Below are 230,686 nucleotides of genomic sequence, written 5' to 3'. Positions count from 1 at the left end.
CGCCTCTGTCGTAGGCTTCGGTGGTAGCAGAGAGGACTTCGACTATGAGGCAGGGGTATGTGATGTATTGGGTGGTGGTTTTGTCCCGATCATCGCAGGTGACACTGGCATCTGGGTAGGTATAGTTATTACTGCCAAAGATATTGACTTTGACATCAGAATTTCCGGTGATGCAACCTGTATTTTCTAAGTGGCTGTCGAACATAGCGGTGAAGCGGATGGCGATACGACCGTGATTGATGCTACCGCCGCTCATGGCGTAAACTTTGCCGTGGATGTATTCGTGTTTTTCCAGTTGGGTGGCTTCCCAGGCAAAGTACTCGTCTGGGGTGAGGTGGGGGGCGTTGTCTTTGGCTGCGATCATTGTGGGGAAACTCCTGGATTGGATGACTCGCACACTTTACATATATACAAATATCTGATGCAATTTATGTTACACAAATAGATTTATCCGTAATGCCCTACTCTTCGTCTAACAATGCTTGTTCATCGAGGAAGGTTTGTAGCCGAATCTCATAGTCTTCATAATACCATTGGTGACATCTCAGTAATTATTCGTAATTTTTCCCCATAAATTTAATATTTAATGAGAGTTCTCCGTAAATTTATCAAATTATCTCTAAACATTACTGAATCTTTGAATACATAGATTGATCCTATGGGCTAGCAAGGGTAAGCTGATACCAATAGGACAGAAAATTTATTTGTCTTGAGAACTAACATGACCGCTACCAGTTTACCGAATATTCAAAAACACGAAGATGTTATTAATTCCAATTCTCCCCAGTTAAATTTACAAATTAAACAAGAGGAGGCAATTTATAATTATTTAGTAGAAATTGTCAATATATGGTCACCTCATGATGTTTTACGGGAATTTAAACGGTTATTTATAGACTGTCTAGATATAAATATTGGAGATAACTTATCAGCAATCAATATAATTAATTATCTCAGTAATGAGTATATATTTCGTAATACGATTAAACGCAGCTGCTACATTTTAGTAAATAATTGGGCATCTAAAAGAAAACACAAATACATTCAAGAATTGATTAACTTGTTTACCAAATATTCTCCTAAACAAGAATCAAATAATCATGAAAACTTAGATATCTACAAAAACTGGTTAAAAAGATTTATCTCCAGTAAAGACTATGAAGAACTCAAGCTATTTGCTAATAAATATGAAGCAAAAAGCCAAGAACACTGGACTACGCGTTATACAGCTTATTTATTAGTTGCTCAGTCTTTTGATATTAATAATTCCCTGGAGCAACAAGAGGCGGCGAGAATACTTTCTTTGCAGATGAAAGAAAGATTCAAATTTGAATTAGCAATGTATATTGCTCGTTCTCAGTCTATTGCTTCAAGTAAAAATCGCTATAAAAATCCCAGTATATTGGGAGATAATGTTTTGCGCTTAATCAAAATGATTATCGTAAAAAAAGGAGTATTTAGTTATGAAAACATTGCTCATATATTTATTAAGCAAACTCAAAATCAAACCTTAAAAGATTTTAAAGATAATATAATAAAATATTTATTTTTTTCTGTAAGAAACCAGGAATTAGTAGCAGTTTTGCATCAGGAATTGACAAATAACTTATCTTCTTGGAAGGTTGAACACGACGAAGAGATTATCCACAAGCACTTATTGCTGAGAATTTGTAATCGATTTATTGATTCTTTAACTATTAACAATAACCAGGAACCTGCACCATTATTTATTTTGTTACTTTCTCAGGGTCATGCTCTTACATTAGTAATTATACTGTTAAAGATTATTCTAATTTGCAAAAATGCCCGTAGTCATTTAGAAGTGCGAATTGCAAATTTAATTAGTTACTACCAAGATTATTCAGCCGACGAATGTAAGTGGTTAATTAACTTTATAGAAATTTTTAATATAACTTTTGCCATTTATGCAGAAAATGTGGACTATAACTTGATTAAAATGCCAAAAAATCAACAAGTTTGTCACACTCAGTCTAATTTGGATGCTTACCGTGTATTTTCTCAATTGAGAGAAGATATATAGAAATGGAATGAAAATTTAAGACCTAGCCAAGCGTTCATCGAGCCAAGCCAACCCTGCGCCAGCGGTTTCAGCGATGATACTAATGAGTCGATATAAAGCGATCGCACTAATAATCACAGCAGATGGAAAGCGGTGCTGCAACAAGGCGATCGCAGTGACTTCAAATACACCCAATCCACCAGGCGCACCAGGAACAATAAATCCTAGTAACCATGCAAAGCTAAACGCCCCTAGCAGTAAAGGTATTTGATTGATATTTAAGGAAGTTAAGGCTAATACAGTTAAAATAAATCCAGTGCTACGCAAGACTAAAAAACCTAGTTCACCTAATAATGGTTTGAGAGGATAACGCTTAAGTTTGAAAGCAACAATAGGTGGACTGTTATTTACAGACTTTTTCGCCTTTAATTTGGATACCAAACGAATTACTGGGTTCAAAAACCAGGGATGAACTGCACACAGTACCACAGCTAAACTGAAAAATTGTAATGCTTGTATGCCTAAAGTTGTATGAGTAACAGCAAATTGGCTACCACATAAAATAATGATAATTAAAGCAGCAGCCGCCAGTAATAATGGTTCTAGCAACACACTTAAAGTAGCCGCACCAGCAGAAACTTGAGCATTTTTTGCCGCGACGATTCGCCCATAATGATGCCAGACATTACCTGGTAAATATTTGGCAATATTCGTTTTGAGGTAAACTTGAACAAACTGTGAAGTCGGCACAGGTTGATTTAATTCCTGGAGAATCTGAGTCCAGATCCAACCTCCCCAAGTATGTGCCAGTAAAGTGACACCTATGGCCATCGCTAAAATTGACCATCCTACTGCATCAATTTGGATAGATGTCACTTCAGACCAGTGATTGTTCAAGGCTTTCACTAAAAAAAATAGTGTCCCGCCCAAAATTAACCAGCGTAAAATTTGCTTTATCATTTTGGTAATTTAACAGATCAAGCAGCCACCTATGCTTCTTGTGGTAGGGATTAAGTAATATTAACTATATTCTGAACAGAGATGCTGATGCGATCGCGTTCGCTAAGTGTGTGTCTTGCACTCAGCGCGACCTAGGAATCGCAGACGTTCTTACTCCAAGTTTCAAAGGGTTTTAAATCTCAGCTTTCTCACTATGCCTCCTCTGTTTGATACACATGAGTAAGTTGTCTAATTAGATCTCTCGGCTGAATATAATTACCACTCAAGAATGACGCTTTTACTGTTAGCAAGCAGTTATTCTATAGTCAATAACGAATAAACAGCACTGGATTGGGTGTTTTGCCGCAGTGGCCCATTATCAGACATCGAAGTAGAGCGACGGCAGATGTTTGAACAGTGCATATAAACGGCAATAACGGTGTGGAGTTTTTGTCGCTTCTTCCACTTTGTTACTACCAGAGGAAGGCGAAACCCTTCATCAGAGCGGTCTGAGGTAGTAAACGTCTATTGTCTTAATTTAATTAAATTTGTGAAATTACCTTAATTGTCTTAGATAATTCATTTATCAACTAAAGCAATTAAGGTATATTTATTGCTAATTTTATCTGGTCAAAGGCGTTTGGGTGTCGAAATATTCTCGCCAACGACTAATAAGACCATCTTGGAAATCTACCACAATTACATCATCAGCTTTATTACGATGACCTGTTGCTTTTTCAGTGTCTTCATAGTACCACTCCACTGCTGCTTGGTCGCCTTGAATAATCAGGCGGTGGATCTCTATTTTGACATCTGAATACTGTTGTGGAAAATGACTAAGTTCTTCCCGGATTTTTTCTTTTCCCTGCCAATGTTGACCAGGTAGAATGAGTTCGCCATCATCTGTAAACAACTGAGCGATCGCATCAATATCTTGAGTAACCCAGGCATCTCTAGCTTGTTCAATCAATATGCGAATATCTTGTGGATTCATAAATTGTTGGGCAAATGCAGGTGTATTAAAAGTAACAGTAAGATAAATGAACCCTAATAATAGCCCTCTACATATACTTACCATTTTGAGTTTTCAAATATTCCAGCAAAATAAAACTATATTTCATTGCTATTCAATACATACCATCATATCCAGTTTAAATAGCAGCTTTACGGGTTATTTGATAATGTTGTAATTGGTAAGCTTAGGGATTTATTACTATGTATCATTATAATCACAACTTATCTATTTGAGGTGATTTTGCTACCCAGGAATTTAGGTTAATTAACCTAAATAGTTTGCTAAACATATATTAAAACGGCATCTTGAATATCTTACTAAGGGCTGAAATTAATAATATAAGACATTTAACAATGTATACATTATTGAATAAGAATAAAAAATCAATATATCTTCATTGCTGCCACCAAAATACTTAGCAAAAATATATCTCTCTAGAGTTAGATAAAATTCCTCGTTCAGTAGCTAAAAGAATGTGACCTACGCTAGAGGCGAAATATTTTATTTATTCCTAATCTTAATAAGGGTTATTAAATATTTGTCTTGTAAATTCAAATAAACATATTAAGCAAACAAATAACCTATTTTCCCGTAATAAGGAGGACTTGATGAACAGTGTGATGGCTTTTTGGAAAAAGCTCAAACTACGCCAAATATTAACTATTTTTATAGCTGGTCTATTATTGATAGTTACCACGGCTTGTAGTGGTGCAAATCCTCAAGGTGCAAATCCCAATAATCCTGCTGTACAAGCTGGTGGCGCCAACAATCCTTATAAGAACGGTGGAGATAACTATACCAAATATCACATGACCACCGACCCAAAAGTAATTGATGCCGAAGGTGAGAAAGGAAATAATCGAGCTAGTTTACAGTCCGATTTCCCAGTATTGATAGCAGCACATAAAGACTCCGGAATACTTTACCCTGGTGCCGAGACACCAGCAGGTAGATTGCAAAAAGAAAGAGAATTGCCAATCATTACTGAAAAAGACTTTCAAAAACCTGAAGCTGGTGGTTTGATTCAACGAGAACCCAGTGTAGGAACTCGTATTCAAGAACGCATTGAAACTGTTCAAGATTCAGTGCAAGAAGCTTCCGACTTTTTGACAGACAAAGCAGAGGAAGCAAGTAACAGACCAGAATTACAAAAAAATCCAGCAGTGCGTAGATAGAACTGTGGTTTTGTTCTCTGGTTTGATCTCACGTTTAACTTAGTAACAAGCATTCAAGGAGTAACACTATGAACAGAGTCATGAATTGGCTAAAAAGTATCCGTCCTGTAAAAATGTTAACTGTCTTTTTGGCAGCAACATTTTTATTTATGGCACAGGCTTGTAATCGTCCGGGAATCGCACAACAGCCACCGCAGCCCAGCGCCCAACCACCTAATGTTGAACGGTACGACGCTACCAAAAATTATGAACTCAACCAGCCTCAGGGAGGAATGAACAATTTTAGCGATGTAGATCCTCGAGCTAAAGCCGCTGAAAAAGCAGCAAATGATCGAGCTGACGCACTAGCGAGAAATGCCCGGAGAAATGTGGAACTAAAAGGTGTTGATAGTACCGATGAATATATCCGTAATTTTCAAGAAGGTACACCCTTAGATAAACGAGTCAAGCGCCTAGGAGATAATATCGGCAGTTCTGCTGAAGAATTAGGTGAAGGTGTGACTAAAGGTACTCAACGCGGAGTAGAAAATATCAAACAAAATACTCAACGCGGAGTAGAAAATATCCAACAAAATACTGGACGTGCGGCTACAGACTTGAGCAAGAACGTTAAACGCAGTGCTGAAGACACTACAACTACTCTCCAACGCAAAGCCCAGGATACAGCTGACGCAGCGAAAAGAACTTTAGATTTAGATTAATCTCTCAGTTGTTATTTCAGGTTAATTTAGCTGAATTAAATAACCCCGTTTTCTTTATGAAGCCGGGGTTTTCATTAATAATTTAGTAAGTCGGCGAGAAAAAATCAAACTATGTTAAGCAATGTAAAATCATTAAAATTCATTTCGTAGTCAGCGCTGCTGCTTTCAGCAGATCGCCTGACTCATACCATTATTCTGGTAGGGGGCATTAAATCTGTAGCATTTACCCCATATAGCTTAGAGCTTTTCTTAGTGCCATTCGTATATAATCAAAGATACTAATCATTTAATTAAGTAGTGGTAGCAGGTCAATTTTACTTTCTACCACTTTTTTGTACCCAAATCATATTCCGGACAAGTCTTAAGATTGAAGATTTGGCTCAGATTTTTCTTTTTTCAGAGGGACAGAATAGGGTTATTCATCCGTCGGCGTTTTGGTATTGATGTTCTTACCTTTCAGTCTCAACCTATTTAATTCACATTAGGCGTTTTTTTTGATTAAAGTGATAGAAGAACGATAAAATAGCAGAGGCTAATAGACCTAATATAGGTGTTGGTTCGGGAATATTTTGAGCTTGTTTTCCACCATTTATATAAAATTGAGTTTTATCCCACACAGCAGTACCAACTTTTCGTCCTATTGCCCTTCCATATATATCCCCGTCTTCAAAGTGAATACCACCGTAGCGCCGAGAGATTCCTGCTTCATCCGCAGCATTAGAGAAAGTATCCCAACAAAGTTGTACCTCAACTGCTGGTGTATTACTTTCAAAGGTAGAGCTATTTGCCAATTGTGTATGACATCCACCAAAATCATCACTACCTGTGAATCGCTTGAGAATCTCTGCACTAGCAGCACTATAGGCACTATGTCCTGATACGTATTCAGCAAAAGGAGGTGTAACAAAGCTAATTTTCTGATATGGGAGCCAAGTTGAGCCATCTATCCACTTTGAACCTTGATCGGGACCACCCCATGTAAATATTTCTTGAATACCTGTTTCTGGATTAGTGCGGACATAAGGATTATCGTCTGGCAGAAGATCGTTGCTGGCTAAATATCGGATGGCTGTGATGGGACGGACATAATCGTAATATTCCTTGGCATACCAAACAGCCACACCAGCATCAAAAACGGCGTTGCTCAAACCAAAAAACAGTTTGACATTATCATCAAGGCTTAACCCATCTCTGACTGAGATAAATTCGCCAAAGAGGTTCCAGTGACCGGGAGGCAGTACAGTGTGGGGTCCGTCTGCCCAGTATTCTGCAATTACTTTTTGTTCGTCGGTAAGTTCGGCACTGTATTCAATAATTTTCAAGGCTTGGTCTATGTATTTTTGAGTACCAAATTGAGCGGGTGAAGGTGGTAAAAACTGTTCGCCGGATTTCAAAGCAAAAGGGGTGACATTGCCCCAATGAGGCGTAAGAAATTTCTGAACGTTTTGGCCGTTGTCTACACTCAATGGCTGCCAATGATTTGGATCGATAATCTTATCCCAGGTATTGACAGGCTTATATCCACTGGTGTCAGCGTAATTATTTAATTGGTTGGAGCCATCAATATGTCGAAAATCTAATAATTTCTGAGCAACAAAGTTACCAATTCCTGCTGCTGTATTTATGTCAGTGGATGTAACGCTGTAATCGTAACCCTGTTTGTTCATTAGGTTATTAAACAAAGGTTTTTGAGTGGGAAACAAATCCACCAACGTGTTATAAGCTGCGTAGTTGATTGCTTGTTGTTTATTTTCTACAGTAATCAGATCGGGTAAGACTTGCAGAGTGTCACCTAATTGAGTGCCGATTGCCACTGGATCGTAAGCTGCCCAGGCATCAAAAATACTGGTATGCACCATACCTAAAGCACGGGAAGCGGGGGTGGGACCAAGGTTCGTGTTGCTGATTGCTTGGAGAGTAATCTGGTTCCAAAGAAGAACCGGATCATCTTCTTCTGGTGATAAAGAAAAGTCTATTGCTAATGTTCGTATTGGGCTAAATGTCCATATACTAACTAATCCACATAATACAAAGATTAATTTTTTATGGAACAAAAGTGGCATTTTCATCATCATAACTTTAGGAAATTTTTAGTTCTTATACAATTTTCACGAAAAAAGGCACCATATCTGATAGATAAAAGCGATCAATAAAAAATAGGGTATTGATTTTAGAAATTTTTTTACAAAATTCCTAAAAAAATCATTGATACTAATTTTTAGCAAATAACTTAAAATTAACACCCAATGCAGATTATCCCTGTTCTGTCACTTTCGGAAAATAATAATCGCAGCGAAACATTGGAACTCTTATCTGATCAAGCTTTGAGCCTTTGTTTTCTAATAGAAACTAAAATTTCTAGTCAAAACCTGAAAAGTAAAGCGCTGAAAGGTTTTCAGCGATTGGCCTTCCCTAAAGTGACAGAAGAGGGTTATCTTGTGTTTCAACAGATAAGTAATTTGTTGCCAAAATTGCTGGAATGGGAATTAGTTAAACATTTTTTGTCAAAACTGAATTTAAATGTAACATCGTCATTTGTTGTATATCAATCATTGCCAAAAATTCTTGGCACTCAGGTGCTTTGATAAACTTATCAGCTGCTTGTTGTGCTGTATTTAAATCTTGCCAATGCACTATATCTACCCATTGACTTTCATTCTCAGTTAAGCTAAGTTCTCTGGATATAAAGCCATCTAGTTTTTGCAAAAAGACCATAGTTTGATCAGCAGCTGCCATCAAATCTGCTTTATTAATACCAGGGTTGGTTTGAAAAATTACAAGTTCTATAACATTAGAGTTCATCGACAATCTCCTATTTTTTCTTCTTTTTACTTAATGTTCGAGTGGCATGTTTGACTATCCAATTCGTTGCTTGAGTGGGTGATTCTTTTTGCCAACGGTCACAGACATTTATTACCCAATCAGGACGAGTTTTACTAGCATCATTTAACCAATTAGCTACAGAACGCTGTACATAATTGCTGGCATCTGAACGTACTTCTTCTAAGATTATTAGACCAGGTTCAGGATGTTCTTTTAAGGCTAGGATATGTTTGCACCAGACACCACAAGGACGGGTAGCTTCTACCGCACAGCGTCGGATGTTGAGATCTGGATCTTTCACCCAAGGAAGTAATAAATTCAAGCTGTATTCTAAATCCTCTACCAGATAAGAACGTAGTGATTCCCAAGCACATTCTCTAACAGACATATTGCCATCACCTGCAAATCTGCGGGTTGCTTGTAACCTTTCTGGTAAGGATAGAAATTTATCTGCTGCAACTGTAAAGCAAGCCCAATCTCTAACCATATCAGACGGGTGGTTAGCCAAAAATTCAAAAACTGATAAACGGTTGTCACACTCTTTTAAAACATGAAATAGAGCCTCTCCAATTCCTTGCAAACGTTTAATGATACCTACATTTTGAATCATGGCAGATGTTATATGCAGTCTATGAACATCAGCCAAATCCAACTCCATCAAAATATTCTTTAGTAAGACTGACATATCAATGGCAAGCCATTCTACAAGATTCACCGTCTCAATCTTGCCTTGATTAAGCGATTGCAAAACTTCATCAGGAATCTCTGAACGTTTTCTAGCACCTTTTCTCAGTTGCAGTTTTTCTGCCTGAATTTGGTTCATACATTAACCACTATCAGCGTTGAATGGTTTTTGATGGTTGCAGTTTGCGTCGCGCTAGCGTTCCTATTCCAAAAACACCTAACCCCAATAATCCTAATCCAGAAGCAGGTTCTGGAATGCTTTGAGAGGAAAATAATCCTTCAATTCGACTGACATTACCAACCACAATATCGGTAAACAGAAGATTTGACCCTTCGATAACAATTCCTGATGGATTACCAATTCCACTCACAAGAGTAGTCACTTCTCCAGACTGACTCACACGTAAGATACGACCTTTTCCAGGATCATCAAACCCGTTAGCAAAGTCCGTAATAATAAAATTTTTCCCATCAAAATCAATGTCTAGCGGTTGTCCTAAAGCAGTTGCAATCTCTGTGATTTCACCAGTTGCAGATACCTGCAACAATCGACCAAAAGTAAAATCAGTTATGTAAAAATTATTATCTTTGACAAAAATTTCAGTCGGTCCACCAACTCCTGTTGTCGCAATATTAGAGACAGTACCGTCCACACCTATCCGCAACAAACTACCATTACCTAACCCGAAGTTACCTACAACAAAATCGTTATCTTGCACCGCTACACCTACAGGATCATCCAAATTTGTAGCGATTGTATTAATACTTCCACCTCGCGTAATTCGCATCAAGGAAGCATCTGGATTGTTGACAACAATGTATTCAGAACCAAGTGTAATTACCCCAGCCGGACTACCTGGCGTTAAAGTAGCTATAGTTTCCACATTACCCGATTCATCAATTTTTAGTAATTCACCATTAACAGTGATAACTAAATTTTTATCATCTAGAGCAATACCGTAAGGCTGAAGTAATCCAGTTGCAATTGTCTGAATATTCCTAAAAGGTTGTGATTGGCTGCTCTCGTTAATATTTTGAGCTAAAACTTGATTTGAGGTTACTATCCCAATTGAAAATACAGCAATTGAGGCCACTAAATTGAGCTTAAACATTATCATTTTCCTTTCGTCACAAACATGTCAGATGTTTTTTAAACCATTTAGATACATTTAAGGTTTGATACCAACTACTAAATGTTTTTCTCCTGAAGAGCGAATTACCTTACAATTACAGAAACCAACTTCTTGCAACCAAGATATATACTCTGATCCTGAATAATGCTGTCCCCTGGTTTCTAATAACATAGCCAAGTTCATCATTGCTGTTTCTATTGGTCCATTTTTGTCCTCATTAAAAAGCTTTTCTAAAATCATGATAGTCCCTCCATTTGGTAGAGAATCATAAATTTTATTTAATAAATAAGTCCCATCTTGGCGACTCCAATCAGAAAGTATATAACCAAGGACATACAAATCACTTATAGGCAAATCATCTTTAAAAAAGTCACCTGCTACAAAATTAAGTCGTTTATATAACTGATATTGTGATCGTTTTCTTTCTAAATATGACTGAACGCTAGGCAAGTCAAACACAATAGCATGAAGCGTTAAGCATTGTTCCAGTGCTGCGATCGCAAATGAACCACTTCCCCCACCAACATCTACCAAACAACTATGCTTATTGAAAGAATATTTTTTCACTAATTCTTGAGCAGCAGGATAACCTAAACCCCACATACTTGACAGAAAATTATCAACAACTTCTGGATATTTATATAAATCAGTAAAAGGTGAATAATTCCCTTCTTGCCCAAAAAACTGTTGCCATTGAGGTTGATTTTCCTGCACAGCATTTTTCAGAAATCTAAAACTCTGAGTAGAGATTTCTCTAAAATGCGTGAATGCACCTCCACAGTAGTTTGGCGAGGTTTTTGCTAAAAAGGGTTTTATATGCTCAGAAACTTGATATTTGTCTACTTGTTTTTTAACTATTCCTATAGCTACAGATGCCAATAATAATCTTTCTAAAGAGAATGCTTGAACACCAGTATTTTTAGCAATTTCTTCAGAGGTATACCAATTATCTTGAGCCAATAAATCAAATATACCTAACTCATCGCCAACAAAAAGAACATGACTGGACATAAAGCCATACATAGCTTGCTGAATTTCTGACGGAATCATAATTTTTTCAAAATAAATTACACTAATTAAATTAATTTATAACGACTCAAAATTGAAAATTGAACTATGCAGCTTTCCCCAGCCTGAATAATTTACTAATTACAGCCTCAATCAAAGAATCTACATGGTCAAAATTGGTACTAAAGTTATTAATAGAAACTCGCAAATAAGTCTTTCCTCTCCAATCCAACAATGTAGGATAATGGCTACCTGTTTCTGTAATAGCTTTTTGAATAAGTTTATTGATTTCATTCAGTGGTAAATTGCCAGGATAATTTTTAATTCGGAAGCAACATACAGGTAAAGTTGGTACTTGTAATAATTCCAAGCAATCAAAACGCAGCACGCTATCAGCTAAATGTAATGCTACCTGCAAAGCATTTTTTAATAGTTGCCTATAACCATCACTGCCAAGATGTTTGAATGCCATCCACAGTCCTAGGGATCTCCACTGTCTAGTTCCTGACAGTCCCATCTGAAATAAATCTAATTCTGCAAGTTCTTGCCAATAATGGCTACCATCTTGAAAACTTTCAACTAACTCTGAGCCTTGTTTAGTTAACAAACAACCCATACCAAAAGGGACAAATAGCCACTTACATGGGTCTATAGTCACAGAATTAGCTAAGTTAATACCTTGAAAATATTTACTAGTCTCAGGCAAATTCGCAAAAACACCACCAGCTGCGGCATCAACATGAAACCACATATCATAATCTTTTGCTATTCTTGCTAAGGCATCTAAAGAATCAACTGCACCTGTAGCACTAGTGCCTGCCGTACCAATTAAACAAAAAGGTTTATATCCGTGCTTAATATCTTTTTGAATCTGAACTTGCAAAGCTTCTAAAGCAATGCGTCCTGTTTCATCAACTGGAATCAGCCGTAAACAATTTCTTCCAAAACCAAGAAAATCTAACGCTTTCCCTATAGAAAAGTGACCTTCTACTGATAAATAAACTATAGGTTTATGTTTAATTCCGAAGATACCTTCATCTTGCCATTTTCTACCTAAAATTACATCACGAGCTAGCTTTAGTGCCGTGGCATTAGCCATTGCACCGCCACTTGTAAATATGCCATTGGGTACTTTTTCCAAATTACTTTCATAACCAATAAATTGACCAAGCCAAGATAATGTTTCTGCTTCAATAGCAGTCGCTGCTGGGCCAGCACGCCACGCACCGGGGGTTTGATTTAATCCTGATGCAAGTAAGTCACCAATTATACTCACAGGCAAAGGCTTAGGCGAAATGTAGCCATAATATTGTGGATGGCTGACGTTACAGTATCCACTAAAAATCATTTGAATTGCTTCTTCTAGAACCTGCGAAACTTCACATCCTTGTTGTGGCAAATTTTCGGGATGTAGTGATCTATGGTTTAATTGAGTATTAGTTGTTAAAACTTTGTACTGTTCGGGATTGGTATAAGCTTGTTGTAATACTTCTAAAGCTTTCTGCCCATCAACAAGAAAATTTGTCTCAAATTTTTCTGATTTATTCATGCAAAAATAATCTCCTAAATTTTTAAGCAACTTGTGCAAAATCTGTAATTTCTAGCTGAATACTTTCTTGAATTAATTTGTGCTTTTGCAAAACTTCATCTCTAGAAGCCCCACCGACTAAATAATAAGCAAAATGGGGTTGGGCTGATTCTGGCAGAGAATATACTCTATCTCCTACAACATTCAAAACTTGGACATCCAAAAGTTCTGTAATTTGAGCAAAAATTTCTAATCCGCTTACCCGTCTAAGATAACCACTTTTAGGAATAATAATGCCACCGTATAATACTGCTTTGGTATTAGGAATAACCTTATTTAAATTATTGCCAAGTAAAACATTTAGCAGTTCTAGATATGGATTAATCCCTGTCATATACTCTACGGCTGCTACTGTGTAGGCTCCTCCAGGACGTAGACCAGCTTCTAAAACTTTTGGCCCGTCTTGTGTAAAGCGAATTTCCACATGCGCTGCTGTTGTTTGGTCACAACTTAAGGCCATGACTGCATCTACAGCTATTTGGCTAACTTGTTGTAATTGCGCTGGTGTAAGTGAAGTTGGAGAGATAGACATACTCTCAGCAAAGTATGGCCCTGTAGCCGGAGCTTTTTCAAATACACCAAATATTTGATAACTCTCATTTGCAACTATGCAATCAACTCCTACTTCAGCACCTGGACAATATTGTTGAGCAATGACTTTAATTTCTGAAGCTCCATAAGCTAGACGATTTCTGTCTATTTGCCTATCCAAATCAACGGGTCTGTGCAACATCTCTAAAAGATGTTCAACTGCATTGAAATATTCATTGCGACTATTAACTTTGATGACTCCTTGACTATTCATTGAGTCGGCTAGTTTAATAATTGCAGGATAACCAATGTGGGCTTCAATGTCTTGCCAGCCCTGGCGCGGATCGTAAATTGGTACTGTTATAGGTACGGGGATGTTATTTTGAAACCAGCAGGTGTAAGCAAAATATTTATTTCTGCTGGCTTGAGCTGCACTAATTTTTGCACCTCGTAATCCTATATGTGCGGCTAATTTTGCTGTTATAGCCGTTGCGCCTTCATAAATTGGTAGTAAAGCGTCGAAGGGCTTTTCTTGGTGATATGCTAAAACTTTAGCGATCGCAGTATCCTGATCGTGTAATGGTACTGCAATAGCTGCCTCTATATCATTTAAAGATAATCCCGATATATCAGGGACAAATAATACTATTTTGCAGCCAACTTTTTTTAAGGTATTAATTAAATACTTACTGGGATAAGCATGAATAATCCCAACTCGTTTGTCGGTTGCTTGCATAAATCCCTCTATCTTATAGAAATTGATATTTTCAATAAAGAGATGATTGATAGCAGTGACAAATTACCATTGACAACCTATCAATTATCCCCAGCATTAGTTAAAAACTGCCTGTGCGAACTCCAGGTCTATCAGTCACAAATCCTAGTGCAGTCATAGCAAGTTCGCGTTGATGAGACTCAAAAGTATCAAGCATCATATTAGTAGTCCATAACTTGCCAATTTCACTTAATTTCCAAGAATTTGTATCTTCATAAATTAACCCATTATTTAGCCAGAACTCCCAAACGTTTTTCGGGATAGAGCTAATTGCATCGGCTTTGGACTTAGAGACTTCAAAAAACTTGATTAGGAAAGCTGCACCACGATTTTCTAGTGTTTCTAAACGCTTTGAACATTTCTCAAACGGCAATTTACCAGCTTCTACTGCTTGCAAATATTGTTCGGTATTGCCGAAATTCATGTATGAATAACCATCTATATAACCTCGTGCTGAAGCACCCAAACCAATAGTCTCTGCTGAATACTCACCACTACCGCCACCCCAAAGTAATCTAAAATATTCACAAACTTTGGGTTTTTTAGCAAAAATTTGATCGGCAACATCATAATACCCCATTTCTTTCATGCGCCAACGCAATTGTTGAGCTAGGGCAAAGTGCATTTCTTGACTCGGCTTTTGGGGTAGTTCTCCCGATGCCATAGCTGCTTTAAACTTCTTCGGAAAAGCAAAATAGTGAAGATTATAGTAATCAATACTATCAAAATCATGCTCTTGCAAACGTGCTAAATCATATTCTAAAGCAGTAATATTTTGACCCGGCAGGTCATACATCATATCGACATTAATGTCTTCAAAGTTTCGCTCACGAGCATGTCTTATACAATTATCTACATCTTGCAATGTTGCAGCAATGTTAAATAATTCTCTAATTTTTTCATCATAAGTTTGCAGCCCAAAACTAATTCTTTTAACATTGTATTCTTTCAATAAATCCAATTTTGCGGGATCGGATAAAGTTTTAGGCTCACCTTCAAAAGAAATTTCTGCGTTTGGTGCAATATTAAAACAACTTAATATTTGCTCAAAAATTCGCTTCAAGTTTTGTACAGAAAAAATTGATGGAGAACCGCCACCAAAGTAGATAGCTTTAAACGATTTGTCTTGAACATAAGCAAGACGCGATACTAAGCTCATTTCTTTACATAGTGCTTCTGTATATCGATTATAAATTTCATCTCCTTTGTCAACTCTGACGTGGAATGGACAAAATCGACACATATCATGGCAATAGGGTATGTGAATATACAGCAGATTTTCTTTGGAAGCTGTTTGTGGCTGTTTCCATAGGGAGACGAAATCTTGATATAAATTTAACTCGTTTATTTTCTCCTCCAACAATGGATAAAAGTAATAGGTCATGGGATAAAGAGTAGTGTACATTCAAGCCTCCAATAATTCCTGAATTGTGGTGACTGATTAACTATGAATAAACAGCAAGTTCTGCTAGTGCAGCAGGTATAGTATGATTTTGTTTTTCTAAAGCATTATTGAGAATTTTAGCTGCATTTTTATAAAAAATGGCAGACATAATTTCTTGGGAAATACCAGCCTGTTTGTATTTTTCTATTAATGCTGAATAGCTGCCAACTACTGGCCAGTCAGAGCCAAATACAAATTTATGTTGTAGCTTTTGTAGTTTAGGGAAGTTATGACTCAGAGCTAATGGATCTAACAAAGCTGTATCAATATAAACATTAGGAAAAGTCTGTGTCATAAAGCTGGCTTCTGCATACCAATATGGCTTACCGCCATGAGCTAAAATGAGGACTAATTCTGGATATTGTTCAGCTAGCGGTTGAAACTCAAGCGGGTTAATAAATTTCTGTTCTGTATCTTTTTGAGCAGTCAAACCTGTATGAAACAAAATTGGTAAGCCAAGCAATTCACACATTTTATAGACATATTGCATATCATCTATGAGTGCGTTGAATGCGTGATCAGCCGGATAAAATTTGAACCCTTTAACACCAAGTTTTATACTTTTCCAAAATTCTTTTTTTACATCATGATAATTAGGATTGATATTGCCAAAAGGAATGAAGATATCTTTATTTTTGGCAAATTTAGCAATCAATTCACTATCAATTGTATAGTTTGTACCTGGACCACATTCAGCTAATAAAATGGCTTTGTATACTCCGTTTCTTGCTAGGTAATTTTCTAATGCATCAGTTTGCGAAAATACTTCTAGAATGTTGACATCTGGTTCCATAGGTCTATATGTCAGCAATTCTTGAATGTCGGTACGTAAGAGGTGAAAGTCTCCGGCATGAACATGAAAATCAATGATATTCATAGCTGATTTCCTTACTATTGATTATTAACAGAAAAGATATTTAAACTAAACTAATTGTGGATTGAAGGAGTTTAATTGTTGTTTACAAAATTGCAGTAATGGCATAATATGTTCTTCCTCTAACCATTCACCGATTAAATCTTCAATGATGTGGTGTTCTTGCAATAACTGTGAGTTGCGGTAGTGTCTAATAATTGGATGCAGGAATTGGCTGAGTTCGGCTCGTTCTTTATCAGTACGAGCAATACGTTCTATGTTGAATGGATCGACAGCTTTTTCTGCACCATATTCTAAAGTTATCAAGAGATATTCATCGGCAGAATCCATCATTCTTTCTTGTACATAGTTTACTGGTAAATCTTGGTAATATCTTGCTGATTGTTCATTTTTGTTCAGTGCGATTGCATCACATAAAAACCCAGGTTGCTGCCACAATGCCGAAGAAATATTTATTCTCTGAATAATGTAATCTGTAAGGTTTTCTGGGCTAATATCTATTTCTTGATAAGGCAATTTTTCTTGATGGTACTTATGAGCTAAAATTTTGCTCAATGCATGAATATTATAACGGAAGCCATGAATAAAGCCAGACATATGCTTCTTATAATCACGCATTTGCATTAGCGTTCCAATAAAATACATATCTTTGACATTACTTGATTCCCATTCACTAGTTTGTTGAGGAAATCTTTCGTTAATCGCTAGCTTTGGTTGACAAGTTTCATCAAAGATAGAAGCATCAAATTTAAACCCAGTACAAACAATCACGCGATCATAAGTTAGTTGTTCAACTTCATTACAAGCATGAGAATACTTAACAGTTACAATGAACTTATCATTTTGGCGTTTGATATCCAAAATGGTGGCATCTAAAATGGCATTCTGAGATTTCAAATGGTAGGTATCTAAAATATTATTATTTACTGCTCGTAGATGTCCTACATAGTGTGTTTGCCATGCCATCTTTAAAGGATTAGGGCTAGCAACATGAATTTTAGCAGCAGTCTCAACTAAGTTATCAGCTGTTTCAAAGGCAGAGTTTCCTTTACCAAGAATTAAAACTTGCTGATTTTTAAAATCTTCTGGCTGAATAGAAACATCTACATAGTTCTCAGCATTTTCAATGCCTGGTATGGGGGGAGTGTAAGGCTTAAAAAGTCCTGTTGCAATAATGAGATAACGGCAAATGTAAATATTGCCTTCAGAATCAACTACCTGAAATATATTGTCTCTTTTCGAGACTTTTGTAACTTTTACACCGTATTTAATTTTAAGCTTAAAGGAAGTAGCAAAGTCTGCCAGATATTTAACTAAATCATCTGCGTATGGGAAATACCTTTCACTATAATTTTTCAGCAAAAGGCCTTGATTATGGCTTAAAAGAGAATTCCAATCCCACCTGAGATTAACTTCAGGATTAGTATAGCCAGTATAAACTTTATTGATAGATATTAACTTTCTGTGTCGAGGAAAACTTTCAAAAAAGCTGCTGGGCTTTTCATTAGCTTCTAAAATTAAATAACTAAGTTGCTGTTGTTCTAGATAGTAGCCCATTTGTAATCCAGCAGGACCAGAACCTATTACTATATATTCCAATAAGTTTTGTGTGTGGGAAAACTGCATGACTCCTCCAGAGTTTTTATTGCTACTCAATGAAACACCGAGCAAATCTAAAGCCCTTTGTTGTACTTTTGTTGGTTCAGTAATCTTATCAAAAATAAAATTAGCTGCTTCAACTTTCAATAGGATTCAAATCAAGTGAGTAAGGTGAAAGATATTGAACAGTTGCACCCTTTAATTGAATTAAATCTTCAATATAAATTGTATTTTTACGAATCATCAGAACAGCAATTAAGGGGAATAATAGCAGCATAAGTAAATTTACGATAGTAGTTAAGCAAAAAAATTTAAATTTTTTAATCTAATACCTATTGATCCTTACTCAGTCTTGGTTTCAGCATTTATAAACAAATATTTATTTGCTATTAAATAAAAATATTTGTTTACATTACTACCTATGGTTTTAATATTTTTCTTTTCATAACTTTTTCATAACATTTAATTATAATGGGTGGAATGATAAAGTCTGCGATGCTTGCGGCAACGTTAGAGACGAACGCGTAATTCCGCCAAAGCCCTACCAGCCTGAAAAAATGCCCTCTCAACCTTACGTTCCAAATGCAGGTGATCGCGTTGCTCCTGCTCGGTGAGTTCAGGTACTTCAACAGCAGGAACATCAATGATTACTGAAGCCTGGAATCCTCCCAAGTATTGGGTTGTTGGTTAAGGTTCGAGCGTCGCCGCTCTCTCCTTCCCTAAGAACCGTACATGAGACTTTCGCACTCATTCGGCTCTAGCACTTATTTGAGGACTAAAGTCCTCACCCTACGGGTGATGCCGACCGATGCCGAAGGCTGTATGTTAGTCGCTCATGGGGGAAACCACGCCAGTTGCTCATGGGGGAGACCCCCAAGACCGCACTGGCTCCCCAGGACCGCGCTAACTCACTACAAACCTTTAATTATTTACTTCGTCCTACTTAGTGTTGATGTGCCACATACCAACTCTGTAACGCTAACCGTTGAATTTCGCGCCAGGGAATATTGTGGTTACGAGCTAATTCTGCACAATCTTCATATTCTGGCTGGACATTAGCAATGCATTTATTGTTTGATTGTCCTTGCCATGCTACTTTGACCCGCACTTGACCATAGGCAATTTCTACTGGTTGAATTTCTCGTTGTAAGATGGCACGCTGTTGGGTAGTGCGCCTAATTCCCAAAGTTGTGGTTTCGCGGAATAATATTGCTTGACAATCGAGTAAATTTTGGGGATAGCAAATAACAGTGAGTAAAATCCCTGGACGAGACTTTTTCATCCCGATGGGTTGAGTAAAGACATCCAACGCACCAGCAGCCAACAAGGCTGCAAACACATAACCGATCGCCTGGGGATTTAAGTCATCAATTTGGGTTTCTAATACGGTGATGGTTTCTAAATTGGGACTAGTATCGCCAGAATTAGATAAATCAGACTGCAATTCGGTGCTTTCGCCCATCCACAGGCGTAATATATTAGGGATGGGTAAATTGAGCGTCCCTGCGCCCAATCCTACATGCTTGATGGTCATGGGTGGTGGCGAACCAAATTCTCTAGCCAGGGTGGTGGCGATGGCCGCACCTGTGGGAGTCACTAGTTCTCTGTCAATACCATTGCTATAAACTGGACAACCCCGCATTTCCCATAACTTCAAAACTGCTGGTACTGGTACAGCCATTTGTCCGTGGGCAGCTCGCACTGTGCCGCCACCTGTGGGGAATGCCGAGCAGTATAGTAAGGGTAATCCTTGTTCATTACTATCAATTCCCAACCAATCCAACCCCAGACAAGTGCCAACGATATCCACAATGGCATCTACAGCACCTACTTCATGGAAGTGTACTTTCTCTGGCTCAATGCCATGTACTGCCCCTTCGGCTACAGCTAACTGTCGGAATACAGCCAAACTCCAAGCTTCTGCCCGTGATGGCAACTGGGCTTGGATAATCATTTGTTCTATTTCTGGCAGATGGCGGCCGTGATGGTGACTGTGTTGATGATCGTCATGGTGATGATCATGTACTAAATCCACATGAACTTTCATCGCCTGTTGACCATTGTGTTGCACCAGTTCGGCGCTTAAATTGTACTCGTGGGTAATTCCTAACTGATTGAGTTTTTCACTTAAATACTCTACGGGAACACCCAGACTAACTAACGCCCCCAGGCACATGTCGCCAGAAATGCCCGTGGGACATTGGAGATAAGCAACTTTAATCATATATATAAATGAGTCAGCTTTATTTTAGAGGTTGCACAATTATTGTCAGCTAAATCTTTACGTATTTGCGCCAGGCGATCGCCTAACTGTGAAAATAGCAACTATGACAGTTTTTCCGCGATGCCAAATTCACCCCTTTCACCCAGAAGCTTTTATGGCAAAAATTTTCGCTGTCCATCCTGATAATCCTCAAAGCCGCCGAATAGAGGAAATAAAGTCAGCGCTGTCTAGTGGCGCAGTTATGCTCTACCCTACAGACACAGTTTATGCCATCGGTTGTGATTTAAATGCCAAGTCGGCAGTAGAAAGAGTGCGGCAAATTAAACAGCTAGCAAATGATAAACCACTGACGTTTTTGTGTCCCTCATTATCAAATGTGGCAACTTATGCCTTTGTCAGTGATACAGCTTATCGGATTATGAAGCGCTTAATACCAGGAACTTACACATTTCTACTACCTGCTACCAAATTAGTGCCACGACTAGTACAAAGTCCCAAGCGCAAAACTACCGGGATTCGCGTGCCAGATCATCCTGTCTGCTTGGCAATGCTTGAAGCTTTAGAAAATCCGATTATTTCCACTTCGGCACATCTACCACCAGATGATGAACAAGGAGAAATAAATTCTGAACCTAGATTGTCACGGGTGGAGTTATTTGACCGCTTGGATAACTTAGTAGATGTAATTATAGACACTGGCGAGGAACCAACATCTGAGGTGTCTACGATTTTAGACCTGACGGGAGACGAACCAATGATCACAAGAAGGGGTTTAGGTTGGGAAGCCGCAGCAGCGTGGGTATAGTTATTTAACTTCACGGGTTGCTGATCCAGTTTCGCAAAATAGTTATAAAAAACTCCAGTTTTACGATCGTCATACTTACATCATCTGGGAGTGGATATAACAGGACAGTGAACAAAGTCGCTACAGCAATGGTTGTAACCACTTTTACGGCGTGGCAGATATCTATGTGCCATACTCGACGTGGTTGCTTGTACAAAAAGCGACACACTAGTTTCCCTGTAACTTTTTAAATTGCCTACAGTCTTATATATGAGCAGTACTTGCAATGGGTTTTGATGGATGAATAATCAATATTTCTCCAGCCAAGACTGGCTTGAGTTGCTGTATCTGCGTTGTAGTTAAGGTGCGATACCACACCCAGGAATATTCATGAAAGCCAATCTTGCAAATCTACCAACCTCTAGCGCCAATTTTTTCTGCCATGTTTCACCTGAGGAAATACCCGCAGAAAATAATCAGACTTTGATACAACTGCTTTCTCAGGAAATGCAAGCTCAAGTCAAAGCGGCATCTGAGTGTGTGCAATCCGTAGCACAGCGCATAGCTACAGAAGTCAAACGCATTTGTGAAAAAAGCTCTCGCATTCAAGAATCTGGGCAAGTCCAGTCATGGCAAGTCAGTTTGGCTAGACATCGCCTACAAAAGTGCCTGCATTACTATCAATTGGGTTCTCGGCGCGGCAGAGTAGAATTACATAGTACTTTAGGTGCTATGGTTTACCGTCATATTACACTTTCTGGCTCAGATTTGGGTTTTGATGCCCGTTATAATTTAATTGAGGATTTTCTCCAAGCATTTTATATCGAAGCTATTAAAGCTTTCCGGCGGGAAAACGAACTATCAACAGATTACCAGCCACGGACTAAGTTGCAATTAGCCGAATACATCGCCTTTACAGAACAGTATGCCAAGCGCCGGATTAATTTACCTGGTGGGAATAATCAGCAACTAATTATCTTACGGGCCCAAGGTTTTGCCCGCCGTCAGCCCCAAGAAACTACTGTAGATATTGAAATGGCTGTGGAATCTGCCAAGAGTGAAGAAGCAGAATCTTACCAGCGTAACTCGGCGGTGCAGCAAATTAGATCACAAATGGTTGCCCAAACGAACTTCGACCCCTCAGAAGAGTCGGAGCGCGATCGCGTGATTGCGGAATTGGTAAACTACTTGGAAGCTCAAGGTCAATCTGACTGTGTAGATTACCTCACGTTGAAACTGCAAGACCTCTCAGCGCCAGAAATTGACCAAATTCTCGGTTTAACTAGCCGTCAACGCGATTATCTGCAACAGCGGTTTAAATATCATGTGGAAAAATTCGCTAAAAATCACCATTGGCAATTAGTACATCAATGGTTAGGTGCTAGTTTAGAGCAAAAATTGGGGTTAACCTCCCAGCAATGGGAAACCTTTGTGCAGGTACTGTCTCCAGAACAGCAGCAAATCTTGCAATTGAAAATTAACCAGCAAGGTGATCAGGCGATCGCTAAAATCATCAAATGTACCCCCAAACAACTCCAAAAGCGCTGGACTCAAATGCTAGAAATAGCCTGGGCTATCCGTAATGGTCACACGGATGTTCAAGCAGGCTAAAGATAACCAACAAATTTCCTGAATCCGCGACTACAAAAAACTACCTTTAGTACTTTTGTACATTTATGATCATTTAAAAGATAAAAATCAGGAAAGCACCAAGAGTTTAACTTATTTATAAATTTCCTAACTGGTAAAACTGAAATTTTTGCAGTACAAAAGTACCATTAATTGCCTCGGCTTTACCAACTAACCTTGTAAATTTGTGGTCAATCAACCACCCATACCAAAGCAATGAAAGGCTGACAGCACATCAGTTCATAGCCCATGACAAATTACTAATTAAAAATTCATCTAAAGCAACTGACCATTTGTTGCCACTTCCGTGGAATCCTAGAATAAGTGGGACTTTTGGCAAAGGGTTAAAAATGGCTCTGACTCAAGGTGGGCGGGCGAATCAAGCAGGTAGAATTTTAGAAAGTAATGTAGAAACTATATTAAATGCACATGGTTATTTTCAAGTGGGAAATCATGTCAGCAAAGATTTTTTATTAAATGCGAATTTATTAGCAAAACGCTATGCCAAACAAGTTTGTATTGGTAGCGGCATTTATCAAACTACCTTGAAAGTAGATTTTTATCTTGTTGGGTTACCACTAATACCATCAGGGGTAATTATCGAATGTAAATGGCAAGAAAGTGGTGGTTCAGTTGATGAAAAATTTCCTTATTTAAATTTGAATATTCAGAACTCTTACCCTGCACCCACTATCATCGTTATTGGCGGTGAAGGTATGAGAGAAGGTGCGATTAAATGGCTCAGACAACAAGTTAAATATAATAAAAATTTATTAGAAGTATATACATTAGATAGATTTATTGCTTGGGCAAATAAGCATTTTTAATTTTTTTTTATTAATATGACGTAATTAACAATTCATAAATCATTCCTCGCTTTTTGGTATTACAATTAATGGAGCGCGAAGCGACTATAGGGTGAATTTTAAAATCAATTTCTGCATACAAGTTTCTGATTAATTCACAATCAGAATTACATATCATCATTTTTACCCCACGACTGGCTAATTCTGCACAAGTATCTCGCAAGCGTTCTTGGTCTGTGGCACTGAATGAATTACGATGGTAACTTGTAAAATGACTGGTGTTACTGATGGGATGATATGGTGGATCTAAAAAAACAAAATCATCGCTGCTTTTGGCGTAGTCGAGAATATTAGTAAAGTCGGCCTGGGTAATTTCGGATGTCGCTAGTGCTGCTGAAGCGGCTCGCAGCAAACTTGTAGGACAAATATTGGGATTAACATATTTGCCTAATGGTACGTTAAATTTACCTTGGGAGTTGACTCTATATAAACCATTAAAGCAGGTTTTATTCAAATAAATTAACCGCGCAGCTTGTTCTAAATCAGTACCTCCAGGACAGGCTCTCACATCATAATAATATTCTCGACTATGTTTATTTTTATGTTCTTCCAGAAGACAGATTAATTGCTCAACATGATCCCGAACACAGCGATAAGTAGTAATTAATTCGGCATTAATATCAGTTAAAATTGCCGCTGATGGTTGGAGATAGAAAAAAATAGCTCCCCCACCTAAAAATGGCTCATAATAAGTTGTATAATGTCTGGGAAAATGAGGAATATATTGTTGGATTAACCTGCTTTTTCCCCCTGCCCACTTCAAAAATGGACGCGGGCAAGTTGCTTTGGGGACTTGAATTACCATTTATTTCACAGTTGATCTCAAACTCAGCTACTAAATATAACAAATATATCGAACGAACCATATTTTATATTAGTTGAGTAATTTGTATCTGCATAGATTACAATTGAGGAGATATTAAAGTAAACGTAAGTCTATAACAAGGCAGTCTATATTCAAATGTTTGACGGATTTTGGGATAACATCTTTCGCTACCCCCGTTACTTCGTTACTATCATCTTAGGGGTGTTACTCAATACGGTTGAGCCATTAATGCCACTGTTAAAACGCCCAGTCACCTTGATTGCTCTATTGGGGTTTTTTGTGGGTAGCTTAACCTTTTTAACTCTCACCCTACGGGCAATGCTTGGCTTGGGTGCAGTTTAGACTAGGGCTATGTCGGGTACTTAACCCACAGACAGTGGCTACGGGCGCTGTGTGCGTCATATATCTTTGTTTATGTCCTACAACCTCTGTGAGGAGGCAGAATTTTATGGCTACAAATCGCCGCATTTCCCGGGTTGCTGAATTAATTAAACGGGAAGTTAGCCAAATGCTACTCCACGGTATTAAAGATGATCGTGTGGGTGCAGGAATGGTCAGTGTTACATATGTAGATGTGTCTGGTGACCTGCAACATGCCAAAATCTACGTCAGTATTTACGGTACAGAGGAAGCTAAAACCGAAACAATGGCAGGATTGAAGTCCGCCACAGGTTTTGTGCGTAGTGGACTTGGTTCGCGGGTGAGATTACGTCGGACACCAGAAGTAATTTTTATTGAAGACGATTCTTTAGAACGCGGTACTAAAGTGCTGACACTATTGAACAAACTCCAGGATGAGCGATCGCCTGCAAATATGGCAGTAGCAGATAATACTAGCGATGAAGATGATGAAACTGCCCAATAAGTAACCCTGTAACAATGTAACTTTAGAACAATTCAATTCCAGAGAATTCGCCAAGCAGTTTACAGACGCGAGCTAATCACGTCTGTTTTAATATGAGTATGGGAGAAGGGGCTAGGGACTAAAACAGTACGACATCAATAGGAATATTCTGTCAAAAAGTTCACAAACCTAAAACCCATAATTCTTCATTAGTACAATCTTGAGTACCGCCGTGAAGTCAGAAATCCTAGCGTACTAGGTTTGTCTGTGGGGTCAATCTAAAATCTCAAATTGTTTGACTCAAATTGGCACGTTCCTTGCCTAAACTACTGCTAATCTGAGCATAGAGCCAAAGGATTCTATTCTGTCTCAGGTGTTTACCCGGAGTATGAGATTGATCCACAGTGCTGTAATTCACCAAAAATATAGTCTAATTTTTTAAGAAAAGATTAACAGATATCACTTTAGAGGTTTTCGTAGTGTAACTTAGCCCTGATGTTTTGCCATAGTTTATACCGATTGTCATTCTAAAAATTCTGAAATATTTGATCATGAAATATTCTTGTCCACACAATTATGCCGACAATCAAAGTTAATTACCATAGAATTTGATAATTAGATGCAATTGTCGATAATGTCAGGAAAGATTGACAAACTTAACATTTCTTTAGATAATTTGAAGGTGTATAGCGTCAAAATGAAATCAGTTCCGTATAGCAAACTACAAAACCCTAGCCACAAGTCTCATCCCTGCTATGTTTGTTCCCCGTAATTAATGGGAATACTATCTACGTGTAAATTTGTGAGTAACAACCATGAGTGTCAATACGGTGCCTTCTATCAACTACTACTCTTACTATTCGTTGGATATCATCCAAGACGAAGCACGCCGACTGGTGCAAAAAGGGATGGTTAGCCGACAACAGCCAATATATACACTCTGCCAATACATCCCCGCGAGAGAGTGGGTTTGCGTTGAATGTGAGTTAGAAAAATGTGACTTCTTATTACGCGATCGCATTGGCGATCTGATTGGTCGTGAACAATGGGATAACGATTAATCAGGATGTGATTTTAGATTTTGGATTGGGAGTTTATTTATGGATGTCTAGATTTGACAACTAACAATAGTATGCCTAATTTGATGGATGATCTTTGGTGTTAATACCTATTTCCCGATCCAGAATTGTCAGATTTTTCATTAATGCAAAAGCTTTAAAGTCTCAAATTATACATTTTTCAATTCAATATTACATAGAGACAAGTTATGATCTCAATCTGTAGCCATAACTTCACTATCTAATGTAGATTAACTGACCGAGGCAACTGAACATGTTCAACTGCCTCGGTAGTTTTTCAGATAGTATTTCCTTGAGACTTGTTTCACACGTAAACAATACTGACATTTACCTGTGTCAAAGCAACGTATCATAAATTACTAAATTTCTGATCTCAAATCTCAGTAAAGAATAAATTCCTCATCCCCAATTACCCTACTTGTTCTAAATACTGGTTGACATCTTCAATCATTCGGGTGAGTTCAGCTTCTGTAGTTAAGCGAATGTTAACATCGCGGATAGTCAGTAGGACTTTAGCGGCAAAGGGAGTAGGCCAAATATTGGGATTACAGAATACTTCTAAAAAAACGTCACCAGTGTAACGATACTCTAGAGGGGGTTGGGGGGTAGCTTTACCAGTGGGAGTCTGTTTAGTAGCAACTGCTTTGAGCCGCACTATTAATTGATCGGTTGCTGCCTTTAATTCCCGTGCTGCCTGGGGTGAAAAACTGAAGGAGACAGAACCTTCAACCAGATTCAGTGTCAGAGGAGTTGAAGACATGAGTTATTTGTGAAGACTGATTGATAATTACCTATGTTACCGGAATAGAGGACTCCTATTCGATTTGTAAAGTATCTAGGTTTCCTGCATGACTGAAATTTTTTGACATGGTGGTGTGAACTTACAAAAAAAACTTCATACCAAAAATTACTGGTGTTAATGATAATAATATGCTGTGATTGGTATGGCGATCGCCTACCTAATATGAGGGTTAGAGAAAATATTAATTACAAATTATCTCACTAAAACTAGGAAAAAACTAGAGCCTACAGAGAGATATAATCCCGACTGCGTAAGACTTTGATACACTTATTCTGAGTTTTAAGTTTTACATTAGAAGTCATAGAAACTAATGTTAAATGCTCTATGACTTATGACAACCGTACTGAAGTCAGAAAAGTTTTAATAATCACCCTATTCCTTAACCTGTTGGTGATCGCATTGAAAGGATTTTTGGGTTATGTGACAGGTTCTTTAAGCTTGTTAGCTGATGCCTTGCATAGTGTGACCGATGGCGCCAACAACGTTTTAGGGTTAATTGCTAGTAAATATTCTTCCCCCCACCCAGATCGTGAACATCCTTATGGACACCAAAAATTTGAAGCTGTGGGAGCTTTGGGAATTGCGGCCTTTTTGGCCATCGCCTGCTGGCAAATTTTCCAAGGAGCCATCGAGCGGATTATTCAGGGTAGTGAACCTGTGAACATATCCCCAGTGGAGTTGTGGTTATTGCTGTTTGTCTTGGGTGTAAATATTTTTGTGGCGTTTTATGAACGTGCTGTAGGTAAGCGTGTCGGTAGCGCCATTTTGTTGGCCGATGCTACACACACCATGAGCGATGTTTGGGTAACCATCACTGTTATTAGCGGTTTGATAGGGGTTTGGCTAGGTTATCAATGGCTGGATGTAGTGTTAGCTTTTCCTGTGGCTTTGTTAGTGTTTTGGAGTGGTTGGTCAGTGTTAAAAAGCAATTTACCTTGGCTTGTAGATCAAATGGCCATCGCACCAGAAAGGATTCATGCCATCGCTATTGCTGTTCCTGGTGTGATTAATTGTCATGACATCGCCTCCCGGGGTGTTGTGGGCCGCCAAGTTTTCATTGAAATGCATTTAATCGTTAATGCACCAGATGTAGAAACTGCTCATTCTATTACCGAAGAAGTAGAAAGCCGACTAAAACAACGTTTCAGTCCCGCCAGGATTTTAATTCATGTCGAGCCACCAACATACCAGTCCGAGAAAATTAGCTTTGAATCTGGTGCAAATTAGCAGCACCATTACGATTTGCGGTGATGAGGATTGCTAGTGTCCATCAAGTGAGCGATAGTCTCAACTAATGTTCCTGGGTCAATGGGTTTAGCCACATGAATCTGAAAGCCAGCCTCTAAGGCACGGATGCGATCCTCACTATCGGCATAGGCAGTTAAAGCAACTGCTAAAACTTGTCCAACGTGGTCTGGTTTTAACGCGCGCACTTTGCGAATCAGACTATAGCCATCTTCCTCAGGCATCGCAATATCACAGATAAAAACATCTGGTTGCCATTCAGGTAGCAGGTCTAGAGCCTCGGTTGCTGATGTCACTGTATTCACTATAGCTCCATCGCCTTCTAAGACAGTGGTGATGTAAAAGCGGCTATCTTCATCATCATCTGCTACGAGAATGCGTAAGCCAGCCAGAAGTAAAGGATCTTGTGTAACTTCTTCCATTTTGGTTGGGAAAGTAATCATTGTTGCTAACGATCAGCTGGTTTTGTCATACACACCCTGCCAATGGCAATTTTACTGCGATCGCGTGTTTTTTTTACCATCAATGATTTCTTGGAATCAGCCCAATAACAGATATTGGGGGAACTTGCTCACGCAAATATGCCCAAATCAATTTTTCTGTATTAGAAGCTACTTTTAATAAATTTTGTGATATCGTTACTTAGCTTAATTTTTTGTTAACTTTTTTCATACTACTGTAAATAGATATTTACGCGAAAATACAGCAATTTCAAATCAATTGTGAACCATGCAAGTAGGCACTCACGAATCAATAGTATAGATGTGATTAATTATGTTTGTACTATAGTTATGCTGGAATGGGGGACTATGCGACCATAAGGGGAATTGGGAATTTCAAAAATTAAACCCGACAACTAAATCAACACATTAGAGCCAGTGTCAAGGCTACTGGTAATTTATAGGACTTAACTATGAGTAGTAATGATATTACCATCCCTTTCCAAGTTGATCTGAGCAACTGTAATAGAGAGCCAATTCATATTCCTGGTTATATTCAGCCTCATGGAGTTCTTTTAGCACTACAAGAAGCAGATTTAACTATTTTACAAATTAGTAACAATACCTGGGAATTATTTGGTTTAAACCCCGAAGATTTACTAAATAAAAATTTAAGCTGTTTGCTGGAAGCAGACCAAATTAATTTATTAAAAGATTCTTTATCTCAAGATGATTTACCAATTGTCAACCCTATTGAATTTACCATAAATCACAATCATAAATTAGTACATTGTGATGGTATTCTCCACCGTTCTGCCGAGATTTTAATTTTAGAATTAGAACCAACAAACTCAGAAAAAAGTAATACTTTTTTTAAGTTTTACCATTTAATAAAAATGGCTATGTCCAAGCTACAGTCTGCATCTAATTTAGCCGAAATTAGTCAAATACTTGTGAAAGAAGTGCAGAAAATTACTGGCTTTGACCGGGTAATGCTGTATCGCTTTGATGAAAATTGGCATGGGACAGTGATTGCCGAAGAAAAGCCAGAATATCTCACGGCTTATTTAGGGTTACATTACCCTGCGTCCGATATTCCCACACAAGCGAGAAAACTCTATAGCCAAAACTGGCTCAGACTGATACCAAATGCTCACTATCAGCCTGCGGCAATTGTACCCACAAATAATCCTGTGACCGACCAACCCCTGGATTTAAGCAGGTCAGTCTTGCGGAGTGTGTCACCTTTACATGTTGAATACATGCACAATATGGGCGTGACGGCATCCATGTCAATTTCCATTATGAAAGACAGAAAACTGTGGGGATTAATTGCTTGTCATCATCAAACACCTAAATATATTCCTTATGAAATTCGTAATGCCTGTGAATTTTTAGGTCACATGACATCTTTAGAAATGGCGGCAAAAGAAGATAGTGAAGACGTGGAAGCAAAAATACAGGTAAAATCTGATCATTCCAAATTAGTGGAGTACATGTCATCAGAAAATAACTTCATTGACGGTTTAATTAACAATCAACCAAATATACTAAATCTGGTCAATGCTCAAGGAGCAGCGATTTGTTTTAATGGCAACTATTTTACAATTGGTAGTACTCCTGAACAACAGGATATTCAAGATTTAGTGGAATGGATCAATCAAAACCTACATGAAGAAATTTTCTGTACTGATTCACTATCACAAATTTACCCAGAGGCAGAAAAATTGCGGGATGTTGCTAGCGGTTTAATGGCACTTTCCATCTCCAAAAGTCAAAAAAACTATGTTTTGTGGTTTCGACCAGAAGTAGTAAGAACTGTCGATTGGGGCGGAAATCCCCATAAACCTGTAGAAGTAAAATCTAATGGTAGTGTGCGTTTATCTCCCCGCAAATCCTTTGAATTATGGAAAGAAACAGTATTATTAAAATCACTGCCTTGGAAACCTTATGAACTGAATGCAGCCCTGGAATTAAGAAGCGCAATTATCGGCATAGTGTTGCGAAAAGCAGATGAACTAGCACAGCTAAATATTGAACTAGAACGCAGTAACCACGAATTAGATGCTTTTGCCTACATTGCTTCTCATGACTTGAAAGAACCACTGCGCGGGATTCATAATTACTCTAACTTCCTGATTGAAGATTACGGCGACACTCTCAACGCAGAAGGTAAGACCAAATTACAAACATTGATTCGTCTTACCCAGCGCATGGAAGATTTAATCGATTCACTGCTGCATTTTTCCCGCTTAGGTAGGGTAGACCTTTCCATGCAGCAAACAGACCTGAATCATCTAGTCCATCGCAGTTTAGACTTATTGAGCGCCCGCATTGAACAGATGCAAGTAGAGATTCAGATTCCGCGGCCGCTACCAACAGTGTATTGCGATCGCGTCCAGGTGGGCGAAGTCTTTAACAATTTGATTGCTAACTCGATTAAATACAACGATAAAGCCGAAAAAATCATTGAAATAGGCTATATCAATGAGTCCTTAGCACCAATCACATTCTACGTGCGAGACAATGGCATTGGTATTAAAGAAAAGCATTTTGACTCAATTTTCCGGATCTTCAAACGACTGCATGGGCCCAGCAAATATGGTGGTGGTACTGGGGCAGGATTAACCATCGCCAAAAAAATTGTGGAACGACATGGCGGTAAAATTTGGGTAGAGTCAACCTACGGTGAAGGTAGTACATTCTATTTCACGTTACAGGGAGTGGACTAAATGATTGGTAATCCTACCCGAACTTTGCTGGTAATTGAAGATAGTGACGAAGACTTTGAAGCGCTGTGTCGAGTGATGAAAAAACAAGCGGTTGTCAATCCCATTTTTCGCTGTAGCGATGGCGACGAAGCACTGGACTTTCTTTACCATAACGGGTCTTACAAAGATAGGCAAAAAGCTCCCCGTCCCTCAATTATTTTACTCGATTTGAATTTACCTGGAACCGATGGCAGAGAAATTTTAGAACAAATCAAGCAAGATGAAGATTTACAACATATCCCCGTAGTTGTCTTTACTACTTCTTCTAACCCTAAAGATATCGAAATTTGTTACCGATATTGCGTTGCTAGTTATATGCTTAAACCAATCGATATTAATAGATTAGTTCATACAATTCAAAGCTTCATCACTTATTGGTTAGATATAGTAATACTCCCTGATGCTGTTAGCAAGTAGTTATGGCACAACCGCTGACTGTTTTAATTGTCGATGATTGTCCTGAAGACCGCCAGGTTTATCATCGCTATCTGCTGCAAGACCAGGAACACAGCTACACAATTCTCGAAGAAGAATCGGGAGAAGGAGCTTTAACATTGTGTCAGCAATTTCCTCCCGATGCCATTTTATTGGATTTTTTGCTACCAGACTTGGATGGTTTGGAATTTTTAGCAGAATTAAAACAGCAGTTAAAAACAGCCATGCCAGCAGTGATTATGTTAACTGGCTATGGTAACGAAGCCTTGGCTGTACAGGCGATGAAGAGTGGTGTCCAAGATTATTTAGTTAAAGGACAAACTACTGGTAAACATTTGCGTTCAACTCTGCATTCAGCCATTAAAAATGCTCAGTTAAGTCAGGAATTGCAACGCAGTGAGGAACGTTTTCGTACCTCTGTGGAGAATATGCTAGACTGCTTTGGTATTTTCTCAGCGGTGCGTGATCATACAGGTCAAATCCTGCACTTTCGTGTGGATTATATGAATGCCGCAGCTTGTGAATTTTGTCAGACAGGTTATGAGGAACTACAGGGCAAATACCTGTGTAATGTTTTACCTAATTTACATGAAAGTGGCTTGTTTGCTCAGTGTTGCCAAGTGGTAGAAACAAGTCAACCTTTAGTTAAAGAATCACTAATTTACACTGCCTTGAATAGTCAGCAGCAATCAGCTAGAGCCATTGATATTCGCATTACTAAAATGGAAGATGGCTTCGTTGCTTCCTGGCGAGATGTAACTGCAAAAAAACGCGCAGAAGCAGAATTACACAAAAGTGAAAATAAGTTCCGCCGCATTGTGGAATCCAATATAGTAGGCGTATATTTTGGTAACTTTAGCGGTCAGATTTATGAAGCCAATGATGCTTTTTTAGACATGTTTGGCTACACCCGTACAGAATTAGAAGCAGGAAACATCCACTGGGATGGCATGACACCGCCAGAATACTATGACCTTGACCGGCAAAAAATGCAAGAACTGCAAATATCTGGCGTTTGCACCCCCTTTGAAAAGGAGTATTTTCGCAAAGATGGGACTCGTGTACCGATTTTATTAGGAATTGCTTTAATTGATGGCAGACAAGAGGATGGTTATAGCGTCTGCTTTGTTCTCGACTTAACCCAACGCAAATGTGCGGAAACGGCTTTGCGCCAAAGCGAAGAACGCTACCGTTATTTATCCAACGTCATACCACAACTTGTTTGGATTTGCAATACTCAAGGGGAATGTGAACATGTCAATCAACAATGGGATGAATTGACTGGGCAAACACTTGAAGAAACAAAAGGGTTTGGTTGGACAAAAGTTATCCATCCAGACGAATTGCCGTCAGTCATGGAGCAATGGACACAAGCCTTGTCGGCAGGAAAAACTTATACACAAGAAATACGCTATCAAAAACGTGATGGCAGTTATTGTTGGCATTTAGTCAGAAGTGTACCCATCAAAGATGAACAGGGAAAAATCATTAAGTGGTTTGGCACCGGCACAGATATAAACGATCGCAAGCAATTAGAAGCCGAACGGGATCGACTCTTGCAACTCGAACAAATTGCCCGTGCGACAGCTGAAAAAGCCAACCAAACCAAAGATGAATTTGTGGCCATGGTATCTCATGATCTGCGATCGCCTCTAAATGCAATTCTGGGTTGGGCCCAAATGTTGCGAACTCGACAATTAGATCCAGATACCATAAACGTTGCTCTAGAAACCATCGAACGCAACGCCCAGTCTCAGGCAAAACTCTTAGAAGACTTGTTGAATATGTCCCGGATTTTGCGGGGTAAGTTACAGTTAGAACTCACCTCAGTCAATTTGGTGAGCCTTGTCAAAGCAGCGGTAGAAACTGCTTACCCCTGCGCCAATGCTCAAAACATTCATTTAGAGTCTGTAATTGATGAACATATTCCACCCATTATGGGTGACGTCAATCGTTTGTTACAAGTTTTAGGTAATTTACTTGCCAACGCTATTAAATTCACGCCCTCTGGGGGACGGGTGACAATTTGCTTATCAATCATCAATGTCCCAGAAAACCCCCTGACAACTAACACATATGCTCAAATCACCGTAAGTGACACTGGTATCGGCATCAGTCCTGAGTTTCTGCCTTATATTTTTGAACGGTATCATCAAGCAGATTGTACATACAGACAAGGTGGATTAGGACTAGGTTTAGCGATCGCCCGTCATTTAGTAGAACTGCATGGGGGGACAATTCACGCAGCCAGCAAAGGCGAACAACAAGGATCTACATTTACCATCAAGTTGCCTTTGCATATTGTTTAATATGACCCGCAAACCTCACGATCAATTCGCCAAGCAATTTTTAGAAGAATTATTATCACCCTTGGGTAAGGTAGAAGCCAACAAGGAAGTCATTATAGTCCCCGCTTCTTGGTGCGTCTTGTTTAAATATTCCCGCACCAACCCTAAATAACGTTCCTGCTGACCGCGATACAACTAAGCGATAAATAACTGTAAAAATACTGTATTCACAGGTAATTTGCGTTACTTACTGCTTTAGTTTTCGCAGCCATTCCCAGTATCTTTTTCTCAGTAAACCTAATTTGTCACGACGACAGACAATTAGTTACTGTACATCTGAGTGGGTAATTTACTCTTCAAAGTACGTTTCGCAAAAAGTCTTTAACAACGCGATGCAATTAGCGATCGCACCTAAATGAGCAATTTCATAACCATGCGTATTTTGTGTGGGAAATGCTAAACAAGCAGCGCGACCGACATGACCAAATTTCATAGCAATGGAAGCATCGCTACCAAAGCCACTTAACGTGGTCAGTTGTATCGGCATTTCCAGTTGCTTGGCGCTATGGCGCAGTTGCCCATTTAAGGTTTCATCATATATACCATATGCATCCTGAACCAAAATCACCGGACTTTCGCCATCTTTTACAGGGTATTCGTCAGACAAAGGACAAATTTCTAAAGCGATTAAAGCATCTAACTGCTGGTTTTGGGTAAAAAATAGCGCCCCAATTGCTCCTACTTCTTCCTTGGCTGAGGCTACCAAATAAATATCAACTACTGGCTGCTTTAAAGTTTGAGCCAAAGCTAACAAAATAGCCACAGAAGCTTTATTGTCTAATGTATAACTGGCAATGTGATCTTTTAACCTGATGGGATGCTTGCGATGCTTACCAATTACCATTCTAGTTCCTGGTCGAACACCAGCTACTTCTAATTCAGCCGCCGTGAGTTTCGTTTCAATCCAAGCATTTTCCCATTTAACAGTGGTATCTTCCTGTTGCACTTTTTGAGGAGATTCGTGGGAGACATGGCGGGAACCAAAACTGAGAATACCGCTGATAGTTTCATTGTCTCCTAGTAAATCCACAACACCTTCACCGTAAATCCAGGGGTATGAACCGCCTAGTTTTCGGACTTCCACACGACCCGCATCACCGACAGTTTTGACCATCGCCCCAATTTCATCTTTATGTGCAGTGATAGCGATCGCTCTTTCTGGGTTTTTACCCGGAATTTTCGCAATAATATTATCAGCGCGATCGCACCATACTTCCACACCTATGGCGGCAAATCGCTGCATCAAAAATTGGTTAATTTCTGTTTCGACACCACTCGGAGAATGGTGCATCACTAATTCTGTAATGATTTGAAATAACTGTTGATAATCCCACATCGATATCAAGATTTTTAATGAAAAAGACAAATTCCCAAAGCAATATGCAAGTTATCTCCCAAGAAAAGCCGAAGACTCCCCAACTCCCAACTTTTGCTTGTATTGAAGAAGAACGCCTACATCGTAAACAGCGACTAGCCGCAGCATTGCGTTTATTTTCGCGGTATGGGTTTGATGAAGGTATTGCCGGTCATATTACTGCACGCGATCCAGAACACACTGAATATTTTTGGGTTAACCCTTTGGGGATGCACTTTGGTTTAATTAAAGTTAGTGACCTAATTTTAGTTAATCAGCAAGGTGAAGTGATTGAAGGCAATTATCCAGTTAATCAAGCAGCCTTTGCTATTCATTCCCAAGTTCATGCAGCTCGTCCCGACGTAGTAGCAGCAGCTCATGCCCATTCAATATATGGTAAAAGCTGGTCTACTCTCGGTCGTCTCCTCGATCCCCTTACCCAAGATGCCTGTGCTTTTTACCAAGACCATAGCCTGTTTAATGACTATACAGGTGTGGTATTGGAACTACAAGAAGGTCAACGTATTGCTCAGACCTTAGGTGGTCATAAAGCCATTATCTTGAAAAATCATGGTTTACTTACAGTTGGTCATTCAATTGATGAGGCTGCTTGGTGGTTTATGACAATGGAGCGTTCTTGTCAAGCCCAATTACTAGCTGAGGCTGCTGGTAAACCTAGCCCAATTAAACCTGAGTATGCAAGTTTAGCGCACGCTCAGGTAGGGTCACATAATTTGGGTTGGTTTAGTTTTCAACCATTGTATGAGATGATTGTCCGACAAGAACCGGACTTGCTTGAGTAAAAGCTGATTTTTTTGGTTGGCGCTTGAGGACACCTGCTGCTCCTAAAGCACCAAAGGCCAACATCCCCAATACAGCCCCAGGTTCCGGCACAGATTTAGACTCAAGTGCCAACAATGCTGCATCTGCTACTAGGCTATGAGCGCGTGTTGTGGGATGTACTCTGATTGAAAATGTTGGGATTTTCGCTAAATTACCTGAACTTCATTATGTACAGGTTTTTTCTGAAGGATTCGTAAAGTGACAATGCCAAAAATTTAGTCTAGGGTAGACAAATAGCCTACCCTACCTGAATAGAGGTGGATTAGCCGCATTAACCTCAGTTCTGCGATCGCCTGACATTCAAAACTTCAGCAGCAGATATCCCCTCACCTAAAGTGCCAAAATACCCCAAAACCGCAGCAGCTTCAGCGCGAGACACTGGTTTTTTAGGTTGGAACAAAGTTGTATAGCCAAACACTCGCCGAATATTCGATTGTTCGCCATTTTGGAAATCAGCCAGCACTGCACGTAATGCCTTGGGGTCAATTTTTCCTGTATCTTGGAAACCCCAAGTTTGGTTAACTGTTTCTAAATTGGCAGTAGGTAAAGCTTGGCGAATATCTAAAGGAACTTTCCAAAGAATCAACTGCTCCCGTGTCAGTGGTGCATCAGGACGAAATAAAACTGCGGTGGAATCTCCAGACAAAGGACTGGGGATTAAACCGGTTTCGGCTAAACCTTGAATTACAGAGAAATCTCTATCTGTCGGTGATACATCACTAAAACTTGGTTGAGCGCTTGCTGATGCTGGGCGAATTTGTTTAGCTGGATTATTCGCATACATGGCATTGTTAGCAGCAACTAGCCAACGGGCATATTCGCGACGAGTAATGTTTTTATTGGGTTCAAATGAGTTGGTTGTGGCATCATTAGAGTTGTTCTTAACTGCCTGAGACTCTACAGACAAAACACCTAAAGCTGCTAAATCTTGGATATATTGTCGCAGTTCTTGGGGTGCTTTGTTTAAATCATTAAATTCCTGAGATTTTGGTGTAACAGTTGTTTGGCTAGTAGATGTGTCGCTTGGCTGTGTCGTCGAGTTATCAGGTAGCACCGGGCCGAGAACATTAGGATTATCGCCTTGAGGATTTGTCTTGGGAGTGGGTTGTGCGGCTGTCGTCGTCTTAGGTGTGTACTCAATGAGTAATGCAGTGGCTGTTTGTGGTTGATTGGGTTGGGGATTAGTTACTGATTGTGGCTGAATAGTCACCTTTACCTGTAAATCTTGGCGACGTGCTTCAAAGGCATCTACTTCATCTGTTGGCTGTTGTAAAATTTGCCAGTCATTTTTTTGAAACTGCTCACTATAAAAACTAGTAATAAAATTACTGGGGTCAGAACTTAGCCAGCGAGTCTCCACTTTTTCTTCTGATCCACTCGCAGATGTTACTTCTTGTAGTTGGGCATGAGGATATAAGGGAATTGCTGAGGGAAAGTCAGCCGGTAAATCAGCGGTGGCTTGATTCTCCCCTGTTTGTGGTTCATTATCCTGCACAGCGCCAAATAAACTTGGATTATTTTTAAGCAGGGGATCTGGTGCCAAAGACTGTTCCAGATTTCTGGCGGTGGGACTGTTACCACAGGCTGTTAATGCGGTCATTAAGACAGCCAAACTCATTAAGACGGCTGGACGTTTACGCAAAAGCACAGTAAATCACAAATCACATCTCAATTCCTACCCTAGCGTAGACAGTGACAACTAGGGTAAAGTCAACAAATAAAATCTTGGCTTATAGCCCGGAGACATTCAGGTGTCAGCGGCAATAAAAATTGTTGAAGAACAGCGAAACTAATTAAATTTACGATGTTTTAGAGTTTTTAATTGTTTCTATTGTTCTATTTGTGGTGTGGGTAACTGATTTAATACTCGCCAGAGTACAGTATAACTACCATCCCTACGGCGGCGCACTGGTCGAAATGCCAGGATGATGTCACTGCTGTGTACTTGTTGTAATTGGTCTTGGGAAATTGGTTGACCATTTAACATCTTCTCCGGTATCTGAAATTGAAGCGATCGCACCACATAAGTATGATTTAATTTAGCTGGGGCATGGGCTAAAATCGTCTGATTTTGCTGCCAGTTCTGGTCTTTGCCGCTCAAAAACCTCCTTCTATCTAGTTGTAAAGCATCTAACTTTTGGGGAGGTTGGTAGTTGAGCAAAAATTCTCTCATGGGTGAGTCTATGGTTTGCAGTTTGCCATCTAACTTTTCTAAGGGGACATCACCTAAATCCACCATGAAACTGTAATCTACTCCTGGATGCCTTAATTGAAAGCGTTCTCCCTGCACCTGAAGTGCTAAACTAGGATTAAATCTCTTTTGAGCATCACCTAAAGAGGGGAAAGGATAGCGTTCATTAACGCTGGGTTGCAGTCTATTCCGGAGAGTATTCAGCGGCCGTCGGTAAGCTGAAGACTGTAGTACACGGAAAATACCAGTACGGGGCAACTCCAAAAACTTCGCGTAAGTTTGCGACTCTTGGGGATCGAGGTCGTAGGCAAAACGATCAAGGATAGTAGCATTTTCCCAAGGATCTGTAAAACGGATTTCTGGGGGAAATGAAGTTTGTGTTGCTGTCAAGATTTGCTTGGCAGTAGCCAGAGTAGTCAAAGATGATTCAGGTGCAGCGATGGCAGGTTGTACAGGCGGTACATAATTAGCTATGGCTGTTTTCGCCGTCCTACCAATTACTGGTAAAGGTGCAGATGCTGCTGTCGGCGGCTTCGGTTCCCAGGTAGAGAAAGGTGTGGCTAGCTTTCTCAGATGAGGATACTGCATTGGTGCCATAGAAAGCACAGGGTCTGATTGATGCTCACCGGTCACTAGGGGTAGCTGTCTGACTAAAGCTAATTCACCACGTCGAGATAACAATCGATCTAGCACTGGGGTAAGTTTTAATAATTCCTGGCTAGAAGCATACAAAGAGCAGTAAATTTGAGCTTGGGATTCAGTCAACTGGTCAGGTAAGGAGACTAAGTTTCTCGCTAAATCTGCTTGATTGCTACACAAAGTGTGCGAGTTTTTATGTTGACGGTGGAGAAAATTTTCTACAGTCTTGACTTGAACCGTTAATTGCCCTCCCACAGCTCGCATCCGATTAGCATCTGGGTTAGTTAGTGCTTGCTCAATACGGGCAATCAAATCTATCTGTCGCTGCACCAGTCGCCCAGCTTCAGTATAAAATTTTTCATTTGATGGCTCAAATGTAAGATGATGATGTTGGGTAGATGAAGACTGATATTCAGCGGCCAGCACGTTTCTGGCAACAGAAACCAGCAAAAAAGGAAGCAAAAGGCTGAAAAAGATGTGTCTCATATCAAAAATGCCGATCAGATAGGAGTATGAAAAATCTAAAATAGATATTAAATTGAAGAAAAACAACGACCATCGACAATCGTCAGTCCATTCTACTTTCTGTTAAGCGAAGCGTCGCCAGGTTGTTACCAGTGCTGAAACACGATTACATGCAAGTTTCCCAGGATCAGCCTATTTATTCTGAGGCTCCACTCCAGTTTTTGCTCTTTGTCGATGGACGACCAAAGTCTCGGCAACAGGTACAGCGTATCCGTGCTTACTTAAAAGAATTGCAGGCTGAGTATAACTTTGAACTTCAAATTATCGATGTCGGGCAACAACCTTATTTGGCAGAACACTTTAAGTTGATAGCAACGCCAGCCTTAATCAAAATCCACCCAGAACCCAGACAAATCATTGCTGGGAGTAATATCATTGCCCAATTAAAAAACTGGTGGCCTCGCTGGCAAGCTGCTGTAGATGCTTACTTAAAATTGCAAGAAGACCTAGAAGACCGGATAGATGACAATAATCGGGTTTTATCCCCTAAAGCAACCATCCGTTCTGTGGCTGTCTCTGCGGAATTGATCAAGCTGTCAGACGAAGTTTTTCGATTAAAGCAAGAAAAAGAAAAACTTCAAGAGCAACTACAATTTAAAGACCGCGTGATCGCGATGCTAGCCCATGACCTCCGTAATCCGCTAACAGCTGCCGCGATCGCTATTGAAACTCTGCAATCTAACTACAATATAGAGACTGGTGAGTTTCAGCGGCTCAAACCAGCCATGACAGCACATTTGTTAAAACAAGCCCGTAGTCAAACTAAAACAATTGACCGCATGATCGCTGATTTGTTGCAGGTAGGGCGGGGCAATGATACAGAGTTACCAATTATACCGGAAAAAATGGTGATTGGCAACCTCTGCTTGGATGTCTTGGAAGAATTGCGCGATCGCTATATTGCTAAATCACAAAAGATTGAAACAGATATTCCCAAGGATTTACCTTGCGTATATGCCGATCCAGAGCGTGTACGCCAAGTCTTAGTAAATTTACTAGATAATGCTATTAAATACACACCAGAAGGTGGCACAATTAGCATTGCCGGATTGCACCGCACCACCCAAAAAGTGCAATTCAGTATTGGTGACACCGGCCCTGGCATTCCTATAGAAAACCGCGATCGTATTTTTGAAAACCACTTCCGACTACAACGCGATCAAGGTAAAGATGGTTATGGAATTGGTCTTTGTTTATGCCAACGCATCATTCGAGCGCATTACGGCCAAATTTGGGTGGATTCTGCCCCCAATGGCGGCGCATGGTTTCACTTTACTTTGCCAGTTTATCCATCTTAGTAGGAGTAGGGAGTGGGGAGTAGGGACAAGAAAAAAAATAATTCCTTCCCTCATCACTTCAGCATAATCCGGTCACGCCCCTGTTCTTTTGCTTGGTACAGCGCCTTATCCGCAGCCAAAATTAAATCGCCAGGCGAAGTTTCCCAGGTGGGAATAATAGTGGCGACTCCCATACTCAAGGTGATGCACTGACTGACAGCAGACTGATCATGAGATATTTGCAAATCTCTAACTCCAGTTTGTATTTCTTTGGCCACATAAAATGCACCAGATGCATGAGTATTAGGCATAATCACGGCAAACTCTTCACCACCATAACGGGCTACTAAATCTTGATTTCTTTGTGCCTTATGACTTAAAACAGTACCCACTTCACGAATACAAATATCTCCGGCTGGATGACCATAATAATCGTTATACAATTTAAAAAAATCAATGTCACATAAAATTAGGGATAGAGGAGATTGTTTCTGTGCTAGATTAATCCACTGCGTATTTAAATAATCATCAAAGCGGCGACGATTAGCTAGTCCAGTTAATCCATCCACATTGGCGAGATGCTGCAAAGCGAGATTTGCTGCCTCTAACTGTTTGTAAACTTGTGCTTGTTGCAACAGTCGTCGTAACCGTTGGCGCAACACCGCCCAATGAATGGGTTTGGTGAGGTAATCTGTGGCTCCAGCATCAAAAGCACGGTCTACTGATTCCTCGTCATCTAAACTTGTAATCATTAATATGGGGGTGCGTTCCCATATTTTGGAAATCATCGTATTGCCTACAGCAGATTCAGTATCCAGACTGGCTAGTGCTGAAATTAAATTGTTTTTGGCAATTTGTAGCAATTGCTTACAGCAAGTGAAACCATCCATCACGGGCATCATCGCATCTAGTAAAACTATATCTGGTTTGACGGTTTCATAAGCATCTAAACACTGTTTACCGTCGGTAACTTCGACCACTCGATAACCTTCTTGTTCCATAGCTTCACGCAACAATACTCGGATGGTCTTGTCATCATCAGCCACCAGAATCACCGGAGGTTGCTTAGGTAAAGAAAATGGGCTTATGCCTGACATGAATTGCGTTCCACTGAAAATGAGAGTATCGGGTAGTAGGAAATGGGAAAAAACCTGGCGCTCATGGCGACATCACTTGAGAATGAGCGTTTTTGAGAATAGTGAGAATTTGATTTAAAAAGCTATTTGTGAAAAAAGCAAATAATCATCATATTTGTTGTCGCTACAAGAGTGGCTCGATTTCTGCCAGATTGCCAGAAAAATCAGTTTTTTTGTCATCAATCGCTTATTTTTAGCACTGATGACTGACAACTCTTGATTTCCACCTTGCGGTACTGGTGATTTTCTCCACCCACAGCTTTTGATGAAAATGAGCAACAGCAATGATTTCATCCCCATGTGATGAGATAAAAGTAAGTTGCTGCGGATTAAGCGAAGAAAAATGAAGATAAATAGGTTGCATAGTTAATTTATTTACAATGCACAGGTAATGGCTAAATTTTTTGGCTAAAAGTTTATGACGAATTGCTACTCTTATCTTTCCCTGGTAACAAAGTCTTCTTACAACATTGTCTAAAACTTCAAATGTAAGGCTTAATTCTTGACTTCTGCTGTTACTTTAGACACCAACTGAGCAGAAAAATCAAATATCCACAATAACCTAAAAGTATAGCCAATACTCAATCCTGTGGTTATCCGATTGCAACCAATGCATTTTCAAAGGAAACATCCACTAAATTGATATTTGGCATAATTACATACAAGTTATATGGTTAATATCAAGCTAAGAATAAACTTTATGATCAAGTCTATTTTTTAAACTTTAGATTAAGTAAAAATTCTGATTTCAAATATATATTATTGATCTGACTTACATAAAGCAGGTGACTATTGCCCAGAAAAATCAGTATACTACCTAAAGTAGTACAAAATTTTTAAATTTTATTGAGAATTTTTCTAAATGCCAGACCCACTAATGTATCAACAAGATAATTTTGTTGTCCTAGAAACTAACCAACCAGAACAATTTCTCACAGTAGAGGAATTATTTGCAAAGTTAAAGTTGGTTTTGCAAACGATGAGTAATCAAAACTTGCCTACATATTTACAAGATTTTGATTCAGTGGAAGCACAAGCCCAATATTTAATTGACACCAGTTGCGAGTTAGATGTTGGCCCCGGCAAATATTTGCAGTGGTACGCAGTCAGATTAGAAAAGTAGAAATACCAAATAAATACCAGGCGATCGCCTGAACTCTCAAACCGATTGAACCTATCTACGGAAGTCTGCACTCCCAAGGGGCGTGATGACACGCCCACCACGCATACCTAATCCCAGTTTCTTGTTACCTGAAACCTAATCAGCCTTTTGAGTCCCAATCAACATTAACTCAATCTGATCTTCCCCAACCTGCGTTATTTTGACATCTACTCCCGGTCCAAAATATTTAGTCATTTTTTCCTGCTTTTCTTGCCAAGCATCAATTGAGATCAGCGGCGAATCAAATTCTAAAATCAAGGCGTAAGCCCCACCAATTTCTGCTTCTCTTAAACCTGTAACTACTGGTCTTTCTTCATCACTGGGACTCAAACCCAAATAAGAGAGCGCTGCATCTAAATGAGCATCTTGACCATAGCAATATCGGGTTATGTCCTTACGAATTTTATTTTGAGTGATAGTTGCTTGCTGCTCCCGCAAGCTTAATACTGATGGCGTAGTAGTTTCGCTAAAGGGTATGGGCTTAATTTCATTAGCTTTGAGTGCTAATCCTCCCAGCAATAGCGGAAACCCGTAAAAAAAACCCACAAGATTGAGTGTGGCATTATCAGCAGCATAAGCAACAAAACCAACAATGGTTAATATGCTACCGATGCTTAAACCAATCGTCCCCAAAGAAATTTTGCGTAACATGAGCCTAGGATTTTATAAATTCTTAACATCTTAGGAATTTGAATTAAATAACATACAAATCTGGTTTTTGACCTTACCCCTCCTGGGACTTGCATCAACGTCTCCCCTCTCCTTACGAAACTACGGTGTACAGACAAGGCTGGAAAATTCGCCCGTTTGTTTTTAACTGGTAGCACCGAGAATTGAGGATGGTGCGTTGCGCTACGCGACAACACACCCTACAAAAAGGGTTTGGAGGAATTTTGAATCATTTGTGTGTACACAGTAGCCTTACTAAGGGGGGTTGAGGGTGAGGTTATGTATTTTATTAAATCCGCATTCCTTAGTTTTATTATCATCGTTTATTGGTCACAAATTAGAGAGTGAGGAGATGAGGGAGATAAGCCACTCGGTAATTTCTCCTTGTCCCCTCGTCCCCCATCGCCACTCCATTTTGAGTTAACTTTAAATTTGAGGATATTTTAAGGTTGAAAAAAATAATGGATCTACAGACTATAAAAGAAAGAATTGCCGTAGTTGAAAGTAAGCGTCAATACCTGCTGAACCTTTTGGAACAGCCAAATTTGGGAACTTTGAGAGTTGATGTCAATCAGGCTTTGGAAGAACTCGATGATTTGATAGATGAATTTAGACGTACTATTCCGGAGACAGACACTAATTAAACCCAACTAAACTTCGCCAAAATATACAGATGCGTCAGTACTACCGCTAAATAACGGTTATGCTGACGCGAATTATTCTATAAATATTTTCTATATTCCGGACTTGAAGTCAGCCTGGTTAATTTACCAGCAATTAGTAGCATAATTAATTTTCTATTTAAAATTATCTCCTGCACGTTCTCCTAACTTCCTCACCAAGGCAATAAGTTCACTGGTTGAGACGTCTTTTTTGCAAAAATCGTCAAAATTAGGCATGGGCTTAGTTCCAGCACAACTCGCATCTTCCATTGAAGAATAAGCCAGTATCTGGGTATTGGGAGATATGGCTTTGATATGACTAGAAGCACTCCAACCATCCATGATAGGCATTTGTAAATCCAGAACAATTACATCAGGATGGCAACGTTTAACCATTTCTATCGCTTCTTGACCATTAGCAGCTGAACCTACTACTTGCAGGTTTTCTTGTCCAGAAAAAGCTAATTGTAGGGTTAAACGTGTAAGTTCGTGATCATCAACCACTAAAACACGCAAGGTAGTAAACTCACAAGGAAACGTCAACATTTAACAAAATGAAATCAAAATACGACATTCCTTACAGTGTATGGGAATAAGTACCAGCAATCACTCTATCTTATGGTTGAATAAATTGACTTTACTCATAGCAATTCCAGAAAAAAGTTGTAAAAACATTAAAGTTTTCTAAAGAAAACTCCATTGAACTAATTATCTGTATAAAAGTAACTTTTCTTGGCATCAATCAGGTTAGCAGCTAGATTAGTTGAACGTAAGGCCATATTCATCAACATATGTTGTGAGTTAGTTTCTGGCGCTTCTATATCTTCGCCAGGTAAGCTATCAGAGGGTCGTCTTTGTATATAACTGCCATCGGATTGTAACTCCCATGCTTGACGATTATCTGCTAACATGATTCCCAAAATTTCTTGCAAATCTTTAGCAATATCTGGGTCTTTAATTGGGGTAATAACTTCGACGCGACGATCTAAATTGCGGCGCATCCAATCAGCGCTACCGATATATATTTCTTCTTGCCCGTTGTTGTGGAAATAATAAATACGAGAGTGTTCCAAGAAGCGTCCAATAATACTGATGACGCGAATATTTTCACTGATTTCTGGAAGTCCTGGACGTAAACAACAAATACCTCGAATAATCAGATCAATTTGGACTCCAGCGCGGGAAGCCTCGTATAAAGTGGCGATAATTTGTGGATCGACAAGGGAGTTCATTTTAGCCACAATGCGCCCGGTCAATCCATTTTGGACATTTTCAACTTCGCGTTGAATTAATGCCAAAAAGCGATCGCGCATATTCACAGGTGCAACTAGCACTTCTCTATAAGATTTTTGCCGAGAATAGCCTGTTAAAAAATTAAATAAATCTGTAATGTCAGCACCCAATTCTTCACGACAGCTAAACAATCCTAAATCGGTATATAGTCGTGCTGTTTTGGGATTATAGTTGCCAGTACCAATGTGTATATAGCGGCGCATCCGGTCTTTTTCTCGCCGCACTACCATGATAGTTTTGCAATGGGTTTTCAGGCCTACTAACCCATAGACTACATGTACACCGACTCTTTCTAAACTCCTAGCCCAATAAATATTATTTTCTTCATCAAATCGGGCCTTGAGTTCCACCAACACAGACACTTGCTTACCATTTTCCGCCGCCGCAATGAGGGCTTTCACAATGGGCGAGTCCCCAGAGGTGCGGTAAAGGGTCATTTTAATAGCCAGCACATTGGGGTCATGGGCTGCATGGGTAATAAAGCGCACCACGGTTGACGAAAAAGATTGATAGGGATGGTGGACTAGTAAATCTTTTTCCCGAATTACAGCAAAAAAGTCTTGACCTTCTTCCATCTCAAGTGCATCTGAGGTGACACTTGGTTCCCTCAGCCTTTGCAGACGTGAAGGAACTACAGACTGACGTGGTGGTTCTTTGAGTTCGGGTAAAGGCAATGCCATGAAATACATTAAATCTTTTAGTCCTAAAAGACCATCGACTTCATAGACATCGCTTTCTGTTAAATCTAAATCTTGCAACAACCGAGAACGTATAGGGTCAGGGGTTTGGGATTTAATTTCTAGCCTGACTGGTGTCCCACCCATACGCCGTTTGCGTAGTTCTTGTTCAATAGCCAACAACAGATCATCTGCTTCATCTTCTTCTAGCGCTAGGTCGGCATCACGGGTAATGCGGAAAGGATGATATTCTTGGATATTCATGCCTGGAAATAGAAACTCCAGGTTATGAGCGATCGCCTGTTCTAAAGGTACACCAGTCCAGTGAACAGGCTTGTCAGTTTCTTGAGTACCTAACTCTGGTGGTAGAGGCAAAAATCGCGGTAGTACGCTGGGGACTTTGACTCTGGCAAAATATTCTTCTTCGGTATCTGGATTTTTGACCACCACCGCCAAATTCAGGCTGAGATTAGAAATGAAGGGGAAAGGATGGCTAGGGTCAACGGCTAGGGGAGTCAGAACTGGAAAGATTTGTTCTTCAAAGTAGTTATCTAAATAAGTCCGCTGTTTTTGATTTAAATCAATGTAATCCAAAATATGGATGCCATGCTGGACTAACAACGGTTGCAGTACTTGGTCAAACTGCTGATGCTGTTTTGTAACTAAAGGATTGAGAGTTGATCTAATATCGTCTAGCTGTTGTTGCGGTGTCCGCCCATCGGGAGTTAACTGGGCAACTTTCGCTTCTACCTGTTGCTTTAAGGCTGCAACGCGCACCATAAAGAACTCATCTAGGTTAGCACTGAAGATTGCTAAAAATTTCAGCCGTTCTAAAAGTAGTGTGCGGGAGTCGCAGGCTTCGTGGAGTACTCTGCTGTTAAATTCTAACCAGCTTAACTCGCGGTTAATGTAATATTGCGGATCGTGCAAATCAATGGGATTGGCGCTCTTCTTTGATTTCGGCATGACGATCTCAGGGTAGCCAGTGAGCTAACACAGCTGGGGGACATTACATATAGTAGAGGAAAGTGGCCTTGAGTGGAACTTTCTGCCAGTTAGTAAATTATGAAATTGCTAGCATTGTTCAAATCTGATAATGAAACATTATTGACAAAAGCAAGCACTTGATTATTTGAATTGTCTATAATCTCAGTGCGAGTAGCTCGCGGAGTAAACGATAAGTCTGAGAACGCCAAACCACCAAATAAAGCAATTAAATCCTCACCAATAGTGAAGTCTGTTATGGTGTCTCTACCTTGATTTCTGGCAATGACAAAGATATCGTTACCTGCACCACCAGTTAGAGTATCAAAACCTAACCCACCATAAAGTACATCATTCCCGGCTCCGCCAACAAGAACGTCATTACCTTTAAAGCCGAAAATCAGATCATCTGAACTAGTTCCTTGCAAGGGGTTATCCGCATTAGATGTACCAACGATAATGCTAGTGATTGTATTACCGCTTCTAATATTAACGGCTTCAATATCAGCAGGATTGAGATTATTATATTTGGGGTCGCTACTAACTGCGGCATGAGTGGTAATTTCGTAAAAAATATTGTTATCTGCTATCCCGTCATTCACACCTGTGACTGTAATTGTTTGCGGTGTATTCCAGGTAGCTGATGTAAAAGTGACGCTAGATGTGGAAAGAACACCTTCAGATGGATTGGAACTACTCAGATTTAAAGTAACGTCAGATGTAGGTTGGCTAGTTAGTTGAATAGTAAAGTCAGCAGTACCTCCGTCTTCAGTCGTTACCAAACCTTTATTGGGAGTGACAGTGAAACCTGCTGTATCGTTATCGTTAATAGTAACAGTGGCCTGAGAAGTGGCAATGGTGGCATTAGTAGGATTACTAATGTTGATAAAAAAAGTTTCAGTATCTTCAGCAATCAAATCGTTAATAATTGGCACGGATATAGTTTGATTACTATCTCCAGGAGCAAAAGTTAAAGTTCCTGAGACAGCCACATAATCAGATCCGGCTATGGCAGTATTGTCACTAGTATAGTATTCAACTGTAGTTACTTCGCTGCTACTATTAGACAGGCTGACATTAAAATTGATCACACCATTTGCTTCATTGATACTTCTATTTATGATTCTGATGCTAGGCTGATTGTCGTCATTAAGGATGGTTACTGTCGCCGGAGTTATAGGAGTTGTTTGGTTAGGATGACTTAGGGTGAGAGTGATAGTTTCGTCAGGTTCAAAAATTGTGTCACCCAAAACATTCATAGTAATTGTCTTTGTGGTTTCCCCAGATGCAAAGTATAAATTTCCAGATAAGCCACTTGTCACGCCCCCAATCCTAATGTTGTTGTAGTCGCCGCCAGAAGCCGTACTTCCAAAAGTCGCTGTTCCTGCAAACGTATAGTACAAGGCATTAGCAATACTAGTATCGCCACTGCGGGTGACTGTGAATGTGATATTTTGACTTCCACTGTTACCTTCGTTTAAGTTTGAGGCACTAGAAGAGATAGCATAACTTGTATTAGCAGGAGGCACAAAGTTACTTGTGCCAATGTGATTCAACGGTTGTCCAGTAAAATAGTCAGGTGATGTGTTGTTAATAGTACCTAATGTCCAGTTTGATGCTGTACCAGTAACTGCACTAGCTACCCAATCAGAGACTGCGGAACCTGTGGTATCTCCCGATCGCCCGACATATCCTATTGTTGTTCCTGTCAATGGTACATTAACAACTGTCGCACCAGGTTGAATCAAACCACCGCTTGTACCTTTTCTAAAAACAATCGCACCATAGGCTGCGTCATTAGCAGATGTTCCATCCAACACAGAGACTGAATCTAAAATTTGCCAATTGGAGAAAACTACACTATCAGGAATACCATCATTATTTGTATCAATATCATCTGTAAGTGTAGGTGCAATGGCTGAACGTATGAGGAAGAAAGTAACAGAACCATTTTCTATTTCTGTGGTGGTACCACTATCACCCCTATGACCAACAGAACTGGTTGTTCCATTTCCCCATCCCGCGCCAGTTCCCATATTAGTGATAACATTGGCACCAGGACTGACGGAATAGTTACTACCCTTTTGCAACAGAACTAAAAAGCCATTGCTACCAAATTGTTTGCCAGATAAATCAAAAATATTCTGAATATCACCTGAGTTACCACCAAAGTTACCTTCAACAGCAACCAAGTAAGTTCCATTTGGCAGGGTAGCGTTAGGAGTCCCACGCAGTTCAATATATTCGTTGGGAGTATCTGTACTGGGAACATCGAAGAGAATTTCGTTGATTAATCTTAATGGCGGAGTCAGTGAAGTAGTAAGTACGACTGAAACATCATCAGATTGACTATTTGCCGTAGCTAAATCGGCTTTGCCATCACCGTTAAAATCGCCTGCGGTAAGAGAAAGAGGTGCTGTCCCTACACCAAAATCAATGGGACTCTCAAAGTAACCGGTACCATCTCCCAATAATACTGTTACGGAGTTGGGATTAGAATTTGCTACCCCGATATCAAGTTCACCGTCATCATTGAAATCAGCGACTGTAACAGAAGTAGGAGTTGACCCAGCATCAAAGTTAAGGGCAGTTTGAAAACTACCATCATTGTTACCCAATAAAACTGAGATATTATTGGAACCATTGTTTGCTGTTACTAGGTCAAGCTTACCGTCATTGTTAAAGTCGCCAACGCTAATTGAATAAGGGTTTGTACTTACACTGAAGTTACCGAATGAACTAAAACCGCCAGTACTATTTCCAAGTAAAATTGAGACATTGTTGGAAGTACTATTGGCAACTGCTAAATCAAGCTTGCCATCATTATTAAAGTCACCTAACGTTACAGAACGAGGATTGATACCCACCAGGAAATTTTTAGCAGTGCCAAAGTTACCATTACCATCTCCTAAAAGAATGGAGACGTTATTAGAGTTAGTATTTGTTGTTACCAGGTCAAGATTGCCATCATTATTAAAATCGCCGACAGCAACAGCACTAGGACGGGTTCCGACTGCAAAAGTTCTAGCAGGACTAAAACCAGCTGGATCGCTTTGACGGGTGCCAAATAATACTGAAACATCATTGGAATTATAGTTGGCTGTGACGATATCCAAGTCGCCATCTTTGTCAAAATCTCCCACAGCGATCGCATAAGGTCTAATACCACCACCACCAAAACCGACTACACTAAAGTTTGTAGCTGGCCGAAATGTGCCGTCACCATTGCCTACCAGTACTGAAATAGTATTAGATAAATTGTTAGCCGTGACCAAATCGAGTATGCCGTTTTCGTTAAAATCGCCTACTGCGATCGCATAAGGACTTATACCTACTCCATTGAGGACTTTGACAGTAATACTGGCAGTTTCCGCCGTAGTACTGAAAGCACTTGTACCGCTACCAACACCAGGATCTATACCAGTAGTACCACTAGCAAGCCCATCCGAGGCATCCCAAGCGCGAAAGGTAATGTTAGCTATACCTTTGTAGCCAGCATTGGGAACAAAGCGAATCCTTGCTGTATCTCGTAGCAAAGTTGCGGAAGTAGGAGAAACACTAAAGCCATTCCAGTTTGTGCCGCCATTAATAGAGTATTGCCAAGTGCCGTTGCTATTATTTACACCAATGACAGCAATACCTTCCACAGCACCAGCGTCTATATCAGTAATAGGATTACCACTAGCACCAGTAGCAATCATGGCGGAAATCAGAGTGCCATTATTATTGATTTCATTTCGATAAATGCTGGCGAAAGTGGGATTACCAGTGTTATCTAATACAGGAGCATCGTTGATTGAGTTAACAGTAATACTAGCTGTATTGCTATTACTGCTGAAGGGTGTGGCGTTGCCATTAACTGAAACATTTACATCCGTTGCACCGTTAGCAATGCCATTGGTAGTATCCCAAGCGCGGAAAGTAATATCAGCAGTGCCGTTATAGTTAGCGTTGGGTATAAAACGAATGCGTGTATCGTTTTGAACTACAACTTGACTGAGGTTAAAACTTGCTTGGGCAGAAGTTGTATCATCTCCTAAAAAGATAAAGTTTGGTAATCCATAGGGGTCAGGAATTAAAGCAGGATTAGGAGATTCCCAGCTTGTATAATCTCGTAGTGGCCCCGTTAGAATCTCTACATCATTAGCAAATAATTTGTATACATCCCCTTGGACAAAAAGCTTATAGTCCGTTGATTGATTCGTATTAAATGACACGTTTTCTGCTGCTAAGAACATGCCATTGGTTTGTCCTCCGGGGTTAGACGTAATACCATCCCCTTGGGCAAAAATATTACCTGTTGAAGGAGTTAGGAGTTGGAAGCCTAATTCAATTCCTCGCGTACCATCACTACTAATGGCAATAATACTAAATCCTGCTCGGTTAGAATTGGTGCGCGATTCCTGTAAGAGTTGCAAATTAAACGATAAGCTATAGCCACCAGTACGATCTAATGCCGGGAAATTGGTATTTACCATTTGTCCCAACAAGTTGTAATTGCTATAACCTGCATAAATAGCACTGTTAGCAGTAGTGTTTAAAATAGTGCCACTAGTACTAAAGCTTTGAGTTGCTCCTGCGGGGTTATTAAATGACAGCCAGCCTTGAGTATTAGGTGCAGTACCAAGCCCAGCAGTATAAAGTGGGTTAGCACCTAATACAACAGCCGAACTATCTGAAATTGTACCAAAATTAGTCCAGTTTCCGCCGCCATTAATGGAGTATTGCCATATACCGTTAGTGTTATCAACACCAGTGACAGCTATAGCTTTTGGATCTCCATCGACATCGGTAATTAAACCGCTTATTAAATTAGAAACTTTAGTGCCGACATTGACAATGTTGGTAACATCTTCATCGATAGCAGATAAAGTGGCATTAACAGTGTTGTTTAATACAGGAGCATCGTTGACAGGATTAATAATGATAGTGATGTTATCTGTATCGCTCCTAGCTCCGCCTAATTCTAATGCTGCTTGATCATTAGTGACAACTTGCACACTCGCAGTGCCATTAAAATCAGTATTAGGTGTGAAACGTAGATTATCAAGGGCAGTATTTACATTTACAACTGAACCTGTAAAGGTCATACTGCTACTATCGTTACTACCAGTAGCAAAACTGATGCCTGTAGTGTTATTGAGAGTTAATATCCCATTGGTAGCAGTTAATGTGATTTGGATGATGTTACTACCAGAATCAACATCAGCAACTGAAATTTTATTAGCTCCAGAAAAAACAAAGGCTGTATCTTCGTTAGTGGTGGTAGTTACAGGGACAGTATTAATTGGAGCTTGATTTTGCAGCGAAAATTCGGAAGTATCACCAGTTGTCAGATTGGTTGCAGTGGCTGTTAGTAATGACTTGCCACTGACTGGCGTGTAAGTATAATTAATGGCAGCATTACCACTACCATCAGTAGTTACATTTACAAAACCAATAAAGAGTTCGCCTTCTCCCGCTCCAGAAGGATCATAAGTGCTATTGGCAAAAAATTCAATTCGGAAGTTGGTATTAGGAGTACTGTTGAGAAAGCCACTGACGGTATTGCCTACAACAGAATTAAGGACAGGGAAGTTTTGTAAGTTATTGGCTCCAGTGTCAGTATCACCAGTATCGTTGGCAGTTATACCAACACCACCTAAATCAATACCTAAGGTAGTATTGGCAAAGATATTATTTCCTACAGTTTGATTGCCAGTACCTGAAGTAACTCTTACTCCCCTACCTGTATTGAATGCAATAATATTTCCTTGTCCAGCAAGTGTACCACCAATAATATTATTGTTTGCACTTTCGTCAATCCATATTCCAGCATCTGCCTTATTACCTAATGCTCCAACACCTGAAACATCAGTACCAATATAATTACCGCGAACTTGGTTATTAGTAGCACCACTACCATTTATCCATATACCAGCCAAATTATTTCCGGAAATAAGATTGCGATCGCCTGGATTACTTCCACCAATGATGTTATTTGCAGACTGAATTAGGATACCATCTTGTGTATTACCTAATGCACTAGTACCAAATACATCAGTACCAATATAGTTACCATGCACTTGGTTATTTGTAGCATTAATACCACTGATAACTACACCAAAAAGGTTATTCCCGGAAATAAGATTGCGATCGCCTGAATTACTTCCACCAATGATATTATTGGCAGATTGGATTTCGATACCACTAGCTGAATTACCTAAATCAGCAGTAGCTGTCGCATCAGTACCAATATAGTTACCACGAACTTGGTTATTGGTGGCACTACTACCAACAATGAAAATACCAAGACGATTGTTGCCAGAAATAAGATTGCGATCGCCTGGATTACTTCCACCGATAATGTTATTTGCAGACTGAATTTGGATACCATCGTTTGTATTACCTAAATCAGCAGTACCTGTCGCATCAGTACCAATGAAATTACCGCGAATAGTATTGCCAGCACTAGAACTTAACACGTATATACCCGCACCAAATGAACTGGTACTATCAAAACGATTAATAATTAAGCCTTGAATAGTGCTGCCATCAGAACCTGAACCTAGCGTCATACCATGTACACCACTGCCAGCACCACTGCCATTCAATTCAATTCGTAAAGCAGCATTATTACCTGTTGCTAAAGTGTTCTGTGATGCTCCTGTTTGGCTGTAACCATCAATAATTACAGTACCTGTAATCGTTGGTAATTCTGATGTAAGGTTAATAGTCTGTACACCACTGCCAGGAATACTGAAGTTAATAGTGTCAGTACCTGAGTTAGCATTAGCATCCAAAATTGCTTGCCGTAAGGAACCAGATCCACTGTCATTGGTGTTAGTGACAATAAAGGTAGCAAAAATACCGCTATAACCAGCCATAGTCGAAGGAAGAAACGCAAGCTGGGTTGTAATTGCACCAACGGATGCTTGAAGTTGCCAATCTCCTCCTAAAGCTGCACTACCCGTTAGGTTTTTAGAAGCCGCAATATTCGCCCCTGTTAAAAGATGTAATTGCTTAATAAATGCTATCCCTTGTTGCCCAGATGCCACATTACAACCATATAGAAGAATGTCGGCATCATCCGTTAAAGCACTTATCCACTGCTGTAATTGCTGGGTATAAGTTGCCAAATTCTCATGATTAAGTTGCGTTGCTCCCAATTGCAAACTACCTTCACTACCATGAGAGACAATGTGAATTGATTTATATTTGCCCCCTTGCAAAGCTTCAGTAATTTGGGTGATCCCATCTAGTTTGGAATCAAGCACAACAACTTGACTGCCTAAAGTAATTCCAGCAATCAAACTTTGGTAATCTGAAACTGCCGCATCTATAAAAACAATATCTATAGGTGTGGTTTCTATATGTTTTCTAACACTTGAATTTTGCAAATTGGTAGCCGAAGTAGATTTATTCTTAGAGATTCTATTTACTAGTAGTTCCATAGATTTCAAATAAATTAGTGTAAGTAGTAAATAAAAATTTGAGCCAAATCAAAGACTTATTGACTCAAATAAATTGATAAGTTCAGGACTTACGTAAACAACCACGTATTTCCGTCATTGCGACCGTAGGGTAGACGCGGAGCGGCTTCTCGCAGAGTAGCAATCTCAAAGCCTTGATTTTTGTGGCGAGTGCGTAAGTCCTAAAGTTGTACTTTTACTTTTTCTCGAATCTGTCAACTGACAAGATTATCCTTGCGGCCTCGTTGTCAGCATTGCACTCGTTAGTTAATTACTATTTTTTCAAGAGATTCGTAATATTCCTTATCTTGAGATAACTAAGTAAGACCCAAATATCCTGTACTTTGGAGAGCAACAAGAAATTGAGAGTATTTAATTTTTATACTCTATATAGAAGAAACACTACAGTACTATTACTGAAAAATATTAGCTTGAATGCAAACCCTGAGATGCTCAAAGCCCTGATTATGGTAATGGAGGCTAAAAGTTAGGGATATGTCTATTCATTACTTATTGAAGATTGCTATATGACAGTAGATGCACTGAAAAATTAAGCAGTAAGACAGAGTTATATTAGAAACGCAAATGCGAACAACTTAAGGAGTCTTTCAAATAATGACTAAATTATCTGCAATCATCAAAGGCAGCATTTGTCTACTAGGTTTGGTTGGTGTTGGTAATATTTTAATAGCCCCAGCCAATGCAGAAGCTGCTGCTCGTGGTGCTATTACGCTGGTGAGAGCTTCGGGTGCTTCTGTCAGTGTTAGCGGTGAGTTAACTTTGCCTAATAACGCATATTTTACTGGTGCGCTACAAGTAGGAGCTAGTTATGGTGATACTACAAGTTTCACCTCAGCTAGTGACAATGAGCAATTAAGTTCTGTGACCATTACTCCAGGAGGGATTAATAATAGTAACCTAGTCGGTGCTAACAATCCTTTCCTCCAAGCCGCAGCTGATGCTTTAACTGCTGCTTCTGGTGACATTGGCGCACAAGCAGCTATTATTCGCGCTGGTGCCGGTGTTAATGGTTTAGGCGGTTTAGAGTAAGTTCAATTTTTAACTAAACCAAAAATATCAACTAAAATAGCCCCGACTTCTTATAGACACCCGTAAGGTGGCTTACCGAAAGGTAGAGGTTGGGGATTTTAATCTCTAGCTTTTTGCCAAGACATTGCAGGATTTTGTTCATAACTTATTTTGACTGATGAGTTGATCAATTTTAGATTTTTCATGGCACCCATTTAGTATCAAATATTTCGATATATAACCGTAAAGATTTGCCTGAATTTCAGTGAAATTACTGTGAACAGACCAAAAACGCAGAGTTATATTGAAAACGCAAAACGCGGGAAACGCGAAAAACTGAGGAGTCTTTAAATTATGACTAAGTTATCTACAATCATCAAAGGCAGCATCTGTCTGCTAGGTTTCATTGGCGTGAGTTCCATGCTTTCTGCCCCAGCAAATGCTGAAGCTGCTGCTCGTGGTGCTGTTACTCTCGTTAGAGCTTCTGGTGCTTCTGTAAGTGTTAGTGGTGAATTAACTTTACCTGAGAACGCATACTTCACTGGTGCTTTAATGGTGGGTGCTAACTATGCGGGTACATCAGCAGCTGACGATGAGACCATCACTGACATCATGGTAACCCCAGGTGGCATTAATGTTGATGCTCTACTCGGAGTTGACAATCCATTCCTCCAAGCCGCCGCTGATGCTTTAATTGCTGCTACTGGTGCTGGTGACATTGGCGCTCAAGCTGCTATCATCCGTGCTGGTGCTGGTGTTAATGGCTTAGGTGGTCTAGAGTAGATTAAGTTTTAGAGTCTTGTAAGTACTTACAGAATAGTTGAATAAATCGATATATCATAGGGGGTGGGTATAGCAGCGCTATGTCTACTCCCTCTATTTATTTTTGCAATTATTCCTATTAATGTCAGTCTTCAACATTTGTACTTCACTTAAGCAAGTAAACTTAATTAAATATCCAAAAAATTTTGTTCGTAGTGAGGGATTTATCGCTCTTTTTACAGGATTTTATAGGGCTAGAGCAGCTGAATACAAACTTTTATTTTTTCAGACTTTATCAATTCTTTCATAATTAGCCAGCAAGAGGCTTTTCATATAAAAATTTTAGTGTGTTTTTTATTTGAAATTTCTTTAAAGATCATCAATGTAAAAACTGCTTATTTTATACACTAATGTAAATTTTCTGCCAAATTGCCAAAATTAATTCTAAATATATCAACTGAAACTCTTACCCCATAAGCAACAGAGATTTAGGTCGTTTTTGTTACCTAAAAAATGTTCATGTTTAACAAAGTTCTTTCTTCAAGAATTTTATATTTTGTCTACCTAAGTATATTCACTGTCTTTGCATACAAAAGCAAAAGATATTAGTGAATCTCGGTAGGCGTAAAACTTGAGAAGTGAATTAATCATGAATACCTTATCTAATCAATTATCCATAACATTTCAGTTCAGCATTTACCTACTGGGATTAGTCAGTCTGGGCAATGTTTTGGTAACACCAGTTAATGCACAGCAAGCAACTGTTCGTGGTGCAGCTTCGTTGGTAAGAACTTCTGGTACTTTTATCAATGTTAGCGGTGAATTAGCTTTACCTGCTGGTGCTTACAGTCAATCTGTACAAATTGCACCTATTTATGGAGGTACACCAGGTGGACTTGATGAAACAATCACAGGTTTGACTATCACTCCAGGGGGAATGGAATTTACTGCATCTAGCAGTACAAATCCATTTGTTGATGCAACTGCAAATTTACTCAATAGTGGACTGTCTTTAGATAATTTAGATAATGTAGTAACTATTATCCGCGCCGGCGGTGGTGAACAAGGTTTAGGTGCTTTAGAATAAATTAAAGTTTTTTCTATGATCAGATTTTAAGAATCAGGACTTACGCAAGCAAAATGTGTTATTGCGATCACATTGCCACGCTACGCTCGCAACATGCTTCATGTAGGGTAAGCCCTAATGGACATGGCTGCGCTTACCGCGTAGCGTGCCGAAGGCTCTAGTAATCCCAAAGTTGTAGGCGAATCACGTCGCTATAGTATCTTGCGGGGCTACACCAACGTTATGACGTAATTACGTGAATTTTGCCTAAGTCCTAAAAATATCAGGTGTGTTGCAACTCTATATCGGTGACGCACCAATGAACAAATAAAACTTTGGTGTGTCATAACATCAAAAACCCAACATCATTGGCAGCGTTGGGTTTTTAGGCGTTTCAGTCCACTACTGGTGTGACAAGCTTAAAATGTTGATTTCATCAGATGGAAAAAGAAAATCCAATCATGATCATTGATTATTTAACTCAAAAAATTAGACTAGGCGCGCCACTATGTTTATTACAAATATTTTGTGAATTGGTATCACCTGTTTCCGGTTATATCATTAAAATCGATAACCACCTTGGATCTGTAGATCAAATCCATTATCTCCTGTACCAATTTGTGCTTCTAGAAATACGCTATTTTGAGGAAAGCTGTGTCTAATTATAGTTCCATAATTAAACCCAGAAATACGAGTACTTAAACCAGGATTATTAATACTATAATTTTTGATAAAAGCACCAAGAGAAATATTAGTACTCACTCTTTGTAAACCTTGTAATTGAAAGAAAATTTCTTTACCTATTTCCAAGTTTGATTTGAAACTCAAGCCAGTACTTGTACTGAATTCACCATTAAATATACCCAAAAGATTACCATTACTATTCTCTGAAATTAAAGCTATCCCAGGAGCTAGACTAAAACCAAAATTTCTGCCTTGACGCTGATATACATAACTTAAAAAAGTAGCGTTAGGATTATTGCTATTAGAAGCACTATTTAAGTTAATTCTGAGGAATGGTATTTGTGTATTAAGAGCTAAAGGTTGATTGTTCTCGTCTAGCTCAACTGTGGTTTTAATATAATTTAGTAAGATATTAGTGTATAAACCTAATGTTGGTTCTTTTGTGCCTAAATTATTATTAGCAACGCCTGGAGCCGAGTCAGCATTGATATTTAACCAAGCTCCTAAATTAGCACTATAATTAAAATCTCCAGAAGAACCCGCGGCTAGTAGTTCTACTGTGGGTAAAGATAGATAACCATTAAAATTGCTGAATCTAGTACCTATTCTATCAACTCTAGCTAGTTCTATATAATCGAATGCTAAATCAGCAGAACGTACAGATATTGGTACTACTGTATTATCTGACGAGTTAAATCTTTGTACAAATTGTTCTCCCTGAGGACTAGTCAAAACTACTTCTAAAGCAGAAGACTCATTGATAGGATTAATAGAAGTACTATTTAAAGGAATTGGGTTACCAATATAAGTTAAAGGGCCAAACCTTTCGTTAGACAATCTCAAATCAGAGAAAAAAGTATCACCTTCTTGTAAAATTTCAACTTCTCTTCCTAAAAATTGAACAGCACGTTTGTGATTTCCAGTTCTAATTTGCAAAATACTGGAATTAGTAGGAGTAATTTTGCTTGGTAAAGTGTAAGTTCCAGAAACCTGCTCTAATCCACTACTTGTATTAGAGTAAGCTAAAGTGCGATTAAGTCTATTATTAATTTGTCTTCTTTGCAAAGGTGTAGCAGGAGCATTGAGAGGAGTAAACCCTGCTCCATTATCAAATCTTTCTCTAGCTTCTTCTAAACCTTGGTTAATATCGTCAATTTCAATATATTCAAAAATTCCACCTAATAATAAGCCTATAGTGGAGTTGACTGATTGTACAACATCAATTTTGCCAGATGTCAATTTAGCTGTTATGGATAATCCCGGATTAGAAAAAAGATTGGAGTAAGTAGCACTAATTTCTACTGGATCATATTGGAGAATAGTGCGATTGTGTGGATAACTAACAAAAAGTCTTTTCCAATTATCAGTAGTTTGGGTTTCAGATAATGTTTCAAATTGAGGATCTCTTTTTCCTAAGGATACCCATTGTAAGGAATTCAAATAATGAAAATCTTTTTCTTGCTGAGTCAAAAATGGATTAACTGCGACATTCAACAAATCGTAGTTATCAAATCTGCCTAATTGAGCAATTTTAACACCTGGAAAAGAAGTAATAGGAGCAGTAAAATCAAATCCTTCTCCTGTTAAAATATTGCCCCACAAAATACCTGCTTCTTCTAAGGCACTATTAGGAATTATGTCACCTTCTCTAAGTCTGACATTGCCACCATCTAATATAGGTTGTAGATTATTTGTAGGAAAGCCTTGTAGAATCCGAGGAGCATTGATGGAATCTAAATATTGAAATAAAGCATCACCACCTTCAGAACTCAATGTAGAACCACTACCAAGCATGGAAGTAGTATTTTCTAGAACTGTAACATTAGGAGTATCAGTGTTTACTCCACTATTAATAATCACTCTACCAGCAGGTATACCTTCAGGATTTATTAATTGTCCTGCTATTGAAGTAATAGATAAATCATTAGTATCAACTGTTCCAGTTAAATTTTCAAAGTCTGTGGGTATATTGAACAGAGATTGCAATCCCCAAAACCCCTGTTCTGAAGTCATATCTTGCGTAATATAAGTATCTGTTTCTCTTCCTTGAGCGACGATACCTGCTTGTGAACCCTTAGTTTCTATGACGATACGATTATCATCGATAACCCAATAAAACTGATCAGGTTTCAGAAATTCACCATAGGTAAATTTATTGATAATCTGATAGTCTCCATAGGATCTAATTCTAATATCTGTATCTATATAATTTTCATCTTTGTTGGGATTAAACAATTGAGGTATAAATGTAAAATTATCTGTGGGATTAACAATTAAAGGATATCTGTTAGCACTAAAAGTCAAAGCATCAAGAACTATTTGTTGTTGGATTTTTCTTGTATTTTTGGATTGACGGAGTTGTCGTATTAGTATTTGTTGCTTTGGGGTATATGGTTGTGTTTCTGGCTTGGCTTCTTGTTCGCCTGGAATTGGTGTTTCATCTTCTTCTGGTTCTAACTCTATTTCTATATCAGTTGGTTGAGGAGGTTCTACCTGAAATTCTTCAATGGGAATAATCTGAGATATCCTACTAAATTCATTGATATTTTCTGTTTCTGGTAAGCTAGAATTAGCAATTTTTAAATCTTGTGGCAGTTGTCTTTCGCTGTTATGTTGTTCCACCTCCCATGTTTCGTCAGTACTTTTATCAACTTCTGGTAAGTCATCATTTATTTGAATAATATTGTCTGTGATTAAATTTACATTTTCTTCTGGGACAGTCAATTCTGAGGCAAGTGCTGTTAATTGAGGAAATATTAATTTTGTAATAATCGCACAAGATAGAAAGCACAGCCAAAATAAGCTTAATTTGTTCCTTAGTCTCATCACTTTTAAATTGATATTTTTCTCAGCTAAACTTTGCTATTTCGTCAAATAAATACTAGACTTTCTAGTAAAAAGACAAAATTCAAAAGTTTACTTATGATCTGTTAATTAATGAACTGATTGATCAATACTGCTTTGAATAGGTTACTAACCTTAGTGATCTAAACCATCTTGTTAGTAGTTAGTTGATGGAAATGTATTAGACAGTAATTTTTATGCATACCGATATATATCGCTAAAGAAAGTCGATGTTTATCAACTAGCGATAAAGACTAGAATAATCTCAAGTAAATTTACTGCAACCAGAGTGTAATTCTTGTGTCTCAATTAAACCTCAGCAAGAACACTGGAATTACAGAATAAAGCTTCAAGGTAAACGTAATAATACGTAATCAATTTATGTTAAATTTAAGTAATAAAGTCAAAAAATATGCATTAAGGACTCGTTAATGTCTTGCTATCTATATATAGGCTGTTAACCGCTGTATTATGTATACGGTTGTACACCTCGTCGTTATTTATACTAAATACTAATAATAAAAATAAGTTGAGGAGATATTCGATCATGTAGGCTAGATTGTGGAGCGATCGCCCTAAAATATTGTATTGATGCTGTTAAATATCAGCTCAATCACTTTTGGTCGATTTGCTTCATCAGGAAAATGACAGCGTACCGCATCACGTAACATTTCTTTGAAGCTAGCAATATCATCAGCTTGCGTAAAAATCGATTCACCCAAAGCTTTTGCGGTGTAACCACCCTCTGGGTCTTCTTCAATTAAAAATACGATTTCCGTTGCTGTATTGTTCACTATTTCCCAACTGACATCAAATTATTTACTTCAATCATAATTTACCATTCAAAAAGATTTACTTTGAGAACATCAGATTTTCTCTGCATTGCCAAATGTTTCAATCTACTCGCCGCCGTCTTGCTATCTGGTACACCGCCGTCACTGCTGTCTTACTTCTACTCTTTGCCAGTGGGGTGTATTTATATGTCCGCAGCACATTAATTGAACGTGTTGATGATACCCTAAATCATGTAGTGGAAATAGTCGAGCGCTCTTTGGTAATTGAGCCAGTTGATGCCGATACCGAACAATTTCGCATTAATGTAGAATCCAGCTTTCGTGATAACGCCGGCACTGTAGAAGATGATCACATTGACCTGGAATGGTTTAGTTCCACTGGTGAGTTACTTTGGTCAACCCTATCGGAACCCTTGAATATTCCCATTCATGGGAACCGCCTTGGTGAAACTGTGCGCGTAGTTAAGCAAGAAAGGTGGGGAGATGGAGAGATTCAGGATTCTCCACTTTTACTGCGACAGGTGACCCAACGGGTGGAGGTGGGACGGCAAGTATTAGGATATCTGCGTGTCAGTCATCCCTGGTTTGAAGTGACTAAACCTAGTCGCCAGTTGATTATTGATTTGGCCTTGGGGACTTGGTTCATGGTACTTTCTGTCGCCGCCAGTGGCTGGTTTCTTTCGGGTAAAGCGATGGAACCTGTGGGCGAATCTTACCAACGTCTCAAACAATTTACAGCTGATGCTTCTCACGAACTCAGAAGTCCCATTACATTGATTCAAACTAATGTGCAAGTTGCTTTAGCTGATTTGGAGTTAGCACACACAGACGTTACCACTTCTGTTAACTATCGGCAACAGTTAAAGGTGGTAGAAAGGCTAACGCAACGCTTGGGTAAGTTAGTTAATGATTTATTATTTTTAGCCAGACAAGATAGTGGTATTAGCAAAGATGTTTTTTCACCTTGTCCTATGGATGCTTTGCTGATGGAAGTGGTGGAAGAACAACAACTGTTAGCCCTAGAAAAACAAATTAATCTTACTTTTGATTTAATTGATCCTCCCACCTTGGAAGCTAGCCCTGAGTTACTAGAAAATTGGTTCACGCTCATGGGTAAATGGGATCAACTAGTGCGGCTATTTACAAATTTGATTGGTAATGCTTTGCAATACACCCCAAGCTGTGGACAGGTACATGTGGAATTGGTGCGTTTAGAAGGAACCAATCGCGTGTCTAAAATACGTTACAGCACAGCCCAGTTGCAAATTAAAGTGAGTGATACTGGTGTGGGTATTCCCGCCGAAGCCCTACCACGCTTATTTGATCGCTTTTATCGTGTAGATCCGGCGCGTACCCATAAAACTCGAAATGTAGCTACAGCAAGTTCTACAGGTTCAGGATTGGGACTAGCGATCGCTCACGCTATTGTCGAACATCACCAAGGTCAAATTCAAGTAGAAAGTCATCTTGGCAGAGGTACTACTTTTATTGTCACCTTACCAATAAGTCTTGAGTCTTAATTTTTTATTTACCATTTGTTTCCTCTGACAGATGCAAATTAACAACTGTACATACTAATTTAAATAGTGTAGCGCTTAAATGAAGCTTGAATAAAATTGTTCTCAGATTCAAAATCTAGGAACATTTGAACTAATTTCAACTATGCGGGCAGAGTTTCTACAATAGCAATATTTGTAGTTGAATTTAGTTTGTATATCTGCTATTTATGAGCGCCAACAAAATATTTCTACTTTTTATACGTCATTGGGTAGTTATATAAAATGTCAGATTTAGCCTGGCTGGACAAAAATTGGAGGTTTAAATGCCAATTAGTATTAGAAAAGATATAGCCTATCTTTTACTCAAAAAAATTAATGATACCGGACGAGGAATGCACGAAGTCCGGTTTAATGAAGCCGATTTAGCTGGGCATAAATTAACACCAGCCGAATTTTTAGGTCATTTAGATTATTTGAATCAACGAAATTATATTAATGCTGAGTTTACAGGTAATGCTTACGGTACTCAAAACGATGTGCCTGACTTTATTAATCCACAAGAATTTGACATGAGAATTGCCAATACTTATGGTGCAGAAGATGGGCCATTACCGCATTTGATTACCTTTAAAAAAGCAGAAATCACAGAAAAAGGACAAAAAATGCTCGACAGATTAGAAGCTAATCCTCCAGAAAACTTAAAAGCGGGTGCATCAGTACCCATCGCCGATAAAGATATGCCTTTCTTAGAAAAGGTTATGGCAAAAAGCGGTCTTAGCGATATTTTCGATGCTAGAGATATCACAGTAGTAATTTATCGAGTGATGCGCGACTTAATGACTACTGAAGCTGCTGACAGAGTAGAAGCGGAACTGCACGAGCCTGCGGAAGTTACCAAAGATAAATCGCTGCAAATGGAAATTGCCGACTTATGGCATGATACAAATCCCATTGTCGGATTTTTAAGTCGGGTACGTCCACCTTGGCAAGGCCCTGGTATTTTTAAAATTGATAGCGATCGCTTTTTGTTTAGAGTAGAAAATGAAGGCGGAATGCCAGGAAATGTCAACCCTGAACAAGTTGTAAAAGCGGTATTTTCTGCCACCAAGGATGAATTATCTTCAGAACGCATCCAGGAAATTGCTAGTTGGTTACCAGATAAGGTGCGTCAACTCTGGGAAGAGGCATAGGCATAAAATCTGGTTCTCACCAGAAGATATAACAAAAATATCCCTGACTTTTGGAAGCAGTCGGGGATATGAGTCTAATGCATATTTGCAATAACAAGCTTTTACATTCTTTATATTTAATAAGTATTAAGTCTCTAATTTAGAGTTTGTCTACACTCCAAATAAGCAATAGTAAATAAATAAAATTAATAATAAATTAATTACCTCATTCCTAAGAATGAAATTTTTAGTGTATCTATTTATTTATTTCAATCCCATAGTTATACAAAACGATTGGCATCAATTGTTAATATTAAGATATACCTAACAATTTAATCAAACTACTAATAAAAGGTAGCTCAATTACTATTGCGCCACTGCGCCACAATTTAAATAAATTCAAATTAATTCTTGGTAAGCATTTTAAGAACTTTTCAAAACAAGAAAATCAATGTTTTTCTGGAGGTCAAAATGAATAGTAACACTCACAAAATTCGCAAATATGCTGGATTATTTGGTGCTATATGCGGTGGACTACTAATTAGTGGTTCCGCACAAAGGGCGGTAGCGCAACAACCTATGTCCCAACCTATTCGCCAACCTAGTTCCCAGATAAATCCTTGCCCTAGTATTTACTACGAAGAACCACACAATAATCGGGTAGTCGTACCACGGGGATGTCCTCCCAATGCCTTAACTCGCAGTCTAGAGGCTCAAGGTACTCTTCCTGTTCCTACATCTCCTGTCCCTGCTACCCCTCGATCCAATCAGATTCCACTGGGTGTTGGTGGTGAAACACCAGTTGGTAGAACTCCCGTACTCAATCCTTGCCCCAGGGTTTTCTACGAAGAACCACATAATAATCGGGTAGCGGTACCTCAAGGATGCCCTCCCAATGCTTTTACCCAACAGCAACAACAACAAGGCATTCCCTCTAGTGAGGCTTTACCCGCAAGTCCACAAACTACAGGAATTCAACCACCATTACCAGAACAACAACAAGCGCCCAGCATGACCATCGCTTTGGTTGATGGTAGAGTGAATGTCAAATTAGTGAATGACAGTGGAGCTGAAGTAACTTACCAAGTGATTGGTGATACATCCCCGCGATCGCTTGAAGGTAGATCAGATGCCACACTACAAGGTTTACAGGCGCCAGTCACAATGACGTTCTATCGTAAAGATGGTGGACTGCTGGAAATAACACCCCAACCTTCAGCAGAACCCGGCATGATGGAAGTCCGATTGAACGAAACAACTGACGTAGCTCAGGATATAAATACAATACAGATTCAAAATGATGGCACTGTATTGTTGAATTAATCTCACCTGGTTTTGCTTCAAAAAATTTATCCCTCTTCTTGCAAGGAGAGGGATGTTTGTTCAGGTTAACACTTTCCTCCGACAGCTAGGCTGGGTGGGAGATTATTTACGAATTATCGTTTGAGCATTTGAGTCAGTTTATCAACTAGTCGCACTTCCTGCTTATTATCTGCCAGTGTACGTGCCAGAACTATCGCCCTTTCATAAAAATTCTGGGCAGTTGAGTAATTGCCTAGCTGCTCATATAAATTAGCGTAGGACTCAAAAGAAATTAATTCTTCTCGGAGATTTTTTAATTCTTGGGCGAGGATTAAGCGCTGTTCTAGTAAATCAAAGGCACGCGGATAACGCCCTACTGCACTGTGTGCTATGACTAAACCGTCAATTGCCCGTAATTGATTGGTGCGATCGCGGCTGGTTTTAGCGATTCGCATGGCTGCCCCATAAGTACCAATGGTATCTGGATAATTGCTGGCAGCTAAATAAGCATCTCCTAAATTATTCAGAGTATTCGCTTCACCGATAGTATCGCCAGTTTGACGGCGGAAACTTAGGGCAGTTTCATACAGCTTAATTGCTTTGTTGTAGTCTCCTAACCTAGCAGATACCAATCCTAAATTACTTAAAGATAATCCTTCACCTTCAATATTTTTGACATGGCGAGCAATAGTCAGGGCTTCTTCCACAGTTTTACCTGCGGCGACAGCTTCACCTTGTTGCAGCAATAAAGTACTAATGTTATTTAAAGCAAAAATCTGAGATTGAAAGTCTTTCGTATCACGAGCGATCGCTAACCGACGGCGCAAGGCGTTTTCTCCTTGTTTAAACCGATTTAACTGGAGATAAGCCTTGGCCATTAAATCGTAAGTCACCCCTTGGGCTTTAAGGTCACCAATTGAGTGATAAATTTCCAAGGCTTCTAGACAAGAGGCTACAGTTTTCTCAGCGAATCCTGAGGCATATTGTTGTTCACCAATCCGCACTAAGCTATCTGCTTCTTCTCGAGATTGCTGCCAACTTGAACCATTTAAAGGGCGGTGCAGTTGTTGTGTAATATCCGCAGCACGTACCACTGTCGGACTCAGTAAAACAATAAAAAGTAAAACGTAACACCCAGGTAATAACTGCCGTTGTTTCATAAAATTTACCGGCGAAATTTCGGCTCTAAGTAGAAGGTTTAAGAAAAAGATGTATTTATTAAAAACAAGACCAACAAAATACGCGTTTATACTTAAGTTATTCTGAGACAGAATCTTCTCCCAAGTATATGGTGCGGATGTCTGCGGGTAACTTGTCCTCTAGCATACGATAGCCTTCCTGAAGAAAATTGGCTACTTCGAGAGGCGAGATCTTTTCTCCTTCTGCTTGCAAATAAGCGGCAATTCTTGTTTCACTCCAGTGGAAAGTTTGCGCCATCAACACCATTAAACGCAAAATAGGTGGTAATTGGTCTAATGCCTGTTCTACATAGCACCACAGCGGCGGTGACGTCGCCTGAAGAGAATAATGAATGGCTTCTGTTGGCGGTAGTTGAATTTCGTTGATACAGAAAGCGGTGATATTAATCAGCCAATTTTGTAAAGTCAAAGCATCTGGACTGGAAGCAGGATCAGCTAAATTTAATCCTCCGAGTTCGTAGTAAATATGTTTCCAAGTGAGAGCAAATAAATAATCTGCCTGGACAGGCGATCGCGCTGAATGCTGAATCAAGGTGTAGACTATGGGGCTATAGCGACAAAAAATGACTGTAAAGTACTTGCCAACATCTGGATAAGTCTGAAACAGATTTAGCAGTTCTAGGTCACTGTGATGAAACAATGACTTCACTAAGGGGTGATTAGCTTCGGGAAAATGAGGAATTTGCATAAGCTTACGGGTGGCTGGTAGTTAAAATAGTATTGTGAGTTAGTGACTGTCTGGCGCTGATCTGCATACAATCGAGGTTATGGTCTGTTGGTTGCTAAGACTCAGACTACTTTAGTATTGATAAACTAAGAATAAGGACTTAAATTTAGTTCTGATAGAGAATAATAAAAGCCGCTCCTTTATATAATCTTTGGTTTGTTCATGGTTATAGCAGCTAATGTAATGACTTTCTTGTTTGCCCCTTTGACTTTAGGCTCTTTTTTACCATCCCTGCCTTTGGATAGCTTATTTTCCACCCAAGGCATTATGGTGATGTTGCTGGCAGCCTATGCCGGTGCAATGTGGATGTTTCTCACCAGCGCCCCCAAAGTACACACTGTAATGGTGTCTGACTTGGAGATTGCCCGACAGTTGTATGAAGGGCTGCTAGATTTGCCAGCCGCCGAAGTGCCTTTGCACTACTACTACAACTACGAACAAACCCTAGGCACCACTGGCATCGATCCACTGTACATGTCTACCAGTCCTAGTTGGTCTAACAAGGTGATGAATAATGCCAACGATGGGTTGTGGTATCAAATGAAAAAAAATACCCAGCTCCACGTGATTACAGGGGCTAGTTTGGGTACCAAGAATCAACAACGTCACGTTTGTTTTGACCGTGACTGTTTAGATATGATTTTATTGCGAATAGAAATGCGCGGATTAAAGTTCAAAATTCGCAACCAAAAGCCCCTCAATTTTCTAGTTAAAGACTATGAAGGGCGCATTATTGAAGTATCTGAAGTAGCTAATTAGTTTTGATAATTGCCAGGCTATTACTGGTAGTGGACTGACACGCCTAAAATGGTGTGATAGATATAACTCTTGTAGTGCAGGCATCTTGCCAGCACCGGACGGGCGAGACGCCCATCCTACAAGATAAATGTAGTGCAACATTTTAGCTGTGTCAGTCCAGTAGCTTTGGCAAGAATAGGGGTTGTGGGATGAGGTTATTTATTTTATTAAATCTCTCTGCCTTCGTACATTTCAAACTGGGGGCTACTACAAAGTTGTTCCCGGTTTTTCAGGTCATTAGATAATATTAATTACTTAAATATTACTTTTTATTCGCGATCAATTTTAAATCTTTTTCTTGCATTTCGAGAAGTTCGGGAATCGTCACAAAGCTATAACCTTGCTGGCGAAACTTACTAATAATTTCTGGTAAAGCTTGTACCGTTTGGGAGCGATTGCCACCACCATCATGCAATAAAACAATTCCACCAGGTTTTGCATGTCCAAAAACGTTATTAATTAACCTTGATACGCTGGGACGCGCATAGTCTAAGGAGTCAGATGACCACATAATAATGGCATATTTTCTATTTCTTGCATAGGCAGCCACCCCATTATGCATGATCCCTCCAGGTGGCCGAAACAAATTAGTTTTCACCCCTGTAGTTTGATAAATTAAATCTGTTGTGTTATCAACTTCATAGGCAGCCGCCTTGGGATTCATGTAATGATACCAGTGATGCCAAGTATGATTGCCAATAGCATGACCATCAGCAATTACCCGTCTCACCATATCTGGATAATTTTTGACATTTTGACCAACAACGAAAAATGTCCCTTTAACATTATTTTCTTTAAGAATATTCAGTACTTGCACAGTAGTATCCGGCCAAGGGCCATCATCAAATGTCAGAGCAATTACTTTCTGACCCTGACTGAGGTTTGCTGTCTTAATGATTGCCCCTTGAAAGCGTGGTGGCACAGCATAAGAGAGACCCTTGATTTTGGCTTCTTGCTGCCAACTTGTGAGCATTGTTGCTTTTAATCCCTCAATGCGCTTTTGAGTGCCAACTTTGGCAGCTGATAAATTATTTATATTTATATCTTGTCGGTTCTGCGCCTCAGAAGCATTTGGCTTGATTAGTAACATTAAAGCAATGCTCAAAGCAGCACTCAAGGCAAGCAAGGCAATTAATATTCCTTGTGGCCAAAGAAACGACCTATTGTTTTCCACTTCATAGCTCCTTCAAAGGTAGAACCATCAGTCACATTTCTGACGGTACTTTGTAGCACACTTGCTTTTAAATATTTGTGATAGGTAGATGTTTTCTGATAGTTGAGAACTTACGGCTCACAAACTTACGGAAATCTGAGAAAAAATATAAGCTATGACTGATGAAGCTTCAACTGTAACCGAGGAAATCTGGTTTCAGAGGATGATTAATCATAGAATATTTATTAATAATTAATGCTTCCCGCTTCATGGCATTAACAAAATATTTTGTTGGACACAGGTTATCTATACAAAATTGCTCTTGGACAATCTGAATGCCATAGCTGATAATTTATATCGTAATCTTTTTTTTCATTGTTGATTTGTTAAAAAATAGTTAATTTTTACCTTGTTTGCTGTCATTCTTTGACTACCATAGATTGGATATGACGGCAATCAACTGCATATAGTTTCCCATTCTTTAGGTAAACTCAGCCGTTAATCTCTATACTTTTTACTTGTTTATTCTGAATAATTTTGATCAGCATTTGAGTGTATTTTTCGATGCTGATGCATCAGCTACTTAAACAGCTAAATTTAGCTTAAATTTCTCAAGTTTTTCACTTGCGAATAACGATAGCAAGTTAATTAGGGATATTACATCATTGATATGAGAATTACAGCATATATAGATACAGTGTAATTACCGAATTTTATTAGGGCTTGATCATCTAACCATATTCTGAGAATTTTTATGTATGAAATTTAACTATTGATACCAGTAGAGTTTTTGATTTAGTTATAAATTGCGATTTGTCAAAAATATCTTGTTTAAGTGACAGTTATTATCGAATAATTACCAAATAATGATTCTAATTTACAAAATATGCGTCCATTCCGAGAAAAAGAATGGCTATTTAGCTTGTTTATCGCATCGGTGATCCTGTGGCTGATATTTTTGGGAAACTTGCCTTTACGAGACTGGGACGAAGGGACTGTAGCCCAGGTTGCTCGTGAAATTTGGCGTGCCCCCGCGGGTTCTCTGCGTTGGCTTTATCCTATTTTGGGAGGCGAACCGTATCATAACAAGCCACCTCTGATTCACTTACTCATTGCTGGGGCTTACTTTCTCGGAGGAGTGAATGAGTGGACTACACGTTTGCCCAGTGCAACTTTAACTGCGTTGGGAGTTCCTTTGCTCTATTTGGTGGGGCGTTTGCTGTTTAAACAACATTTACCAGCATTGTTTACTGCTTTGGTTTACTTGACAATGTTGCCTGTGGTGCGTCACGGACGCCTGGCGATGTTAGATGGCGCGAGTATTTCTTTTTTTCTCCTGTTGTTATTTTTTTTACTGAAAGCCCGCCAGCATCAACGGTATGCGTTAGGTGTGGGAATTTGTCTGGGACTAATTACTCTCACTAAAGGAATGTTAGTTTTATTGTTGGGGGCGATCGCTTGTTTATTTGTGATTGCCGACGGACAATTATCTTTGGGGAAAAACCCCTATTTCTGGGCAGGGATGTTGTTGGGAAATGCAGTACCTTTGGCTTGGTATATTGCCCAATGGCAACATTATGGGGGAAGTTTTTTACAAATCAATTTTCAGGCACAAACCTTTAACAGGATTACACAACCAGTAGAAGGTCATAGTGGCCCTCCTTGGTACTATTTAATTGAGTTAATTAAATATGGTTTTCCCTGGCTAATATTTTTGCCAGGAGGGTTACATCTAGCTGTGCGAAAACGTCATACTACCTGGAGTCATTTAGTTCTTATGGGGACAGTTGTTTATTTTGTCGCCATTTCTTTGATGAGAACCAAACTTCCGTGGTACATCATGCCGATTTATCCGTTTTTAGCTTTAGCTATTGGTGCCAAACTGAGCGAAATTTGGCAACACCGAAATTTGATTAACAGATATTGGGCTATATTCCTACTTATGATTGCGATTGCAGGTGTAGGAGGATGTATTTACTTTGTTATTGCTGATCCCCAGCTTGTATTGATAGTTATGAGTTTGCTTTTGGCAACCAGTATGGGTATCGCTGCATGGCTAATTAAACAGCGCGATCGCCTGGTTATTCCTGTGTTATTTTCGGGAATGTATCTAGTTTTATTATTGTTGATGAGTTCCCAATCTTGGATCTGGGAATTAAATGAAACTTTCCCGGTCAAACCTGTGGCGGCATTGATTCGTACCCATGTTTCTCCCGGAACGAAAATCTACACTTCTTTTGCTTATGGTCGTCCGAGTTTAGACTTTTACTGTGACTGTCAAGTTATTCCCGCAGACATCACAGAGTTACAACAAATGCAGTCCACGAAATCTTATTTACTATTAGATAATGCAACTTTACAACATATCGACTTATCTGGCAGTAAAGTCTTAGGTAAGTCTGAAGATTTTACCTTGATTGCACCAAGCACTAATTAGTTTTTTGTTTTCCTGTATTTAGCTACTGATCCCTGACTGTTAAATAATCCCATACCATCTGGTACGAGAGAGTGTCAAACTGGAAGTTGTTTGTAAATTCTTAAGCAATTGTGAAAGCTATTACTCTTGTTGGTTCCACTGGCTCAATCGGTACTCAAACTTTAGATATTGTCACTCAGTATCCAGATCAGTTTCGGATTGTAGGATTGGCTGCTGGGGGGAATGTGGAAATGTTGGCAACTCAGATTCGGCAGTTTCGCCCAAGTATCGCGGCGATTTCTGCTGAGGAGAAATTACCGGAATTGCAAGCAGCCATTAAAGACCTCGACCCGCAACCGATTTTACTAGCCGGTGAGGCTGGTGTGATAGAAGTAGCCCGTTATGGTGATGCTGAGGTGGTGGTTACGGGGATTGTTGGTTGTGCTGGGTTGCTACCGACTATTGCTGCTATTGAAGCTGGTAAAGATATTGCCTTAGCAAATAAAGAAACTTTGATTGCTGGTGGCCCTGTGGTTCTACCTTTAGTAGCAAAACATGGGGTAAAGTTATTACCTGCTGATTCTGAGCATTCAGCTATATTTCAATGTCTACAAGGTGTTCCCCAGGGTGGCTTGCGGCGAATTTTGCTGACAGCTTCTGGTGGGGCTTTTCGGGATTGGGATGTAGAAAAGTTAGCCGAGGTGAAGGTGGCTGATGCTCTCAAACATCCTAACTGGTCAATGGGACGCAAAATCACTATCGACTCGGCCACTTTGATGAATAAGGGGCTAGAGGTGATTGAGGCTCATTTCCTATTTGGCTTAGATTATCAGGATATTGAAATTGTCATTCATCCCCAAAGTATTATTCACTCGCTGATTGAGTTACAAGACACTTCGGTTTTAGCTCAACTCGGTTGGCCGGATATGCGCTTACCTTTACTTTATGCTTTGTCTTGGCCCCATCGCATCTACACAGATTGGCAAAGACTAGATTTGGTGAAAGCTGGCAATTTAACCTTCCGTGAGCCAGATCACCAAAAGTATCCTTGTATGCAGTTGGCTTATGCTGCGGGTGAAGCTGGGGGTTCCATGCCGGCTGTCTTGAACGCCGCTAATGAACAGGTTGTGGCATTATTTTTAGAAGAGAAAATTCAATTTTTAGATATTCCCCGATGTATCGAATTAGTTTGCGATCGCCATCAAAATGATAACTGTGCAAATCCTTCTTTAGATGACATTTTGGCAGCAGATAAATGGGCAAGACAAGAGATTTTAACAGTAACTAAAAAATTAGCAACCTCAGCGCAGATAATTTCGCTGCACTAAACGAATCAATAGTACAAAAAGATTAGTGAGGATGGTATAAAATCAAGCTATCCTCGCTAATTTTATAATTTTTATATATATCTACAAATAAATAAAAATGTTTTTACTATGCTAGTTCAAAATTGAATATTAACTGAAATAAACACTAAAAATTAAGGTATATTGGAGAAGAATAATTCTCAAAAACTACTAGTAGTAATTATTTTAATTAGGGTGCAGTAAATTTTACATCAGTAATTGTTACGCAGACAAAAATTTACTCGATGAATAAAAGACTGCCCAGACAAAGGCAGATTTTAAGGAATTTGCATTTATGATTCCCACCCTAATTCTTGCTTGGATAGTATTTACATTTTTGTGGAAAATACTCAAAACAACTCTCAAAAATGCTTTAACTGTTGCAGCCCTCTTGGTTTTACTCAATATTGGTTATGGGATTACACCGAGAGATATTTGGCATCAAATCATGCACTTTGCTCAAACACTGTCGCAGAGTAGCAGTAGTAACTAATAAATTCCCAGCCTATTGTTAGATTTTGGCAAAGCATCTACACTCTTCATCGTTTGCAAGAATTTTCAAGCAAATATCTCAAGGGAACTTCTTGCTAAAATGGTTGTCTCCTCCCGTCCTACATTAAGGGCGGGCAGGATACCCAATATAAAAGTAGGAATCAATTATTATGTGAGGTGGTAATCTTAGCAAATGCGTCCTTCATACTTGCAGGTAACTGACGCATAATTTTACCTCTTTCACGATCTAATGCTACTAATGTCACCTTGGCAGTAGCATACAATTGTTGTCCATTAATTGAGACAATTTCATAATCCCAGTTCATTCGCACACCAGTCACCCCAGTCATGCGTGTTTTGACAATAACTGCTATCCCCAACTCAATGGCCCGGTGATAGCGTACGGAAAGTTCTACAACTGGTAAATCACAGCCTAAAGCCACTAAATTGGCAAATTCAATACCTATTGATCGCAAAAACTCTACCCGTGCTTCTTCCATCCAGGTGAGATAAGTACCATGCCAGGCAATACCTGCATAGTCAGTATGATGAGGTTGCACTCTGACTGGATATTCAAACCAACTGTCAAATTCGTGATTCGATGGAACGTCAATAGCGCTAGTTGGAGGTAATTTCGCTTGTCTTGATTGTTCTTCAGACATCTTGGAGTTTCTTTACAGCTATGAATTTTTCACATCTGAAAGAATTCTCTCATAAGGTTTTGATGATCTCACTGAAAAGACATGACACAGCCCAGCAACGGACACATCACTTAACAGTAATCGCCAATAGGTAATGTGGAATTGCTAAATCAGCCACAATTACCTATTACTAATTACCTGGCCTAGATGGCCAATTCTCAATCGATGATTGGAACCTGTTGTGAAGTACCCCATGAGATACAAAAATTCCTAACACTTTTTAGCCAAGGCTTTATTGCCTGCATTAGCTGGCGCAGAGTGTTTGACAAGATTAGCTAGTTCCTGCAACTGACTAATTGCCTCAGCACCTTCTAACTTCATTAATTCACGGTCATCCCGCATTTCTGTCCAGGTGATCCCATAATCGGATACCAAAAACCGAATCAAGTGATTATCGCCCAAGCTAACCATAAATGAAGCACTATTCATTTGGTCGCCGCAGGTATAACAAGACGCAGGGTATCCGCGTCGTTCTAGGACAATTGCCAAGGCTTGTAGGTTCATTACCAAGTCTTGAACAAATTGTCGGTGTTGATGTGCTAGTCTTAGAAACACTTTTTCCCTCCAGACACCACAGTCATTTTAGTCTCTTTTATATTTTCTTTAGATTTTCTTACCCACTGGTATTGTAAACTATTCATTACATTTACCAGAAACTCATAAAGTCGTTGATTGACTACCTTGATTAGGGTAGGGGATAAATCATCAACTTACCGTATCAAAACATTCAATTTGCTAACTCGATTGAACGGACAGATTTTATAGGTTTAATTTTTTATTTATTATTTCTGTCCAATTTTATGCGCGGGTTACATCCTTAGATAATATGATCCGCCTTAAGAGTAACGCAAATTTGGCGTCAATTAACAACAGAAAAGTTACGGATATTAATTTTATTGGACATATATTGCCAATCCCTTTGTAAATCAAGGCTTTCACGCCACTTAAGTATTCTTTATCAAGTATAATCATTGTGTTATTAAGTAGTAACACAGTATACTTAACCTCTAAACATACTGAGTTCATTCCTCCTGTCAATATAGACGATTTGGGGTTTGGGTTGTGGGACTATTAGCCGTGTTTGCGTAAATTCTTAAGTGTTGTGTTCTTCAGTCCAAATTTGCCACCCAATTATTTCTTTCTTGATACTGAGAATAACTGAACACATAATCAACGTGTTGCCATTTCGCCAGTATTTTCACGCTTATGGCAGCTATGTGGCAAAACTTACTCTATATTCAAGAGACTTCTGCGTAAATATTAAGAAATGTGATGCCGACTACATGAAGTCCATTGAGAGCAGCGCGAATTCAAGTGCAAAATCCTAGTTTTTGTGGCTCTTACTCATAGCCTAGAGGCATGAAATATCAGTGTTACTGTCTGTAGGCAAGTTTTGACCCTTGCTACCAGATTTCGCATCTGGGAAACCAAAACTAAAAAGCGGAACCGGACGGCTTTAGCCTCCCGTATAGCAACAGTTTAGAATCCCCGTCCATTCATGACGGGGAGAGGTCAAAAACTTCTAAAACTGTAATTTGAGTAAGGAGTGGGTAGTTTAAGAGACTACTTGCCACCAACCGAAAGCCGGGCCAATAAAACGGATAGTCAACCAACCCACAACCATAGCCCCAATACAGAACCAAGTTCCCCGAGTAGTCCACTCCATAAACAAGTCGGCTTGGGTTTTGGTGATGGGAACCCAAGGTAGGATGCGAGACTCTTGACCGTAGTTTTCTTTCAATGTAGTTTTACGACGCTTTGCTTCACCCATAATCAATAATTCACAATTCAATTGAGGTTTTGATTTTAGGAACTGCCAAATAAAAATATCCAAAAATTGCTTGTCTGGTGAGCATCTTACCTACTAATCACGAAGAATGGGCCGGATGCCAATTTCACAAGATGGGATAATTTTTTTGGTGTTCCCTAATTGTGGCAGTTAATATAGTTGCACCAAAATCGATAATAGCGTTTGCTTTCAGGCGATCGCACAGCGGTTGACAAAACGTAAATAGCTAACTAAGCCGAATCTTCTGCACTCGGATGGGAAAACAGACTGGGATCGAGATAGTTAATCCGGGCTAGAGGACTGAGAACAGCCAGAACTTGAGCGCCATAACTCCGGTTTACTACACGACTATCAAGTAAAGCTACAATACCTTGACTTTCGCGGACTGGGGCGATCGCTCGTTGTAATTCATTTAAAGCTGCTGGTAACAAAAATAGTCTAAACCAATCTTGATGCGATCGCTTGTAATGAGCAACTCTACCAGCCACCAGGGGATTTTCTAAAGATGGTAAGGGCAAAGTGGCAATAATTAACAGATGGGGTGCAGGTAAGACACTTTGATGTTCTCGCCAAAATTCCCAACCACTAATCAAAATGCCATTTTCATCCAAACAAGTTTTTTCCACCTGTACCCGTGAACCAAATTCCGAGGCCAAAACAGCACCTACTTGGGCCTTGAGTGGCACATCTCCCACCAATATCACCGTTAATCCTGGGGCTGTAGCACTTAAACACAGCAGTGTCCGGACTTTATGAATAAAAGCAGCTTGAAATTCTGGGGTATTAGGTAAGGGTATTTGATGAGGTACATATAACTGAATCGCTGACCCTTGAGTATCAGAAGAAAACTTCAAACAAGTGACATCATCTAAACCCAAACGCTGACGAAACAATGGAGCTTCGGTTTCTGGTTCTAAGGCGCTACCAATTAACACTACTGGTTGTCTTTGCCAAATCGGTGTCAGAATGCTACCTAATTCAATGGGAGCGTAATTTAGGGAAAATAAGCCTTGACGACGGGCAATTGTGGCCCAAAACAGAGGTGGAGGAGATAAAGGGGCGGGATTTTCCGTAATTAGTGGAAATTGCTGCCAGAAATGCCGCCAAGGTTTTGGGAGTTCTGGTACTGATGCCAATTCTAAATAAAGTTCACTTAAAATCTCTACTTCTGACTGGGAAATTAAATAGCATTCATAGGGATTAGCTGGATGCTGGAACAGTTCGTGTGTCAGTTGTGTCCTTGCAGAGCGAATTATCTCGGCTTGTTGGGGACAAGCTAACATCAGTTGATCCCAGTCTTGGGGTTGAATAGTTTGGGTTAGTTGATCACGTACCCAATCTTCCAAATCATCCACCCCATCAATAATGGTGGGAATACCTGGAGGAAAATCATCAGCAGATGTGATTTGCCCTCGCAACCAAGCTTGGGGGGTGGTTAGAAGTAGTCCTTGGAACTCAGAACCAGGCCAAGCGTCGCCGGTTCTAATGGGTTTGTTAGCTTGTAACCACGGCTGGAGACGGGGAATTTCTACTTTTAACAAACGTTGCTGTACTGATTCTGGGGCGACAATAATTACAGGGCCATGCCACATCAAAGCCGATGCAACAAAACTGGTACGATATCGACCTTGATAGCCACAAACCGCCCCGACTTGAATTAAGGCGCTACGTCCTAAACGCAAGGCGCGTGCTACCAATCTTGCCATCGTTAAATGATGGGGCCAGGAAGGAAACCCCGCCTGCGATCGCAGGAAGTTATGTAGTGACAAATGAACTTCAGCCTCAATCACAAGCTTTTAATCCCATACAAAGTGACTTCTACTTCCAATAGCCCCATTTCTATTATGTTGTCATTAGCCCTCAGTCATTAGCAAACACTAACGACCCATTACCAATTACCCTAAATTATGCCAACTTACACAGGAATCTCCAGCGAAGCCTTCAGGCATCCACTGGATCGCCAAGCCGAGCAAGCTTTACGCAATTTACCGGGTTTTGATTTAATAGCTCGTAAATTCGTGGAATTTGTCTACGAACGCCCTCAGTTAGTCTATCTAATGGGCAACACCATCCAAGTAGGGCCACGCCAATATTCCACTATTTACCATATGTTCCGTGAATGCGTGCGGGATTTGGACATTTACCCAGAACCGGCACTGTTTGTCGAACAAAATCCCCAAGCCAATAGTTATGCTTTGGGGCAAGAAAATCCTTACATAGTCATAAATACAGGGATACTAGATTTACTTGACGAAGCCGAAATTAGGGCAGTGTTAGCCCATGAACTGGGGCATATTAAATGTGGTCATACTATTTTAATTCAAATGGCGATGTGGGCGATGAATGCTGCTTCTGCCTTGGGAGAATTAACCTTTGGGATTGGCAATTTCGTATCTCAAGCCTTGATTTATGCCTTTTTTGAATGGCGGCGCCAGGCAGAGTTAACCGCAGATCGCGCTGCTTTGTTAGTCATGGATGACTTAAATCCTGTGTTGTTATCCATGATGAAAGTATCTGGCGGTAGTATCAAATATGCCAACGAATGTAGCTTACAGGAGTTTATTAAACAGTCTCAAAGTTATCACTCATTAGATGAAGATGGACTGAACCAAGTTTATAAATTCCTGATTTATAACGGCTCTCAGGGCAGTATGTTGAGCCACCCTTTCCCTGTGGAGCGTGTCCGCTACTTACAAGAGTGGGCTGTATCAGAAGAATATCAGCAAATTCGCCGAGGTAATTATCAGCGATCGCCTGCATCCGGTGCCGTAAATGTTGCAGCAGAACCTTCCGCAGAGGAAGTGGAAACTTTGCGTCGCCAAATTGAAGAACTACAACAAGAAATTAACAAAATGAAAGAATCTGAATAGACGCTCGAAACCTTGACCAAGCCCGCCTGTGCGGGCTCAGAGCTTCACTTCCTGATCAAAGTTTTGTAGGGTAAGCGTCTTACTTATTCAAACAGGCTGTAGCAGAATTTATCATTCAAGATTCCCTGACGTTGGATAATACTTTTTAGGTGGAATGCTTCTTTTGTGACTAATACAGGTTCAAAAAGCACCAAGCTACCATTTTTTTAGAGATGGAACAAATCCATACTCCAAAATTCAAACTGGCAATTTGCTGGAATATATTTCCACGTTAAATTTTGATCTAGGCATTTCTCAATATGGCAATTCACCTTACAAAATGGCTGTCTGTGTTCGCTAATATTCTGGCCCTTGTGATCTTCATTCCGGGAATTGCCTTAGCTGCACCAGTTCCAATCAATACTGTTCCTAGTATTATTTTTAGTCCAATAGCCAGTGTTCCTACTGTCTTAAACTCATTTACGGAAATTGACCTGACCCCCCAACAGCAGCAACAACTCCAGGCTGTGCGTCAGCGAAGAAATCGGGAAATCGGTGCAGTATTAAATTCATCTCAGCGTGACCAACTTGCTCATAGCCTGCGTGCTGGTAATGATATTAATCAGGCATTAAAAAAACTGAATTTGCAACCAGAACAGCAAGACTTAATCAAAGCGATTGTCCAATTTACTAACCTGAAAATGCAGGCCATCTCAACTCGGCATTCCCTACAAGTAGGGGCAAAATAATGACGCGTGAGCATTTTGTGTCATGGTGTATTTCTCCAAGCGATCGCCTTGTCAACTTTGCCAGCATCTATAATGAATCTTGCCCTCTTTAGTTCGTTACCATGTCGGAAGAAGATATCCGTGCGGCTAGGCTGGAAAAAGTCAACCAACTCAAGCAGCTAGGATCTAACCCCTATGCCTATAGTTGGCAATCTACACATCACACAGCCCAATTACAAGAAAAGTTTGCTGACTTACCCAGTGGTGAAGAAGTTGATTTAGACGTTGCCGTTGCTGGACGCATTATGGCGCGTCGCGTTTTCGGTAAACTGGCTTTTTTCACCCTGCAAGATGAAACTGGCACTATTCAACTTTATCTAGAAAAAAATCGTATCCAAGAATGCATGGCAGATGCTGATGCTGATGCCTTCGCTCACCTCAAACAACTCACAGATGCAGGTGATATTCTGGGAGCCAAAGGTACTATTAAACGGACTGAAAAGGGCGAGTTATCTGTTTACGTCAAAGAATACAGCATCCTGACAAAATCTCTGTTGCCGCTACCCGACAAGTGGCATGGGTTGACAGATGTTGCTAAACGCTACCGTCAGCGTTATGTTGACTTGATTGTCAATCCCGAAGTGCGGCAAACTTTCCGCCGTCGCGCCCAAATTACAGCGGGGATTCGTCGCTATTTGGAACAACAGGATTTTCTCGAAATTGAAACCCCTGTTTTGCAAAGTGAAGCCGGTGGTGCCGATGCGCGTCCCTTTGTCACCTACCACAACACCCTAGAAATGGAGTTGTATCTGCGAATTGCTACAGAACTCCATCTGAAGCGATTGATTGTGGGTGGATTTGAAAAGGTGTTTGAATTGGGGCGAATTTTCCGCAATGAAGGAGTTTCCACACGGCACAATCCTGAATTTACCTCAATTGAGGTATACCAAGCCTACGCCGACTACAACGATATGATGGCGTTGACAGAGGGAATTATTACCACTGTGGCCCAAGAGGTACTCAGCACACTGCAAATTACCTACCAAGGGGAAGCTATAGATTTAACTCCACCTTGGCGGCGGGTAACAATGCACGATTTGGTGCAAGAACATACAGGCTTGGATTTCAATTCTTTCTCAACTTTAGAAGAAGCTAAAACAGCAGCTAAAAATGCTGGACTTCAAGGTATAGATGATTGCCCATCAATTGGCAAACTGTTGAATGAAGCCTTTGAACAAAAAATCGAAGAAACATTAATTCAGCCTACCTTTGTCATTGACTATCCTGTAGAAATTTCACCCTTAGCCAAGCCTCACCGGAGTAAGCCCGGTTTGGTAGAACGATTTGAATTATTTATCGTTGGGCGCGAGACAGCTAACAGTTTCTCAGAATTAACAGATCCCATCGATCAAAGAGAACGCTTAGAAGCCCAAGCAGCCAGAAAAGCCGCCGGCGATTTGGAAGCCCAAGGTGTCGATGAAGACTTTCTCACAGCTTTGGAATACGGTATGCCGCCTACTGGGGGTTTAGGTATTGGGATTGATCGGTTAGTAATGTTATTAACTGATTGTGCCAGTATTCGGGATGCGATCGCCTTCCCATTGCTCAAGCCTGAAGGCAGCTTTATTAAGGAATTTCGCTATGATGCTAGCACTCAAACACTGACTATTGAATTTGATAGTGGTAGTGTGTACGAGTATTTCAAAGTACCTCCTAGCGTCAAGGAAGATTTAGACAATGCACCGTCTAAAGGCCAATACTTTAACAAGTTCATTAAAGGCAAATTTAAGTATGAACAATTGAGTTAAGGTACTTAAACATATAACTAACATGGTGCGTTATGGCTATGCCTGGCGCGCCATTTTTATGGCTCAAACTTTGATTAGCTTAGTTGCACTCACTTATTCTCTATGATATTCCTTTAAAAGAATAAACAGATTGACATTCCTCATAAGGAATAATATATTGTGAGGTAGGAAGTGGATTGGAATTGGGAACTGTATCAAGATGTCAATGGGGACATCCCCAAAGATTTACTTGCTTTTTTCATTCGCATGATTCCGCCAGAGGAACAACCAGAGAATCCACCAAAGCCATTGCTGAGTGCTTCCGAAACAAAGCGTCTGCAAGTTAATCTCGACTACCTGTGTAATAAAGGACTGTTATCACTCACCAGTGGCATTTTTGAAAAACTGGAAGATGACCTGTATGAGTTACGGATGACCAAGAGTGAACATAATCCCCGTTTTATCTTAACGGCTGCTACTCCTCAGAGATTTGTTGTGTTGCACGCCTTTATGAAGAAATACGACGGCGCTATTAAAGATAGAGACAAAGAACCTGCAAGAGTGAGATTACGTGAATTGCAGCAGAGGGAACAGTGATGAAAAAGCCTAATTTTCAAGCTTGGTTACAGCAAAAAGTCAGCGAAGATCCAGAAGTGATTTTGGCGGGTAAGTTAGAGTACCTGCGTCTATATCTAACAGATGCTATGCGGGAAATACGTAATAAGGCGGGATTGACTCAGGCGCAGCTAGCGGAAAAACTAGGAGTTAAGCAAGCTGCGGTGTCCAAATTGGAGTCGGCGTTAAAGGAACATGAGTTGGAATCAGTATTGCACTATTTACACGCGCTGGGTGCTGATTTGCTGGTAGCTGTGAAAAAAGAGGATGAATTATATCAAGCCAGCGATAACGAAGATGTATTACTGGTAGATGTACCAGATGTAGTTGCACAGAAGGCATTGGCAGCGAACATGAGTGTACGGGAATATGTTTTTGCCGCGATTGAGAAGTTTTCCAGCCAGGATAATGGACTGAGAACAGCCAAAAATAAATTTCCTCAACAATAAAATCCCCGACTGTCAAAAATCGGGGATCTTAGATGGAAACTTTTTATACTGTCAGCTTAAACTGAACTCAACTGTTTCTCTACAACAGCTTGGGGATTCGCTTCTGTGCTATCAGCTTCCGAAGGTGGTACTAACTGCCAGAACTTAGGCAAATATGTTTGCCAATTTTGCAGAATCATTTTCGCTTTTGGTGAATTAGTGCGATCGCAATGACTTCTAATTAACTCTTGCAGTTGTTTGGCACCTGCTTCTGTAACCACTCGCTGGATTTTGACAATTTCGGGATTGACTAATTCAGGGAAGGAGTTATCTTCATCTAGGAAGTACGCCAGTCCCCCAGTCATCCCCGCACCAACGTTACGTCCTACTTTACCGAGGACGACAATCACACCACCAGTCATGTACTCACAACAGTGATCGCCTGCGCCTTCAATTACAGCGACACCCTTGGAGTTCCGTACAGCAAAGCGTTCTCCGGCTAAACCGTTGGCAAATAATACCCCACCTGTAGAACCGTAAAGACAGGTATTGCCAACTATCACATTTTGTGCAGGGTCATAGTTAGCATCCGCTGGGGGTTTAATAATGATTTCCCCACCATGCATCCCTTTACCTACGTAGTCGTTGGCTTCTCCTTCTAGCGTCAAAATAATCCCAGGAAGGTTAAATGCACCAAAACTTTGCCCCACACTACCTTGGAAGTTGAGGTTAATTTGTCCTTCAAAACCATCATCACCATATTGGGAAGCGATCGCCCCGGCTAATCTGGCGCCTACTGTTCTGTCGGTGTTGACTATCCGTAAAGATTTGCTCACAGCCGATTGGTTGCTAATAGCTACTTGAATGTCGGGATCAGCAAGCAATTGGTCATCCACAACCACGCCATTGCTATGAACTTCTTCATGTACTAACCAGCTACGGTCATTTTTGGTATCCGGTAATTGAAGTAAACAGTTGAGGTTGAGTGATTGTGTTTTGGTGATTTTTGCTTCGTCGCGTGTTTTCAATAAATCGGCACGTCCGACGATTTCTAACAAAGAACGGTAGCCCAGTCTTGCTAATAGATGACGCACTTCTTCAGCAATGAAGTAGAAGAAGTTGACAACGTGTTCTGGCATTCCTGTAAACCGTTTGCGGAGTTCTTCCTTCTGAGAAGCAACACCCACGGGACAGTTATTGGTGTGGCAAATCCGCGCCATAATACAACCTTCGGCAATCATGGCGATGGAACCAAAACCAAATTCTTCCGCACCCATCAATGCACCTATTACCACATCCCAACCACTTTTTAGTCCACCATCTACACGCAAAACCACGCGATCGCGCAGACTGTTTTGCATCAGGACACGATGCACTTCGCTCAAACCTAGTTCCCAAGGTGAACCAGCGTGTTTAATGGAACTCAAGGGCGATGCACCTGTACCACCATCATGACCAGATATCTGAATAATATCGGCGTTAGCTTTAGCTACACCCGCTGCAATGGTACCGATGCCAATTTCTGCCACCAGTTTTACTGATACCTGGGCTTTGGGGTTAATTTGGTGCAGGTCAAAAATCAATTGCGCCAAATCTTCAATGGAATAAATATCATGGTGCGGTGGTGGTGAAATCAGTGTCACACCAGCCTTAGAGCGCCGTAACATGGCAATGTAAGGACTAACTTTTTTCCCTGGTAGTTGTCCACCTTCCCCTGGTTTTGCACCTTGGGCAATTTTGATTTCAATTTGTCTGGCGCTGCTGAGATATGCTGGTGTCACGCCAAAGCGTCCCGAAGCAACTTGCTTAATGGCACTAGAAGCAGTGTCACCATTTCGTAAGCCATGTAAATGAGGTAGTGTGGGTGATTTACCAGATGTATCTACATCGTTGAGAACTTTATAACGTACTGGATCTTCGCCACCTTCCCCAGAGTTAGATTTGCCGCCAATGCGGTTCATGGCGATGGCCAAAGTTTCATGGGCTTCTCTTGACAATGCTCCTAAAGACATGCCACCTGTACAGAAGCGTTTGACAATCTCGCTGACTGATTCTACTTCTTCTAAAGGAATTGATGGGCGATCGCCTTGGAAGTCGAGCAAGTCTCGCAGGGCTGTTACTGGACGGCCTTGTAGGTGCTGTTTGTAAACTTTGTAGTGGTCATATTGCTTGCCATCTACAGCTTTATGCAGCGCCTTAGCCAATTCGGGATTGTTCATGTGGTACTCACCGTGAGGACGGTAGTTAACAAACCCCAGGTTTTCTAGTTTTTTGGCTGTCAGTTCCGGGAAAGCTTTGCTATGGAAGGACAGCACTTCTTGTGCAAGTTCGCTGACACTCAACCCACCGATACGGGAAGTTGTCCCCCGGAATCCCAATTCTAGTAAATCGCCACCGATACCAATGGCTTCAAAAATTTGGGCGGCTTGGTAGCTGGAGAGTAGCGAAATTCCCATTTTGGAGAGAATTTTCAGTAAACCCGAATCTACAGCTTGGCGATAATTATTTAAAGCTTGTTCTAGGGTGAGAGTGGGGATTTTACCCCGTTCCATAAACTGTTGAGTTTTGGGTTCAAACCACCAATCACGTACAGTGTCCAAAGCTGTGTAAGGACAAACCGCATCCACGCCGTAGCCAATTAGACAAGCAAAGTGATGAGTACTCCAGCACTGGGCTGTATTCACAATTAGCGATGTTTTGGTTCGCAATCCTTGGCTAATTAGGTAATGATGAACTGCACCTACAGCCAATAAGGAAGGAATGTAAGTATATTCTGTACTGATCTCACTATCTCCCCTCTTGTGGCTATCGCTCAAAATCAAAATCTTGGCACCTGCCTTGACTGATTCAGCTGCTTGTGATTGTAAAGACTGCACTGCAACTTTCAATCCTTCTGGGCCGTTGGCAATGGGAAATAAAGTTGACAGTTCTGCCGTGGCAAATCCTGATAACTGAATCGCCTCCAGTTCTGCTTCTGTCAATACTGGGGATTCTAATTTCAATTTGCGGGCATGTTCTGGCTTCACTTCTAATAAGTTACCCCGTTCGCCCAGTTCAACATTCAACGACATCACCAATTTTTCCCGTAAAGGGTCAATGGCTGGGTTGGTTACTTGGGCGAAACGCTGTTTGAAATAGTCATACAGCAAGTGGGGTTTTTCTGACAGCACCGCTAAAGGAATATCATCCCCCATGCAGAAAGTCGGCTCTTTGCCGTCAATTGCCATCGGTTGAATCACCATCTCCACGTCTTCTGTGGTGTAGCCAAAGGCCAGTTGATGACGCAACAAGGTTTGTTTATCAATGTTGTTAGTTGCCACATGACCCTTGCCGTTCCCGTTCCCGTTCCCGTTCCCATTGACAAATGACTGACCAACAAGGTGTTTGAGTTCTTGGCGATACTGTTTTAGCCATTCTCCATAAGGATACTGCTTGGCAACGCGCTGCTTAATTTCCCAATTTTTCAACACTTCATGGTTAACTAAATCCACAGCAATCATTTGCCCAGGGCCTAGTCTACCTTTCTCGATAATGTTGGCTTCAGGAAATTCCACTACACCTGCTTCAGACGCGACAACGATGTAATCATCCTTGGTAATCATGTAGCGAGCTGGTCTTAAGCCATTACGATCTAATGTGGCACCCACTTTTTCGCCATCGCTAAACACCAAAAGTGCAGGCCCATCCCATGCTTCTTGCAGACCACTGTAATATTCGTAAAAATCGACAATTTCTGGATATTTCTGCAACGAAGGCTGATTTTGGTAAGCCTCAGGCACCATCATCATTAAGGCTTCCAAGGGGCTGCGTCCCGAACGTACCAATAATTCTAGGACGTTATCTAAGGTAGCTGAGTCGCTGTTGTCAATATGAACTAATGGCTTGAGTTCATCTGATCTGTCGCCCCATATGGGATGATTCAGGCTGGATTCTCTGGCCATCATCCAGTTGATGTTACCCAACAGTGTGTTAATTTCGCCATTGTGACCTAACAACCGCATCGGTTGAGCTAAGGGCCACTTAGGCATGGTGTTAGTGCTAAAGCGACGGTGATAGACGACAAAAGCACTCTTGTAAGCTGGGTTTTTTAAATCGAGATAAAAGTCTCCCAAAACAGCAGAACGCACCATGCCTTTATACACAATTGTGCGACTGGACAAGGAGCAAACATAAAATTCTTCGGAAATATTCTTGGCAGCTTTGAAAATTCGGCGACGGGTAATATATAGTTCTCTTTCTAATTCATCACCGCTTTTATCAGCTGACGATAAAAAAACTTGTTCGATCTGGGGTTGATTTTCTCTAGCTTGTACCCCCAACAATTCAGGTTGCACTGGCACGACTCGCCAACCCAGGACAGTCAATTTTTCTTCCGCGGCTATTTGCTCAACTGTTGCTCTAGCTTTTTGAGCTATTTCGGGATTTTGCGGTAAAAATATCATTCCCACAGCTAAATTTCCCTGGGAATTGTCTTTTTGGAACAACTCCCAAGGGATAGCTGTCAATATCCCTGCACCATCACCAGAGTCTTGGTCTGCACTACAGCCACCCCGGTGTTCTAAGCAGGTCAAGGCAGCTAAAGCTTTGGTTACAATTTCGTGACTGGCATGATTCTGGCGATGAGCAATAAAACCTACACCACAGGCATCCCGTTCTTCTACTAACCATTTTTGCCCCTGGTAGTTACCCTGAGAGTCAATATCCGAAAATTTCATTGTTTGTGATTGTTGATGCATCGCTTTATCTTTCATAGCCTGTTCCTGAGATCGTGAGTCACAAATTTTGCCAGTATTTGTGAGAAAACTTTGCTAAAGTTAGTTCCTTGAAAAATAGATAATTAACCGAAATTTAGGGAAAAAAAATTTTAACTTCGGTTTTCTTTTAGTCTTTGCCCGTGTTAAAATGTCTACGTTATTTTTTATTATGTTGTGTATTTCCGCTGAGTTAGATAAATTGCCTTTGCTTGTACAGCCCTTTACTTACGTCGTCATAATGCAGCGTGGCGTTAGCCATAGTTAGTTTTTTGCTCAGTTCCTAATTCCCAGATGAAAGTTTGCTCCCTGGTCAAGCTGTTTTAGCTTACCTGTAACACAACTTAGTTTTAAACGCCGAAATAATCCTGATTCAGCAACAAAATCAGCGTATTACAATACATGCCCATTTGACAATTCCTAAAAATCTTGATTGTAAATATTTCTGGTTTGCTGATTCTGCTGCTGCCACCTGTGTGACGACGAAACAGACCTCACTTAATTAGCAACAGTAGCAACCATTGGTGAGGGTTTTATATTCTAAACCAGTTGTGATCACTAAAACTACTGTGCATAGTCTGACTGAAACTAGTGATAGTTAAAACATTTAGTGACAGTGGTTTTAGTGGGAAGATTATTTCTTGGATTTTACAAGAGATAGATAGCCAATATATAGAATATCACGTTTTAGTCGAAATTAAATCCCTATTTTTTAAGATTTCCCCACAATTAGTTTTAGTTAATTGCTTGGGAGATACTTATCCAAAGTACCAAATAAATCATGGTCAAAATGTCGCATCGCCGCCAACGAAAATACCGCAATAATATTGCCAACCAGTTTCATCAAAGGTTGTTCTGGACTGCTGTAATAACATTCACTACAATTGTATTGTGCTTATCTACAACTGGGGATATTAGTGCCGAGCAGCCCCCGATGCTAACCACAGTACCAGAATTAACTGCCCAGACCCCAGTACCTCCCGCATCTAGGGCATCAGCTGGTGGTAGCCAAATTTCCCTCAACGGTCGTACTTTGGCAGGGGCTTGGTTACAGCAACCCGGAAGCAGTGGTCAAATAACAACTCATCTAAGTGATGGCGCCTTGAGGCAATTCATTGGCGTAGATTTTTTAAGTAGCAATAATCCAGATAGACAACCAGTAGAGTGGTTTTCATCGGTCACTCAGCCAACAGTTTTAACCACCAGACTGCAAGGAGGATATCGCTATTTAGACATTACTAATTTTGCTCAAACAGCAGGATGGCAGATCCAAGCCAATGGCAATATCTTAGTGATTGCTACCCCAAAATCACAAATCAAAAATATTCGTCAGAGTCAGCAAAAAGCAACTACACCGAATACACCTTTCCAATCAGCGCGCATCGTTTTAGATTTAGATCAACCAACTCCCTGGCTAGTTTCACAAGGGTTACCCATAGCCAGAACTATTGACCCGGAAAACCCCACCCCTCAAACTACTACACCACCCGATACAGAATGGGTAGTAGCCTTGGATGGTATGGCAGATCCGGTTTTACTCCAACGCTATGCACCCCAACCAACATCACCACCAAATTTACTCAAACAAATACCGGCACCAACCACCCCAAATTCACTAATTAGACAAATAGAAATAGTCAATAACCGCACAATCATTAGTTTAAGTGTGCCTTTTGGGATGTCGCCGCAGATCATTACCTTACCTGAACCTAATCGCCTAGTAATTGATCTACGCCCCGATGCACTAGTGCAAAAAGATATTGCTTGGGCACCAGGATTGCGCTGGCGGCAGCAGTTTGTCAATTTAGGCACAGATCGTTTTCCTGTGGTTTGGTTAGATGTAAATCCCCGACAAGTTGGGTTAACTTTAAAACCTATTGGTATAGATACTAATAACCAGACAGGAACTGCACCTTTAATTCAAATGGCGGCGCAATCCTCAGCTGTGGCGGCAATCAACGCTGGTTATTTCAATCGCAATAATCGATTACCATTAGGAGCAATACGTCGAGATAATCAATGGCTATCAGGGCCAATTCTCAATCGGGGAGCGATCGCCTGGGATAATTCTGGGCAATTTTACTTAAGTCGCCTCACCTTGCAAGAAACTTTAATTACTCCTAATAACCAGAAATTCCCCATTTTATTTCTCAACAGTGGCTATGTACAAAGTGGGATTGCTCGTTATACCCCGACTTGGGGCCCTAGCTACACTCCTCTTACAGATAACGAAATTATTCTGGTTGTCCAAACAGACCGAGTTACTAATCAGTTACCAGGTGGCAAAGCCAATGAAACAGCCATTCCCATTCCCCGTGATGGCTACCTATTAACTTTCCGCGCCAGTGCTGCCGCTTCTGCATCACAATTGCCCATCGGGACAGCAGTCAATATTAGCAATAGTACTAATTCGGCTGAGTTTAACCGTTATCCTCACATTATGGGAGCTGGACCACTATTAATCCAAAACAATCAAATTGTGCTGAACGCCGAAAGTGAACAATTTAGTAAAGCCTTTATTACACAAAGAGCCATTCGCAGTGCCATTTGCACCACAGCCAACAATTCTCTCATCATTGCTGCTGTGCATAACCGTGCTGGTGGTTTAGGGCCAACCTTAGCGGAACATGCCCAAATTATGAATCGTCTCGGCTGTGTGAATGCCCTAAATTTAGATGGTGGTAGCTCAACAAGTCTTTACCTGGGGGGACAACTCCTCGACCGTTCTCCCAATACCGCTGCTCGTGTTCACAACGGCATTGGGATTTTTCTGCAACGTCGGTAATGGGAACTGGGAACTAGAGACTTTATTTACTCATCCATCATCTCTAGCCCCTATCCCCTTTTTAAAGTTAAGAAAAAGCTGCCATTTGTTGCATGAAGAATTAGTGTAGACACATAGTTTTAGCAGTAATTCTTAAGACCCTAAAGTTTGATTTTGCTATGTTTAGCAAGGTGCAACAAAATGACGATTTTCACGGTTGCAAAATTGCGCCAAATTTTCCATCAATGGTTAAGAGTAATGACGGTTTGTTATGTCTCCAAATGAGGTAACTATGGCTCAATATCAAGAATCTGCACAAGTTAACACTCTGCCCCTACCTGTGGCCATTGCGAATAAAAGTGTTGCCGCCACTGAATTGCGTCCTTGGGGTTCTTTTACCGTTTTGGAAGAAGGACGCGGATACAAAATTAAACGCATTGAAGTCAAGCCTGGACACCGCCTCAGTCTGCAAATGCATCATCATCGCAGTGAACACTGGATTGTTGTTTCTGGTACTGCTAGGGTTGTTTGTGGTGAACAAGAAGTGCTGTTGAGTAACAATGAATCAACTTATGTTCCTCAATGTACAGCCCATCGTTTAGAGAACCCTGGTGTGATTCCCTTAGTCTTGATTGAAGTGCAAAATGGTGAGTATTTAGGTGAAGATGATATTATTCGCTACCAAGATGACTATGCCCGTACTAAGAATTAAACCCGCAACAGGTGTATTGGGGTTTAATGGTCAAAATAAGGCTAAAAAAAGCTAATATACTGATCATTTTTGCAAACCGTCTGAAAAACCATATTATTAGCTTGATGTCCCTACCTCAATTTAGGTGGGGACTAACTTCTTAGTTAATGATATGCTTGATCTAATGAATACCGTACCTTGACTGAGCCAAAATCCCTTACTCTAGAAGAGTGACGAATCATAGGCAAAGCTCAAATCCGTTATCTAGGAGAACTTCAACTTAGTTAGGTAAATTCTTGCGCTTTACAGCCTGTGGATGTTTATTCGATAGTCCACCCGTCTGTAATACTGGGAGATAGGGTATTAAATAGACAAAAATAATTCCATGATTCATTTGAGTCAAGCAGCCGTCAGTGAAATTGAGCGATTACACTTAAAACATCAGCCAAATTCTTTGTTGAGATTAACAGTTAAATTAGGTGGCTGTTCGGGTTTGTTTTATGATATGTCATTTGATGAAGATGTGAAAATCGATGATCGGGTTATGGAAATTAACGGTATTAAAGTTATTATAGATACTGAAAGCTTTGATTATTTAAATGGGTTGGCATTAGATTATTCAGAAGATTTAATAGGTGGGGGATTTCGCTTTCACAACCCTCAGGCGATCGCTACCTGTAGTTGTGGTAATTCTTTCTCTACAACTGCCCCAACCTCGTAAGTGAAAAAATAAAATTATCAGTTTGACATAAAAGCCAAAAAAAAGATATAATCAGGATTTGTTAAAACTTAGACCTCTAAGCAGCTTCACGCGCTGTGACTCATGCCAACAATACAGCAACTCATACGTAATGAACGCGAAGTAGCGCGTCAGAAAACCAAATCTCCAGCTCTGAAGCAATGCCCACAACGTCGGGGTGTTTGTACCAGAGTATACACAACTACTCCTAAAAAGCCTAACTCAGCTCTACGGAAAGTAGCAAGGGTAAGACTGACATCTGGATTTGAGGTCACAGCCTATATTCCAGGTATCGGCCACAACTTGCAAGAACATTCAGTAGTGATGATCCGTGGCGGTCGGGTAAAAGACCTACCAGGTGTGAGATATCACATTATCCGCGGCACCTTGGATACAGCCGGGGTTAAAGACCGCAAACAAGGACGTTCCAAGTATGGAACCAAGCGTCCAAAAGAAGCGAAAAAATAGGAAATAGGAGGTTAATCGTGTGCGATGGCGATTAAGCATTCTCCTTGGCAGCGTCGAGGAACATAAAACTAGCGGCGCTTGCTTTTTCCATAAATCTAGCTACACCCAGAAGCGGGTAAGTATAGACAATTTTTAGCAGCATTCTGTAAGCGTAGCTTGCCAACTTAGGCATCGCAGCGGTTGCATCTAAAAGATAAAAGTTTATGATGTTGTCGCCTTCTCTGGTTGTAGTAGAAAAAATTCATCGGTTATTCTCGCTGCAACTGTAGAGAAGAAAAAAAGAAAGTTTGATCGGCGGCTTTTACTGCCCATATATCCAGTGTCTGATAGCATATAATTTCGTTGCCAATTTCCGAATTAAAGGTGAAGTATGTCTCGTCGTGGTGTTATTCAAAGGCGTCCAGTTCCGCCTGATTCCGTATATAACAGTCGCCTGGTAAGCATGATAATCCGGCGGGTAATGCGTCATGGAAAAAAATCACTAGCTGCACGGCTAGTTTATGATGCTCTCAAAACTATTGAAGAACGCACTGGTGCTGCTCCTTTGGAAACCTTTGAAAGAGCAGTACGCAATGCCACACCTTTGGTAGAAGTAAAAGCTCGACGAGTTGGTGGAGCAACCTACCAAGTACCGATGGAAGTCCGCTCTGATCGCGGTACAACCTTAGCATTGCGCTGGTTAGTACAATTTTCTCGTTCTCGTCCCGGTCGTACAATGGCTAGTAAATTGGCCAATGAATTAATGGATGCTGCCAACGAAACCGGAAATGCGATTCGCAAGCGCGAAGAAACACATCGGATGGCAGAAGCTAACAAAGCGTTTGCCCACTATCGTTACTAAGAAAATTAGCGGTATATCGTGGATATCACAGCGATATATCGCGTACTTAGAAAAACGCAGACGGTTTTCCGTAAAAGTATAGAATCTTAACAAAGAGTAATATACAAGATATCATGAGGCAAAAACTATAGGAGGCTACTGTGGCACGTACGATCCCGCTAGAGAGAGTACGCAATATCGGTATTGCGGCGCATATAGATGCGGGCAAGACAACGACAACCGAGAGAATATTGTTTTACTCTGGCATAATTCATAAAATTGGCGAAGTTCATGAAGGAACTGCCGTCACCGACTGGATGGATCAAGAGCGTGAGCGGGGAATTACCATCACCGCTGCGGCGATCAGTACCAGTTGGAAAGATCATCAAATTAACATTATCGATACTCCAGGACACGTTGACTTCACAATCGAAGTAGAACGTTCTATGCGCGTGTTGGATGGTGTAATCGCAGTATTTTGTTCTGTGGGTGGCGTGCAACCGCAGTCCGAGACAGTGTGGCGACAAGCAGACCGCTACAAAGTGCCTCGTATAGCCTTCATCAACAAAATGGATCGTACAGGTGCGAACTTTTACCGAGTTCACGAACAAATGCGCGATCGCCTACGGGCTAATGCCATTGCCATTCAACTGCCCATTGGTAGTGAAACTGAATTTACAGGAATCGTTGATCTGGTACGTCAGCGTGCCTATATTTACAACAACGACCAGGGAACAGATATCGAAGAAACCGATATCCCCGCCGAAATGCAAGACAAGGCACAAGAATACCGCAGCAAGCTGATAGAGGCTGTAGCAGAAACAGATGACGTTCTGATGAATAAGTACTTCGAGGGAGAAGAACTTACAGAAGCAGAAATCCGTACTGCCCTACGTAAAGGTACAACAGCGGGAACCATTGTCCCAGTACTTTGTGGTTCAGCCTTTAAAAACAAAGGCGTGCAGTTGATGTTGGATGCAGTTGTAGATTACCTACCAGCACCAACTGAAGTGCCACCAATTCAAGGCTTACTGCCCAATGGCGAAACTGTGGAGCGTCGAGCCGATGATAACGAACCTTTATCAGCACTGGCATTTAAGATTATGGCTGACCCTTATGGTCGCCTAACCTTCGTTCGCGTTTATTCTGGTGTGCTGAAAAAAGGTAGCTACGTCCTCAACGCTACCAAGAACAAAAAAGAGCGCATTTCCCGTCTGGTGATTTTGAAAGCAGACGAACGTATGGACGTGGACGAAATGCGGGCTGGGGATTTAGGAGCAGCATTAGGATTAAAAGATACCTTAACAGGTGACACGATCACTGATGAAGGATCACCAGTAATTCTGGAATCCCTGTTCATTCCTGAGCCTGTGATCTCGGTGGCGGTTGAACCCAAAACCAAGAACGACATGGACAAGCTGTCCAAAGCGCTGCAATCTCTTTCAGAAGAAGATCCCACATTCCGCGTCCACGTTGATCCGGAAACGAATCAAACTGTGATTGCAGGGATGGGAGAACTACACCTGGAAATTCTGGTAGACCGGATGTTACGCGAATTCAAAGTGGAAGCTAATGTGGGTGCGCCCCAGGTAGCTTACCGCGAAACGATTCGTAAACAAGTCTCCAAAATCGAAGGGAAATTCATCCGTCAAAGTGGTGGTAAAGGTCAATACGGTCACGTTGTGATCGATTTAGAGCCAGGTGAACCCGGTAGCGGTTTTGAATTTGTTTCCAAAATTGTTGGTGGTACTGTACCCAAAGAGTACATTGGCCCCGCAGAACAAGGAATGAAAGAAAGCTGCGAATCCGGTGTTTTAGCTGGATATCCATTGATTGACGTCAAAGCAACGTTGACTGATGGGTCATACCACGATGTAGACTCTTCAGAAATGGCTTTCAAAATTGCTGGCTCAATGGCAATGAAAGAAGCAGTGTTGAAAGCTTCACCTGTACTCTTAGAACCTATGATGAAAGTTGAGGTAGAAGTTCCCGAAAACTTCCTTGGGGATGTAATGGGCGACCTTAATTCCCGTCGTGGGCAAATTGAGGGTATGGGATCTGATGATGGTCTTGCCAAAGTAACTGCTAAAGTCCCATTGGCAGAAATGTTTGGCTACGCTACTGATATCCGTTCGAAGACCCAAGGTCGGGGTATCTTCTCAATGGAATTTAGCCACTACGAAGAAGTACCTCGTAACGTGGCTGAAGCAATCATAGCGAAAAGCAAAGGGAACGCTTAATTAAAAAAGGAAACGAGCATTCATGGCACGCGCAAAGTTTGAAAGGACTAAACCCCACGTTAATATCGGCACAGTTGGCCACGTTGATCATGGTAAAACCACTTTAACAGCAGCTATTACTATGACTTTGGCCGCTATGGGTCAAGCAACAGGTAAAGGCTACGACCAAATTGATAACGCCCCAGAAGAAAAGGCGCGGGGTATTACCATCAATACGGCTCACGTTGAGTATGAAACCGGCGAGCGGCACTATGCTCACGTAGATTGCCCAGGACACGCTGATTATGTAAAAAACATGATCACGGGTGCTGCCCAGATGGATGGTGGTATTCTCGTAGTTTCTGCTGCTGATGGTCCCATGCCCCAAACCCGTGAACATATCCTACTGGCAAAGCAAGTAGGTGTTCCGAGTCTAGTTGTTTTCTTGAACAAAGAAGACATGGTAGACGACGCAGAACTACTAGAACTGGTGGAATTAGAAGTCCGGGAGCTATTATCTAGCTACGATTTTCCTGGTGACGATATTCCCATCATTACAGGCTCCGGTCTCAAAGCACTGGAAGCAATGACTGCTAACCCCAAAACTAAGCAGGGTGAAGATCCTTGGGTAGACAAAATCTACGCCCTCATGGAAGCAGTAGATTCTTACATTCCTACTCCAGATCGTGCTATAGATAAGCCCTTCCTGATGGCTGTGGAAGACGTTTTCTCCATCACAGGTCGGGGTACTGTTGCCACCGGTCGGATTGAGCGTGGTAAGGTCAAAGTCGGTGATAACGTTGAATTGGTGGGCATTAGAGATACTCGTAACACCACCGTAACTGGGATCGAGATGTTTAAGAAGAGTCTCGATGAAGGTATGGCTGGAGATAATGCAGGTGTACTCCTGCGCGGTATCCAAAAAGCCGACATTGAACGCGGTATGGTGCTAGCTAAACCAGGTTCGATTACTCCTCACACTCAATTTGAAGGTGAAGTGTACGTGCTGACCGATAAAGAAGGTGGTCGCAAAACTCCCTTTTTCGCTGGCTATCGTCCTCAGTTCTATGTGCGGACAACCGATGTAACTGGCACTATTAAGGCCTTTACTTCCGATGATGGTAGCGAAGCCGAAATGGTTATGCCAGGCGATCGCATCAAAATGACAGTAGAACTAATCAACGCCATCGCGATTGAGCAAGGAATGCGCTTCGCTATTCGTGAAGGTGGTCGCACCATCGGTGCTGGTGTTGTCTCCAAAATCATTAAATAGCACCTTTTGCCCCATAACAAAGGAGCAGAGATGATAAATTTCCTCTCTGCTTTTTTCTCGTCCATTAAAAAGGTATTGAGTATTTAGGGATTTGGCAAACACCAATCCCTAATCCTCACTTCTAGTCCCCAGTTCCTCATTAATCAGAACCAGGAAAATTAAAAATGGCAACTCTACAGCAGCAGAAGATTAGAATTCGTTTACAGGCCTTTGACCGTCGCCTATTGGATACATCTTGCGAGAAGATTGTAGATACAGCTAACCGGACTAACGCTACAGCCATAGGTCCAATTCCCTTACCCACAAAACGCAAAATCTACTGTGTGCTGCGATCGCCTCACGTAGATAAAGATTCTCGGGAACATTTTGAAACCCGCACCCATCGCCGGATTATTGACATTTACCAGCCTTCTTCTAAAACTATTGATGCCTTAATGAAACTGGATTTACCCTCTGGTGTAGACATTGAAGTAAAACTGTAATTTAACTATTAGTTATTAATCAAATGTCTAGGGGCTAATTTGACGTCGCCTTTAAAGTTCCATTCTTTAAGAATCTCTGTACCTCCAGTGCAGAGAGTGTCAAAATACGATGAATATTTACCCAGCCCTGTGGAAATTTATCCCAGGGCTTTTTATTGCCTGAAAAACAAATGATAGAATGTAGATAAAGTACGGGAAAAGCAGAAAATAAGAAATTTTAAAATTAAATTTATACCAAATTAACAATGACATCTTCTTCTAAAATTGCAGTTCGTGAACTACCTCTGTTTCCTTTACCTGAATTAGTTTTGTTTCCTACTAGACCATTACCTCTACATATTTTTGAATTTCGCTACAGAATCATGATGAACACGATTTTGTCAAGCGATCGCAGGTTTGGGGTATTAATGGTCGATCCAGTGGCAGGTACAATTGCGAACATTGGTTGTTGTGCAGAAATTATCCATTACCAACGGTTGCCAGATGATCGCATGAAGATGTTAACTTTAGGTCAGCAAAGGTTTCGGGTTTTAGAATATGTTCGAGAAAAACCCTACCCTGTAGGTTTGGTGGAATGGATAGAAGACCAGCCACCAACCAAAGATTTGCGTCCTTTAGCTACTGAAGTAGAACAACTGCTACGAGATGTAGTGCGTCTGTTAGGCAAATTAACCGAACGCAAGATGGAACTACCTGAAGAATTGCCCGATTTGCCAACCGAGTTATCTTATTGGGTAGCGAGCAACATTGATACTATAGCCGCCGAGCAGCAAGCATTACTGGAAACCCAAGATACCGTACTTCGCCTGGAAAGAGAAGCCGAAATTTTGACTTCTACTCGCAATAATTTGGCAGCTCGTGCTGTCCTCAAAGATACTTTTAATAATTCGTAATATCATACCAAGACAGGTTCAGCATTCAGCGCAGCTATGCCCGCAAGGGCTTTGCGTAATTTTGTAATTAACAATTATTCTCCAATCTTGATTGGTAGAACATGATAGCTACCGAAAATTTTCAAAATTTCTGTATACGTACTTAATTGTGCTAAGGCTGATTGCATTTGTGCTGACTTGACATCTGCTTCTAAGTCAATAAAAAACAAATATTCTCCTAGCGATCGCTTGGTTGGTCGAGATTCGATACGACTAAGGTTAATTCCTAGTTGAGCGAATACCTGTAACGGTCTCACCAGCGCTCCTGGCATATTAGCCGGTACACTGAACGCCAGGGATGTATGACTAGCACTTTCTGAGGATATCTGCTCAATCGTTTCTACCTCACTCTGACTAACCACCCAAAAGCGTGTACAGTTTTCTGGATAATCGTTAATATTACTGGCTAGTATAGGTAAATTATAGAGTTGTGCTGCTCTATGAGAAGCGATCGCAGCTGTTGTCCAATCTTGCTGAAGTCGCTCTAGAGCTTCAGTTGTAGAATTACTGGGAATTAGCTGTACCGTTGACAAAAAGTTCCCTAACCATCCTTGACACTGAGCTAAGGCTTGCGGATGAGAATAAACAGTTTGAATACTCTCTAAACTGGTGGCACAGGAAATTAAGGCATGAGCGATGGGCATTACCAAAGCCAACTGAATTCGCAAACTATCCAATTGCCACAGTGTATCCATTGTCATAGTGACACTGCCCTCAATGGAATTTTCTACTGGCACAACAGCCAACTGGGTTTGTCCAGATCCCACAGCTTGGAGTGATTGGGCAATGCTGGGATAAGGATATAAGATAGCTGCAATTCCTGTTTGTTTAGCTAGCCAATTTGCATAAACAACGGATGCTTGTTCTGCATAAGTGCCAGGAGGGCCTAAATGGGCAATGGATAAAGTCATAATATCGAACTTGAGTTATCTGTTAAATATATAGACCATATTGGATGCCAACCAAGCTTTTAGCTGAATCATCCCTCAACAAGATAATAAAGTTAATAAATTCATTAATAATAGAAGTATTAAACAATTAATGCCTTTAATTCATGGCTACCAAGTTTATTGCCTTCCAGTCGGTGAAAATCGACGTTCCACAGCAGCCTATTCCTATTCAGCACTACTTGCGTCAGCCTCAACGTTTAGTTAATGCGTTAGTCGATAACAGCCGTATTCATCAAATTTCTGAGGAAGTATTTCGCTTAAAAATGCGTCCTTTAACTTTTATGTCACTGAGTATTCAGCCTACTGTAGATATGAGAGTCTGGGCTGAATCAAATGGGACGATTAATTTGCGATCGCTAAGTTGTGAAATACTGGGATTTGAGTATATTAACCAGCGTTTTTCCCTTAACTTACAAGGCCATTTGTCTCCTTACCAATCAAAAAATGGTACTAGCCTGCAAGGAAGAGCCGATTTAGAGGTGCAGGTAGATTTCCCACCACCATTTTCTTTTACACCTAAACCAATTTTAGAAGCTACTGGCAATGGTTTGCTCAAGAGTGTATTGTTGACGGTTAAGCAACGGTTGCAACATCAACTGTTAACTGATTATCGTCACTGGGTCAAATCACAAATGCAAGAAAAAGCACTAGATGACGACAATGCAGAATTGCCCATCTTGAATATGGAATAATTTTTTACACATGTAAATTGGGTTGATTTGCGAAACCCAACAAATAAAACTCTTGATATATGTTAGGTTTCGCCTGGTTCATCCCCGATTCCGCACTGCCGCTTGATATTCAGAAATTGGTATTAATTAAACCAACTATAATTACTACAGCAGACGACTTACACTGCTGGCAACATACTGACATCTCAGTTATCAACGTTGAATTTGACAAGGACGAAAGGACTGGCGATGCAGAGGTGACGGCCCATATTTTTGTAGTGCCACCAAATGCTTTTGGCTGCCATAGCCCTTGTTATCTTCCAAGTGATATAAGGGATACTTTGATGCAAGACGCATTACTAGGTCGTCGCGCCAAACTTTAGCCACAATACTAGCAGCTGCAATATTCAGCGATCGCTCGTCCCCCTTGACAATTGTTTGTTGTGGCACAAGTAAGTTTTTGATTGGCTGATTACCATCAACTAAACAGAGTACAGGCTGTACTTTTAATTTCAGCACAGCCCGTTTCATGGCTAACAGTGTTGCCTGCAAAATATTCATTTGATCAATTTCAGCAGTTGCAGCAAAACCGATTTTCCAGTCTGTGGCCAATTCGCAAATTTGCTGTGCTAGCCAAGTTCTGCGAGAACTAGACAGCTTTTTACTGTCTTTAATGTCAAATGCTATCAGTTTTGGTAAAGCACAAGCTGGCAATATCACAGACGCCGCAACCACAGGACCAAATAACGCACCCCGCCCAACTTCATCGATACCCGCAACCAACCCTGGAATACTAGATAAACTGGAGGATAACTCCAGCCAACTCTGTTTGCCAAGAAGTGCTGGGGAACCAATAACAGCAGCAGTTTGCTTTGTTTTTACCATAAGTCAAGTTAATTATCCTCTGTACTAGACATGTCTGAGTCTAGTGCAGAGGAGCGACGGCGACGACGACGATTGCCAATGGATGTATTATTCGCTTCAGTTTCTTCTGGGTTTGGCAAGTTTGCCGGCGCAGGCTTGACTTCCACCTCCTTTGGTTCAGTTATTTCTCTGGTTTCTCTGAGTAAGGGTTTTTGTTCTAGATCGACTTGTGGTGTATTTACTTCCTCACTGGCTGTTTCAGCTGTAGTAGAGTTTAAAGTTGTTTGAGGTAATGTAGTTCCTTGTTGTCCAGGTTGAATGATGTTAATGATCACAGACTTGGGATTTTTAACTTCATTCTCTAACTTGACTAAGGGAGACACTCCCATCAAAGCGAAAACATCTTGTTCTTCTAAGGTCATTTCTACAGTTCTAATTTCCGGTGGTTCAACCACTGGTTTAACTGGCTCAACCTTGGTTACTTTAGTCCGCTCTGTCCTTTCAGACCAACCTGATTTACCTAGAGTTGGTGAGGGAATATCTGGTGTGCTTCCTAGTTCTACTTCATTATCGAGGTCTAAGTCTGGCTCGTTGTCAAAATTTAGAGGATTAGGAGTTAGTCGTGGTATGACTTCGCCACGCAAGCTTTCATCTTTTCCATTTGCTCCATTGATCCCAATGCGACTGCGACGGTTACGGGTACGACGCTTACTATTGTCACCCAGTTCTTGATAACTGGGATGATTCATTAAATCCAAAGCACCCACATCAGAGTCACCATCGAATCCTATGGCTGATGGCTCCGACACATTACCGCGAACGCCACGCAAGCTATCAAACGCATCGTATGTTTCCCTTGGTTCTGTAATCCGAGCAGTACTCAGACGTGGCTCTTTGTGAGGCAGGGATACCAAACGCTCTGGTACTTCTGCTGTTGTGGGTAATCGAGGTTCTGTTTCTCCAGGCAGATGCACAACGTGGCCTAAACCACCACAGGTTGGGCATGTATTCCCAAACAATTCGTAAATATTTTGACCTTGGCGTTTGCGTGTCAGCTCGACTAAACCCAACTCTGTTAATTGAGCAATCTGGGGACGAGCTTTGTCTGCTTTTAGCGCTTTATTAAAATGCTCGAGAACTTGCAATTGGTCACGCCGTGATTCCATATCAATAAAATCAACGACAATTACCCCGGCAATATTTCGCAGACGCAACTGGCGGGCAATTTCTGTTGCGGCTTCGCAATTTGTCCACAAAACTGTTTCTCTCGCTGTTGCCGATCGCGTGAAGGAACCGGAGTTAACATCAACTACTGTTAATGCCTCGGTTGGCTCTATGATAATGTACCCACCAGAAGGTAAATCTACTCTGGGTTTGAGCGCTTCACGGATGGCGGCGCTGATGCGGAAATACTCTAAAATCGGCGAGCGATCGCGGTGATGGTCAATCAATAATCCTTGTGGTGTTTGACCTCCGCTCCAGTTCTGTAAATACTGTTTGACTCGCTTCAATCCGGTACTAGAATCCACGACAATCCGATTCACATCGGCACCGTACATATCCCGTAAGACACGTTGGATAAAGTCATCGTCTCGATTAAGTAACGCTGGGGCACGGGTGGAGTGAGCTTCCTGCTGAATGGCTTCCCATTGCTTTTGCAACATCTCCATGTCTTCCATGATCGCTTCTTCTGGTTTGCCTTCGGCTTCTGTCCGCACCAGCAAACCCATTCCCGCCGGTTTAATCAAAATAGCTAGTGCCCGTAAGCGATTGCGCTCACTTTCACTTTTAATCCGCCGGGATAAATTTACACCTCTGCCATAGGGCATTAATACTACATAACGTCCGGGCGTGGTGATGTTGCCTGTGAGCCTTGGCCCTTTTGTGCCAGTAGGCTCTTTCATGACTTGCACCAACACTTTTTGTTGTGGTGCTAGTAGTTCTGTAATTGCTGCTGCCGTGCGCTTGAGCCTCAATGGCCCCAAGTCAGTTACATGAATAAACCCATTGCGCTCTGGATCTCCAATGTTAACAAATGCCGCATCTATCCCAGGTAATACATTTTCTACTACACCTAAATAGATATCACCTATTTGGTGATGTCCTGTAGCTACAACAAGTTCTTGTATTTGATCTTCGGAAAAGACGGCTGCAATTTGATGCTGCTCTGCGATAATAATTTGTTTTGGCATTCAATTTCCTCAAAAATTAGCAGCACCGACGAGAGCTATGGAGGATTGTTATGCCTCTCGCCCCTGCCAGCCCCACAAAGTGCTGCTGATAATAAAAATTGTGAAGCTAATTCCATTTTGGATTGGGGATTTTAGATTTTTGTGAAGCAGTGCGGTCATGGGGAGCCACTTCTGTCTTGGGGTTTCCTTAAGTGGAGGAGCGAGCCGCGTGGGCAGATCTCCCGACTTGTAGACGCCGCCTTCTGGGCGGCTTCCCGCAGGATGCAGACTGGCGTCAAGTGGCATGGTTTCCCCGATCAGCGACTGCTGAACCCGAAGAGATTGGGAGTCTCTTTGTGCATCTGGGTTCTGTAAATCCATCTGTCGCCATCATTTTTCAAATTGGTTTGAGCTTCAAAGTTAAAGAGCTATTGACTAGAGAATTGCGTTTACACGTCGATTATTCCAGAACGGTTGCATATTGTTTAAGCAAATAAATCAACCGTCCTTGGTTGATTTTTCATGCGACACCATCACCACCCAGGGATTAGGCATTCAGCAGTTGTTTAAAAAGCATAGAGTTAGAGAAGCTGACGGAGCCTGTTTTTCTAGTAAGGGAACGGCACTGCCATAACCCTAATAGTTCACAAGAAAGAGAGTGTGAGTTCTTTAATCTGCCTCAGCTAATCTGGGATGCAATCCTAGAAGTTGCACTCTCATATCTTCGCTTTCGCTCCCTGATTACCAGGGTAGTGAACCAGTCCATTCAATGCAGCGCCAGAAAATTTCTCTTCATCTGATTCTAACGCAACCTTGCTAAAAATCAATTCCCATGATGTGCTGTACTGGGCAACTACTAGCAAGTTACCCTTCAGGGATTATACCCCTAAAACTAGCTGATTGCGGTGGATGTGCAGGAGTTGAAATTCTCCGCCTGCGACTATCTCTAGCATAGACAGGATTTGTTCAGGACGCAAGAGCGAACCATCATGACGACAGCTGCCTAGATAACGCAGGACAACTGTGGAATCTGCTGTGTTGGTTATAGCTTCACGTAATTCTAGCTCAAACAACAAGGAGCGCAGATTTACTAATTGACTCTTGCCTGATTTGGTTGTTTTCTCCCACAACAGTTCGTCTTGGGCGTTGATTGTATCAATCCAGTCTTGCCATTGTGCAGGTGTTACCTCCCTCGGTGTGGCTACGGTAATTAAATAGTCTGCTGCTTCCATTACTTGGTTAGCAGCTTTAGCTTTTAAATCGATCTGCACCACATTATATATAGGTATATCTAATGGCAGTTCGTTAGCTAGTTTTTGCCGGAAACTCTCAATTTCTATTGGCTGTGTTAACTCAAAGTCAACAATTTCTCCACTACTAGTGGCTCCTAAAGCTAAGGCACTAGCCACAGCGATTCGGGGACTCGGGTGAAATCCCCCTGTGAAGGCAATTGGTAAGCTGGCTCTGCGAATCACTCGATCAAATAGCCGCATTAAATCTAGATGACTGACTAAAGCCATATTTCCTTGCTTGCCAAACCAGACACGTAGTCGTTGTATTTTATTGGTATTTGGGACAAAATCGCCAGCAAATTCTGGGATAGTAGGCGGTTCAATGACGATATTATGACCGAAATCGGTGCCACACACACCACAACGTGAACAACCCTCAAAAGAACAATCAGGTACTATTGCGGCTTCTAAGGCACGCTGCAAGTCTTCTTTAAGCCACTTTTTATCAATTCCCGTGTCAATATGTTCCCAAGGTAGAGGTGCATCGAGGGAGTGGGGTGACAAAGATCCTACTCCCTGATCTTCTAGATTCTCTGCATGAAACAAATTCCATTCGCCATTTTCTACTTGACGGTATTTCCAATCTAGATCTGCTTCAACGATCGCCTGACTCCAAGCCGCAAAAGCTTTATCTAAATTTTCATACCAGGAATCCATCCCTGCACCCAATTCCCAGGCTCGCAGTATGACTTGGCCTAAGGTGCGATCGCCTCTACCTACAAAGTCTTCCATTGCCGATATGCGGACATCGGTAAAATTCACCTTTACTCCCCGAATGCGGCGAAATTCTTGGCGCAGCAGGTTCTGTTTGCGTCGGAACTCGGCGGTAGAAACTGAGTGCCACTGAAAAGGAGTATGGGGCTTGGGTGTAAAGTTAGAAATTGTCAAGTTAAAGTTGAGGGGCCTTCTGCCTTTACCCCGACATTCTCGTTGTAACCAACTGACTGTTTCGGCAATACCTACTACATCAGCATCGGTTTCGCCTGGTAAGCCGATCATAAAATACAACTTGATTTTATCCCAGCCTTTTTCCCAAGCTGTTTTCACGCCTCGGAGTAATTCTTCGTTGGTTAAACCTTTATTCACAATATCCCGCATCCTTTGGGTGCCGGCTTCTGGAGCAAAGGTTAGTCCACCTTGCCGCATCCCTCCCAGGATATTGGCAATATTTTCGTCAAACCTATCAACTCTTTGACTGGGAAGAGTCAAGGAAATGTTTTCATTTCTGAGTCGATTTTTGATTTCCATCCCTACGGCTGGTAAGGACAAATAATCAGAACAACTCAGGGATAACAAGGAAAACTCATTGTAACCAGTGGCCCGCATTCCTTGTTCAATGGCTTCTACCACCTGATTTGGTTCTACATCCCTGGCAGGTCGCGTGAGCATTCCTGGTTGACAAAAGCGACAACCACGTGTACAACCGCGCCGAATTTCCAATGTCAGGCGGTCATGCACTGTCTCCACATAAGGCACTATCCCGATAGAATATGCTGGAATGGGCGTTGCGACTCGGCGCAAAATGCGCTTGGGTACATCTGGGTGTTGAGGATGAACTGAGCCATCCGGGGCCATGCCATAAAACTGAGGAACATATACGCCTGGTATCTGTGCTAAATCTAGTAGCAAATCTTGCCGGCATAATTGTGCTTGTTTGCCTTCTTCTAATACCAAACCTATTTCTGGTAGTAGTTCTTCTCCATCTCCCAGGGCGATAAAGTCGAAAAAGTCGGCATATGGTTCGGGATTTGATGTGGCTGTTTGCCCCCCGGCAAAAATCAGGGGATAATTCCCATCTGCTCTTGCTTGCCATGTGAGGGGAATTCCTGCCAAATCTAACATCTCTAAAATGTTAGTTGCTCCTAGTTCGTAACTGAGACTAAAACCCAAAATGTCGAATTCTAAGAGCGATCGCTTGGACTCTACAGCAAACAAGGGGGTATTAGTCTCCCGGAGTTTAGCGGCTAGGTCGGTACCTGGTAGATAAGCGCGATCGCATAATTGGCGCGGTTGGGCATTTAAGATGTTATAGAGGATGATATGCCCTAAGTTAGATGACCCAACTTCATATACTTCTGGGTAAGTTAATGCCCAGCGTATTGTGGCCGCATCCCAAGGTTTATGTACTGCTAAGCGTTCGTTACCTAAGTAACGTGCTGGCTTCAAAATATCCGATGTGATTAAATTTTCAACTGCAACAGCCACTATGCTATCTTTTAGCTACCTAAATTACAGCTAATCACCTCCAACCTTAGCATTGATTGGCTCTGTCAATAAAGTTTTATCGGTTTAACTGACAACTCTTTTACACAAATTTACAGGAAGTTGCCCAGTGATCTGATTTTTGTAGCATGGAATAAACCTTCTTCCGCCTGCTGAGGGACTTGATTTTTTAAATTATGTCAGGAATTCCTTATGCCACTGCCAAATCTAAGTTATCTTCAGATATTTCAAAAACTTCATCAAGTTGGGTTAATTCTAAGATCATCCTGATTGATGAGGAAACAGAGCCAATCTTAAAACTACGACCTAAACTCTGAGCTAGCTTGTGTGCAGAGACTAATGCCATTAAGCCAGATTTATCTAAAAATTCTACTGCTGCTAAATCTACTAGCAAGATAGAGACATCTTGTTGTACCAAGGTTGCTATCAGGTTTCGTTCCAACTCCAATGCATTGGCAGCACTTAAACAACCCTGAGGACGAATAACTGTAATTTTTGGACACTTCGGTACTGCTTGCATCTTCACATCCTAATTAAAGTTATTGAACCGTAAAGCCTGAGATTTATTTGAACATAAACTGTTTTTATCTCAGCGACTATAGGTCTGACCCCTCTTTGCTAAATCTTCATTACTTTAGTGGGTCTGTTTAAAGATTGTCATAAATACAGGGTAAAATGTGTTCATATATACTTTTTTTTCCATCTAGTTCTAAAACAATCAACATAGATCGCCATAGAGCAAAAAAATCAACCGTAACTTTGCTGAAATAGTCCCCTGAGCCAATGAATAAAGTTAATTTAGCTCAGCTTCAGCTACATATTTAGATGCCATGATTTTTATGCTGGCTAGCGGCGCACACCAGGGTTAATGACAAGTTATTGAACCAATTATCCTGTGATATGGATCACGTAGTTCAGGGTAGTTGGATCACATTTTATACCTAGATCTATCTTAGATAATTAGTATCATATTACATACAACTGGTTCATTACTTATGAGAACTAAGTACGCGATTCGTCAATTGGTAGAAAAAGCACTTGACATTAAAAAATTAACTCCCGAAATAGAAAATGAAATCAATTCGGAACTGACTCAAATGGGACACATTTCTGACGTTGATTATGAAGCCCTGGAGTTATTAATGGCAGAAATGGATGCGGGTAGAGTTAAGTTAGTACCTAGCTGGGGATATTAATTCTCAAGGTGAGTATTATTATTTTTTCGTTATCCTCAGCCAGTTTTGAGAGGAAATAGCAAAATTTAGTTGGAAAAACACTAACAGCAGTGCTGATAGCAGGCACGATAGGATTGCTGGTGTTTTACTGTCATGTTTAATATTGATCACACAAGTTTGGCGTAAACTGTGCTGGTGAGCATTAGTTTTTAGTCCCTATTCCCTCTTGATAAACTTGCCAAATCTGCTGAATAAATTGATTAAATTGCTGTTTGGCGGCTGAATCCAATTCATTTTTTGGTTCTTTTGCCAAAATCTGACTTAAGAGTGAAACTACTTCTGTATCTAAAGCTGGTCGAAATAAATTGATGGGCCAAAGCAAATCTGATGCATCTCGCAGATCAGTAATTATTGGTGGTTCTTGGGCAAAGCCGACTAGCAGTAATGGACGTACCCAGCACAACTGCCGAGAAGTCACTAATTGGATGACTTCCCCGTATAGATTTCTGTCACTATGCTCTAAAGACACAATTTGTCCCGGTTGAAAGTCTAAGCTCATGTTCATATCTAGCAGTTAGGGCTGTGACAAGCAGGGATTTTTGAGCAAATTTATGGGTTTTAAACGCGATTATGCGTTAATTTTGTGGGAAAATCCTTTACAATTAAGCAAGTACTCACACCCGTGAATACTTGAAATATTACCTCATAATTGCCACCCTTATGCTGGCCTAGTCTATATCGCAGCAGAGTTTTTTCATGACATAAAGTTTGGATAGACATGCGATAAGATAGGTAATTAACTGTTGAGTAAACACTAGACAGAGAATCTGTTGTAGTAAACCACCGAATCAAAGAGCAAAGAACCGTGTCAGTCGAAACCATTGAGAAGCGTTCCACATCCCGCAAGCTCGCGCCTCGGTATCGCGTTTTGCTCCATAACGACGACTACAACTCTATGGAGCATGTGGTACAGTCATTAATAACCACAGTACCGAGCCTGACTCAGCCCCAGGCTGTGAGTATTATGATGGAAGCCCATACTAACGGCATGGCTTTAGTCATTACTTGCGCTCAAGAACATGCTGAGTTTTATTGCGAAACACTGAAAGGTCATGGTTTAAGTAGCACCATTGAACCTGAGGAATAAATTAGATATTGAAATCGAGTTTTCCTCACAGGGTAGGAAGACAGCAAAAAGTCAAAAGTAAAGGGTAAAACTAAAAGATGTTTTCTCTGACTTTTGACTTTGATATTGTCACCTTCCTTTATTTTTGCTAAAAATTTTTTATGAAAATAAACCTTGCCCGTTTAGCCCAACGCCCTGTCTTGATGAGGTTGGGCTATTTTGTTGTAAGTTTATTGCTGCTATGGTTACCCTTGGCTACACCCATTTACTTATTAGTTAGTGATTCTAATTTAGTAAGTATATTGACAATGGTGTTGCTATATACGCAGTTTATTTTTCTTTTAAAACTATGGGGTAAAAACGTCTACCAACAACCCCGAATATTACAGAAGTATGGCTTAGAAATCACCCGAAAAAACGCTGTAGATTTGTTGAGTGGTTTAGCTCTGGGGCTAATTAATATTCTGATATTATTTGGGCTACAAGGTTTGTTAGGTTGGTTGGTGTGGCAACAACCGCAAGTTTTTTTGTTAAAAATTATTTTAGAGGGTTTAATTGTTTCTTTAGGTGTCGGTTTCGCAGAAGAGTTATTATTTCGAGGCTGGTTACTTGACGAGTTGCAACGGGACTATAGCCAAAGTGCATCACTGTGGATAAATGCTGTTGTTTTTGCGGCTTTGCACTTTATTAAGCCGTTGGATGTCATTATGCGAATAATACCGCAGTTTCCCACTTTAATACTATTGGGGTTAACGCTGGTATGGGGTAAACGCTGGCGGAGGGGTCGCTTGGGTTTACCTATTGGTTTACATGGTGGTTTAGTTTGGGGATATTACATCATTAATGTGGGAAATTTAATTGAATATTCTGGCCAAGTGCCTGATTGGGTAACAGGTGTAGATCAAAATCCCCTACAAGGAGTTATGGGTTTAGCATTTATGGCTGTACTTGCTGTGTTGATGTGGGGGCGAGCAAATACTAAATCTCAAACTGTATAAATTTGACAGATTCCCGAACTCATATTATTTTACGTTTTGCGGCGCGGTTAATGCAGCTATTAATACAGCGCGGAGGGTAGAAAAGCCCCTGCCGGTTCGTTATACAGGCCGAGGCTCATCAAAGTTGCGGTCTGGGTGACACGCAAGCCATGATTCAAACACCAACGGAACAGATCGGCGTTACGCATCGGAACATAGAAGCCAAACTCATCGGACGCTGGAGCCGCGCCGATCAGCGCTTTTAAGTCCTCATTGTTCTCGCCAACAGCGTGGCCGAAAAAGCCAATTTCTGTGGCGTAGCCTGATACGCGCCCATCACACTCAACAAGCATTGCCTTGTCCCGCCCGACAGAACCCTTGAGTTCGCCCACCCGGTCATGACCATGAATGCGATAGTAAAGTTGATTACACGCAGCAAGGTCGGCCTCAGTCGCCCGACGAACGGTGCGGCCGGGTATCTTCAAGCCGAGCGGCTGTCCTCGAAGGTCTGCCAGTGACTCGCGCACGTCGAAGCCGAGTTTTGTATACAGGGCAAGGGAGCAGCTGTTATGCGCGGCCTAAACGAGCCGCACACCGGCGTACCGATGTTCGTGCGCCCTCTGTAAAATATGTTCCATCAGGCGGCGACCAACCGACCTGTTTTGCGCGGCGGGGTCTACCGTAGTGGGGCCGATTCCGGCGATAGTGTCACCTTCCCACAAACAGTTACTGCCGATGACGCGCCCATCCTCAGCCTCAGCCACGACCGAATAAACCGTTGGGTTCGCCAACAGTTCAGTAAATATATCCGCCCCAAACTCCGCAGAAGGAAAGTCAAGTAAGAAACCGTGCTGTTCCGCAACAACACGTAACCCTTCATACAAAATAGTACCACAGGGGAGTGCGTCGTTGGGCCGTCCCGCACGCAGCATCACCGAAGAGATTTGTTCAAATACTTTGTCCATAATGAAAAACCTTTTAAGTGTTCCGTTAGCAACTTTTTTAAAATACTGAAATTTAATGGTTTTTGTCTTGTCAATTCTTGCGGAATAGAACAATCTACTTTCTGAGACAATAGGGATTGAAACATCGCCTCTACCCATGAATCTGCGACAAGAATTCTTATCTAATCCCCCAGAGCATAAAATTCCCCTTGCTCAGCCTCCACTAGAAGTGCGATCGCAATGGGGACGCTGGATAGAAACACCGCAGATGATGGTAGCAATAATTCCGCCAGGAAAGTTAGAAGTCAATATTCGCTCACCACTTAACCTTGTGGTCACGAGTTTTGGTGTCAGCAGTGGAATGGCCGCTTTTAATACTGATCGGCTACAACCCTACCAAGCGCTACCAGGAGGTTTTGATATTGTGCCTCAAGGAAGTACCTATAGTTCTGTAGAGGATGCTTCTTGTTCTGTAGTGTTTGGATATTCCCAATCTTTTCTATCCCGTATAGTCACAGTAGAAGCAGAAGGACAGATGATTGAGTTACAACCTGGCCAAATTCCCAAAACCCATTGGGGTTTGAATGTAGCGATCGCCATGCAAGAATTCTTTGATAATGGACAATTAGGTGGTGTATTTTATTTAGAATCGGTGGCAACTGCGGTGCTGGGACAAATAATTTACCGACGTTCAAATTTATCTGGACAGATCAAGCGTCCGCCAGAGTTTTTAGAACCAAATTTGTTAAAGTCTGCTATAGAATACATCAGAGCGCATCTATCACAGGAACTTAGCCTGAATCACATTGCTGCTACGGTAGGATTCAGCCCTTACCATTTTGCACGAGCATTCAAAGCTACAACTAGATTATCACCCTATCAATATGTCCTCCGGTGCCGGCTGGAACTTGCCCAACAACTCTTACAAAATCCCAGAAAATCGCTGGCGGAGGTGGCGGGGGAAGCGGGATTTGGCAACCAGAGTCACATGACATCTGTATTCCAACGATTACTAAATACAACGCCTCAGCGTTATCGGCAAGAGATTGGTAGTATTGAATCTACATGAAGAGGTTATAAAATTTGTCGAATAGTCGCTAAACTATCTCAACTACTGTACCCACCAAACACGCTTTATCCAAATTTACCCCGCTCAAATTTGCTCCTTCTAACTCTGCACAGAGTAGATTAGCGCCTGTGAAGTTCGCCCCCGCCAGATTTGCCCCGCGTAAGTCAGCTTCTTCTAAATTGGCTTCATTTAACACAGTTCCTTGCAAATCGGCACGACTTAAGTCAGCACCTTTAAGATTTGCCCCCGTCAGGTTAGCACCACGCAAGTCGGCACCACGTAAATCAACTCCTTGTAAGTTGACGTTCATCAAATTGGCACCACTCAAGAAAGCACCAGCCAAAGATACATCGCTGAGTCTCGCCCCCATTAGGTTAGCACCGCGCAAATTACTCCCTCGCAAGTCAGCACTTGTTAAGTCTGCTTGCATTAAGTTTGCTCCCATGAGGTTGGCCCGCAAGTCAGTTTCTTGCAAATTTGCTCCCATAAAATTCGCACCCTCAAAATGCCCACCTTCGAGTTTGGAACCTGTGAAATTAGTCCCAACTAGGGTAGCACCTGCAAGATTGATGCGGCTTAAATCGAGTTGAGAAAGTTCCTCATCTTCTAAATTGGCACCTGGGAGTTGTTTGAGTTTTCCTGATTTAATGGCTTCAATATTCATTTGGGGTAATTACTCATTTCCTGACTAGTCTTATGGCTATCCCATCGGGAATCAAGTAGCCAGACACCGGTGCTGACTTTGGGCGACATCAGGGGTAAGTCTAGCCCTTGCTGTAAACCCATAACTAATAAAGTCAGAGCATCTACAAGTTTTGGATCAAAACGGTTTGATTGTTGCTGTCTGCATTCATCTAAAGCCTGAGCAAAGATTTCTGCGCGAGTGTTCGGGGATGATTTTAAATTATTGACTCGCCACTGAAAATCCGCAACTAAGGTCAAGATTCTTGACTCTAGAGGAATTTCATCTCCAGCTAACCCTGCTGGTTCTCCTGTACCGTTCCACCACTCGGTTTGGTGGGTAATAATTTGGGCAACTGCCCGTAGTCTAGACATGGTTCGCAATACTTGTGCCCCTGGTACCAAGGGACAAGTTAAGGCGCAACTGGGGGCTTGTTCCTGGTAGCGGGTGGATGTACCGGGAGTCAAGACGCTTTCTGTCGTTTGGAGTGGATCTATACGATGTAACAACCCTGCTAGTCGTAATCTTTTAATCTGCCATGCAGGTAGTTCTAAAAGTTGCCCCATCATCTCGGAAAGTGCGACTACTTCCGCTGCTGCCATTGGGTTGTTCACATCTGCCATATCCATCAATTGCGCCATCCGCAAAAATGCTTGAATTTCGTTAGAAACCAAGTTGCGATCTAAAGCTTGTTGACGCAGCGCTGTGGGGATGGATAAATTCTCTTGTCCCGTCTGGAGATAATCTACAACACGGGAGACAACTGCACTCAAATGTTTTGGGGCAGCTAGATGAGACTGGATGGCATTTTTATGGGCAACGAGTTTTTGTGCTAGTTCTGGGTTGTATTGTTGAATGTGGGCGATCGCTAACTTTGCTGTTTCTTGCACTAACTCTGGCTCAAATGTCCACAAGCCATAGAATTTGCGCTCTAAATCTGAATCTGGTATTCCACCTGCACCATAGTCAGCTTCTGATAATTCTTGACAAAGTACCATTGCTGTGTATTCAGGCGATAGAATAATTAAGTGCCATTCCTGAGCCACTGGATCTGCTGAATTTAAAGCCACTAAGTCCACGTTGGGTAGTTGGCTGGTGGGATGTTCTGCAAAACCAGCATCCGCTGCTGCCATAATCACGATTTCCCGGCTGCACTTAGCCATATCTGCATATCTTTGGGCTTCTTGCAGATACCATTTACCTTGTTGGAAGGCTGCGATTACTAAGGGTGTACTATTTTCGCTTAATATATGGTCTTCTAACGCATGGCACAGAGCAACCAAAGTATTTTTGTAGTAAACCCCAAATCTAATTGGTCTAGTGCTTTGGCGGTGTGCTGTTTCTAGTTGTTGTAAAATTGAACCTTCTAACATGGGCTGTCATAATTCGTAATTCGTAATAGTAGCTCCAGGCAGGCTACGCCAAAGTTGTTGGAAACTAGAGGCTAGAGGCTAGGGGCTAGTGAATTAATTAGTCCCTAATGCCTAGTCCCTTATAATACGCCTGCTAACTGTTTGTCTTTCTTTTCCATAGGCGCGGAAAGTGCTTCTTCCAAATCGGCACAACCCAGTTTTTCTTCTAAGATTTTCATGACTTCGCGTCCGAAATCATTGGGGTTTTGTTGCCAAGCTTGCAAGCAGACTTCTCCGAAGAATGAACCCAGAGGTTCAGGGTTCCAAAGGAGTTTTTTAGCTGTCCACGGCATTAAGCTCATGGGATTATAACCTGGTTTGAGAATGCCTTCTTTAAAGGCATATTCTTCTAAATGGGTATGCGGTTGCAGTCCTATGAAGAAGATAGCAGGTTCAACTTTATCTGCGCCAAAAATCTTTTCTAGTTCGCGGTGGTAGGCGATAGTTTGACGAATAGTTTCGGGACGTTCGTCAATGACGTTAAAGGAGTAGTTGACGGAAACTAAATCGTTAAAACCCGCTGTTTTTAAGTCACGGCAGTTTTGCAAGACGGTTCGCAGGTTGTAACCCATCCGCATTTTCCGCACGAGTTCTTGAGAACCGCTGGTGATACCGATTTCAAAGTAGTTCATCCCGGTTTTTGCCATCAAGTCGCACAATTCTGGTGTCAGGTTGTCGGCTCTGATGTATGCTGCCCAGTGAATATCTGTCATCCCAGAATCGACGATTTTCTGTAAGAGTTCTACAGCATCGTCGATAAATTTGCGTGCGGGGATGAATTGGGCATCAGTAAACCAGAAGTTGCGAATGCCACGATTATATAGTTGGCGCATTTCAGCAACTACTTCATCTGCTGGATTGATGCGGACTTGTTTACCTTCAACGACGGTGTAGACGCAATAACAACAGTTATGGGGACAACCGCGCTTGGTTTGGACACCTATATAAAAGTCTTGTTCTTGCAGGTAATAGTTAAATTCCGGCCAGATCGTTTCTATATAGTCGTAGTTACAGGCGGTTTTTTCTAGTGGGGTGGGTTGTTCATGAATCATTCGTTGCCGTGGTTGTGTTTCACCAACTACATAGCAACGTTCATCTTGAATTTCTCTGCCACTCAAAAGTTTTTCTAGCAGGGTTTCTCCTTCACCCACAGAAATAATTGTTCCTTGGGGTAAGCTTTTGCCCAACTGTTCATAAAATACGCTGACTGCACCGCCACCGACAACGGCATGGGCATCAGGATGATATTTCTGGGCGCGTTGCAAACCACGTTTGATTAATCCCTGGTTGCGCCACAACTCTAGATAGTAAGCAATAAAGATTCTTAAACCGCCAAAGGCACCGCGTAGCTTAATCAAGAGATTTTTGGCGTAGTAAAATTCAAAGGCGTTTTGCAGTGGGTTACCACCGCGCCCGCCCACTGGGGCATAAATTTGAATATCCCGCCATGAAAAGACTAGCAGTGTAGGTTTAAATTCATCGATACAACTATCGAGAGCGGAGCCATAATCTAAAGGCGGTACCGTTCCCAAATCAAAAATTCGCTGTTCGATGCTGGGAAATAGCTTATGGACATGATCGCTAAGATATACAACCCCAATGGGAAAGATGGGGTTACAAGGAAGGCGAACGTAGAGAATTCGATTTTCCATCATGGATGCTGTAACTTGTATCTTGCCGTTCTTTGAGAAAAAAGTGCGTTTAAACTGTGTTTTTGTGTTGATTGCCCTGTTGCTAACAATTATGCTTGACATTTAAGCCAATTGTTGGAATGGGTTTATCTGGGTTGGCGATCGCGGGAAATAGTTAAATTTGCACCGCAACAAACAATATAGATAGATTTTATGAGGAAGTTTGTCATATATCTTTACCATAACATTGAGTTTGTCTATTAAGCGATGATTCCTGGCTGTAAGTCTGGGGAGGGATGAAATAAATCAACTCACTTGTACACTGAGGAAATATCAAGGTGTAGCTGGTATACCTAACTCACGGTGACCAGATAAAATTAATATCTGACACTTTTATTACTAATAAAAAATTTGAGAGCCTTCTAAAGAAGTGTATATTTTTACGAAGGTAGATTGTTTTATATAATTTTCATCACTTGAACATGCATTTAGATAGATATAACGTAGAAAATTTCAGTTGGTAGTCGGAGTTACAGCATGTCGGGATCGTCAAGTGTTAGTTTTATTTGTGTAATGTAAAATTGTGGCGTAAAGCTCCTCCGCAGTTATGGCTCAAATATTAGATTCTCTACCACCTGAGCAATCGGGGAAGATCCTCTGCTGTTACGTTAATGCTACGAGTAAAATTCAAATTGCTCGCATTTGCAATATTGCCAACTGGTACTTTGAAAGAGTTGTTTTTCCTGGACAGCGCCTCGTTTTTGAAGCTCCCCAAGCAGCGCAAATGGAGATTCACACGGGGATGATGGCCAGTGCAATTTTGTCGGATAATATTCCGTGCGATCGCTTGGCGATTAATGACCCTAGCATTAGTGAGTTTAATACAGACTCTATAGGCATCGACGCTATCAGTACAAAACCAATGGTGCAGTCAATTAATACAAAACATGAAGATACTACAAAACCCTTAACAATTGCTGGTTGATCATCCATTGATTAAGAAAACAATTTTTTTTCTCTTCAGGGTTGTTAAATTCGACAACCCTTTTTATTTAGTCATTAGTCATTATTAAAAGGGAACAGGTAACAGGGAACGGGTAATGGGTAACAGGAAAACTTCTACTTTATTGCTTACACTTCTTCATCTTTCCACCTCCCCATTGCCCCTTTAGCATCTACAATCGAAATTATGAATTTGCCTTCTTTTCTTTGGTTGTGGAAAATAGCCGCTTGGTCGATGGGGTTATCGCTACTGGCGTATTTGCTGTTAGCACTCACGGGTATGTGGATGTTTCAGGATAGAACTTCGCCGCATTTTACGGGTTTTCCGTGGGTAATTGGCGGACGTAGGGGCGTGCGATCGCTCCACTATACAATGGGCATCACGATGTTCAGTTTAGTGTTGCTACTGCTGGTTATTGGCATTGTGGGCACCTTAGGGCACTTTGGTTCCTTAGGACACTCACAACACTTGATTGCTGGGTTGATAGTAGTAATATTAGTTTTACTTTCTGTGTTCAGTGCAACACAAATTAGTGCTAGGCGTTCTTGGGCTAGACCTTTACATATCGGTGTGAATATTATTTTATTTGCAGGTTTTGCCTGGGTGTCACTTACAGGTTGGAGTGTCGTGCAAAAGTATTTGCCTTAGCCAGAATTTGTGTTCGAGCTTAGAGTACTGAGTATAAATTGTTATTCAATCAGTTTATTTGATAGCTGCTTTGACTGTGAAGGTAACGAAAACAAGAAACAGACAATCAAGCTCATAACTACAAGTTCACCGCCATCTTCCACAATTCCCAGCAAACGATCAAAGAAACGACCAACTAAGGGCAGATTACTTAATCCTATATGTAGCATATCTACTACAAGTCCAAAAAAAGCTAAAGCAAACAGCAATTTGATTAAAGATTTTGATACTTTTTTAGAAAAGCGATCGCCCCAACGATAGCTAATAGCAATAGCAATCAAAAAGAATAAACCGACTAGAGCAGATACAGTAAGCTCACCTAAATCAATTGCTCTTAAGCCAAATATAGGAGACAAGGAAAATTCCTTACTGATGAAAGATCCCAATCGTTCATGAATCCGCAGTGAATCATCAAGTAATAGATAAAAAAATAGTCCAGACCAGCTTAAGAATAGAAGTGAACTTGCCTGTATAGCCAAAAAGCCCAATAAAAGTGCAGACCAATACTCTTTTACATATTGGACAATTTCTGAATATCCTCTGTCTTTTTCTAATGAAAAATTGACATTAGAAGTAAGTGCGCCATGCGAAAAAACCACATGAAGAACAATAAAAGCAATATCTGTAGCTAAAAATAAGCAAAATAGCTTAACTGCCCAATGATCTTTATTTAGCTTTACTGACTTGATTGAATATTCTAATTTTGTCTTCAGCACAGAATCCTAATCCTTTATAAACTTTAGTCACAAAAATCTGACTACTCTAGCCGTAGAAGTTATGTCTGAAGCTTATACAGTACGTAAAATTACTATTTAACCTCAGGTTAAAATAATTAATTAGCTTAATTTAACCTAAGCTTAACCTTAAATTCAACAAAAATTAACTAATTTTAAGTAAAAATACCAACTTTGCGATTATTTTTTTTATTTCTGTAAAGAAAAATTTGGCAATACTTGTTCAGACAGATTTGCATACAACAAATTTTCAGGGAAGTACAAGAAACGCTTACCTTACAATGAAAAAAGCATGATGATAACCGCCGTGACCCAAACCTCAGTTAATTTCTCTAATTCTATTTTTCGTTTATCTCCGTTAATTCGGATCACACTGTTGAGCCTATACATAGCACTGACAGTACCATTACCTTTTTTATCTCAGGTAACAGCTGCGCCAGTATCGCCAGCATTATTGTGGGTAGGGATTAGTATTGGCTTTATTGCCTTATATGCAATATTGACCGAACAAGTAATTATAAATGACCAGGAAATTCAAGTTACATACCCCGCCTGGGTTCCTCGTTTTTTCCGTAAAGGTTGGGTGTTACCTTGGTCAGAAGTAAAAGAATTGAAACCCCGCTCCACTGGTCAAGGGGGACTAGTTTATTATTTTCTCAGCCAAGATGGAAAAGCTTATTTATTACCGATGCGTGTCGCCGGATTTGCCCGTTTGGTAAAATTCGTAGAAACCAAGACAGGTATAGATACCACAGATGTTCGCCCCTTAGCGCAGCCGTGGATGTATTTGATTTTATTGGGATTTACTTTGTTGTTATTGTTAGTAGATGCCTGGACTATCACTACAGCACTAGCTCTGGGAAAATTAACTTAAATAGGAAGAGGAGAGTGGGGAGTAGGGAGTAGGGACTAAAAGGTAACGGATAGAGTACATGGTCCAATTTTCTCTCTCATTTCCCCAGTCCCTAGCCCCCAATCCCCTATAAAGGTTGAACTTGGAGAATATCACTACAACAGCCCAATTAAGGCTAGAACAAGTTAATTTCTTTGCCAAACTGAAAGCCCAACTTCAGGGATACCCAATATTACAGGATATTTCCTTTGAGGTGTTTCCAGGCGATTGCATTGCCATTGTGGGCCCATCTGGTGCAGGTAAGACTTCGCTACTACGCCTAATTAATCGCCTGAGTGAACCCACTAGTGGCAAAATTTATTTAGAAAAACAGGAATATCACCAAATTTCTGTTTTGCAGTTACGTCAGAAGATCACACTGGTATTACAAGAGTCAAAATTGTTGGGAATGACAGTCCAGCAGGCTTTGGCTTATCCTTTAGTTTTGCGTGGTTTGCCTAAACCAACAATTCAGCAACGAGTTAATTACTGGATAGAACAACTACATATTTCCAGTGAATGGCTAGGCAAAACTGAATTACAACTTTCTGTTGGACAGCGACAATTAGTAGCGATCGCTCGTGCCTTAGTCATCCAACCGCAAGTGTTACTATTGGATGAGCCAACATCTGCCTTGGATGCTGGTACTGCTGCTCATCTAATGCAAGTTTTAATTCAGCTATCTCAAACTCATCAAACCACAATTTTGATGGTCAATAACCAACTGGATTTAGCCCAGGGATTCTGTAACCGACTGTTATATCTCCAGCAAGGTCAGTTATTGACAGACCAACCAGTTTCTAGGGTAGATTGGGTGAATTTACGAGAAAACTTGATGCAAGCAGAAAACCAAGCAGCTGAGGAATGGCTTTAAAATTTCCTCCAAAAAAATTAACTTTGGAAGTTTTTGATAAATTTGTTTCTCCCTATGATGTTTGAGTACTCAGTGTAGAACGTGGATTGCTGAATCTTTCTTTGGTTAACTTGGTTTGTGACTGCGGAACATTGGAATTCAAAATTTCCATGTTAAATCTATAGCCCACATTACGGATAGTTTGAATCAAACTAGGTTGACGGGGATCAAGTTCAACTTTTTTTCGCAGCGATAAAACATGAGTATCAATGGTGCGCGGGTTATCAATAGCGTCAGGCCACGCACGACGCAATAATTCTGACCTACTTAGAGGCACTCCCCCAGCTTGTGCCAAAACGTACAACAGACTGAATTCCTGGGGCGTTAAATCAATAAACTCCCCTTGGAACCGGACACGTCGCTGTACTAAATCAATTTGCAAACTGCCATAATCCAGGTAAGCTGGTGCAGTAGGTGTGCGCTTGCGACGGATTAATACCTCTACCCTAGCCAGAAACTCTTGCATTCCAAAAGGTTTACTTAAATAGTCATCTGCCCCCGCTTTTAAGCCGGCAACAATATCAGCTTCATTGTTACGGGCAGATAGCATCAAAATTAGAGGCTGTTGCTGACGATGCAACCAACGGCAAAACTCTATGCCATCACCATCAGGCAAGTCGGCATCAAGAATTACCAGTGTTGGTTGATGGCTTAAAAACACTTCCCTTGCTTGGTAAATACTGGCGGCTTGATGCACACGGTATTCTAACTGTTGCAAGTGCCATCCCAGCAACGACCTCAGATGGGGATTTCCCTCAACGATTTCAATACAAACCGAACCCACAGCGGCAAGACCCCTTAGCGTCGATGACTTTCAAAGTAACAAGCCCATGCTCAAGGTTTTGTAGTCTTTGTTACTCCAATTACTATTAGCTTCGGATTTGCTCATCTCAAAAGTGGAAAAATCTTGAACTAGTGCCTTGTCCAAAGCTAAGTTAGTAATATTCTTTAATTTTTTCTTAAATTTTTGTTAGACTAATCAAAAGTTCTTTTTGGTAAACATCTTCCCAAAGATGGGTTTTGCTGGCCAAGAAACGATCAATTAACAGGGAAAGCGCTACTTGAGCTTAATTCTAGCCTACTTGTATAGCTGATTACATTTTGCATAAACTACTTATGTCCGCCCCCATCAATCAACTTGGGTTGTTGACAAAAAGAATCATAAGAATAACTTACCGAATAATCTATTCCAAATTTTATGGAATAGGATCAGATCACGTCATAGCCACTGAAGGATCTCACCTAGGGTAGATTTTTGTCGTTAGTTAATGGCAAGAAAGTAGAAGTAACACTTCACATTTGGGCGTGAATCATTTACAATTCTCATTCCAAAGAGATTAACACAGCAGTTATGCTTCAAGACACACAAACCATCCGCTATTACCAACGAATTACCGACGCCTTCGTCGATTTATGGAATCGCGGTTATCGCACGGACGATATGCGGATGTATTTGGATGGATATCTAGCCGCACTGCGACATAGTAATGCCATTGAACCGATTCTAATTCATCGCTTAGAGGAGGAAGCTAGCCGCTATTTGTACGATGCTTCAAATTTCGTGATGACGCAAACACAAACACAGGCACAAGCTGATTACTACTAATGTCTCGATCTTAGACATTGAAGGTAACCATAGATTAACGCAGACAATTATAGCATATTGTTTGTTTTGATCAAGGGTATATTGGTGTGAAATTTTTGGAGATATTATTTTTGATAAAAATATCCCCTCAGATGTATTTTTGGTGTTACCAATTCGTCTAAGGGGATTTTTGGATGGATTTTGGGGATTGGGGGATAAGAGAGATTAAGGAAATGAGTTATGAATTTCTTCAGTGTCTCGAAGCCAGTGACAAAGCCCTATAAAATAAATTGCAGGGGCACAGTATTGCCATGCCCCTGACTCTGCCGATATAACTAAGTACTAACTCATTCAGCAGCCAAGTAGAGTAGATGCTGCTGGCAAAATATTAGGAAGCTAGTGCCACTTCTACTAGTTGCTGCAATTCACCTTTTTGATACAGTTCAATGAGAATATCTGATCCACCGACAAATTGACCGTCAATATACACTTGGGGGATTGTGGGCCAGTTGGAATATTCTTTAATGCCTTGACGAATTTCCTGGTCTGACAGAACGTCAATTGTCTCAAAGGGAACTCCCAATGTATTGAGAATTTGCACGACGTTGTTGGAGAAACCACACTGAGGCATCAGTTTGTTTCCTTTCATGAAAACTAATATCTTGTTTTGTTGTACCAAGTTATCAATTTTTTCTTGAGTTTCTGGGGTCATGGTCTGTTTGTTCCTATGTTGCTAATAGCCAAGATGTCGATAGTCAACCATCAATAGTCAATGGGGATTGATTGATTTTACGAAGCGGCTGTTGCTTGCCATGCTTCCGGTGTATAGGTTTTTACAGCCAAGGCATGAATCGCTTCAGTTGACATAGCTTGCCGCAACGCACCATAAACTAACTGGTGTTGTTGCACCAGTCCCTTATTGGCAAACTGCGATGAAACTACTGTCACTTGATAGTGGTCACCGCCACCAGTCAAGTCTTGCACCTGAACTTGGGCGTCTGGCAGTTCCGCCTTGATCATTTCCTCAACCTGCTGCGGATTAATCATCGCAATTCCTGAAAAACTTACTTTTCTATTATTAACAGATACAGATATGAAGCGGATACCCTGGCCTAATTTGAGTTTTTCACAGGCTAGGGGTAAACGCGTCTTGGAGGTTTATGTGAGCTATCCCTTGATAAAACCCAACTCATGGTAGATAGTTTCATACTACCATTGGGTCTTTCCAGAAGGTGGAGATAGTTTATTGACTTGGGGTAGAAGAAGACGAATTACCTTGTCTGGGAAAAGGTGCATCCACAAAACCCAACTCAAATAACTGCTGATAAGCCTTCTTGCCTAAATCCCGCGTGGGGTTTTGACTCTTAATAATCTGAATTAACAACGGTACGGCCAATTCTGGCTGATTTTGCGCCCGATGTACCAATGCTAGCTGGTAGGTGGCTTCGTCGCGCTTTTGGGCAGTCTCTAGGGCTTTTTGACGCTGGGAATCGGAAACTCGATTGTCAATTCCCGTAAAGCTGGCATTGAGTTCTTGATAAAAATTAGATAGCTGATTATAAACCTGACGAGCTTCTTGGAGTTTTTTCGCAGCTAAAGCGTAGTTTTGAGCAGAAACGGCTTGATTGGCCTCCTGCATCAACCGTTGTCCTCCCTCAATACTTAAAACGCTGTTATTTTGGGCTGTAGGACGCAAAGTATTGGGATCGTCAGGTTCAATGATTTGTACTTGACTATAAAGAGTAGGTAGCTTTTGTACTTGAGCCTGAACAGGTGATAGCAGGCTAAGAACTGTGATAAATGATAAAGAAGTAAGGCTAATTAAAGGAGCAACAGCGGCAGAGTTCATGGGGTCAATTAGTGCGAAAACTATATAGAAAAGGAATGGAAACTTCGGGTATCTTAACTCTGTTTTCGTCCGTAACAAAACAAAGCTACATACTGTAGTTCCTCTGATTTAGACTGAAAATCGGTTTAATCGAGTTCCCTTTGCTCGTGTATACAATTAACTAAAATCACCCTTATGAATGATCCCGTTAATTCCTCTGATTTTTCCACCACAGGTTTACCAGCAAGCACCTTGGGAATAGTTTTACAACGCGGTGGTGAAGAATTGATGTTAGAAAAAGCTTTAGACCGCTTCACCATTCGTCCAACTACCGACCTGACTCACCAACAATTATCCCAGGTTAGTTGGGGCATTTGGCAGCGGAGTATTCCCCAAGCTCATTTAGAACTGTTTACGGTTGTACCCACTGAGTTAGAGGCTGCTATGTCTCAAGCACGGGACTCAGAAAATGTAGCTTTTGCTGGTCATGTTTACATAATTAAAGATAATCCTGGGGCTGTTGTTTATCTGAATGACCAAGTGACCATTCAATGTGCCTCGGCGGTGGATGTAGCTAAAGTTGATGCCATTGCTGCTAGCTTGGGCTTAGTTAAGGAAAAACCTGTGCTTGGTTTACCTGATACTTTTGTGTTTCGCGTTAGCAAACAAGCCACAGAAAACCCCCTCAAAATTACTAACCGCTTGCAACAATTGCCAGAAGTATTGGCAGCTGAACCAAATATCCTGATTAAAAGTGAATCACATTATCGACCTAATGATCCCTTGTATTCTCAACAATGGTATCTAGCCCACAACGGCGGTAATCAGTTGGCGGTAAACTCTCATATTGCGGTAGAACAAGCTTGGGATATTACTCGCGGTGTGCGTTCTGTAGTAGTAGCCGTTGTCGATGACTCGTTTGATTTGAACCATCCAGACTTTCAAGGTAGCGGCAAAATTGTTGCCCCTAGAGATTTCAAAAAAAATGGCTTTTTACCCATACCAGGTGAGCGAGAAACCAGTCATGGGACAGCTTGTGCGGGGCTAGTGATTGCCGAAGAAAATGGTGCAGGTATCGTCGGGGTGGCGCCTGGTTGTGCCTTGATGCCAATTCGCAGTACTGGCTTTTTAGATGATGAATCCATTGAGGAAATTTTCAACTGGGCTATTGATAAAGGTGCCAGTGTAATTTCTTGCAGCTGGGGTGCTTCTGCTGTGTATTTTCCTTTGTCTTTGCGCCAACGTGCGGCTATTACTCGTGCTGCTACTACAGGACGTAAGGGTAAAGGTTGTGTAATATTATTTGCTGCTGGTAATGCCAATCGCCCGGTGAATGGAACTGTTTTTGAACGAAATTGGCCAGATAATCTTTTACGCGGTGATACAGACTGGTTAAGTGGTTTCTCGGTACATCCAGATGTGATTACTGTTGCTGCTTCTACTAGTTTGAACAAGAAAGCGGCTTATAGTAACTGGGGTACTAATATTGCTTTGTGTGCCCCTAGTAACAATGCCCCACCAGGAATGTCATTTCAAGGTAGGGGATTTTTGAATACACAACCTGCGATCGCCACTTCTCTGCACGGGCGAGGTATATTAACTACTGACCAAATAGGCGCCGCAGGTTATGAACCGGGTGACTTTACCAGCAACTTTGGCGGCACTTCTAGTGCTACTCCCATTGTCGCAGGTGTGGCAGCCTTGGTTTTGTCAGCAAATCCTGACTTAACGGCACAACAAGTTAAACTGATTTTGGAAGAAAGCACTGATAAAATTGTGGACTCTGAACCAGATCCTCAGTTGGGTATGCGTGCAGGGACTTATGATAGCAATGGGCATTCTCAGTGGTTTGGTTATGGCAAAGTGAATGCAACTAAAGCTGTACAAGCCGCCCAGCGACTACGTAGTTCTGTATCATCGGCAACCAAAGAAATCAAGGTCAGGAATACTAATCAGTTGACGATTCCAGATCATAATTTACAGGGCATTAGAAGTGCGATCGCAGTTTCTGAATCTAGCATTATTAAAGATATTCAAATAACAGTTAATATCACCCATGATTTTCTCGGCGATTTAGAAATTTATTTAATAGCCCCCAATAATAAAATGGTGTTATTGCAAAATCGGACATTAGGGCGTCGTACTAGTTTACAGACGACTTACACCATGCGATCGCATCCTATTTTAAAACGGTTGCTATCCCTGTCAGCTAGAGGTAATTGGCAGTTATGGTTAATTGACCATGTACCGCAAGATGTGGGCAAAATTAACAGTTGGGAATTGACTTTGGGTATTTAATCATTGGTCACTGATGACTGAATTAAGAATTGGGAATTTCTGCAAATGCATGAGTGCTAACCTCAGATTCTTGATGACTTAATTGTTTGAGGGCGAATGCCAAATCTGATGTGAGATGTTGGGCATTTTGTTTTACAGTCCCATCCGTGTAATCGGATACATTGAGCGGTGTACCAATGTGCATGTTCACATCTGCACCCCATGTAGGATAAGGATGGCTGTAGTCGATGCTAATAGGTATAATTTTTACTCCTAGTCCTGGATAACTAGATTCAGCACTTAAAGACAGACGCGCAATTCCTGGTTTTAATGGGTGAAGTTTGTCATCACGATAAATACCCCCTTCGGGAAAAATTACTAAAGTTCTTCCTTGCTGAAGCAAGTTAACTCCATGTCTGAGGGTAGTGATTGATGGGTGTTTCGGATCTACAGGAAATCCCCCCAAGTGTCGGACTAACCAACCTTGCAATCCCTGACATTCATCTATGGTGACCATGAAACGTAAGTCTTTGGCTGCTACACAAGCAATAGCGGCATAAGGTATGAGTAAAGCATCCCAACGTGAACGGTGGGTGGGAGCGAGAATTACAGGCCCGGATGTGGGAATATTTTCTTGTCCGGTAATTTCAATTTGTCGAAAAAAGAACGGTAAAAGGCAGTGACGCCCTAAAAGATACACCAGAGGACTTAACCAAGGAGACACTTGCGAGGTAGTATCAGCTACCTGAGTCTTAGCTTTGTTACTAGCGGTTAGTTGCTCGCATATCTGCTTGGCAATGGGGAATTGTATCATGATGGTAGCTGCTGGTTGTCCTGTAAAATACAAAAAACCTGTAATTAGTTACACCGTAGATTTTCTTTTGTAAATTGTGTGACAACTACTGGACAGTTTTACCTCTGTCCGTCATTTCTCTGACGTCGAGTTGTAAACCAGGCTTGTAATTGCTGGCGACAAGTTGATTCTAAAATGCCTCCCATGACGCACAGGCGGTGGTTAGAAGCAGCGCCATCAGGAATATTGGTAACAGTACGAATTGCGCCAGTTTTAGGATCGTCCACTCCATAAATCAGCATTCCTAAACGTGCTTGGACAATAGCGCCAGCACACATGGGGCAAGGTTCTAGAGTGACGTACATGGTGCAATCATTAAGATGCCAGTTGTGTAAGCTCTTAGCTGCTGCCCTGAGAGCGATAATTTCTGCGTGAGCTGTGGGGTCTTTGTCACGTTCTTTTCTGTTTTCGCCTGTTGCAATCAAATTTCCCTTAGCATCAATAATCACAGCACCTACAGGTACTTCACCTGCATCACCTGCGATTTGTGATAACTCTAGGGCATGACTCATCCATTGCCGATGTTTTAAATATTCTGGGTATTCAATTAACATCTTCTCTGATAATTGCTAGATTTATCGCAGAAATGGTAAAAAACGTGCGTGCAGCCCACACTACAAAGATCGCCAAGAACACAAAATTCAAGCAGCCAAGAAGATAAATTTACAACAAGTTGACCTAAACTAAATCAGTAAATTTAAGGCGATAAACCACAAGAAAAAGATTATCAAAAGTTTAGATACTTGGTTGGGCTAGAAGTGGATCAAGTTGAGCTTTTGTATCTAGCTGATAAATATCATCACAACCGCCAATGTGCTGGTTATTAATGAAAATCTGGGGAACTGAACGGCGACCATTAGCACGTTCTGCCATTTTTGCTCTGGCTGCTGTGTCGCCATCGATTTTGTATTCGGTAAATCTCACACCTTTCCACCACAAAAGCATCTTGGCTCGAATACAGTAAGGGCATGTTTGCCATGTATAAATTTCTACGTTAGCTTTAACGCGTTCTGGATGGCGACCGAAAAGAGGATTGAGAAAGTCCAGCATTTTTTTCTTATTGATTTTTGTTAATTACCTTCTAGCCTAGATCATTATCAGTTTTGTCGGCACAGACTTGAGGCATGAAGGGGATAGGAAGGTTGGGTGATGAAATAAACGTTGGCTAGATTTATTTATTAGTATAAAAATACTTTTATTTTCAAGATCAGGGCAATTATCGGCGTTCAGCAGCAAAACTTAACACTTAAGTCAGTAGAGACTATTTCCCACGTGTATACGCCCTTTGGTAGACTTGAAGACTGAAATAGCCAGATAACAAGACGCTAAATCAAGCAGTTGAGAGGGTGACTCTGTGGAAAATACACTTGGATTAGAGATTATTGAGGTAGTAGAGCAAGCCGCGATCGCTTCCTCGAAGTGGATGGGCAAAGGCGAAAAAAACATTGCTGACCAAGTAGCAGTGGAAGCCATGCGGGAGCGGATGAACAAAATTTATATGCGCGGTCGTATCGTCATTGGCGAAGGCGAACGCGACGAAGCTCCCATGCTCTACATTGGGGAAGAAGTCGGTATCTGTACCCAACCAGATGCTAAAAACTTTTGTAACCCTGATGAATTAATTGAAATTGATATTGCTGTTGACCCTTGCGAAGGCACTAACCTAGTTGCTTATGGTCAAAATGGCTCAATGGCAGTTTTGGCAATTTCAGAAAAAGGTGGTTTATTTGCTGCACCTGATTTCTACATGAAGAAACTCGCAGCACCAGCCCCAGCCAAAGGTTTAGTAGATATTAACAAGTCTGCTACGGAAAACCTCAAAATCTTATCTGAGTGCTTAAACCGTTCCATCGAGGAATTGGTGGTTGTGGTGATGGATCGTCCCCGCCACAAAGAACTCATTCAGGAAATTCGCACAGCCGGCGCCAGAGTCAGACTAATCAGTGATGGTGACGTTTCTGCCGCCATTTCCTGCGCCTTTGGTGGTACCAATATCCACGCTTTGATGGGTATCGGTGCAGCACCCGAAGGAGTTATTTCTGCTGCGGCTATGCGGTGCTTGGGAGGACATTTCCAAGGGCAACTGATCTATGATCCAGAAGTCGTACAAACAGGTTTGATTGGTGAAAGCAGAGAAGGCAATCTCGCACGGCTGAAAGAAATGGGTATTAATGACCCTGATAAGGTTTACAATGCCAACGAATTAGCTTCTGGCGAAACTGTTTTATTTGCGGCTTGTGGTATTACCCCTGGCACTCTGATGGAAGGTGTCCGCTTCTTCAGCGGTGGTGCAAGGACTCAAAGCTTGGTTATTTCCAACCAGTCCTGTACAGCTCGTTTTGTGGATACTATCCATATGTTTGACGAACCTAAGAATCTGCAATTGCGTTAGTAATTAGGGGGAGTAGGGAATTAAGAGGCAGGGGATAGGGGAGCCACTGCGGTCTTGGGGTCTCCCCCGCCGTAGGATGCGCGCAGCGCTGTAGTGGAGCAAGTGGCGTAGCAGGGAGCAGGGGTGAAACACTTTTGGTAAGTATCAACATCTTGAGTTTTTCATCTTCCTCATCTCCCTCATCCCATCTCCCTCATCCCATCTCCCTCATCCCCGATCATCAATAATCCATTACCAATTACCGATAAATAATGAATATTGCAGTGGTGGGGTTAAGCCATAAAACAGCCCCAGTTGAAATCCGGGAAAAGCTGAGTATTCCAGAACCACAAACTGAAAGTGCGATCGCTCATCTTAGTAGCTATCCCCATATTGACGAAGTAGCAATACTTAGCACTTGCAACCGTCTAGAAATTTACATTGTTACTAGTGAAACCGAACAAGGTATCCGAGAAGTTACTCAGTTTCTTTCAGAACACAGTAAGTTACCTGTGCAATCTCTACGCCAGCATTTGTTTATGTTGCTGCATGATGATGCAGTGATGCATGTGATGCGGGTGGCTGCTGGGTTAGATAGCTTGGTACTCGGAGAAGGTCAAATTCTGGCTCAGGTGAAAAATACTCACAAACTGGGACAGCAATACAATGGTATAAAAACAATTCTCAATCGATTATTTAAACAAGCTTTAACAGCTGGTAAGCGAGTTCGTACTGAAACCAGTATTGGTACTGGTGCTGTTTCTATTAGTTCCGCAGCTGTGGAGTTGGCTCAAATCAAGGTTGCTAATTTAGCAGCTTGCCGTGTCACCATTTTGGGTGCTGGCAAAATGTCACGCTTGCTAGTACAACACCTAGTTTCTAAAGGTGCAGTACAAATTAGCATTGTGAATCGCTCTCAAGCTCGTGCCCAGGAATTAGCGAAACTTTACCCGGAACAGGCTATTTATACTCATACGCTATCGGAAATGATGGTAGTAATTGCCGAAAGTGACTTGGTGTTTACAAGTACTTCTGCTACTGAACCGATCCTTGATCGCGCCAAGTTAGAAACAGTTTTAGAGTCTAACCGCTCTTTAATGTTATTTGATATTTCTGTGCCACGTAATGTCCACAGTGATGTCAATGAACTAGCAAATGTCCATGCTTTTAATGTGGATGATTTGAAAGCAGTAGTGGAGCAAAACTACGAAAGCCGTCGCAAGATGGCCCAAGAAGCAGAGAAACTGTTAGATGAAGAGGTAGAAGCTTTTGATATTTGGTGGCGATCGCTAGAGACTGTCTCCACTATTAGTTGTTTGCGAAATAAAGTCGAAACTATCCGCGAACAAGAGTTAGAAAAGGCTTTGTCACGCTTAGGTTCAGAATTTGCCGAAAAACATCAAGAAGTAATCGAAGCTTTAACACGAGGAATTGTTAACAAAATTTTACATGACCCAATGGTGCAATTACGGGCGCAGCAGGACGTTGAAGCCAGACGTCACTGTATGCAAACCCTGCAAACGCTGTTTAACTTAGATGCTGGTAAGCAATTTAGTTAAGGAGTGGAGACAAAAAGACAAGGGGATAAGAAAAAAACACTTCTTTATCCCCTCATTTTCCAGTACCCCATTGTGCCAAATTTTAAGTTTGTGCTTGCAATCGCACAGCCAAGCGATCGCATACTAAGTGAAATAACTTCTCATTGATATTTTTACTTTTGTGGTGATACAACAATTACCACAAAATTAATCAAATAATTAACGAGAGTTATTTACCCAAATAAGCTTCTAAAACTTGCGAGTTACTTTGAATTTCTGCTGGGGTGCCTTCAGCCAAATTCTGACCTTCAGCCAATACCCAAACGCGATCGCACAAGGACATGATCACATCCATATTGTGTTCAATAATCAGAAAAGTCATGCCTTCTTGACGGTTCCAGGTGACAATGCGATCGCATATATCATCAATCAATCTCGGATTCACCCCGGCTGCTGGTTCATCCAATAAAATTAACTTGGGATTAGTCATTAAAGCCCGTCCCATTTCCAGTAGTTTCCGTTGTCCACCAGATAAACCACCAGCATAATCTTGGGCTTTTTGGGCCAAACCCACAGATTCTAGGAGTGACATTGCATGTTCTTGGAGTTGCTTTTCTTCTTTAGCAACAACATGGGGTCTTAACTGTACTTGCCAGAAGTTTTCGCCTGTTTGCTTTTGCGCCGCCAGCAGCATATTATCTAACACCGATAACCGCGAGAGAGTCCGGGCTACTTGAAAAGTGCGGACTAATCCCTGTTGGGCGATTTGATATGATTGCAACTGCTGAATGGGTTCACCATCAAAAATTACTCGTCCCTTATCTGGGCGAATGAAGTTAGAGAGTAAGTTAAATAAAGTAGTTTTACCAGCACCATTGGGGCCAATCAAGCCAGTAATACTGCCTTTATTAACTTCAATTCTCGCGTCATTTACTGCTTTAACCCCACCAAAGCTTTTACAAAGTCCAGTGGCGGCTAATAAGGGAAGTTGGGGTGACTGATTATTTACCATAAAAATTTATTATTAGGGGTTAGGGGCTAGAGGCTAGAGGTTAGAGAAGACTCAACAGAGAAAACTTTGGGTAGTAAAAATCTGTCTTCCCCAATCCCCAGTCACTTACTCAGAGTGAGTTCTTCTTTTTTCCCTAAGATACCTTGAGGACGCCAAATCATCAGTACCATCAAAATTAAACCAATGATCATGATCCGAAATGCACCCAATTGGTCAGAAGATAAGTTGGTAAAAATTCGCGGTAAATATTCCCTAGTCAGGGCATCGTAGGTAAAGAAAATCACTGCGCCTAAAATAGTACCGATGTTATTGCCTGAACCACCGAGAATCACCATAATCCACGCGTCAAAGGTCAGCTGTGGTTGGAAATTATCAGGGTAAATAGCGCTGAGTTGCCAAGCAAAGAAAGCCCCAGCCATACCTGCGATCGCCCCACCAAGCATCAGTGATTGTACTTTATACCAAAATACATTTTTACCCATTGCTCTAGGTACTTCTTCATCTTCACGAATAGCTTTTAGCACCCGACCCCAAGGCGATCGCACTAAAATTTCCAACCGCCAGAAGACGAATCCCAAGACCAACAACGACACCAACATTAAACCAGCTTTTGGGCTGTAATTATACAAGCCCATGACCCCAGCAATATAAATCCCTGCGGTCAAAAGGGCAAATATCAAACCTACGCTTAAGCGCGAAATGAGTTCTTGCTTGCTACTTACTTTTTTACTAGTATCAGCCCGCAGAAATTGTTGGGCCACGCGAATCCATCGCCACAATGCCCAAAAAGTGATAGCAGCCAGCAGCGTCAGCAATCCTATCATCACCAGCCTGAAAAATAAATTAGGCGCTGTGGTTAAAGGTATAGGGTAACTTTGAACACCAAATGCCCCAGAAACCCAAGTGTCTCGCACAGGTAATTCCTGATTGTTCACGACTAAACGAATGAGTTCGCCCACGCCGATAGTGACAATTGCCAAATAATCTTCTCGCAAGCGCAGAGTAGCAAAACCAATAATTAAACCCAACAAAGCAGCCACTATTGCCCCTATGACTGCGGAGATAAATAAGGGGATTCCTTGTAAACTTAACAACACAGTTGTATAAGCCCCTAGAGTCATAAAAGCAATATGACCAAAGTTAATTAACCCTGTAAAACCCCACTGTAAGTTAAGGCCTAAGCTAAACAGGGCAAAAATTGCTGTAGAAATTGCTAGAAAAATTAGATATTCAGTCATTAGTCATTAAGAATAAACTTCTCCTCATCCCCTTATCCCTCACAGCTTGACGATAATCATATCTCGCCGTTAACCGTTGCCAATTTTTGGGAACAATACTTTTGTGTTTTGGGTAAGAATTATTGCTATATGAATTTGCTGAGAATTAGAATTCATCACTTAATCGAGCAATTAGGCGATGAAGAACTACAAAGTATTTGGGAAACTACTCATGCTTTGCATTGTGACTATTACATGTTGAACGCAATACAACAAGTCAAGCAATCACAGCAACCGTGGGATATTTTAACCCATGAAGAAGCGATGCGAATGTTAATGTTTTTCTAATGTCAATAGCCCTGAAGTTTCGGTAAGGTGATGCCTAGTGAGTCTGGAAGTGCGCTATGCCAGGTCTTTTTTAGTAGACCTTAAGAGTTTAGAGCCAGCTGCCTACCAGCGGGTATATGATTTTGTTTTTTTTGAATTTGCTGAAAATGGTCTGCTACATTCTCTCCCAGAACTGCGACGACTAGATGTTGAGGGCATTTTTCATCGGTTTACTATAGATAATTATCTGATTGGCATTGAAATTAGGGGTGAGATTATCAAATTTTTACGGGTCATACCCATGCCAGATGTTTAAATTAAGTGGTGAGTGTTAGATTGCTGCCATGCCTCAAGCCTAATGCCCAATACTCAACACTTAAAACTGTATAAGGCTAAGCAGGGATGGGACTAGCCTTACATTAAACTTGTCTGTGAAGCAATACTTTACTAGAGATTTCCCTATGGATGCAAGGGCACTTTGGCAACGATACCAAAACTGGTTATATTTCCACGAGGGATTAGGACTTTACCTAGACGTCAGTCGGATGGGTTTTGATGACGCTTTCGTGGAGTCGTTGCGGCCGAAGTTTGACAAAGCGTTTGCGGATATGGCGGAATTAGAAAAGGGTGCGATCGCTAATCCCGACGAAGACCGCATGGTTGGACATTACTGGCTGCGAAATCCTGATTTAGCACCCACTCCAGAACTTACCCAAGAAATTGTCCAAACTCTAGAACAAATCGAAGCCTTTGCGGAAAAAGTTCACACAGGTGCTATTCATCCTGCTAAAGCTAGTCGCTTTACCGATGTTATATCCATTGGTATCGGTGGTTCGGCCTTAGGCCCTGAATTTGTCGCTGAAGCCCTCTCTCCTGATTTTCCACCGCTGAAAATTCACTTTATCGACAACACTGACCCCGCGGGTATTGACCGTATTCTGATTCAGTTGCAGGATAATCTGGCTAGCACTTTGGTTTTAGTCATCTCCAAGTCTGGAGGCACACCAGAACCACGCAATGGGATGATTGAAGTCAAAAAAGCCTATGTTGCTAAAAATCTGGACTTTTCCCAACATGCAGTAGCAATTACTAGTGTTGATAGCAACCTAGATAAAGTGGCGAAAAAGGAAGGGTGGCTGGCCAGTTTTCCCATGTATGACTGGGTGGGAGGACGTACCTCAGAAATGTCTGCTGTGGGGCTAGTACCCGCCGCATTACAAGGCATTGATGTGCGTGCCATGCTAGATGGCGCCAAAGAAATGGATGATGCTACCCGCGTCCCAGAATTGAAAAATAACCCAGCGGCTTTATTAGCCTTGTCTTGGTATTATTCTGGCAATGGCAAAGGTGAAAAAGATATGGTTGTCCTACCTTACAAGGACAGCTTGCTGTTGTTCAGTCGCTATTTGCAACAGCTGGTCATGGAATCCTTGGGTAAGGAAAAAGACTTAGATGGTAATACTGTCTATCAAGGTATCGCCGTTTACGGTAACAAAGGTTCCACAGACCAACACGCTTACGTCCAGCAGTTACGTGAAGGTGTACCCAATTTCTTTGCTACTCTCATCGAAGTTTTAGAAGATCGTCAAGGCGCATCCCCGGAAATCGAACCTGGAGTGACATCAGGCGATTTTCTTTCGGGTTTCCTCCAAGGAACTCGCCAAGCGCTTTACGAAAATCAGCGTGATTCCATTACAGTTACTATTGGGCAAGTTAATTCCCGAACTGTAGGGGCGTTAATTGCTTTGTATGAACGTGCTGTTGGTTTATACGCTAGCTTAGTTAACATCAACGCCTACCATCAACCAGGGGTAGAAGCTGGTAAAAAAGCCGCCGCCGCCATTCTTGACCTGCAATCACGAGTAGTGGCTGTATTACAAAAAGAAAAAACAGCTCTTTCTTTGGAAGAAGTCGCCCAGAAAGCAGGTGCGGTTGAGCAAGTTGAAGCCATTTACAAGATTTTGCGTCATTTACACGCCAATCAGCGAGGCGTTGTATTTCAAGGTGAACTTGGTCAACCCGGTAGTTTGAAAGTTTCTCTCGGTTGATAGCCTGAACTTAAAAATCACATGGTGTTAGAGAATTGTTGCTCACACAACAATTTTTATTGTGAAGCATCCTGATTTGAAGATATAGCTTCAATTGTCAGGATGCTTTGCTATTTGTATCATGCCCAGTTAATCAAAATTAATAAAAAATGTTTGCTGTCAGGACTTTAGTCCTGAATTTAGGGACTGAAGTCCCTACTACAAGCTGTTTATATTACAATTAAAACCGACTAATAAGGCGTTGATTAAAGTAGCTTTTTGGTAAAAAGCAACGATCAGGTAAAAATGGATTATGCATATATTGAGATAATACAGTACCTGGCTGATGTCGATGACAGAACGCTGGCACAATTCCCCAGTCTTCTGCTAGCCAAATCCAATAGCCTGTTTCAATTCTGCCGTAATTTGATACTGTAAGAATCTCACCAACACTATTGTTAATGGATACTAATTCGGGAGATGCTTTGATTTCAGTTAATAGCCAAGCTAATTCGTCTACCGAAAAGTAATAGCCATTCAAAGCGGCTATTTTGATGAACTGTTGGGGGTTTTTAACTGTGAGTAATTGTTCTTTGAGTAAAGGTTTTTTTTGGGCCAAATCAAAAAGATCCCAAATTTGGTTTCTGGTAATAAGAAACCATGCAAGTTCTTCTTCAGTCAAACTAAAACCATGTTCTGTTGCTAATTTGATAAATTGCTCCAGATTTTCAGTTTCTCCTAACTGATTTTTTAATAAAAAACTTTGCTCTACTAATGACAAAAAGTCGATTATTTTTTGCCATGTTAATTTATCAAATCTTTTGTTAATTTTTACTTTTTCTTTCCAACTCAGATATTTATCTTCTCTAAGGAAAAAATTCCAAATCTGATAATACATTGATCTATCTCTCTAAGTTTTAAACTTGGTAGAGTACCTCGATTCGTAAATATCAGTTTAGTCAGTATACAGTAGGTTCTTCGACAGTATTGGTTAAAAAATTTACAGTATTATCCAGCACATAGTAATCCAGTATAAAGTTTATGTGTAATTTAAGCCATAAAATAAGGCATATACTGAAGATGAGATGAAGATGGCGATCGCTTATCTTCATCTTTTACATCCCTTATAAGAGATGAAAAGTAGTCTGTACATACATTGTAGAATTAAATAAACGAACCACAAAGACGAGATGAAAAGTTGTTAAGAAGGTAAGTCCGAACTACCAACCTTTTCTAGATAGAGGACATAGAGGTAAAATAAATCACTGGAGTTACTATTTGAGGCTACTGATTAAGTTGAGTAGTAAGTCAAGCGATCGCCTGTTTTATTGTGTTAAAAATTACCATAAAACTACAAATAACTTATACTAAATTAAAGAAATTATTTAATAATGCATATTCCGTAATCTAAAAAATTCTGGAGATTTATACCTAATTAAAATGGTTTGTGTTTCAGACTTGTATATTTTGCCAAAATAAGGATGCTCACTCCGAAAAACCCAATTACCACTAACTTAATTTAAACTATGAAAACCTATGATTGGATTGTTGTTGGTGGCGGAATTAAAGGTGCTGCACTCGCCTATGAACTAAGGAAAACGGGGTTTACTGTACTGTTATTAGAGCAAGAGACAACACCACAGAATGCAACTCGCTATAGTTATGGTGGCTTGGCTTATTGGTCAGGAAGTACACCGCTAACTTGCAAACTATTAGAAGAGGCGATCGCCCGTTACCGTATCCTTGATCAAGAGTTAGATGTTGATACTCAGTTTCGAGAGTTAGATTTATTACTAACTATTGCGGCTGATAGTGATCCAGATGCAACGGCTGCATCTTACGCTCATGTTGGCATTCCACCCCAGTTAATTAGTGTACAGGATGCTTGCGAGTTAGAACCATTATTAAATCCCCAGGCGATCGCAGGTGCTTTAACTGTGAAGCATGGTCATATTCATCCAGAAAAAACCACACAAGGCTACATTCAGGCATTTTTAAGGCTTGGCGGTGAAATGCAGATTACCCAAGTATTGGAAGTAATTAAACAAGGTGTCAAAACCACAACCGCAACTTATCATGCGGCTAACACTGTCATTTGCGCTGGTGGATTCAGCCGACAGTTACTCAAATCTTCAGGTATTTCCATGAAGGTGTATTTCACCCATGCAGAAATAATTGAAACTTTACCCACTGATATTAAGTTACGCACCTTAGTTATGCCAGCTAATTTGCAAAGGTTAAAATTAGAAGCCCAAGCGACTCAAGTTGATGAATCGTGGAATAAACCGGGTAATGAACCAGTAACAGCAGTTTTAGATGCGGGTGCAATTCAATTTCTCGATGGTAGTTTACGCTTGGGTCAAATTAGCCGCATTCTGACAGATCCTCAAGCCAAAGTTAACTCAGAATTAAGTGAAAAGTGGTTACGCAATAGTATTGCTCAAGTATTACCAGCTCTGGGTAACTTACCAGGAATATGGCATCATTGCTTAGTAGAATTTACTCAAACTCGTCTCCCTTTAATTGGTGCTATACCTGGATTTGAGAATGTGCATGTATTTACAGGTTTTAGCAGTCCGCTAGCAATGGTTCCTTCGTTAGCCGAACGCTTTGCTAAGTTTGCAGCCGGTAATGAAGATGAAATTTTAGTTCAGTTATCGCCTACCGCAAATATATTTTAGGCTGGGAGTAGGGAATTAATAGAGGTGAATAAAATGACTCAATCAACACCAAAACAACCAGCACGGCGAGGACGAATCTTTCCCGAAAGGACATTATCACTAGAAGAACTTACAAAGCGTAAAGCTGAAGAAGATGATTTTGATCAGCGTTGTCAGGCGATATTTGAACAAGTGCGCCCTGATTTTATTCAAGAACATTATGGTTGGTATATTGCTGTAGAGCCGAATAGCGGGGATTATTTTATTGATCAAGATAAAGAAGCGGCTAGTCAAAAAGCACGACAACAACACCCCAATGCTATACACTTTATGTTTTGCCTGAATGAAACGGGAACCACTGGCAAAATATGATTCAAGGTACATTTGGAGATGAGGGACAGCTATTTTTTGAAATTGAATTGATTACATCTAATGACTTAGATTTGCCTGTAGATGCCTTATTAGATACTGGTTTTACAGGTTTTATGGCAATTAATCAACAAGATTTAGAAAGTCTTAATTGGTTATTCATCCGCCGAGAACGCTTGCGAACTGCACAGGGAGAAGCAAGATTTAATATTTATTTAGGCACAGTGCGATTGAATGAGCAAGAGTATGAAATTCCTGTTTGTGTAGGAAATGAAATTACAGAAGTATTATTGGGTTCGGAGTGGTTGAAAATTCTGCCTTTAATAGTGAACTATCAAGCTGGTATTCTGACTTTGGGGTAAGTGCGATCGCAATTTTGCCAACCGAATTACACAGAGATGCAGTGTGATGACTGTAACTAACTATAAATGGACAATTGAACGTTATCACCGGGCGATCGCAGCAGGTATATTTGATGATCAGCCTGTGGAATTATTGCGCGGCGACCTGATTCTTATGACCCCAGAACGAGAACCTCACGCTTATTACAATACTGAAGCAGCAGATTATTTGCGTACACTGCTAGGTACACGGGTCAAAATCCGCGATGCTAAACCTATCACTTTGCCTAATGATTCAGAACCTACGCCTGATGTGGCTATTGTTAAGCCTCTAGGTGAGGTTTATTTAGAACATCATCCATACCCTGAAGATATCTTCTGGATTATCGAATTTTCTCAAGCTACTTTGACTAAAGATTTAGGTGGAAAAAAAGAAATCTATGCGGAAGCAGGGATTAAGGAATATTGGGTTGTGAATTTAAATAATCGGCAGTTGCATGTATTTCGTGATTTGAAAGATGGGCAATATACAACAGAATCAAGATTGAATACAGGTTCTATTTCTCCTCTGGCTTTTCTTGATGTGTCTGTTCAAGTTGAGTGTTGTATAAGTTTGGTAATTTATTCGTCTATTTTGAGTTAACGGCTAATTCGCGTAAAAAGTAAAAGCGATCGCTTCTCCAATCACTTCCTTTTTCTCTTCCTAAATAGCCTGTCAATGGTGAAGAAAGTTCTATCAAAATTTCGTGCATTTCCTGCGTCTTTAAGGGTTGTGGTGGATTTGAACCAAAATATGCCCCATGCAAAGCTTCGACACCAGTAGATTTATTACCTGAGTTTTGGAGATAATTTCTTACTAGCTGGATGATGTGCGATCGCAACTTGATAGATTGTTCAATTTTATCAATATAAGTATTAAGTTTATCTTCAGCTAAACCAAAAGGAGCTTGTTGTAAATACTCTTTTAATTCCAACAAATTAATAGAATTTTTGTAGTATGCTTGCAGTTCAACTAGTTTTTGCAGTGTTTCAGGACTAATAACATTCATTTGATTTTCGGTAGCTGTTCTTAAGGCGTAAAAATTTAATTCTCCAGCGGCTACAATTAATTTAATTGAATTGTCATACTGAAATTTACCAAGATGGTTCATACCTATTTTTAATAACTGTGCAGGTGTACCATCAGTAACTTTTTCAGTTTTAGTTGCCTTGCACTCTCCTACTATTGCATAAGGTTGTTCAGTGTAAAAATCCATGCCTCCTGCGCCACCAGTTGCATCTGGATTCAACCCTGAACCTGTAAAGCCTAATTTGAGTAATCCTCTACGAACTAATTTTTCAAATGTATGTCCATCGCTAGAGTTACCAATTTCAGCAATTTTCTGAATCCAAGATAAGTCTAAATCTGATGATTTTGTGAGTTTATCACTACTCCAACCCAAAAATATTTTGATATCGTCATCTAATTCTTTTGCTGCTGAGTTAATTAGGCTAAGGGAGGCTACTGCACTCTGCAATTCTTCTAGTTCAGGATGCAGTGGTGTTTGTCGATTTATTAGCTGATACTTGCGCTGGGCGAAGGTGCGATCGTTTAATACTGGCTTTACTTCATTAATAGTAAGGGAATTTGGCAAAGGCAAAAAGTGACGACTTTGATGTTGTATAGTAATCTCTTGTGGTTTTGGTAGTAAATAGACACGCAGGTAAACCAAAAAAATATAAGGTTTTTGTATGAGATTTTGCTGCAATACCTGTTTTGTCCAAATTGTTAACTGTGACAAAGTCTCTAATGATTCAGGGGAATTCAGCATTTGGCAAAGTTCACATTTCGCCCAAGCTTTAATCAATGCTGTTTCATTATTGCAATTTGTAATAACAGATTGGGCAAGGGACAAAAAATTTGAGCGGTAATACTGCTCATTTGGTAATGAATTCATCGAAATATCAGCTGGATAAAGAGCAAATCTCTGCCCCGGATGGATGAATTTCCGAGGCATAGCTACAATGATTTGTCCTTGTATTAACGCTTCAACTTCTGGAGCAGGAATACAAAGGGCTGTCTGAAGTAATACTGATTCATTCATGCTTAATTAAATAATTCACTTAGGTCATCTGAATCATCTGTTTCTTCTCCTATAGAAGGATTAAGAAAATCATTTAATAGCTCTTCTCCTTCAATAGTATCTTCATCAATTTGACCAGAAGGATTACTCAAAATTTCTAGAATTAAAGGATTGTTACGAGCTATTGGCTGTGAGAATTCAAGTATTTGTTCGTCAGTTAATTGGTAGTTATTGCGTTGCTGATAAACAGAATATAGGTCAATAAGTGGTCTGATTTCTTCAATCTTTAAATCTACATGTTCTCCACCTAATTCTTCAACAAGCTTTTTAAGATATATGGAAGAATCCCATTGCTTACGAATCCTTTTTTCTTGATTTTTTGATCGAACTAAACAGCCTCTTGTTATATCAAATGTTTGATATTCAATTAAGCGCCACATTCCTGCTCCAACAGCTTTTCCATGTGAATGCTGAAGAACAGAAACACCAATTTTAAAAATGTTATCTTTTTCTTGACCAATAACTTTAAAGTTTATCCAACCCTGGTTCTTTGATTTAGGCTCAATTTCAACAATATCCCCGATTGTAACTTGTTCTAATTTCTGGCCAGTAGAAGTCTCACCATCTATAGTCTGACCTTTAAGTATCTCAAATCCAAAACGTAAAGCTTCAGCAATAAAAGAATTATGCTTTTCGTTAAGATATTCTAAATCCTCTAATTCTATTGCTCTTTTTAAAGCAATTTCAAATCTATCAAATGGATCTTTCGGTAAAATCTCACCCTGAACACAAAAATTTTCTGCACACCATTTTAAAGCCTCTCTTACGGTTGGTCTTCCTTTGCCATATTCTCTCAATTTACTTTCTTCAAATGGGTAAATTTTATGAGGTGGTAATAAATTTCTGATGCTGTAAAAATCATTTAGCCAAAGCGTGACTAATTCAACTAAAGAATCACTATCGATGTATCTTAAATCTATAGGTTTACGACCTGTATATTTTGAAATTCTATCAGGTGTACCATCCTGTATCTCATTGATTTTCTGCGTCCATGTAACAGGCAACATAACTGTAATTATTACAACTCCTCTGCTTAATTCAGAGTTTTCGAGGGTATCATGCAGACGTTTAACTAAATCAGCAATAACCAGTTCTGTTGGCAACCCATCTTCACTAAAAGCGTTTTTGACATCTATTTCATCAAAACAAATTACTACTGGGTTATAGTAGCTGACTAAATTTAATATTTGCTGAATATTTTTCAAGGCTTCAGCTTCTCTATCTTGTTTTGTTTTACTAGGATTTGGTAATCCTAGAGCATCTGCATTAGATTGCGCTAATTCATCGCCCGATAGCCATTCTCTAGCAAAAGATGCCTGATTCTCTGAGAGTGTCCACAAAATAGCCCGGACAATATAGGGATCTGCATTTGGTTTGGCTTTGAGAACTTCTTTGATTAGCCTGTCCATTAAATTTTTGTTTCTAGCTAACCAACTTGCATATACTTTGTCAAATTTTTCCAATAGTTCCTGTGGAGAAAGACTCGGAGCATTGGCGTTGATAGCTTTAAAACCTTCATTTGCTATTCCTGCTGCTACTTCCTGCCACTGCATAACTTTTTGGCTGCCAGTTTTGCTGAGACTATCCGCCAAAGTTTGCTGAAATTGGTACTTAACTAAATTTAAATCTGTATAATTATTGACACCTGCATAAACGAATAAAGCACCACCTTCTTTTTCTAATCGATGGCGAATACGACTGAGGAGGTGAGTTTTGCCAACTCCTTGTTGTGCAGTTATGGCTATTGAAGTCACTTTGTCTTGATTAGATAGACTTGTTTTTACCAGTTCAATTGCCTGAAAAACTGCATTAGAAGCATGGGCATTTAGTGTAGGCACATCAGGAAATCTCTTTCCCCAAACATGTTGTTCTTGGACAATGCCCGCGTTGGTAAATGGATTATTACTTTGAATTGCAGCGTTAACTGCTTCTATTGGAGATTCAGGGATATTAGTCATGGTTGATTCTATATGATACGAGGAACTACAAAGGGATTTTTAGCAATGCTATTAACTCAAGCGTTTGGCGTAAGAGCGCAACCCTACTCCAGGTATGGTGATTGAATCTTCGCGTTTATCAGGAGTCAAGTCTGGTATCTCTCCAGCAATTAGCTGAAAAATATCCTTTTCCTGTATTTCCAGTAGCCACTCATTGAAATGCTCACGACTTACCCGATCGCCTATTTCTCGCCTAATTCTGTAAATTGGTACTAAATCATCTAGGCTGTGATTCTGGTTCAGCTTGTCGTAGACTTCCAACGCTACAGACTTAAACTCTTCGTAAGAAGCAATATTTGAAGTCTTAACCCCATTGACTGGTGTAGACGTACCAACTACAACATCGCTCTGACTAATCCACTTTAATAATGCATTTGCTGCCCAAGTGCCGACAATAGTACCTTCAAACCTAAAATCATTACTTTTCAAACCATCCTCCAATACCTCCAAACCTTTGGGAGAGGTCAGAGTGTATCCCTTTTTGGAAATTGCGATCGCGCCTTGTTCCTGCAATTCCTCAAATATGTTTTGATAATCTGCTATCTTCTTGCCCTTAGATATAATTCGCTTAGTTAGTTGACCTTTCTTTACTTCCTGTTCTGCTCCTCCCAAATCCCACAAAGCTAGTAGCAAACGTGTTTTAGCTTGGTTAGCCTGTAAAATATTTTGTCCCGCACCCATACTGTGTGTCCTATATGACTAATAATTATTATGATAATGTTATTTTATTAACTTGACTACAAAAGTAGTATTATTGATTTACTAAATTTTTTATATAAATAACGCAGTTTATTAATTTAAAAAACTTAAATACATAATGGAATTTCTTAGGAAAAATTCACATAAATTCTTAATAGAAAATCAGTTTTTCCTAGAGTTACTTTATCCAATAACAAAAAATAGGTAAAATTATTTTGCTTTTCTCAGAAAGTATCAAACTATTATCTCATTTCTAAAATTTCTTGCGCCCTGTCAATATTATTACGTACAGATTGCGCCGAAATCTGCAAAGCCTCTCTTTCCCCATTAGTGAGATGCAATTCCAAAACACTTTCAATTCCACCGCAACCCAAACGACAGGGAACGCCAATTACAATATCATCTAAACCGTATTCACCTTGTAGATACGTCGCCACAGGCAACAACCGCGACTGATTCAACAAAATCGATTCCACCATCACACTTGTAGCCGAAGCAGGCGCAAAAAATGCCCCACCAGTCTGCATCAATTCCACAATTTCCGCCCCACCGTTACGGGTTCTCTCTACCAAGCGTTCAATTGTGGCTGTATCCAGTAATTCTGTGATGGGGACGCCGTTAACTGTGGCATAACGAGACAAAGGAACCATTAAATCACCGTGGCTACCCAACACCATCGCCTTCACATCAGCAGGTAACACCCCTAACTCTAAAGCGATGAAAGTTTCAAACCGCGCCGAATCTAACACACCAGCCATACCCATAACGCGATCGCGTGGTAAACCTGTAGCTTGCCAAGCCAAATAAGTCATCACATCCAAAGGATTAGTGACAACTATAAAAATAGCATTAGGAGAATGAGCGATCGCCTGTTTCGCTGCTTCCACCACAATCTTGGCATTAGTTTTCAGCAAATCATCCCGACTCATCCCTGGTTTACGGGGAAGTCCAGCCGTAATTACCACAATTTGCGAACCAGATGTATCAGCATAGTTATTTGTACCGACAATCTGACGATTATGTAATTCAATTCCCCTAGCCTCCAGCAAATCTAACGCCAGTCCTTGAGGCATTCCCGCAACAATATCCAGCAACACCACATCTGCCAAATTTTTCTCAGCAATCCGTTGGGCTAGAGTACTACCAACCCTACCAGCACCAACAATAGTGACACGGGGTAGACGACATAGAATTGGGGAATCAGGAGAAGAAATCATAAATTACAGAGTAGGGAATGGGTAAATTTTTGTAGCATTGTCTAAACTCTCTTCAAAACTCTCTGCGCCTCTGCGTCTTTGCGTGAGATTTTCATGATATTCAACAATGCCCATAACCTTAAAACCCATCCCCTATCCTCATCAATAGCGACTTAGTTAAACTCTTCGAGTTGATCCAAGCGTAACCAAATATTCGGTGTTGGCACCTTGCCAAACTTCACTAGGGCATAATCACCTTTAACATCTACAATTTCGCCCTTGCTGTCAAACAAATAAGTAGGAAAGCGAGTATCACTGGCCTTTGCTTCCAGACTATTTTCCAACTTCTCGCGGACAGCGCGAACCATATCTCCTTTTTTGACCGCCATTAGTCGCCCTCTTGAGTTTATAGATCGTTTTAAGAGGATTTTAGCTTGTGGACAGATGCAAATACACTTAAAAAATCTGGATTAGTTACTCACTAACCACCGTGGCTGCACCCTCAATACATTCGTCAATCAAAATATTCACACTATGCAACCAACTTTAAAATCTGCACTTGTGCAGCTTCCAGAAAAGCAATCACCTGTTCTCGTTTAACTGTGGGAAATCCCTCTAAAAAATCATCAATGGACTCCCCTGCATTCAAATAATCTAACAGGGTTTGCACAGGCACTCGTGTTCCTGCAAAGACTGGTGTACCACTCATTACATCTGGTGATGCTGTAATGATTGTTGATTGACTCATAATCCCTCTTTTTTAAGCATTGCTAGGCTATTTCAATTTAATCCCACTCCCCACTTCCTCAACTTTGACACTCAGGGCAAAAATGACTAGAACGCCCACCTAATTTAATTCGCTGTATGGGAGTACAACAAACTCGACAAGGTTCGCCGGTGCGGTTGTATACCCAAGCCACACCGCCATAATTACCATTGATCCCCTTGACGTTGAGAAAATTACTAAAAGTTGTGCCGCCAGCCGCAATACTAGTTTCTAATACTTGAATAATCTCTGTATGTAAACGCTGAATTTGTTCTAGTTGCAAATCTGGACACAGTGTGACTGGTAAGACTCCACTTTTAAATAGGGCTTCATCAGCGTAGATATTTCCTAATCCTGCCACGACTGACTGATCTAATAGTGCTGTCTTGATGGGACGGCGGCGATTTTGCAATTTAGCGGCGAGATATTCAACGGTAAATTCAGGTGAAAATGGGTCTACTGCCAGTTTCGCTAAACCAGTCATGATACTTTCTACGGCTACTTCCGGGGGAACCCACCACATCTGACCGAAGGTGCGCTGGTCAATAAAGCGTAATTCTTGCTGGCCCCCAAAGAAGATTCTGACCCTTGTGTGCTTGTGTAAGGGTTCATCTTGATGCAGCCATAGGAGTTGACCAGTCATTCGGAGATGCACACCTAGCCACGTGGGGGATGGGGGAGATGAAGGAGTGAGTTGGGCTAAAAGATATTTACCACGACGATGCCAAGTGGTAATGGCGCTTCCTTTAATTCCAAGAATAAACTCATCAACAGAAAACGGGTAGGCGATGGTGCGATTGAGCAATACATCTCCACCCGTGATTTTTTGATTAAGGGTCAATTGATTTAGACCCCTACGGACTGTTTCAACTTCAGGCAGTTCGGGCATTTAAGCTGATTAAGCAAGCAACTTTGATGTATTCGGGGATCACTTGAAAGGCGATGAGTAAGTATATAAACACTATAGTAAGGTTTATATTACTACCGAAGAAAAACCGTAAATACCCGCAGGTTAGCTCCTTATATATTGGAGTAGCTTAGGGTGAAGTATGAGAGAACTAAATATTCTACACTTCATACTTAAGGCTTCTCTACCATCATCCCATCAAATAATCCCCTTTGTAGCTCTGCCGCTTATTTTTTCGCTTTAGCCTTTGGTGCTTCTACCTCAACTAATTCGTCCACGGCAAAGTTATTAGTGTTGATACCAGAGTAGTTGACCTTATCAAACCGGACAATTACTGAGTATTTGATGCCGCTTTGGTCGATAGAAGCCACAGTTCCTAAATCCTGGAACCAGTAGGATTCGGGGCGGAGAATACGTACTTTAGAACCACGTTGAACCATGAGTATCTTCCCTTTTAGTTACGAATCGCCAATATATAGGGCTATTTGATTTCACTCTACATCGTGAAGGTTGCCGCTAGAGGCTTTGTTAAGTTATTTATCCAAGACCTTCATTCCTGAGCTACGGTGTACACATAAGTCTGATTCCTTGTTTTCTGTCCCCATATTCCTCATCTCCTGTCTCTACTTGATCCCCATAGGCCGATCTACCTCATCTACTCCTTTCAGCACTTACAAAGCTCAAACTCCAAATTTAAAATAGGTATCAGACCCTCCTTGACAAAGTACAGACGATCGCTTAAGTTCATTCGCAAATACATAAATTAGGTAAACTTCATGTCTTGCTTAAAACAAACACACTACCCTCGTTACCCCTGCCAATTCGCAGATCGCTATCTATATAAGTGATGTCCAACCAGCCTTGTTGTTTATCACTGTTAAGAGGAGTATCAATGGCCGTAAATTTTTTACCAGCTTCAATTTGTTGGATAAAATCGGCGGGAGATTCATAACCTATGAAACGTTTTAAACCGACAATCGAGCGCTGAAATTTTACTTGAACGCGTCTTTCGGAAACTGGATCAAATTTGGCCGCTACGCTAACTAATCCTTCGAGATAAGGTAAGCCATAAATCTCGGCTATGTTGTAAACACTAGTAGTGTTGACACGGATACACTGGTAAATTTGACCGAGCTTACATAAAGGCACGCGGTCTATGTTTAAAAGACCTTTACTGGTCGTATATATTAATCGCCAATCGCCATCGAGCAAGCTGTTAGCTTCCACCGGACGGGGTGTAGGATTTAAGTCTTCCAAGTTGGCGATCGCAGCTAGAATAACCTGCTTTTGAGGTTCACTAGCTAATAAACCTCGGTTTGTCCCTGCGATCGCATCGATTAGATTTGCTTTTCCCATCATCGTTGATCACCTCAAAAATTATCAGAATGCATCCACCTTAAGTCGATATTAATGTCATATGTATAGAGCCTTACCAAATACTAAAAACCTATCTCTGGTTGACTTACCACTATTAAATAAAAAATATCTATCAACGTGCGGATTCATTCACCCTAGACTTGAATGAATAAATAAATTATCGCGTGTCAAGTGATAGACTTCTTAATGTCTAGTTACATAAACCTTTTTGTGTCTTCGTAGATATGTTGCATTCTCCCTTAAGTGAAGAACCCCGTAATCAGCGCGCCCCAGTTATCCCCTTAAAGCAAGAGTCTTCTATGATGGACTGGTTGCAAGCTAAAGGGCGTCTTGTAGCGCGCAACGTTCAAGAAGCTGATGTTTCGGAAGATGAAGCAGAAATTTCAGATTTTTTGAGTGGAGAAGACGGGATTGGAGACTATGACTTGGATGACGACAGCGATGTCAGTGTAGACGACGATTAGTGTATTAATGTCGGGGACTTGGTAAGATATATCGTCCCCATTGTCAATTTTTATATGTGTGGAGTGAAGGGAATCTCTGTGGACGCTAAATTATCTCCGAACCAAGAATCAAACATTTCCGGTATTGGCTTAGCTTCTGGTTTAGCCGCAGCGCTAAGTGTAGCAGCATTGATATTTGATTGGTTGGGCAATAGAATGCCCTGGCAAGGAATGTCACTCACCCTGCCATTGTTATTGTGTGCGCTGAGTTCGGCTGCTATTGGCTATGTAGTCATACCCCTGTTGCAAGCACTCAAAACCGGGCAAATTATCCGTGAAGATGGGCCCCAAGCCCATTTAAAGAAAGCAGGTACACCCACAATGGGAGGTATATTCTTTGTCCCCGTGGCTCTGGTGATTGCCTGTGTAGGGTCTAGTTTTGCACCAGAAGTGCTTGCTGTCTCCGCCTTAACCCTCAGCTATGGATTTATTGGTTGGCTGGATGATTGGCAAATTTTACGCCGCAAATCAAATAAAGGTATATCTCCTAAGATGAAACTAGCTTTGCAAATCGGTTTTGCAGCTGTGTTTTGTTTGTGGCTGATGTTTAATCAACCTTCTAATATTACAAATATTGCTTTACCTTGGGTGAGCTTGGCGCTACCTTTAGGATTTTTATTCTGGCCTTTGGCTGGCTTTGTCCTAGTGGCAGAGAGTAATGCAACTAATTTAACTGACGGTATTGATGGTTTAGCAGCAGGAACCGTGGCCATCGCCCTATTCGCGTTAGGTGCTTTAATTGCCCCTGTATCCCCAGGATTAATGGTTTTCTGTGCCGCATTAAGTGGTGGTTGTTTAGGTTTCTTAGCCCATAATCGCAACCCAGCCCGTGTATTCATGGGTGATACTGGTTCCCTAGCATTGGGAGGCGCTTTAGCTGCTGTAGCATTACTAACCAATAGCTTAGTAGCGCTGTTTATTCTCAGTGGCATCTTCTTTGTAGAAACCCTTTCTGTCATGGCGCAGGTAACATATTACAAAGCCACTAAAGGGCCAGACGGTAAAGGCAAGCGCTTATTTAAAATGGCACCTCTACACCATCATCTAGAATTGACAGGCTGGTCAGAACTACAAGTAGTCGCTGTATTCTATATCATTGCTGCCATGTTGGCTGTAATTTGTTTGGCGATCGCACCTTTTTAATTATTTTGAGAAACTAATTTAAAACACAAATAGCCTCCGTGTATACGGGGGTTTTTTCATGCCAATTCCTACTTCCTCATCTGACTAACCAAATGAACCATTTCCGGCAAAATCAGCTTTTCCATGCCTAAGCGCACAGCATTACTAGAACCAGGAAGGGAGAAAATTAACTTATTTTGATAAACACCAGCCACGGCGCGAGAGGCGATCGCCCGTGAACCAATTTCTTGATAACTTAAAAATCGAAATAACTCGCCAAATCCGGGTAAGATTTTTTCTAATAATTTTTCAATAGCGTCATAGGTGGTATCTCTAGGTGCAATACCCGTGCCACCATTGAAAATTACAACATCTAAATTCGCACTTTCACTCAGCCGTTGTATCTGTTGTTGAATTTGTGTTGGTTCATCTTTGATGATTGCATAAGCTAATACCACATGCTTGGCACCGACTAGCAATTGCTTGATGATTTGGCCACTCTTGTCTGTTTCTGGGATGCGAGTATCACTAACAGTAACAACAGCACAAGTTACGGTTATTCCTGGTGAATCTGGGTGTGGTTGTAACACGGGTATAAGAGAAGGTAGGGAGATGAGAGGGGCGAGGGAAAAATCAAATTTTTTGACTTTTGACTTTTAGCTTTTGACTTTCCCCCAGGGGTGTCCCCATTTACTCAGCCTTATTAAATCCCAAACCGTTTTGTTCGGCATACCGTTCCATGAAGCGCATAAAGCGTTCCCATTCTTCAGCAGATTTCATAAGATGAAGTGCTTCTAAGGCTTCTGGTTTACCGTTGACGAATTTACCCTTCACTTCGCGGGTAATTATTTCTCCTTCTTCGTCAATCAGGTACATACCGGTAACTTCTTCAGTACTACCTTGAGCCAAAATTTGTGGATTCGTAAAAATAAACGTCGCTGTGCCACTGTCGCCACTGCGCGATCGCGTCAACCGCACCTCTGGAATTACTTCTTCGTCAATTCCTCTGGAAAACTGGATCTTTGCCATGATGAGTGTATTTAAAGTTTTGTAATGGTTAATTTGTTATTCTCTCATTATTTGGGAAATGGTGAAAACTCCAATCTTTTTAGCAGAGAGTGGTAGCAGCAACCCGTTTACTATCATAAATGAGTCAATAACACAATAAATAAATTTAAAAAATACCGGAATGTATCAAAGTGATATTTCTTGAATACTGGCAATATTGGGCAAGGAGTTTATTCGCTGTTCTTGAATAGCTTGTGTCCGTTCACACCTGGCGGCGAATTGACAAAAATCACAATCCTTACTAGTTGCTTTTACTTGGGGAAATGGCTGATTTTTTTGATAACCTTCTAGCCAATTTGTTAATAAACTTAACAGTTGATTAAGTTGCTTGGTCGTTTTTTGATGTTGAGCAGTATTATAACTAAAACTAATATTTTGTGGTTCTCCCTCAGATTGGACGAACCAGTAAGTCATAGAAATATTTTCGGGTAAGTAAGTACTAGTCTCGGCTAACACATATAGATAAAGACGTGTTTGCCAATTTTGTTCTAACTTGCGTTTATTTTGTGGTTTAGGATAAGTTTTCCAGTCGAGAATTTGTGCTTGCTGGCTATCTGCAACTAATAAATCATACACAACCGTCAGCAAATAGTCTTGCAGTTGCAGTGTCCGGTAATGTTCACTTTCACGGAAAGCTTGGTTTGCGGTTGGACTTAAAAGTTCTGGCGCCGCATTGGCAAAACCTGACATCCAGTTTTGCAGTTGAGTATCTGCTTGCAAAAAACTATCGATTGGTAAACCCATTTCCCGCTGTTGCATCAGCAAGTGAAACCGACTACCCAAAGTCTGCTTTTCTTCGTGTTCTGGATCGGAGGGCGAATTGAGTTTTTCTAAGTAAGTGTGCTGGAATTTACGCGGACAAGCTTCTAGTAAATTGAGATGTCCTTGAGATAGGTGTAATAGTTGGGTGTCTTCTGTCAGCATACTTTTATTTTAGAGCGATCGCTATTCCATCGCCTGCTTCCTTCAGGTTCCATCTTTTCTGACTCAGACTAAGTTGCGTCCTCTGGACTACTCTCTACTGAGTAAAAAATAAAAGGTAGAGGGATGAATTTTGCCTATTTCCTTCATCCCTCTACCTTTTTTATGTACCTGATGCTTATTTAATGTTAGCCCGTGCGTCCCTCACTGCGGCAAAGAAAAATAATCCTGTGAGTGGAATGCTCAATCCCAGGATAATTGCAGTTACCTGAACGCCCAAATCCGGTTGTCCGGAACTAAGTTCAAACACTGAACCGACGGCGGCGATGGCTGTTACGCAAGAACCGCCGAGAAACAAACCGCTTTTTGGAGTTAAATACACTACTAGTCACCTATGCTAATGGTTTCACCGCTTGATACGAGAAGCCATTTTTCGATAGCTCCTGGGCCAAAGTCAAGGAGTTTTGTACACGGTCTACAAATACTACGCCCTTGAGGTGATCCATTTCATGCTGAATGCAGCGTGCGAGTAAATCGTTAGCTTTAAGGGTTTTGGGACGGCCGTATTCATCCTTATAAGCCACTTCTACAGCTTCGGGACGCTTAACATCTAAATACACCCCAGGAATGCTTAAGCACCCTTCTTGGGCAACGCAGACTTCGCGGCTGACTTGTTTAATGGTGGGGTTGATTAATACTAGTGGTGGATTGGCTGGATTATCTGGTTCGCAATCGATGACAATTAGTTGTTTATGAATTCCCACTTGAGGCGCAGCCAAACCAATGCCATCACTGCTGTACATAGTTTGCAGCATTTCGCGTACCAGTTGACGAAGTTCATCGTCTACTTTATTGATACGCTTTGCATCTTGACGCAGCACGCGATCGCCCAAATAGTGCAATTCCAAAGGCGGCTTTTTTAACTTTTTTTTCTCAACAGCAATTTCAGAAGGCATGATGATCAATGGCTAATTTGTGAAAATTCCGACTACCTTAATTCTACCAATCCCCACTCTCCACTCTCCACTCTCCACTCCCCCTCCCATCCTCAACTGTCGAGTATAACGATTATTAACGTAATTGAGATATTGGGGACATCGTGTTTAAATTTCTCACGAAACTTGACTATTTGCTCAAAGAAACTTTCCTGGGTTTGCTGCGGGGTGGGTGGATGAATTGGGCGGCTATTAGTACTGTTACAGTGTTATTATTCCTATTTGGCTTGAGTTTGCAAACTTCCTGGCAAGTAGAAAAACTTTTGAATCAGTTCGGGAGTCAACTAGAAGTCTCAGTTTATCTCGATCCAGATACACCAGCCCGCAGCGTTGAGCCGTTTGTGGTACAAATGCCTGATGTAGTAGGGATACAAACCATTACTAAAGAACAAGCTTGGACTAAGCTAGTCAAGGAATTGGGAGTTTCTGATATTGATGGTGTGACTCAACAGTTAGGGGATAATCCTTTAGTAGATGAGATTAAGGTCAAAGCTCGTAATCCTCAAGTTGTACCCAATTTAGCGACTCAACTAGTTAAATTACGGGGAGTGGAAACAGTGCAATATGTCGATGAAGCAGTGAAACGTATTGCTCAGTTGCACCGGGGTTTAAATTGGATGACTTTGACAATTACAATGATTTTGACTGTAACTGCGATCGCAGTGACTACTACTACCATCCGCCTGATTGTCATGGCGCGACGGCGAGAAATTGAGATTATGCAACTAGTGGGTGCAACATCCGCCTGGATTTATCTACCGTTCATTTTACAAGGAATTACTTTCGGCTTAGTTGGCGGTGCGATCGCTTGGAGTTGTATTTCTGTGATGCAACAATTTATCAGTAGGTTGCTAGCCAATCAGCCAGAGTTTATCCAATTTATTACCAACGGTTTACAACTGACTCCAGTACAAATTTTAACATTGCCGTTAATTCTTTTAAGTTTCGGTGCAGTGGTAGGATTAATGGGCAGCTTATTTGCTGTGCGGCGGTTTGCTAAGAATTAAAGCAATCAGGACTTAAGTTTATGGCATCTCAGTGGGAATCTTTACTGCAAAATCTTGGTGAATGGCAAGGTTCATTTACCCGATTCTCACCCCAAGGAACACTTTTAGAAGATATCAAAAGTGTAGTTTCTTTGTCAGGGTTGAATAATAATCAAACTATCCGTCAAATTGTCAGCCGCCAAGGACAAGCCGATTTAGTTTTAGAATACAGTTCTGTAGCTAGGAGTACACTGTTTTTTGCCAATGGCGCTTTTTCTCAAGGTTCAATTCAGTTAGCACCTTTTACAGAATTTGGGGCTGAACTAGGTTTAATTCATGAGCATCGCCGCTTACGCCTGGTTCAGCTATTTGATAAAAATAGTCAGTTAGATAAAATAACTTTAATTCGAGAACATTTAGCCGGGACTGAACCAGTAGAACGCCCCACCTTACAAATAGAAGACTTGTTGGGAGAATGGCAAGGTGAAGCTGTAACCATATATCCAGATTGGCGTTCGCCTGACAAGTACTCGACAAATTTAAAATTACAACTGGATGATACAGGGCAATTAATTCAAAGTTTGAGTTTTGGTGAACGGACAATTACATCCACTGGAACTATAAACGGTTCTAAAATTAACTTTGATCAAAATCAGATCCAAGTATTACTGTTACCTAATGGCGCTTCAGCTACTTCCCCCTTACAATTACAGTTGCGTCAACCATTATTTTTAGAAGTTGGTTGGTTAATTCAACCTCATCTACGCCAACGCATGATTCGTAGCTACAACAATAAAGGTGAATGGGTTAGTCTGACATTAGTCACAGAAGAAAAAGTTTAACTTATAGCTTCTCTAAGTCGTCTAGCGTCAGTGGTGCTTGGGCGCTATGGCGGACGTACAAAATATAAACTGTCGTATCTCGAATCGTAAACAGCAATCGGTAGATGTTTTTGGATTTTCCGTAAAGAAGTTGGCGGACTTCTTCTGAAAAAATTTCGTGTTCGACTGCTAATTTACAGCGTTGGGGCTTCTCTTGTAAAGTAGCAATAGCATTCATTAATGCTCGAAACCAATTGTCAGCAAATTCAGGATTATGCTCTCGATACCAACCATAGGTTTTCTCAATCTGAGCTTCTGCGATGGGGGTAATCTCAACCTGGAATCTCATACTTTTGCTGCATTTCTTGAATAAAATCTCCTATAGGGCGAGTTTGACCAGAGTTGAGTTCTTCAAAACCTTGCTGAATACCAGCTACTGTCTCCAACTGCTCAATTAGTTGGCTTAATTTGGCGGGGTCAATTTTGCCAGGATCAAGAAAAGTGACGAGAACTTGAGTGCGATCGCTTAAATCTTGGGGTAACTCATTGAGTTGAATTTGGCCATTTTGATAAATACCTGCGATGGTTTTTAGCATAGATTGTAATGGCGTGATTTCTTCAATTCATTATGGCAAGGTTACACGATTTTGATCAACATTTCTTGCGGTTCGTAGGGTAATTGCAAAGCGTTTCCTAGCACTTAGTTAAATTTATGCATGAGATTAGACTATTACCACTGAGATGAAAATACCCTACGAAGACTAATTCACAGTTTCAATTAGTAATGCTCAACTGTTTACCTCTGGCGAACATATTCACGCAGTTGAGAACGTAAACCATTAGTAATCATAGGAAAATTATTTATTTCTTGAATGATAGAAGCTTCTGATCTGCCACTTTCTTTGAGTTTTTGAACTAGAGCCTTTGCAAGTGCTTCAACTCCGAACTTTGCAATTACACTTGAGATTGCTGCAATTAAAGTAAGAGCAACTGCACCACCAATCATTCCGAAAGGCCCACCCAAAAAAGCTAATGAGGTTGTAATTGCTACGGCTCCTGCATAAGATGAAGTTGCAACTAGCCCAACCAAAACTAACCCAGCAACTCCTAGACCAGCTAACTTGTTAACCAGCTCATCCATAATGACTGACTCCGTTAAATTTTAGAAAATACTGTTGTTAGTATTCCCAAAAATAATTGGGAGGTAAAACTTTCTGTACATACAGTCATTACACTAACTCACAACTACATTGCAAAGCTTTTTTAAGTAAAACCTGATACTCTTCATCGCCAATGCGATAAGCCCCAAATCGTTCTAAATGAGGATTCATCATTTGAGCATCAAAAAACACAAATTGGCGTTGACGCAATCTTTCCACCAACTTTACCATTGCCACTTTCGAGCCTTCAGGAATGCGGTAAAACATCGACTCACCAATAAAAGCACCGCCAATAACAATCCCTAAAATGCCCCCAGCCAGTTCATCGCCTTGCCAAGTTTCAAAACTATAAGCATAACCATGCTGGTAAAGTAACCAGTAAATTTCTTGTAAATCCCGTGAAATCCAAGTAGTTTCGCGGTTAGCACATCCAGCCACCACTCCCTGAAAGTCACGGTTAATCGCTATTGTAAAACGCTCTTGATTGAGAACACGCTGCAACGACTTAGGATAACGAAATCGCTCATCCAAAGGAATCAAAGTGCGATCGCGGCTTCCATACCATCCCAGGCCTGTATTGTCGTCAGCCATGAGAAAATAACCTTGAGCATAACCACGAATAATAGCAGCGATATTATATTGCATAATTAAGCAAAATAAACAAACCTCAGAGGAACGCTCATGTGTTTCTCCTGAGGGGTGATGCCTCCGGCACGTCTGCGACGAACACCAGCGGACTGTGGTGGGAAACCTTTCCGCAGCGCTGGTTCATTGCAATTTTCTCAGCGTTCCTCTGCGTTTAAAAAAGATGACTGAAGCAATTCCACCCATCACTCTACCACCGTCTCAAAACCCCCTACTCGAAGGTGAATGGTTGCAAGATCGTTTATTGCGGTGGCTAGACACAGAATTTTTACCAGAAATAGTCAATCAAAAAATTGCCCAACGCGCCGCCCAAATTTTTGTCCGACAACGCATGGAAGGAGAAAATGACCTCGGATCTCTAGTAATAGCTATTGTCACAGAGATGCAGGCATTTGATTTTTCCAAAAGCTTTTATGGAGAGTTTGCGATCGCCAACGCCGTCAGCGATCTACTCTTAGAAAGTCTAGGTATAGACCGTTGTTGTGGTCAATAACAACCCCTGGGGGGAAGTCAAAATTTTTGAATTATTGCGGTCATTAGTTCTTTGTCCAAACTAATGACTAATGACTAATGACCAATAACTACCAACTAGACTTAACAACTCCAGGTAACAAGCCTTCATGCGCCCATTCCCGTAGCACGTTCCGAGATAGTCCAAAGTCGCTATAAACACCTCTAGGACGACCAGTTACCCAGCAGCGATTGCGGCGGCGACTGGGCGCACTGTTACGGGGAAGCTGTTGAATTTTCCGGTGAATTTCCAACTTGTCTAAAGGAGATTCTGTTGTTCTGAACTCTTCTAGCAACGCTTCCCGCTTTTCGGCGTACTTTTCTACCATTTTGGCGCGTTTTTTCTCGCGCTCAATCATACTCTTTTTTGCCATACACTCTCTAACAGATTTAAAGACAGCATTTTCTATTCTACAGTGTCCCCATTGATTCTAGGGATTTTTTATTTTCTCTACCCTGCCATCAACTGTTTTTCCCCGTGGGGCATAAATCACTCAACTGACAAGCTTCACAAGCAGGAGAACGAGCCTTACACACAGCACGACCGTGATAAATCAGGCGAATTGACCAATTTTCCCAATCTGCTTGAGGTAACAACGCCATTAAATCTTTTTCAATGCGGATGGGGTCAGGATGTTTCGTTAAACCTAAACGTTGGCTCAGGCGCTTAACGTGAGTATCTACTGTCACCCCAGAATTAATTCCATAAGCGTGAGCTAAGACTACATTTGCGGTTTTGCGCGCCACACCTGGAAGTTTTAATAATTGCTCCATTTGGTTGGGAACCACAGAGTTAAACTCGCTGACAATCATCCGACAAGCTGCTTGAATATTCTTGGATTTATTGCGATAAAACCCTGTAGAACGCACCAAGTTTTCTAATTCTCCTAAGTCAGCATTAGCTAAACTAGCTGCGTCAGGAAACCGCTCAAATAACGCTGGTGTAACTTTATTGACTCGCTCATCCGTACACTGGGCAGAGAGAATAGTTGCCACCAGCAGTTGTACAGGCGTTGAGTAATTCAAAGAGCAAGTTGCATCGGGATAAAGATCCTGCAAACGAGCAAGAATTTCTAACGCCCGTTGCTTTTGAGATGGTGATTTGCGGGTAACAATCACTGGAACAACTTTTGCACCCATTCCAACTGGGAAGTTAATTGAGTGGTTTCTTTGACTATCAGAAAAATGCCTAGTCCTAAAAGTAGCACTAAACCAGTTTGCATCACACCTTCTTGAATCCGATTAGGTAATGGCTTACCGCGCACGCCTTCAATCAGCAAAAATGCCAGTTGTCCACCATCTAAAGCTGGTAAAGGCAAGATATTGATAATTGCCAAGTTAATGCTAATCAAAGCGGCAAAGAAGAACAAACTGCCTGTATCATTTTGGGCGATATTTGAACCAATTTGCACAATTTTAATCGGCCCAGCCACTTGACCAGCAGTTTCGCCGAAGTTGGTAATCAGTTGTCCAAATCCTTGAAACGTCATCGTCACAAGGCGCTGGAATTCTGTAGCACCAATATTAAAAGCTCTTCCCAGATTATTCACAGGACGGCGGACAACTTCACCGTTGGGAGCAAGTCCGATGCCAATACTGCCTCCTGTGGGCTTATCTTCAGGAATTACATTCACTGATAGCCTTTGGTCGCCACGGGCAATTTCTAGTTGCACAGGCTGATTTGGACTATTTTTAATAATGTCCCGAAAATCTTCTATATCTTGCAGCACAGTCCCAAATTGTCTTTGATCCGCTGCTAAGATGACATCTCCTGGTTGAATACCTGCTTCAGATGCTACAGAACTAACCTCTGGTGCTAACTGTTTGATTAAAACTCCTGGTTGGCTAGCTTCCCCTATGCCGACAACGCTCACCTGGGTTACCAATAGCAAATAGGCAAATATTAAATTTGCGATGACTCCCGCACTGATGACGATCGCCCGGTCTAAAATGGGACGGTTACGCAGCAAATTCGGGTCGTTGGGTGGAATATCGCTATCTGGGTCATCGTCGGGAAAGCCCACAAAACCCCCCAAGGGAAAGGCTCGGACAGCATATTCGGTTTGAGATCCCTGGTACTTCCAAAGAACTGGGCCAAACCCCAAAGAAAAACGGTTAACGTGAATACCTTGAGAACGGGCGGCGATGAAATGTCCGAACTCGTGTACCAAGATCAAAACAGCCAAGACTGCGATCGCTGCTAAAACTGACATAGAGCAAATTAATCAAAATATTCGGATATATCTTTTCATTGTAGTAGTTCAAGAACAAGCACATAGGCTCCAGCTATCCTACGATCTCAGATGATGCCTAGGTTGAGCTAGCCAATGTCTATGATGATGTTCCCCCTCGACACTAACGCACCACTCTAATTTCAATTCCCATGTTAAGGTTAGTCCACAAACGATCAGTGATTATCACAGGCTGGTTCAGAACAACACCTAAAGCCAGACAAGCACGGTTTCCAAATGAAAGCCCGATAGATTTAGTCGCTGGACGCAACATTCCCGCCTTTAATGCTTGTTCTTCATTAAAAAGAATCACCTCAAGATTGAGATTCAAGATAATTTGCCTAATCTCTTCTTCAGGGATTCCTGCTTCTGCTAGCTTTGCTATAACTTCCGATAGGTTGATACTACTAATTGCTGCATTGTCAATTAACTGCAAAATTTCTTCGCTACCAGTTTCTTGATTAAGCAACGCCAAAACAGCAGAGGCATCTACAACAAATTCACTCATTCAAACTCTCCAATCTTCGCTCCTCAATCAACTCTTGAGAAAGTTTTCTACTAGCAGGAATATATTTTCTCAAAAGAGCCTGAGCTTCTTGGACAGAAGTTTGAACGCTACTACGGATTGGTTGATCTTCTAGTACGAGAACAGCATTATATTCACCTACAGGTAGGTCTACAGGAGAATTAACTAACAACTTGCCATCTTGGGTAATGGTGACGATTATTTCTAATGTTTTCATCATTGAACTAAACAATATTCCCCAATGTTTTACCTTTACCTGCAATAGATGCGGGGGGAGTGCCTCGTTTTTTCGATGGAAAAGTTTCTTCGATGTAGGTAACAATTACACGATCTGCATTAACTTGGGGCTGTTCCGATACCCATTTTATTTGACCGTTCTCATAAATGGCTTCGTAACTTTTTAGCATCGCCAGCCTGGTCTGATTAATCTTTGCGCTCTTTTATTATAGTGTGGGCGATCGCACCCCTCAATAACAAACTACAAATAACCTCCAACTTTCACGCAGAACTTATTAATTGTCAGATGCATTGAGATTTTTAAAGCACTGTCTCGACTGCATTATGAAATGCTTCAACGGCAAACGGCAATTCTTCCATGACAAATGCTAACTCCTCAGAATTGGCAACAAGAAAGCCGAGATTATCAACATAAGCTAAGCACAGGAACACTTGTTTTAGGTTTGTGTAATCAGCAGGCAATTGTTTTACAGATTCGTAACCTTGTAAAAAAACTTTCTGTTGTTGCTCTTCAAGCTCCATCAGCGCTAAAGCAAGGTCATAAAGGTAAAAACCGAAACCACAACGTTCAAAGTCAATGATGTACACTTCTTCATTGCAGAGTAAGTAGTTACCAGAATGAAAGTCAGCATGAATAATACCAAATTTATCTTGCTTGCGTTCCAATTGAGCAAAATAATTGATTATATAGTTAGCATTGGTCTGCAAACTATTTAAGTCATTTTTATCTAACTCGGTGTTGCTTAAAACCCTATACAACGCCTCTAAACGTCCACTGAAATGTACCTCATCAAACGTATGGCGTTTGAAGCCTGCGGGCAGTCTAAACTGTTGCGAATGTATATGAAGTTGTGCCATTAGAGAGCCGACTTTTGCAAGTTGCTCATCGGTCAAAGTGTTCACAGTAGGTGGAATTTTTCCTTCTACCCAGGACATGAGTGTACACAGCGTTTCTGGCTCATCATCAACAGACACACTTGTAACTAGCTCTCCGGTGAGATTGAAAATAGGTTTAGAAATTACCAAAGGTGTATCGCTTTGCAAACTATTTAACCAAGCTAGCTCCGACCATATGGCGACTTGGTCATGAAGTGCAGATGTGTGCAGACGCAACAAATAGGATATGCTGTCAATATCTACTTTAAAGTTAGTGTTACTAGCTCCGCCCATGCGTGTTAGTTGAGCGTTTTCTAAACCATATTTATTAACTGCTTCAATTGCAAGATTTAATAACTTCTTGTCATTCATCATCTATGGTTCCAAAAGTGCTTTAACTAAGCTAGGGGAGATGTGATCGCATTGAATTTATGAGCTGTTACAAAGAACATTGTGACATCATTCCAATAGCCTTCTTTGGTTGCAGCTTTATTCACCTCTGTAAAGTATTCTTGCTTACATTGCTCTAACTGTTCCTCTGACCATTTTGCATTCTGAAGTCCAAATGCACTCTTGGCATTACCAGTCCAAGCAACTTCCGCATCTTGCAAAAAGAAACCCAATTGCTCAGTTGTAATTTCGATTTCTTCAAACCCAATCATTTCAAGTATTTTACAACACCTGTCAGGCGTTCCCAGTAATTCATTGGGATTCCGGATAGTGATGCCGTACTTTTGTACCACTGCTCGAAACAAAAAAGATGCGGTTGGGGAGGTTTCTGCAAGACAGGAAAATGCCACAACTCCTCCTGGTTTCAAAGCATTGTGCCATCGACGAAGTGATTTCGGAATATCTGTTAAGTAGGCGATCGCTGATGAGCATAAAATAGCATCAAATTGGTTTTCCTGGAATTGTTGCTCATCTGCATCCGCTTTCTCAAATATGATATTAGTTAGCCCTAAAGTTTCAAGTTTCTGTTGTGCTTGCTGCAACATTCCTGAAGCAAAATCGATTCCCAAAACATGACCTGTAGAACTAACTATCTGAGCCGCAGCAATAGCTGCTAGACCTGTACCAGTAGCGATATCTAAAACTTGATAACCTGGTTGTAACTTTGCCAAATCTACTAATCGACTTGCAGCTCGTCTATGAAACTCATTCTCGTAGTTTTGGCGGTTGTTGAAATCATGAATAATCTGCTGTTTGTAAGCACTTAACGATGAATAACTCATATCGAACTGTTCATAGAGGCTCTTATAAAGTGAAGACCACCATAATTTATATTCAAGTTTTAAATCATGGTGGTGGAGGTGTTCGCAGTTCATTACATTTGTAATTGTTGAACTATGCCAAATTTGATGGTATTACCATGCTTTTTCTCCGAGTTACAACACTTCTCGGCCTAAAAATGGTTGTAACACTTCTGGTATTAAAATTGTCCCATCTGGTTGCTGATAATTCTCTAGAATCGCTGCCATAGTTCTGCCTACAGCTAAACCAGAACCATTCAAAGTATGGACAAACTGCGTCCCTTTCTTACCAGCTTCTTTAAAGCGAATATCAGCCCGTCGTGCTTGAAAATCAAAACAATTAGAACAACTAGAGATTTCTCGATATTTACCAGAAGATGGTAGCCATACTTCTAAATCATAAGTTTTTGTGGCTCCAAAACCTAAATCAGCAGTACATAAATTGAGGACTCGGTAAGGTAATTTTAAAGCCTGTAAAATTGCTTCGGCATTCCCCACCAATTTTTCTAATTCATCAAACGAAGAATCGGGATGCACAACTTTCACCAACTCAACTTTATTGAATTGATGCAGACGAATTAAACCCCGCATATCTCGTCCATAACTTCCGGCTTCCCGCCGAAAACAGGGAGTATAAGCACAGTGATAAATTGGTAACTCTTCCGCAGCCAGAATTTCTCCTCGGTAAAGGTTGGTAACGGGAACTTCTGCTGTGGGTATCAACCACAACTCATCATCAGCACATTTAAAGCTTTCTTCTGCAAACTTGGGTAACTGACCGGTTCCGGTTAAAGAATCAGTATTCACTAACAAAGGCGGACTAACTTCTACATAACCAGCTTCGGTTTGCGTCTTCAGCATAAACTGAATCAATGCCCTTTCCAAGGCTGCACCCGCACCAACAAGAGTCACAAAACGACTTTGGGCAACTTTCACAGCACGCTCAAAGTTGAGTATCCCTAGTTTTTCGCCTATTTCCCAATGAGGAAGAATATTCGGGTTTTGGGGGAGATATTCATCACCCCATCGCCGTACTTCGACGTTCTCTTCTTCACTCTGACCAATGGGTGTGGAGTCGCTGGGTAAATTAGGGAGCGCTAATACAAGTTGCTCAATTTCCGCTTTCAGGGCTTTTTCTTGCGGTTCCAGTTCACTCAATTGCGCTTTCACAGAGTTACCTTCATCCCGCAAAACTTGAATTTCTGGAGATTGAGGACTCACACCAGATTTAATTTTTTGCCCAACAATTTTACCAATTTCGTTACTACGAGCTTGAAGTTGACTGCGTGTCCCCTCCAATTCCCGTTGTTGCTTGTCTAGCTGTAATATCGGTTCGATGTCGTATTTACCACTACGACTGTTTAACCGTTCTTGAATTAATTGGGGATTTTCCCGTATTTGCTTAATATCCAGCACAGATTTTTCTCGGTTTTTTGCCTAGGGTCTTCTTGCTAAAACATCAGCATATACTGATTTTGGTTTGCTAGGGCAGGAATTGCCCATACAAAAATTTTGCCTGATAAATCTTGCCAGGAGTTATAAATACAGTTGTTTTATCTTTTTGGCTGTTTTTTCTTACCTTTTCAGTAACTGGTATTGGTCTTCATAGTTGGCTGGGAGGGTTCCAGAAAAGTATTGTAAATATCTGGGAATTATTTGCTATACAAATAATCTAAGTTCGGGTAATCCGATTGAGTAGCCATATCGACACTCCCAGCCCTGCAAAATGCGCTGAAACGGTGTTGATATTCGCTTGGACTACCAGCATATCTAAACCGCTAATAATTCGTGTAGGGTCAAATAATTGGGTTGTGACAGCTTGAGGAGATATAGACCTGGCTACTAAAGTACCGACAATTGCCTGTGAACCTAAAAGTGTCACCAGCATTCCCACTAAATTCACCCATAGACCTAGACGTAACACCTGCAAAGTCTCGCTTTTACGCGGGCGGTTGCTAGGATTTGAGGATTGTAATTGGTTACCAATTCTGGTGTAACGGTAAGCCAAATAAATGCCCCCACCCAAAATTAAAATTCCACAAACTGCCAAAAATACACCAAACCCAGTTCCAGGATTATTACTAGGGCTGCCATCCCTCTGGCTAAAAATGGCGAACAGCAACACAATAATCGCAGAGACAACACCGAGAACTAGCTGTATCCAAAAGCTAATCCAACCAGTCAGGCGAAAGGTTTGAGCAATTGCCCTCAGAGTAGAGGAGGAAGATGGAGTGTCGGGGTTTTGTGACATACGGATCACCAATGCGCTAAGGACTTGTTACGTTTAATATCACACTTACCAGATGAGATCTGAGTATCTCAAGTCCAGCTAGTCAGTACTGAATGCTTATTTGATTGTGTATACAAGCATATAGGCTTTCGTATCGACATTTCACAAGGCTTAATTTTTGAGATTTTATACTGTGATAATCACCGTAAAACAAAGTGTTTATTAACTTTTGCAGACAAAACGGCATTTTACCTGTAAAATTTCTTCGATGGCATTTTATGCTTCAGCCGTTCTAACTAGTTCGGCATTGCTTGGCACAAAAAAAGTGACCCAGCCACTGCTTTAATTCCTCCTCACCACCACATCTAGAGCTTGGGTAGGAGTGTAACTTTTTACGCTCCTAAAATTGGCGCTTTCATCCTGCGACTTTTATCACGTGGGTATTTGTTTTAATGTTTACACTTTGCAAATCTTATCTGAGTAGCTCTATATACCTACTTATTGTGTAGTAGTACTTATATAGACTATAAAGATTGTAGATACCACCATCAGGCATTTTTTAGCCATTCAACTATCATGAAACTTGAGGATATATATCAATTCTTTGAAAATCCTCCGCCAACTTATCTCTGTCAGGAATTGGCAGTTTGTTACATATTGTACATTTTGTTACAAACTGAATCCTACGGTACTGAGTTGATCCAGCGATTGGAAACTGAATACCCTACCTATCGGCTTTCAGATACCGTACTTTATAGTGCAATTAAATTTCTCGAAGACCAAAGGGCTATCACTGGGTATTGGAAGAAACTTGAAGGGCGAGGACGGCCCAGGCGGATGTACCAAGTTTCTCCAGAATGGCAAGAGCAGTCACAGAATTTGGCACATCTTTGGCAAGATTACATCAACGGGAGGACAAATTAACGAATAATTGATGATGAATAAGTCCCCTCCCATGAAAAAAAAGCACAATTTTTAGTTATGGATACTGCTATTTTGCCATCTACATTACTGCTAACTTTGTTGTTATCAGTCGGATTGTTTTTCTTTATTCGGGCTGCAACTAAAGACCGCACAACAACATTACAACTCGTCTCTGAGCAAGATGAAGCTGCTTTAATGCCAAAAATTAAAGAGTATTTTCGTTCAAGGGCTTACCAAGTAGCAGCGATAAACCGCGACAAAAATCAAGTGGTTTTTGAAGGTTTTGTACAACCTAGTTTATTTTTAGCTGTGTTTTTGACATTGCTAGCATCTGTGGGGATGGTCTGTCTGGCTTTGGTTTTATCGTTGCTTTTTCCTCAATTTGGAACACTGTTTCTCTGGCTGGTAATACTATCACCTTTGAGTGGACTATTTTATTGGAAAAAAGCCGGAAGAGTTGAGCAGGTATTGTTCAAAATAGAAAAAACTAACCAGGGTGAACCGAACTTCCCTAGCAAAATTACTATAGTTGCCCATCGAGATGAACTGATAGAGTTACAGAAAGCTCTACAGTTAGAATCTGCTGAATAGTTGATAACTGTAATGTTGTGAATAGTATCTTCGTTTACAACATTTCCGACAGAAAAATATGTAAAGTTTCCCTACAACATAGTGTTGTAGGGAAAATTTTATAGCTGTTTACAGAGCCTACGTGGCCATCCATTAATGGAGAGCGCAACTCAACTCTCACTTGCGGATGCATTTTGCTCTATCCTGACTCCCCGCTACATCATTTGACTAGATCAAGTCTTACAAACCTAAGTGGTCTGAAAAGACGTTGATTGTCCAATTAAGTTGATTAATTGGTATAGATTTCCTGGCAAATCAGTCACAAACTTAAAAAAATTGGAAACTTTGCATAAACTGAGCAACTTTGCCAGTTAAATGATTCTCAGAAGCCAATTCAATACGTTAAGATAACCATCTGTGAATTAACGGCTAGCCACAGCCAGAAGTTCTGCTCCTGCGGGAGCTTCTAATGTCCGCAGGCTGGGAAACAAGAAATGGTTCTCTTCCACGTATTGGGCACCAAACAGACCCTTTTCTGCCCAGAAATAACGGTCTGTAGTATGCTCGTTTCGCTTTACGAGTAGCAACGCCGGTGGAGCAATTCCTTCAGCTTGAATGAATTTTCTTGCTGCTGTTACAGGTTTTTCCTCGCCGCTTTCGATGCTATATTGAGGCACATGTTCAAGAATACGTCGTCCTTCTTGGCGACGACGACTTTTCCGCTTACGTCTTCTTGCCAATTTATTTTCCTCCTCTTTCAAGCTATAGATTGTAGTTATAGCTACAAAATCCGTCGCAATTATATAATTTCTAGTTCAAAATATCAAGAGTTTTTAAACTTTTGATACAAGAAAAACAATGTTTGAAAGTGATGAAGCATATAATCCCCTGGTGCAAACCATTACTGAAAAGATTTAGTTAAGCTTTATTCAAAGTGTGAGGAAAATAAAGTAACTTCCTTTCATCTTCCCTCAAATTCTGTGATTCTGAGCAAAAGCTAAAAAATGTTAATGTCTGCCAGTTCAGATTTTGTTGCTCTATGCCGAGAGCAAATAGCACTGCTAACCCAAGGACTGGGTGCATCGTTAAGTGTTGTTTACTTAACACAAGAATTGGTAGAGGCTCCCACTGGTGAGGCAAAACTAATTCCGGTGGTGGTTTACCCGGAGACAGCAGTATTGCAACCGGGGCAAGAAATTGCCGAGGCCACAGTGGGTAATATTTTGGTACTACCTCAGCAACAAGAAAGGTTATTAACAGCAGGAATAGAGTCTCCTATTCCTTCACAGGAGAAACAAACGCCAGATGCTAATGAGGAATCTCATCTGGGTGGACACCAAATTGTCTTGCCTCTGATCCATGAAGGTGTGATGATGGGGCTATTGGTGACAGGCAGAAAAGACAGGGCATGGAATGAGCAGGAGCAAAGCGAAATTCAAAATATCGTCCAAACGCTGGCGATCGCCTGTATATTAGATCAGCGTCGAGCCTGGTTACAGCATCAGTTACATCAACAACAATTACTGCAAGAACAGCAGCGAGATTTGCTGGATAACCTCCTACACCAATTCCGGAACCCGTTAACGGCAATCCGAACTTTTGGGAAACTGCTATTCAAACGACTGCGAGCAGGTGATCCTAACCGAGAGGTAGGAGCGAATATTGTTCGAGAAAGCGATCGCCTCCAGGAATTGCTACAACAATTTGATCAGGTAATTGATTGGACTGAGGCAGATTTAGGGCAATTATCATTACCTGAAAATGAAGTATTTGTAGAAGCAACTGTGCAACAAGAATCCAAACCAGCACTATTATTGCCGGGAATAGGAGAAAAAGAAACTGATTTTGCCGTAGCTGATTTATTAACACCATTATTAGTCTCAGCAAAAGCCATAGCTCAGGAAAGAAATCTGCAACTAAAAGCTGAAATTCCCCAAAAATTACCATTAGTACGTGCCAACATCAAAGCATTACAAGAAGTTTTTAGTAATATTATTGATAACGCCTTGAAATATACTCCTACAGGTGGCAAAATTTCCATTCAAGTAGGGCACAAAAAAGCTAATTTTTTAGGAATTGCTATTAGTGATAATGGCCCTGGTATTCCCCCAGAAGATTTAGCACATTTGGGAGAACGACATTACCGGGGAGTACAAGCACAAACTGAAATTCCCGGTACAGGTTTAGGGCTAGCGATCGCTAAACAATTAATACAACAAATGCAGGGCGAAATTGAAATTTTCAGCCCTGCTATTAACTCAGTTATTGCTGTACCCGATATGCCGGGGACTACGTTTATGATTTGGTTACCCTTAAGTGGTGAGTAGTGCCGCTGCGCGGAAGTCAAAAGTCAAAAGTCAAAAGTCAAAAAGCTTTTATTTTGGACTAATGACTAATGACTAATGACCAATGACCAATGACTAATGACTATCTCACTGAAACTAGCAAGTTTTGATTAATGGTCATTTGTAAGTCTGTATTGGGATTAATGGCGATGAGGTCAACGCTGCTTCTGCCAAAGAACAGACCAATTAAACCACCAATAGCAGCACCGCCCAAGACTTCTTCTGTAGCGATGGCGCGATCGCCTGTGACCGCAGACACCGCAGCCGCAGCACCTGCACCTAATGCTGTATTTCTGATAATTGTGCTGGTGCTAGTACCTTTTCTTACGGTTTCAGTTGTGGTAATTACTTGAGAAGAAGCGTTAATTTGATACTCTTGACCTGTGGTCAAAACTAGTCTTTCAGCTACAAATTGAGAACCACCTTGGGCTGGTCTGAGTTGACCTACAACTTGGCTACCAGCAGGAATGACTACAGTTCCATCTTGGGTAACTACATTCTGACCTACTGTGAGAGTCAAGGGTGCTGTTTCATCCTTTGTGACTAGGATTTTTTCTGCTTGGTCGTATGTTACAGGAATTGCAGTTCCTTGAGGAATGGTTACAGATACTGGTGTGGGTGTAGTGGGTTGCTGCGCTACGATGTAGGGCGAACTAATTGCTGAGGCTTGATTATTACTTACCAATGCCTGATAGATAAATGCAGCTACTTGTGCGCGGGTAGCGGTTGCAGTGGGATTCAGGAATTGAACATTAGGATAGTTCACCACAATTTGCCGTTCAGTGGCCGCCGCGATGGGGCTACGGGCCCAGTCAGCAATATTAAAGCTATCGCTGAAGGATTGCAGAGCAGTTTGGGTGTTTGTGGGAGAATATCCCAGACCGTTAGCTAAAGAAACCAAAACTTGTTGACGGGGAATATTTTGGTTCGGTTCAAAGCGATTACCAGGATATCCAGCCAAGAAACCAATGGTATAAGATTGGCGAATGGCATTAGCTGCCCAGAAGTTACTTGGGACATCTACAAAATTGACTGCCTGACGTTGTGGTGCTTTTTGGAAAGCATTGTTGATCATCGCGGCAAATTGAGCGCGGGTAACTGGTTCTTCGGGACGGAAGCTACCATCAGGAAATCCGGCGATTACACCCCGTTGTGACAATTGTTGAATGAATTGTGCTGCCCAATAGTTAGATGGAACATCATAAAAAGTGGTTTGAGCCGAAGCTGGTGCAGTTGCGATAAAAGGTGCTACAGCGCTTGCTGTGACACTCAAAGCCATAAGTGCAGCTGTTCCAGATTGCCAAGGATTTAAATTAAACATTACTCTTTACTCCAGTAAAATTTATTTTTTCTTCTGTTATTTATTTAGACAATGTACAGATGTAAAAGTTCCTATTTTTTCTCTGTTATTAGTTGGATATTAGTCCTATTAATTTAATAAATATCGTATTTACACTATTAACAATTAAAGGTTAATGTGAGTAACCGCCGAATTTAATAGGGTAAATTTATTAGGTGCTACTACACTTTGGCTGACAGTGTCTTGGTAATTTGATAATTCAGTTACCAATAATAGTAAAACCAGAAGTGTATCAATTAACTGAAGATATCTAATAAGACGCTACATTAATCAAATAGTTGCGGTTACCTAAAATGTTTTTGACTCTGGCTAAAGGAGGATTACGATAGGCTTTGGTGTTTGCACTTGGGTGTGCAAAATGAAGCGATCGCGCACTTTAGTTGCAGTGGCGATCGCTAATGGGAGATGATGAAAATCACGGCGGAAATCAAGTGCGGCTTAGTAGCGGTCTAGTACTAAATTAGAATTCAGGCTCAGTCTTAAATCTTGTTCGGGTCTGAGGACAAATACTTCAGCTGATCTTCTGCGTAACAGTACACTAGCTAAGGCACCAGCCGCACCACCGACTACAGGTTCTAAAACCTCAATTCTCCGGTTACCTGTAAGTAATGAAATGGCAGCAGCAGCACCAGCACCAATGGCTGCGTCTGTTAATACTCTACTGCTATCTTTTTCGTTAATGGTTTCCAGTCTCGTATAGGTCTGAGAAGAGGCATTAATTGACTGGCGGCGACCAGAGGGAAAAACTAATTCTTGGGCGATGAACCGCACACCTCTAACATTCTCCTTATCTCTACTTCTACCGTCGAAATAAACGGGTTCTAGCCGTCCGATAACTTCAGTATCTCTAGGAATTAAGACTTGTCTTTGACTGTTGGTGATGTCGTTGGCTATTTTTAATGTCAGGTCTAGAGTTTCCCCACGACTAACTACAACTTTCTCATTGTTGTGTCTCACAGGAAGAATTACGTTAGCGTTAGCAGGAATTGTCACTGTTCTGGACTGACCAATATTGTATTGGGCATTAGCCGGGGCAAAAGCAATCATAGGAGCCACAGCGCTGGTGGTAATTGCCAGTGCCATGAGGGCGGCTGTTTTGGATTTCCATTGATAAAAGCTAGTCATAAGATGCTTGGGTTTGTGTCTGTGATGTATATATTGACGAGGGTTGACAGTGATTGTTTCTGGCTGGTGTTAAATGTGACTATAGTCATAGTTGCTCTAGCGAAGATATTTGACGTGGGGTGTATGTGAGTGTTCTTATGCGACTGAATTTGCGGTCAATGGGCTGACTTTACCTACTGGTTTGATTTTAAATTTAATTAGCTAAGAGATTAAAAGACTATTTGTTTTCATAATTGCTATCTTTAGTCATCAAATCTGATCAAGTTCATTGTCAGTACAAAACTGAATTTTTTGATACAGCGGTTAAATCATAATAATGGCGATCGCTATGTAAATAACATTGGTGAAGCCGATAAAGTTGAAGATGAGGAACAGCGATTCAGGTCTAGCAAAGAACAGTCGTGAAATTGTTTTCGGGCAGAGTAGTTGAATTTTTCTTTGGAGAATGGCAAAATCATTTGCCCCATAGGAAAAACTTGATCATAATATTGTTAATTTTCGTAAATTTACGGACTAAAGTACTAGAATACTGATATTCACCTAGCTAAACTATCAAAAGAGTGCATCTGTACTGCTAGTTAATAAAACATTAGATGCGGCGCTATAGCCTCAATGATTCCAGTACAACTTATCCTCAAAAACTTTCTCAGTTACCGTGATGCAACTTTAGATTTTCGTGGTTTGCATACGGCTTGTATTTGTGGTTCCAATGGTGCCGGCAAGTCTTCTCTTCTGGAAGCAATCACTTGGGCTGTTTGGGGCGAAAGCCGCGCCGGTGTTGAAGATGATGTGATTCATTCCGGTGCCAAAGAAGTGCGCGTTGACTTTGTTTTTCAATGTAATCAACAAAAATATCGGGTGATTCGCACAAGAATTCGTGGTGCTAGTGGTGTCTTAGAATTTCAAATAGAAACGCCTTCAGGGTTTCGCTCGATTACTGGCAAAGGTGTCAGAGCAACCCAAGATTTGATTTTAGAACATATCAAATTAGATTACGACACGTTTATTAATTCTGCTTATTTGCGTCAAGGTCGTGCCGATGAATTCATGCTCAAGCGCCCCACTGAACGCAAGGAAATTTTAGCTGAGTTACTCAAACTCAATCAATATGATCAACTAGAAGACAGGGCAAAAGAATCTTTTCGCCAGTTGAAGGCTAGGGCTGATGAGTTAGAGCGTTCTTTAGAATCGAGTAAAATCCAGTTGCAACAACGTGAGGCAACGCAAAAGCAAAAAGCCGACATAGAAACTGAACTGAATCACCTCCAACAAACACAAGCCTTAGATAATATTCAATTACAAAGTTTGCAAGTTGTCCAGCACCAACGTCAGACAAAAGTCGAACAACTGAACTTTGTGAGGCAACAACATGAGAATTTAACTCAAGATAGCGATCGCCTGCAACAAGAACAATCATCTGTGCAAACTCAGCTATCAGATTTAGAAGGCATCTTAAATCAGGAAACCGAAATTAAAAACGGTTACACTCAATACCAAAGTCTGCAATCTCAAGAAGAAGCTTTTGCCACGAAATTTCAAGAATACACCCGTGCAACGGCGTTGCGACAACAAAAACAACAGCAATTAACTAATCAAATTCACGAATTAGAAAGGCAACTCCAACAAGTCCAAGGACAATTAGCAGCTTTAGAGCAACAAGAACAAGACATTCAGCAAACACTCAGCAAATCAGGTGAAGTCGAAGCGGCTTTGACACAACTTACCGCAGCTCGTCGCCGGGTGACTCATCTTGATGAATTGCAAATGCAAGTTTCTCCTTTATTGCAACAACGACAAAACTTGCAAACTCAACTGGATAGAGTTCATGCAGGTTTAGTAGCACGACTCGAACAATTACAAGCTACAGAAAACCAACTGCAACGTTCCTCACGCCGCCAACCACAGCTGCAACAAGCAGTGATGGATGTGGGAATGCAGATTGAACAAATGGAAAAAGACCGAGTTTATCTGCAACGAGTCCAAGAAAAAGGTCAAGAAAGGCGGCATTTTATTGAACGTCTACAAGCGCAACAACGAGAATATGAAAGATTATTGGGGGAACTAGAGCAAAAATTGCAAATGCTTCGCACCCCCGACGCTATTTGTCCGTTGTGCGAGCGTCCCTTAGATGAACATCACTGGAATCGTGTTGTAGACAAAACCAAAGACGAATACAAAGATACCGAGGGACAATTGTGGGTATTCCGGGAACAAATGGCAGTTTCCGACAGAGAAATTCAGCTATTAAGGCAGGAATATCGGGAAATATCCCAAAAATTAGCGCCCTATGACACCCTGCGCGAACAAAGAGGGCAATTAGCCGCACAACTGCAATCGACTGGTGACGCCGAACAACAACTACAACAACTGGCTGCCGAAAAACAACATTTAGAGCGATCGCTGCAAGCTGGTGATTATGCCCCAGACAAACAAGCAGAATTACGACAATTAGAACAATATTTGCAACAATTAAATTATAATGAGCAAGACCATGCCCTAGCTCGGAGCGAAGCAGAGCGGTGGCGGTGGGCAGAAATTAAACAAGGGCAAATTAAAGATGCAGCCAAGCGCCAAGCGCAAATAGCCGCTCGCAAACCAGAATTACAAGCGACTATTGCCCAATTACAAACTAAAATTCGCCAAGGACAAACTGATTCCGATTGCGCCAAACAAATCGCTGAACTTGAACGTCATATTGCCGAAATTGGCTATAGTTCTGAGCAACACAATCATCTGCGGCTATCTGTACGCCAAGCTCAAGCCTGGCAGTTACGTTATCAACAACTATTATCAGCCCAGCAGCAATACCCCCTACTCCATCAGAGATTCCAAGATTTAGAGGCTTCGAGAACTGCAAGGTTACATGAGCGACAACAACTTGCCAACCAAATTGCAAGTATTACCCAGGAGTTAACAGCCACAGCCAATCCCAGTGAGCAAATTTCTACTTTAGAAGCGCAAATTCAGGCACGCAGACGGCAACTTGATGAAAAAATTGTCAATTTGGGACGTTTAGAACAGCTAACTCTGCAACTAGAAAACTTGCAAACACAACACCAGCAACAACAAGAACAACTGCAATCTTGTCGCAAACAGCAACGGGTGTATCAAGAATTAGCACAGGCCTTTGGTAAAAATGGCATCCAAGCTTTGATGATTGAAAATGTGTTGCCGCAACTAGAAGCCGAGACAAATCAATTACTTTCACGGTTGAGCGCCAATCAATTACACGTACAATTTATTACACAAAAGTCTGGGCGTAGTAGTAAATCTACGAAGAAAAACGCCAAGTTAATTGATACCCTAGATATTTTAATTGCCGATTCTCGAGGAACGCGAGCTTATGAAACCTACTCAGGAGGAGAAGCATTTAGAATTAACTTTGCCATTCGTTTAGCCCTGGCGAAATTATTGGCACAGCGCGCGGGTGCAGCATTGCAATTATTGATTATAGATGAAGGCTTTGGTACACAAGACGCCGAAGGATGCGATCGCCTGATTGCGTCCATTAATGCGATCGCTGGTGACTTTGCTTGTATACTGACTGTCACCCATATGCCTCATCTGAAAGAAGCCTTTCAAGCCCGCATTGAAGTTAATAAAACTCAGGAGGGTTCCCAGATAAATTTATCAATATAGTTTTTTTATTTCATACCTATTGTTCATCCTTAAGTTTCTAGTTTTGCAGAGTTAAATTTTTCATAATAGCAATAGCGTTGCCGCAATCAAGAGATGAGAACACAAGGAGAAAGATAATTATGAGTCTATTTGATCAAATTATTGGTGCCGTTAGCAATCCCACGCAACAAGCTAGTTTGGGCCAACTCGGCGGTATTGTTAACACTGTTAATCAGTTGAGTAATGCCACTGGTACAAATCCTTCAACCATGCAATCAGTTGTGGGTATAGTAGGTAACTATGTACGTTCTGCTTTACAACAGAAGCAATCCACAGAGGGGAATGAAGCGACTCAAGCATTGTTGAATCAATATGCTGGGACTTCTTCTAACCCTCAAGCCGTCAGTTCCCTGTTTCCTCCTCAACTCCAACAACAGGTAGCACAGGTAGCTTCCCAACGAACAGGAATAGATGCTGGTACAATTGTGCAATTATTACCTGTAATTGTGCCTCTAGTATTGAATTTATTGCAATCTGGTGCTAATGCCCAAAATCCCCAAACTGGTGGAAATTCTGTGTTGAATTCTTTCTTGGATACCAACGGGGATGGAGATGTCAATATTGCCGATGCTATTCAATTATTTAGTAAATATGTTGGCAAGTAGTTAAAAAAATTGGCTCTATCGCACTTTTTATCTTCCCTGGCTATTAGTCAGGGTTGATTTTTTCTGCCATCTTGACACAGCTAAAATAACGTGAGTTCGATGAACCTCTCCCCAACCCCTCTCCGACGCGGAGAGGGGCAGATATATTTCGCATTTTTAACGAAAAATAGGCATTTAAAAGCCTCTAACGCCACTTGCTACAAGTCGGCAAAGCCGCCCAACGCAGTGGCTCCTCCTTGCAGGGGAGAGGAATGGAAGCGGGGTTTTTTAGATCCGTCGAACTCACGTTAAAATAGTGTACTAGACGCGCTACTACGTATTTTTTTCAGAAATCAAACTCGATTCCTATATATTAAAATTAATTGTTTCCAATCTGATTGAGACGCTTTTAACATGTAGAAGATATTGTAAGAAAAAGATATGCAAAAAAGAGTAAAAGTTAAACCCAATTCCCAACAACAAAAAATAGAAGAACAAACAGACGGTAGTTTAATTGTACATTTAAAATCTCCACCAATTGATGGTAAAGCTAATGCAGAGCTAATTAAATTACTAGCTCAGAAATTTGATGTGCCTAAATCTTACATCAGAATTAAATCTGGTTTATCCTCTAGGCAAAAGCTGATTGAAATTGATAAATAGAGGTTAGGGGCTAGAGGATAGAAAAAAGGGTAATCCTTATGAGATTCCAGGATCATCTAAATTTTGGATCTGCTGTAAAATTTGTTCAATTTGATAAACTCTTTGATTGCGATTTTGTGATTTAAAGACATCTAAAGCTTTTTCTAGAGAAGCTATGGCTTCATTGCGTTGATTTGTTTGTAATAATGCCAGTGCCAAATTAGCCAGTGCATCACCATAGTTAGGATTAATATTTAAAGCTTTTTCGTATTCGGTAATAGCTTCTTCCCAGCGATTTTGTTTGGCATAAAGCAGACCAATTCCGTTGTAAGCTAGAGCATGATTTGAATTGAGGCGAATAGCTTCTTGGTAAGATTTTATAGCATCTTCTGTTTTATCTTGTTGAGATAGTACATTGCCTAATTCAAAGTGTCCAAAGGAGTATCTGGGATATTTTTTAATCAATTCGCGTAATTGTGCTTCTGCACCAGCGAAATCACCCTGATTTGATAAAGTATTGGCTTGTTGTAAAAGTTGCGATCGCTCTTGTTCTGGTGTACTACCGCCAAACTGTGCTACTTTTTGTACTCGGCTGTTGACAGGTTCAGGTGAAGTGAACTGTGTAACTTCTCGAGTAATCGCTAAAACTGGTGACATAGCAATTGTCGTTATAAAACTCACTATTACACAACCAAGAGTAGGAAATTTCATCATTTTTAATACCTCAATTTATCGGGACTGGGGAACTCGGAGGCCCCTCTGGGAATAAGGGGTAATGGATACTGAGTACTGGAAAGAAAAGAACAAAAATTATGTAATATGCAAAGTCTTTCCCCCCTGCACCCGTACCCTTCGGGAAGCTACGCTCACGGCGAAGCCTGCACCCTGCACCCCTCTCTCTGCCTCTTCTAAGCGCCTTCTCGCAACTTATCTAAAACGCTGCGGTCTTCTAATGTTGATGTATCACCTGATACCTCTTGCCCCGATGCTAGATTCCGTAATAAGCGACGCATGATTTTACCCGATCGCGTTTTGGGTAAAGCATCTGTAAACTTAATTTCACCTGGACGAGCGATCGCCCCAATTTCTTTGACGACGTGCTGTTTGAGTTCTTTACTCAATTCTTCACTGGGTTGATACGTGCCTTCTAAGGTCACAAATGCAACTACGTCTTCACCTTTAAGTTCATCCGGCTTACCTACTACCGCAGCCTCTGCCACGGCTGGGTGAGAAACTAAGGCTGATTCTACTTCCATAGTTCCCAGGCGATGACCTGATACATTTAATACATCATCTACACGACCCATAACCCAAAAGTAACCATCTTTATCTTGTCTCGCACCATCACCAGCAAAATAGGTGTAGTTACCATCTTTGGGGGGAATGTGTTCCCAATATGTGCGCCGGAAGCGATCAGGATCGCCGTATACTGTCCGCATCATTCCCGGCCAAGGATAACGCACTGCCAGATAACCGCCTTCGTTGTTGGGTACAGTATTACCATTCAAATCAACAATATCTGCAAGAATACCAGGGAAGGGAAGAGTTGCTGAACCGGGTTTGGTGGGAATGGCTCCCGGTAGTGCTGTAATCATAATCCCGCCGGTTTCTGTTTGCCACCAAGTATCGACAATTGGGCAACGTTCACCGCCAATGACTTTGTGATACCACATCCAAGCTTCGGGGTTAATGGGTTCGCCAACGGTTCCCAACAAGCGTAGAGAAGATAAATTGCGGGATTTAGGATGGTGTTCGCCCATCTTGATAAAGGCTCGAATAGCTGTCGGTGCTGTATAAAAAATCGTCACGCCGTATTTTTCAATTACATCCCAGAAGCAACCAGGATTAGAACTACGGGGCGCACCTTCGTACATTAAAGTTGTTGCACCGTTGGAAAGGGGCCCATAAACTATATAACTATGTCCAGTAATCCAACCGACATCAGCAGTACACCAATATACATCAGTATCTTGTAAATCAAAAATCCATTTGGTGGTCATGTGGGTATATAAGTTATAACCACCAGTGGTATGCACTACACCCTTCGGTTTGCCTGTACTACCAGAAGTGTAAAGTACAAACAGCATATCTTCACTGTCCATCGGTTCGGCTGGGCAATCTGCCGATACATCTTTTTGTAAATCATGCCACCAATGGTCACGTCCTGGCTCCATGTGAGTTTCTTGACAGGTGCGTTGCACCACAAGAACATTTGTGACACTGGGGACAGCGTTATCTGCTAAGGCGTTGTCTACCTGCACCTTCAGAGGAACGATCGCATCTTTGCGCCAACCACCATCAGCTGTAATTACCAATTTAGCTTCCGCATCATTCAAGCGATCGCGTAAAGCTTCGGCACTAAAACCACCAAATACCACACTATGAGGTGCGCCAATTCTCGCACAGGCTAACATCGCAATGGCCGCTTCGGGAATCATCGGCATATAAATACCGATGCGATCGCCTTTTTTCGCTCCCAGTTGCTTCAACACATTGGCAAACTGACAAACTTCTCGATGCAGTTGGGCATAAGTGAGGGTGCGGGAATCTCCTGGTTCACCTTCCCAAATTAATGCTGCTTTATTTTTATGCCAAGTAGTGAGATGTCGATCTAAGCAATTATAAGAAATGTTAATTTTACCGCCGACAAACCACTTCGCAAAAGGTGGTTGCCAATCGAGGACTGTATCCCATTTTTGGAACCATGATAATTCGGATGTCGCCAAATCAGCCCAAAATTGTTGCGGATCGGCTTGGGCTTGATCGTAGAGACGCTGATAATCTGCCAAAGACTTGATGTGGGCATTTTCGGAGAATTGAGTGGAGGGAGGAAATAGGCGATTCTCTTGTAGGATTGATTCTATAGTTGGTTGAGACATAGTGATAACTGTGAGCAGTAATGTTACTGAAAACTATCTGCAAAGGAGCAAGTATAAGTCAAGCTTTAGTGGTGAGAGTATCAAAACCTGCCTTTACAATTAATTAGAGTACCTTGAATTTCCAGTCAAACTTTCGGAAAAGCTTGTGAATTTTTTTATTGGTTGTGCAGTTTGGGCATATAAAGGTTGGGTGGGTGAACTTTATCCTCAAGGGACTCGCGCTACCGAATTTCTGCATCTTTATAGCCGTCGCTTCACTACAGTAGAAGGTAACACCACCTTCTATGCTGTGCCTAACCAGGAAACCGTAGCCCGTTGGGCGAGCGAAACGCCGCCGGGTTTTGAATTTTGCCTCAAGTTACCACGAGACATTACCCACAAAGGTTTACTTCAACCTGCTATACCTGAAGCTTTAGCGTTTTTGGAGCAAATGCGCCCTTTAGATAAGCATCTGGGCCCAATGTTTGCCCAATTACCGCCTAGTTATAGCCCAGCCTTAATTGATGACTTGACTAGCTTTCTAGAAGCTTGGCCACGTACAGAAGCACCATTAGCCGTGGAAGTGCGACATTGTAACTGGTTTATAGAACCGTATAAAAGTAATTTGGCCGAAATTTTAGCAAAACTGGGTGTAGGCAGAGTGCTATTAGACTCGCGCCCGATCTACACTGGAGAAGACGACCCCCAGTTAAACTCCCAAAGACGTAAACCAAAATTACCGTTGCAATTGAGTGTGACAGCACCTTTTTGCTTGATTCGCTTTATATCTCATCCCACTTTGTCAGAGAATCAGCCGTTTATGGAAGAGTGGGTGCAACACATTCAACAATGGTTACAAACAGGAACACGCATTTATTTCTTTGTTCATTGTCCTTTAGAAGAGCGATCGCCTGGTACTGCGCGTTACTTCCAACAGCTATTAGAGCAAAATAATGTAGCTGTTCCCCTTTTACCGTGGAATAATCTTGAGCATCCGCCCAATCAACTCAGTTTATGGTAAGCATTCTCAAGATTTTTCATCCTATATAGATTCATCTGGGAAATTAGTGATTAACTGATTTCAAAAAGGGTGATAATGGTTATTAACCATGCATTTTTCATCAAACTCAATACAACTTTATCCTCTCTAAAAAAGGGGTGATACCCCTATTTCATAAAATATAAAAGGGGTATATACAAAGCCTACATATAGCTAAAAGCAATGTACTAATTGTTTATGTGGGTTGTAATTGAGGCGATTAATTTTTTTTCAATTATTTACACCAAAGGAGGTTAAGATGAGTCGTCTTCTTTATGAAAATTCAGTTTCATACCAAGGATATCTCATCATTCCATTTGTGTTTGGCAAAGTGGATAATTACGAAATTTATTCGTACAAACTCTTGTCAGAAATTGGGCGTAAAAGCAAATTTCACAAGGCTGCAAATCCCGCAGGCATCTATGGCAGTAGCATTGATAATATAGTTGATATTGCCAAAGAGCATATTGACCAACACTCAGATTTTGTCAGTCATGGGGATAGTTTCCGCTCTCGATATCTCTACGGCAATAACTTGATTATCATCTATCAAGAAGGAGGGAAGTATTTTTACGACCATTATCCCCCAGAATTATTGAATAATATTGCCGCACCAAAATTATTCAACTCTGAATATGAGTGCTTGAGTTGGATTAAACAAGGACTCAACGGACAATATATGCGGCAACGAGCCATTTGATGTTTTACCCCGCTCATTGCTTGATGTAGCGGGGGATTTAAATATATATTTGAGATTTAGGTGATTTTAAAATGACAAATTGGCATAGTCACAGAATGTATCAATCAAAGTAGTTTGAGATGGCTAAAGTTGCTGATATTAGTACTAAAAAAATAATTAGTCTCGACCCTGATAAATGGGTGAAATGGGTGACAACTATTCCCGATACCATAGCTAAAGAAGTCCTTGACTCAGAGTTTCAATGGATTAGTCGGGAGAATGATGTATTAATTCGTGCCGAAAATCCTGAGTATGGAAAATTTCTGGTTCTGAACGAAGTACAAATACGCTATAAATCAGAAATGCCCTCTCGAATGAATGTATATGCTGCTTTAGCCAGGGAAAAATACAAGTTACCTACTTATCCCGTATTAATTAATATTCTGAAAGACAGCGATAGTGAAATACCTACATGCTTCGAGTCAAATTTTGCAGGTTTACAAGCGCGTCAAGATTATCGGGTGATTAATCTTTGGGAAGTTGATGTAAACATTGCTTTTCAACAAGAAATTTCGTCTTTGCTTCCCTTTGTACCAATACTTAAAGGAGGAGAAGATGAGTCAACAATTCGAGAAGCACTGCAAATGCTGCGTGCGGATGAACAGTTAAATCAATTTGAGACTGTTTTGGCCTTTTTTGCTACCTTTGTGTTAGAGAGTGCCTTAGTTCAACAAATTATGAGGTGGGATATGGCTGTGTTACGTGAATCTCCTTGGTATCGGGAAATTGAACAGCGTGGACGACGAGAAAACATGTTATCTAATATCGAAATGAGTTTAGAGGCGAAATTTGGCAGAGATGGATTAGAATTCATGCCACAAATTACCCAAATATCTGATTTTGAGCGGTTGAAAGCCATTTTACGTAGCATTGTTGTTGCAAATACAATTGAAGAAGTACAGCAAGTTTTGTGATTCAATTGAGGTAAATTAAACACAGGTTTTTTACAACTATTTTGCTGAGATTGATCTAAGAGCGTTACCCTGCAAGCCTCCTGTGTGTATCAACAGCAGACGTGAGCGTAGCTTACCGTCAGTATTGCCTTGAGTAAAAAATCCTTTTTGTATTAAATCCATCACGCCATAAAACATTTTTGCAGTATATACGTAATCAAGAGGTACATCGTGGGCCGCCTCAAATTGCTGGCAGAAATGCAGTAACTCATCATTTATCTTGGCATAACCACCAAAGTGGTAATCACACATGAGTTCCCAAGTTGCTGGAGTAGTATTTAAGACTGGCAACCCAGAGGCGAGATAATTTGTGATTAAACTATCGATTTCCTCGGCGAGAAACGCCCCATTTTTTAACACAGGAAAACCAATCACTCGTTGTCCTTGATGTTGTGAAAGCGCGATACCAGCTAATGTAGTGCCTGTGCCACAAGCTAAACAAATAGTATCAAATATATTGATATCCTTAAGTATTTCCATGCAACCGCGCACACCGTTTAAGTTGCTACCACCTTCAGGAATAATGAACACATCACCAAAGCGTTGTCGCAAATCTGCTTGTAATTCTTGAGTGTGTCGTTGTCGGTAAGTTGAGCGGTCGAGATATACAATTTGCATACCTTGTTTTGTAGCAAAACTCAGTGTGGGGTTAAGTGGTAATCTTTCCTCTCCGCGAATGACCCCAATGCTACGGAAACCAAAAAGATTAGCAGCCGCTGCGGTAGCAAAGATGTGGTTGGAATAAGCCCCACCAAAGGTGAGTAGAGTTGTTAAATTTTGCTGTTTAGCCTCCAAGAGATTGTATTTCAGCTTGAACCATTTGTTACCGTTAACCAATGGGTGCAGACAATCAAGACGCAACACGAACAATTCCACACCAGCACGGCGGGTGACTTCGCTATTTATCTGCTGCGGAGAAATCTCCATCTTGTCCCCGACTCCCCACGCTAAGTTACTATCTTTAAGTGCAACTAGATATTAAACCTTTTATGGCTAAAGTTTTTGACTATATCACCGAGGAACTGCAAAACTTTATAGCAGCCCAAAATATGTTCTTTGTTGGGTCTGCACCGCTGAGTTCCGCTGGTCATGTTAACCTATCTCCCAAAGGATTAGAATGTTTTCGCATCCTCTCTCCCCACAAGGTAGCTTATCTGGACCTTACAGGCAGTGGTAACGAAACTTCCGCTCATCTGCAAGAAAATGGGCGGATAACTTTGATGTTTTGTGCGTTTCAGGAACCACCATGTATTTTACGTCTCTACGGTCAGGGATGTACAATTTTGCCGACTTCACCTGACTGGAACTCCCTGTACTCATTATTTCCACCAATACCGGGAACACGTCAAATTATTGTTGCTGATATTGAACGAGTGCAAACATCTTGTGGTCTTGGTGTACCACTTTATGAATATCAAGGTCAACGACAAACTCTAGTAAACTGGGCTAGTAAAAAAGGTGAACAAGGAATTAAAGAATATCAACAGCAAAAAAATCTTATGAGCATTGATGGTTTATCAACTCCATTGAGCAAATAAATTATATGCATCCTCAAATTTTCATTTGATAGTAAAATTAATCAAATCATCAACTTTTGAAAACCAAGATTATCCAGACAAATTCATGAATAATTCGATGAAACTACCCCAAAAATTGATGCTGCTGGGTTCAGGAGAACTAGGCAAAGAATTTGTCATTGCTGCTCAACGTTTGGGTAATTATGTAATTGCCGTTGACCGCTATGCTAATGCTCCAGCCATGCAAGTTGCCGACTGTTGTGAAGTTATTTCGATGCTGAGTGCCGATGATTTAGAAGCAGTTGTCACCAAGCATCAGCCTGATTTGATTATTCCTGAAATCGAAGCCATTAGAACTGAAAAGTTGCTGGAATTTGAACAGCGAGGAATTACAGTTATTCCCACAGCGGCTGCAACTAATTATACAATGAATCGTGACCGAATTAGAGAATTAGCTCATGAAAAATTAGGCATTAGAACTGCTAAATATGGCTATGCTTCTACTTTGGAAGAATTGATTAATATTTCTCAAGAAATTGGGTTTCCCAATGTAGTTAAACCAGTGATGTCATCATCGGGAAAAGGACAGTCTGTTGTCCAAGAACCAGATGAAGTTGAGACAGCTTGGAATTATGCGATCGCTAATTCTCGCGGTGACAGTCAAAAAGTGATTGTTGAGGAATTTATTAATTTTGAAATTGAGATTACTTTATTAACAATTAAACAGTGGAATGCACCGACAATTTTCTGTTCTCCTATCGGTCATCGTCAAGAAAGAGGAGATTATCAAGAGTCTTGGCAACCCGCTGGCATTTCTGATGAAAAAATCTTCCAAGCTCAAGAAATAGCCACAAAAGTAACTGATGCATTAGGAGGAGCCGGCATATTTGGTGTAGAATTTTTTATTACTAAAGATGAAGTCATTTTTTCGGAACTTTCCCCCAGACCTCATGATACAGGGATGGTAACGTTAATTTCTCAAAACTTAAATGAATTTGAATTACACTTAAGAGCAATTTTAGGCTTACCAATTCCCCATATAGAACTGTTTGGGGCTTCAGCTAGTGCCGTAATTTTGGCTGCGGAAAAATCAGATGCTGTGGCGTTTACAGGTGTGGCTGAGGCTTTATCAACAAAAGATGTAGACATCAAGCTGTTTGGTAAACCTAGCGCCCATCCTTATCGACGTATGGGGGTAGCTTTAGCTAAAGGTGATCATGTCGCAGAAGCAAGAAAAAAGGCAAATATAGCTGCTGCTAAGGTAAAAATAATTTAATTTTTAAAATTAAAGTTAAGATATAAAACGTCCCGTAGCCTGCTCATTTGTACTAATTAAAGTATTGAGTTGGCTCATTTTTATCTACCAAATATGGGGACAATCTTACAGCAGATTTAATCAGATAATTGCTTTGGGCTTAAAGATAAGTCTAATTTACTATTTAAGGTGAAAGATAATGACATTAGCTCGAATTGGCATTATTGGTGGCAGTGGTCTATACAAAATGGCAGACCTTAAGGATGTAGAAGAGGTGCAAATTCAAACGCCTTTCGGTTCGCCTTCTGATGCTGTGATTTTGGGTACATTAGCCGGAACACGGGTAGCTTTTTTAGCGCGTCATGGTCGCAACCATACTTTGTTACCTTCTGAGTTGCCGTTTCGTGCCAATATCTATGCCATGAAGCAAGTGGGTGTAGAGTATTTAATTTCAGCTAGTGCTGTTGGTTCTTTAAAGGCAGAAGCAAAACCACTAGATATGGTGGTACCAGACCAATTTATTGACAGAACAAAAAATCGGGTTTCGACATTTTTTGGTGAAGGAATTGTGGCTCACATTGCCTTTGGTGAACCGATTTGTCATAATTTAGCTGGGGTGTTAGCAGATGCGATCGCTTCTCTAAATTTACCAGATGTGATTCTGCATCGTGGTGGTACTTATGTATGCATGGAAGGCCCGGCATTTTCAACTAAGGCGGAATCGCATCTTTATCGTAGTTGGAATGCCACAGTGATTGGAATGACGAATTTACCGGAGGCTAAGTTAGCTAGAGAAGCAGAAATTGCCTATGCAACTTTAGCGCTGGTGACCGATTATGATTGCTGGCATCCAGATCACGATAGTGTAACTGTAGATATGGTGATTGGTAATTTACAGCGTAATGCAGTTAATGCCCAAAAGGTGATTCAAGAAACTGTCCGGCGGTTGAGTGAGAATCCCCCAATAAGTGATGCACATTCGGCTTTGCAATATGCAATTTTGACGAATTTAGAGAAAGCACCTGTGGCGACGAAAGAGAAGTTGGGGTTATTGCTGCGGAAGTATTTGTAGGGAAAGAACCACAGATAAGGACACTTTGCTCAACGCAAGTGTCCGTGAACCAAAGCTATGACTAAAAATAAATCTTAAGTCTTTTATATTCACATCAAAAAACGTATAAATTAAAACATATAAGCATGGCTAATTTCATGTTATGAGAGTTTGTAAAATCCCATACTTTGAAAAATAACACAATCAGTTATTATATGAGCGTATGCGTAAGTTCAGCCGAATGGTTTATTTAGTTGCAGACAAAGCCAGCATTGCGATCGCTGTCATACAACATTTACCAAAGGTGAGTCAGACAAGACTATGCAAGATTTGCAGTTTGTTTATATTCTGTTCTCTAGCTGAACTAATCGCTCTTTGTTGAAAATAACGTGATCCCACATGACTATTTACGTTGGAAACCTCTCCTACCGCGCTACTGAAGAAGACTTAAAGGCTGTCTTTGCTGACTACGGCGAAGTCAAAAGAGTCGTCTTACCTACTGACCGCGAAACAGGACGGATGCGTGGCTTTGCATTTGTTGAAATGAATGAAGATGCCCAAGAAGATGCCGCTATTACTGAGTTAGATGGGGCAGAATGGATGGGTCGTCAGCTGAGAGTCAATAAAGCCAAACCACGGGAGGATAACCGACGAGGTAGTTGGGCAAAAAATCAGGATTTTTAATAATTACTGAAGGCAGTCATAGTAAATTGTTTTCTATTTACGCAATATATTGAATTTGCCATAATCCACTAGAAACAACATTCAATATATAAAAATTTTCTCCGGTCAGTTGTGACTTTTACCAACCGCTCACAACTGGTCGGGGTTTTTAATTTAGATGTGAGTAAATATACACTACCCTGGACTAAAAAAATGTCAAAACAAACTAGCTGTTGCCAGTCCCCTAGTACATAAAGTGATTATTTCTTATTCATTTCTTTAGTTTATCTAAAATCACATCTCAGTTATCAACTTACCTTTCTAAGATAGAGGCAGCAAGCATAAGTTGCTCAAGGTGACTTGATCACCCCACTCAGTACGCTAGGAAGAATGCCAAAATGACTCAAGCACCACAATCCTTAGAATTTTCCATGAATGACTCTACAGATAAAGCTTTAGATCGTGATTGTACAACCTTATCTCGTCACGTTCTCCAGCAACTTAAAAGTTTTTCCGCAGATGCACAAGACTTGAGTACGTTAATGAATCGCATCGCTCTGGCTGGTAAATTAGTTGCTCGCCGCCTGAGTCGTGCTGGTTTAATGGAAGGTGTTCTCGGATTTACAGGGGATGTGAATGTGCAAGGGGAATCCGTCAAAAAGATGGATGTCTATGCCAATGACGTGTTTATTTCGGTGTTTAAGCAAAGTGGCTTAGTTTGTCGCCTAGCTTCCGAGGAAATGGAAGAACCTTATTATATCCCGGAAAACTGCCCTATTGGTCGCTATACCTTGCTGTATGACCCAATTGATGGCTCATCCAATACCGATACCAATCTCAGTTTGGGTTCAATTTTTGCAATTCGCCAACAAGAAGGTGATGATATCGATGGTAAAGCCACTGACTTGCTCACCAACGGACGCAAGCAAATCGCTGCCGGCTACATCCTTTATGGGCCCAGCACCCTGCTGGTCTATACTATAGGTAATGGCGTTCATTCGTTTACCCTTGACCCCAGTTTAGGTGAGTTTATCCTCACAGAAGAAAATATCCGCATTCCTAACCACGGTTCGGTTTATAGCGTTAACGAAGGGAACTTTTGGCAGTGGGAAGAATCAATGCGAGAATACATTCGTTACGTTCATCGCACTGAAGGTTATAGCGCTCGTTACAGTGGAGCTATGGTGAGTGACATCCATCGGATTTTAGTTCAAGGCGGGGTGTTTCTCTATCCAGGTACAATTCAGAAACCAGAAGGAAAATTGCGCCTGCTGTATGAATCTGCTCCCCTCGCTATGGTAATTGAGCAAGCAGGTGGTCGCGCTACCACCGGACTAGTAGATGTTTTGGACGTTGTGCCGAAAAAACTGCATCAGCGCACACCTCTAATTATTGGTAGCAAAGAGGATGTAGCAAAGGTTGAGTCTTTTATCCAAAACGGTCACTAGATAAAGCTATCATCTGCCAGTAATGATCAATATTGGGGATTGGGAATACAGGCTAGCGCCGGTTGAATGTGAATCAAAGATTACCTCAGCTGGCCGATGCGATAAGTGATGGGCAACGCCAAAATGCAAAAGTAACCATCAAAAAACGGTAGACAGTGAACAGTTATCATTAGCCATTTACGGACAATCGATAACTAATCACTTGTATCTATTTCAAGATTTGATGTATTTTGCTAACTTCACTTAACAAGAGCATTAAGGAGTAAAACTAGAGCTATGGCTACCAATCATCTACTAGAAATTAAACAACACGGTCAAAGTATCTGGATGGATAATTTGAACCGTGACATTATTCAATCGGGTGAACTAAAAAACCTGGTAGAAAATCAGGGTATCTCTGGTATTACCTCTAACCCAGCCATCTTTGAGAAAGCGATATCTGGCGATAAGACGCAAGGCGTCAACGCCGACAATGCCATGTATGATGCCGACATCGAAGCAGGCGTTCGTGCTGGCTTACCCACATACAAAATTTACGAATCCCTAGTTTTCGCAGATATCCGTAATGCCTGTGATATTCTGCGCCCTGTATATGAAGCCTCGAATACACTGGATGGTTACGTGAGTATCGAAGTACCACCAACCATAGCCCATGATACCCAAGCAACCATCAACGAAGCTCGTCGCTATTTCCAAGAAATTGGGCGGGAAAATGTGATGATTAAAATTCCTGGTACAGAAGCTGGGTTACCAGCAGTAGAACAGGTCATCTCTGAAGGTATCAATGTTAACATTACACTGCTGTTTTCCGTGGAAAGCTACATTAACACAGCTTGGGCGTATATTCGGGGCTTAGAAAAACGGGTGGCACAAGGTCAAGACATTAGTAAAATTGCTTCTGTGGCTAGCTTCTTCCTCAGTCGAATTGACAGCAACATTGATGCCAAAATCGATGAAAAGTTGCAACGTGGTGTTGATGATATTAACCTAGAAGCAAAACTGCGAGATGTCAAAGGCAAAGTAGCGATCGCTAACGCTAAGATTGCTTATCAAGAATATAACAAGATTATTGAGAGCGACCGCTGGCAAGCCTTAGCAGCAAAAGGGGCTAATGTCCAACGATTACTTTGGGCTAGCACCAGCACCAAAGACCCCGACTACAGCGATGTCATGTATGTGGATGAGTTAATTGGCCCCGACACCGTTAACACCTTACCACCCGCAACAATTAAAGCTTGTGCTGACCATTGCGATGTCGCTGACCGCGTAGAAACGGACGTGGAACAAGCTTACCAGCTGATAGAAAGCCTCAAAGATCCAGACATTAACATTGATATCAATGTCGTCATGGACGAACTGTTAGTTGAAGGTATTGATAAGTTCGTCAAACCCTTCGAGTCCTTGATGAACTCTTTAGAAAACAAAGTCAAGTTATTGTCACCAGTGTAACCCTTCAACGTTTACCCTGAGCTTGCCAAAGGGTACAACTCTTTTGTAGACGTAATTTATTGCGTCTACTCCACACACCACTCAACACCCCACTGAAAACTTCTATGGTTAGTCTGCTAGAAAATCCCTTGCGCGTTGGTCTGCAACAGCAAGGGATGCCTGAACCCCAAATTATCGTTATCTTTGGCGCTTCTGGTGACCTTACCTGGCGCAAACTAGTACCAGCACTTTACAAATTGCGGCGAGAACGACGCATTGCACCAGAGACTACTATTGTTGGCGTAGCACGTCGAGAGTGGAGCCATGACTACTTCCGCGAACAAATGCAGAAGGGCATGGAAGAGGCTCATGCTGATGTCGAATTAGGGGAACTTTGGCAAGACTTCTCTCAAGGTCTGTTTTATTGTCCTGGGGATATAGACAAACCTGAGAGCTACCAAAAACTGAAAGAGCTTCTGAGTGAATTAGATGAAAAACGGGGCACACGGGGAAACCGGATGTTTTACCTCTCCGTGGCTCCTAACTTCTTTCCTGAAGCCATCAGACAGCTAGGGGGAGCAGGAATGCTAGACGATCCTTACAAACATCGTCTGGTAATTGAAAAACCCTTTGGTCGGGACTTAGCTTCTGCCCAAAGTCTCAACGTAGTGGTGCAGAAATATTGCAAAGAAAACCAAGTTTACCGCATTGACCACTACTTAGGTAAAGAAACAGTTCAAAATCTCCTGGTATTTCGCTTCGCCAACGCGATTTTTGAACCATTGTGGAATCGGCAATTTGTTGACCACGTACAAATTACTGTGGCAGAAACCGTCGGTGTGGAAGACAGGGCTGGCTACTATGAACAAGCCGGCGCACTACGGGATATGTTGCAAAACCACTTGATGCAACTTTACTGTCTCACAGCAATGGAAGCACCCAATGCTATGGATGCCGACAGTATCCGCACAGAAAAAGTGAAAGTATTACAAGCTACTCGGTTAGCTGATGTTGGTAATCTGTCACGTTCAGCAGTCCGTGGTCAGTATAGTGCTGGCTGGATGAAAGGTCAACAAGTGCCAGGGTATCACGAAGAACCAGGTGTTGATGCCAATTCTAGTACACCCACTTATGTAGCCATGAAGTTCCAGGTAGATAACTGGCGCTGGCAGGGTGTACCCTTCTATCTGCGTACAGGCAAACGAATGCCGAAAAAAGTCAGTGAAATTTCCATTCACTTCCGTGATGTTCCTTCTCGGATGTTTCAATCCGCCTCGCAACAGAGAAATGCCAATGTTTTGGCCATGCGGATTCAACCCAATGAAGGAATTTCCTTACGTTTTGATGTGAAAATGCCAGGAGCCGAATTCCGCACCCGTTCTGTGGACATGGACTTTAGTTATGGCTCATTTGGCATTCAAGCAACATCTGATGCCTACGATCGCCTGTTCCTTGATTGTATGATGGGTGATCAAACATTGTTCACCAGAGCAGATGAAGTAGAAGCAGCTTGGCAGGTAGTCACCCCAGCGCTTTCTGTTTGGGATACACCCGCAGATCCAACCACAATTCCCAAATACGAAGCCGGTACTTGGGAACCAGCCGAAGCAGAATTATTGATCAATCAAGATGGTCGTCGCTGGCGCAGACTGTAGAAAAGGGTCATTACTCAACTGACAACTCAAAACTACTATGATTTCCCAAGCTCCTACAATTTTCTCACTTCAGGCACCCAAGGATATTTCGCTCAACGAAATAGAAGCGGAACTGAATCAAATTTGGCAAAGTTACGGCCTTACTGGTGCAGATGGTGGACTTCCTGCTGCTACTAGAGCCACAACATTTACTTTGGTGGTTTATGAACCAGAAGAAACCCAGTACTTGTTAGCTGCTTTAGGATTTTATAATGGCCCCATTGATGGAATTTTAGGGCCACAAATGGGCGCGGCTCTACGGCAAGTACAAGTAAAACATGGACTGTCGGAAACTGGCACAGCCACACCGGAAACACTGGCTATATTGCGGGAAGAATTCGCCAAACGTCAGGGATCAGAAAATGTTACTTATAACTTCAGTCCCAACAGCCCCACCATTGCCGATGAAATTGCCCTCCGCAATCCCTGCCGGATTATTGCTCTATTTCCCATTGCTGGCGAAGATGAAGGGGTAAAAGCCCAAGTTTCTGCTTATTGTCCCATTCAAAAGCAATCTTCCAGTACACTCATTTGCTGTGAATATATCACTCTGAGTGGAACCGCAGCCGCCTTAGAACGGGTGGGAGGAATGATTCCGGCATTATTAATTGGTGGTTTACCCAAGTTTCTGTGGTGGAAGGCGACACCAGACCCCAATAATGCTTTATTTAAGCGGTTGGCGGCAGTCTGCAATAATGTCATTGTTGATTCGTGTAACTTTAACGAGCCAGAAAGCGATTTACTCAGTCTCCAAGAATTGGTAGAAACTGGTATCCCCTTAGCTGACTTGAACTGGCGTCGTTTGGCTGCATGGCAGGAATTGACAGCCCAAGCTTACGACTCACCCCATCGTCGCGCAGCTATCAAAGAAATTGACCGCGTGACCATTGATTATGAAAAAGGCAACACTACCCAAGCATTGCTGTTTTTGGGTTGGCTGGCGAGTCGATTAGAATGGTTACCAGTTTCCTATAAACGGGAAAATGGAGATTACGAAATCACCCAAATTCGCTTTGTTACCCAAGACCAGCGACACGTAGAAGCCGAGTTAGCCGGAGTTCCTGTGGCTGATGTGGGTGAAGTAGGCGGTGACTTAATTGCCCTACGCCTTAGCTCCACAAATCCGCAAGCAGACTGTGGTACAGTCATCTGCTCGGAAACTGGCGGTTGTATGCGGATGGAAACCCACGGTGGCGCCCAATCTGCTGGTTTATTCCAACAGGTGAGTTCACTTTCAGAACAAAAAGCCGAAGCCTTGCTGAGTCAGCAGGTGCAACGCTGGGGACGAGAATCCATGTTTGAAGAAAGTTTGGGGATCATCGCCAAGATTCTCAAATCGGGAGAATGACTTTTCACTGACATATTGCTTGGGGAATGGGATAATTACCAATGCCTAAGGAACAGGAATTAAATAACATGCAAGTCTAGTTTTTGACCTCACCCCGCCTTTGACTTGCGTCAAAGTCTCCCCTCTCCTTGGTAAGGAGAGGGGTTGGGGGTGAGGTTCTGTATTTTATTAAATCCACATTCCTAACTACCAATTACCCCAAGCATATGGCTTTAATTATTGCTGGAGAACGTAGTGGGGTGGGCAAGACAACAGTCACGCTCACCCTGCTAGCATCTTTACGCCGTCGTGGTGGCATAGTGCAATCTTTTAAGGTTGGCCCTGATTACATTGATCCGATGTTTCATCAACACGTAACTAATCGTGCTTGTCGAAATTTAGATCCGGTGCTAACTTCTGAAGCTTATGTTCAACAATGTTTTGCCCAACATAGCCAAGCAAGTGAATATGCCCTAGTAGAAGGCGTAATGGGGCTATTTGATGGCGTGGGTAGTCGGGAAGAAGATTCTCAAGCCACGGATTTTGCTAGTACGGCACACATTGCGCGGCTATTAGATGTGCCTGTGGTGTTGGTAATTGATTGTAGCCGCTTATCTGGTTCTGTAGCTGCGATCGCACATGGTTATTGTTCTTTTGATGCGAGAATTAAAATTGCTGGGTTGATATTAAATAGAGTGGGAAGCGATCGCCACTTATCCCTCCTCAAAAATTCCCTAAAATCCTTGCAATTACCAATTCTTGGTGTACTACGTCGTCAAGATAACATCACAATACCCGATCGCCACTTGGGTTTAGTACCCACAGCCGAACTACCTGAATTAGATGCTGTAATTAATTGCCTAGCTGATTTAGGCGATACCTGCTTCGACTGGCAAAAGTTATTACCCCTATTGAAAAGTGAGGACAAGGGGACAAGGGGACAAGGGGACACAGAGAAATTTTCACATTCATCCCCCCACTCCCAACTCCCAACTCCCAACTCCCCCATAAAAATTGCTATCGCCCGCGATCGCGCATTTAATTTCTATTACCAAGACAATCTCGATTTACTGCAAAACTTGGGTGCAGAATTAGTCTTTTGGAGTCCTTTAGAAGATGCTGAACTACCGCCTGGTATGCAGGGGATGTATTTCGGTGGTGGTTTTCCAGAAGTTTTTGCCCAGAAACTTACAGCCAACACTGGCGCTCGTGAGGCAGTGAAAACAGCTATTCTTGAGGGGATGCCCACAATTGCCGAATGTGGCGGCTTAATGTATTTGTGTGAGCAAATTATTGATTTTGATCATCAATCTTGGCCAATGGTGGGAGTATTACCCACATCGGCTGTCATGGGTAAAAGTTTAACTTTGGGTTATCGTCGCGCCGTAGCCTTACAGAATAGTCTGTTAGGACAAACAGGGATAAATATTTATGGGCATGAGTTTCATCGTTCCCATTTAACCTCAAATCCTCATCAGCCCTTGTTTGCGACTTATCGCTACGATAGTCAGGAAAACATGGGAAATGAAGGATGGGGTTTACCAGTAAATCTTCATGCCTCGTATATTCATTTACACTGGGGAGATAATGTAGAAATACCCCAAAGGTTTATTTCTTTGTTAAGAAAGATGTAACTAATAAATAATTTGACCCCAAAAGTGGTAATTAAGATACTAAAAGTAATAAAAGTGTAAAATGAGCTATGCCTAATGACTTTTTCATTAATACTGAATCAGTACAGGTTGAGCCTGACAAGGTAGTAATGAAAACTGCCAATCGCACTCGGTTAGATCAACCTGAATCTGCAAATATTGATGTTTCCTGCGATCATAAAGATGATTGATACAGAAACCTTAACTAACACCCGGAAGCTGTTAAATAATGCAATAATATCTGCATGGTACGCAGCGAAGACCGAGCGCAGACCGCCAGCCTTGACTCCTACACGTTGGGTATGGCGACTGGCAGCTTTTTACCATTTGTGCCACTCTACGCCGCGATTGATGGAGTCAGCGCGAGAGCGCTTTGCTTCAGCAAATCGTCAGAGTTTAGCACATTGGGCTGCACAGAAAGCCAGAGAAGAAGCAGGTCACGACCTTCTCGCCCTACGAGATATTCAGTCAATGGGATATGACGCTGAAGCAGTTGTGGAAGAGTTATATCCTCCAAGCGCCAAGGCTTTGATGGATTACTTCACTCAAAGCGTGCAGGACTCACATCCAGTTGATTGTGTGGGCTATTCCTATACGGCGGAACGCCTGGGGATATGTATAGGAGAGGGTTATATTCAGAGTGTGGAAGCACTACTACCACCAGGGATCAACGCTACCCGTTGTTTACGCATACACAGTGCTGTTAGTTCTACCGAAAGGGAACATGTCAAAGAAACACTGGAAATGATTGCAGGACTTACTATTGAGGAGCGCGATCGCATAGCAAAAGCTTGTTATCAAGCTGCATTATTGCGCTTCAGCCCACCCCAAGAAGCTTATATATCAGATGAGGAGATTCAAAATGCACTAAAACCATTAAAACTGGCAAAGAACTAACAGTGAGGCTCGGTGATAAAATTCTGAGGCATTCACTCAACATCCCACTGTGTCTTGTTTAAGATAGCCCTAATACTATAAAATCTAGCAAAAAATTACCAGAAGATAATGAACACAGCAAAAAGAAAAACCACAACTATCACACAGGAATTATTGAGTACTGTTGATTCTCCTATTAAGCAACAACACTTGAATCCCGATGATTCTGCTAGCAGCCTTAGTGATATCAGTCTAGAAAACTTAGATGATACAGAGTTGGATTTGGAAAAAATCATGTTTGAGGAATTCGCAAAAGGATTACCAAGTGATATTCCTATGGCTGATTTTTAGTTTCCACCTACCTCTAGTTTGTCATCATAATTGATAGCAACTAAATTTGGCGTCAACGCTATGTCTCTGCTCTTAAGGGACAGAGTGTTGCGCCTATCGTATAGAGTGAGCAATATGCTTTTCAAGGCTGTTGCTCTTAAGCAATTGCCCCCAACCCTTTGAGAGTAGTAATAGTTGCGGCCGTTAAACCTGTAACTCCTCTGATATTCATTCCGTGATAAAATTTTTTAGCTTTCAAAGCTTTTAAGCACTCACCTGTACTTATATCCCAAAGTCTAATCGTCTCATCAGCACTACTGCTAGCTAGAGTTTGATTATCTGGGCTAAAAGCAATTGACCAGATCCAAGCTGAATGTCCGTATAGTATTTTTTTGCATTCACCTGTATCAACATCCCATAATTTTACTGTGTAATCAGGGCTGCTACTTACTAAAATCTTACCATCCCGACTAAAGATGACTGCTTTGACAATACCACTTGCAAAAACCTCGAAAATTTGAAGACACTCACCGGTGCTAATATTCCACAACCTGACTTTTCCATCATAACTAGCAGTTGCCAGTAGTTCACCATTAGGACTAAAAGCGATTGACCAAACCCAATTCGTATGTCCCTCTAACGTTCTTATACACTCACCAGTGTTGATATCCCACAACTTAACTTTTTGATCCCAAGCACCGCTTGCCAGTATCCTCCTTTGAGGGTTGAAGGCAACTGATTGGACAGCAGCACGATGTCCCTGGAAAGTTTGCAAGGCTTGACCTGTATTGACATCCCACAACTTCACTGTTTGATCATCACTGCCACTTGCCAACATTTGACCATCCTGACTAAAGGCAATTGACCAGACTACCGCAGAATGCCCCTGGAGAGTTTGCAAGGACTGACCTGTATTGACATCCCACAACTTCACTGTTTGATCGTCACTACCACTTGCCAATGTTTGCCCACTTGGGCTGTAAGTTACTGATCGCACCGCCGCACTATGTCCCTGAAAAGTTTGCAAGACTTGACCTGTATTAAGGTGCCATAACCTCATAATGTGGTCATGACTACCACTTGCCAATGTTTGCCCATCCGGACTGTAAGCGACTGACCAAACCTGGTTAGTATATCCACTGAAAGTTTTAAGACATTGACCAGTAATAACATCCCACAGTTTTACTGTTTGGTCTTCACTACCACTGGCAAGAATATGCCCATGCAAACCAAAGACCACAGAAAAGACCCAACCGGAATGTCCCTCAAGGGTTTTAACACAATGACCAGTACTAACATCCCACAATTTTACTGTCTGGTCGAGACTACCACTAGCAATAAGATTGCCTTGAGGACTAAACGCAACTGACCAGACAGCTGCATAATGTCCCTGTAACGTTTTAATGCATTCACCAGTTCCAGCGTTCCACAATTTCACTGTCTGGTCATCACTGCTACTCGCTATTATCTGACCGTCAGGACTGATAGTTATTGATCGTATACCATCACTATGTCCCTGTAAAATTCTCAGGCATTCACCAGTACTGACGTCCCATAATCTAATTGTGTTGTCATCACCGCCACTTACCAGGGTTTGACCATCCAGAGTGAAAACTGCACAAATTACCCAACTTGTATGTCCCTGAAAAGTTTTGAGGCATTCACCAGTACTAACACTCCATAGTTTCACGGTACGGTCGTTACTGCCACTAACTAATGTATTCCCATTTGGGCTAAATGCAACGGCCCACACCTCATGTTCATGCCCTTGTAAGGTTGTTAGGCATTGACCTGTATTGGCATCCCACAATTTCACCGTGTGGTCACTACTACTGCTAGCCAGCATATTACCATCAGGACTAAAATCGAGTGACGGAATCCAATTACTGTGACCCTGACAGGTAAGGACTTGTCTCCCATCCGCCACCTGATATAAGCGAATCTCTCCATTAGTATCGCCTATTGCCAAAAGTTGGCCGTTAGGACTAAAGGCTATTGACAAGACACCACCAAAGGTTTCAGCAAAAACAGACTTAGCTAGATCAGCATTGTGAAAATTGACATCGTGCAACTTCATATTTCGTAAGTCTGCTTGCCAAACTGTCAGTTCAGAAAAATCATAACCGCTTAAATCTGTCTGTAGTTGACACAGCAAATTCAGAACATTGCCAGCTGTGTATCCTGGTTCTTGTGGCGATTCTTCGCGTAGCTTGACTAAAATTTTGTTTAATCTCTTTTCAATGCTTTTTTTACTTCTTAATTTAGTGAGCAAGCCATCAATAACTGGTTTGAGTATGAGGCGAACTTGCACTTCTCTGATGTAGTCTTTAGCATTAGCCTTAATCAGCGCGTGACACCTAAAAAGCTGAATATTGTCAGTGACAATTTCTTCACAGACGCGCTCTATTAATACCTGAGTCATATACTCCATGACTACAGGTTGGAGAGTGAAAGTTGCTGTATTGTTCTCAACTAGGGTAGGTGTAGCTTTTTCGATTAGCGATCGCCTACCTAAAGATTCTATAGCTTCTAGTAATTTTGCATGTGGTACTGGGGAAACAATATCTTCTCGCAATTCTGCGAATGTAACCGACTCACGATTAATTGCTAGCCAGTACATAATATTCTTTTCTAAATCTGACAAGCGTTCAAAATGTTGCTCTAAAATATCGCGAATATCACCAAAAACAGCTGTATCTTGTTGTAAAAATTCAGTTACATTACCATCAAAAATATCTTGAATAGTAGTGGCAACTATCTTCAAGGCTAAGGGATTGCCTGCATAGCGTTCAATCATCGCTTGCCATTCACCTTCTGCGGCTGATATCCCTTTAAGTTTTAAGATTTCTTGCCCTTCTGCAACTTTTAAGCCACTTAATGGGATGGAGCGCACAGGTAGTGTTTCTCCTTCCAGTAACGCTACTTCTTTGGGTTTTTCGCGACTGGTTAGCACTAAGCAGCTTTGGTGAGTTGCTTCTCCTACCCGTCTTAACAGTTCACCATATTCCTCATATCCTTCTCGATAAACCCCGGCTCGACTACCACTGCGAAGAATTGCCTCTGCATTATCAAGTATCAGTAGACAACGATGATTTTGTAAATATTCAAGTAGTCTTGATATCCTAGCACTGAAGCTTTCTGGTAAGTTGCTCTCTATTTCCTGTTCGTCTGATAGAAACTGAATGAGATTAGCCAGAATAATTTTAATAGGTGGGGCTTCTCGTAGCGATCGCCAGATCACATACTCAAAGTTTTCCTGAATCTGTTCAGCCAGCTTTACGGACAATGACGTTTTTCCAATACCTCCAATACCCAATAGTGCTACCAATCGGCATTGATCATCGAGAATCCATTGCTTTAAGGTGGTAAGCTCTTCTGTGCGTCCATAAAAGACTGATGGAAAAATAGCTTCCCCCCAATACAGACGATTATTGGCGATGGATATGATCCTGGAACTCATTCAAGGCTTAACCTTGACTTAAGTTTTGAGACTGAGCATTAACAGTTAGCGTCTAGAAGAACAGCCCTTTCAACGCAAAGACTCGATTTACTAATTCAAAAACTGAAAGCCTCTACTAATCTAGACCACTAAATTATGGATTCAGTCTATCCACTTTATTCCCTGGGGTAAGCTACTCAGCGTTGAGTTTGGATCTCAAGACAATTAAATTATTCCTTTATTTTTGAATATTTCCTCTATTTTTGATAATTTTGTTGAATAATGTACCTTAAAGGCGATCGCCTAAAAATTAAGTAAGTTAGTTTTTTGGAGTTTCATCTATAGTACAAATGAACGCATTACAAGAGATGAATAGCACAAAGTTAAGATACAAATCTTGTCAGGACTAGGTGTAGGTTATAGACCAAAGAAAACTAAGAAATATGTGGAGATATGGTAAGTAAAATCCTCACTATACTTCGTTGATTACACCTAAAAAGCAATTATCTTCAGGATTTGCCCTTTTCTTAGTGCTATTCAGATCATAGCTAAAGTAGAAGGTTACCCAGAAAGTGAAATCAAGCCAATCTACTCTTGCTGATTTATAGACAATGCTCGAATCAGCTCTCTGATGACATCAGTTGCTGGTCGGCCTGTCTGTTCACAATATTTTTCCAGGTTCTTGGCTTCATTTGATGCCAGGTTGATGGTCATTCGCTTAACCGCCCATTTCTTGTTCATACTGAAACAGTTAAATTGTGTAATCTTAGTTTCAAACTTTGATTGTAACTTTTGTCTTGGGAAGTAACATAACATTAGCAGGTTATATTGCCAATAATTTTTTTAAATCCATAGTACTATAATAGTAAAGTTACTTTTTATACTTAATAAATACAGCAAACACCTTTTGCTACGTCAATTTATCTCACCCCGCCTTTGACTTGCGTCAAAATCTCCCCTCTCCTTGGTAACTACGGTGTACACACAAGTCGTGAAATTCCACCTGACACTTGGTTTCGTCCTCTAGCTTTAGGTTGTGCGATGGCGTACCCGCCCGCCGGAGGCGATCGCTCTGAAAGCCTGGCATTGCGAGGAGGAACAACGTAAAGCCTTCTCCTAACGGAGACGCTATGCGAACGGCATAGCTCCGCTTACCGCGTAGCGTGTCGCTTTGCGACTCAGCAATCGCTTTAACTACGGGATTATGTGATTACTTCGCTCGTAATGACAATTTAAGGGGTCTATAACGCCTGAAACCCTTTCAGATAGTACTTGTGTGTACACCGTAGCTCCTTGGTAAGGGGGTTGGGGGTGAGGTTCTGTATTTTATTAAATCCACATTCCTAAGGACTAACGGCTCCGAGAAGGTGTAACATTTATATCATCATTGAGTCTACGAATTAAACGAGATAACTCACGAATAATATTCACTGCAATTTCCGGTGTTTCTTCAATGGCATCATAAAGTTGCTCTTGCGTCAGTTCCAAAAATTCGCAAGGTTCTAGAGTTGTTGCTGAAGCCGAGCGGGGTTGGGTATCAAATACTGCCATCTCACCAAAGTATTTTCCCTGTTCTACCTCGGCTAATTTTTTATCCCCAATGTGGACTTTAACTCTACCTGACACAACAATATAGAGCGATCGCCCTTCTTCTCCTTGCCTAAAAATGGTGTAATTGGCGGGAAATTTCAGTTCGTGCATCACTGAAGTTAGGCGCACGATAAAGTCATCTCGTAATTCTTTAAAAATTGGTACTCGTCGGACAAATAATAAACGGTCAACGCTGCTTAACATGATCGATTGGGGATGGGGACTGGGGAACTCGGGGCTGGGGATCAGGGGTAATGGGGATTGGGTGCAAATTTACCTCATCTCCCCTCATCCTCTAAGTAACTCAAACAGCTAGCTTGAGTTTGCAGAAGAGACTATCGCCTAGGGAAGAAGAAAGCCATCCACAAAAGTAGTAGTATATAGAGAAAATTGTGCCCTAAAAAAGTTGTTGACAAACTGTTGAAAGCAGATGAATTGCTACTAGTGTTGGCAATCCCACACATTTTCAGCACTCACTAGATTTTGACCACTTTAGTACTTCAGAAAATTTTATGTCTGCAACTGCAATGGGTGGCCGACAGGCACTTCAGTATCATACACTTCCAGCACAGGAAGCCGCAAAAACTCTCAATAGCGACCCAGAGAAGGGTCTAACTTCAGCAGAGGTTAATAAACGAATTGAACAGTTTGGCAGAAATGAACTCAAAGGTAAACCCGGAAAACCGGCTTGGTTAAGATTCTTATTACAATTTAATCAAGCGTTACTTTATATTTTGCTGGTAGCTGGACTGATCAAAGCGCTGTTGGGTCAATGGACAAACGCCGCAGTGATTTGGGGCGTAACGCTGATTAATGCCATTATCGGCTTTGTCCAGGAATCTAAAGCTGAAGGTGCGATCGCAGCATTAGCACAAGCCGTAACTACTGAAGCAACAGTCATCCGCAACGGTCAAAAATCACGCATTCCTTCCCAAGAAATAGTTCCTGGAGATGTCGTACTGCTAACTTCTGGTGACAAGGTTCCTGCTGATTTGCGATTATTCAATACACGCAATTTACAGGTAGATGAGTCAGCCTTGACTGGGGAGTCTGTACCTGTAGAAAAATCAACTGTGCCTTTGGAAGCGGATACTCCCTTAGCAGAACGAATTAACATGGCCTATGCAGGCAGTTTTGTCACCTTTGGGCAAGGAAGCGGTGTTGTGGTCACCACCGCCAACGCTACAGAAATGGGGCGCATATCCCAATCCCTGGAACGACAAACTAGCCTGAGTACGCCGCTGACGCGGAAGTTTGACAAATTTAGTCACCAATTGCTCTACATTATTTTAGGGCTAGCAGCCATGACCTTTGCTGTAGGCTTGGGACAAGGACAGTCCTGGCCCGCAATGTTTGAAGCGGCTGTGGCTTTGGCAGTGAGTGCCATTCCTGAAGGTTTGCCGGCTGTGGTGACAGTGACAATGGCCATTGGGGTTGACCGGATGGCACGTCGTCACGCCATTATTCGTAAGTTACCTGCTGTGGAAACTTTAGGTGGTGCTACGGTAATTTGTTCTGATAAAACTGGGACTCTGACAGAAAACCAGATGACAGTCCAGGCAATTTACACCGGCGGACAAAATTTTAGTGTCAGTGGTACAGGTTATAATCCAAAAGGAGAAATTTTATTTGACCAACAACCTGTAGATTTAGAAACGGGAAGTTTCCCTTCTTTAAAAGCCTGTCTCATGGCTGGGTTACTTTGTACTGACTCCCACTTAGAACAAAAGAATGGTAACTGGCTTGTTGTTGGCGATCCCACCGAAGGTGCTTTAATTGCCGTAGCCAATAAAGCAGGGTGGAATCAGTCCCAGATGGCCGAGTTAATTCCCAGAATAGATGGCATTCCCTTTGAATCTCAGTTTCAGTACATGGCGACGCTACACGATAGCCATGAATTAGATGCTCGAACTATTTATGTTAAAGGTTCTGTAGAGGCAATTTTGGGGCGTTGTCAGCAAATGCTCAACGCTGATGGACAGCCAGAACCAATTAACCGCGAATTGATAGCACAACAAGTGGAATCGTTAGCAGAACAGGGGTTACGGGTATTAGCTTTTGCCAAGAAAGCCGTAGCCAAAAACCAAAATTCAGTCGAACATGAAGATATTGAACATGACTTGATGTTCTTAGGATTACAGGGGATGATTGACCCACCGCGACCAGAAGTAATCGCTGCTGTTGGTGCCTGTAAAACTGCGGGTATTCAAGTCAAAATGATTACTGGTGATCACATTACCACAGCCAAGGCGATCGCCGAACAAATTGGCTTAGAAAGAGATGGCAAGGTGCAGGCCTTTGAGGGTAGACGACTCACAGATATGGATGACTCAGAACTAGCCCAAGCCGTAGAATCAGGTGTAGTATTTGCCAGAGTCGCCCCCGAACAAAAACTCCGGTTAGTAGAAGCTTTGCAATCTAAAGGCGAAATTGTTGCCATGACTGGAGACGGGGTAAATGATGCCCCAGCCTTGAAACAAGCTGATATTGGTATAGCTATGGGTGGTATGGGTACAGATGTCGCCAGAGAGGCTTCTGACATGTTACTCACAGATGATAACTTCGCCTCCATCGAAGCCGCAGTGGAAGAAGGGCGGACAGTTTATCAAAATCTGCGAAAAGCGATCGCCTTTATCTTACCCGTCAATGGTGGCGAATCCATGACAATTTTGATTAGTGCCTTATTCGCCAGAGATTTACCAATTTTATCTTTGCAAGTTTTGTGGTTGAACATGGTGAACTCAGTTACCATGACTGTACCTTTGGCATTTGAACCCAAATCTGACCGGGTAATGAGACAAATGCCCCGTAATCCTAAGGAGCCTTTACTTTCAGGTACACTGTTCCAACGTATTGCCGCAGTTTCCATATTTAACTGGATTCTGATTTTTGGCATGTTTGAATGGATACGTCGAGACACAGGTAATATTGACCTGGCGCGAACAATGGCGATTCAAGCCTTAGTAGCCGGACGAATTGTTTATCTATTGAGTATCAGCCACTTAGGAAATACTATATTCCGCAAACTCAGAGGTAAGTCAGCCAGCATCAGCGATGGCAAAGCAATGGCTTTAGGTATACTCTGTACAGTGATGCTGCAAATCCTCTTTAGCCAGTGGGGTGTCATGAATACTTTATTTAGAACCGCACCCCTGGATTTAAATCAATGGCTAATTTGTTTGATTCCCGTATTACCAATGCTACCCGTTGCTTGGTTTGTTAATCGCATTGATCCAGCCGAATAATAGAAGAGACTAAAAACTAGAGGTGGTAACTCTTCCTCAACTCCCAACTCCCAACTCCCCACTCCCTACATGTCATGCTCTGGAAATGGTGCTTTAGATTATTAATAATATTCCTGGGACTTTGGCTACTCCTGGATTTGCTTTCTCGTCTGGGAGCAGAAATTTTCTGGTTTGAGAATGTCGGCTACTTGCAAGTATTTTTGCTGCGGATATTAACTAAGGGTGGGGTATGGGTAGTGATAGCTGTTGCAAGTGCATTCTATCTGCTGGGAAACCTTTCTTTGGCGCGTAAGTTAAGGTATCCCCAGTCTTTAAAAATTAAAGAGGTTCGGAGTGAAGAAGCAGGACTTAATCGTGAATTAGAAAACTTTCTCAGTCCTCATTATTCCCAACACGATGAAATTACGGCACCTAAATCCCGGACTAAGCCATTAAGATTACTTTGGTTGCTACCTGTGGCGTTGGTGTTAAGTCTATTGGTGGGATTGATGCTATTTCACTATGGTCAAATAGCTGTTTCTTACTGGCATTCTCCAATTCTTATGTCTGTTCCTCCAGTTCCATTGCTATTTCGACCAGAGAGAATTTGGCAATTGATGAGCGGGGAAATTGTCTCCCACAGTTGGTATATTGGCTTGGTTGCAGGAGTGGCGATCGCAATTATAATTTATCCTGGTTTTTTGCTCACGGCGATCGCAATTGTCTTTAGTGTTTTGTTTGCTTGGGTGCTGTCCCACAACTGGGCTAGAGTCCTGCAATATTTTCGCCCCACACCCTTCAATGTTTCTGAGCCTTTATTTGGTCAAGATATCAGTTTTTATATATTTTCCCTACCTTTTTGGGAACTGATAGAACTATGGCTGATGGGATTGTTTTTATATGCTTTCATCTCTGTTGGCTTAACATATCTCCTCTCAGCAGATAGTTTCAGTCAAGGAATTTTTCCCGGATTTTCCTCTGGACAACAGCGTCATTTATACGGCTTGGGTGGCTTATTGATGCTGGTTGTTGCTCTAAGTTATTGGCTGAGTCGTTATGAGTTAGTTTATTCTCGCCGTGGAGTAACTTACGGTGCTAGTTATACCGACGTCATCGCAGTTTTGCCTGCTGACACAATCTTGAGCTTCTTGGCGTTAACGGTGGCTGTATACCTGCTATGGCGCACTTTTTCGTGGAAACCCCAGTCTCGGTATCGCCAATTTGTATTTTATGGGTTGGGACTATATTTAATTGCAATTGTTGCAGCGGATTTTCTCCTCCCTGCTGTAGTGCAATATTTAATTGTTCAGCCCAACGAATTACAACGAGAACAACCATACATTCAGCGTACTATTGCTTTGACTCGGCAGGCATTTGATTTAGAAGTCATCGATGCCCAAACCTTTAGCCCTACCGGGGACTTGACGGAAGCCGATATCCAAAGAAATGATTTGACGGTTCGGAATATTCGCCTTTGGGATCAGCAGCCACTTTTAGAAACGAATCGCCAGTTACAACAAATTCGACTTTATTATCGCTTCCCCGATGCCGATATTGACCGCTACACTTTATTCAAAGAAGTAACCGCAGAAAGGCCAGCCGCACCAGCAGAGGCTCCAGAAATTGACCAAGAACAAAATAAACCAACGGAACGGCAGCAGGTATTGATTGCTGCTAGAGAACTTGACTACACTAATGTGCCACAACAAGCGCAAACTTGGGTAAATAGACATTTAATTTATACTCATGGCTACGGGTTTACCATGAGTCCGGTGAACACAGTGGGGCCGGGTGGGCTACCAGAATATTTTGTAAAAGATATTGCCAGCAGTGATGAGAGTGCCCTGACGACCTCCAGCGAAGCTATTCGTGACAGCGTTCCCATTGGACAACCGCGAATATATTTTGGTGAAATTACTAATACTTATGTAATGACTGGGACAAGAGTCAGAGAATTGGACTATCCCAGTGGTAGTGATAATATTTACACTATTTATGATGGACAGGGTGGCATTGGTATTGGCGCAATCTGGAGAAGATTATTATTTGCCATGTATTTAAAAGATTGGCAAATGTTATTTACACGGGACTTTTTGCCCGATACCAAGGTATTGTTCCGGCGGAATATCAACCAACGTATTCGGGCGATCGCACCTTTTTTACAATATGACAACGACCCTTATTTAGTCGCCGCTGATGGCAACCCTGATAATGGTAATTTCCCTACTAATGACAATTATCTTTACTGGATTGTAGATGCATACACCACAAGCGATCGCTATCCCTATTCAGATACCACCAGCGAAAATATCAACTACATCCGTAACTCAGTCAAGGTAGTAATTGATGCCTACCACGGCACCGTTAACTTTTACGTTGCTGACCCCAGAGATCCCATTATTGCCACCTGGTCAAAGTTATTTCCCAACACCTTCAAGCCCCTCAGTGATTTGCCCCCCACTCTCCGTAGTCACATCCGCTACCCCGTGGACTTATTCAAAATTCAGTCTGAGCGGTTAATGACTTACCACATGACAGACCCCCAAGTTTTTTATAACCGGGAAGATCAATGGCAAATACCCAACGAAATTTACGGTGATGAAGCGCGTTTAGTAGAACCATATTATTTAATTACCAGCCTCCCCACAGTTCCCTTTGTTGGCGAAGCCCCTCGCAGAGAAGAATTTATCCTACTTTTACCTTATACACCTAGACAAAGGTCTAATTTAATTGCTTGGTTAGCCGCGCGATCGGATGGGGAAAATTACGGTAAGTTATTGTTGTATGTATTTCCTAAAGAACGCTTGGTTTACGGGCCAGAGCAAATTGAGGCACGTATTAACCAAGACCCAGTGATTTCACAGCAAATTTCCCTATGGAATCGCCAAGGGTCGAGGGCCGTCCAGGGTAATTTATTGATTATTCCCATTGAGCAATCCCTACTGTATGTCGAGCCAATTTATTTAGAAGCTACCCAAAATAGATTACCAACTTTAGTCCGGGTAATTGTCGCTTTTGAAAACCGGATTGTCATGGCCCCTACTTTAGAACAAGCATTACAGGGAATTTTTCAACCAGAAGTCACACCAGCCCCAGCAATTATTCGTCCTGTGGAAGAACCAGCCCCCACTGAATAGGGAAGATAGGGGAGTTTTGAGATCCGTATTAAGTATTTATGCTTATACGTAATGTGCTTCAATCATTTATTTTCAGGACTTACGCAAGTGTCACAAAAAATAAAATTTTTTTGCTTGTAGTAAGGGCTACCCTACGCGAACAGCCCTTATCTTGAGGACTAAAGTCCTCACTACAAACTTAAAATAATATGTCAGTTGTGTAAGTCCTAATTTTATTGAAGTATCCCAACTAATATCTTGATTAATTTTTCCAATTCTTCGGGAACACGATACAATTTAACGTCTTCAGTAATCAATTTCTTCTCTCTGTCTAATGTGCCAAATTTCCAGTCATCCCCATTAGTAACAGCACCATACAATATTTTTGAGTCATTACCTAACGACTTGTCTAATGCGATTAATTCTACCGCGAGTTGGGTAAATCCTCGACGGATATCTGATTGCTTTGCCTCAAGCACTAAAATTGTGTTTTTTCCTTTCAATAGATAATCAAGACTTCCTTTGAGTCTATTGTCAACATCAAGTGCATACTCACTATACAATTCAGCATTAGTCTGGTCGCAGACCTCAACGATAATTGGTGCGATCAGAAATTCTCGAATAGATATCTCTACTGAAGGGTTGATTAATCTAATATTTCTGCGGATGTAATTATTCAGAAATTCTAAATAAGAAATATCTTGGTCATAAGAAGGTAATTCTAGTATTTTTCTTGCATAAGCATAGTCAAATTCAGCTAATATTTCTTTTGTGGGATTCTTTAGTTGAAAATATTGACTGAAGGTATATGTAGCCAATGGGTCAATAATTTTAAATTTGTTAGTTGTCATATTCTACTGAGTAGTATATCCATCGCTATTCGACTACTTTAATCAAGTTCAGAATTTCACTGCAAGTTTCTTCTGGTGTCTTGCCTTTTGTGTATACCGTAAACTTCGCCAGCTGATAGTTTGAAGTATGTCTAACAAAGTGTTCATTGATATTTGCTTTATCATCTGGCACATAACGATTGCGCTCATTAAGAATCTGCACTGATTCATCTAAATTGGGCGACGGAAGTAAAAGAACAACATTCGGATATGGTGCTAAAGCTTGTTGAACTCGTTGGAATAAAGCAGCATCCTCATACACAGAATGACCACCCCCAAAATCGATCACACATTGGTTATGAGAAGATAGCAGCCTTTCAACAGCATAGGCTTCAAATGGCTTCCAATACTGATAAATTCCCCAGAAACCTTCAGTTTCTCGCTTATGTTTTGCTAATTCTTCGTTGTAGCCAATTTCAAAGTAGTAATTCCAGCGTAGATCATCCATTGAGTATTGAGTTAAACCAAGCCTGGAAGCTAAAAGTGTCCCAATTGTAGTTTTGCCAGCACCAATTGGCCCAATAAGAATAATGTCTGATTTCATTTTGTAGCTTTTCCACTCCCTACTCCCTAATACCCAGTCACGTTTCTTGAAAAACTTGATTTAACGTCTGCAATAATTCACCGAGAGTGTAAGGCTTCCTGAGAAATATATTGACGCCAGCCGCAGTAGCTTCAAGAATCTGGCTGTTGACCGTGATCCCGCTAATACCAATAATCTTGACCTGAGGCTGCATTTGTTTGAGGATGCGAATGGCAGTTAACCCATCCATTGATGGCATCATCATATCCATCAAGACCACGCTGATTTCATTTTGGTGCTGGGCATACACTGAAATTGCCTCAATGCCATTACTAGCCGTCATCACTCTGTAGTTGTAGTCTTCTAGGGAAGTTTTGGTAATATCCAGGATGGCACCTTCATCATCTACAACTAAAATTAACTCTTGGCTACCTTTGGGAAGTTCTAAATTTTCTGCTGCTTGCCCTGTACTGTGGGCTATAGCTGGCAAATACACACGAAATTCAGTACCTTTGCCTACTTGACTAGACACATTCACAAAACCTCCGTGGTTTTTGACAATACCAATCACCGTTGACAAACCTAACCCTGTGCCTTTGCTGGGTTCTTTAGTTGTAAAAAACGGTTCAAAAATGCGATCCAAAATTAGTGAAGAAATGCCAAATCCTGTATCAGAAATAGTAATGACTACATAGGGCCCCACCTGAGCATTCAAATTCATTTTGGCAAAATTTTCATCAACAAAGAAATTTTCTGCACAAATGTGCAGAATGCCACCTTGGGGCATGGCATCACGCGCGTTGACGCACAAGTTCATGAACACCTGATGAATTTGCGTCGAATCTGCCAAAATCATCCCTATATTTTGCGCTGGAATCTTCGTGCTGATTTTGATCGATTTGGGAAATGTGCTGTTGAGAATTTGCTCTATTTCTAATAATAAGTGTTTGATTTGCAAAGGCACGCGCCTACCTTCAGAGCCGCGGGCAAAGGTGAGAATTTGCTTGACTAAATCAGCTGCACGTTTAGAGTTATCTTCGATAATCTTCAGTAGGCGCTGATTTTGGGTATCAAGAGAGGGAAGTTTGAGAGTCAATATTTGAGATGAAGAAAGAATAGGCGTCAGGATATTGTTGAGGTCATGGGCAATACCACTTGCCAGGGTGCCTAGGCTCTCTAGGCGCTGGGTACGGAGAAATTGAGCTTCGAGTTGTTTTTTTTCTGTGATATCTGTATTGACAACTAGAACTGATTGGGGTTGTCCAAATTCATCACGCATGAGTGTCCAGCGACTGGCAACAATAATTTTTTTGCCCGTTTTGGTGATTTGCTCTAATTCACCAGACCAGAAACCTTCGGCAATAGTGGCATCCAGACCTAATTCGAGTTGTGAGTGAGAATCTCTGTAGAACAATTCATGAACTTTTTTGCCCAAGCTTTCCTCTGCCGTCCAACCATACAAGCGTTCAGATCCTTGACACCAGAATAAGATGCGGTTTTCCAAATCTCGGACAAAAATTGCATCAGTGGCGATATCAAGTAAAGCTGCTTGTTCGCGAATTTTCTGTTCTGCGTGTTGGCGCTCGATCAAGTCGGCTTGTACTTGCTGATATAATTCTGATTGCTGGATAGCAATGCCCACTTGAGTTGCCAATTGTTTGAGTAAATCAATTTCACACTGCTGCCAAAGTCGGGGTACGGCACATTGATTAGCCACTAACAGTCCCCACAAATGTTCTCCTTGCAAGATGGGAACTGCCAAGTTTGCTCTGACTTGAAATTGAGCGAGTAAATCACGGTGACATGGGGTCAGTCCTGCTTGATAAATATCTTCTACAACTTGGAAACGCCCTTGTCTGTATTCTTCACCGCCAGTTTCCATAAAATAGGTATCTGCAACTTGGGCATTTAAAGCAGATATCCAACCTTCTTGCACGGATTCCACTACCACCGTACCACTGAAATCTGGATGAAATTGATACATGAACACTCTGTCAGTGCCAAGAAATTGCCGGACTTCCGTCACAGTGGTATTGAGAACTTCATTTAGATTTAAAGAGGCGCGGATACGTTGGGCTATTACCGACAACAAGTGCTGCTGCTCGATTTGCTGTTGTAGTGCCGACTCTGCTTGCTGGCGATCGCAGATTTCTTGTTGTAAAAGCGCGTTAGCATGGGCAAGGGCCCCAGTGCGTTCCTCAACTCGGATTTCTAACTCATCAGTAGCTTGGCGTAGCATCTCCTCTATCTGCTGACGTTGCTTAACTTCGTGTTGTAATAGTTGGTTGTTGGTTTGTAATTTTGCCGTCTGTTTTTCTACCCTTTCTTGTAACACGCCAATAACACCCGACAATTCCAGAGGGTCAAACACTTGCAAAAAACTAGTTTGAGTCAAGATTCCCAACAATTCCCCTGACTTTCCCACAACAACCAATCTTTGGATACGTCTTTGTTGCATCTCCTGATGAGCCACCAACAGAGAATCTGATGGACTCAAACAAAACAGTGGTGTACTCATGACTTTTTTCACTTCAGTTTGGGCTAAATTCATTCCCAAAATCTGAAATTGCACAATATCCTGTTCAGTAATGATGCCCACAGGGATGATGGGGGATACACCTAAATTTTCCGCCTGTTCTGTTAGTTGTGCTATCACCACACAACTAACACCATGCTCAACCATCAATTGGGCTACATTCAGCACTGATGCTGTGGGAGATGCATAAATTACTTGACTGGTCATCACCTCATGTACGCACCGCCACTTGAGGAGATTGGCTGGTTGCAGTACTTGATAAATACTTGTAGGAGTCAGTAGACCAATTAGTTGATTTTGTTCATCTATAACAGGTAAATGACGAATTCGATGTTGGCGCAACAGTGACAATGCTGTTAATACATCTCGAGTATGATATTGCTTAATTGTAATGAGTTGTGATGTCATCACATCAGCAATTTTCAGTTGAGATAAATCAACTTCCGATGCACTCAGCCTGACAATATCACGCTCTGTAAATATTCCTGCTAATTGCAACCCCTGCATCACCAAAACACAGCTAAATCGTTTTTGATTCAATCCAGTTAAATCTAGGGGTGAATTTAAGCTGAGTTCTTTGTTGCTGTTGCCATTAGCTTGATTCATCAAGTGTATGGCATCTAGCACAGGAGTATCTGGCGCAACTATCAAAGGGCAACGGTCAATAATATGATCTAAATTAGGTATATTAAAACACAGCGGATAAAATTCAGTGTTTTTCATGTTTAGTAGGCCTGACCTAAATCAAGTAGGTTCTAAATATCTTGGGGCTGCTGATTGCACCTAAGATCTATTGCCTATTGTGGTTTTATTTATCTTTGCCGCTAAGAGATGATTTTATATGGTATGACCTTATTTGACCATAAATCATGATTAGTAACAACTTCAAGAAACTGTAAAAATGCTCGTTAAAGAGTCAGAAGATCTGATAAAGCAAACACAGTCCCAGTTTCTCGCTGAATTTTGACCGCTACTATCTCCGGTATTCCTATTGGAGACATGCAAAATTAAATTACTCAATGCCTGCATTCAATACGACTATCAGATTTATATCTCTTGAGAATTGCTCCGTGTAGCTGCCAAGGCGAAATTAACAGTATAAGGTTCCTCCATAGGTTGTTGTGTACTGGCTTTAATAGCATCTAAATAACGCCGTAAAACTAGCAGTTGTTGAGAATTAGTTTGATAAGTGAGATTGCCTTGTTTTTCAAACAGAGGATTAGCAGCGATCGCCTGGTAGTGAGAATTGTTCTGAGAACTTGGGGTTAACCAAATAGCATCTGGGTTGGCGGGGATTAAACCCGGTGGTAACTCACCTTCTAAGAATGCCAATAAACGTTGCTGACAAATACTAGTATTGATCCCACGTCCCTCAAATAACTGCAAAACCTCGCCAAATGATAAGGTTCTATCTGGTAATATTCCTAGTAATTCCCTAAACAGGAAATAGTCAGTATATTGTTGCCTGGGTTCTTCTAAAACCTGAGGATGTAAGGGCAACATTGCCAGACCGTAGGCCACCCGACTACAATTAGGCGCGCCGTTTTCACCGAGATACAAATCTTGAATAATCTTTGCGTTGGGGAGTTTTTGCTTGAGCCAATTGTTGACAACTCCCAAAGAAGCCACGCCACCAGTTAACAGTGCCTGATTAATTGCTTCTGTGGGGATGCCTTTAGCCACTAACAATTTATTTAGTTCCCGGTTCAAGCGGCGCACGAAGGGAATAAACACTTGAGTTTCTAAATCTCCGCGCTGTAATGTCCATCGCTGATCGGCTAAATCTAAAGTAAAAGTATCTTGATGTTGCAAAATCAGCTTCAATGCCAATGCAGCATCTAATACCGCCTGTCCTAACAAGGAACTTTCTAAATGCTGCTGAAGACGAATACGAGTGGGAATATCTGGTTCACCTACTCTGGGTAAATCTAGTTTTTCTAATCCCAAACTCTGCCAACGCATTTGTTCTAAACCAGGAAAGGCGGGTTGCCATTGCCAAGGATTGCTGGTAATTGTTTTGCTCTCTCCCTGGTTGTCAAAGCGGGTTTGGCGATATTTGGTTGGCAATAGTAACTGACAAATAATGTCCTGCTCAATTCCCTTACTGGCATAGGCAAAATTATGGAGGAGAAAATCATTATGTTTTAATTGCTGGAGATTTTCTGGCAAATCCACCAGGGCCATTTCTGTAGCTGTGGCGCCAATATTAATTACCAAAGTTTGACCAACCACAGGATGATCGCTAGTTTTCACAGAACGTAAACCCTGGCGATCGCTTAATTGTACTATTTCACCATTGGCACCATCGAGGGTACTGAGCAGACTAGCGATGGCTTCCTCGACAAAAAACACTTGTTGGGGATGTTGGACTAATTTGCTAGTGAGTAAAGCTTCTCGCACATTAAAGCGATATTGTTCTGACCAGTTAGCTGGACAAGTGCAAATTACACCAGCAATCTGATTAATAATATGATGGAAAGTTTTTTCATTTAAACCCACCGCCGTGGCAATTAAACCCTGAGTGGTGCTGTGGCGATCTGCTTTTAAGGTTAACAGTAATTTCGAGAGCGATCGCACAACCCAAATCAAAGGCCCCGCAGAAAATTCATTAAATTGCAGCACAGGTTCCCATTTTTGTTGTTCACTTTTGTAGGGAACAGCCACCTGTAAGTATGGCTTCAACTGGGCCGAGTAAAAATTATTCTGGGGATTTTTGACTGATTTATGTAAATGATCTGCATCTGTCTGGCTTGCAGTTTCCTCTTGAGGTCTGGAAGTAGACGGCAAATAAACCTCTGCGGGTAACCGGAATGATTGTTGAAACGAAGTAACTTCCTGTTGGTTGTCCGCTGACCAGTAAATAGGATACACCACAGAATTGTCATAATTTAACAATGCCGCAGAAATGCCAGTTGTACCTACATCAATTCCTAAATACCAAACTGAGTCGAGAATATCGGGTGCAACTTCTGGATGACTCTTAGCGCTAGAAATGGAAATAGACGAGCTTTCTTGTGCCAAATTCACTGCCTGTTCTGTGGCCTCTGTGGGGCTAAAGTCTAAGTCAGCTTCTGTTTGCGGCCAAGATATCGGGGTAATCTGCGACACATCCGCACTAGAGACAGCAAAATCTGGTGTGCTGGGGTCAGCCAGTTTGTGCTGGTCTATGCTCTCTGCAAATACATCTAAGTTAAAATTAGAATCTAGTAGCTCGTCAAAATTTGCTAAATCTTGATGCAATTGCTGCCATTGCCCTTCATCCAGAAAAATATCAGATACGGTGGCCTCATGACTATCTTCTGGTAGCAGCAAATTTTCTTGGGGAGAAGCAGCAATGTAAGTGTCTAACAACTGCTCTTGCTCTTCATTGTTGACTACTACTTCCGACTGGTCAACAATAGCTATTTCTGGTGGCGTGACTACTGCGGTTTCTAGAGGAGAAGCAATTCCCAACCACTCCTGTTCACTACCCATATCCACAAATAAGTCACTCAAGGCTGTAATTGTATCAGCACTACTGGGCTGAATCGAGCAATCATCTGTGACGGCAACTTTTGTTTGTGAAAACCCAGAACTACCGATGGATTGGCCTGGGTCACTATCTTCTGCAACAAACAATCCTTGCCATGACTCTGATGATGAGTCTTGCTGTTGTATGGAAGCATCTTGTGTGGCTTGCAGATGAGTATTCCGAGGACTTAATGCTTCCGACCAAGGATCTGGCACATCTGCTACTGGCTCAATGGGAGATGCAGCTATGGTCTCGGTAATTTGTGGTGCAGATAATTCTGGGGCGATAACCTCTGTTACTTTTGGCTTAGTGGGGGATGATAACTCTTCTGTAACAACCGCTGGGCTAACATCAAGGTTCAAACTAGTAAAGTTCTCTGTACCCAACAAACTTACATACAGTTGATCTATTTCATCACTAATTAACTCCAAATTATTCTGCTTAAATTCCATCGATGCCGGCTCAGATGCTAAAGAATCATCTACACCAAGCTCTAAAAGCATTGCATCGAGATTATCTGTAACATCAATATCCTCTTCCTCACCATTAAATGTCAGTGAAGTTGCAGCTTCTGTTTCCAGCAATTGCCACATTTGATTGGCTAAATCACCTTTCTGGGCTGGTTGTGTTGCTTCAGGTGCAGTAAATGATGACTGATTTTCTCCCTCCTCATTCGATGATGGGTTACTAGGCAATGATTGGGACAAATGCTGCGTTAAACTATTGAGGAAGTTTGCCATCAACTGTTCGCCCTGCACTCCCGTATTGTGCATTCGTGCCAGTGATTGAGATAAGGATTCGTGATAAGTATTAATATTCCGTTGTAATGCTTCAAATACGACATTTACAGTCCCATCTAAGGATAATAGACTTTGATCTAAGTCCTGGGATAGATGTGTTAAGCGTTCTGTTTGTGGTGTTGATTCCAAAAAAGGTTGATTTGCCGCCGATGTTAATTGCCTAGGTTGTTGACTATTGCTACTAGCGATATTTTCCCTATTTTGTGACGTTAAAGCAGGTAGACGGCTCATTAGTACCTGTAAAAATTCGGAAATCATCTGCTCCTGGTTAGCCCACTGCTGGCTTAAGGAGTAGTTGTGTAGTCGCCTTTGCTCTAGTTGTCTAATTTCTTGTACAAGTGTTGCCCGCTCTTGCAACATCGTTGCTAATTCTGCTTGCAACGGCTGCATTAATGCTGTTAATTCGGTTTTTAATTGCTGAGAGATCAAATCACTGTGGTCTTGCACAACTTGGTTTTGCTGTGCAGCAGATTGGTTATGAGCTTGTTCGACAAATTTTTCCAACAAAGGCGATTTTTGGCTCTGTCCAGATACCTGGTTTTGGTCTGCACTCTGAAAAACTTCAGCTTCTCCTTGCTGGACAAGGAATTGACGAATTCGTTCTAAAACCTCTCTAGCTTCCGGCGCCTGACTAGACAACAACCGAGTCAGACGCTTACCACTGCTATTGAGTAAGTTGTCAATGTCTGCAATTAATTTTTGAATTTCATCTGCGCGGGAAGTCACTTTGAATTACCTTATCTAGAACTGTACTTTAACGGGTCGGGGAACTACATGTATGAAAGTTCCTCAGGTGGGAATCCTTCGGACTGCTTACTGACGTGATGTGATGGATTTACGAGACTTGGCAGTCATTCATCAACATCTGTTGTCAAAGAGTAACTTGACAGTTAGTTGCAATTTAGAAATACAAAAGGTATGTCGAATTTGTTTTATACAAGGCGATGTTACAGCTTCTCGGACTTTATGCTATAAAAACATCCACAAATGCAACAGCTAAGTAAATAGTCTTAGTAAGACAAATGCCTGTAATTACGACATCAGACCCACAAAGCTAATTTCCCCGACTTTGCACCCACACGAGCAATTAATGTAGCTAACCAGTCACTGAATGGCAAGGGGATATTTTTGACTTAATTTTGCTCTGTATAAGCAGATAAAAATTTTACATTAGCAAAAATTAACTACCTTGAGTATCATTGATCTTGTTTGGTTATATTTTTAAGTAATCTTGTTGGCAATGCATTTGACCCCTAAAGGAGACTCCAAAAGGCGTAAAATGCCGTCAGCAAAAGGTTTACGCAATTCTAACCCATAGGTCAAGATTGTTGATAAAAAATACTTGTAGCTTTCTTGTGTAACACAGTTTAGTATTCTTTTTGAAAGGGGTTGTGCTTTGATCGCTTAAGTTGAATATAGCGCTCTTGTTCGTTTTATACATAGCAGCTTTAATAAATTAAGTCGTAATGGAAGACCGATATAGCTTGCAAGCACCCACTAATCCTTGGATACTTTCTGCTCCCTTTTTTGAAGGGTTGCCAGAAGCTGCTGTGGAACTAGCTCTCACCCATCTTGTGACTCGCACACACCCAGCAAATCAAGTGATTCTGTTGGAAAATGACTGGGGCGGCTCCGTATACTTTATTTTAGATGGATGGGTAAAAATACGCACTTACAATTTGGAAGGAAAAGAAGTAACACTAAATATTATTGGTAAAGGTGAATTATTCGGAGAAATGGCGGCGCTAGATGAAGTACCTCGCTCCACTGATGTGATTACCCTAACGCCGACAATAATTGGCAGTATGCCATCGCAAGATTTCGTTAAATTACTCCATACAGAACCCTTGGCGGGAGTAAGATTATCACAACTAATGGCTCGACGCTTGCGGCAGGTGAATCGGCGACTGCGATTGCGGGAATCTGATAGTCAATCACGAGTAGCCGACACTTTGTTATTCTTGGCAGAAGGACAAGGAAAACAAGCACAGACAGGAACCGAAATTCCTAACTTGCCTCACCGGGAAGTGAGTAGCTTGAGTGGACTGGCAAGGGAAACAGTTACAAGAGTATTAACAAGACTAGAAAAAAAAGGTTTGATTAGAAGGGAGCAGGACACTATTTGTATTCCCGATTTGTCAGCCTTAGAAAGAATGATAGTTTAATAATTTTGCCCAAAATGAGTATTTCAGATTCTCTGCCAGATGAAGACCCATCCGCTAAAACTCAAAATACCCTCTTAGAGAAAGAACAGTTACGGCGACCTAGCCTCAAAGTTGATGCGCCTTTACGAATGGTAGAAACAGCATTTTTAGCGAGTACGGCTAGCCTCATCTGGTTTATTAATTTTTACTTTCCCTTGGGGCCAGTTTTGCGGATCTTTTTTCCTGTGCCCATCGCCTTAGTCTACTTGCGCTGGGGCAAAAGAGCAGCATGGATGGCTGCTGTGACTTCTGGTTTGCTGTTATCAGTGCTAATGGGGCCAGTCCGCAGTCTACTGTTTGTTATGCCTTTTGCTTTTATGGGTGTGCTTTTGGGTGCAACGTGGCATCGTCGTGTTCCTTGGATTGTGTCTATTACCCTAGGTACGTTGTTGGGTACATTAGGCGTGTTTTTTCGGTTGTGGTTGCTGTCTTTATTGTCAGGTGAAGACCTGTGGATATATGTGATTAACCAAGTCACAGAACTCATAGAATGGGCTTTTTTAAGACTGCAATTGTTAGCTAGTCCTAGTGTATTTTTAATTCAACTGGGTGCGATCGCTTTAATTGTGTTCAATAACTTTATCTATCTGTTTATGGTACACCTGGCGGCATGGCTGCTATTGGATCGCTTGGGAAACTCCATTCCCCGTCCGCCACAATGGGTGCAAGTTTTGATGGATTATGAAGGGTAGATAACTTAAAAATTATGGTGCGGATTTATACCCAAATTCAACAAGGTGAAGCATGGATTGATAAGTATCGCGGTAGTTTACCTATATTTGCTTGTGTTTTGGGTTTTACTGAAACTGGTTTAATTCCCGGAATTTCCGCAGCTGGTAGCACTCCAGAAGACCGAAAATATACTGCTTGTGCTGATGCTGAGTTTTTATACTATGGCCCAGAAAAAAAACCTTTGTATCCTCTACCACCGTTAACAGCAGGTGCTTCGCCTGTGTTAATTTCTCGTGCTGTCGTTGAAGCACTGAAAATTCCCATTTATTTATTTAATGCTGGTTTACCCCATGCTCCTGCTGTACCAGCTATTGATTTAGGTGGTAATGCCGCTAAATGCTTAAGTGGAGGTGCGGCTATGGAATTGAGTACAGTACACCACTTGCTCAAACAAGGATTACTGTGGGGAGAACGTCTGGCGGCTAATACTCAACAAGGGTATGTAATTTTAAGTGAGTGTGTCGTGGGAGGGACTACCACCGCCCTGGCGATTTTAACCGGCTTGGGTATAGACGCAGATGGAAAAGTCAACAGTAGTCACCCTATTTGTAACCACGAGCAAAAGTGGAAAGTAGTGCAAGCTGGTTTGGCGAGGATGAGAGCAGAGGGAGCAGGGGAGCAGGGGAGCAGGGGGGAAGATTTATCACCATCATCTGCCTCAATAGATCCCCTTAGGCTCGTTGCTGCTGTGGGTGATCCCATGCAAGTGGTGGTGGCGGGAATGGCGATCGCAGCTAGTCGCAGTTGTGGTGTCATGTTGGCAGGTGGGACGCAAATGCTGGCGGTGTATGCTTTAATGAGTGCGATCGCCCAAGCTTATGATCTAGCTTGGCAAGCAGCAGAAGTTGTTGTTGGTACGACTCGTTGGGTAGCAGAAGATGCAACTGGAAATACTGTTGATTTAGCACTTAGTCTAGGTAAGACAGTTCCTTGTTTATTTGCTACTCAGTTAAGTTTTGCGGATTCTCGCTATCCTCAACTTCAAGCTTATGAACGGGGCTTTGTTAAAGAAGGTGTAGGAGCTGGAGCCGCTTGCATCGCTGCTGATCTTAGTCACAATTGGCAGCAAGATCAACTTTTAGCTGCTGTTGAATCTCAGATTGAGCGACTCAGCCAATTCAATAGTCAATAGCAAAAGCACCGGACTCATATAGATTCCGGCTAATTTTTCAATTTATTGACTATTGAATAATTAGCAAATTTAATGGATTCTTTCTTTCATTAATTGTTCTTCTAAAGCTGCAATGCGATTGTAGGCTGCTGTTAATTGTGCTGTCAGTCTTTGTATTTGAATTTCTGGTGTTATGCCCGCATCTCCACCTTGCCTATTCGTGTCTAAATAAATGCCATCTGTCAACACATCTTTATGTTCCATCTCAGAATGAAAATTGATGTGTTTTTTGAACTGGCGACTGCCTGCATCACTATTTTCTACATTATTATCTTTTGCTTGGGTATTTGCTAAAGAACACTCTGAGAAAGCTTGAGCGACTTTACCGTCAAGTTGCTCTATCACCTGACAGAGGGCATCTAGTTTATCACTCAAAGTCAGGATTTGCTGTTGTAATGGCTCCATTTAATACCCTTGTCCGCATATTTTCTTTATGTTATTCAATTTACTGGTGATCTTAACCATACTTATGAATTATTTAATTTTTCAAAAGCTTTGTGGGAATATGTTATTTAAGTATTTACTTATAAATATAACTAAATAATTTTTATGATTATGGAGAAAAACAAAGTCATGACCAGCTATTTTCGGAAAAATACTCTGATAATAGTCAATAGCTCAATTTTGACAGCACTATCCTGAAAATATGGCTAAATAAGCGCTCAAGGGTGCAATTTTTATCATGTATAATCCGAAATTCCCAATTCCCAACCCCACATCATTAAATAGACGGTCTTTTTTAATTGGCACAAGTGGACTGGCACTTTCACAACTGCTGGTTGGGTGTGGTGGTGGTAACCAAACAGAACTCAATGTCCGGCTACTCCAAGGTTCTATCCCCAGCCAAGTAGTTAGTCAATTTCGCCGCAGTTTACAGCAACGGGTGCAGTTACAGTTTGCCCCAGTTGAGCAGATACAAGAGATATTTAAGCAATTGCAAGGTTGGGAGCAGAAACCGAACACCACTAACGACCCAGTTTGGACACGTTTTTTACCCTTTGGGCAGTCAGAAACAGTTGTGGCATCTAACTTGGTGACATTGGGTGATTACTGGCTAAGAGCAGCTATCGAGCAGAAACTAATTCAACCGTTGACAGAGCCAGACATTCAACAGTTAAAAAATTGGACTGCTTTGGATCAAAGATGGCAACAATTAGTAACGCGCAACGATCAGGGTAACCCAGACACTCAAGGACAAGTGTGGGCGGCTCCTTACCGTTGGGGAAGTACGATGATTGTGTATCATCGTGAAAGATTACAAAGATTAGGATTGACGCCGCAAGATTGGAGTGATTTGTGGCGAAATGAATTGCGATCGCGGATTTCTTTACTTAATCAACCTAGAGAAGTCATTGGTTTGGTTTTGAAAAAGCTAGGAAACTCTTACAATACAGAGAATTTAGACACCGTACCCGATTTAGAACAGGAACTACGCACACTCAACCAACAAGTGAAGTTCTACAGTTCCAATAACTATTTACAACCTTTAATTACTGGAGATACGTGGCTAGCAGTTGGTTGGTCAAGCGATATCATGCCAGTTTTGGTACGTTATCCCCAACTAAGTGCAATTATTCCACAATCAGGAACGGCAATGTGGGCAGACTTATGGGTACGTCCGACAAAGGCTGCCCAAGATACTATCTCATCTCAGTGGATTGATTTTTGTTGGCAACCAAATATTGCCAAGCAAATTTCTGTACTAACGAGAAGTAATTCGCCAATTTTTCCCGATATTGTCCCGGCGGATATTCAACAACCGTTTAGAGGTTTGTTACAAAGTAATCGTGAAACTTTCAACCAAAGTGAATTTTTACTCCCGTTACCTCCGGAAGTAATTAAGCAGTATGAGGCTGTGTTCACCCAAATAAAACAAGCATAGCCATTTAAAGTGAACGCAACAGACCTAATCGGTTTTGTGTATTCATCTGGATACGGCATGATGCTGGACTTGTCACAAAGTTACAAGTATAAGTTGCCAACAGGTCTTGCTGATAATTAAAAACCCGGACATTATAACCTTCTCTTCTGGCACTGCTACCCAAGTAATTCACAAAATGGTAACGTTCTAGATATTCCAGCACACTCCAAATTTGCTGATTGACGATGAGGTCTACTCTGGCTGGTTCATTCTCAGATGCTGGATAGGCGATCCAGTTATCCAACAACCTATTTTCGGAATTTTCTTTTGCCCACCACAAACTAGGTGTAGTTAAACCTTCTGGGTCAATGGTACTGGCTGTTATCACCGTACCATTGGGCTGAGTTAATAAGGCTAGTTCCAGAGGCGCATCCGAAGGTGATGGGACTGGGGATGTTTGTGCTGGCGAGGGTAAGGCTGCTAAAAAAGAAATTGTACTCAGACTAATAGTTAAGTAGGTTAATTTCCACAAAGATAAAATAGACCTCATCCCCCTTCGGGGAAATGGTAAGTCAAAGCTTTGCGCTTGATGGGAAACAGGTGAAAAATTTAATTTAATTGAGTTATTTAGCAGGGGGAGCGATATCTGGCGGCCAGGTAGTTTGTGTTTAATCATAAAAGAATACCATTGGCGATTTTGGATTAATGTTCCATTCGCTGATGAGTTACGGGTAATAGATTTGACTACATATTAATAATTTACCTAATTAATCGCTGTTTGTGTGTGCTAAATCTTAAAGGCCAGAATGCGGAGTCTTTTGTAATCTGCCGTCCAAGCACCCTCACTATATAGTGTTGGTTTGAGGGACTGCTCTATCTGACGAATGACTTGTGTTTGTTGGTCAGGAGACAATCCTGTTAGAAAAGCGCTGGCGAACATTTGCAGCCAGTTTGCCATACCTGCTTCTTTCTCTGCTAAGGCAGTGGGACGAGCAAACAAAACGCCATAAGCGACCTCAAAGCCTTGCTGTTCTAGTAGTGTAGCGTATTCACCAATACTAGGAAAATACCAAGGATTAAGTGTTTGCGCGGACATACCAACTGCCTCTAAAGCAGTATATAAAGCTTGAGCGATCGCCTGGATATTGCCCTTACCACCAAACTCGGCCACAAAACGTCCTCCTAGTTTCAGTGCTTGATACACGCAGGCGATCGCAGTTTCTGGTTCTTTCACCCAATGCAAGGTCGCGTTGGAAAATACTGCATCTAACGTCTGATCTACTTGAAAGCTTCTAGCATCAGCAACATTAAATAATAAATGAGGATAGTTTTGCTTGGCCTTTTCAATCATCGCCGGGGCGCTATCAATTCCCATGACTTCAGCACCAGCCAAAGCAATCTTTTCGGTGAGTTGTCCAGTACCACAACCTAGATCCAAAATATATTCTCCAGGTTTAGGGTTGAGCAATTTCAGCAAATCTTCGCCATATTGCCAGACAAAAGCGTGCTTATCTTGGTAAAGGTCACTATTCCAATCATTATTACCTGCGGACACTAGTAGTTCAGGAGATTGAAGCGAGAATTGCGGATTTTGAAAGTAATCGCTAGTCATTAGCTTATAGTCTGGAAAACATGAGTATTGTGAACAGACTTATTGTGATGCAGTAGTTATTCTGATTGCAATAATGAAATTCTCAGAATCCATGACACCTCAAGAATTTTTAGAAAATTTGGCAACAGCAGGGACAGATCCCGAAAAACTCATGGTTGTTGCTCAATATCTGGAAACAACAGCAATGGATAATGCAACCACCCCCAGATGGCGCAGCATTCCATATAGTTCCGAAATTGAAATGGCGCTGAATAATTTGGCATTTCATCTAGAAGCACTTGCCGAAACGGGAAATTAAACTTCGTCCATCGTAAAAAGTGAAGTTTTTGTCATTGCGACCTCAAGAAGCAATCTCATAATCTTGACTGCAAACTATAATTCTCAAAATAAACAAGGTTTAATGAGGCTGATTTAATTGCCTTGTTGTATCCACTCTCGCGCTGCTTTTTCGGCAGCTTCAGGCGTATAGTAAAGCTTTCCCTGGCCAAACACTGCACCACCAGGACTAATCAACCGAAATTCCCAGCAATCAGCCTCGGTATAAAACACAGATAGGGTAACGTGATCAATGCCAACAACTAAGTGAATCTTGATAGTATTCATTAGTGGTATCTCAACGTCTACCCTTTTTTATCCTTCAAAATCAGCCCTTACACCTGCCGACTCCAGAGGCTCAAACTGTACTTTGTTATATAAGTCTTGTAGAGAAATTTCAAAGGGTACAGTTGCCAGTGCGATCGCTTCATCTTCCTCATCATACTCACGCAACGACCATTGTTTTTTCCCAGTCTTAGAAAATTGTTCTACATGAATCCGGGTTTGGTCAATTAACAGATATTCTTGGAACGTGGAAATTGTGCGGTAAGACTCAAATTTATTCTCTCGGTCATAACCCGTGGTTGATTTTGATAAAACTTCGACAATCACCTGTGGGTTGAGAATTATATCTTGACGATTGTTGAAAAATTCCGGTTCATCCGCCAAAATCATCACATCTGGATAAGTATAAATACTTTTTTGGGGTATCCATAGACGAACATCACCCATGTAAACTCGGTAGCTTTGCTTTTTGAATGCAAAATTTAACTCAGTACTTAAATTGAGCGCTATTTGGTTATGATTAATTGTGCCGCCTGCCATTGGTATGATTTGCCCATCAATATATTCGCTTTTGTATTCAGCAGCTTCCTCTAACGCCAAATATTCCTCTGGGGTATAGTATCGCTGTTGCGTTACTTGCATAGTTCTTTCCAGTAGCGATGTCTACAAATAGTTTAACTTGGTCATGAGATCAGGCAGGCGATCGCTTAAGTAACCTTGATTTTTAACTATTGACTTATTCCCATAATCTTCTACCAGCTTTACCGTTTAATTTTTCATGAGTATCTGCCAACAAAGCAGGAATATCTAACTGTTCAGGACAGCGCGGTAAACAGTCCCCGCACTCTGTACAACGGTTGGCTTTCATTCCCGGAAACCAGTGACCGGCATTTTCAAACATACCGTAACGATATTTGCCATAGTCGGTCATATCATAAGCTACAGCAAGATTTCTTAATCGCAATACTTCGGGAATATTGATATTTTCTGGGCAAGGTAAACAAGCAAAACACTGACTACATTTATCAGTTTTTAATATAGCTTGTTGTTGTTTTTCTAACCTCTGAAAAGCTAAAACTTCTTCTAATTTTAAGTCACCATCACTATCAGCAACTTGTAAAGGTTCTATTAATTCATCTGGGATAGCTGGCCCGACACTCAGGGTAGTAATGCGATGATCACTCAGTAAAAATCGATAATTTAATTCTAAGGGTGAATATGGCTGACACAGGTCTTTCAAAGTTTGGGGTGGCGTATAGAGTCGTCCTCCCTTATCAGCCGGGGAAATTATAAAAACGCCCAGATCTTTTTCAGCTGCTAGCTGAATCGCTGGTGCATTGCGTTGCCAAAAATAGTAATAATGCAGATTGACAAATTCAAAAAAATCTGTATTTATTGCCGCCAGAATTATATCTAATGACCCGTGGGTAGAAAAACCAACGTGTCGCACGCGACCGTCATCAACAGCTTCCTGGACAGCCTTCATGCAGCCAGCGTTGGCTTGCACCCACTTGAGATGTTCCCAAGTATTTAAGCCATGAATACCCAGGCAATCTAAATAATCTAAATGTAATCGTTCTAGAGATTCATTGATGCACCGACGCATACTATCAGCATCAGCTGTAGGCGGAATTTTGGTGGTGATGTAAACCTGGGAACGAGGAACTGACAATCCACCTTTGATAACTGCACCAAGATAATCCTCACTTTTACCGTAGCCTCTGGCTGTTTCTAAATGATTAATTCCTAGCGCTAAAGCTTGGTCAATTGTCTGCTGGGCATTGTCAGCATCAGCTAAATAGCGCATTGTTCCCAACGAAAAAACCGAAAGGCGTAGGTTTGTTTTTCCAAAGCGTCGGTATTGCATCACTTAAAGCCTGGTTTTAGCTGTCGCCATTACCGAAACGCTTAATTAAATCTTCAGGACGAAGATTCGAGATAAATTCCCGGAAGGCTTGCTGTTCTGCTTCATCAGCATCGCGATCAACAGGAATTGACGCTTCAGCAACGACTTCTTCCATTACCCAGATGGGCGCATTAGTACGGAGGGCGACGGCGATCGCATCGCTAGGACGTGCATCGATTTCTTTTTTGATTTCGCCCTGCTGGACAATTAATGCTGCATAAAAAGTATCCTTCTGTAAGGAATGAATAATTACCTTTTCGAGAATCATAGAACATGACTCTAAAAGACTCACAATTAAATCGTGGGTTAAAGGCCTGGGAGGCTTTTGATTCTCTAGCGCGCCCATAATTGCCCTAGCTTGTTCCTGTCCAATATAAATTGGCAAAGCGCGTCGATCTAAGGCATCTTTCAAAAGTACAATCGGGCTGCGGGTTATGGCATCTAATGCTATGCCAGCGACTTTCATTTCAATCATTGCCTAAGCCTCTACAATCCTGTGAGCGATTGGTCGCTGTGTAACAAATAATACCCATTTTTGGGGTAACCTGGGGGTGGGAATAAACATAAGCATTGTTCTCTATAATTGCTTCTATTAAACTCCGAACTTGTGGTGAACACCAGAGTAAGTCAAAGTGGTCTATCTAGACAATAACCTTCTTAACCAAGTATGCCTTGTGAGAGATGCGAATGTGTTAAGAACCTTATAATAAAAACAGTCAGAAATTATACCTAAATGATTCTGCATTATTGTGAGAATTACAGTGGATTTCCGGCGAAATTAGGCAATAAATAGAGTAAGTTTTAGAAAAAAGCCGTGTTTACAGGATTAATCCAAGCCTTAGGAACCTTGAAACCCTTAGGGGGTGATTCTTGGCAAATTACTTGTGCGAATCAGTCTTCTGATGTCATTATGCAGGATTTAGCTTATGGTGACAGCGTGGCTGTAGATGGTGTTTGTTTGACAGTAGAAGAAATTTTAAACAATGGGTTTATCGCCACCGCTTCACCGGAGACCTTACGCCGCACAACCCTAAAAGATGAGCAAACACAACAAAGATACGTCAACTTAGAAGCTTCATTGCGGGTAGGTGGCAAAGTCGGCGGTCATTTTGTCATGGGTCATGTAGACGGTATCGGTCAATTGGTAGCAGCTGCACAAACGGCTAGTTCTTGGGAAATCACTTTTACTGCACCCGAAGCGATCGCGCGGTATATTGTCCCCAAAGGTAGCATTGCGGTGAATGGTATCAGCCTCACAGTAGCCGCATACGAGCCAGAATTATCTCAGTTCACAGTGGCGGTAATTCCCCTCACCTATGCCGAAACCAATCTCAGTTCTCTTGTCTCTGGCAGTTGGGTGAATTTAGAAGGAGACATTCTTGGCAAATATGTGGAAAAATTTCTCAATCCTGGTCAGCAAAACCTGTCAAAAGATATGATTACACCTGCATTTTTAGCAGAACACGGATATTTGTAGAAAGTGGGGAGTGGGGAGTAGGGAGTAGGCTTCGCCGTGAGCGTAGCTTCCCGAAGGGTACGGGAGTGGGGAGTGGGAGATGAGGAAGTCTTGTCTCCGTGTCTCCGTGTCCCCTTGTCCCCTTGTCCCCTTGTCCTAGCTACCTGGTTGCTGTGGTAATTGAGCTGTTTGCAAAATTTCTACCAACTGACTGAGGGCAACCTGTAATTGCACGCCTGAATCAACAGCAACCCAACCTTCTGGTTTGAGATGGCGGACTTCAAAGTGCAGGTGAGGCCCTGTGGAGTTACCAGTGCTGCCTACTCGCCCAATGACGGTTCCTTGTTCTACCACCTGACCGGGTTGAACAAATAGTTCTGACATGTGAGCATAAAGGGTTTGTTGAGCAGAATCATGGTTCACTATTGCGGTTAAACCATAACCACCTAACCAACCGGCTGTGTTGACTTGACCTCTAGCGGCTGCTACTACTGGTGTACCCATGGGTGCAGCTAAGTCTGTACCGGCGTGGAAACGGCGATCGCCTGTGATGGGATGAGTCCGCCAACCAAATACAGAACTAATACGGGCAGGTATGGAAAGCGGAAACATCATTCCCCCATCGCCACGATAGGCGAGTGTCCCGGTGAAGGGAATTTGGGGCAGTACTGATGCTAGTGGAAAATCATAAGCCACTGTGCTGACACGAGGTGCAATATTACCTGCTGCCATTGGTGGGGGTAGAGTTTCACCACTTGGTGCGATGGGCGATGCATTCGCGGTTGTAGTGGCAAAATCGCTAGGGTTCGGGATAAAGCGATTAGGGCGCAATGCCGTCTTGGTGACGCTACCAGCAGCAGTCTGCTGAGGACGCCATGTGTTGTTGTTACTGGTGTTGTTTCTCGGAGTATTGTTGCCAGTAGTGGCTACCTGACGAACTTGTGGAACGTTTGCCACCTGAGCATTCTGACTAGATTTAAGCCAGTTGGGTGCTGCTTGGTTACCAGAATTAGCTACTCGCTGATTAGGTTGCTTTGGTGCTTGGGCACAATTATTGCCTGAGACACTCTGCCCAGATGGTAAAACGGTTTGACAACCACTAGAGCGTTCTGTCAATACTACAGAGCTAGGTGCCTGATAGGTAGCGGCAGTGTCGCTGTTGTAACGGGTAGGGTCAATATAAGCGTTATTATAATCCCTGGTTTTCCCTGCCGTTGTGCTGTTTGAGTTGTTGCCTGGTTGGGCAACTTCTGGCAGGTTTTCTGGCAAGGTGCGAGGTGCTGTAGGTTTTGCTATTTCAGTTTTGGGTTGTTCCTGGCTAGCACTAGGATTGCTTCTAGGCTGTGAAATTTCTACTTGGGGTTTAGCCTGACTAGCACTGGGATTGCTTCTCGGCTGTGAAATTTCTACTTGGGGTTTAGCCTGACTAGCACTAGGATTGCTTCTCGGCTGTGAAACCTCTACTTGGGGTTTAGCCTGACTAGCACTAGGATTACTTCTCGGCTGTGAAACTTCTACTTGGGGTTTAGCTTGGCTAGCAGTGGGATTGCTTCTCGGCTGTGAAACCTCTACTTGGGGTTTAGCCTGGCTAGCTGGCTGTTGTGTCGGGGAAGCCGCTGGTTTGCGTAGTTTCTGTATGAGTTCAGCTTGGCTGTTATTAACCTGGGGTTGTGGTCGAGATGGTGCTGAAGAAACAGTATCTTTTGTTACGGGGTTTGGTATAACGACTGCTGGTTGGGAACTTTCAACAGTGGGAACAATATTATCTATTGATGTTTCTGCATGAACAATTGCTAAATTGCCAAAGAAGCTGATGCTACTTAGCACAAAAAAACTCTGTGCTGGTAGTGTAGATGCATAGAGATGCAGTAGCTTCCCGTAAATATTGATTTTTGAGGAGTTGTGTAAGTTGTGATGGGCAGATTTATGGCGCTGCGTCATTGTTTCTCTCAGTTGTTTTAAATTAGCCTAAAGAGATGATGTCAGTGGTTTGTCTTGCCCAAAGAGCGAAATTTTAACAAACCTAATATGAAACAGAAGATTCACGGTAACCCAAACTGATTGTACCGGGTTCAACATAAAGTTCTGGTATTTTTATGTCATTTGGATCATGAGTTTCCAAAGATACATGTAGATTTCCCTGAGAAGTTACGCCCACCACAGTGCCTAAAAGATTATTGATGTATACCTTATCACCCATATTTGTCAATAAATCTAAATATAGAGACAAGAGTACACTTACTCCTTCTTGGCAAAGACACTCTATCCCGGATTGTATTCCCAGTAAAACTGTGGAAGTGAGCATTTCCAGACAAGAGATGAGCTTAGTAGGCTGGGACGCTTGCCAGGTTTCTAAATTGATGCCAGTATCGGGTACTGGGTTAGCCCAGTTAATACCAACGCCAATTACTGCTTGTATGATCTGTCCATTATGGACTTTTGTTTCCGTCAAAATGCCGCCTAACTTGCGACCATGCAACACTAAGTCATTGGGCCATTTAATGCCCACACTTACGCCGCACTGACGCAATTGAGCTGCTATTCCCCAAGCACTAGCTAAGGTGAGCTGGTAACTATCCATAGCTTCTAGTTTAGGAAAAATACCCATCGAAAGGTATAGTCCTCCAGTGTGAGAAATCCACTGACGACCCCATTGTCCTCTACCGGCAGTTTGCTGAGTCGCAATAACTACAGGATTTGCATCAGTTCCTTGTTTCAGCAAGTCCCAAAGAATCTGATTAGTAGAGGAAACACTTTCAAAAATATGTAAGGAAAATGGTAAAGAGGTATACCTAAGCCCTGCTTTTAGGGCAGTTTCCAAGAGTTGCCGATCAAATCCCACAGCAGTTAACCGAAATCCCGTTGTTCAAGTTAGCATGAATTGATTGATTTTGATTTCTGTTTAGGTTTGGTTCAAGATGCACACTTGGCACTGGCACGATTGGCAAGGACTACCCTATCTTACTTGTAGTTTGCTAAAAGATTGGCATCACGGCTTCTTTACTCAGCAGTTTTGGCCGCGATCGCCTGAAGATTTGACAAATGTGCTGCACCCAGAGGCATCAGCTTATCGCTTGAAACAAGTACATGGCAATATAGTTCTGACGCCACAAGAAATCCACAGCCAGACTAGTGAAGACGATTCTGACTTAGCTGCGGCAGATGGTTTAATTAGTGAACAGCCTTTACAAGCGGTGTGGGTGGCTAGTGCAGACTGTACGCCTGTACTCATTGGGGATGCGAAAACTGGCAGAGTAGCTGCACTGCACGCGGGTTGGCGGGGTACAGCCGCGAAAATTGTTCCTGGTGCGATCGCTCGACTGCGAGAACAAGGGAGCAAATTAGATGATTTACGAATTGTCATGGGCCCAGCGATTGCCGGTGAGGTTTATCAAGTTTCTGTGGAGGTGGCGGCGGAAATTGGTGCTAGCATTACACCCCATGAAGGGGAACAAAAGATTGTGGATGCTTTGCATGAGTTACCAAATTCACCTTTATTAACAGACCCCGATCCAGGTAAAGTTCGTTTAGATGTGCGGCGGGTGAATATTTTACAACTGGAAAGTTTGGGTATTAGTGGCGAACAAATAGCGATCGCTCCTTACTGTACTTACCAAACTCCAGAACATTTCTTTTCTTATCGTCGGGAAAAACAGAAAAAAGTCCAATGGTCAGGAATTGTTAGCTTGTCTTAAGCTACAACTTATAACCCCTCAGATTTAAAGTCTGGGGTGATACGAATGAATAGGCAATGAGGTAGCGTCTACCGCCAGGAGAAGTTAGTTTCTAAACTGTACTGCGGACAAAAATTTTTGTATCCGAGGGTACGTTAAAAGCCCAACACCACTTAACGGCAGTTGCTACAAATCGGCATAGTAGGACACCAGTGTCGGTGGCCTGCTTTTTTTATTACCTATTGCCTTTCATCGTTATGTGAAATTCCCCACCATCTATGCTGCGGGTTAGTTTATGCAGGAATGATTTGAGCAACTAGTGAACGTTTATCCAGTGATTGGACTTTACCTACTTGGCTGAGGGCAGTTGCAATCCGCTCTAACAATTCTCCAGCTTGTTCCCGATATTGATTTTCTCGCCCTCGTAACCGAATGGCAAACTTAACTGAATCGCCTTTATTCAACCACCCAATAGCTTGCTCGATACGTAAGTTGTAATCAGCCACACCGATGTTGGGACGTAGCCGGACTTCCTTGACCGTCGGTCTAGCACTTTGCCCTTGACGCTTTTTCTTTTGATACTGAAGTTTACCGTAGTTGAGAATCTTTGCTATTGGAGCGTCTTTGCCTTCGGATACTACAACTAAGTCAAGCTCCAGGTTCTCGGCTAACTGTAGAGCCTCAAAAGTATCGATCAAACCACGATTATTATTTTCATGGTCAATCAAGAAGACTTGGGGTGACTTGATTTGCGAGTTAATTAGTTGCTTTTGGATTACGATAATGGTTTCCTCCCAATTGTTCAACACTTTGTGTGTGTAATTATATCGTAACCTAATCTGTCGTCCAACCCTATTCGCAAAACCCGCCCCTTCAAAGTCCACTGCCGCATTTGGAACTATTTGCAGGTAATTTGTCGTGTAAAAACAGGTTAACCGCCAATTATTGTCGTTTTTAATAACTAGACAAAGTAATATACCCTCACTTTTCAATAATGGGATGAAGGTATATTACTGAATTTTATGTAAGAATATAAGGTACAGTGCGATCGCTTATTTAAGGTATCTCCTCTAGCAACGCCAGTACCAACCCAAATAGGTTTATTTAAAACGTCGGCTGCGTCTAGCTGATACAGCTTTACGTTTGCGCTTTTCCAACGGGGTTTCAAAGTGCCGATGGTACTTTACGTCAGCCAAAATACCAGCTTTAGAGACCTGGCGTTTAAAGCGACGCAAAGCTGAATCTATACCTTCATTTTCGCCTAGAAGCACTTGGGTCATTCTTCCTGTTTCCTCAAAATCAATAGTTTCCATTGTAATAGTAGCCTCACAGTTAGCAAAACACCTCCAGGATGAAACCAGAATAAGAGGCGATTCATTGCTTTAAGGCAGTTTATTTGTACTTCTGTTGGGCGCAATTAACACTTAGCTGTCAATTTATGCTAGTGCCTGAATGCACTCTCAGTGCAGTACGGAGGATGGGGCAATTATATCTTAACTTTTATTGCCTGTACTACAGTCTCAAGTGGCTTCAGTCAACTGTATTTGCCACCAAAAAATGTCTAGGCTGATCCGTGAATTATGGAATATCGTATAAAAAAACGTGTCTTTTTATACGATATTCGCAAAAAAATCTTGTCACGTTGTCTATATTAAAAGTTGATTCTGCCCTCATTTAATAATTTATATCCAGATATTAATGCGGCAAAACCAAGCAATAAATTCCACAAGCTAGTGGAGCGGAAAATTACGCCCCCGCTTAAGAAAACTAGAGCGATACCTATTACTAATAAAATCCATCCGAGATTACTAGTTTCTTTACGGAAAAATAATAGTGTAAACACTCCTGCCATAATTGCTAAAACTGAAATGGTAGCAGGTAATCTGCGGGAGAAAATTGAGTAGTAACCGCTAACAAATATGATGTTTTGAGTAAAAAAGTAGATGCCTGCAAAAAGTAGGATTACACCTAGAAGTTTGATGACTAGCCTGCCCATAATTTTTTAGATTTTACTGGCTGAAGCGAATTTAAAACA

Annotated in this window: 211 protein-coding genes (1 of these 211 running past the window's edge); 98 read left to right on the top strand and 113 right to left on the bottom strand. The window is 41.3% G+C overall.

Annotated elements, in window-relative coordinates; all coding sequences use genetic code 11:
* A protein-coding gene (locus ACM0OT_RS01470) for a Uma2 family endonuclease (RefSeq protein ID WP_414562089.1) crosses the window boundary here: on the bottom strand, positions 1 to 364 show its 5' portion. The gene continues 236 nt to the left of window position 1, outside the view; 364 of the gene's 600 nt are visible here — the first part of the coding sequence; the start codon lies at positions 362 to 364; its stop codon lies off the left edge, out of view.
* A gap of 357 nt (positions 365 to 721) precedes the next feature.
* On the opposite strand from ACM0OT_RS01470, the gene ACM0OT_RS01465 reads away from it, so the two are divergent.
* On the top strand, positions 722 to 2,041 hold the full coding sequence (locus ACM0OT_RS01465) for a hypothetical protein (RefSeq protein WP_414562087.1): 1,320 nt from the start codon (positions 722 to 724) through the stop codon (positions 2,039 to 2,041).
* 15 nt (positions 2,042 to 2,056) lie between these two features.
* Here ACM0OT_RS01465 and ACM0OT_RS01460 read toward each other — a convergent pair whose 3' ends face one another.
* Positions 2,057 to 2,980 carry a lysylphosphatidylglycerol synthase domain-containing protein gene (locus ACM0OT_RS01460; protein ID WP_414562085.1) on the bottom strand — a complete coding sequence of 308 codons (924 nt, stop codon included), beginning with the start codon at positions 2,978 to 2,980 and terminating at the stop codon, positions 2,057 to 2,059.
* Positions 2,981 to 3,581: 601 nt separating this feature from the next.
* Complete coding sequence (locus ACM0OT_RS01455) at positions 3,582 to 3,953, bottom strand: nuclear transport factor 2 family protein (RefSeq protein ID WP_414562083.1); 372 nt, start codon at positions 3,951 to 3,953, stop codon at positions 3,582 to 3,584.
* 629 nt (positions 3,954 to 4,582) lie between these two features.
* Between ACM0OT_RS01455 and ACM0OT_RS01450 the strand changes: the two genes are divergently transcribed.
* Together ACM0OT_RS01450 and ACM0OT_RS01445 are read left to right on the top strand one after the other, a co-directional pair.
* On the top strand, positions 4,583 to 5,149 hold the full coding sequence (locus tag ACM0OT_RS01450) for a DUF6658 family protein (RefSeq protein WP_414562081.1): 567 nt from the start codon (positions 4,583 to 4,585) through the stop codon (positions 5,147 to 5,149).
* Between the two features lie 68 nt (positions 5,150 to 5,217).
* A complete protein-coding gene (locus tag ACM0OT_RS01445; protein ID WP_414562079.1) occupies positions 5,218 to 5,850 on the top strand; it encodes a hypothetical protein in 633 nt (210 codons plus the stop codon).
* A 476-nt stretch (positions 5,851 to 6,326) separates the two neighbouring features.
* On the opposite strand, the gene ACM0OT_RS01440 is transcribed toward ACM0OT_RS01445, so the two are convergent.
* From ACM0OT_RS01440 to larC, 12 genes are all read right to left on the bottom strand, one after another.
* Positions 6,327 to 7,913, bottom strand: a complete 1,587-nt coding sequence (locus ACM0OT_RS01440) for a DUF6851 domain-containing protein (RefSeq protein ID WP_414562077.1) — start codon at positions 7,911 to 7,913, stop codon at positions 6,327 to 6,329.
* A gap of 427 nt (positions 7,914 to 8,340) precedes the next feature.
* Entirely contained in the window at positions 8,341 to 8,652 is a 312-nt protein-coding gene (locus ACM0OT_RS01435; protein ID WP_414562075.1) for a hypothetical protein, read from the bottom strand.
* A gap of 10 nt (positions 8,653 to 8,662) precedes the next feature.
* A complete protein-coding gene (locus ACM0OT_RS01430; protein WP_414562073.1) occupies positions 8,663 to 9,496 on the bottom strand; it encodes a DNA alkylation repair protein in 834 nt (277 codons plus the stop codon).
* A 13-nt stretch (positions 9,497 to 9,509) separates the two neighbouring features.
* Positions 9,510 to 10,469, bottom strand: a complete 960-nt coding sequence (locus ACM0OT_RS01425) for a PEP-CTERM sorting domain-containing protein (RefSeq protein ID WP_414562072.1) — start codon at positions 10,467 to 10,469, stop codon at positions 9,510 to 9,512.
* 57 nt (positions 10,470 to 10,526) lie between these two features.
* Positions 10,527 to 11,540, bottom strand: coding sequence for a methyltransferase (locus ACM0OT_RS01420; RefSeq protein ID WP_414562071.1), 1,014 nt, complete (start codon positions 11,538 to 11,540; stop codon positions 10,527 to 10,529).
* Between the two features lie 64 nt (positions 11,541 to 11,604).
* Entirely contained in the window at positions 11,605 to 13,047 is a 1,443-nt protein-coding gene (locus ACM0OT_RS01415; RefSeq protein ID WP_414562069.1) for a pyridoxal phosphate-dependent decarboxylase family protein, read from the bottom strand.
* Positions 13,048 to 13,069: 22 nt separating this feature from the next.
* Positions 13,070 to 14,353, bottom strand: a complete 1,284-nt coding sequence (locus ACM0OT_RS01410; protein ID WP_414562067.1) for an ATP-grasp domain-containing protein — start codon at positions 14,351 to 14,353, stop codon at positions 13,070 to 13,072.
* Between the two features lie 100 nt (positions 14,354 to 14,453).
* The gene (locus tag ACM0OT_RS01405) at positions 14,454 to 15,797 is read right to left on the bottom strand and encodes a coproporphyrinogen-III oxidase family protein (RefSeq protein WP_414562065.1); all 1,344 of its coding nucleotides are present in this window, start codon (positions 15,795 to 15,797) and stop codon (positions 14,454 to 14,456) included.
* Positions 15,798 to 15,837: 40 nt separating this feature from the next.
* Positions 15,838 to 16,713 (bottom strand): amidohydrolase family protein, encoded by an 876-nt coding sequence (locus ACM0OT_RS01400; RefSeq protein WP_414562064.1) that lies wholly within the window; start codon positions 16,711 to 16,713, stop codon positions 15,838 to 15,840.
* Between the two features lie 45 nt (positions 16,714 to 16,758).
* Positions 16,759 to 18,456 (bottom strand): NAD(P)-binding domain-containing protein, encoded by a 1,698-nt coding sequence (locus ACM0OT_RS01395; RefSeq protein WP_414562062.1) that lies wholly within the window; start codon positions 18,454 to 18,456, stop codon positions 16,759 to 16,761.
* Positions 18,457 to 18,819: 363 nt separating this feature from the next.
* Positions 18,820 to 18,981 (bottom strand): hypothetical protein, encoded by a 162-nt coding sequence (locus tag ACM0OT_RS01390; protein WP_414562258.1) that lies wholly within the window; start codon positions 18,979 to 18,981, stop codon positions 18,820 to 18,822.
* A gap of 271 nt (positions 18,982 to 19,252) precedes the next feature.
* A complete protein-coding gene (gene larC, locus ACM0OT_RS01385) occupies positions 19,253 to 20,533 on the bottom strand; it encodes a nickel pincer cofactor biosynthesis protein LarC (RefSeq protein ID WP_414562060.1) in 1,281 nt (426 codons plus the stop codon).
* A 154-nt stretch (positions 20,534 to 20,687) separates the two neighbouring features.
* Between larC and ACM0OT_RS01380 the strand changes: the two genes are divergently transcribed.
* The 3 genes from ACM0OT_RS01380 (at position 20,688) to ACM0OT_RS01370 (ending at position 23,773) form a co-directional block, all read left to right on the top strand.
* Positions 20,688 to 21,338, top strand: a complete 651-nt coding sequence (locus tag ACM0OT_RS01380) for an L-threonylcarbamoyladenylate synthase (protein WP_414562242.1) — start codon at positions 20,688 to 20,690, stop codon at positions 21,336 to 21,338.
* A 369-nt stretch (positions 21,339 to 21,707) separates the two neighbouring features.
* Positions 21,708 to 22,928: a HetZ-related protein gene (locus ACM0OT_RS01375; RefSeq protein WP_414562058.1), complete on the top strand. Its 1,221-nt coding sequence runs from the start codon at positions 21,708 to 21,710 to the stop codon at positions 22,926 to 22,928.
* A gap of 368 nt (positions 22,929 to 23,296) precedes the next feature.
* The gene (locus ACM0OT_RS01370; protein WP_414562056.1) at positions 23,297 to 23,773 is read left to right on the top strand and encodes a PD-(D/E)XK nuclease superfamily protein; all 477 of its coding nucleotides are present in this window, start codon (positions 23,297 to 23,299) and stop codon (positions 23,771 to 23,773) included.
* Between the two features lie 10 nt (positions 23,774 to 23,783).
* On the opposite strand, the gene ACM0OT_RS01365 is transcribed toward ACM0OT_RS01370, so the two are convergent.
* Entirely contained in the window at positions 23,784 to 24,617 is an 834-nt protein-coding gene (locus tag ACM0OT_RS01365; RefSeq protein ID WP_414562054.1) for a DNA adenine methylase, read from the bottom strand.
* Positions 24,618 to 24,773: 156 nt separating this feature from the next.
* On the opposite strand from ACM0OT_RS01365, the gene ACM0OT_RS01360 reads away from it, so the two are divergent.
* The 3 genes from ACM0OT_RS01360 (at position 24,774) to ACM0OT_RS01350 (ending at position 26,543) form a co-directional block, all read left to right on the top strand.
* Positions 24,774 to 24,980: a DUF751 family protein gene (locus ACM0OT_RS01360; protein ID WP_414542798.1), complete on the top strand. Its 207-nt coding sequence runs from the start codon at positions 24,774 to 24,776 to the stop codon at positions 24,978 to 24,980.
* Between the two features lie 106 nt (positions 24,981 to 25,086).
* Entirely contained in the window at positions 25,087 to 25,503 is a 417-nt protein-coding gene (gene rbfA / locus ACM0OT_RS01355; RefSeq protein WP_414562053.1) for a 30S ribosome-binding factor RbfA, read from the top strand.
* A 794-nt stretch (positions 25,504 to 26,297) separates the two neighbouring features.
* The gene (locus tag ACM0OT_RS01350; protein WP_414562052.1) at positions 26,298 to 26,543 is read left to right on the top strand and encodes a DUF4327 family protein; all 246 of its coding nucleotides are present in this window, start codon (positions 26,298 to 26,300) and stop codon (positions 26,541 to 26,543) included.
* Positions 26,544 to 26,970: 427 nt separating this feature from the next.
* On the opposite strand, the gene ACM0OT_RS01345 is transcribed toward ACM0OT_RS01350, so the two are convergent.
* Positions 26,971 to 27,321 (bottom strand): hypothetical protein, encoded by a 351-nt coding sequence (locus ACM0OT_RS01345; RefSeq protein ID WP_414562051.1) that lies wholly within the window; start codon positions 27,319 to 27,321, stop codon positions 26,971 to 26,973.
* A gap of 366 nt (positions 27,322 to 27,687) precedes the next feature.
* Between ACM0OT_RS01345 and ACM0OT_RS01340 the strand changes: the two genes are divergently transcribed.
* Positions 27,688 to 28,590: a cation diffusion facilitator family transporter gene (locus ACM0OT_RS01340; RefSeq protein WP_414562049.1), complete on the top strand. Its 903-nt coding sequence runs from the start codon at positions 27,688 to 27,690 to the stop codon at positions 28,588 to 28,590.
* An 8-nt stretch (positions 28,591 to 28,598) separates the two neighbouring features.
* On the opposite strand, the gene ACM0OT_RS01335 is transcribed toward ACM0OT_RS01340, so the two are convergent.
* Positions 28,599 to 29,051 (bottom strand): response regulator, encoded by a 453-nt coding sequence (locus ACM0OT_RS01335; RefSeq protein WP_414562048.1) that lies wholly within the window; start codon positions 29,049 to 29,051, stop codon positions 28,599 to 28,601.
* Between the two features lie 470 nt (positions 29,052 to 29,521).
* Between ACM0OT_RS01335 and ACM0OT_RS01330 the strand changes: the two genes are divergently transcribed.
* The 4 genes from ACM0OT_RS01330 to ACM0OT_RS01315 are packed head-to-tail and all read left to right on the top strand — an operon-like array spanning position 29,522 to position 34,714.
* Positions 29,522 to 31,780 (top strand): ATP-binding protein, encoded by a 2,259-nt coding sequence (locus ACM0OT_RS01330; RefSeq protein WP_414562046.1) that lies wholly within the window; start codon positions 29,522 to 29,524, stop codon positions 31,778 to 31,780.
* Positions 31,781 to 32,236: a response regulator gene (locus ACM0OT_RS01325; protein ID WP_414562044.1), complete on the top strand. Its 456-nt coding sequence runs from the start codon at positions 31,781 to 31,783 to the stop codon at positions 32,234 to 32,236.
* A 2-nt stretch (positions 32,237 to 32,238) separates the two neighbouring features.
* Positions 32,239 to 34,563, top strand: coding sequence for a PAS domain S-box protein (locus tag ACM0OT_RS01320; protein ID WP_414562042.1), 2,325 nt, complete (start codon positions 32,239 to 32,241; stop codon positions 34,561 to 34,563).
* A 1-nt stretch (position 34,564) separates the two neighbouring features.
* The gene (locus ACM0OT_RS01315; RefSeq protein WP_414562257.1) at positions 34,565 to 34,714 is read left to right on the top strand and encodes a hypothetical protein; all 150 of its coding nucleotides are present in this window, start codon (positions 34,565 to 34,567) and stop codon (positions 34,712 to 34,714) included.
* 177 nt (positions 34,715 to 34,891) lie between these two features.
* On the opposite strand, the gene ACM0OT_RS01310 is transcribed toward ACM0OT_RS01315, so the two are convergent.
* Positions 34,892 to 35,938 (bottom strand): M42 family metallopeptidase, encoded by a 1,047-nt coding sequence (locus tag ACM0OT_RS01310; protein ID WP_414562040.1) that lies wholly within the window; start codon positions 35,936 to 35,938, stop codon positions 34,892 to 34,894.
* A gap of 17 nt (positions 35,939 to 35,955) precedes the next feature.
* Between ACM0OT_RS01310 and ACM0OT_RS01305 the strand changes: the two genes are divergently transcribed.
* Complete coding sequence (locus ACM0OT_RS01305; protein ID WP_414562039.1) at positions 35,956 to 36,759, top strand: class II aldolase/adducin family protein; 804 nt, start codon at positions 35,956 to 35,958, stop codon at positions 36,757 to 36,759.
* Here the strand turns inward: ACM0OT_RS01305 and ACM0OT_RS01300 are convergent.
* From ACM0OT_RS01300 to ACM0OT_RS01290, 3 genes are all read right to left on the bottom strand, one after another.
* Complete coding sequence (locus ACM0OT_RS01300) at positions 36,701 to 36,850, bottom strand: hypothetical protein (protein ID WP_414562240.1); 150 nt, start codon at positions 36,848 to 36,850, stop codon at positions 36,701 to 36,703. The two genes, ACM0OT_RS01305 and ACM0OT_RS01300, sit on opposite strands and share 59 nt — an antisense overlap.
* 226 nt (positions 36,851 to 37,076) lie before the next feature.
* On the bottom strand, positions 37,077 to 38,447 hold the full coding sequence (locus ACM0OT_RS01295) for an S-layer homology domain-containing protein (RefSeq protein ID WP_414562037.1): 1,371 nt from the start codon (positions 38,445 to 38,447) through the stop codon (positions 37,077 to 37,079).
* A gap of 180 nt (positions 38,448 to 38,627) precedes the next feature.
* The gene (locus tag ACM0OT_RS01290) at positions 38,628 to 40,115 is read right to left on the bottom strand and encodes a hypothetical protein (RefSeq protein ID WP_414562036.1); all 1,488 of its coding nucleotides are present in this window, start codon (positions 40,113 to 40,115) and stop codon (positions 38,628 to 38,630) included.
* Between the two features lie 131 nt (positions 40,116 to 40,246).
* Here ACM0OT_RS01290 and ACM0OT_RS01285 point away from each other — a divergent pair, with 131 nt between their 5' ends.
* Positions 40,247 to 41,452, top strand: coding sequence for a histidine kinase (locus ACM0OT_RS01285; protein WP_414562034.1), 1,206 nt, complete (start codon positions 40,247 to 40,249; stop codon positions 41,450 to 41,452).
* A gap of 53 nt (positions 41,453 to 41,505) precedes the next feature.
* Here the strand turns inward: ACM0OT_RS01285 and ACM0OT_RS01280 are convergent, their stop codons facing one another.
* Positions 41,506 to 42,528 carry a diguanylate cyclase domain-containing protein gene (locus ACM0OT_RS01280; RefSeq protein ID WP_414562032.1) on the bottom strand — a complete coding sequence of 341 codons (1,023 nt, stop codon included), beginning with the start codon at positions 42,526 to 42,528 and terminating at the stop codon, positions 41,506 to 41,508.
* Positions 42,529 to 43,429: 901 nt separating this feature from the next.
* Here ACM0OT_RS01280 and ACM0OT_RS01275 point away from each other — a divergent pair.
* Positions 43,430 to 43,690 (top strand): chlororespiratory reduction protein 7, encoded by a 261-nt coding sequence (locus ACM0OT_RS01275; protein WP_414543038.1) that lies wholly within the window; start codon positions 43,430 to 43,432, stop codon positions 43,688 to 43,690.
* A gap of 135 nt (positions 43,691 to 43,825) precedes the next feature.
* Here ACM0OT_RS01275 and ACM0OT_RS01270 read toward each other — a convergent pair whose 3' ends face one another.
* Complete coding sequence (locus tag ACM0OT_RS01270) at positions 43,826 to 44,380, bottom strand: DUF2854 domain-containing protein (RefSeq protein ID WP_414562030.1); 555 nt, start codon at positions 44,378 to 44,380, stop codon at positions 43,826 to 43,828.
* A 479-nt stretch (positions 44,381 to 44,859) separates the two neighbouring features.
* Between ACM0OT_RS01270 and ACM0OT_RS01265 the strand changes: the two genes are divergently transcribed.
* Entirely contained in the window at positions 44,860 to 45,042 is a 183-nt protein-coding gene (locus tag ACM0OT_RS01265; RefSeq protein ID WP_414562028.1) for a hypothetical protein, read from the top strand.
* Between the two features lie 153 nt (positions 45,043 to 45,195).
* Here ACM0OT_RS01265 and ACM0OT_RS01260 read toward each other — a convergent pair whose 3' ends face one another.
* The 3 genes from ACM0OT_RS01260 to ACM0OT_RS01250 all read right to left on the bottom strand — a co-directional run bounded on the left by ACM0OT_RS01260 (position 45,196) and on the right by ACM0OT_RS01250 (position 55,447).
* Complete coding sequence (locus ACM0OT_RS01260; protein ID WP_414562026.1) at positions 45,196 to 45,606, bottom strand: response regulator transcription factor; 411 nt, start codon at positions 45,604 to 45,606, stop codon at positions 45,196 to 45,198.
* A gap of 158 nt (positions 45,607 to 45,764) precedes the next feature.
* Positions 45,765 to 47,996: a polyphosphate kinase 1 gene (gene ppk1, locus ACM0OT_RS01255; RefSeq protein ID WP_414562024.1), complete on the bottom strand. Its 2,232-nt coding sequence runs from the start codon at positions 47,994 to 47,996 to the stop codon at positions 45,765 to 45,767.
* 89 nt (positions 47,997 to 48,085) lie between these two features.
* Complete coding sequence (locus ACM0OT_RS01250; RefSeq protein WP_414562023.1) at positions 48,086 to 55,447, bottom strand: DUF4347 domain-containing protein; 7,362 nt, start codon at positions 55,445 to 55,447, stop codon at positions 48,086 to 48,088.
* 633 nt (positions 55,448 to 56,080) lie between these two features.
* On the opposite strand from ACM0OT_RS01250, the gene ACM0OT_RS01245 reads away from it, so the two are divergent.
* From ACM0OT_RS01245 to ACM0OT_RS01235, 3 genes are all read left to right on the top strand, one after another.
* A complete protein-coding gene (locus tag ACM0OT_RS01245; RefSeq protein ID WP_414562021.1) occupies positions 56,081 to 56,515 on the top strand; it encodes a hypothetical protein in 435 nt (144 codons plus the stop codon).
* 333 nt (positions 56,516 to 56,848) lie between these two features.
* Positions 56,849 to 57,277 (top strand): hypothetical protein, encoded by a 429-nt coding sequence (locus ACM0OT_RS01240; RefSeq protein ID WP_414562020.1) that lies wholly within the window; start codon positions 56,849 to 56,851, stop codon positions 57,275 to 57,277.
* Positions 57,278 to 57,905: 628 nt separating this feature from the next.
* On the top strand, positions 57,906 to 58,343 hold the full coding sequence (locus tag ACM0OT_RS01235) for a hypothetical protein (protein ID WP_414562018.1): 438 nt from the start codon (positions 57,906 to 57,908) through the stop codon (positions 58,341 to 58,343).
* Between the two features lie 540 nt (positions 58,344 to 58,883).
* Here ACM0OT_RS01235 and ACM0OT_RS01230 read toward each other — a convergent pair.
* Both ACM0OT_RS01230 and ACM0OT_RS01225 read right to left on the bottom strand, forming a co-directional pair.
* A complete protein-coding gene (locus ACM0OT_RS01230) occupies positions 58,884 to 61,832 on the bottom strand; it encodes a hypothetical protein (protein ID WP_414562238.1) in 2,949 nt (982 codons plus the stop codon).
* A gap of 593 nt (positions 61,833 to 62,425) precedes the next feature.
* The gene (locus ACM0OT_RS01225; protein ID WP_414562017.1) at positions 62,426 to 62,644 is read right to left on the bottom strand and encodes a 2-oxoisovalerate dehydrogenase E1 subunit beta; all 219 of its coding nucleotides are present in this window, start codon (positions 62,642 to 62,644) and stop codon (positions 62,426 to 62,428) included.
* Positions 62,645 to 62,739: 95 nt separating this feature from the next.
* Here ACM0OT_RS01225 and ACM0OT_RS01220 point away from each other — a divergent pair, with 95 nt between their 5' ends.
* From ACM0OT_RS01220 to ACM0OT_RS01210, 3 genes are all read left to right on the top strand, one after another.
* Positions 62,740 to 64,164 (top strand): sensor histidine kinase, encoded by a 1,425-nt coding sequence (locus tag ACM0OT_RS01220; RefSeq protein ID WP_414562015.1) that lies wholly within the window; start codon positions 62,740 to 62,742, stop codon positions 64,162 to 64,164.
* Positions 64,165 to 64,805: 641 nt separating this feature from the next.
* A complete protein-coding gene (locus ACM0OT_RS01215; protein WP_414562236.1) occupies positions 64,806 to 65,333 on the top strand; it encodes a DUF2267 domain-containing protein in 528 nt (175 codons plus the stop codon).
* A gap of 450 nt (positions 65,334 to 65,783) precedes the next feature.
* Positions 65,784 to 66,635 (top strand): hypothetical protein, encoded by an 852-nt coding sequence (locus ACM0OT_RS01210; RefSeq protein ID WP_414562013.1) that lies wholly within the window; start codon positions 65,784 to 65,786, stop codon positions 66,633 to 66,635.
* A gap of 113 nt (positions 66,636 to 66,748) precedes the next feature.
* Here the strand turns inward: ACM0OT_RS01210 and ACM0OT_RS01205 are convergent, their stop codons facing one another.
* Both ACM0OT_RS01205 and ACM0OT_RS01200 read right to left on the bottom strand, forming a co-directional pair.
* Positions 66,749 to 67,774 carry a tetratricopeptide repeat protein gene (locus ACM0OT_RS01205; protein ID WP_414562011.1) on the bottom strand — a complete coding sequence of 342 codons (1,026 nt, stop codon included), beginning with the start codon at positions 67,772 to 67,774 and terminating at the stop codon, positions 66,749 to 66,751.
* A gap of 97 nt (positions 67,775 to 67,871) precedes the next feature.
* Positions 67,872 to 68,501 carry a sigma-70 family RNA polymerase sigma factor gene (locus ACM0OT_RS01200; protein ID WP_414562010.1) on the bottom strand — a complete coding sequence of 210 codons (630 nt, stop codon included), beginning with the start codon at positions 68,499 to 68,501 and terminating at the stop codon, positions 67,872 to 67,874.
* Between the two features lie 201 nt (positions 68,502 to 68,702).
* On the opposite strand from ACM0OT_RS01200, the gene ACM0OT_RS01195 reads away from it, so the two are divergent.
* A complete protein-coding gene (locus ACM0OT_RS01195) occupies positions 68,703 to 69,299 on the top strand; it encodes a glyoxalase-like domain protein (RefSeq protein ID WP_414562008.1) in 597 nt (198 codons plus the stop codon).
* A gap of 301 nt (positions 69,300 to 69,600) precedes the next feature.
* On the opposite strand, the gene ACM0OT_RS01190 is transcribed toward ACM0OT_RS01195, so the two are convergent.
* Positions 69,601 to 70,512: a polysaccharide deacetylase family protein gene (locus tag ACM0OT_RS01190; protein ID WP_414562006.1), complete on the bottom strand. Its 912-nt coding sequence runs from the start codon at positions 70,510 to 70,512 to the stop codon at positions 69,601 to 69,603.
* Positions 70,513 to 71,377: 865 nt separating this feature from the next.
* Here ACM0OT_RS01190 and ACM0OT_RS01185 point away from each other — a divergent pair.
* From ACM0OT_RS01185 to ACM0OT_RS01175, 3 genes are all read left to right on the top strand, one after another.
* Positions 71,378 to 72,928, top strand: coding sequence for an ArnT family glycosyltransferase (locus ACM0OT_RS01185; protein WP_414562004.1), 1,551 nt, complete (start codon positions 71,378 to 71,380; stop codon positions 72,926 to 72,928).
* 110 nt (positions 72,929 to 73,038) lie between these two features.
* A complete protein-coding gene (dxr, locus tag ACM0OT_RS01180; protein ID WP_414562002.1) occupies positions 73,039 to 74,235 on the top strand; it encodes a 1-deoxy-D-xylulose-5-phosphate reductoisomerase in 1,197 nt (398 codons plus the stop codon).
* Positions 74,236 to 74,548: 313 nt separating this feature from the next.
* Positions 74,549 to 74,746 (top strand): hypothetical protein, encoded by a 198-nt coding sequence (locus tag ACM0OT_RS01175; RefSeq protein WP_414562000.1) that lies wholly within the window; start codon positions 74,549 to 74,551, stop codon positions 74,744 to 74,746.
* A gap of 160 nt (positions 74,747 to 74,906) precedes the next feature.
* Here the strand turns inward: ACM0OT_RS01175 and ACM0OT_RS01170 are convergent, their stop codons facing one another.
* The 4 genes from ACM0OT_RS01170 to ACM0OT_RS01155 all read right to left on the bottom strand — a co-directional run bounded on the left by ACM0OT_RS01170 (position 74,907) and on the right by ACM0OT_RS01155 (position 79,025).
* Complete coding sequence (locus ACM0OT_RS01170) at positions 74,907 to 75,407, bottom strand: acyl-CoA thioesterase (protein ID WP_414561998.1); 501 nt, start codon at positions 75,405 to 75,407, stop codon at positions 74,907 to 74,909.
* 249 nt (positions 75,408 to 75,656) lie between these two features.
* Positions 75,657 to 76,001 carry a DUF1815 family protein gene (locus ACM0OT_RS01165; RefSeq protein WP_414561997.1) on the bottom strand — a complete coding sequence of 115 codons (345 nt, stop codon included), beginning with the start codon at positions 75,999 to 76,001 and terminating at the stop codon, positions 75,657 to 75,659.
* Positions 76,002 to 77,001: 1,000 nt separating this feature from the next.
* Positions 77,002 to 77,217, bottom strand: a complete 216-nt coding sequence (locus tag ACM0OT_RS01160; RefSeq protein ID WP_414561995.1) for a DUF2839 domain-containing protein — start codon at positions 77,215 to 77,217, stop codon at positions 77,002 to 77,004.
* Positions 77,218 to 77,465: 248 nt separating this feature from the next.
* On the bottom strand, positions 77,466 to 79,025 hold the full coding sequence (locus ACM0OT_RS01155; protein WP_414561993.1) for an ATP-dependent DNA helicase: 1,560 nt from the start codon (positions 79,023 to 79,025) through the stop codon (positions 77,466 to 77,468).
* Positions 79,026 to 79,142: 117 nt separating this feature from the next.
* Here ACM0OT_RS01155 and ACM0OT_RS01150 point away from each other — a divergent pair, with 117 nt between their 5' ends.
* The 5 genes from ACM0OT_RS01150 to ACM0OT_RS01130 all read left to right on the top strand — a co-directional run bounded on the left by ACM0OT_RS01150 (position 79,143) and on the right by ACM0OT_RS01130 (position 83,663).
* Positions 79,143 to 80,105 (top strand): M48 family metallopeptidase, encoded by a 963-nt coding sequence (locus ACM0OT_RS01150; RefSeq protein WP_414561992.1) that lies wholly within the window; start codon positions 79,143 to 79,145, stop codon positions 80,103 to 80,105.
* A 299-nt stretch (positions 80,106 to 80,404) separates the two neighbouring features.
* The gene (locus ACM0OT_RS01145) at positions 80,405 to 80,833 is read left to right on the top strand and encodes a hypothetical protein (RefSeq protein ID WP_414561990.1); all 429 of its coding nucleotides are present in this window, start codon (positions 80,405 to 80,407) and stop codon (positions 80,831 to 80,833) included.
* Positions 80,834 to 80,934: 101 nt separating this feature from the next.
* Complete coding sequence (gene lysS / locus ACM0OT_RS01140) at positions 80,935 to 82,620, top strand: lysine--tRNA ligase (protein WP_414561989.1); 1,686 nt, start codon at positions 80,935 to 80,937, stop codon at positions 82,618 to 82,620.
* A 171-nt stretch (positions 82,621 to 82,791) separates the two neighbouring features.
* On the top strand, positions 82,792 to 83,196 hold the full coding sequence (locus tag ACM0OT_RS01135) for a type II toxin-antitoxin system RelE/ParE family toxin (RefSeq protein ID WP_414561988.1): 405 nt from the start codon (positions 82,792 to 82,794) through the stop codon (positions 83,194 to 83,196).
* On the top strand, positions 83,196 to 83,663 hold the full coding sequence (locus ACM0OT_RS01130; protein WP_414561986.1) for a helix-turn-helix domain-containing protein: 468 nt from the start codon (positions 83,196 to 83,198) through the stop codon (positions 83,661 to 83,663). Before ACM0OT_RS01135 ends, ACM0OT_RS01130 begins: the two co-directional genes overlap by 1 nt.
* A gap of 56 nt (positions 83,664 to 83,719) precedes the next feature.
* On the opposite strand, the gene gltB is transcribed toward ACM0OT_RS01130, so the two are convergent.
* The gene (gene gltB / locus ACM0OT_RS01125; RefSeq protein ID WP_414561985.1) at positions 83,720 to 88,393 is read right to left on the bottom strand and encodes a glutamate synthase large subunit; all 4,674 of its coding nucleotides are present in this window, start codon (positions 88,391 to 88,393) and stop codon (positions 83,720 to 83,722) included.
* Positions 88,394 to 89,174: 781 nt separating this feature from the next.
* Here gltB and ACM0OT_RS01120 point away from each other — a divergent pair.
* The 4 genes from ACM0OT_RS01120 to rpsL all read left to right on the top strand — a co-directional run bounded on the left by ACM0OT_RS01120 (position 89,175) and on the right by rpsL (position 93,055).
* Positions 89,175 to 91,178: a phosphodiester glycosidase family protein gene (locus ACM0OT_RS01120; protein WP_414561983.1), complete on the top strand. Its 2,004-nt coding sequence runs from the start codon at positions 89,175 to 89,177 to the stop codon at positions 91,176 to 91,178.
* Positions 91,179 to 91,449: 271 nt separating this feature from the next.
* Positions 91,450 to 91,869, top strand: a complete 420-nt coding sequence (locus ACM0OT_RS01115; RefSeq protein WP_414542051.1) for a phosphomannose isomerase type II C-terminal cupin domain — start codon at positions 91,450 to 91,452, stop codon at positions 91,867 to 91,869.
* A gap of 364 nt (positions 91,870 to 92,233) precedes the next feature.
* Positions 92,234 to 92,569: a HesB/IscA family protein gene (locus ACM0OT_RS01110; RefSeq protein ID WP_414561981.1), complete on the top strand. Its 336-nt coding sequence runs from the start codon at positions 92,234 to 92,236 to the stop codon at positions 92,567 to 92,569.
* A 102-nt stretch (positions 92,570 to 92,671) separates the two neighbouring features.
* Complete coding sequence (gene rpsL / locus ACM0OT_RS01105; protein WP_414542009.1) at positions 92,672 to 93,055, top strand: 30S ribosomal protein S12; 384 nt, start codon at positions 92,672 to 92,674, stop codon at positions 93,053 to 93,055.
* A 31-nt stretch (positions 93,056 to 93,086) separates the two neighbouring features.
* Here the strand turns inward: rpsL and ACM0OT_RS01100 are convergent, their stop codons facing one another.
* Positions 93,087 to 93,227: a hypothetical protein gene (locus ACM0OT_RS01100; protein ID WP_414561979.1), complete on the bottom strand. Its 141-nt coding sequence runs from the start codon at positions 93,225 to 93,227 to the stop codon at positions 93,087 to 93,089.
* Positions 93,228 to 93,425: 198 nt separating this feature from the next.
* Here ACM0OT_RS01100 and rpsG point away from each other — a divergent pair, with 198 nt between their 5' ends.
* The 5 genes from rpsG to ACM0OT_RS01075 all read left to right on the top strand — a co-directional run bounded on the left by rpsG (position 93,426) and on the right by ACM0OT_RS01075 (position 98,742).
* Positions 93,426 to 93,896, top strand: a complete 471-nt coding sequence (gene rpsG / locus ACM0OT_RS01095; RefSeq protein ID WP_414542011.1) for a 30S ribosomal protein S7 — start codon at positions 93,426 to 93,428, stop codon at positions 93,894 to 93,896.
* Positions 93,897 to 94,036: 140 nt separating this feature from the next.
* On the top strand, positions 94,037 to 96,115 hold the full coding sequence (gene fusA / locus ACM0OT_RS01090) for an elongation factor G (protein WP_414561977.1): 2,079 nt from the start codon (positions 94,037 to 94,039) through the stop codon (positions 96,113 to 96,115).
* A 22-nt stretch (positions 96,116 to 96,137) separates the two neighbouring features.
* Complete coding sequence (gene tuf, locus ACM0OT_RS01085) at positions 96,138 to 97,367, top strand: elongation factor Tu (RefSeq protein ID WP_414561975.1); 1,230 nt, start codon at positions 96,138 to 96,140, stop codon at positions 97,365 to 97,367.
* A 164-nt stretch (positions 97,368 to 97,531) separates the two neighbouring features.
* Entirely contained in the window at positions 97,532 to 97,849 is a 318-nt protein-coding gene (rpsJ, locus tag ACM0OT_RS01080) for a 30S ribosomal protein S10 (RefSeq protein ID WP_010998474.1), read from the top strand.
* 245 nt (positions 97,850 to 98,094) lie between these two features.
* The gene (locus ACM0OT_RS01075) at positions 98,095 to 98,742 is read left to right on the top strand and encodes an LON peptidase substrate-binding domain-containing protein (RefSeq protein ID WP_414561973.1); all 648 of its coding nucleotides are present in this window, start codon (positions 98,095 to 98,097) and stop codon (positions 98,740 to 98,742) included.
* A gap of 74 nt (positions 98,743 to 98,816) precedes the next feature.
* On the opposite strand, the gene pheA is transcribed toward ACM0OT_RS01075, so the two are convergent.
* A complete protein-coding gene (gene pheA, locus ACM0OT_RS01070) occupies positions 98,817 to 99,692 on the bottom strand; it encodes a prephenate dehydratase (RefSeq protein WP_414561971.1) in 876 nt (291 codons plus the stop codon).
* Between the two features lie 143 nt (positions 99,693 to 99,835).
* Between pheA and ACM0OT_RS01065 the strand changes: the two genes are divergently transcribed.
* On the top strand, positions 99,836 to 100,423 hold the full coding sequence (locus ACM0OT_RS01065; RefSeq protein ID WP_414561969.1) for a DUF1997 domain-containing protein: 588 nt from the start codon (positions 99,836 to 99,838) through the stop codon (positions 100,421 to 100,423).
* Between the two features lie 192 nt (positions 100,424 to 100,615).
* Here the strand turns inward: ACM0OT_RS01065 and ACM0OT_RS01060 are convergent, their stop codons facing one another.
* The 4 genes from ACM0OT_RS01060 to ACM0OT_RS01045 form a co-directional block, all read right to left on the bottom strand.
* A complete protein-coding gene (locus tag ACM0OT_RS01060) occupies positions 100,616 to 101,287 on the bottom strand; it encodes a ribonuclease HII (RefSeq protein WP_414561967.1) in 672 nt (223 codons plus the stop codon).
* Positions 101,288 to 101,295: 8 nt separating this feature from the next.
* On the bottom strand, positions 101,296 to 103,458 hold the full coding sequence (locus tag ACM0OT_RS01055; RefSeq protein WP_414561966.1) for an Rne/Rng family ribonuclease: 2,163 nt from the start codon (positions 103,456 to 103,458) through the stop codon (positions 101,296 to 101,298).
* Positions 103,459 to 104,315: 857 nt separating this feature from the next.
* Entirely contained in the window at positions 104,316 to 106,934 is a 2,619-nt protein-coding gene (locus ACM0OT_RS01050; protein ID WP_414561964.1) for a TIGR03960 family B12-binding radical SAM protein, read from the bottom strand.
* 208 nt (positions 106,935 to 107,142) lie between these two features.
* Positions 107,143 to 107,472, bottom strand: coding sequence for an STAS domain-containing protein (locus ACM0OT_RS01045; protein ID WP_414561962.1), 330 nt, complete (start codon positions 107,470 to 107,472; stop codon positions 107,143 to 107,145).
* A 475-nt stretch (positions 107,473 to 107,947) separates the two neighbouring features.
* On the opposite strand from ACM0OT_RS01045, the gene ACM0OT_RS01040 reads away from it, so the two are divergent.
* Positions 107,948 to 108,148, top strand: a complete 201-nt coding sequence (locus ACM0OT_RS01040) for a hypothetical protein (RefSeq protein WP_414542021.1) — start codon at positions 107,948 to 107,950, stop codon at positions 108,146 to 108,148.
* A 181-nt stretch (positions 108,149 to 108,329) separates the two neighbouring features.
* On the opposite strand, the gene ACM0OT_RS01035 is transcribed toward ACM0OT_RS01040, so the two are convergent.
* A complete protein-coding gene (locus ACM0OT_RS01035) occupies positions 108,330 to 108,692 on the bottom strand; it encodes a hypothetical protein (protein WP_414561960.1) in 363 nt (120 codons plus the stop codon).
* A gap of 300 nt (positions 108,693 to 108,992) precedes the next feature.
* Here ACM0OT_RS01035 and clpS point away from each other — a divergent pair, with 300 nt between their 5' ends.
* Positions 108,993 to 109,274 carry an ATP-dependent Clp protease adapter ClpS gene (gene clpS / locus ACM0OT_RS01030; protein WP_414542023.1) on the top strand — a complete coding sequence of 94 codons (282 nt, stop codon included), beginning with the start codon at positions 108,993 to 108,995 and terminating at the stop codon, positions 109,272 to 109,274.
* A 140-nt stretch (positions 109,275 to 109,414) separates the two neighbouring features.
* On the top strand, positions 109,415 to 110,251 hold the full coding sequence (locus tag ACM0OT_RS01025) for a lysostaphin resistance A-like protein (protein WP_414561958.1): 837 nt from the start codon (positions 109,415 to 109,417) through the stop codon (positions 110,249 to 110,251).
* 59 nt (positions 110,252 to 110,310) lie between these two features.
* Here ACM0OT_RS01025 and ACM0OT_RS01020 read toward each other — a convergent pair whose 3' ends face one another.
* Positions 110,311 to 110,715 (bottom strand): hypothetical protein, encoded by a 405-nt coding sequence (locus ACM0OT_RS01020; protein WP_414561955.1) that lies wholly within the window; start codon positions 110,713 to 110,715, stop codon positions 110,311 to 110,313.
* 93 nt (positions 110,716 to 110,808) lie between these two features.
* Positions 110,809 to 111,333: a GNAT family N-acetyltransferase gene (locus ACM0OT_RS01015; protein ID WP_414561953.1), complete on the bottom strand. Its 525-nt coding sequence runs from the start codon at positions 111,331 to 111,333 to the stop codon at positions 110,809 to 110,811.
* Here ACM0OT_RS01015 and ACM0OT_RS01010 point away from each other — a divergent pair.
* A complete protein-coding gene (locus ACM0OT_RS01010) occupies positions 111,332 to 112,243 on the top strand; it encodes a helix-turn-helix domain-containing protein (protein WP_414561951.1) in 912 nt (303 codons plus the stop codon). The two genes, ACM0OT_RS01015 and ACM0OT_RS01010, sit on opposite strands and share 2 nt — an antisense overlap.
* A 28-nt stretch (positions 112,244 to 112,271) precedes the next feature.
* Here the strand turns inward: ACM0OT_RS01010 and ACM0OT_RS01005 are convergent, their stop codons facing one another.
* From ACM0OT_RS01005 to ACM0OT_RS00995, 3 genes are all read right to left on the bottom strand, one after another.
* Positions 112,272 to 112,907, bottom strand: coding sequence for a pentapeptide repeat-containing protein (locus ACM0OT_RS01005; RefSeq protein ID WP_414542025.1), 636 nt, complete (start codon positions 112,905 to 112,907; stop codon positions 112,272 to 112,274).
* Positions 112,904 to 114,298, bottom strand: a complete 1,395-nt coding sequence (locus tag ACM0OT_RS01000) for a DICT sensory domain-containing protein (protein ID WP_414561949.1) — start codon at positions 114,296 to 114,298, stop codon at positions 112,904 to 112,906. The genes ACM0OT_RS01005 and ACM0OT_RS01000 overlap by 4 nt, the downstream gene beginning before the upstream one ends.
* 119 nt (positions 114,299 to 114,417) lie before the next feature.
* Positions 114,418 to 115,992 carry a photosystem II high light acclimation radical SAM protein gene (locus ACM0OT_RS00995; protein ID WP_414561948.1) on the bottom strand — a complete coding sequence of 525 codons (1,575 nt, stop codon included), beginning with the start codon at positions 115,990 to 115,992 and terminating at the stop codon, positions 114,418 to 114,420.
* A 583-nt stretch (positions 115,993 to 116,575) separates the two neighbouring features.
* Between ACM0OT_RS00995 and ACM0OT_RS00990 the strand changes: the two genes are divergently transcribed.
* Both ACM0OT_RS00990 and ACM0OT_RS00985 read left to right on the top strand, forming a co-directional pair.
* Positions 116,576 to 116,953 (top strand): DUF1830 domain-containing protein, encoded by a 378-nt coding sequence (locus ACM0OT_RS00990; protein ID WP_414561946.1) that lies wholly within the window; start codon positions 116,576 to 116,578, stop codon positions 116,951 to 116,953.
* 204 nt (positions 116,954 to 117,157) lie between these two features.
* Complete coding sequence (locus ACM0OT_RS00985) at positions 117,158 to 117,619, top strand: DUF4079 domain-containing protein (protein ID WP_414561943.1); 462 nt, start codon at positions 117,158 to 117,160, stop codon at positions 117,617 to 117,619.
* Positions 117,620 to 117,660: 41 nt separating this feature from the next.
* Here the strand turns inward: ACM0OT_RS00985 and ACM0OT_RS00980 are convergent, their stop codons facing one another.
* Positions 117,661 to 118,374 (bottom strand): hypothetical protein, encoded by a 714-nt coding sequence (locus ACM0OT_RS00980; protein WP_414561941.1) that lies wholly within the window; start codon positions 118,372 to 118,374, stop codon positions 117,661 to 117,663.
* Positions 118,375 to 118,684: 310 nt separating this feature from the next.
* Here ACM0OT_RS00980 and ACM0OT_RS00975 point away from each other — a divergent pair, with 310 nt between their 5' ends.
* Positions 118,685 to 119,266 carry a hypothetical protein gene (locus tag ACM0OT_RS00975; RefSeq protein WP_414561940.1) on the top strand — a complete coding sequence of 194 codons (582 nt, stop codon included), beginning with the start codon at positions 118,685 to 118,687 and terminating at the stop codon, positions 119,264 to 119,266.
* A gap of 121 nt (positions 119,267 to 119,387) precedes the next feature.
* On the top strand, positions 119,388 to 120,158 hold the full coding sequence (locus ACM0OT_RS00970) for an ATP-binding cassette domain-containing protein (RefSeq protein ID WP_414561938.1): 771 nt from the start codon (positions 119,388 to 119,390) through the stop codon (positions 120,156 to 120,158).
* A gap of 52 nt (positions 120,159 to 120,210) precedes the next feature.
* Here the strand turns inward: ACM0OT_RS00970 and ACM0OT_RS00965 are convergent, their stop codons facing one another.
* Positions 120,211 to 120,981: a response regulator transcription factor gene (locus ACM0OT_RS00965; RefSeq protein WP_414561936.1), complete on the bottom strand. Its 771-nt coding sequence runs from the start codon at positions 120,979 to 120,981 to the stop codon at positions 120,211 to 120,213.
* Between the two features lie 567 nt (positions 120,982 to 121,548).
* Between ACM0OT_RS00965 and ACM0OT_RS00960 the strand changes: the two genes are divergently transcribed.
* Entirely contained in the window at positions 121,549 to 121,803 is a 255-nt protein-coding gene (locus ACM0OT_RS00960) for a DUF6761 family protein (RefSeq protein WP_414542033.1), read from the top strand.
* 367 nt (positions 121,804 to 122,170) lie between these two features.
* Here ACM0OT_RS00960 and grxD read toward each other — a convergent pair whose 3' ends face one another.
* From grxD to ACM0OT_RS00945, 3 genes are all read right to left on the bottom strand, one after another.
* Complete coding sequence (grxD, locus tag ACM0OT_RS00955) at positions 122,171 to 122,494, bottom strand: Grx4 family monothiol glutaredoxin (RefSeq protein WP_414561934.1); 324 nt, start codon at positions 122,492 to 122,494, stop codon at positions 122,171 to 122,173.
* Between the two features lie 77 nt (positions 122,495 to 122,571).
* Positions 122,572 to 122,829, bottom strand: a complete 258-nt coding sequence (locus ACM0OT_RS00950; protein WP_414561933.1) for a BolA family protein — start codon at positions 122,827 to 122,829, stop codon at positions 122,572 to 122,574.
* Between the two features lie 196 nt (positions 122,830 to 123,025).
* Complete coding sequence (locus ACM0OT_RS00945; RefSeq protein ID WP_414561931.1) at positions 123,026 to 123,631, bottom strand: hypothetical protein; 606 nt, start codon at positions 123,629 to 123,631, stop codon at positions 123,026 to 123,028.
* 174 nt (positions 123,632 to 123,805) lie between these two features.
* On the opposite strand from ACM0OT_RS00945, the gene ACM0OT_RS00940 reads away from it, so the two are divergent.
* On the top strand, positions 123,806 to 125,908 hold the full coding sequence (locus tag ACM0OT_RS00940) for a S8 family serine peptidase (RefSeq protein WP_414561929.1): 2,103 nt from the start codon (positions 123,806 to 123,808) through the stop codon (positions 125,906 to 125,908).
* 22 nt (positions 125,909 to 125,930) lie between these two features.
* Here ACM0OT_RS00940 and ACM0OT_RS00935 read toward each other — a convergent pair whose 3' ends face one another.
* The 3 genes from ACM0OT_RS00935 to grxC form a co-directional block, all read right to left on the bottom strand.
* On the bottom strand, positions 125,931 to 126,701 hold the full coding sequence (locus ACM0OT_RS00935) for a lysophospholipid acyltransferase family protein (RefSeq protein WP_414561927.1): 771 nt from the start codon (positions 126,699 to 126,701) through the stop codon (positions 125,931 to 125,933).
* 98 nt (positions 126,702 to 126,799) lie between these two features.
* The gene (tadA, locus tag ACM0OT_RS00930; protein WP_414561925.1) at positions 126,800 to 127,294 is read right to left on the bottom strand and encodes a tRNA adenosine(34) deaminase TadA; all 495 of its coding nucleotides are present in this window, start codon (positions 127,292 to 127,294) and stop codon (positions 126,800 to 126,802) included.
* Positions 127,295 to 127,475: 181 nt separating this feature from the next.
* Complete coding sequence (gene grxC / locus ACM0OT_RS00925; protein WP_414561923.1) at positions 127,476 to 127,790, bottom strand: glutaredoxin 3; 315 nt, start codon at positions 127,788 to 127,790, stop codon at positions 127,476 to 127,478.
* 304 nt (positions 127,791 to 128,094) lie between these two features.
* Between grxC and glpX the strand changes: the two genes are divergently transcribed.
* On the top strand, positions 128,095 to 129,132 hold the full coding sequence (gene glpX / locus ACM0OT_RS00920; RefSeq protein WP_414542041.1) for a class II fructose-bisphosphatase: 1,038 nt from the start codon (positions 128,095 to 128,097) through the stop codon (positions 129,130 to 129,132).
* A gap of 251 nt (positions 129,133 to 129,383) precedes the next feature.
* Positions 129,384 to 130,670 (top strand): glutamyl-tRNA reductase, encoded by a 1,287-nt coding sequence (locus ACM0OT_RS00915; protein ID WP_414561921.1) that lies wholly within the window; start codon positions 129,384 to 129,386, stop codon positions 130,668 to 130,670.
* Positions 130,671 to 130,878: 208 nt separating this feature from the next.
* Here the strand turns inward: ACM0OT_RS00915 and ACM0OT_RS00910 are convergent, their stop codons facing one another.
* Positions 130,879 to 131,661, bottom strand: coding sequence for an ABC transporter ATP-binding protein (locus ACM0OT_RS00910; RefSeq protein ID WP_414561920.1), 783 nt, complete (start codon positions 131,659 to 131,661; stop codon positions 130,879 to 130,881).
* A gap of 101 nt (positions 131,662 to 131,762) precedes the next feature.
* Entirely contained in the window at positions 131,763 to 132,899 is a 1,137-nt protein-coding gene (locus tag ACM0OT_RS00905) for a branched-chain amino acid ABC transporter permease (protein WP_414561918.1), read from the bottom strand.
* 129 nt (positions 132,900 to 133,028) lie between these two features.
* Here ACM0OT_RS00905 and ACM0OT_RS00900 point away from each other — a divergent pair, with 129 nt between their 5' ends.
* The 3 genes from ACM0OT_RS00900 (at position 133,029) to ACM0OT_RS00890 (ending at position 135,253) form a co-directional block, all read left to right on the top strand.
* A complete protein-coding gene (locus ACM0OT_RS00900; protein ID WP_414542047.1) occupies positions 133,029 to 133,226 on the top strand; it encodes a hypothetical protein in 198 nt (65 codons plus the stop codon).
* 37 nt (positions 133,227 to 133,263) lie between these two features.
* Positions 133,264 to 133,521: a cytotoxic translational repressor of toxin-antitoxin stability system gene (locus ACM0OT_RS00895; protein ID WP_414561916.1), complete on the top strand. Its 258-nt coding sequence runs from the start codon at positions 133,264 to 133,266 to the stop codon at positions 133,519 to 133,521.
* A gap of 145 nt (positions 133,522 to 133,666) precedes the next feature.
* Entirely contained in the window at positions 133,667 to 135,253 is a 1,587-nt protein-coding gene (locus ACM0OT_RS00890) for a glucose-6-phosphate isomerase (protein WP_414561914.1), read from the top strand.
* 220 nt (positions 135,254 to 135,473) lie between these two features.
* On the opposite strand, the gene ACM0OT_RS00885 is transcribed toward ACM0OT_RS00890, so the two are convergent.
* Positions 135,474 to 136,130: a Nif11-like leader peptide family natural product precursor gene (locus ACM0OT_RS00885; protein ID WP_414561912.1), complete on the bottom strand. Its 657-nt coding sequence runs from the start codon at positions 136,128 to 136,130 to the stop codon at positions 135,474 to 135,476.
* A gap of 628 nt (positions 136,131 to 136,758) precedes the next feature.
* On the opposite strand from ACM0OT_RS00885, the gene ACM0OT_RS00880 reads away from it, so the two are divergent.
* The 4 genes from ACM0OT_RS00880 to ACM0OT_RS00865 are packed head-to-tail and all read left to right on the top strand — an operon-like array spanning position 136,759 to position 139,245.
* A complete protein-coding gene (locus tag ACM0OT_RS00880) occupies positions 136,759 to 137,913 on the top strand; it encodes an NAD(P)/FAD-dependent oxidoreductase (protein ID WP_414561910.1) in 1,155 nt (384 codons plus the stop codon).
* A gap of 33 nt (positions 137,914 to 137,946) precedes the next feature.
* On the top strand, positions 137,947 to 138,264 hold the full coding sequence (locus ACM0OT_RS00875) for a hypothetical protein (RefSeq protein ID WP_414561908.1): 318 nt from the start codon (positions 137,947 to 137,949) through the stop codon (positions 138,262 to 138,264).
* A complete protein-coding gene (locus ACM0OT_RS00870; protein ID WP_414561906.1) occupies positions 138,261 to 138,623 on the top strand; it encodes an aspartyl protease in 363 nt (120 codons plus the stop codon). The genes ACM0OT_RS00875 and ACM0OT_RS00870 overlap by 4 nt, the downstream gene beginning before the upstream one ends.
* A gap of 46 nt (positions 138,624 to 138,669) precedes the next feature.
* Positions 138,670 to 139,245 (top strand): Uma2 family endonuclease, encoded by a 576-nt coding sequence (locus tag ACM0OT_RS00865; protein WP_414561904.1) that lies wholly within the window; start codon positions 138,670 to 138,672, stop codon positions 139,243 to 139,245.
* Here the strand turns inward: ACM0OT_RS00865 and ACM0OT_RS00860 are convergent.
* The 9 genes from ACM0OT_RS00860 to ACM0OT_RS00820 form a co-directional block, all read right to left on the bottom strand.
* Positions 139,232 to 140,686: a DUF1802 family protein gene (locus tag ACM0OT_RS00860; RefSeq protein ID WP_414561902.1), complete on the bottom strand. Its 1,455-nt coding sequence runs from the start codon at positions 140,684 to 140,686 to the stop codon at positions 139,232 to 139,234. The two genes, ACM0OT_RS00865 and ACM0OT_RS00860, sit on opposite strands and share 14 nt — an antisense overlap.
* 2 nt (positions 140,687 to 140,688) lie before the next feature.
* Entirely contained in the window at positions 140,689 to 142,683 is a 1,995-nt protein-coding gene (locus ACM0OT_RS00855) for a P-loop NTPase fold protein (RefSeq protein WP_414561900.1), read from the bottom strand.
* Positions 142,684 to 142,734: 51 nt separating this feature from the next.
* The gene (locus ACM0OT_RS00850; protein WP_414561898.1) at positions 142,735 to 143,403 is read right to left on the bottom strand and encodes a hypothetical protein; all 669 of its coding nucleotides are present in this window, start codon (positions 143,401 to 143,403) and stop codon (positions 142,735 to 142,737) included.
* Between the two features lie 260 nt (positions 143,404 to 143,663).
* Positions 143,664 to 144,638: a malate dehydrogenase gene (gene mdh, locus ACM0OT_RS00845; RefSeq protein WP_414561896.1), complete on the bottom strand. Its 975-nt coding sequence runs from the start codon at positions 144,636 to 144,638 to the stop codon at positions 143,664 to 143,666.
* Between the two features lie 152 nt (positions 144,639 to 144,790).
* A complete protein-coding gene (locus ACM0OT_RS00840) occupies positions 144,791 to 145,006 on the bottom strand; it encodes an NAD(P)H-quinone oxidoreductase subunit O (protein ID WP_414561895.1) in 216 nt (71 codons plus the stop codon).
* A 143-nt stretch (positions 145,007 to 145,149) separates the two neighbouring features.
* Positions 145,150 to 145,368: a DUF433 domain-containing protein gene (locus ACM0OT_RS00835; protein WP_414562234.1), complete on the bottom strand. Its 219-nt coding sequence runs from the start codon at positions 145,366 to 145,368 to the stop codon at positions 145,150 to 145,152.
* A gap of 55 nt (positions 145,369 to 145,423) precedes the next feature.
* Positions 145,424 to 146,272, bottom strand: coding sequence for a DNA-formamidopyrimidine glycosylase (locus ACM0OT_RS00830; protein ID WP_414561893.1), 849 nt, complete (start codon positions 146,270 to 146,272; stop codon positions 145,424 to 145,426).
* A gap of 245 nt (positions 146,273 to 146,517) precedes the next feature.
* Entirely contained in the window at positions 146,518 to 146,730 is a 213-nt protein-coding gene (locus ACM0OT_RS00825; RefSeq protein ID WP_414545383.1) for a photosystem I reaction center subunit IV, read from the bottom strand.
* Between the two features lie 334 nt (positions 146,731 to 147,064).
* Positions 147,065 to 147,649, bottom strand: coding sequence for a PAP/fibrillin family protein (locus ACM0OT_RS00820; RefSeq protein ID WP_414561892.1), 585 nt, complete (start codon positions 147,647 to 147,649; stop codon positions 147,065 to 147,067).
* 242 nt (positions 147,650 to 147,891) lie between these two features.
* Here ACM0OT_RS00820 and ACM0OT_RS00815 point away from each other — a divergent pair, with 242 nt between their 5' ends.
* Both ACM0OT_RS00815 and mraY read left to right on the top strand, forming a co-directional pair.
* A complete protein-coding gene (locus ACM0OT_RS00815; RefSeq protein WP_414561890.1) occupies positions 147,892 to 148,131 on the top strand; it encodes a DUF3134 domain-containing protein in 240 nt (79 codons plus the stop codon).
* 78 nt (positions 148,132 to 148,209) lie between these two features.
* Positions 148,210 to 149,313, top strand: coding sequence for a phospho-N-acetylmuramoyl-pentapeptide-transferase (gene mraY, locus ACM0OT_RS00810; RefSeq protein WP_414545381.1), 1,104 nt, complete (start codon positions 148,210 to 148,212; stop codon positions 149,311 to 149,313).
* 68 nt (positions 149,314 to 149,381) lie between these two features.
* On the opposite strand, the gene ACM0OT_RS00805 is transcribed toward mraY, so the two are convergent.
* From ACM0OT_RS00805 to def, 5 genes are all read right to left on the bottom strand, one after another.
* The gene (locus ACM0OT_RS00805) at positions 149,382 to 149,882 is read right to left on the bottom strand and encodes a MogA/MoaB family molybdenum cofactor biosynthesis protein (RefSeq protein ID WP_414561888.1); all 501 of its coding nucleotides are present in this window, start codon (positions 149,880 to 149,882) and stop codon (positions 149,382 to 149,384) included.
* A 100-nt stretch (positions 149,883 to 149,982) separates the two neighbouring features.
* Entirely contained in the window at positions 149,983 to 150,321 is a 339-nt protein-coding gene (gene psb28 / locus ACM0OT_RS00800) for a photosystem II reaction center protein Psb28 (RefSeq protein ID WP_414561886.1), read from the bottom strand.
* A 165-nt stretch (positions 150,322 to 150,486) separates the two neighbouring features.
* Entirely contained in the window at positions 150,487 to 151,284 is a 798-nt protein-coding gene (locus ACM0OT_RS00795) for a PD-(D/E)XK nuclease family protein (protein ID WP_414561884.1), read from the bottom strand.
* A 175-nt stretch (positions 151,285 to 151,459) separates the two neighbouring features.
* On the bottom strand, positions 151,460 to 151,663 hold the full coding sequence (locus tag ACM0OT_RS00790) for a hypothetical protein (RefSeq protein ID WP_414545377.1): 204 nt from the start codon (positions 151,661 to 151,663) through the stop codon (positions 151,460 to 151,462).
* A gap of 10 nt (positions 151,664 to 151,673) precedes the next feature.
* Positions 151,674 to 152,237, bottom strand: coding sequence for a peptide deformylase (def, locus tag ACM0OT_RS00785; protein WP_414561882.1), 564 nt, complete (start codon positions 152,235 to 152,237; stop codon positions 151,674 to 151,676).
* Between the two features lie 143 nt (positions 152,238 to 152,380).
* Here def and ACM0OT_RS00780 point away from each other — a divergent pair, with 143 nt between their 5' ends.
* Positions 152,381 to 153,283 carry a cell division protein FtsX gene (locus ACM0OT_RS00780; RefSeq protein WP_414561880.1) on the top strand — a complete coding sequence of 301 codons (903 nt, stop codon included), beginning with the start codon at positions 152,381 to 152,383 and terminating at the stop codon, positions 153,281 to 153,283.
* A 20-nt stretch (positions 153,284 to 153,303) separates the two neighbouring features.
* Positions 153,304 to 154,104: a DUF3598 family protein gene (locus ACM0OT_RS00775; RefSeq protein ID WP_414561878.1), complete on the top strand. Its 801-nt coding sequence runs from the start codon at positions 153,304 to 153,306 to the stop codon at positions 154,102 to 154,104.
* A gap of 1 nt (position 154,105) precedes the next feature.
* Here the strand turns inward: ACM0OT_RS00775 and ACM0OT_RS00770 are convergent, their stop codons facing one another.
* The 4 genes from ACM0OT_RS00770 to aat form a co-directional block, all read right to left on the bottom strand.
* Positions 154,106 to 154,432: a type II toxin-antitoxin system RelE/ParE family toxin gene (locus ACM0OT_RS00770; RefSeq protein WP_414561876.1), complete on the bottom strand. Its 327-nt coding sequence runs from the start codon at positions 154,430 to 154,432 to the stop codon at positions 154,106 to 154,108.
* Positions 154,416 to 154,679 (bottom strand): hypothetical protein, encoded by a 264-nt coding sequence (locus ACM0OT_RS00765; RefSeq protein ID WP_414561874.1) that lies wholly within the window; start codon positions 154,677 to 154,679, stop codon positions 154,416 to 154,418. The genes ACM0OT_RS00770 and ACM0OT_RS00765 overlap by 17 nt, the downstream gene beginning before the upstream one ends.
* 200 nt (positions 154,680 to 154,879) lie before the next feature.
* The gene (locus ACM0OT_RS00760) at positions 154,880 to 155,224 is read right to left on the bottom strand and encodes a hypothetical protein (protein WP_414561873.1); all 345 of its coding nucleotides are present in this window, start codon (positions 155,222 to 155,224) and stop codon (positions 154,880 to 154,882) included.
* Positions 155,225 to 155,312: 88 nt separating this feature from the next.
* Positions 155,313 to 155,888: a leucyl/phenylalanyl-tRNA--protein transferase gene (aat, locus tag ACM0OT_RS00755; protein WP_414561871.1), complete on the bottom strand. Its 576-nt coding sequence runs from the start codon at positions 155,886 to 155,888 to the stop codon at positions 155,313 to 155,315.
* A 163-nt stretch (positions 155,889 to 156,051) separates the two neighbouring features.
* Between aat and ACM0OT_RS00750 the strand changes: the two genes are divergently transcribed.
* Positions 156,052 to 156,381: a hypothetical protein gene (locus ACM0OT_RS00750; RefSeq protein ID WP_414543743.1), complete on the top strand. Its 330-nt coding sequence runs from the start codon at positions 156,052 to 156,054 to the stop codon at positions 156,379 to 156,381.
* 88 nt (positions 156,382 to 156,469) lie between these two features.
* Here the strand turns inward: ACM0OT_RS00750 and rpsN are convergent, their stop codons facing one another.
* The 10 genes from rpsN to ACM0OT_RS00700 form a co-directional block, all read right to left on the bottom strand.
* Positions 156,470 to 156,772 (bottom strand): 30S ribosomal protein S14, encoded by a 303-nt coding sequence (gene rpsN / locus ACM0OT_RS00745; RefSeq protein WP_414543742.1) that lies wholly within the window; start codon positions 156,770 to 156,772, stop codon positions 156,470 to 156,472.
* A gap of 88 nt (positions 156,773 to 156,860) precedes the next feature.
* Positions 156,861 to 157,538 (bottom strand): endonuclease III, encoded by a 678-nt coding sequence (nth, locus tag ACM0OT_RS00740; RefSeq protein WP_414561869.1) that lies wholly within the window; start codon positions 157,536 to 157,538, stop codon positions 156,861 to 156,863.
* Positions 157,514 to 158,611: an RIP metalloprotease RseP gene (gene rseP, locus ACM0OT_RS00735; RefSeq protein ID WP_414561868.1), complete on the bottom strand. Its 1,098-nt coding sequence runs from the start codon at positions 158,609 to 158,611 to the stop codon at positions 157,514 to 157,516. The genes nth and rseP overlap by 25 nt, the downstream gene beginning before the upstream one ends.
* A 142-nt stretch (positions 158,612 to 158,753) precedes the next feature.
* Positions 158,754 to 159,137 carry a PIN domain-containing protein gene (locus tag ACM0OT_RS00730; protein WP_414561866.1) on the bottom strand — a complete coding sequence of 128 codons (384 nt, stop codon included), beginning with the start codon at positions 159,135 to 159,137 and terminating at the stop codon, positions 158,754 to 158,756.
* Positions 159,130 to 159,372: a hypothetical protein gene (locus tag ACM0OT_RS00725; RefSeq protein WP_414562232.1), complete on the bottom strand. Its 243-nt coding sequence runs from the start codon at positions 159,370 to 159,372 to the stop codon at positions 159,130 to 159,132. The genes ACM0OT_RS00730 and ACM0OT_RS00725 overlap by 8 nt, the downstream gene beginning before the upstream one ends.
* A 7-nt stretch (positions 159,373 to 159,379) precedes the next feature.
* Positions 159,380 to 159,562 (bottom strand): hypothetical protein, encoded by a 183-nt coding sequence (locus ACM0OT_RS00720; protein WP_414561865.1) that lies wholly within the window; start codon positions 159,560 to 159,562, stop codon positions 159,380 to 159,382.
* 130 nt (positions 159,563 to 159,692) lie between these two features.
* Positions 159,693 to 160,643, bottom strand: coding sequence for a phosphotransferase enzyme family protein (locus ACM0OT_RS00715; RefSeq protein ID WP_414561863.1), 951 nt, complete (start codon positions 160,641 to 160,643; stop codon positions 159,693 to 159,695).
* Between the two features lie 23 nt (positions 160,644 to 160,666).
* A complete protein-coding gene (locus ACM0OT_RS00710) occupies positions 160,667 to 161,500 on the bottom strand; it encodes a class I SAM-dependent methyltransferase (protein WP_414561862.1) in 834 nt (277 codons plus the stop codon).
* Positions 161,501 to 161,653: 153 nt separating this feature from the next.
* Positions 161,654 to 162,934, bottom strand: coding sequence for a serine--tRNA ligase (serS, locus tag ACM0OT_RS00705; RefSeq protein ID WP_414561860.1), 1,281 nt, complete (start codon positions 162,932 to 162,934; stop codon positions 161,654 to 161,656).
* A 256-nt stretch (positions 162,935 to 163,190) separates the two neighbouring features.
* On the bottom strand, positions 163,191 to 163,769 hold the full coding sequence (locus tag ACM0OT_RS00700) for a DUF3611 family protein (protein WP_414543736.1): 579 nt from the start codon (positions 163,767 to 163,769) through the stop codon (positions 163,191 to 163,193).
* 555 nt (positions 163,770 to 164,324) lie between these two features.
* Between ACM0OT_RS00700 and ACM0OT_RS00695 the strand changes: the two genes are divergently transcribed.
* Together ACM0OT_RS00695 and ACM0OT_RS00690 are read left to right on the top strand one after the other, a co-directional pair.
* Positions 164,325 to 164,672: a PadR family transcriptional regulator gene (locus tag ACM0OT_RS00695; RefSeq protein ID WP_414543735.1), complete on the top strand. Its 348-nt coding sequence runs from the start codon at positions 164,325 to 164,327 to the stop codon at positions 164,670 to 164,672.
* 57 nt (positions 164,673 to 164,729) lie between these two features.
* A complete protein-coding gene (locus ACM0OT_RS00690) occupies positions 164,730 to 165,263 on the top strand; it encodes a cofactor assembly of complex C subunit B (RefSeq protein ID WP_414561858.1) in 534 nt (177 codons plus the stop codon).
* 401 nt (positions 165,264 to 165,664) lie between these two features.
* Here ACM0OT_RS00690 and ACM0OT_RS00685 read toward each other — a convergent pair whose 3' ends face one another.
* On the bottom strand, positions 165,665 to 165,982 hold the full coding sequence (locus ACM0OT_RS00685; protein WP_414543733.1) for a DUF3155 domain-containing protein: 318 nt from the start codon (positions 165,980 to 165,982) through the stop codon (positions 165,665 to 165,667).
* A gap of 264 nt (positions 165,983 to 166,246) precedes the next feature.
* Here ACM0OT_RS00685 and ACM0OT_RS00680 point away from each other — a divergent pair, with 264 nt between their 5' ends.
* Complete coding sequence (locus ACM0OT_RS00680; RefSeq protein WP_414561856.1) at positions 166,247 to 167,569, top strand: sensor histidine kinase; 1,323 nt, start codon at positions 166,247 to 166,249, stop codon at positions 167,567 to 167,569.
* A 100-nt stretch (positions 167,570 to 167,669) separates the two neighbouring features.
* Here the strand turns inward: ACM0OT_RS00680 and ACM0OT_RS00675 are convergent, their stop codons facing one another.
* On the bottom strand, positions 167,670 to 168,908 hold the full coding sequence (locus ACM0OT_RS00675; protein ID WP_414561854.1) for an S-layer homology domain-containing protein: 1,239 nt from the start codon (positions 168,906 to 168,908) through the stop codon (positions 167,670 to 167,672).
* 477 nt (positions 168,909 to 169,385) lie between these two features.
* Positions 169,386 to 170,072 carry a conjugal transfer protein TrbI gene (locus tag ACM0OT_RS00670; protein WP_414561852.1) on the bottom strand — a complete coding sequence of 229 codons (687 nt, stop codon included), beginning with the start codon at positions 170,070 to 170,072 and terminating at the stop codon, positions 169,386 to 169,388.
* Between the two features lie 612 nt (positions 170,073 to 170,684).
* Here ACM0OT_RS00670 and sbcC point away from each other — a divergent pair.
* The 3 genes from sbcC (at position 170,685) to ACM0OT_RS00655 (ending at position 174,997) form a co-directional block, all read left to right on the top strand.
* Positions 170,685 to 173,711 (top strand): exonuclease subunit SbcC, encoded by a 3,027-nt coding sequence (gene sbcC / locus ACM0OT_RS00665; protein ID WP_414561850.1) that lies wholly within the window; start codon positions 170,685 to 170,687, stop codon positions 173,709 to 173,711.
* A 119-nt stretch (positions 173,712 to 173,830) separates the two neighbouring features.
* The gene (locus tag ACM0OT_RS00660) at positions 173,831 to 174,355 is read left to right on the top strand and encodes a DUF937 domain-containing protein (RefSeq protein ID WP_414561848.1); all 525 of its coding nucleotides are present in this window, start codon (positions 173,831 to 173,833) and stop codon (positions 174,353 to 174,355) included.
* 420 nt (positions 174,356 to 174,775) lie between these two features.
* On the top strand, positions 174,776 to 174,997 hold the full coding sequence (locus ACM0OT_RS00655; protein ID WP_414561846.1) for a DUF167 domain-containing protein: 222 nt from the start codon (positions 174,776 to 174,778) through the stop codon (positions 174,995 to 174,997).
* 36 nt (positions 174,998 to 175,033) lie between these two features.
* Here the strand turns inward: ACM0OT_RS00655 and ACM0OT_RS00650 are convergent, their stop codons facing one another.
* Together ACM0OT_RS00650 and acs are read right to left on the bottom strand one after the other, a co-directional pair.
* Positions 175,034 to 175,687, bottom strand: a complete 654-nt coding sequence (locus tag ACM0OT_RS00650) for a tetratricopeptide repeat protein (protein WP_414562230.1) — start codon at positions 175,685 to 175,687, stop codon at positions 175,034 to 175,036.
* A gap of 197 nt (positions 175,688 to 175,884) precedes the next feature.
* Positions 175,885 to 177,855 carry an acetate--CoA ligase gene (gene acs / locus ACM0OT_RS00645; protein WP_414561844.1) on the bottom strand — a complete coding sequence of 657 codons (1,971 nt, stop codon included), beginning with the start codon at positions 177,853 to 177,855 and terminating at the stop codon, positions 175,885 to 175,887.
* Positions 177,856 to 178,000: 145 nt separating this feature from the next.
* On the opposite strand from acs, the gene ACM0OT_RS00640 reads away from it, so the two are divergent.
* The 3 genes from ACM0OT_RS00640 to ACM0OT_RS00630 all read left to right on the top strand — a co-directional run bounded on the left by ACM0OT_RS00640 (position 178,001) and on the right by ACM0OT_RS00630 (position 180,526).
* Complete coding sequence (locus tag ACM0OT_RS00640; RefSeq protein WP_414561842.1) at positions 178,001 to 178,855, top strand: DUF72 domain-containing protein; 855 nt, start codon at positions 178,001 to 178,003, stop codon at positions 178,853 to 178,855.
* Between the two features lie 277 nt (positions 178,856 to 179,132).
* The gene (locus ACM0OT_RS00635; protein WP_414561840.1) at positions 179,133 to 179,573 is read left to right on the top strand and encodes a hypothetical protein; all 441 of its coding nucleotides are present in this window, start codon (positions 179,133 to 179,135) and stop codon (positions 179,571 to 179,573) included.
* Positions 179,574 to 179,692: 119 nt separating this feature from the next.
* Positions 179,693 to 180,526, top strand: a complete 834-nt coding sequence (locus ACM0OT_RS00630) for an Rpn family recombination-promoting nuclease/putative transposase (protein ID WP_414561838.1) — start codon at positions 179,693 to 179,695, stop codon at positions 180,524 to 180,526.
* A 36-nt stretch (positions 180,527 to 180,562) separates the two neighbouring features.
* On the opposite strand, the gene ACM0OT_RS00625 is transcribed toward ACM0OT_RS00630, so the two are convergent.
* Positions 180,563 to 181,492 carry a 1-aminocyclopropane-1-carboxylate deaminase/D-cysteine desulfhydrase gene (locus ACM0OT_RS00625; RefSeq protein ID WP_414561836.1) on the bottom strand — a complete coding sequence of 310 codons (930 nt, stop codon included), beginning with the start codon at positions 181,490 to 181,492 and terminating at the stop codon, positions 180,563 to 180,565.
* A 62-nt stretch (positions 181,493 to 181,554) separates the two neighbouring features.
* Between ACM0OT_RS00625 and ACM0OT_RS00620 the strand changes: the two genes are divergently transcribed.
* The 12 genes from ACM0OT_RS00620 to ACM0OT_RS00565 all read left to right on the top strand — a co-directional run bounded on the left by ACM0OT_RS00620 (position 181,555) and on the right by ACM0OT_RS00565 (position 193,827).
* Positions 181,555 to 182,103, top strand: coding sequence for a pyridoxamine 5'-phosphate oxidase family protein (locus ACM0OT_RS00620; RefSeq protein ID WP_414561835.1), 549 nt, complete (start codon positions 181,555 to 181,557; stop codon positions 182,101 to 182,103).
* Between the two features lie 85 nt (positions 182,104 to 182,188).
* Positions 182,189 to 183,358 (top strand): formate-dependent phosphoribosylglycinamide formyltransferase, encoded by a 1,170-nt coding sequence (gene purT / locus ACM0OT_RS00615; protein WP_414561833.1) that lies wholly within the window; start codon positions 182,189 to 182,191, stop codon positions 183,356 to 183,358.
* 178 nt (positions 183,359 to 183,536) lie between these two features.
* Positions 183,537 to 184,409 (top strand): S-methyl-5'-thioadenosine phosphorylase, encoded by an 873-nt coding sequence (locus ACM0OT_RS00610; protein ID WP_414561831.1) that lies wholly within the window; start codon positions 183,537 to 183,539, stop codon positions 184,407 to 184,409.
* A gap of 378 nt (positions 184,410 to 184,787) precedes the next feature.
* Positions 184,788 to 185,072: an RNA recognition motif domain-containing protein gene (locus ACM0OT_RS00605; RefSeq protein WP_414561829.1), complete on the top strand. Its 285-nt coding sequence runs from the start codon at positions 184,788 to 184,790 to the stop codon at positions 185,070 to 185,072.
* Between the two features lie 377 nt (positions 185,073 to 185,449).
* Positions 185,450 to 186,499, top strand: coding sequence for a class 1 fructose-bisphosphatase (gene fbp / locus ACM0OT_RS00600; protein ID WP_414561828.1), 1,050 nt, complete (start codon positions 185,450 to 185,452; stop codon positions 186,497 to 186,499).
* 276 nt (positions 186,500 to 186,775) lie between these two features.
* Positions 186,776 to 187,948: a transaldolase gene (gene tal / locus ACM0OT_RS00595; protein WP_414561826.1), complete on the top strand. Its 1,173-nt coding sequence runs from the start codon at positions 186,776 to 186,778 to the stop codon at positions 187,946 to 187,948.
* 104 nt (positions 187,949 to 188,052) lie between these two features.
* Complete coding sequence (gene zwf, locus ACM0OT_RS00590) at positions 188,053 to 189,582, top strand: glucose-6-phosphate dehydrogenase (protein WP_414544746.1); 1,530 nt, start codon at positions 188,053 to 188,055, stop codon at positions 189,580 to 189,582.
* A gap of 37 nt (positions 189,583 to 189,619) precedes the next feature.
* Positions 189,620 to 190,969 (top strand): glucose-6-phosphate dehydrogenase assembly protein OpcA, encoded by a 1,350-nt coding sequence (gene opcA / locus ACM0OT_RS00585; protein WP_414561824.1) that lies wholly within the window; start codon positions 189,620 to 189,622, stop codon positions 190,967 to 190,969.
* 206 nt (positions 190,970 to 191,175) lie between these two features.
* Positions 191,176 to 192,582: a cobyrinate a,c-diamide synthase gene (locus ACM0OT_RS00580; protein ID WP_414561823.1), complete on the top strand. Its 1,407-nt coding sequence runs from the start codon at positions 191,176 to 191,178 to the stop codon at positions 192,580 to 192,582.
* A 68-nt stretch (positions 192,583 to 192,650) separates the two neighbouring features.
* The gene (locus ACM0OT_RS00575) at positions 192,651 to 192,791 is read left to right on the top strand and encodes a hypothetical protein (RefSeq protein ID WP_414561821.1); all 141 of its coding nucleotides are present in this window, start codon (positions 192,651 to 192,653) and stop codon (positions 192,789 to 192,791) included.
* Positions 192,784 to 193,497 carry a hypothetical protein gene (locus tag ACM0OT_RS00570; protein ID WP_414561819.1) on the top strand — a complete coding sequence of 238 codons (714 nt, stop codon included), beginning with the start codon at positions 192,784 to 192,786 and terminating at the stop codon, positions 193,495 to 193,497. Before ACM0OT_RS00575 ends, ACM0OT_RS00570 begins: the two co-directional genes overlap by 8 nt.
* A 108-nt stretch (positions 193,498 to 193,605) precedes the next feature.
* Positions 193,606 to 193,827, top strand: coding sequence for a hypothetical protein (locus ACM0OT_RS00565; protein ID WP_414561817.1), 222 nt, complete (start codon positions 193,606 to 193,608; stop codon positions 193,825 to 193,827).
* A 136-nt stretch (positions 193,828 to 193,963) separates the two neighbouring features.
* On the opposite strand, the gene ACM0OT_RS00560 is transcribed toward ACM0OT_RS00565, so the two are convergent.
* Positions 193,964 to 197,266 carry an NB-ARC domain-containing protein gene (locus tag ACM0OT_RS00560; protein ID WP_414561815.1) on the bottom strand — a complete coding sequence of 1,101 codons (3,303 nt, stop codon included), beginning with the start codon at positions 197,264 to 197,266 and terminating at the stop codon, positions 193,964 to 193,966.
* Positions 197,267 to 197,833: 567 nt separating this feature from the next.
* Positions 197,834 to 197,986, bottom strand: a complete 153-nt coding sequence (locus tag ACM0OT_RS00555; RefSeq protein WP_414544753.1) for a CopG family transcriptional regulator — start codon at positions 197,984 to 197,986, stop codon at positions 197,834 to 197,836.
* A 195-nt stretch (positions 197,987 to 198,181) separates the two neighbouring features.
* Here ACM0OT_RS00555 and ACM0OT_RS00550 point away from each other — a divergent pair, with 195 nt between their 5' ends.
* Positions 198,182 to 198,352 (top strand): hypothetical protein, encoded by a 171-nt coding sequence (locus tag ACM0OT_RS00550; protein WP_414561813.1) that lies wholly within the window; start codon positions 198,182 to 198,184, stop codon positions 198,350 to 198,352.
* A gap of 243 nt (positions 198,353 to 198,595) precedes the next feature.
* Here ACM0OT_RS00550 and ACM0OT_RS00545 read toward each other — a convergent pair whose 3' ends face one another.
* A complete protein-coding gene (locus tag ACM0OT_RS00545; RefSeq protein WP_414544754.1) occupies positions 198,596 to 199,039 on the bottom strand; it encodes a cyclic nucleotide-binding domain-containing protein in 444 nt (147 codons plus the stop codon).
* Positions 199,040 to 199,347: 308 nt separating this feature from the next.
* Here ACM0OT_RS00545 and ACM0OT_RS00540 point away from each other — a divergent pair, with 308 nt between their 5' ends.
* Positions 199,348 to 202,080, top strand: coding sequence for a cation-transporting P-type ATPase (locus ACM0OT_RS00540; RefSeq protein ID WP_414561811.1), 2,733 nt, complete (start codon positions 199,348 to 199,350; stop codon positions 202,078 to 202,080).
* A 74-nt stretch (positions 202,081 to 202,154) separates the two neighbouring features.
* The gene (locus ACM0OT_RS00535) at positions 202,155 to 205,196 is read left to right on the top strand and encodes a UPF0182 family protein (protein WP_414561809.1); all 3,042 of its coding nucleotides are present in this window, start codon (positions 202,155 to 202,157) and stop codon (positions 205,194 to 205,196) included.
* Between the two features lie 212 nt (positions 205,197 to 205,408).
* On the opposite strand, the gene ACM0OT_RS00530 is transcribed toward ACM0OT_RS00535, so the two are convergent.
* From ACM0OT_RS00530 to ACM0OT_RS00515, 4 genes are all read right to left on the bottom strand, one after another.
* Entirely contained in the window at positions 205,409 to 206,026 is a 618-nt protein-coding gene (locus ACM0OT_RS00530; RefSeq protein WP_414561807.1) for a hypothetical protein, read from the bottom strand.
* Positions 206,027 to 206,051: 25 nt separating this feature from the next.
* Positions 206,052 to 206,609 carry a shikimate kinase gene (locus tag ACM0OT_RS00525; RefSeq protein ID WP_414561805.1) on the bottom strand — a complete coding sequence of 186 codons (558 nt, stop codon included), beginning with the start codon at positions 206,607 to 206,609 and terminating at the stop codon, positions 206,052 to 206,054.
* Positions 206,610 to 206,646: 37 nt separating this feature from the next.
* Positions 206,647 to 209,847, bottom strand: a complete 3,201-nt coding sequence (locus tag ACM0OT_RS00520; RefSeq protein WP_414561804.1) for a CBS domain-containing protein — start codon at positions 209,845 to 209,847, stop codon at positions 206,647 to 206,649.
* A gap of 324 nt (positions 209,848 to 210,171) precedes the next feature.
* Positions 210,172 to 214,161 (bottom strand): hypothetical protein, encoded by a 3,990-nt coding sequence (locus ACM0OT_RS00515; protein WP_414561802.1) that lies wholly within the window; start codon positions 214,159 to 214,161, stop codon positions 210,172 to 210,174.
* Positions 214,162 to 214,901: 740 nt separating this feature from the next.
* Here ACM0OT_RS00515 and ACM0OT_RS00510 point away from each other — a divergent pair.
* The 3 genes from ACM0OT_RS00510 to cobT are packed head-to-tail and all read left to right on the top strand — an operon-like array spanning position 214,902 to position 217,503.
* Complete coding sequence (locus ACM0OT_RS00510; RefSeq protein WP_414545493.1) at positions 214,902 to 215,600, top strand: Crp/Fnr family transcriptional regulator; 699 nt, start codon at positions 214,902 to 214,904, stop codon at positions 215,598 to 215,600.
* Between the two features lie 14 nt (positions 215,601 to 215,614).
* On the top strand, positions 215,615 to 216,331 hold the full coding sequence (locus ACM0OT_RS00505; RefSeq protein WP_414561799.1) for a DUF2232 domain-containing protein: 717 nt from the start codon (positions 215,615 to 215,617) through the stop codon (positions 216,329 to 216,331).
* A 14-nt stretch (positions 216,332 to 216,345) separates the two neighbouring features.
* Positions 216,346 to 217,503: a nicotinate mononucleotide-dependent phosphoribosyltransferase CobT gene (gene cobT / locus ACM0OT_RS00500; protein ID WP_414561798.1), complete on the top strand. Its 1,158-nt coding sequence runs from the start codon at positions 216,346 to 216,348 to the stop codon at positions 217,501 to 217,503.
* A 69-nt stretch (positions 217,504 to 217,572) separates the two neighbouring features.
* Here the strand turns inward: cobT and ACM0OT_RS00495 are convergent, their stop codons facing one another.
* Positions 217,573 to 217,947: a hypothetical protein gene (locus ACM0OT_RS00495; protein ID WP_414561796.1), complete on the bottom strand. Its 375-nt coding sequence runs from the start codon at positions 217,945 to 217,947 to the stop codon at positions 217,573 to 217,575.
* Positions 217,948 to 218,224: 277 nt separating this feature from the next.
* On the opposite strand from ACM0OT_RS00495, the gene ACM0OT_RS00490 reads away from it, so the two are divergent.
* Complete coding sequence (locus ACM0OT_RS00490) at positions 218,225 to 219,424, top strand: extracellular solute-binding protein (protein WP_414561794.1); 1,200 nt, start codon at positions 218,225 to 218,227, stop codon at positions 219,422 to 219,424.
* Between the two features lie 4 nt (positions 219,425 to 219,428).
* Here ACM0OT_RS00490 and ACM0OT_RS00485 read toward each other — a convergent pair whose 3' ends face one another.
* Positions 219,429 to 219,953 (bottom strand): hypothetical protein, encoded by a 525-nt coding sequence (locus tag ACM0OT_RS00485; RefSeq protein ID WP_414562228.1) that lies wholly within the window; start codon positions 219,951 to 219,953, stop codon positions 219,429 to 219,431.
* 237 nt (positions 219,954 to 220,190) lie between these two features.
* Entirely contained in the window at positions 220,191 to 221,015 is an 825-nt protein-coding gene (locus tag ACM0OT_RS00480; RefSeq protein ID WP_414561792.1) for a methyltransferase domain-containing protein, read from the bottom strand.
* Between the two features lie 91 nt (positions 221,016 to 221,106).
* Between ACM0OT_RS00480 and ACM0OT_RS00475 the strand changes: the two genes are divergently transcribed.
* Entirely contained in the window at positions 221,107 to 221,313 is a 207-nt protein-coding gene (locus ACM0OT_RS00475) for a hypothetical protein (protein WP_414545496.1), read from the top strand.
* A 113-nt stretch (positions 221,314 to 221,426) separates the two neighbouring features.
* Here the strand turns inward: ACM0OT_RS00475 and ACM0OT_RS00470 are convergent, their stop codons facing one another.
* The 4 genes from ACM0OT_RS00470 to ACM0OT_RS00455 all read right to left on the bottom strand — a co-directional run bounded on the left by ACM0OT_RS00470 (position 221,427) and on the right by ACM0OT_RS00455 (position 223,996).
* Entirely contained in the window at positions 221,427 to 221,618 is a 192-nt protein-coding gene (locus ACM0OT_RS00470; RefSeq protein WP_414561791.1) for a hypothetical protein, read from the bottom strand.
* Positions 221,619 to 221,645: 27 nt separating this feature from the next.
* The gene (locus tag ACM0OT_RS00465) at positions 221,646 to 222,257 is read right to left on the bottom strand and encodes a Uma2 family endonuclease (RefSeq protein WP_414561789.1); all 612 of its coding nucleotides are present in this window, start codon (positions 222,255 to 222,257) and stop codon (positions 221,646 to 221,648) included.
* Between the two features lie 94 nt (positions 222,258 to 222,351).
* Complete coding sequence (locus ACM0OT_RS00460; RefSeq protein WP_414561787.1) at positions 222,352 to 223,482, bottom strand: aldo/keto reductase; 1,131 nt, start codon at positions 223,480 to 223,482, stop codon at positions 222,352 to 222,354.
* 16 nt (positions 223,483 to 223,498) lie between these two features.
* A complete protein-coding gene (locus tag ACM0OT_RS00455; RefSeq protein WP_414546601.1) occupies positions 223,499 to 223,996 on the bottom strand; it encodes a bifunctional nuclease family protein in 498 nt (165 codons plus the stop codon).
* A gap of 339 nt (positions 223,997 to 224,335) precedes the next feature.
* Here ACM0OT_RS00455 and ACM0OT_RS00450 point away from each other — a divergent pair, with 339 nt between their 5' ends.
* On the top strand, positions 224,336 to 224,998 hold the full coding sequence (locus tag ACM0OT_RS00450; RefSeq protein ID WP_414561785.1) for a riboflavin synthase: 663 nt from the start codon (positions 224,336 to 224,338) through the stop codon (positions 224,996 to 224,998).
* Positions 224,999 to 225,133: 135 nt separating this feature from the next.
* Here the strand turns inward: ACM0OT_RS00450 and ACM0OT_RS00445 are convergent, their stop codons facing one another.
* Entirely contained in the window at positions 225,134 to 226,918 is a 1,785-nt protein-coding gene (locus ACM0OT_RS00445) for a peptidoglycan DD-metalloendopeptidase family protein (protein WP_414561783.1), read from the bottom strand.
* A gap of 82 nt (positions 226,919 to 227,000) precedes the next feature.
* The gene (locus tag ACM0OT_RS00440) at positions 227,001 to 227,819 is read right to left on the bottom strand and encodes a biotin--[acetyl-CoA-carboxylase] ligase (protein ID WP_414561781.1); all 819 of its coding nucleotides are present in this window, start codon (positions 227,817 to 227,819) and stop codon (positions 227,001 to 227,003) included.
* Positions 227,820 to 227,895: 76 nt separating this feature from the next.
* Between ACM0OT_RS00440 and pgeF the strand changes: the two genes are divergently transcribed.
* Entirely contained in the window at positions 227,896 to 228,672 is a 777-nt protein-coding gene (pgeF, locus tag ACM0OT_RS00435; protein ID WP_414561780.1) for a peptidoglycan editing factor PgeF, read from the top strand.
* A gap of 272 nt (positions 228,673 to 228,944) precedes the next feature.
* Here pgeF and infC read toward each other — a convergent pair whose 3' ends face one another.
* The 3 genes from infC to ACM0OT_RS00420 all read right to left on the bottom strand — a co-directional run bounded on the left by infC (position 228,945) and on the right by ACM0OT_RS00420 (position 230,647).
* Entirely contained in the window at positions 228,945 to 229,460 is a 516-nt protein-coding gene (gene infC, locus ACM0OT_RS00430) for a translation initiation factor IF-3 (protein WP_414561778.1), read from the bottom strand.
* Positions 229,461 to 229,751: 291 nt separating this feature from the next.
* Positions 229,752 to 229,931 carry a 30S ribosomal protein S21 gene (gene rpsU / locus ACM0OT_RS00425; protein WP_414561776.1) on the bottom strand — a complete coding sequence of 60 codons (180 nt, stop codon included), beginning with the start codon at positions 229,929 to 229,931 and terminating at the stop codon, positions 229,752 to 229,754.
* A 371-nt stretch (positions 229,932 to 230,302) separates the two neighbouring features.
* Positions 230,303 to 230,647: a hypothetical protein gene (locus ACM0OT_RS00420; RefSeq protein ID WP_414545912.1), complete on the bottom strand. Its 345-nt coding sequence runs from the start codon at positions 230,645 to 230,647 to the stop codon at positions 230,303 to 230,305.
* Positions 230,648 to 230,686 lie beyond the last annotated feature (39 nt).

Source organism: Anabaena sp. CCY 9613, from assembly GCF_963920895.1.
Classification (GTDB): Bacteria; Cyanobacteriota; Cyanobacteriia; order Cyanobacteriales; family Nostocaceae; genus Cyanocohniella.
Note: the sequence above shows the minus strand (reverse complement) of the source record. Positions and strands in the feature narration are given on the sequence as shown.

Coding starts and splice junctions, on each gene's coding strand:
- ACM0OT_RS01465 (WP_414562087.1), top strand. CDS start 722: ATGACCGCTACCAGTTTACCGAATATTCAAAAACACGAAGATGTTATT.
- ACM0OT_RS01460 (WP_414562085.1), bottom strand. CDS start 2,980: ATGATAAAGCAAATTTTACGCTGGTTAATTTTGGGCGGGACACTATTT.
- ACM0OT_RS01455 (WP_414562083.1), bottom strand. CDS start 3,953: ATGAATCCACAAGATATTCGCATATTGATTGAACAAGCTAGAGATGCC.
- ACM0OT_RS01450 (WP_414562081.1), top strand. CDS start 4,583: ATGAACAGTGTGATGGCTTTTTGGAAAAAGCTCAAACTACGCCAAATA.
- ACM0OT_RS01445 (WP_414562079.1), top strand. CDS start 5,218: ATGAACAGAGTCATGAATTGGCTAAAAAGTATCCGTCCTGTAAAAATG.
- ACM0OT_RS01440 (WP_414562077.1), bottom strand. CDS start 7,913: ATGCCACTTTTGTTCCATAAAAAATTAATCTTTGTATTATGTGGATTA.
- ACM0OT_RS01435 (WP_414562075.1), bottom strand. CDS start 8,652: ATGAACTCTAATGTTATAGAACTTGTAATTTTTCAAACCAACCCTGGT.
- ACM0OT_RS01430 (WP_414562073.1), bottom strand. CDS start 9,496: ATGAACCAAATTCAGGCAGAAAAACTGCAACTGAGAAAAGGTGCTAGA.
- ACM0OT_RS01425 (WP_414562072.1), bottom strand. CDS start 10,469: ATGTTTAAGCTCAATTTAGTGGCCTCAATTGCTGTATTTTCAATTGGG.
- ACM0OT_RS01420 (WP_414562071.1), bottom strand. CDS start 11,540: ATGATTCCGTCAGAAATTCAGCAAGCTATGTATGGCTTTATGTCCAGT.
- ACM0OT_RS01415 (WP_414562069.1), bottom strand. CDS start 13,047: ATGAATAAATCAGAAAAATTTGAGACAAATTTTCTTGTTGATGGGCAG.
- ACM0OT_RS01410 (WP_414562067.1), bottom strand. CDS start 14,353: ATGCAAGCAACCGACAAACGAGTTGGGATTATTCATGCTTATCCCAGT.
- ACM0OT_RS01405 (WP_414562065.1), bottom strand. CDS start 15,797: ATGTACACTACTCTTTATCCCATGACCTATTACTTTTATCCATTGTTG.
- ACM0OT_RS01400 (WP_414562064.1), bottom strand. CDS start 16,713: ATGAATATCATTGATTTTCATGTTCATGCCGGAGACTTTCACCTCTTA.
- larC (WP_414562060.1), bottom strand. CDS start 20,533: ATGATTAAAGTTGCTTATCTCCAATGTCCCACGGGCATTTCTGGCGAC.
- ACM0OT_RS01380 (WP_414562242.1), top strand. CDS start 20,688: ATGGCAAAAATTTTCGCTGTCCATCCTGATAATCCTCAAAGCCGCCGA.
- ACM0OT_RS01375 (WP_414562058.1), top strand. CDS start 21,708: ATGAAAGCCAATCTTGCAAATCTACCAACCTCTAGCGCCAATTTTTTC.
- ACM0OT_RS01370 (WP_414562056.1), top strand. CDS start 23,297: ATGGCTCTGACTCAAGGTGGGCGGGCGAATCAAGCAGGTAGAATTTTA.
- ACM0OT_RS01365 (WP_414562054.1), bottom strand. CDS start 24,617: ATGGTAATTCAAGTCCCCAAAGCAACTTGCCCGCGTCCATTTTTGAAG.
- ACM0OT_RS01360 (WP_414542798.1), top strand. CDS start 24,774: ATGTTTGACGGATTTTGGGATAACATCTTTCGCTACCCCCGTTACTTC.
- rbfA (WP_414562053.1), top strand. CDS start 25,087: ATGGCTACAAATCGCCGCATTTCCCGGGTTGCTGAATTAATTAAACGG.
- ACM0OT_RS01350 (WP_414562052.1), top strand. CDS start 26,298: ATGAGTGTCAATACGGTGCCTTCTATCAACTACTACTCTTACTATTCG.
- ACM0OT_RS01345 (WP_414562051.1), bottom strand. CDS start 27,321: ATGTCTTCAACTCCTCTGACACTGAATCTGGTTGAAGGTTCTGTCTCC.
- ACM0OT_RS01340 (WP_414562049.1), top strand. CDS start 27,688: ATGACTTATGACAACCGTACTGAAGTCAGAAAAGTTTTAATAATCACC.
- ACM0OT_RS01335 (WP_414562048.1), bottom strand. CDS start 29,051: ATGATTACTTTCCCAACCAAAATGGAAGAAGTTACACAAGATCCTTTA.
- ACM0OT_RS01330 (WP_414562046.1), top strand. CDS start 29,522: ATGAGTAGTAATGATATTACCATCCCTTTCCAAGTTGATCTGAGCAAC.
- ACM0OT_RS01325 (WP_414562044.1), top strand. CDS start 31,781: ATGATTGGTAATCCTACCCGAACTTTGCTGGTAATTGAAGATAGTGAC.
- ACM0OT_RS01320 (WP_414562042.1), top strand. CDS start 32,239: ATGGCACAACCGCTGACTGTTTTAATTGTCGATGATTGTCCTGAAGAC.
- ACM0OT_RS01315 (WP_414562257.1), top strand. CDS start 34,565: ATGACCCGCAAACCTCACGATCAATTCGCCAAGCAATTTTTAGAAGAA.
- ACM0OT_RS01310 (WP_414562040.1), bottom strand. CDS start 35,938: ATGTGGGATTATCAACAGTTATTTCAAATCATTACAGAATTAGTGATG.
- ACM0OT_RS01305 (WP_414562039.1), top strand. CDS start 35,956: ATGAAAAAGACAAATTCCCAAAGCAATATGCAAGTTATCTCCCAAGAA.
- ACM0OT_RS01290 (WP_414562036.1), bottom strand. CDS start 40,115: ATGAGACACATCTTTTTCAGCCTTTTGCTTCCTTTTTTGCTGGTTTCT.
- ACM0OT_RS01280 (WP_414562032.1), bottom strand. CDS start 42,528: ATGTCAGGCATAAGCCCATTTTCTTTACCTAAGCAACCTCCGGTGATT.
- ACM0OT_RS01275 (WP_414543038.1), top strand. CDS start 43,430: ATGCCAGACCCACTAATGTATCAACAAGATAATTTTGTTGTCCTAGAA.
- ACM0OT_RS01270 (WP_414562030.1), bottom strand. CDS start 44,380: ATGTTACGCAAAATTTCTTTGGGGACGATTGGTTTAAGCATCGGTAGC.
- ACM0OT_RS01265 (WP_414562028.1), top strand. CDS start 44,860: ATGGATCTACAGACTATAAAAGAAAGAATTGCCGTAGTTGAAAGTAAG.
- ACM0OT_RS01260 (WP_414562026.1), bottom strand. CDS start 45,606: ATGTTGACGTTTCCTTGTGAGTTTACTACCTTGCGTGTTTTAGTGGTT.
- ppk1 (WP_414562024.1), bottom strand. CDS start 47,996: ATGCCGAAATCAAAGAAGAGCGCCAATCCCATTGATTTGCACGATCCG.
- ACM0OT_RS01250 (WP_414562023.1), bottom strand. CDS start 55,447: ATGGAACTACTAGTAAATAGAATCTCTAAGAATAAATCTACTTCGGCT.
- ACM0OT_RS01245 (WP_414562021.1), top strand. CDS start 56,081: ATGACTAAATTATCTGCAATCATCAAAGGCAGCATTTGTCTACTAGGT.
- ACM0OT_RS01240 (WP_414562020.1), top strand. CDS start 56,849: ATGACTAAGTTATCTACAATCATCAAAGGCAGCATCTGTCTGCTAGGT.
- ACM0OT_RS01235 (WP_414562018.1), top strand. CDS start 57,906: ATGAATACCTTATCTAATCAATTATCCATAACATTTCAGTTCAGCATT.
- ACM0OT_RS01230 (WP_414562238.1), bottom strand. CDS start 61,832: ATGAGACTAAGGAACAAATTAAGCTTATTTTGGCTGTGCTTTCTATCT.
- ACM0OT_RS01220 (WP_414562015.1), top strand. CDS start 62,740: ATGTTTCAATCTACTCGCCGCCGTCTTGCTATCTGGTACACCGCCGTC.
- ACM0OT_RS01215 (WP_414562236.1), top strand. CDS start 64,806: ATGCTCGACAGATTAGAAGCTAATCCTCCAGAAAACTTAAAAGCGGGT.
- ACM0OT_RS01210 (WP_414562013.1), top strand. CDS start 65,784: ATGAATAGTAACACTCACAAAATTCGCAAATATGCTGGATTATTTGGT.
- ACM0OT_RS01205 (WP_414562011.1), bottom strand. CDS start 67,774: ATGAAACAACGGCAGTTATTACCTGGGTGTTACGTTTTACTTTTTATT.
- ACM0OT_RS01200 (WP_414562010.1), bottom strand. CDS start 68,501: ATGCAAATTCCTCATTTTCCCGAAGCTAATCACCCCTTAGTGAAGTCA.
- ACM0OT_RS01195 (WP_414562008.1), top strand. CDS start 68,703: ATGGTTATAGCAGCTAATGTAATGACTTTCTTGTTTGCCCCTTTGACT.
- ACM0OT_RS01185 (WP_414562004.1), top strand. CDS start 71,378: ATGCGTCCATTCCGAGAAAAAGAATGGCTATTTAGCTTGTTTATCGCA.
- ACM0OT_RS01175 (WP_414562000.1), top strand. CDS start 74,549: ATGATTCCCACCCTAATTCTTGCTTGGATAGTATTTACATTTTTGTGG.
- ACM0OT_RS01170 (WP_414561998.1), bottom strand. CDS start 75,407: ATGTCTGAAGAACAATCAAGACAAGCGAAATTACCTCCAACTAGCGCT.
- ACM0OT_RS01160 (WP_414561995.1), bottom strand. CDS start 77,217: ATGGGTGAAGCAAAGCGTCGTAAAACTACATTGAAAGAAAACTACGGT.
- ACM0OT_RS01150 (WP_414561992.1), top strand. CDS start 79,143: ATGCCAACTTACACAGGAATCTCCAGCGAAGCCTTCAGGCATCCACTG.
- ACM0OT_RS01145 (WP_414561990.1), top strand. CDS start 80,405: ATGGCAATTCACCTTACAAAATGGCTGTCTGTGTTCGCTAATATTCTG.
- lysS (WP_414561989.1), top strand. CDS start 80,935: ATGTCGGAAGAAGATATCCGTGCGGCTAGGCTGGAAAAAGTCAACCAA.
- ACM0OT_RS01130 (WP_414561986.1), top strand. CDS start 83,196: ATGAAAAAGCCTAATTTTCAAGCTTGGTTACAGCAAAAAGTCAGCGAA.
- gltB (WP_414561985.1), bottom strand. CDS start 88,393: ATGAAAGATAAAGCGATGCATCAACAATCACAAACAATGAAATTTTCG.
- ACM0OT_RS01120 (WP_414561983.1), top strand. CDS start 89,175: ATGGTCAAAATGTCGCATCGCCGCCAACGAAAATACCGCAATAATATT.
- ACM0OT_RS01115 (WP_414542051.1), top strand. CDS start 91,450: ATGGCTCAATATCAAGAATCTGCACAAGTTAACACTCTGCCCCTACCT.
- ACM0OT_RS01110 (WP_414561981.1), top strand. CDS start 92,234: ATGATTCATTTGAGTCAAGCAGCCGTCAGTGAAATTGAGCGATTACAC.
- rpsL (WP_414542009.1), top strand. CDS start 92,672: ATGCCAACAATACAGCAACTCATACGTAATGAACGCGAAGTAGCGCGT.
- ACM0OT_RS01100 (WP_414561979.1), bottom strand. CDS start 93,227: ATGCCTAAGTTGGCAAGCTACGCTTACAGAATGCTGCTAAAAATTGTC.
- rpsG (WP_414542011.1), top strand. CDS start 93,426: ATGTCTCGTCGTGGTGTTATTCAAAGGCGTCCAGTTCCGCCTGATTCC.
- tuf (WP_414561975.1), top strand. CDS start 96,138: ATGGCACGCGCAAAGTTTGAAAGGACTAAACCCCACGTTAATATCGGC.
- rpsJ (WP_010998474.1), top strand. CDS start 97,532: ATGGCAACTCTACAGCAGCAGAAGATTAGAATTCGTTTACAGGCCTTT.
- ACM0OT_RS01075 (WP_414561973.1), top strand. CDS start 98,095: ATGACATCTTCTTCTAAAATTGCAGTTCGTGAACTACCTCTGTTTCCT.
- pheA (WP_414561971.1), bottom strand. CDS start 99,692: ATGACTTTATCCATTGCCCATTTAGGCCCTCCTGGCACTTATGCAGAA.
- ACM0OT_RS01065 (WP_414561969.1), top strand. CDS start 99,836: ATGGCTACCAAGTTTATTGCCTTCCAGTCGGTGAAAATCGACGTTCCA.
- ACM0OT_RS01060 (WP_414561967.1), bottom strand. CDS start 101,287: ATGGTAAAAACAAAGCAAACTGCTGCTGTTATTGGTTCCCCAGCACTT.
- ACM0OT_RS01055 (WP_414561966.1), bottom strand. CDS start 103,458: ATGCCAAAACAAATTATTATCGCAGAGCAGCATCAAATTGCAGCCGTC.
- ACM0OT_RS01045 (WP_414561962.1), bottom strand. CDS start 107,472: ATGCAAGCAGTACCGAAGTGTCCAAAAATTACAGTTATTCGTCCTCAG.
- ACM0OT_RS01040 (WP_414542021.1), top strand. CDS start 107,948: ATGAGAACTAAGTACGCGATTCGTCAATTGGTAGAAAAAGCACTTGAC.
- ACM0OT_RS01035 (WP_414561960.1), bottom strand. CDS start 108,692: ATGAACATGAGCTTAGACTTTCAACCGGGACAAATTGTGTCTTTAGAG.
- ACM0OT_RS01025 (WP_414561958.1), top strand. CDS start 109,415: ATGAAAATAAACCTTGCCCGTTTAGCCCAACGCCCTGTCTTGATGAGG.
- ACM0OT_RS01010 (WP_414561951.1), top strand. CDS start 111,332: ATGAATCTGCGACAAGAATTCTTATCTAATCCCCCAGAGCATAAAATT.
- ACM0OT_RS01015 (WP_414561953.1), bottom strand. CDS start 111,333: ATGGGTAGAGGCGATGTTTCAATCCCTATTGTCTCAGAAAGTAGATTG.
- ACM0OT_RS01005 (WP_414542025.1), bottom strand. CDS start 112,907: ATGAATATTGAAGCCATTAAATCAGGAAAACTCAAACAACTCCCAGGT.
- ACM0OT_RS01000 (WP_414561949.1), bottom strand. CDS start 114,298: ATGTTAGAAGGTTCAATTTTACAACAACTAGAAACAGCACACCGCCAA.
- ACM0OT_RS00995 (WP_414561948.1), bottom strand. CDS start 115,992: ATGATGGAAAATCGAATTCTCTACGTTCGCCTTCCTTGTAACCCCATC.
- ACM0OT_RS00990 (WP_414561946.1), top strand. CDS start 116,576: ATGGCTCAAATATTAGATTCTCTACCACCTGAGCAATCGGGGAAGATC.
- ACM0OT_RS00985 (WP_414561943.1), top strand. CDS start 117,158: ATGAATTTGCCTTCTTTTCTTTGGTTGTGGAAAATAGCCGCTTGGTCG.
- ACM0OT_RS00975 (WP_414561940.1), top strand. CDS start 118,685: ATGATGATAACCGCCGTGACCCAAACCTCAGTTAATTTCTCTAATTCT.
- ACM0OT_RS00960 (WP_414542033.1), top strand. CDS start 121,549: ATGCTTCAAGACACACAAACCATCCGCTATTACCAACGAATTACCGAC.
- grxD (WP_414561934.1), bottom strand. CDS start 122,494: ATGACCCCAGAAACTCAAGAAAAAATTGATAACTTGGTACAACAAAAC.
- ACM0OT_RS00950 (WP_414561933.1), bottom strand. CDS start 122,829: ATGATTAATCCGCAGCAGGTTGAGGAAATGATCAAGGCGGAACTGCCA.
- ACM0OT_RS00945 (WP_414561931.1), bottom strand. CDS start 123,631: ATGAACTCTGCCGCTGTTGCTCCTTTAATTAGCCTTACTTCTTTATCA.
- ACM0OT_RS00940 (WP_414561929.1), top strand. CDS start 123,806: ATGAATGATCCCGTTAATTCCTCTGATTTTTCCACCACAGGTTTACCA.
- ACM0OT_RS00935 (WP_414561927.1), bottom strand. CDS start 126,701: ATGATACAATTCCCCATTGCCAAGCAGATATGCGAGCAACTAACCGCT.
- tadA (WP_414561925.1), bottom strand. CDS start 127,294: ATGTTAATTGAATACCCAGAATATTTAAAACATCGGCAATGGATGAGT.
- grxC (WP_414561923.1), bottom strand. CDS start 127,790: ATGCTGGACTTTCTCAATCCTCTTTTCGGTCGCCATCCAGAACGCGTT.
- ACM0OT_RS00915 (WP_414561921.1), top strand. CDS start 129,384: ATGAATATTGCAGTGGTGGGGTTAAGCCATAAAACAGCCCCAGTTGAA.
- ACM0OT_RS00910 (WP_414561920.1), bottom strand. CDS start 131,661: ATGGTAAATAATCAGTCACCCCAACTTCCCTTATTAGCCGCCACTGGA.
- ACM0OT_RS00905 (WP_414561918.1), bottom strand. CDS start 132,899: ATGACTGAATATCTAATTTTTCTAGCAATTTCTACAGCAATTTTTGCC.
- ACM0OT_RS00900 (WP_414542047.1), top strand. CDS start 133,029: ATGAATTTGCTGAGAATTAGAATTCATCACTTAATCGAGCAATTAGGC.
- ACM0OT_RS00890 (WP_414561914.1), top strand. CDS start 133,667: ATGGATGCAAGGGCACTTTGGCAACGATACCAAAACTGGTTATATTTC.
- ACM0OT_RS00885 (WP_414561912.1), bottom strand. CDS start 136,130: ATGTATTATCAGATTTGGAATTTTTTCCTTAGAGAAGATAAATATCTG.
- ACM0OT_RS00880 (WP_414561910.1), top strand. CDS start 136,759: ATGAAAACCTATGATTGGATTGTTGTTGGTGGCGGAATTAAAGGTGCT.
- ACM0OT_RS00875 (WP_414561908.1), top strand. CDS start 137,947: ATGACTCAATCAACACCAAAACAACCAGCACGGCGAGGACGAATCTTT.
- ACM0OT_RS00870 (WP_414561906.1), top strand. CDS start 138,261: ATGATTCAAGGTACATTTGGAGATGAGGGACAGCTATTTTTTGAAATT.
- ACM0OT_RS00865 (WP_414561904.1), top strand. CDS start 138,670: ATGACTGTAACTAACTATAAATGGACAATTGAACGTTATCACCGGGCG.
- ACM0OT_RS00860 (WP_414561902.1), bottom strand. CDS start 140,686: ATGAATGAATCAGTATTACTTCAGACAGCCCTTTGTATTCCTGCTCCA.
- ACM0OT_RS00855 (WP_414561900.1), bottom strand. CDS start 142,683: ATGACTAATATCCCTGAATCTCCAATAGAAGCAGTTAACGCTGCAATT.
- ACM0OT_RS00850 (WP_414561898.1), bottom strand. CDS start 143,403: ATGGGTGCGGGACAAAATATTTTACAGGCTAACCAAGCTAAAACACGT.
- mdh (WP_414561896.1), bottom strand. CDS start 144,638: ATGATTTCTTCTCCTGATTCCCCAATTCTATGTCGTCTACCCCGTGTC.
- ACM0OT_RS00840 (WP_414561895.1), bottom strand. CDS start 145,006: ATGGCGGTCAAAAAAGGAGATATGGTTCGCGCTGTCCGCGAGAAGTTG.
- ACM0OT_RS00830 (WP_414561893.1), bottom strand. CDS start 146,272: ATGCCCGAACTGCCTGAAGTTGAAACAGTCCGTAGGGGTCTAAATCAA.
- ACM0OT_RS00825 (WP_414545383.1), bottom strand. CDS start 146,730: ATGGTTCAACGTGGTTCTAAAGTACGTATTCTCCGCCCCGAATCCTAC.
- ACM0OT_RS00820 (WP_414561892.1), bottom strand. CDS start 147,649: ATGATGGGAAAAGCAAATCTAATCGATGCGATCGCAGGGACAAACCGA.
- ACM0OT_RS00815 (WP_414561890.1), top strand. CDS start 147,892: ATGTTGCATTCTCCCTTAAGTGAAGAACCCCGTAATCAGCGCGCCCCA.
- psb28 (WP_414561886.1), bottom strand. CDS start 150,321: ATGGCAAAGATCCAGTTTTCCAGAGGAATTGACGAAGAAGTAATTCCA.
- ACM0OT_RS00795 (WP_414561884.1), bottom strand. CDS start 151,284: ATGCTGACAGAAGACACCCAACTATTACACCTATCTCAAGGACATCTC.
- def (WP_414561882.1), bottom strand. CDS start 152,237: ATGCCTTCTGAAATTGCTGTTGAGAAAAAAAAGTTAAAAAAGCCGCCT.
- ACM0OT_RS00775 (WP_414561878.1), top strand. CDS start 153,304: ATGGCATCTCAGTGGGAATCTTTACTGCAAAATCTTGGTGAATGGCAA.
- ACM0OT_RS00770 (WP_414561876.1), bottom strand. CDS start 154,432: ATGAGATTCCAGGTTGAGATTACCCCCATCGCAGAAGCTCAGATTGAG.
- ACM0OT_RS00765 (WP_414561874.1), bottom strand. CDS start 154,679: ATGCTAAAAACCATCGCAGGTATTTATCAAAATGGCCAAATTCAACTC.
- ACM0OT_RS00760 (WP_414561873.1), bottom strand. CDS start 155,224: ATGGATGAGCTGGTTAACAAGTTAGCTGGTCTAGGAGTTGCTGGGTTA.
- aat (WP_414561871.1), bottom strand. CDS start 155,888: ATGCAATATAATATCGCTGCTATTATTCGTGGTTATGCTCAAGGTTAT.
- ACM0OT_RS00750 (WP_414543743.1), top strand. CDS start 156,052: ATGACTGAAGCAATTCCACCCATCACTCTACCACCGTCTCAAAACCCC.
- rpsN (WP_414543742.1), bottom strand. CDS start 156,772: ATGGCAAAAAAGAGTATGATTGAGCGCGAGAAAAAACGCGCCAAAATG.
- nth (WP_414561869.1), bottom strand. CDS start 157,538: ATGGGTGCAAAAGTTGTTCCAGTGATTGTTACCCGCAAATCACCATCT.
- rseP (WP_414561868.1), bottom strand. CDS start 158,611: ATGTCAGTTTTAGCAGCGATCGCAGTCTTGGCTGTTTTGATCTTGGTA.
- ACM0OT_RS00730 (WP_414561866.1), bottom strand. CDS start 159,137: ATGAGTGAATTTGTTGTAGATGCCTCTGCTGTTTTGGCGTTGCTTAAT.
- ACM0OT_RS00725 (WP_414562232.1), bottom strand. CDS start 159,372: ATGAAAACATTAGAAATAATCGTCACCATTACCCAAGATGGCAAGTTG.
- ACM0OT_RS00720 (WP_414561865.1), bottom strand. CDS start 159,562: ATGCTAAAAAGTTACGAAGCCATTTATGAGAACGGTCAAATAAAATGG.
- ACM0OT_RS00715 (WP_414561863.1), bottom strand. CDS start 160,643: ATGATGAATGACAAGAAGTTATTAAATCTTGCAATTGAAGCAGTTAAT.
- ACM0OT_RS00710 (WP_414561862.1), bottom strand. CDS start 161,500: ATGAGTTATTCATCGTTAAGTGCTTACAAACAGCAGATTATTCATGAT.
- ACM0OT_RS00700 (WP_414543736.1), bottom strand. CDS start 163,769: ATGTCACAAAACCCCGACACTCCATCTTCCTCCTCTACTCTGAGGGCA.
- ACM0OT_RS00695 (WP_414543735.1), top strand. CDS start 164,325: ATGAAACTTGAGGATATATATCAATTCTTTGAAAATCCTCCGCCAACT.
- ACM0OT_RS00690 (WP_414561858.1), top strand. CDS start 164,730: ATGGATACTGCTATTTTGCCATCTACATTACTGCTAACTTTGTTGTTA.
- ACM0OT_RS00680 (WP_414561856.1), top strand. CDS start 166,247: ATGTTAATGTCTGCCAGTTCAGATTTTGTTGCTCTATGCCGAGAGCAA.
- ACM0OT_RS00675 (WP_414561854.1), bottom strand. CDS start 168,908: ATGTTTAATTTAAATCCTTGGCAATCTGGAACAGCTGCACTTATGGCT.
- ACM0OT_RS00670 (WP_414561852.1), bottom strand. CDS start 170,072: ATGACTAGCTTTTATCAATGGAAATCCAAAACAGCCGCCCTCATGGCA.
- sbcC (WP_414561850.1), top strand. CDS start 170,685: ATGATTCCAGTACAACTTATCCTCAAAAACTTTCTCAGTTACCGTGAT.
- ACM0OT_RS00660 (WP_414561848.1), top strand. CDS start 173,831: ATGAGTCTATTTGATCAAATTATTGGTGCCGTTAGCAATCCCACGCAA.
- ACM0OT_RS00655 (WP_414561846.1), top strand. CDS start 174,776: ATGCAAAAAAGAGTAAAAGTTAAACCCAATTCCCAACAACAAAAAATA.
- ACM0OT_RS00650 (WP_414562230.1), bottom strand. CDS start 175,687: ATGAAATTTCCTACTCTTGGTTGTGTAATAGTGAGTTTTATAACGACA.
- acs (WP_414561844.1), bottom strand. CDS start 177,855: ATGTCTCAACCAACTATAGAATCAATCCTACAAGAGAATCGCCTATTT.
- ACM0OT_RS00635 (WP_414561840.1), top strand. CDS start 179,133: ATGAGTCGTCTTCTTTATGAAAATTCAGTTTCATACCAAGGATATCTC.
- ACM0OT_RS00630 (WP_414561838.1), top strand. CDS start 179,693: ATGGCTAAAGTTGCTGATATTAGTACTAAAAAAATAATTAGTCTCGAC.
- ACM0OT_RS00625 (WP_414561836.1), bottom strand. CDS start 181,492: ATGGAGATTTCTCCGCAGCAGATAAATAGCGAAGTCACCCGCCGTGCT.
- ACM0OT_RS00620 (WP_414561835.1), top strand. CDS start 181,555: ATGGCTAAAGTTTTTGACTATATCACCGAGGAACTGCAAAACTTTATA.
- purT (WP_414561833.1), top strand. CDS start 182,189: ATGAATAATTCGATGAAACTACCCCAAAAATTGATGCTGCTGGGTTCA.
- ACM0OT_RS00610 (WP_414561831.1), top strand. CDS start 183,537: ATGACATTAGCTCGAATTGGCATTATTGGTGGCAGTGGTCTATACAAA.
- ACM0OT_RS00605 (WP_414561829.1), top strand. CDS start 184,788: ATGACTATTTACGTTGGAAACCTCTCCTACCGCGCTACTGAAGAAGAC.
- fbp (WP_414561828.1), top strand. CDS start 185,450: ATGACTCAAGCACCACAATCCTTAGAATTTTCCATGAATGACTCTACA.
- tal (WP_414561826.1), top strand. CDS start 186,776: ATGGCTACCAATCATCTACTAGAAATTAAACAACACGGTCAAAGTATC.
- zwf (WP_414544746.1), top strand. CDS start 188,053: ATGGTTAGTCTGCTAGAAAATCCCTTGCGCGTTGGTCTGCAACAGCAA.
- opcA (WP_414561824.1), top strand. CDS start 189,620: ATGATTTCCCAAGCTCCTACAATTTTCTCACTTCAGGCACCCAAGGAT.
- ACM0OT_RS00580 (WP_414561823.1), top strand. CDS start 191,176: ATGGCTTTAATTATTGCTGGAGAACGTAGTGGGGTGGGCAAGACAACA.
- ACM0OT_RS00575 (WP_414561821.1), top strand. CDS start 192,651: ATGCCTAATGACTTTTTCATTAATACTGAATCAGTACAGGTTGAGCCT.
- ACM0OT_RS00570 (WP_414561819.1), top strand. CDS start 192,784: ATGATTGATACAGAAACCTTAACTAACACCCGGAAGCTGTTAAATAAT.
- ACM0OT_RS00565 (WP_414561817.1), top strand. CDS start 193,606: ATGAACACAGCAAAAAGAAAAACCACAACTATCACACAGGAATTATTG.
- ACM0OT_RS00560 (WP_414561815.1), bottom strand. CDS start 197,266: ATGAGTTCCAGGATCATATCCATCGCCAATAATCGTCTGTATTGGGGG.
- ACM0OT_RS00555 (WP_414544753.1), bottom strand. CDS start 197,986: ATGAACAAGAAATGGGCGGTTAAGCGAATGACCATCAACCTGGCATCA.
- ACM0OT_RS00545 (WP_414544754.1), bottom strand. CDS start 199,039: ATGTTAAGCAGCGTTGACCGTTTATTATTTGTCCGACGAGTACCAATT.
- ACM0OT_RS00540 (WP_414561811.1), top strand. CDS start 199,348: ATGTCTGCAACTGCAATGGGTGGCCGACAGGCACTTCAGTATCATACA.
- ACM0OT_RS00535 (WP_414561809.1), top strand. CDS start 202,155: ATGCTCTGGAAATGGTGCTTTAGATTATTAATAATATTCCTGGGACTT.
- ACM0OT_RS00530 (WP_414561807.1), bottom strand. CDS start 206,026: ATGACAACTAACAAATTTAAAATTATTGACCCATTGGCTACATATACC.
- ACM0OT_RS00525 (WP_414561805.1), bottom strand. CDS start 206,609: ATGAAATCAGACATTATTCTTATTGGGCCAATTGGTGCTGGCAAAACT.
- ACM0OT_RS00520 (WP_414561804.1), bottom strand. CDS start 209,847: ATGAAAAACACTGAATTTTATCCGCTGTGTTTTAATATACCTAATTTA.
- ACM0OT_RS00510 (WP_414545493.1), top strand. CDS start 214,902: ATGGAAGACCGATATAGCTTGCAAGCACCCACTAATCCTTGGATACTT.
- ACM0OT_RS00505 (WP_414561799.1), top strand. CDS start 215,615: ATGAGTATTTCAGATTCTCTGCCAGATGAAGACCCATCCGCTAAAACT.
- cobT (WP_414561798.1), top strand. CDS start 216,346: ATGGTGCGGATTTATACCCAAATTCAACAAGGTGAAGCATGGATTGAT.
- ACM0OT_RS00495 (WP_414561796.1), bottom strand. CDS start 217,947: ATGGAGCCATTACAACAGCAAATCCTGACTTTGAGTGATAAACTAGAT.
- ACM0OT_RS00490 (WP_414561794.1), top strand. CDS start 218,225: ATGTATAATCCGAAATTCCCAATTCCCAACCCCACATCATTAAATAGA.
- ACM0OT_RS00485 (WP_414562228.1), bottom strand. CDS start 219,953: ATGAGGTCTATTTTATCTTTGTGGAAATTAACCTACTTAACTATTAGT.
- ACM0OT_RS00480 (WP_414561792.1), bottom strand. CDS start 221,015: ATGACTAGCGATTACTTTCAAAATCCGCAATTCTCGCTTCAATCTCCT.
- ACM0OT_RS00475 (WP_414545496.1), top strand. CDS start 221,107: ATGACACCTCAAGAATTTTTAGAAAATTTGGCAACAGCAGGGACAGAT.
- ACM0OT_RS00470 (WP_414561791.1), bottom strand. CDS start 221,618: ATGAATACTATCAAGATTCACTTAGTTGTTGGCATTGATCACGTTACC.
- ACM0OT_RS00465 (WP_414561789.1), bottom strand. CDS start 222,257: ATGCAAGTAACGCAACAGCGATACTATACCCCAGAGGAATATTTGGCG.
- ACM0OT_RS00460 (WP_414561787.1), bottom strand. CDS start 223,482: ATGCAATACCGACGCTTTGGAAAAACAAACCTACGCCTTTCGGTTTTT.
- ACM0OT_RS00455 (WP_414546601.1), bottom strand. CDS start 223,996: ATGATTGAAATGAAAGTCGCTGGCATAGCATTAGATGCCATAACCCGC.
- ACM0OT_RS00445 (WP_414561783.1), bottom strand. CDS start 226,918: ATGACGCAGCGCCATAAATCTGCCCATCACAACTTACACAACTCCTCA.
- pgeF (WP_414561780.1), top strand. CDS start 227,896: ATGCACACTTGGCACTGGCACGATTGGCAAGGACTACCCTATCTTACT.
- rpsU (WP_414561776.1), bottom strand. CDS start 229,931: ATGACCCAAGTGCTTCTAGGCGAAAATGAAGGTATAGATTCAGCTTTG.
- ACM0OT_RS00420 (WP_414545912.1), bottom strand. CDS start 230,647: ATGGGCAGGCTAGTCATCAAACTTCTAGGTGTAATCCTACTTTTTGCA.